Annotated in this window: 191 protein-coding genes and 13 pseudogenes (2 of these 204 cut by a window edge); 111 read left to right on the top strand and 93 right to left on the bottom strand. The window is 70.3% G+C overall.

The genetic code is table 11. The features are described 5' to 3' along the window. A protein-coding gene (locus tag E0500_RS24025; protein ID WP_131569447.1) for a phosphatase PAP2 family protein crosses the window boundary here: on the top strand, positions 1-355 show its 3' end. It extends 473 nt beyond the left edge of the window; the window shows 355 of its 828 coding nt (coding positions 474-828); the start codon falls outside the window, past its left edge; the stop codon is at positions 353-355. After that, entirely contained in the window at positions 352-1,332 is a 981-nt protein-coding gene (locus E0500_RS24020; protein WP_131569445.1) for a hypothetical protein, read from the top strand. The genes E0500_RS24025 and E0500_RS24020 overlap by 4 nt, the downstream gene beginning before the upstream one ends. An 88-nt stretch (positions 1,333-1,420) precedes the next feature. Here the strand turns inward: E0500_RS24020 and E0500_RS24015 are convergent, their stop codons facing one another. Continuing rightward, entirely contained in the window at positions 1,421-3,472 is a 2,052-nt protein-coding gene (locus E0500_RS24015; protein ID WP_131569443.1) for a phosphocholine-specific phospholipase C, read from the bottom strand. A gap of 550 nt (positions 3,473-4,022) precedes the next feature. Here E0500_RS24015 and E0500_RS24010 point away from each other — a divergent pair. Then, positions 4,023-6,449, top strand: a complete 2,427-nt coding sequence (locus E0500_RS24010) for a SpoIIE family protein phosphatase (RefSeq protein WP_131569441.1) — start codon at positions 4,023-4,025, stop codon at positions 6,447-6,449. A gap of 490 nt (positions 6,450-6,939) precedes the next feature. Here E0500_RS24010 and E0500_RS24005 read toward each other — a convergent pair whose 3' ends face one another. Then, on the bottom strand, positions 6,940-8,568 hold the full coding sequence (locus E0500_RS24005; RefSeq protein ID WP_181587110.1) for a transposase: 1,629 nt from the start codon (positions 8,566-8,568) through the stop codon (positions 6,940-6,942). Positions 8,569-8,734: 166 nt separating this feature from the next. After that, positions 8,735-9,736 carry a LacI family DNA-binding transcriptional regulator gene (locus E0500_RS24000; RefSeq protein ID WP_309505128.1) on the bottom strand — a complete coding sequence of 334 codons (1,002 nt, stop codon included), beginning with the start codon at positions 9,734-9,736 and terminating at the stop codon, positions 8,735-8,737. A gap of 235 nt (positions 9,737-9,971) precedes the next feature. Here E0500_RS24000 and E0500_RS23995 point away from each other — a divergent pair, with 235 nt between their 5' ends. The 5 genes from E0500_RS23995 to E0500_RS23975 all read left to right on the top strand — a co-directional run bounded on the left by E0500_RS23995 (position 9,972) and on the right by E0500_RS23975 (position 15,090). Further along, complete coding sequence (locus E0500_RS23995; protein WP_131572035.1) at positions 9,972-10,802, top strand: ABC transporter permease; 831 nt, start codon at positions 9,972-9,974, stop codon at positions 10,800-10,802. Continuing rightward, entirely contained in the window at positions 10,799-11,590 is a 792-nt protein-coding gene (locus tag E0500_RS23990) for an ABC transporter permease (protein ID WP_131572036.1), read from the top strand. The genes E0500_RS23995 and E0500_RS23990 overlap by 4 nt, the downstream gene beginning before the upstream one ends. Further along, positions 11,590-12,630, top strand: a complete 1,041-nt coding sequence (locus E0500_RS23985) for an ABC transporter ATP-binding protein (protein ID WP_131572037.1) — start codon at positions 11,590-11,592, stop codon at positions 12,628-12,630. The genes E0500_RS23990 and E0500_RS23985 overlap by 1 nt, the downstream gene beginning before the upstream one ends. Before the next feature lie 140 nt (positions 12,631-12,770). Continuing rightward, positions 12,771-13,844 carry an ABC transporter substrate-binding protein gene (locus tag E0500_RS23980; RefSeq protein WP_131572038.1) on the top strand — a complete coding sequence of 358 codons (1,074 nt, stop codon included), beginning with the start codon at positions 12,771-12,773 and terminating at the stop codon, positions 13,842-13,844. A 103-nt stretch (positions 13,845-13,947) separates the two neighbouring features. Next, positions 13,948-15,090, top strand: coding sequence for a hypothetical protein (locus tag E0500_RS23975; RefSeq protein ID WP_220140589.1), 1,143 nt, complete (start codon positions 13,948-13,950; stop codon positions 15,088-15,090). Positions 15,091-15,237: 147 nt separating this feature from the next. On the opposite strand, the gene E0500_RS23970 is transcribed toward E0500_RS23975, so the two are convergent. Beyond that, positions 15,238-16,458, bottom strand: coding sequence for an ROK family protein (locus E0500_RS23970; protein ID WP_131563638.1), 1,221 nt, complete (start codon positions 16,456-16,458; stop codon positions 15,238-15,240). Between the two features lie 134 nt (positions 16,459-16,592). Between E0500_RS23970 and E0500_RS23965 the strand changes: the two genes are divergently transcribed. Genes E0500_RS23965 through E0500_RS23945 form a run of 5 tightly spaced genes read left to right on the top strand, consistent with a single transcriptional unit; the run spans position 16,593 to position 21,038 of the window. Further along, positions 16,593-17,666: a substrate-binding domain-containing protein gene (locus tag E0500_RS23965; RefSeq protein WP_131563637.1), complete on the top strand. Its 1,074-nt coding sequence runs from the start codon at positions 16,593-16,595 to the stop codon at positions 17,664-17,666. Between the two features lie 34 nt (positions 17,667-17,700). Beyond that, positions 17,701-18,687: an ABC transporter permease gene (locus tag E0500_RS23960; protein ID WP_131563636.1), complete on the top strand. Its 987-nt coding sequence runs from the start codon at positions 17,701-17,703 to the stop codon at positions 18,685-18,687. Further along, positions 18,684-19,466, top strand: coding sequence for an ATP-binding cassette domain-containing protein (locus E0500_RS23955; RefSeq protein ID WP_131563635.1), 783 nt, complete (start codon positions 18,684-18,686; stop codon positions 19,464-19,466). Before E0500_RS23960 ends, E0500_RS23955 begins: the two co-directional genes overlap by 4 nt. A gap of 13 nt (positions 19,467-19,479) precedes the next feature. Next, on the top strand, positions 19,480-20,379 hold the full coding sequence (locus E0500_RS23950; RefSeq protein WP_131563634.1) for a sugar phosphate isomerase/epimerase: 900 nt from the start codon (positions 19,480-19,482) through the stop codon (positions 20,377-20,379). Then, positions 20,376-21,038: a nucleoside/nucleotide kinase family protein gene (locus tag E0500_RS23945; protein WP_131563633.1), complete on the top strand. Its 663-nt coding sequence runs from the start codon at positions 20,376-20,378 to the stop codon at positions 21,036-21,038. The genes E0500_RS23950 and E0500_RS23945 overlap by 4 nt, the downstream gene beginning before the upstream one ends. Before the next feature lie 30 nt (positions 21,039-21,068). Here E0500_RS23945 and E0500_RS23940 read toward each other — a convergent pair whose 3' ends face one another. The 5 genes from E0500_RS23940 to E0500_RS23920 form a co-directional block, all read right to left on the bottom strand. Further along, positions 21,069-22,967 (bottom strand): NAD(P)-binding protein, encoded by a 1,899-nt coding sequence (locus tag E0500_RS23940; RefSeq protein ID WP_131563641.1) that lies wholly within the window; start codon positions 22,965-22,967, stop codon positions 21,069-21,071. Positions 22,968-23,327: 360 nt separating this feature from the next. Further along, positions 23,328-24,383, bottom strand: a complete 1,056-nt coding sequence (locus E0500_RS23935) for a CdaR family transcriptional regulator (RefSeq protein ID WP_131563632.1) — start codon at positions 24,381-24,383, stop codon at positions 23,328-23,330. Between the two features lie 103 nt (positions 24,384-24,486). Next, on the bottom strand, positions 24,487-25,704 hold the full coding sequence (locus tag E0500_RS23930) for a cation:proton antiporter (RefSeq protein ID WP_165935002.1): 1,218 nt from the start codon (positions 25,702-25,704) through the stop codon (positions 24,487-24,489). Between the two features lie 683 nt (positions 25,705-26,387). Continuing rightward, a complete protein-coding gene (locus E0500_RS23925) occupies positions 26,388-26,678 on the bottom strand; it encodes a DUF3040 domain-containing protein (RefSeq protein ID WP_131563631.1) in 291 nt (96 codons plus the stop codon). A 95-nt stretch (positions 26,679-26,773) separates the two neighbouring features. Continuing rightward, positions 26,774-26,935, bottom strand: coding sequence for a hypothetical protein (locus E0500_RS23920; RefSeq protein WP_165935001.1), 162 nt, complete (start codon positions 26,933-26,935; stop codon positions 26,774-26,776). Between the two features lie 288 nt (positions 26,936-27,223). Between E0500_RS23920 and E0500_RS23915 the strand changes: the two genes are divergently transcribed. Together E0500_RS23915 and E0500_RS23910 are read left to right on the top strand one after the other, a co-directional pair. Next, complete coding sequence (locus tag E0500_RS23915) at positions 27,224-28,195, top strand: sensor histidine kinase (RefSeq protein WP_131563630.1); 972 nt, start codon at positions 27,224-27,226, stop codon at positions 28,193-28,195. A 2-nt stretch (positions 28,196-28,197) separates the two neighbouring features. After that, a complete protein-coding gene (locus E0500_RS23910; protein WP_131563629.1) occupies positions 28,198-28,857 on the top strand; it encodes a response regulator transcription factor in 660 nt (219 codons plus the stop codon). A gap of 17 nt (positions 28,858-28,874) precedes the next feature. Here E0500_RS23910 and E0500_RS23905 read toward each other — a convergent pair whose 3' ends face one another. Then, positions 28,875-29,486: an ATP-binding protein gene (locus E0500_RS23905; protein ID WP_165935000.1), complete on the bottom strand. Its 612-nt coding sequence runs from the start codon at positions 29,484-29,486 to the stop codon at positions 28,875-28,877. 138 nt (positions 29,487-29,624) lie between these two features. Between E0500_RS23905 and E0500_RS23900 the strand changes: the two genes are divergently transcribed. Next, the gene (locus tag E0500_RS23900) at positions 29,625-30,599 is read left to right on the top strand and encodes a helix-turn-helix domain-containing protein (protein ID WP_131563627.1); all 975 of its coding nucleotides are present in this window, start codon (positions 29,625-29,627) and stop codon (positions 30,597-30,599) included. A gap of 131 nt (positions 30,600-30,730) precedes the next feature. Here E0500_RS23900 and E0500_RS23895 read toward each other — a convergent pair whose 3' ends face one another. The 4 genes from E0500_RS23895 to E0500_RS23880 form a co-directional block, all read right to left on the bottom strand. Next, positions 30,731-32,377, bottom strand: a complete 1,647-nt coding sequence (locus tag E0500_RS23895) for an alpha/beta hydrolase (protein ID WP_131563626.1) — start codon at positions 32,375-32,377, stop codon at positions 30,731-30,733. A 315-nt stretch (positions 32,378-32,692) separates the two neighbouring features. Continuing rightward, positions 32,693-33,508, bottom strand: coding sequence for a hypothetical protein (locus E0500_RS23890; RefSeq protein ID WP_131563625.1), 816 nt, complete (start codon positions 33,506-33,508; stop codon positions 32,693-32,695). A gap of 24 nt (positions 33,509-33,532) precedes the next feature. Further along, positions 33,533-34,414 (bottom strand): helix-turn-helix domain-containing protein, encoded by an 882-nt coding sequence (locus E0500_RS23885; RefSeq protein ID WP_131563624.1) that lies wholly within the window; start codon positions 34,412-34,414, stop codon positions 33,533-33,535. After that, entirely contained in the window at positions 34,411-34,632 is a 222-nt protein-coding gene (locus E0500_RS23880) for a hypothetical protein (protein ID WP_131563623.1), read from the bottom strand. The genes E0500_RS23885 and E0500_RS23880 overlap by 4 nt, the downstream gene beginning before the upstream one ends. Positions 34,633-35,306: 674 nt before the next feature. Here E0500_RS23880 and E0500_RS23875 point away from each other — a divergent pair. Genes E0500_RS23875 through E0500_RS23870 form a run of 3 tightly spaced genes read left to right on the top strand, consistent with a single transcriptional unit; the run spans position 35,307 to position 37,527 of the window. Beyond that, positions 35,307-36,371 carry an aromatic ring-hydroxylating dioxygenase subunit alpha gene (locus tag E0500_RS23875; RefSeq protein ID WP_181587109.1) on the top strand — a complete coding sequence of 355 codons (1,065 nt, stop codon included), beginning with the start codon at positions 35,307-35,309 and terminating at the stop codon, positions 36,369-36,371. Then, positions 36,368-36,595: a hypothetical protein gene (locus E0500_RS45035; RefSeq protein ID WP_131563621.1), complete on the top strand. Its 228-nt coding sequence runs from the start codon at positions 36,368-36,370 to the stop codon at positions 36,593-36,595. The genes E0500_RS23875 and E0500_RS45035 overlap by 4 nt, the downstream gene beginning before the upstream one ends. Then, complete coding sequence (locus E0500_RS23870; RefSeq protein ID WP_131563620.1) at positions 36,592-37,527, top strand: PDR/VanB family oxidoreductase; 936 nt, start codon at positions 36,592-36,594, stop codon at positions 37,525-37,527. Before E0500_RS45035 ends, E0500_RS23870 begins: the two co-directional genes overlap by 4 nt. Here E0500_RS23870 and E0500_RS23865 read toward each other — a convergent pair. After that, positions 37,478-38,305 (bottom strand): IclR family transcriptional regulator C-terminal domain-containing protein, encoded by an 828-nt coding sequence (locus E0500_RS23865; RefSeq protein WP_131563619.1) that lies wholly within the window; start codon positions 38,303-38,305, stop codon positions 37,478-37,480. The genes E0500_RS23870 and E0500_RS23865 overlap by 50 nt on opposite strands. A 235-nt stretch (positions 38,306-38,540) precedes the next feature. Here E0500_RS23865 and E0500_RS23860 point away from each other — a divergent pair, with 235 nt between their 5' ends. The 4 genes from E0500_RS23860 to E0500_RS23845 all read left to right on the top strand — a co-directional run bounded on the left by E0500_RS23860 (position 38,541) and on the right by E0500_RS23845 (position 41,975). Then, positions 38,541-39,512 carry an ABC transporter substrate-binding protein gene (locus tag E0500_RS23860; RefSeq protein ID WP_131563618.1) on the top strand — a complete coding sequence of 324 codons (972 nt, stop codon included), beginning with the start codon at positions 38,541-38,543 and terminating at the stop codon, positions 39,510-39,512. An 89-nt stretch (positions 39,513-39,601) separates the two neighbouring features. Then, the gene (locus E0500_RS23855; RefSeq protein WP_131563640.1) at positions 39,602-40,381 is read left to right on the top strand and encodes an ABC transporter permease; all 780 of its coding nucleotides are present in this window, start codon (positions 39,602-39,604) and stop codon (positions 40,379-40,381) included. Then, positions 40,378-41,157 (top strand): ABC transporter permease, encoded by a 780-nt coding sequence (locus E0500_RS23850; protein ID WP_131563617.1) that lies wholly within the window; start codon positions 40,378-40,380, stop codon positions 41,155-41,157. The genes E0500_RS23855 and E0500_RS23850 overlap by 4 nt, the downstream gene beginning before the upstream one ends. A 20-nt stretch (positions 41,158-41,177) precedes the next feature. Beyond that, positions 41,178-41,975: an ABC transporter ATP-binding protein gene (locus E0500_RS23845; RefSeq protein ID WP_131563616.1), complete on the top strand. Its 798-nt coding sequence runs from the start codon at positions 41,178-41,180 to the stop codon at positions 41,973-41,975. A gap of 84 nt (positions 41,976-42,059) precedes the next feature. On the opposite strand, the gene E0500_RS23840 is transcribed toward E0500_RS23845, so the two are convergent. After that, positions 42,060-42,731 carry a hypothetical protein gene (locus tag E0500_RS23840; RefSeq protein ID WP_165934999.1) on the bottom strand — a complete coding sequence of 224 codons (672 nt, stop codon included), beginning with the start codon at positions 42,729-42,731 and terminating at the stop codon, positions 42,060-42,062. A gap of 263 nt (positions 42,732-42,994) precedes the next feature. Between E0500_RS23840 and E0500_RS23835 the strand changes: the two genes are divergently transcribed. From E0500_RS23835 to E0500_RS23815, 5 genes are all read left to right on the top strand, one after another. Then, a complete protein-coding gene (locus E0500_RS23835; RefSeq protein ID WP_131563614.1) occupies positions 42,995-43,660 on the top strand; it encodes a helix-turn-helix transcriptional regulator in 666 nt (221 codons plus the stop codon). A 32-nt stretch (positions 43,661-43,692) separates the two neighbouring features. Beyond that, on the top strand, positions 43,693-44,223 hold the full coding sequence (locus E0500_RS23830; protein WP_131563639.1) for a toxin-antitoxin system, toxin component: 531 nt from the start codon (positions 43,693-43,695) through the stop codon (positions 44,221-44,223). A gap of 10 nt (positions 44,224-44,233) precedes the next feature. After that, positions 44,234-45,448 carry an MAB_1171c family putative transporter gene (locus tag E0500_RS23825; RefSeq protein ID WP_131563613.1) on the top strand — a complete coding sequence of 405 codons (1,215 nt, stop codon included), beginning with the start codon at positions 44,234-44,236 and terminating at the stop codon, positions 45,446-45,448. After that, positions 45,432-46,868 carry an FAD-dependent monooxygenase gene (locus tag E0500_RS23820; RefSeq protein ID WP_131563612.1) on the top strand — a complete coding sequence of 479 codons (1,437 nt, stop codon included), beginning with the start codon at positions 45,432-45,434 and terminating at the stop codon, positions 46,866-46,868. Before E0500_RS23825 ends, E0500_RS23820 begins: the two co-directional genes overlap by 17 nt. Before the next feature lie 151 nt (positions 46,869-47,019). After that, the gene (locus tag E0500_RS23815; protein WP_131563611.1) at positions 47,020-47,247 is read left to right on the top strand and encodes a hypothetical protein; all 228 of its coding nucleotides are present in this window, start codon (positions 47,020-47,022) and stop codon (positions 47,245-47,247) included. 70 nt (positions 47,248-47,317) lie between these two features. Here the strand turns inward: E0500_RS23815 and E0500_RS23810 are convergent, their stop codons facing one another. From E0500_RS23810 to E0500_RS23800, 3 genes are read right to left on the bottom strand one after another with little or no spacing between them, the layout of a single operon-like run. Then, positions 47,318-48,298: a polyprenyl synthetase family protein gene (locus E0500_RS23810; protein ID WP_131563610.1), complete on the bottom strand. Its 981-nt coding sequence runs from the start codon at positions 48,296-48,298 to the stop codon at positions 47,318-47,320. After that, positions 48,295-49,026, bottom strand: a complete 732-nt coding sequence (locus E0500_RS23805) for a 4'-phosphopantetheinyl transferase superfamily protein (protein ID WP_131563609.1) — start codon at positions 49,024-49,026, stop codon at positions 48,295-48,297. The genes E0500_RS23810 and E0500_RS23805 overlap by 4 nt, the downstream gene beginning before the upstream one ends. Then, the gene (locus E0500_RS23800; RefSeq protein ID WP_131563608.1) at positions 48,974-49,882 is read right to left on the bottom strand and encodes a metallophosphoesterase; all 909 of its coding nucleotides are present in this window, start codon (positions 49,880-49,882) and stop codon (positions 48,974-48,976) included. Before E0500_RS23800 ends, E0500_RS23805 begins: the two co-directional genes overlap by 53 nt. Positions 49,883-50,157: 275 nt before the next feature. Here E0500_RS23800 and E0500_RS23795 point away from each other — a divergent pair, with 275 nt between their 5' ends. Further along, positions 50,158-51,288, top strand: coding sequence for an ATP-grasp domain-containing protein (locus E0500_RS23795; RefSeq protein WP_131563607.1), 1,131 nt, complete (start codon positions 50,158-50,160; stop codon positions 51,286-51,288). 152 nt (positions 51,289-51,440) lie between these two features. Here E0500_RS23795 and E0500_RS23790 read toward each other — a convergent pair whose 3' ends face one another. The 4 genes from E0500_RS23790 to E0500_RS23775 form a co-directional block, all read right to left on the bottom strand. Further along, positions 51,441-52,325, bottom strand: a complete 885-nt coding sequence (locus E0500_RS23790) for a sulfotransferase (protein WP_131571652.1) — start codon at positions 52,323-52,325, stop codon at positions 51,441-51,443. A 166-nt stretch (positions 52,326-52,491) separates the two neighbouring features. Then, entirely contained in the window at positions 52,492-55,542 is a 3,051-nt protein-coding gene (locus E0500_RS23785; RefSeq protein WP_131571655.1) for a glycoside hydrolase family 38 C-terminal domain-containing protein, read from the bottom strand. 51 nt (positions 55,543-55,593) lie between these two features. Further along, the gene (locus tag E0500_RS23780) at positions 55,594-56,934 is read right to left on the bottom strand and encodes a 6-phospho-beta-glucosidase (RefSeq protein ID WP_131571657.1); all 1,341 of its coding nucleotides are present in this window, start codon (positions 56,932-56,934) and stop codon (positions 55,594-55,596) included. Positions 56,935-56,983: 49 nt separating this feature from the next. Beyond that, positions 56,984-57,733: a DeoR/GlpR family DNA-binding transcription regulator gene (locus E0500_RS23775; protein ID WP_131571663.1), complete on the bottom strand. Its 750-nt coding sequence runs from the start codon at positions 57,731-57,733 to the stop codon at positions 56,984-56,986. Positions 57,734-57,895: 162 nt separating this feature from the next. Between E0500_RS23775 and E0500_RS23770 the strand changes: the two are divergent. From E0500_RS23770 to E0500_RS23740, 7 genes and pseudogenes are all read left to right on the top strand, one after another. Next, positions 57,896-58,903 (top strand): annotated as a pseudogene (locus tag E0500_RS23770) (carbohydrate kinase family protein); the annotation flags it as partial. 56 nt (positions 58,904-58,959) lie between these two features. After that, complete coding sequence (locus E0500_RS23765) at positions 58,960-60,246, top strand: ABC transporter substrate-binding protein (protein WP_131571935.1); 1,287 nt, start codon at positions 58,960-58,962, stop codon at positions 60,244-60,246. A gap of 1 nt (position 60,247) precedes the next feature. After that, positions 60,248-61,210 (top strand): carbohydrate ABC transporter permease, encoded by a 963-nt coding sequence (locus E0500_RS23760; RefSeq protein ID WP_131571934.1) that lies wholly within the window; start codon positions 60,248-60,250, stop codon positions 61,208-61,210. A 12-nt stretch (positions 61,211-61,222) separates the two neighbouring features. Then, a complete protein-coding gene (locus E0500_RS23755) occupies positions 61,223-62,059 on the top strand; it encodes a carbohydrate ABC transporter permease (RefSeq protein ID WP_131571933.1) in 837 nt (278 codons plus the stop codon). 8 nt (positions 62,060-62,067) lie between these two features. Further along, a complete protein-coding gene (locus E0500_RS23750) occupies positions 62,068-65,106 on the top strand; it encodes a glycoside hydrolase family 2 TIM barrel-domain containing protein (protein WP_131571936.1) in 3,039 nt (1,012 codons plus the stop codon). An 83-nt stretch (positions 65,107-65,189) separates the two neighbouring features. Then, positions 65,190-67,034: a LamG-like jellyroll fold domain-containing protein gene (locus E0500_RS23745; RefSeq protein WP_131570841.1), complete on the top strand. Its 1,845-nt coding sequence runs from the start codon at positions 65,190-65,192 to the stop codon at positions 67,032-67,034. Between the two features lie 44 nt (positions 67,035-67,078). Continuing rightward, a complete protein-coding gene (locus E0500_RS23740) occupies positions 67,079-68,755 on the top strand; it encodes a PHP domain-containing protein (protein ID WP_131570843.1) in 1,677 nt (558 codons plus the stop codon). A 44-nt stretch (positions 68,756-68,799) separates the two neighbouring features. On the opposite strand, the gene E0500_RS23735 is transcribed toward E0500_RS23740, so the two are convergent. Together E0500_RS23735 and E0500_RS23730 are read right to left on the bottom strand one after the other, a co-directional pair. Next, positions 68,800-70,305 (bottom strand): long-chain fatty acid--CoA ligase, encoded by a 1,506-nt coding sequence (locus E0500_RS23735; protein WP_131570845.1) that lies wholly within the window; start codon positions 70,303-70,305, stop codon positions 68,800-68,802. Between the two features lie 110 nt (positions 70,306-70,415). Then, the gene (locus tag E0500_RS23730) at positions 70,416-70,565 is read right to left on the bottom strand and encodes a hypothetical protein (protein WP_165935219.1); all 150 of its coding nucleotides are present in this window, start codon (positions 70,563-70,565) and stop codon (positions 70,416-70,418) included. Between the two features lie 128 nt (positions 70,566-70,693). Here E0500_RS23730 and E0500_RS23725 point away from each other — a divergent pair, with 128 nt between their 5' ends. Both E0500_RS23725 and E0500_RS23720 read left to right on the top strand, forming a co-directional pair. After that, positions 70,694-71,155 (top strand): MarR family transcriptional regulator, encoded by a 462-nt coding sequence (locus E0500_RS23725; protein WP_309505243.1) that lies wholly within the window; start codon positions 70,694-70,696, stop codon positions 71,153-71,155. A gap of 63 nt (positions 71,156-71,218) precedes the next feature. Next, positions 71,219-72,088: an IclR family transcriptional regulator gene (locus E0500_RS23720; protein ID WP_131570847.1), complete on the top strand. Its 870-nt coding sequence runs from the start codon at positions 71,219-71,221 to the stop codon at positions 72,086-72,088. 42 nt (positions 72,089-72,130) lie between these two features. On the opposite strand, the gene E0500_RS23715 is transcribed toward E0500_RS23720, so the two are convergent. Continuing rightward, positions 72,131-73,921 carry a sulfatase-like hydrolase/transferase gene (locus tag E0500_RS23715; protein ID WP_131570849.1) on the bottom strand — a complete coding sequence of 597 codons (1,791 nt, stop codon included), beginning with the start codon at positions 73,919-73,921 and terminating at the stop codon, positions 72,131-72,133. Between the two features lie 544 nt (positions 73,922-74,465). Here E0500_RS23715 and E0500_RS23710 point away from each other — a divergent pair. Together E0500_RS23710 and E0500_RS23705 are read left to right on the top strand one after the other, a co-directional pair. After that, a complete protein-coding gene (locus E0500_RS23710) occupies positions 74,466-75,098 on the top strand; it encodes a DUF4232 domain-containing protein (protein ID WP_131570851.1) in 633 nt (210 codons plus the stop codon). 423 nt (positions 75,099-75,521) lie between these two features. Continuing rightward, positions 75,522-76,910, top strand: a complete 1,389-nt coding sequence (locus E0500_RS23705) for a glycoside hydrolase family 16 protein (protein WP_131572320.1) — start codon at positions 75,522-75,524, stop codon at positions 76,908-76,910. A gap of 115 nt (positions 76,911-77,025) precedes the next feature. Here E0500_RS23705 and E0500_RS45030 read toward each other — a convergent pair. After that, positions 77,026-77,193, bottom strand: a pseudogene (locus tag E0500_RS45030) (PHP domain-containing protein); the annotation flags it as partial. 201 nt (positions 77,194-77,394) lie between these two features. On the opposite strand from E0500_RS45030, the gene E0500_RS23695 reads away from it, so the two are divergent. Further along, positions 77,395-78,336, top strand: coding sequence for a LysR family transcriptional regulator (locus E0500_RS23695; protein WP_131563292.1), 942 nt, complete (start codon positions 77,395-77,397; stop codon positions 78,334-78,336). A gap of 53 nt (positions 78,337-78,389) precedes the next feature. On the opposite strand, the gene E0500_RS23690 is transcribed toward E0500_RS23695, so the two are convergent. Next, a complete protein-coding gene (locus E0500_RS23690; protein ID WP_131563293.1) occupies positions 78,390-79,346 on the bottom strand; it encodes an AraC family transcriptional regulator in 957 nt (318 codons plus the stop codon). Positions 79,347-79,516: 170 nt separating this feature from the next. Here E0500_RS23690 and tkt point away from each other — a divergent pair, with 170 nt between their 5' ends. The 6 genes from tkt (at position 79,517) to E0500_RS23660 (ending at position 89,884) form a co-directional block, all read left to right on the top strand. Further along, on the top strand, positions 79,517-81,610 hold the full coding sequence (gene tkt / locus E0500_RS23685; protein WP_131563294.1) for a transketolase: 2,094 nt from the start codon (positions 79,517-79,519) through the stop codon (positions 81,608-81,610). A gap of 72 nt (positions 81,611-81,682) precedes the next feature. Then, positions 81,683-83,257 (top strand): glucose-6-phosphate dehydrogenase, encoded by a 1,575-nt coding sequence (gene zwf / locus E0500_RS23680; protein WP_165934983.1) that lies wholly within the window; start codon positions 81,683-81,685, stop codon positions 83,255-83,257. Then, the gene (gene opcA, locus E0500_RS23675; protein ID WP_131563295.1) at positions 83,254-84,189 is read left to right on the top strand and encodes a glucose-6-phosphate dehydrogenase assembly protein OpcA; all 936 of its coding nucleotides are present in this window, start codon (positions 83,254-83,256) and stop codon (positions 84,187-84,189) included. The genes zwf and opcA overlap by 4 nt, the downstream gene beginning before the upstream one ends. A 92-nt stretch (positions 84,190-84,281) precedes the next feature. Further along, positions 84,282-85,160, top strand: coding sequence for a phosphogluconate dehydrogenase (NAD(+)-dependent, decarboxylating) (gnd, locus tag E0500_RS23670; RefSeq protein ID WP_131563319.1), 879 nt, complete (start codon positions 84,282-84,284; stop codon positions 85,158-85,160). A gap of 350 nt (positions 85,161-85,510) precedes the next feature. Then, on the top strand, positions 85,511-88,396 hold the full coding sequence (locus E0500_RS23665; protein ID WP_131563296.1) for a peroxidase family protein: 2,886 nt from the start codon (positions 85,511-85,513) through the stop codon (positions 88,394-88,396). A gap of 114 nt (positions 88,397-88,510) precedes the next feature. After that, positions 88,511-89,884 (top strand): hypothetical protein, encoded by a 1,374-nt coding sequence (locus E0500_RS23660; RefSeq protein WP_131563297.1) that lies wholly within the window; start codon positions 88,511-88,513, stop codon positions 89,882-89,884. Between the two features lie 6 nt (positions 89,885-89,890). On the opposite strand, the gene E0500_RS23655 is transcribed toward E0500_RS23660, so the two are convergent. After that, positions 89,891-91,474 (bottom strand): acetolactate synthase large subunit, encoded by a 1,584-nt coding sequence (locus tag E0500_RS23655; protein WP_131563298.1) that lies wholly within the window; start codon positions 91,472-91,474, stop codon positions 89,891-89,893. Between the two features lie 220 nt (positions 91,475-91,694). Between E0500_RS23655 and E0500_RS23650 the strand changes: the two genes are divergently transcribed. After that, positions 91,695-93,161: a membrane-associated oxidoreductase gene (locus E0500_RS23650; protein WP_131563299.1), complete on the top strand. Its 1,467-nt coding sequence runs from the start codon at positions 91,695-91,697 to the stop codon at positions 93,159-93,161. Position 93,162: 1 nt separating this feature from the next. Here E0500_RS23650 and E0500_RS23645 read toward each other — a convergent pair whose 3' ends face one another. Next, entirely contained in the window at positions 93,163-95,028 is a 1,866-nt protein-coding gene (locus E0500_RS23645) for a bifunctional sugar phosphate isomerase/epimerase/4-hydroxyphenylpyruvate dioxygenase family protein (protein ID WP_131563300.1), read from the bottom strand. Positions 95,029-95,119: 91 nt separating this feature from the next. Next, entirely contained in the window at positions 95,120-95,995 is an 876-nt protein-coding gene (locus E0500_RS23640) for a shikimate dehydrogenase (protein ID WP_181587107.1), read from the bottom strand. A gap of 450 nt (positions 95,996-96,445) precedes the next feature. Here E0500_RS23640 and E0500_RS23635 point away from each other — a divergent pair, with 450 nt between their 5' ends. From E0500_RS23635 to E0500_RS23625, 3 genes are all read left to right on the top strand, one after another. Next, entirely contained in the window at positions 96,446-97,111 is a 666-nt protein-coding gene (locus E0500_RS23635) for a TetR/AcrR family transcriptional regulator (protein WP_131563302.1), read from the top strand. Positions 97,112-97,388: 277 nt separating this feature from the next. Next, positions 97,389-98,744 (top strand): MFS transporter, encoded by a 1,356-nt coding sequence (locus E0500_RS23630; RefSeq protein ID WP_131563303.1) that lies wholly within the window; start codon positions 97,389-97,391, stop codon positions 98,742-98,744. Between the two features lie 242 nt (positions 98,745-98,986). Continuing rightward, positions 98,987-99,940, top strand: coding sequence for a hypothetical protein (locus tag E0500_RS23625; RefSeq protein WP_220140584.1), 954 nt, complete (start codon positions 98,987-98,989; stop codon positions 99,938-99,940). A gap of 153 nt (positions 99,941-100,093) precedes the next feature. Here the strand turns inward: E0500_RS23625 and E0500_RS23620 are convergent, their stop codons facing one another. Next, entirely contained in the window at positions 100,094-100,567 is a 474-nt protein-coding gene (locus E0500_RS23620) for a PPOX class F420-dependent oxidoreductase (RefSeq protein ID WP_131563304.1), read from the bottom strand. Between the two features lie 74 nt (positions 100,568-100,641). Between E0500_RS23620 and E0500_RS23615 the strand changes: the two genes are divergently transcribed. The 4 genes from E0500_RS23615 to E0500_RS23600 all read left to right on the top strand — a co-directional run bounded on the left by E0500_RS23615 (position 100,642) and on the right by E0500_RS23600 (position 104,235). After that, on the top strand, positions 100,642-101,217 hold the full coding sequence (locus tag E0500_RS23615) for a TetR/AcrR family transcriptional regulator (RefSeq protein ID WP_131563305.1): 576 nt from the start codon (positions 100,642-100,644) through the stop codon (positions 101,215-101,217). Further along, complete coding sequence (locus tag E0500_RS23610; RefSeq protein ID WP_131563306.1) at positions 101,214-102,653, top strand: MFS transporter; 1,440 nt, start codon at positions 101,214-101,216, stop codon at positions 102,651-102,653. The genes E0500_RS23615 and E0500_RS23610 overlap by 4 nt, the downstream gene beginning before the upstream one ends. Before the next feature lie 85 nt (positions 102,654-102,738). Continuing rightward, entirely contained in the window at positions 102,739-103,965 is a 1,227-nt protein-coding gene (locus tag E0500_RS23605) for a serine hydrolase (protein WP_131563307.1), read from the top strand. An 18-nt stretch (positions 103,966-103,983) separates the two neighbouring features. After that, positions 103,984-104,235, top strand: a complete 252-nt coding sequence (locus tag E0500_RS23600) for a hypothetical protein (protein WP_181587106.1) — start codon at positions 103,984-103,986, stop codon at positions 104,233-104,235. Between the two features lie 279 nt (positions 104,236-104,514). On the opposite strand, the gene E0500_RS23595 is transcribed toward E0500_RS23600, so the two are convergent. The 4 genes from E0500_RS23595 to ribA all read right to left on the bottom strand — a co-directional run bounded on the left by E0500_RS23595 (position 104,515) and on the right by ribA (position 108,735). Further along, positions 104,515-105,729, bottom strand: a complete 1,215-nt coding sequence (locus E0500_RS23595) for a saccharopine dehydrogenase family protein (protein ID WP_131563308.1) — start codon at positions 105,727-105,729, stop codon at positions 104,515-104,517. Further along, complete coding sequence (locus E0500_RS23590) at positions 105,722-106,777, bottom strand: saccharopine dehydrogenase (protein ID WP_131563309.1); 1,056 nt, start codon at positions 106,775-106,777, stop codon at positions 105,722-105,724. Before E0500_RS23590 ends, E0500_RS23595 begins: the two co-directional genes overlap by 8 nt. Beyond that, a complete protein-coding gene (locus tag E0500_RS23585; protein ID WP_131563310.1) occupies positions 106,774-107,916 on the bottom strand; it encodes an FAD-binding oxidoreductase in 1,143 nt (380 codons plus the stop codon). Before E0500_RS23585 ends, E0500_RS23590 begins: the two co-directional genes overlap by 4 nt. Positions 107,917-108,066: 150 nt before the next feature. Continuing rightward, a complete protein-coding gene (ribA, locus tag E0500_RS23580) occupies positions 108,067-108,735 on the bottom strand; it encodes a GTP cyclohydrolase II (RefSeq protein WP_131563311.1) in 669 nt (222 codons plus the stop codon). Between the two features lie 78 nt (positions 108,736-108,813). On the opposite strand from ribA, the gene E0500_RS23575 reads away from it, so the two are divergent. Beyond that, entirely contained in the window at positions 108,814-109,665 is an 852-nt protein-coding gene (locus tag E0500_RS23575; protein ID WP_131563312.1) for a creatininase family protein, read from the top strand. A gap of 119 nt (positions 109,666-109,784) precedes the next feature. Here the strand turns inward: E0500_RS23575 and E0500_RS44090 are convergent. The 5 genes and pseudogenes from E0500_RS44090 to E0500_RS23555 form a co-directional block, all read right to left on the bottom strand. Then, positions 109,785-110,915 (bottom strand): annotated as a pseudogene (locus E0500_RS44090) (lysylphosphatidylglycerol synthase transmembrane domain-containing protein); the annotation flags it as partial. Next, positions 110,912-111,889, bottom strand: coding sequence for a class I SAM-dependent methyltransferase (locus tag E0500_RS23570; protein WP_258572910.1), 978 nt, complete (start codon positions 111,887-111,889; stop codon positions 110,912-110,914). The gene E0500_RS23570 and the pseudogene E0500_RS44090, both read right to left, overlap by 4 nt. A gap of 1 nt (position 111,890) precedes the next feature. After that, entirely contained in the window at positions 111,891-113,120 is a 1,230-nt protein-coding gene (locus E0500_RS23565; protein WP_131563314.1) for a glycosyltransferase family 4 protein, read from the bottom strand. Further along, complete coding sequence (locus E0500_RS23560; RefSeq protein WP_131563315.1) at positions 113,117-113,515, bottom strand: 6-carboxytetrahydropterin synthase; 399 nt, start codon at positions 113,513-113,515, stop codon at positions 113,117-113,119. Before E0500_RS23560 ends, E0500_RS23565 begins: the two co-directional genes overlap by 4 nt. Positions 113,516-113,641: 126 nt before the next feature. Continuing rightward, positions 113,642-114,646 (bottom strand): zinc-binding alcohol dehydrogenase, encoded by a 1,005-nt coding sequence (locus tag E0500_RS23555; protein WP_131563316.1) that lies wholly within the window; start codon positions 114,644-114,646, stop codon positions 113,642-113,644. Positions 114,647-114,753: 107 nt separating this feature from the next. Here E0500_RS23555 and E0500_RS23550 point away from each other — a divergent pair, with 107 nt between their 5' ends. Continuing rightward, positions 114,754-115,725: a CDP-alcohol phosphatidyltransferase family protein gene (locus tag E0500_RS23550; protein ID WP_399119733.1), complete on the top strand. Its 972-nt coding sequence runs from the start codon at positions 114,754-114,756 to the stop codon at positions 115,723-115,725. 1 nt (position 115,726) lies between these two features. Here E0500_RS23550 and E0500_RS23545 read toward each other — a convergent pair whose 3' ends face one another. Then, complete coding sequence (locus E0500_RS23545) at positions 115,727-116,494, bottom strand: sulfite exporter TauE/SafE family protein (protein WP_131563317.1); 768 nt, start codon at positions 116,492-116,494, stop codon at positions 115,727-115,729. Between the two features lie 625 nt (positions 116,495-117,119). On the opposite strand from E0500_RS23545, the gene E0500_RS23540 reads away from it, so the two are divergent. Beyond that, entirely contained in the window at positions 117,120-117,914 is a 795-nt protein-coding gene (locus E0500_RS23540) for a PASTA domain-containing protein (protein WP_258572909.1), read from the top strand. Beyond that, a complete protein-coding gene (locus E0500_RS44085; protein WP_258572908.1) occupies positions 117,911-118,159 on the top strand; it encodes a hypothetical protein in 249 nt (82 codons plus the stop codon). The genes E0500_RS23540 and E0500_RS44085 overlap by 4 nt, the downstream gene beginning before the upstream one ends. Positions 118,160-118,251: 92 nt before the next feature. On the opposite strand, the gene E0500_RS23535 is transcribed toward E0500_RS44085, so the two are convergent. After that, positions 118,252-118,659 carry a hypothetical protein gene (locus E0500_RS23535; protein WP_131568466.1) on the bottom strand — a complete coding sequence of 136 codons (408 nt, stop codon included), beginning with the start codon at positions 118,657-118,659 and terminating at the stop codon, positions 118,252-118,254. Between the two features lie 360 nt (positions 118,660-119,019). On the opposite strand from E0500_RS23535, the gene E0500_RS23530 reads away from it, so the two are divergent. Both E0500_RS23530 and ligD read left to right on the top strand, forming a co-directional pair. Beyond that, positions 119,020-119,640 (top strand): DNA polymerase ligase N-terminal domain-containing protein, encoded by a 621-nt coding sequence (locus E0500_RS23530; protein WP_131568468.1) that lies wholly within the window; start codon positions 119,020-119,022, stop codon positions 119,638-119,640. 6 nt (positions 119,641-119,646) lie between these two features. Then, positions 119,647-120,711, top strand: a complete 1,065-nt coding sequence (gene ligD, locus E0500_RS23525) for a non-homologous end-joining DNA ligase (protein ID WP_131568470.1) — start codon at positions 119,647-119,649, stop codon at positions 120,709-120,711. An 86-nt stretch (positions 120,712-120,797) separates the two neighbouring features. Here the strand turns inward: ligD and E0500_RS23520 are convergent, their stop codons facing one another. The 3 genes from E0500_RS23520 to E0500_RS23510 form a co-directional block, all read right to left on the bottom strand. Continuing rightward, a complete protein-coding gene (locus E0500_RS23520) occupies positions 120,798-124,271 on the bottom strand; it encodes a SpoIIE family protein phosphatase (protein ID WP_131568472.1) in 3,474 nt (1,157 codons plus the stop codon). A gap of 136 nt (positions 124,272-124,407) precedes the next feature. Next, positions 124,408-124,644: a hypothetical protein gene (locus E0500_RS23515; protein ID WP_131568474.1), complete on the bottom strand. Its 237-nt coding sequence runs from the start codon at positions 124,642-124,644 to the stop codon at positions 124,408-124,410. A gap of 144 nt (positions 124,645-124,788) precedes the next feature. Continuing rightward, positions 124,789-125,241, bottom strand: a complete 453-nt coding sequence (locus E0500_RS23510) for an Lrp/AsnC family transcriptional regulator (protein WP_131568476.1) — start codon at positions 125,239-125,241, stop codon at positions 124,789-124,791. Between the two features lie 112 nt (positions 125,242-125,353). Here E0500_RS23510 and E0500_RS23505 point away from each other — a divergent pair, with 112 nt between their 5' ends. Further along, positions 125,354-125,971, top strand: a complete 618-nt coding sequence (locus tag E0500_RS23505) for a LysE family translocator (RefSeq protein WP_131568478.1) — start codon at positions 125,354-125,356, stop codon at positions 125,969-125,971. 165 nt (positions 125,972-126,136) lie between these two features. Next, positions 126,137-126,904 (top strand): PP2C family serine/threonine-protein phosphatase, encoded by a 768-nt coding sequence (locus E0500_RS23500; protein ID WP_131568480.1) that lies wholly within the window; start codon positions 126,137-126,139, stop codon positions 126,902-126,904. Between the two features lie 62 nt (positions 126,905-126,966). Here the strand turns inward: E0500_RS23500 and E0500_RS23495 are convergent, their stop codons facing one another. The 5 genes from E0500_RS23495 to E0500_RS23475 form a co-directional block, all read right to left on the bottom strand. Continuing rightward, the gene (locus E0500_RS23495) at positions 126,967-127,614 is read right to left on the bottom strand and encodes a protein-L-isoaspartate(D-aspartate) O-methyltransferase (RefSeq protein ID WP_131568482.1); all 648 of its coding nucleotides are present in this window, start codon (positions 127,612-127,614) and stop codon (positions 126,967-126,969) included. 90 nt (positions 127,615-127,704) lie between these two features. Beyond that, positions 127,705-128,766 carry an NAD-dependent epimerase/dehydratase family protein gene (locus E0500_RS23490; RefSeq protein ID WP_220140583.1) on the bottom strand — a complete coding sequence of 354 codons (1,062 nt, stop codon included), beginning with the start codon at positions 128,764-128,766 and terminating at the stop codon, positions 127,705-127,707. A 184-nt stretch (positions 128,767-128,950) separates the two neighbouring features. Further along, positions 128,951-129,664 (bottom strand): CBS domain-containing protein, encoded by a 714-nt coding sequence (locus tag E0500_RS23485; protein WP_131568484.1) that lies wholly within the window; start codon positions 129,662-129,664, stop codon positions 128,951-128,953. A gap of 45 nt (positions 129,665-129,709) precedes the next feature. Beyond that, positions 129,710-130,003, bottom strand: coding sequence for a hypothetical protein (locus tag E0500_RS23480; protein WP_131568486.1), 294 nt, complete (start codon positions 130,001-130,003; stop codon positions 129,710-129,712). Between the two features lie 139 nt (positions 130,004-130,142). Then, positions 130,143-131,060, bottom strand: a complete 918-nt coding sequence (locus tag E0500_RS23475) for a hypothetical protein (RefSeq protein WP_131568488.1) — start codon at positions 131,058-131,060, stop codon at positions 130,143-130,145. Positions 131,061-131,212: 152 nt separating this feature from the next. On the opposite strand from E0500_RS23475, the gene E0500_RS23470 reads away from it, so the two are divergent. From E0500_RS23470 to E0500_RS23465, 3 genes are read left to right on the top strand one after another with little or no spacing between them, the layout of a single operon-like run. After that, positions 131,213-131,560: a hypothetical protein gene (locus E0500_RS23470; RefSeq protein ID WP_181587105.1), complete on the top strand. Its 348-nt coding sequence runs from the start codon at positions 131,213-131,215 to the stop codon at positions 131,558-131,560. Continuing rightward, positions 131,512-131,859 carry a thiolase C-terminal domain-containing protein gene (locus tag E0500_RS45490; RefSeq protein WP_399120245.1) on the top strand — a complete coding sequence of 116 codons (348 nt, stop codon included), beginning with the start codon at positions 131,512-131,514 and terminating at the stop codon, positions 131,857-131,859. The genes E0500_RS23470 and E0500_RS45490 overlap by 49 nt, the downstream gene beginning before the upstream one ends. Beyond that, the gene (locus E0500_RS23465) at positions 131,769-131,951 is read left to right on the top strand and encodes a hypothetical protein (protein ID WP_131568490.1); all 183 of its coding nucleotides are present in this window, start codon (positions 131,769-131,771) and stop codon (positions 131,949-131,951) included. The genes E0500_RS45490 and E0500_RS23465 overlap by 91 nt, the downstream gene beginning before the upstream one ends. Before the next feature lie 95 nt (positions 131,952-132,046). Here E0500_RS23465 and E0500_RS23460 read toward each other — a convergent pair whose 3' ends face one another. Then, on the bottom strand, positions 132,047-133,087 hold the full coding sequence (locus E0500_RS23460; protein ID WP_131568492.1) for a cupin domain-containing protein: 1,041 nt from the start codon (positions 133,085-133,087) through the stop codon (positions 132,047-132,049). 382 nt (positions 133,088-133,469) lie between these two features. Between E0500_RS23460 and E0500_RS23455 the strand changes: the two genes are divergently transcribed. Next, on the top strand, positions 133,470-134,087 hold the full coding sequence (locus tag E0500_RS23455) for a TOPRIM nucleotidyl transferase/hydrolase domain-containing protein (protein ID WP_131568494.1): 618 nt from the start codon (positions 133,470-133,472) through the stop codon (positions 134,085-134,087). A gap of 156 nt (positions 134,088-134,243) precedes the next feature. Here the strand turns inward: E0500_RS23455 and E0500_RS23450 are convergent, their stop codons facing one another. Further along, a complete protein-coding gene (locus tag E0500_RS23450; protein ID WP_309505127.1) occupies positions 134,244-135,056 on the bottom strand; it encodes an MBL fold metallo-hydrolase in 813 nt (270 codons plus the stop codon). A 76-nt stretch (positions 135,057-135,132) separates the two neighbouring features. Between E0500_RS23450 and E0500_RS23445 the strand changes: the two are divergent. The 3 genes and pseudogenes from E0500_RS23445 to E0500_RS45485 form a co-directional block, all read left to right on the top strand. Continuing rightward, positions 135,133-135,734, top strand: a pseudogene (locus E0500_RS23445) (CGNR zinc finger domain-containing protein). A 228-nt stretch (positions 135,735-135,962) separates the two neighbouring features. Then, positions 135,963-136,775, top strand: coding sequence for a M23 family metallopeptidase (locus tag E0500_RS23440; protein ID WP_131559184.1), 813 nt, complete (start codon positions 135,963-135,965; stop codon positions 136,773-136,775). Between the two features lie 349 nt (positions 136,776-137,124). After that, positions 137,125-137,568, top strand: a pseudogene (locus E0500_RS45485) (LamG-like jellyroll fold domain-containing protein); the annotation flags it as partial. Positions 137,569-137,681: 113 nt separating this feature from the next. Here the strand turns inward: E0500_RS45485 and E0500_RS23430 are convergent. Next, the gene (locus E0500_RS23430) at positions 137,682-138,518 is read right to left on the bottom strand and encodes an SDR family NAD(P)-dependent oxidoreductase (RefSeq protein ID WP_131559186.1); all 837 of its coding nucleotides are present in this window, start codon (positions 138,516-138,518) and stop codon (positions 137,682-137,684) included. Positions 138,519-138,676: 158 nt separating this feature from the next. Here E0500_RS23430 and E0500_RS23425 point away from each other — a divergent pair, with 158 nt between their 5' ends. Both E0500_RS23425 and E0500_RS23420 read left to right on the top strand, forming a co-directional pair. After that, complete coding sequence (locus tag E0500_RS23425; protein ID WP_131559188.1) at positions 138,677-139,315, top strand: TetR/AcrR family transcriptional regulator; 639 nt, start codon at positions 138,677-138,679, stop codon at positions 139,313-139,315. 309 nt (positions 139,316-139,624) lie between these two features. Then, a pseudogene (locus E0500_RS23420) lies at positions 139,625-140,807 on the top strand (IS110 family transposase). 171 nt (positions 140,808-140,978) lie between these two features. Here the strand turns inward: E0500_RS23420 and E0500_RS23415 are convergent. Then, positions 140,979-141,803, bottom strand: a complete 825-nt coding sequence (locus E0500_RS23415; protein ID WP_131559189.1) for a DUF899 family protein — start codon at positions 141,801-141,803, stop codon at positions 140,979-140,981. A 386-nt stretch (positions 141,804-142,189) separates the two neighbouring features. Here E0500_RS23415 and E0500_RS23410 point away from each other — a divergent pair, with 386 nt between their 5' ends. From E0500_RS23410 to E0500_RS23380, 7 genes are all read left to right on the top strand, one after another. Beyond that, on the top strand, positions 142,190-143,287 hold the full coding sequence (locus tag E0500_RS23410; protein WP_309505126.1) for a LacI family DNA-binding transcriptional regulator: 1,098 nt from the start codon (positions 142,190-142,192) through the stop codon (positions 143,285-143,287). Between the two features lie 70 nt (positions 143,288-143,357). Then, entirely contained in the window at positions 143,358-144,956 is a 1,599-nt protein-coding gene (locus E0500_RS23405) for an FAD-dependent oxidoreductase (protein ID WP_131559191.1), read from the top strand. Between the two features lie 392 nt (positions 144,957-145,348). After that, a complete protein-coding gene (locus E0500_RS23400) occupies positions 145,349-147,478 on the top strand; it encodes a hydantoinase/oxoprolinase family protein (RefSeq protein WP_131559193.1) in 2,130 nt (709 codons plus the stop codon). A 26-nt stretch (positions 147,479-147,504) separates the two neighbouring features. Beyond that, entirely contained in the window at positions 147,505-148,086 is a 582-nt protein-coding gene (locus E0500_RS23395) for a hypothetical protein (RefSeq protein ID WP_131559270.1), read from the top strand. A gap of 3 nt (positions 148,087-148,089) precedes the next feature. Next, positions 148,090-149,379 carry a TRAP transporter large permease subunit gene (locus E0500_RS23390; protein ID WP_131559195.1) on the top strand — a complete coding sequence of 430 codons (1,290 nt, stop codon included), beginning with the start codon at positions 148,090-148,092 and terminating at the stop codon, positions 149,377-149,379. Positions 149,380-149,460: 81 nt separating this feature from the next. Then, on the top strand, positions 149,461-150,462 hold the full coding sequence (locus tag E0500_RS23385; protein WP_131559197.1) for a hypothetical protein: 1,002 nt from the start codon (positions 149,461-149,463) through the stop codon (positions 150,460-150,462). A gap of 390 nt (positions 150,463-150,852) precedes the next feature. Then, a complete protein-coding gene (locus tag E0500_RS23380; RefSeq protein WP_165934855.1) occupies positions 150,853-153,342 on the top strand; it encodes a SpoIIE family protein phosphatase in 2,490 nt (829 codons plus the stop codon). Between the two features lie 278 nt (positions 153,343-153,620). On the opposite strand, the gene E0500_RS23375 is transcribed toward E0500_RS23380, so the two are convergent. Beyond that, on the bottom strand, positions 153,621-154,340 hold the full coding sequence (locus E0500_RS23375) for an alpha/beta fold hydrolase (protein WP_131559201.1): 720 nt from the start codon (positions 154,338-154,340) through the stop codon (positions 153,621-153,623). A 21-nt stretch (positions 154,341-154,361) separates the two neighbouring features. Next, positions 154,362-155,333 carry an alpha/beta hydrolase gene (locus E0500_RS23370; RefSeq protein ID WP_131559203.1) on the bottom strand — a complete coding sequence of 324 codons (972 nt, stop codon included), beginning with the start codon at positions 155,331-155,333 and terminating at the stop codon, positions 154,362-154,364. 309 nt (positions 155,334-155,642) lie between these two features. On the opposite strand from E0500_RS23370, the gene E0500_RS23365 reads away from it, so the two are divergent. Then, entirely contained in the window at positions 155,643-156,182 is a 540-nt protein-coding gene (locus tag E0500_RS23365; protein WP_131559205.1) for a Dps family protein, read from the top strand. Positions 156,183-156,540: 358 nt separating this feature from the next. On the opposite strand, the gene E0500_RS23360 is transcribed toward E0500_RS23365, so the two are convergent. Both E0500_RS23360 and E0500_RS23355 read right to left on the bottom strand, forming a co-directional pair. Further along, positions 156,541-157,155 carry an FMN reductase gene (locus E0500_RS23360; protein ID WP_131559207.1) on the bottom strand — a complete coding sequence of 205 codons (615 nt, stop codon included), beginning with the start codon at positions 157,153-157,155 and terminating at the stop codon, positions 156,541-156,543. Beyond that, positions 157,152-158,249, bottom strand: a complete 1,098-nt coding sequence (locus E0500_RS23355) for an LLM class flavin-dependent oxidoreductase (protein ID WP_131559209.1) — start codon at positions 158,247-158,249, stop codon at positions 157,152-157,154. Before E0500_RS23355 ends, E0500_RS23360 begins: the two co-directional genes overlap by 4 nt. Positions 158,250-158,490: 241 nt before the next feature. Between E0500_RS23355 and E0500_RS23350 the strand changes: the two genes are divergently transcribed. After that, on the top strand, positions 158,491-159,342 hold the full coding sequence (locus tag E0500_RS23350; RefSeq protein WP_131559211.1) for an NmrA/HSCARG family protein: 852 nt from the start codon (positions 158,491-158,493) through the stop codon (positions 159,340-159,342). A 493-nt stretch (positions 159,343-159,835) separates the two neighbouring features. Continuing rightward, positions 159,836-160,039: pseudogene (locus E0500_RS44075) on the top strand (arsenic resistance protein); the annotation flags it as partial. 29 nt (positions 160,040-160,068) lie between these two features. Here the strand turns inward: E0500_RS44075 and E0500_RS23345 are convergent. Then, positions 160,069-160,953 (bottom strand): cation diffusion facilitator family transporter, encoded by an 885-nt coding sequence (locus E0500_RS23345; RefSeq protein ID WP_309505124.1) that lies wholly within the window; start codon positions 160,951-160,953, stop codon positions 160,069-160,071. Between the two features lie 522 nt (positions 160,954-161,475). Between E0500_RS23345 and E0500_RS23340 the strand changes: the two genes are divergently transcribed. Beyond that, positions 161,476-161,934 (top strand): hypothetical protein, encoded by a 459-nt coding sequence (locus E0500_RS23340; RefSeq protein WP_258572906.1) that lies wholly within the window; start codon positions 161,476-161,478, stop codon positions 161,932-161,934. Between the two features lie 159 nt (positions 161,935-162,093). On the opposite strand, the gene E0500_RS23335 is transcribed toward E0500_RS23340, so the two are convergent. The 7 genes from E0500_RS23335 to E0500_RS23305 form a co-directional block, all read right to left on the bottom strand. After that, complete coding sequence (locus tag E0500_RS23335) at positions 162,094-164,067, bottom strand: copper resistance protein CopC (protein WP_258572904.1); 1,974 nt, start codon at positions 164,065-164,067, stop codon at positions 162,094-162,096. A 133-nt stretch (positions 164,068-164,200) separates the two neighbouring features. Continuing rightward, complete coding sequence (locus tag E0500_RS23330; protein ID WP_131559217.1) at positions 164,201-164,662, bottom strand: hypothetical protein; 462 nt, start codon at positions 164,660-164,662, stop codon at positions 164,201-164,203. A gap of 190 nt (positions 164,663-164,852) precedes the next feature. Then, positions 164,853-166,331, bottom strand: coding sequence for a SulP family inorganic anion transporter (locus tag E0500_RS23325; RefSeq protein WP_131559219.1), 1,479 nt, complete (start codon positions 166,329-166,331; stop codon positions 164,853-164,855). Positions 166,332-166,415: 84 nt separating this feature from the next. Continuing rightward, on the bottom strand, positions 166,416-167,024 hold the full coding sequence (locus E0500_RS23320; RefSeq protein ID WP_131559221.1) for a carbonic anhydrase: 609 nt from the start codon (positions 167,022-167,024) through the stop codon (positions 166,416-166,418). A gap of 176 nt (positions 167,025-167,200) precedes the next feature. Next, positions 167,201-167,590 carry a hypothetical protein gene (locus tag E0500_RS23315; protein ID WP_131559223.1) on the bottom strand — a complete coding sequence of 130 codons (390 nt, stop codon included), beginning with the start codon at positions 167,588-167,590 and terminating at the stop codon, positions 167,201-167,203. A 203-nt stretch (positions 167,591-167,793) separates the two neighbouring features. Beyond that, positions 167,794-168,018: a hypothetical protein gene (locus tag E0500_RS23310; RefSeq protein ID WP_131559225.1), complete on the bottom strand. Its 225-nt coding sequence runs from the start codon at positions 168,016-168,018 to the stop codon at positions 167,794-167,796. 81 nt (positions 168,019-168,099) lie between these two features. Beyond that, positions 168,100-168,525 (bottom strand): hypothetical protein, encoded by a 426-nt coding sequence (locus E0500_RS23305; RefSeq protein ID WP_131559227.1) that lies wholly within the window; start codon positions 168,523-168,525, stop codon positions 168,100-168,102. Positions 168,526-168,819: 294 nt separating this feature from the next. Between E0500_RS23305 and E0500_RS23300 the strand changes: the two genes are divergently transcribed. The 6 genes from E0500_RS23300 (at position 168,820) to E0500_RS23275 (ending at position 174,571) form a co-directional block, all read left to right on the top strand. Next, the gene (locus E0500_RS23300) at positions 168,820-169,221 is read left to right on the top strand and encodes a hypothetical protein (RefSeq protein WP_131559229.1); all 402 of its coding nucleotides are present in this window, start codon (positions 168,820-168,822) and stop codon (positions 169,219-169,221) included. 119 nt (positions 169,222-169,340) lie between these two features. Continuing rightward, a complete protein-coding gene (locus E0500_RS23295; protein WP_131559231.1) occupies positions 169,341-170,495 on the top strand; it encodes a PLP-dependent cysteine synthase family protein in 1,155 nt (384 codons plus the stop codon). Further along, positions 170,492-171,751, top strand: coding sequence for an MFS transporter (locus E0500_RS23290; RefSeq protein WP_131559233.1), 1,260 nt, complete (start codon positions 170,492-170,494; stop codon positions 171,749-171,751). The genes E0500_RS23295 and E0500_RS23290 overlap by 4 nt, the downstream gene beginning before the upstream one ends. 280 nt (positions 171,752-172,031) lie before the next feature. Next, positions 172,032-172,406, top strand: coding sequence for a BlaI/MecI/CopY family transcriptional regulator (locus E0500_RS23285; protein WP_131559235.1), 375 nt, complete (start codon positions 172,032-172,034; stop codon positions 172,404-172,406). Next, positions 172,403-173,314, top strand: coding sequence for a M56 family metallopeptidase (locus E0500_RS23280; protein WP_131559236.1), 912 nt, complete (start codon positions 172,403-172,405; stop codon positions 173,312-173,314). Before E0500_RS23285 ends, E0500_RS23280 begins: the two co-directional genes overlap by 4 nt. A 231-nt stretch (positions 173,315-173,545) precedes the next feature. After that, a complete protein-coding gene (locus E0500_RS23275) occupies positions 173,546-174,571 on the top strand; it encodes a C40 family peptidase (RefSeq protein WP_131559238.1) in 1,026 nt (341 codons plus the stop codon). Positions 174,572-174,875: 304 nt separating this feature from the next. Here E0500_RS23275 and E0500_RS23270 read toward each other — a convergent pair whose 3' ends face one another. The 5 genes and pseudogenes from E0500_RS23270 to E0500_RS23250 all read right to left on the bottom strand — a co-directional run. Next, positions 174,876-175,607, bottom strand: coding sequence for a class I SAM-dependent methyltransferase (locus E0500_RS23270; RefSeq protein ID WP_131559240.1), 732 nt, complete (start codon positions 175,605-175,607; stop codon positions 174,876-174,878). Next, positions 175,607-175,768 carry a hypothetical protein gene (locus E0500_RS23265; protein ID WP_165934856.1) on the bottom strand — a complete coding sequence of 54 codons (162 nt, stop codon included), beginning with the start codon at positions 175,766-175,768 and terminating at the stop codon, positions 175,607-175,609. The genes E0500_RS23270 and E0500_RS23265 overlap by 1 nt, the downstream gene beginning before the upstream one ends. After that, complete coding sequence (locus E0500_RS23260) at positions 175,735-175,896, bottom strand: thiamine pyrophosphate-binding protein (RefSeq protein WP_258573454.1); 162 nt, start codon at positions 175,894-175,896, stop codon at positions 175,735-175,737. Before E0500_RS23260 ends, E0500_RS23265 begins: the two co-directional genes overlap by 34 nt. Before the next feature lie 353 nt (positions 175,897-176,249). Next, positions 176,250-176,717 (bottom strand): nuclear transport factor 2 family protein, encoded by a 468-nt coding sequence (locus E0500_RS23255; RefSeq protein WP_131559242.1) that lies wholly within the window; start codon positions 176,715-176,717, stop codon positions 176,250-176,252. A gap of 395 nt (positions 176,718-177,112) precedes the next feature. After that, positions 177,113-177,388 (bottom strand): annotated as a pseudogene (locus E0500_RS23250) (hypothetical protein); the annotation flags it as partial. Between the two features lie 205 nt (positions 177,389-177,593). Here E0500_RS23250 and E0500_RS23245 point away from each other — a divergent pair. The 4 genes from E0500_RS23245 to E0500_RS23230 all read left to right on the top strand — a co-directional run bounded on the left by E0500_RS23245 (position 177,594) and on the right by E0500_RS23230 (position 181,334). Beyond that, positions 177,594-178,589, top strand: coding sequence for a LacI family DNA-binding transcriptional regulator (locus tag E0500_RS23245; RefSeq protein WP_165934857.1), 996 nt, complete (start codon positions 177,594-177,596; stop codon positions 178,587-178,589). A 325-nt stretch (positions 178,590-178,914) separates the two neighbouring features. Next, positions 178,915-179,097, top strand: coding sequence for a hypothetical protein (locus tag E0500_RS23240; RefSeq protein ID WP_131559246.1), 183 nt, complete (start codon positions 178,915-178,917; stop codon positions 179,095-179,097). A 285-nt stretch (positions 179,098-179,382) separates the two neighbouring features. Continuing rightward, on the top strand, positions 179,383-179,841 hold the full coding sequence (locus E0500_RS23235) for an RpiB/LacA/LacB family sugar-phosphate isomerase (protein ID WP_131559247.1): 459 nt from the start codon (positions 179,383-179,385) through the stop codon (positions 179,839-179,841). 164 nt (positions 179,842-180,005) lie between these two features. Continuing rightward, positions 180,006-181,334 carry an MFS transporter gene (locus tag E0500_RS23230; RefSeq protein ID WP_131559249.1) on the top strand — a complete coding sequence of 443 codons (1,329 nt, stop codon included), beginning with the start codon at positions 180,006-180,008 and terminating at the stop codon, positions 181,332-181,334. 231 nt (positions 181,335-181,565) lie between these two features. On the opposite strand, the gene E0500_RS23225 is transcribed toward E0500_RS23230, so the two are convergent. The 4 genes and pseudogenes from E0500_RS23225 to E0500_RS23210 form a co-directional block, all read right to left on the bottom strand. Continuing rightward, complete coding sequence (locus E0500_RS23225; RefSeq protein WP_131559251.1) at positions 181,566-182,156, bottom strand: isochorismatase family protein; 591 nt, start codon at positions 182,154-182,156, stop codon at positions 181,566-181,568. 217 nt (positions 182,157-182,373) lie between these two features. Further along, positions 182,374-182,574 (bottom strand): hypothetical protein, encoded by a 201-nt coding sequence (locus tag E0500_RS45025; protein ID WP_165934858.1) that lies wholly within the window; start codon positions 182,572-182,574, stop codon positions 182,374-182,376. 66 nt (positions 182,575-182,640) lie between these two features. Beyond that, positions 182,641-183,200, bottom strand: a pseudogene (locus E0500_RS23215) (alpha/beta fold hydrolase). 109 nt (positions 183,201-183,309) lie between these two features. Further along, positions 183,310-183,655, bottom strand: a pseudogene (locus E0500_RS23210) (class I SAM-dependent methyltransferase); the annotation flags it as partial. An 88-nt stretch (positions 183,656-183,743) separates the two neighbouring features. Between E0500_RS23210 and E0500_RS23205 the strand changes: the two are divergent. Together E0500_RS23205 and E0500_RS23200 are read left to right on the top strand one after the other, a co-directional pair. Beyond that, positions 183,744-184,352, top strand: coding sequence for a helix-turn-helix domain-containing protein (locus E0500_RS23205; protein WP_131559253.1), 609 nt, complete (start codon positions 183,744-183,746; stop codon positions 184,350-184,352). A 644-nt stretch (positions 184,353-184,996) separates the two neighbouring features. Further along, entirely contained in the window at positions 184,997-186,091 is a 1,095-nt protein-coding gene (locus E0500_RS23200) for a fatty acid desaturase (protein WP_131559255.1), read from the top strand. Positions 186,092-186,155: 64 nt separating this feature from the next. On the opposite strand, the gene E0500_RS23195 is transcribed toward E0500_RS23200, so the two are convergent. The 4 genes from E0500_RS23195 to E0500_RS23185 all read right to left on the bottom strand — a co-directional run bounded on the left by E0500_RS23195 (position 186,156) and on the right by E0500_RS23185 (position 192,971). After that, positions 186,156-188,228, bottom strand: coding sequence for an alpha-galactosidase (locus E0500_RS23195; RefSeq protein WP_131559257.1), 2,073 nt, complete (start codon positions 188,226-188,228; stop codon positions 186,156-186,158). Between the two features lie 164 nt (positions 188,229-188,392). Beyond that, positions 188,393-191,233 (bottom strand): hypothetical protein, encoded by a 2,841-nt coding sequence (locus E0500_RS23190; RefSeq protein WP_131559259.1) that lies wholly within the window; start codon positions 191,231-191,233, stop codon positions 188,393-188,395. 169 nt (positions 191,234-191,402) lie between these two features. Continuing rightward, positions 191,403-191,534 carry a hypothetical protein gene (locus tag E0500_RS44065; RefSeq protein WP_258572903.1) on the bottom strand — a complete coding sequence of 44 codons (132 nt, stop codon included), beginning with the start codon at positions 191,532-191,534 and terminating at the stop codon, positions 191,403-191,405. Positions 191,535-191,645: 111 nt separating this feature from the next. Next, the gene (locus E0500_RS23185; RefSeq protein ID WP_131559261.1) at positions 191,646-192,971 is read right to left on the bottom strand and encodes an ABC transporter substrate-binding protein; all 1,326 of its coding nucleotides are present in this window, start codon (positions 192,969-192,971) and stop codon (positions 191,646-191,648) included. Between the two features lie 1,429 nt (positions 192,972-194,400). Between E0500_RS23185 and E0500_RS23180 the strand changes: the two genes are divergently transcribed. The 3 genes and pseudogenes from E0500_RS23180 (at position 194,401) to E0500_RS23170 (ending at position 202,459) form a co-directional block, all read left to right on the top strand. Beyond that, positions 194,401-196,416 carry a right-handed parallel beta-helix repeat-containing protein gene (locus tag E0500_RS23180; RefSeq protein ID WP_309505241.1) on the top strand — a complete coding sequence of 672 codons (2,016 nt, stop codon included), beginning with the start codon at positions 194,401-194,403 and terminating at the stop codon, positions 196,414-196,416. Between the two features lie 173 nt (positions 196,417-196,589). Further along, positions 196,590-198,584, top strand: coding sequence for a glycoside hydrolase family 97 protein (locus E0500_RS23175; RefSeq protein ID WP_131559265.1), 1,995 nt, complete (start codon positions 196,590-196,592; stop codon positions 198,582-198,584). Positions 198,585-199,802: 1,218 nt separating this feature from the next. After that, a pseudogene (locus tag E0500_RS23170) lies at positions 199,803-202,459 on the top strand (SpoIIE family protein phosphatase). On the opposite strand, the gene E0500_RS23165 reads toward E0500_RS23170, so the two are convergent. Then, positions 202,391-202,873: a hypothetical protein gene (locus E0500_RS23165; RefSeq protein ID WP_131571979.1), complete on the bottom strand. Its 483-nt coding sequence runs from the start codon at positions 202,871-202,873 to the stop codon at positions 202,391-202,393. The pseudogene E0500_RS23170 and the gene E0500_RS23165 overlap by 69 nt on opposite strands. A gap of 143 nt (positions 202,874-203,016) precedes the next feature. Here E0500_RS23165 and E0500_RS23160 point away from each other — a divergent pair, with 143 nt between their 5' ends. The 8 genes from E0500_RS23160 to E0500_RS23125 all read left to right on the top strand — a co-directional run bounded on the left by E0500_RS23160 (position 203,017) and on the right by E0500_RS23125 (position 213,549). Then, on the top strand, positions 203,017-204,024 hold the full coding sequence (locus E0500_RS23160; protein ID WP_131571978.1) for a carbohydrate ABC transporter permease: 1,008 nt from the start codon (positions 203,017-203,019) through the stop codon (positions 204,022-204,024). Continuing rightward, positions 204,017-204,862, top strand: coding sequence for a carbohydrate ABC transporter permease (locus tag E0500_RS23155; protein ID WP_131571977.1), 846 nt, complete (start codon positions 204,017-204,019; stop codon positions 204,860-204,862). The genes E0500_RS23160 and E0500_RS23155 overlap by 8 nt, the downstream gene beginning before the upstream one ends. After that, complete coding sequence (locus tag E0500_RS23150) at positions 204,859-206,229, top strand: extracellular solute-binding protein (protein WP_131571976.1); 1,371 nt, start codon at positions 204,859-204,861, stop codon at positions 206,227-206,229. The genes E0500_RS23155 and E0500_RS23150 overlap by 4 nt, the downstream gene beginning before the upstream one ends. 31 nt (positions 206,230-206,260) lie before the next feature. Next, a complete protein-coding gene (locus tag E0500_RS23145; RefSeq protein ID WP_165935256.1) occupies positions 206,261-207,646 on the top strand; it encodes a sulfatase-like hydrolase/transferase in 1,386 nt (461 codons plus the stop codon). 397 nt (positions 207,647-208,043) lie between these two features. Next, positions 208,044-209,018: a formylglycine-generating enzyme family protein gene (locus tag E0500_RS23140; RefSeq protein ID WP_131567172.1), complete on the top strand. Its 975-nt coding sequence runs from the start codon at positions 208,044-208,046 to the stop codon at positions 209,016-209,018. Positions 209,019-209,104: 86 nt separating this feature from the next. Further along, positions 209,105-211,324 carry an arylsulfatase gene (locus tag E0500_RS23135; protein WP_131567175.1) on the top strand — a complete coding sequence of 740 codons (2,220 nt, stop codon included), beginning with the start codon at positions 209,105-209,107 and terminating at the stop codon, positions 211,322-211,324. Positions 211,325-211,341: 17 nt separating this feature from the next. Next, positions 211,342-212,298 carry a nucleoside hydrolase gene (locus E0500_RS23130; RefSeq protein WP_309505240.1) on the top strand — a complete coding sequence of 319 codons (957 nt, stop codon included), beginning with the start codon at positions 211,342-211,344 and terminating at the stop codon, positions 212,296-212,298. Between the two features lie 225 nt (positions 212,299-212,523). Beyond that, positions 212,524-213,549: a LacI family DNA-binding transcriptional regulator gene (locus E0500_RS23125; protein ID WP_131567182.1), complete on the top strand. Its 1,026-nt coding sequence runs from the start codon at positions 212,524-212,526 to the stop codon at positions 213,547-213,549. A gap of 769 nt (positions 213,550-214,318) precedes the next feature. Here the strand turns inward: E0500_RS23125 and hydA are convergent. Genes hydA through E0500_RS23080 form a run of 9 tightly spaced genes read right to left on the bottom strand, consistent with a single transcriptional unit; the run spans position 214,319 to position 222,340 of the window. After that, positions 214,319-215,731, bottom strand: coding sequence for a dihydropyrimidinase (gene hydA, locus E0500_RS23120; protein WP_131567190.1), 1,413 nt, complete (start codon positions 215,729-215,731; stop codon positions 214,319-214,321). Positions 215,732-215,772: 41 nt separating this feature from the next. Beyond that, a complete protein-coding gene (locus E0500_RS23115) occupies positions 215,773-216,156 on the bottom strand; it encodes a gamma-glutamylcyclotransferase (RefSeq protein WP_131567193.1) in 384 nt (127 codons plus the stop codon). Positions 216,157-216,186: 30 nt separating this feature from the next. After that, positions 216,187-217,344, bottom strand: coding sequence for an FAD-binding oxidoreductase (locus E0500_RS23110; protein WP_131567196.1), 1,158 nt, complete (start codon positions 217,342-217,344; stop codon positions 216,187-216,189). Then, on the bottom strand, positions 217,341-218,705 hold the full coding sequence (locus tag E0500_RS23105; protein WP_131567199.1) for an FAD-dependent oxidoreductase: 1,365 nt from the start codon (positions 218,703-218,705) through the stop codon (positions 217,341-217,343). The genes E0500_RS23110 and E0500_RS23105 overlap by 4 nt, the downstream gene beginning before the upstream one ends. Further along, positions 218,698-218,982, bottom strand: a complete 285-nt coding sequence (locus E0500_RS23100; protein WP_131567202.1) for a (2Fe-2S)-binding protein — start codon at positions 218,980-218,982, stop codon at positions 218,698-218,700. Before E0500_RS23100 ends, E0500_RS23105 begins: the two co-directional genes overlap by 8 nt. A gap of 17 nt (positions 218,983-218,999) precedes the next feature. Continuing rightward, positions 219,000-219,749, bottom strand: coding sequence for an amino acid ABC transporter ATP-binding protein (locus tag E0500_RS23095; RefSeq protein ID WP_309505239.1), 750 nt, complete (start codon positions 219,747-219,749; stop codon positions 219,000-219,002). 2 nt (positions 219,750-219,751) lie between these two features. Next, positions 219,752-220,471 (bottom strand): amino acid ABC transporter permease, encoded by a 720-nt coding sequence (locus tag E0500_RS23090; RefSeq protein WP_131567210.1) that lies wholly within the window; start codon positions 220,469-220,471, stop codon positions 219,752-219,754. A gap of 35 nt (positions 220,472-220,506) precedes the next feature. Beyond that, complete coding sequence (locus E0500_RS23085; RefSeq protein WP_131567213.1) at positions 220,507-221,382, bottom strand: ABC transporter substrate-binding protein; 876 nt, start codon at positions 221,380-221,382, stop codon at positions 220,507-220,509. A 7-nt stretch (positions 221,383-221,389) separates the two neighbouring features. Next, entirely contained in the window at positions 221,390-222,340 is a 951-nt protein-coding gene (locus E0500_RS23080; protein ID WP_131567216.1) for a dihydrodipicolinate synthase family protein, read from the bottom strand. Between the two features lie 231 nt (positions 222,341-222,571). On the opposite strand from E0500_RS23080, the gene E0500_RS23075 reads away from it, so the two are divergent. From E0500_RS23075 to E0500_RS45475, 3 genes and pseudogenes are all read left to right on the top strand, one after another. Continuing rightward, positions 222,572-223,597 (top strand): LacI family DNA-binding transcriptional regulator, encoded by a 1,026-nt coding sequence (locus E0500_RS23075; protein WP_131567219.1) that lies wholly within the window; start codon positions 222,572-222,574, stop codon positions 223,595-223,597. Positions 223,598-223,688: 91 nt separating this feature from the next. After that, a pseudogene (locus tag E0500_RS45480) lies at positions 223,689-223,866 on the top strand (bifunctional 5,10-methylene-tetrahydrofolate dehydrogenase/5,10-methylene-tetrahydrofolate cyclohydrolase); the annotation flags it as partial. An 84-nt stretch (positions 223,867-223,950) separates the two neighbouring features. Continuing rightward, positions 223,951-224,063: pseudogene (locus tag E0500_RS45475) on the top strand (3-ketoacyl-ACP reductase); the annotation flags it as partial. A 123-nt stretch (positions 224,064-224,186) separates the two neighbouring features. On the opposite strand, the gene E0500_RS23070 reads toward E0500_RS45475, so the two are convergent. The 3 genes from E0500_RS23070 to E0500_RS23060 form a co-directional block, all read right to left on the bottom strand. Next, entirely contained in the window at positions 224,187-225,710 is a 1,524-nt protein-coding gene (locus E0500_RS23070; RefSeq protein ID WP_131567222.1) for an alpha/beta hydrolase domain-containing protein, read from the bottom strand. A gap of 753 nt (positions 225,711-226,463) precedes the next feature. Further along, the gene (locus tag E0500_RS23065) at positions 226,464-227,204 is read right to left on the bottom strand and encodes an SDR family NAD(P)-dependent oxidoreductase (RefSeq protein WP_131567225.1); all 741 of its coding nucleotides are present in this window, start codon (positions 227,202-227,204) and stop codon (positions 226,464-226,466) included. Between the two features lie 78 nt (positions 227,205-227,282). After that, complete coding sequence (locus E0500_RS23060; protein ID WP_131567228.1) at positions 227,283-228,722, bottom strand: aldehyde dehydrogenase family protein; 1,440 nt, start codon at positions 228,720-228,722, stop codon at positions 227,283-227,285. Positions 228,723-229,109: 387 nt separating this feature from the next. On the opposite strand from E0500_RS23060, the gene E0500_RS23055 reads away from it, so the two are divergent. Both E0500_RS23055 and E0500_RS23050 read left to right on the top strand, forming a co-directional pair. Then, entirely contained in the window at positions 229,110-230,309 is a 1,200-nt protein-coding gene (locus E0500_RS23055) for an FAD-dependent oxidoreductase (RefSeq protein ID WP_181587104.1), read from the top strand. A 177-nt stretch (positions 230,310-230,486) separates the two neighbouring features. Further along, positions 230,487-230,686, top strand: the beginning of a protein-coding gene (locus tag E0500_RS23050; RefSeq protein WP_220140580.1) for a cytochrome P450. Its footprint extends 892 nt past the window's final position; only the first 200 of its 1,092 coding nucleotides appear in the window; it begins with the start codon at positions 230,487-230,489; the stop codon falls past the right edge of the window.

Raw genomic sequence — 230,686 nt, 5'->3', positions numbered from 1 at the left:
CGGCCAGGTGTACGGGCCCACGGTGTACTCGGCGACCCCGGCGACCGACTCGATGGCGAACCAGTTCGCGGCGATGCCGTCGCTGCACTTCGGCTGGGCGCTGATGGTCGCGATCGGCCTGATCGCCGCCACCCGGTCCCGATGGCGGTGGCTGTGGCTCCTGCACCCGCTGGTGACCCTGCTGGTGATCGTCGGCACGGCGAACCACTACTGGCTCGACGCCGCCGGAGCCGCTGTGCTGCTCGGCCTCGCCCTCGCCGCGGTCCACCTGCCGTACCGCACGACGACGACCGCCGGGCGCGCCCCGGAGCTCGTCAGGACCGACGAGCCCGTCCTGGTCGGAGCGGGCCGATGAGCGCCACCCTCGTCGCCGTCGGCCTCTCGCTGTTCTCGGCCGTCGCGTACGCCTCCGCGGCCGTCGCCCAGGAGCGGCTCGCGTCCCGGAGCGGTGACGCGGGCGTGGGCCGGCTTCTGGCGAGTGGCGCCTGGTGGGGGTCCGTCGTCCTGAACGGGTCCGGCGCGCTGCTGCACGTCGTGGCCCTGAAATACGGTCCGCTGACCGTGGTGCAGCCGCTCGGTGCGCTGACGCTGGTGGCTGCGGTGCCGCTGGGCGCGCGGCTGGCCGGGCGGCGGGTCAGCGCGGTGGAGTGGCGGGGCACGGCGTTCACGCTCGCCGGTCTCGCCGCGATCCTGGTCGCCGCGTCCGGCCCCGCGCCCCACGACGTACTGAGCGTGCCGGAGGCCCTCGCGGTCGCCGGAGGGACGGCCGCCGTGATCGGTGTGCTCGCCCGGCCGGGTGCGCGGCCGGGGCTGCGGCAGGCGACCGCGTCCGGCTTCGCCTCGGGCGTCGCGTCGGCGCTCACACAGACGGTGACGGTGGCCGCGACGGACCACTCGGACTCACTGCTCAGCGTTCAGGTGATCGGGCTCGCCCTGCTGGTCGCGGCCTTCGCCACGGGTGGGCTGCTGCTCTCCCAGACCGCCTTCCGGGGCGGCCTCGGCGCCCCGCTCGCCATGGTGACCCTGGCCAATCCGGTCGCCGCCTCGGTGATCGGCCTGTCGCTGCTGGGCGAACAGGTGCGATCCGGCCTCGTGGGCGTTCCTCTGGCCCTGGCGGGAGCGGCACTGGCGTCCTGGGGTGTGGTGCTGCTGTCACGGGCGACGCCCCCATCACGCCCCGTGGACCTCACTGTCCCGGACGGCGACCATCCGGTGGACCATCCGGTGGCAGCGGTCCTGGCGCTGGAGCCCGGACAAGCCCCGTACGAACCCTCGTTGGCGCCCCGTCGTCGGCCGGCCTCGCCCCCTCCTGGGCGCCTGACTCCCTTGTGATCCCCCTCGACGTGCCCCTCTCGACGAGCACCGGGCCGCCGCCGGGGCCGCTCACGGCGGCCCCGGCCTGCTGCTGTACCCGGATGTCCTAGTACGTGATCATCGCCGGATCGCTCACTCCGGCCCGCCCGTTCTCGACGTGCCCCGCGAACCGGCGCAGGAAGCCCGGGTCGGTGTCGGAGACGACGGTCAGGTCGTACCAGCGCTTGCCGCCACGCAGGTCCACCGTGTGCCGCACGGTGGCCCCCGCCCGTACCCGGAACGTCCGGGGGCGGCCGCCGTATCCGTCCGTGAGCGTCAGGTTCGCCGTGCGGGAGCCCTTGTTGGTGAACGTCAGCTCCACGTCGTCGCCGACATGCCGCGCGGTCACCTCGGGTCCGGCCGCCTTGCCCGGGCCCCTGAAGACGCGCAGGAAGCCGTTCGGGCCGTGCACGGTCAGGTCGTACGAGCCCTTCGAGGCGGCCGAGTTCCAGGTGTCCGAGATCCTCTTGCCCGCCTCGGTGGTGTAGTTCCACGGCCCGTCGGTGCGGTTGCCGGACGTGACGAGGAACGCGGCGCCCGCCTCGGGACCGGAGGCGAAGGTCAGCGTGAGAGTCCCGGCCGCCGGGTCGGCCGAGCCGTCCACCCTCGGCTCGTACTTCAGGGGGCGGGCGGGGCGCAGGCCGCGCTCCTGCTTCGGCATGCTGGGGTCGGCGGGAACCGTCGGCCGGTAGTCGGGGTGACGTTCGCGGTCCGCCGGCTCGTACTCGTCGGTGTCCGGCAGTTCGGCCGGTCGGCTGTCCTTGCGGGAGAAGTCGAAGGCCGAGGTGAGATCGCCGCAGACCGCGCGCCGCCACGGCGAGATGTTGGGCTCGTGCACCCCGAAGCGGCTTTCCATGAACCGGACGATCGAGGTGTGGTCCAAGGTCTCGGAGCAGACGAAACCGCCCTTGCTCCAGGGCGAGACGACCAGCATCGGCACGCGCGGGCCGAGGCCGTACGGACCGGCGACGTGGCTGGAGCTCCCCGCGAAGAGGTCCGGGCCCACGTCGACGGTGGACTTGCCGTGGGCGGCGGAGCGCGGCGGCAGCGGAGGCACGAGGTGATCGAAGAAGCCGTCGTTCTCGTCGTACGTGATGAACAGCGCCGTCTTCGACCAGACCTCGGGGTTGGCGGTGAGGGCGTCCAGGACCTGGGCGATGTACCAGGCGCCGTAGTTCGAGGGCCAGTTGGAGTGCTCGGAGAAGGCCTCGGGTGCGGCGATCCAGGAGATCTGCGGCAGCTTGCCCGCCTTGACGTCCGCCTTCAGCCGGTCGAAGTAGCCGTCGCCGTTCTTGACGTCGGTGCCGGTGCGGGCCTTGTCGTACCACGGATCGCCGGGCCTGGCGTTCCGGTACTTGTTGAAGTACAGCAGCGAGTTGTCGCCGTAGTTGCCGCGGTAGGCGTCCGGAATCCAGCCCCAGGAGCCCTTCGCGTCCAGGCCGTCGCCGATGTCCTGGTAGATCTTCCAGGAGATGCCCGCCTCTTCGAGGCGCTCCGGGTACGTCGTCCAGTCGTAGCCGACCTCGTCGTTGCCGAGGACGGGGCCGCCGCCCTTGCCGTCGTTGCCGGTGTAACCCGACCACATGTAGTAGCGGTTCGGGTCGGTGGAGCCGATGAACGAGCAGTGGTACGCGTCGCAGACGGTGAAGGTGTCGGCCAGCGCGTAGTGGAACGGGATGTCCTCTCGCGTCAGGTACGCCATGGTCGTGGTGCCCTTCGCGGGGATCCACTTGTCGTACTTGCCCCCGTTGTAGGCGGCGTGCCCGTCGGGCCAGCCGTGCGGCAGGCCCTCCAGGAACTGCATGCCGAGGTCGTCGGCCTCGGGGTGGAAGGGCAGCACGTCCTTGGTGCCGTCCGACTGGTGCCACACCGACTTGCCGTTGTCGAGGGTCACCGGATGCGGGTCGCCGAAGCCGCGGACACCTCTGAGGGCGCCGAAGTAGTGGTCGAAGGAGCGGTTTTCCTGCATCAGGACGACGATGTGCTCGACGTCCTCGATGGTGCCGGACCGGTGGTTCGCGGGCAGCGCCGCCGCCCGCTCGATGCTGGTGGACAGGGCGGTGAACGCCGTGGTGGCGCCCGCGAGTTGGAGGAATAGGCGCCGGTTGACCTCAGGCATGGGCGGGTGACCTCTTGTCCTGGAGTGGTGCGGTGGATGTGGCCTGCGGGCAGGGAGTGTGCTAGGGCCTGTTCTGAGTTCCCCGTCGTCCGCGCGGAGCGCGGGCGCAGCGGCGTTCGGTGCGTGCGATCGGCGTGCGGTGTCGCAGGTCATGTGGCGGAGCCACCTGTCCTGCGGCGCCGTGCGGCGAGCGTGCGTGCCGGGCGTCGGGGCGCAGGCGGGGAACTCAGAACAGGCCCTAAGCGCAGCGAACGTCGGGGAAGACCCCGTGGCGCGCGTGTGACGGATGGTTGTCCGGGGGGCGAACAGCGGAGGCGGTGAGCGCGCCCCACGACGCCTTGGGCTCCGGACGCCCACGTGGGAGCGAGGGGGGAATCAGGCCCCGTCGTGACCGTGGCTCCTCATCGCACGGCCCGAAGCATCCCCCGCGCCCTCGGTTGAGCGGGAAGCGGCGCGGCGGGACGCTGGAGAGGGGTACCCGGGATGTGCCCGGGGCCCCCGGCTGCTCCGGTCTGGCCCCGGCCGAGCGGCACTGCGGAAGAGAAAGCCCATGAACAGCAGGGACGTCACATCCGGAGGCAGCGTGGAGGGACGCACACCGGAGGACTTGGCGGTCGTCGTCGACGCCGGTGGGGCGGTCAGGATGTGGAGCGCCGGAGCTCGGCAGCTGCTCGGATACGAAGCCGCCGAGGTCGTGGGCCGGACCGCGGCCGACCTGCTGGCCGACGAACTGCCCGGGTCCGTGCGGCGCCACCTGGCCGGCGGGCACGTGTGGGCCGGTGAGGTGGCGCTGCGGCACCGGGACGGAGGCCGTGTCGTGATGCGCCTGCGGGGAACACCGCTGCTGGACGCGGGCCGCCAGAGGCTCTGGCTCGTCACCGGTGACGTACCGGCGAGCACCACCGGGCGGGCCGACCCGGAAAGGGCGGCCCTGTGGGATCTCACGCTGGCGCAGCTCCCCATGCCGGTGGCGGTCTACAACCGCGAGGCCCGGCTGGTGGCCGCCAACGAGATCATGACCCGGCTCATGCGCAGGTCCGAGGAGGAGATGCGGGGCCTGACCCTGTGGGAGATCGAGCCCAGCCCTCCATTCGACGAGTACGACCGCCTTCAGCGGCAGGTCCTGCGCACCGGCCGGATGGTGTTCCACGAGGGCCACGGCCCCGCCTGGGGTGACGCCCGGGAGCGGGCCTGGTCGGTGTTCGTCTCGCCGTTGAAGGACGAGACCGGCACCGTCCACGGACTGTCCGCGGCCCTGTTCGACACCACGGATCAGTACTGGGCCCGCCACCGCCTGGCGGTGCTCAACGAAGCCGGGCTCCGTATCGGCAGCACCCTGGACGTGACCCGGACGGCCGAGGAACTGGCCGAGGTGGCCGTGGCCGGGTTCGCGGACTTCGTCACCGTGGATCTGCTGGCGTCCGTCGTACGGGGCGACGAGCCGGAACCGATCCGGCTGGACGAGCCCGTCATCGTTCGCCGCACGGCGCAGCGGTCGGTGCTGGAGGGCTGCCCGGAGTCGGTGGTCGCCTCGGGCGAGACGATGGTCTACCCCGTGGACACGCTGCCGGTGCGGGCGCTGCTCACCGGCCGGGGCGCACGGCGCAAGCCGGAGGATCCGGAGGTGCGGGAGTGGATCATGTCCTCCCCGGCCCGCGCCGAGACCGTGGCCAAATACATGATCCACTCGGTGATGATGGTGCCGCTGCGTGCCCGTGGGGTGACCCTGGGCCTGGTGCACTTCCTGCGGCACCGGACGGTGGAGTCCTTCGATGACGACGACCTGCTGCTGGCGGAGGAGATGGTCGCCAGGGCGGCGGTCAGTGTCGACAACGCCCGCCGTTACACCCGTGAACGCCGGACGGCCCTGGCGCTCCAGCGCAGCCTCCTTCCCGAGCGGCCACCAGGGCTGGTGGCGATGGAGATCGCCTACCGCTATCTGCCGGCCGGTTCGGGTGCGGACGTCGGCGGGGACTGGTTCGACGCGATTCCGCTGTCCGGCGCCCGGGTCGCCCTCGTCGTGGGCGACGTGGTGGGCCACGGCATTCACGCGTCGGCCACGATGGGCCGCCTGCGGACGGCCGTACGGACCCTCGCGGACGTCGACCTCGCCCCCGACGAACTGCTCACTCAGCTGGACGACCTCGTCATCCGGCTCGACCGTGAGGAGGGCCCGGAGGTGCGCGGGCGGGACGAAGCGTCCGGGCAGGTCGGGGCCACCTGTCTGTACGCCGTGTACGACCCGGTGTCCCGGCGCTGCGCCATGGCACGCGCCGGGCATCCGCCGCCCGCCCTGGTCACCCCCGACGGCAGCGTACGGTTCCTGGACCTGCCGGCCGGGCCGCCGCTCGGGCTGGGCGGCCTGCCGTTCGAGGCCACCGAGGTCGAGCTGGAGGAGGGCAGCCTGCTCGCCCTCTACACCGACGGTCTGGTCGAGGCCGCCGACCGCGACATCGAGGTCGGGCTCACCCTGCTGCGCCAGGCGTTGAGCAGCCCGGCCGAACCACTGGAGGAAACCTGCGAGCAGGTGCTGCGCACCGTGCTGGCCGGCCGGGCCGCCGACGACATCGTGCTGATGCTCGCTCGCACATCCGCGCTCGACGCCGGGAGGGTACACACCTGGCAGCTGCCGCAGGACCCCGCGACCGTGGCCGGGGCCCGCAAGATGGCGGGCGAACAGGTGGCGTCCTGGGGGCTGACGGAGGCGGTGTTCACCACCGAACTGATCGTCAGCGAACTGGTCACCAACGCCGTCCGGTACGGTGACGCCCCCATCGAGCTGCGGCTGATCCGTGACGCGACGCTCATCTGTGAGGTGTCCGACGGCAGCGGTACCGCACCGCACCTGCGCCGGGCCCGCGTCTTCGACGAGGGCGGGCGTGGGCTCCTGCTCGTCGCCCAGGTCGCCGAGCGCTGGGGCAGCCGCCAGACACCCACCGGCAAGACCATCTGGGCGGAACAGCCCCTGCCCGACTAGGGCGTGTTTCGAAAGTCCCGTCGTCCGCCCGAAGGGCGGGCCCCGCGGCGGCGATGGGGTCCCCCCGCGAGCGAAGCCGAGCGTGGGGAGCGTGCAATCGCAAGGCGCCGGAGCGCCCTAATAGCGGAGCTATTCGGGCGCTCCGGCAACGCCGCGTGGGGGTGCCCCCACGCCCTTAAGGCAGTGGGGAAGTGCGTGCCAGACGCCGCGGGGCTGGGGCACCTCCCACGCCTTTAAGGCAGTGGGGGAGGGACTTTCGAAACACGCCCTAGACCTCAGCGCGCCCGTGACACGGGTCCGGGCAGGGTGGGGTGGGGTGCCTGACGGTCGTCGCGGAGGTGCAGCCGAACCGGTCGAACCGGTTGAAGGCCCGCCGCTCTCAACTCAGCCAGTTCACGGCGCCGTTGGCCGAAGCCCCGCCACACGGCCCACGGCGACCTCCGGCGCCGAACCGCCCGTCGCGAGGTAGCCGTCCAAAGCGTCACCGTTCCTAGGGACTGAGCGGGAGTGAGTCCTGTTGCCAGGACTCGTGCTCAGCCGGGCGCCCCGAACGGTGTTGGGCGTCCTGGTTTCCCGCGTTCGCTCCGCGTCTGGCGCGCACGGATCGTGTCCGTGGTCCGGGAATGCGGGGGCGGGATCCCTCACGCCCCGGGGTACCCGGTCGAGCCTGGACGGTCCGATGCCCCTGCTCATCACTCCGGTGAGCAGGGGGCGGTGCCGTCCGTCGCCGGATCGGGTGTCCCAGGGCGCGCCTGCCGATCGCCACGGCGGCAGCATCGTGGCGAGTGGTCTTGCGTGTTGTGGTGGTGAGGGGCCTCTGCCAGTGCTGGGCACCCCAGCGGCTGGTGTAGGCCGGGTCGACGGCGACGATGGTGATGCCCAGTTCGGCCGCCATGGACACCAAGCGGGCCCGGAGTCTGCTGACGGGCATGCCGGAGATGAGGTTGCGGAAGCGTGTGCGGCGGCCGTGCTTCTCCCGGGTCTTCTCCGCCTGGAAGTCCAGGTCTTCGACCGCGATCGCGAGGCCATGTCGTTTGGCCCAGTGCAGCAGGCGGATCAGCGCGTGCCGGACCTGGGCGTCGCGGTGCTGGGCGGTGCCGGACAGGTCGTAGCCGAACCGGAGGGGCTCACCGACGGGGTTGCCGTGTGAGTCCAGGCGCCAGGCGGCCAGGTGGTCGGCATTGGTATCGACACCGATCAGGCCGTTCGTGCGCGCCGCCTCCAGGGGCACGGTCTTCACTGGCGGGATCGTCCACGACGCGGTCAGATACCAGCGCCCGCGCAGCACGTCTTCGTGGATGCGGTAGGCGACGGCCCGGTTCGCGGTGACGCGGTCACGCCACTGCTCACCCTGGTGCGCGAACGCCACCCGCGTGGCGAGCACATACCGGCCGTGCGGCGCATTCGCCAGATACGCCAAAGGGGCCGGGAGCCTCAGGGACACCTCGCCGTCGGGAGTGACACGGATGGTCTCGTTGCCGAACCGCTTCCCGCTCTCCCCGTCGGCCTGCAGGAACCGCCGCCCGGCCTCCCACCGGGTACGCCACTGCTCCTCGGTGAGCTGCGCGGCGTCGAGGTGATGGCGGGTGTTCAGCAGCCGCTTCCCGCCCCGCACCACGTGCACAACACCGGCCTCACGATCGGCCCGCGTCGCCTCCAGCCGGTCGGCCAGCACGTGCAGACGCCGGGTCTTGGCGAACCACTCCTGCCGAGTGCGGTAACCGCCCGGAGTCTTCTTGCTGCCCTTCCCCCCGATGGGCAGAGACAGCCGGTGCGTGATCGTGCACACACCCGCTTCCAGGCTCTGGATGTGGGCGAGCTGGCCGCGCCGGGCGAGCGCCCACTGATCGTGGGTAGCCTTCGTGATCGACCCCGCCCACCGCGAGGAGGACTCCTCGGTCAGGGCCCGCTTGCGCTCGGCCCACCGCTCGGTGTCGCGCTCCAGCCCTGCCGCGCACCGCACCTTCAGATCCCGGGACGCGAGCGTACCCAGATGGTCACCGACCAGACGAAGAACCTCATCGTCCTCGGCCGTCAGGTGCTTGAGCCGGTCGCGGACCGAGACCCCCGACGGACCGGGCACAACGAACGGCGCCGCCAACTCCCGCAGCCCGCCCACCCCTTCACCCCGCCACCGCGCCAGCCGAAGAACCCCTCACCGCACCTAACGACCACCACCGGCAAAGGTCACACATTCGACAGAGAAACCTCTGTTCACTTCCCGGGCCCGCACATGCCGCACCCCGGACACTCACTCATGCGCACCAGAACACACCTGTGCACACTCAGTCGCCAGCAGTCCGCAACCCCTCCGGCAGCCGCACCGCGACTTCCAGGCGGGTCACGGCGTCCGGCCCGCTGGAACGTCCGCCCCCCTCTATCCGGTCCACCAACTGCCCCGCCGCCACCCTTCCGAGCTCCTCGCCGTCCACGTCGATCGCGGGCACCCCGTTCATGCCGAGCGCGTCGAGAACGGAACGTTCCGCACTGATCAGCATGTCGTCCGGGACCCGTACGCCCCGGCGCTGGAGGGCCGCCAGCAGTCCCAGCGCGACCGAGGTGGCGTACGGGACCACCGCGGTCGCCCCGGTCGCGAGCACAGGGCCCGCACTCTCCACTCCGGCGGTGAAGGTGGCCGGCACCGGCCCCAGTACGGTCAGTTCGGTCCGCCCGGCGGCTGCGTCACGGACCGCCTCCTGGCGGCGCAGGCTCTGCCAGGAGCCGTGCGGTCCGCCGAGGTAGGCGATGTGCCGGTGCCCTGCCCCGGCCAGATGGCCGATGACCTCGCCGAAGGCACGGGCGACGTCGGCGGAGACGGACGGCAGGCCGGAGACCTCACGGTCGATGAGGACCGTCGGGGCGAGGCGGGCGACGGCCCGCAGATCGTCGTCGGTGCCGCGCGGTGCCGTGATGAGGAATCCGTCGACCTGCCGGGCGAGCCGGGACAGCGCGTCGCGGTCGTCGGCTTCGTGGACGGCCACCGTGAGCTGGACGCCGGCCTGAGCGGCCCGGGCCTGGGCGCCGTTGACGATCGGGGTGAAGAAGCTGTTCTCCAGGTCGGGCACCACGAGCGCGATGAGACCGGTACGGCCATGGGCCAGGGCCCGCGCCACCCGGCTGGGCTCGAAGCCCAGGGCGACGGCGGCGTCATGGACCCGCGCCCTGGTTGCCGGGGCGACGATGTCCGGCCGGCTCAGTGCCCGCGACGCCGTCGACTTCGACACCCCCGCGCGCCGTGCCACGTCGTCGAGCGTGGGCACCTGGCTCGCGCCCCCAGTGGGATTCACCGCACCTCCCCTTCCCCCGGACTTCGCCGGGGATCGTCCCCGAGTGGGCCGGTGTCCCCTCCCCGGAAACTCCCGGCGAAGATCCCGGCCCCTTGAGGTAACAGGTTTTACATCAACGTCACGCGCGGGGCTGACACAACAGCCCTTCGTCACCTAAGGTGCCTGCAACCGGTTGCTGCAACCGGTTGCAGCGATGATACTCATCACTCGCAGTCAAAGGAATCGAACTCCACCCATGTTCCACAGGCCCCGAGCAGGCTCACTGCTGCTGTTCCCCGGGCTGCTCCTGATGGTGCTCGGCTTCGCCGTGCCGTCCGCCGCGATGCTGTTCGCGCCACCGGGAGTCAGTCCGTCCGACGTGTTCTCGCGCCTCACGAAGATGCTCACCGACGGATACGACCTCCAGATCATCGGTCGCACCCTGACTCTCGGACTGATCGTGACCGTCGTGTGCGTCGTGATCGCCTTCCCCATCGCGAGCCTGCTGGCCCGCTCGACCTCCCGTTGGGCCGGGCTCTGGCTGGCGCTGGCGGTGTTCCCGCTGTTGTTGAGCAACGTCGTGCGCAGCTTCGGCTGGCTGGTGATCCTCGGATCCAACGGGGTCATGGGCCGGATCATCACCGGCCTCGGGCTGGCGGAGCAGGCTCCCCAACTGCTGTACACACCGCTGGCCGTCGTACTCGGCCTGGTCCAGCTCTTCCTGCCGCTGGCCGTCGTCTCCTGCTACTCGGCGGTCGCCCAGGTGGACCGGGGGCTCGACGACGCCGCCCGGGGCCTGGGCGCGAGCCGGCTGCGCACGCTGTGGACCGTGGTGGTTCCGCTGTCGCTGCCGGGCATCGTCGTCGCCGCCACCCTGGTGTTCGCCGGGAGCATCACCGCGTACACCACCCCCTATCTCCTCGGCGGATCCTCCCAGCGGATGCTCGCCACTCAGTTGTTCGTCCACGCGAACGTGACCGTCGACTGGGCCGCGGCCTCCGCGACGGCGCTCGTGATGACCGTGCTCGTCTTCGCGCTCTCCGGAATCGGATCGGCCGTGGCGCGTGTGAAGGGACGGGTCGCATGAAGGCACGACCGATAGCCGCCGCACTGGCCGTCCTCGGCTACGTGATCATGCTCGTCCCGATCCTGTTCGTCGTGGCCAGTGCGTTCACCTCCAGCAGCACCCTGTCGTTCCCGCCCAAGGGCTTCTCGCTGCAGTGGTTCGGCAAGGCCGCCGCCTACCAGCCGTTCACCGACACACTCGTCTCCAGCCTGCTGCTGGCCGGCTGTGCCACCGCCCTGGCCCTGGCGCTGGGTGTTCCGGTCGCCCTCGGTCTGCACCGAGGGGCGATACCCGGGCGGTCCCTGCTGCAAGGTCTGTTCCTGTCCCCGCTGGTCGTGCCGGAGCTCGTCATCGGGCTCGCGCTGTACCAGCAGCTGATGATCGGGCTCGGGCAGACCTCGTTCGCCGCTCTTCTCGTCGGGCACGCCGTGCTGCTCATGCCGTACGCGGTACGTGTCACGGGAGCCGCTCTCACGCTGGCCGACCCCGCTCTGGAGGAGGCCGCACGCGGGCTGGGCGCAACACCCTGGCGCGCGTTCCGCACGGTCACCCTGCCGCTGCTGCGTCCCGGCGTGATGTCGGCGGCCCTGCTCGGCTTCATCACGTCGTTCAACAACGTGCCGCTCTCGCTGCTGCTCCAGAGCCGGGACTTCGGGACTCTGCCGGTGACGATGCTCGACTACGTCCAGCAGTCCTACGACCCCGTCATCGCGGCCATGTCCACGCTCATTCTGGCCGCCACCATCATCGTCGCCGTCGTCGCCGAACGCACCGTCGGCTTCACCAGGATCTTCGGGGGGATCAACTGATGACCGCCGCCGCCCAGTTCATCGACGTCACCCGGACCTTCGGCGACTTCACCGCCGTCGGGTCCCTGAACCTCGACATCCCCGAAGGAAGGATCACCACGCTGCTGGGGCCGAGCGGCTGCGGCAAGACGACCACGCTGCGCATGCTCGCCGGTTACACCGCGCCCAGCTCGGGCACGATCCGCATCGCCGGGAAGGACGCCACCCGGCTGCCTCCGGAGAAGCGCAACCTCGGCATGGTCTTCCAGTCGTACGCCCTGTTCCCCCACATGAGCGTGGCGGACAACGTCGGCTACGGGCTGAAGCTCCGCAAGATCCCGGCCGCCGAGCGCCGCAGCCGGGTGGCCGAGGCACTGGACCTCGTCGGCCTCGGCCACCTGGCCGCGCAGCGCCCCAGGAAGCTCTCGGGCGGGCAGCAGCAGCGGGTGGCGCTCGCCCGTGCCATCGCCATCCGTCCGTCGCTGCTGCTGCTCGACGAGCCGTTGTCCAACCTGGACGCCCGGCTGCGGGTGCAGATGCGCGCCGAGATCCGCCGGATCCAGGCCGAGACCGGCCTCACCGTGGTCCTGGTGACCCACGACCAGGACGAGGCGCTGGAGATGTCCGACGTGATGGTCCTGATGCGTGCCGGACACGTCATGCAGAGCGGCTCGCCGGCCGAGGTCTTCCCGCGCCCCGCCAACCGCTTCGTCGCCGAGTTCCTGGGCTACGAGAACTTCGTCCCGGCGGGACCGACAGGACCGGCGGGCCTGGCAGCCTCCGACGGCGTCACGACCCTGACCGTGCGACCGGAGCACCTGGAAGTCGTCCAGGGCGAGGCAGCGGACGGGGCCCGGCTGGCCCTGCCCGCGACAGTCACGGGCATCGCCTACCGCGGGGTCGACCGGCACCTCACCCTGGCGGCCCCCAGGGGCGAGGGCGAGGACGACGTCACCCTCATCGCGACGGTACGGGCGGACCACTCCCGGGCCGACTGGCGTCCCGGCGACCAGGTCACCGTGGCTGCCCGGCCGGAGCACGTGGTCGAACTGGCCGACTGAACCGCGGACTTCACCGCCATCGGGTCCGTACGACACCGACGGCACCGCCTCTCCCCTCTTTCCCTCCTCCCCCTTTTTCTCCTTCTTCCACTCCTCCCGCTCAGCCCTCCCCCTCGCCATACCCTCGGAAGGACCCCCTCGTGCGTACCACTCCTCGGCGCCATCGCTCCACAGCAGCACTCGTCGTCGCCACCGCGCTCGCCACGACCGTCGCCGGCTGCTCCGCCACCGGCGGCGGAAGCGACAGCAAGACCCTCGTCGTGAGCTCCTTCCCCTTCGGGTCGGAGGAGCTCACGAAGGCCGTCATCGAGCCCTTCGAGAAGAAGACGGGCTACAAGGTCGAACTCGACACGGGCAACAACGCCACCCGCCTGACCAGACTTGAGGCAGCGGGCGGGAGGTCGGACGTCGACGTCATGCTCATCTCCGACTACTACGCCGCGCTGGGCCAGTCGAAGGGGCTCTTCCAGAAGTTCGGCGCCAAGGACGTACCGAACATGTCCAAGCTGAGCAGCTTCGCCGTCGACGAGGCGTACGACGGACCGGCGTACACCTACCAGCTCAACGGCACCCTCTACCGCACCGACAAGCTCGACGCCAAGGCCGCGGCCGACTGGGCGGTGTACGGCGACAAGAAGTACGCCAAGAAGACCGCGCTGCCCGACATCTCGGTCACCTCGGGGCAGCTCACCGTGTCCGGTGTCGGAGAGACCTACGGCAGCGGGCCGTACGACATCGACGCCGCGTACGCGAAGCTCGGCTCCTGGGCTCCGCACACCCTGCAGTTCTACTCGTCCTCGACCGAGGTGACGAACCTGCTGACCCAGGGCGAGATCGTCGCCGCCCCGGCGATCAGTGCGTTCGCCACCTCCCTCATCCAGTCCGGTGAGCCGGTGAGCTGGGTGGCGCCGAGCAAGGGCAAGTACATGGCGACCAACCGGATGATGATCCCCAAGGACGCCAAGAACCTGAAGGCCGCGTACGCGTTCATCGACTACTACCTGTCCGCCGAGGCGCAGACCCAGGCCGCGAAGGTCATCGGCGACATGCCGGTGAACCCGGACGCCACGATCCCCTCGGTGCTCGGCAAGGTCGCCGGGAAGGCGGCGACCGACCCGGTCGGTGCCGGCTTCCGCACCCTCGACCCCGGCACGGTCGTGAAGAACCGCGACACGTGGGTCGAGCGGTTCGCCCGCGAGGTCAGCTCCAAGTGACCGTCGGGTGGGGCGGCCGGCGACCCAAAGCGTGCCCCGCCCCGCCCCACCATCGCTCCCCCTCCCGTTCCTCTGCTCCCCACTCCACCCGCACTTGGACACCATGACCACCACCATCGATTCCGACGACTATCTGCGCCGGATGCCGAAGACGGACCTGCACTGCCATCTGATCGGCACCGTGCGGGCCGAGACGTTCGCCGAACTCGCCCGGCGCCACCGCCTGGACCTTCCGGCGGCGCCCGAGACGATCTTCCGTGACGTCAACTCTCTGCCGCCGGACCCGAAGCTGTACGAGAACACCCGCATCCCGGTGCCGCGTGGGCGGGCCGCCGACGAGCCGGAGGTGTCCTACTCCCTGTTCCAGGTGTCGGGGTGGGTCGTCGAGGCGCTGCGCGACGCCGACGATCTGACGCGGATCACGTACGAGGCGTTCGAGGCGGCCCACCGCACCAGTTCCGTGCGCCACTTGGAGGTGTCGTTCGACGGCGTGCCGCCGCATCTGCGTTCTCTCGGCTATCTGGGCGCGGTCGCGGCGTACGCCGAGGGAATCCGGCTGGCCGAGCGCGACTTCGGCATGAGCGGCCGGCTCATCGCCGCCGTCGACCGCAGCACCACCGCCGAGCAGGCCCTGGCGCGGGTGCGCGAGGTGGTGGAGAACCCGCACGAGTACGTCGCCGGGATCGGTCTGGACAACCTGGAGACCGTGGGCCCGCCGGAGCGTTTCGCGGACGCCTTCCGGCTGGCGGGGCAGGCGGGGCTGCGCCGCACCGCGCACTCCTCCGAGCACGCGCCGGTGGCGGTCAACACCATCACCTGCCTCGACCTGCTCGGCTGCGACCGTATCGATCACGGCTACTACGTGCTGGAGGACGACGAGGTCGTGGCCCGGTGCCGTGCCGAACGCGTGCCGTTCGTCGTCGCCTTCACCACCTCACGCCGGTCCTGGCGGCCCTGGCGACGGGCGTCCGTCGCGGCGATGGTCGAGGCCGGGCTGAACGTGATCCTCGCCGACGACGACCCGGGCCTGTTCCCGACGACGCTGACCGACGAGTACCGGATCGCCGCCGACGACCTGGGCCTGAGCCGGACGACGCTGCGCGCCATGTCGCTCGCCGGCGTCGACGCCTGCTGGCTGCCCGAGGCCGACAAGGCCGCGCTGCGGCAGCGGTTCATCGCCGAGTTCGACGCGCTGGACGCGTCCGGGGCCGAGCCCGCGGACGCACCGGGTCACCACCCCGGGTAGTGGTACTCGGGGAGCCAACCGGGGCTGACCCAGTTGGCTCCCCGAGGGTCTCCTCCGCCGTCGTCAGCACGCCGTCGTCAGCACGCCGTCGTCATCGCGGCGTCGTCATCGCGGCGTCGTCATCGCGGCGTCGTCATCGCGGCGTCGTCAGCGCTCGCCGGACTCCGCGCCCCTGTCGATCAGTTCCTGCACGCGGTGCGGTGCGTAGATGCCGTCGACCAGCAGCTGGGTCAGGCCCATGACGCCGGCCCGCGGGTCCAGGGCGCTGCGGACGATCTGGAGGTTGCGGGTCGCGAGCGGTAGTGAGCGGCGGTAGACGACCTCGCGGATCCCGGCGAAGAGCTGCTCGTCGGTGTGGGCGAGCTGGCCGCCGATCGCGATGACGCGGGGGTTGAACATGTTGACCGCGTCGGCGATGGCGACACCGAGGATACGGGCGGCCCGCCGGGCGAGGCGTACGGCCGTGAGGTCGCCCGAGCGTATGAGGCGGACGGCGTCGTTGACGCTTCTGACGTCGTGTCCGGCCTCGCGGAGGTCCCGGACCAGGGCCCAGCCGCCCGCGTAGGCCTCGACGCAGCCGGTGTTGCCGCATCTGCAGACCGGGGGCTCCTTGATGTCGTCGACGGTGACCTGGATGTGACCGACGTCGCCGGCCGCGCCGTCGGCGCCGCGATGGATGCGGCCGCCGGCGATCATGCCGGTGCCGACGCCGGTGCCGATCTTGACCATGAGCAGATGGTCGACGTCCGGGTAGCGCAGACGCTGTTCGCCGTACGCCATCGCGTTGACATCCTTGTCGACGAGGACGGGGCAGTCGTAGCGGGGGCCCAGGCGGCCGGGGATGTTGTAGCGGTCCCAGCCGGTCATGATCGGCGGGCTGACGACGCGTCCGGTGGCGAAGTCGACCGGGCCCGGCACACCGACGCCCACACCGAGGACGTCCCTCTCCGTGTACCCGGTCTCCGCCAGGAGTTCGGCGAACAGCCCCTCGACGACGGCGAGTCCGGCCTCCGGTCCGGTGGTCACGTCGGAGGCGGCCTCGCGTTCGGCGCGTACCTCGCCCGCCAGGTCGCAGACCGCGGTGCGCAGGCCGGTCGCGCCGAGGTCGGCGACCAGCAGGACCCCCCTGCTGCGGTTGACGACGAACCGTCCGGCCGGGCGGCCGCGGGTGCGGGCGTCCTGGGGCGCCGGGACGAGCAGACCGGCGCCGAGCAGGCCGTCGAGGCGCTGGTTGACCGTGGTGCGCGACAGGCCGGTGTGCTGCACGACGTCGGTCTTCGTGAGGCCGTCGGTGACGTCGCGGAACAGGGCCAGGATCTCGCCCGGACTGGTCCCGGCCCGCGCGGCGGCTGCGTTCGTCGTATCCACCCCGACACCTTAGCTATGACGGCGACTGTACGGAAGTAGCAAAAGTTTTGACGGAAAAAGTCGAAAGAAGGCATTGCCAGCTCCCATAACGAGCCGTACCGTCTAGCCGCATCCAGTGGGAAAGGGACACCCCCATGCACATACTTCACAAAGCCGTGAGGAACCGGGCCGCCGAGGTCAGAGCCTCCGGCAGCCGCACCGCCGTCACCGGGATCGTGCTGGCCGTCACCGGGGCGCTGGCACTGAGCGCCTGCGGTTCCGGCGACTCGTCGGGCTCGGGGGCGGAAGGCAGCGCCAAGTACGCCGCCGTGATCAAGGGGTTGGACAACCCCTTCTTCCAGAGCATGGAGCAGGGCATCGACGCCCAGGCGAAGGCCGGGGACGTCTCGGTCAAGGTGCAGGCCGCCAACTCGATCACGGACACCACGGGCCAGGCCGACAAGCTCGCCGGTCTCTCCGGGCAGTCGTACGGCTGCTTCATCGTGAACCCCATCTCGGCCACGAACCTGGTGCAGGGGCTGGCCAAGGTCGCCATGGCGAAGAAGACGATCGTCAACATCGACAACCCGATCGACGCGAAGGCCGCCGAGGCGGCGAACGCGACGCCCGCGACGTACATCGGCACGGACAACGTGGACGCCGGAAAGACGGCCGGCGCGCAGATGGTGAAGCTGCTGCCGCAGGGCGGTGACGTCGCCGTGATCGGCGGCATCGCCGGTGACGTCACCAGCGGCGCCCGCGTCGACGGCTTCAAGCAGGGCATCGGCTCGGACCTGAAGGTCGTCCAGACCGTCGCCGCCGACTGGGACCGGCAGACCGCGCTGACCGCCGCCACCGACGTGATGCGCGCGCACCCGGGCCTCAAGGGCTTCTTCGTCGCCAACGACGACATGGGCCTCGGTGTCGCGCGGGCCATCGCGAACGCGGGCAGGACGGGCAAGGTCAAGGTCATCAGCGTCGACGGCATCAAGGACGCGCTGGAGGCCGTCAAGGAGGGCACACTCGACGCGACGGTGGCCCAGTACCCGTACACCATCGGGCAGATGGGCGTGGAGGCCTGCCAGGCGGCGGCCAAGGGCAAGACCCTGCCCAAGAACGTCAAGGCGCCCGTGGAGCTCGTCACCAAGGCCGACGCGGACAAGGCACTGGCCAGCACTCCGAAGCCCTTCGGCAGCTATGACGACCCGTTCACGACGCCCGACAAGTAACCCGGCAGCCGTGCCGCCGGAAGAACGGAAGACCATGACTGACGCAACACTCGCGGCTCCTCAGCGAGGGCCGGACCACCGGGCCTGGGCGGCGCGCCTGCGCGACGTCGGCTTCTGGGCCGACTGGGCCGCGCTGGTCGGACTCGTCGTGCTGGTGATCGTCTTTCAGAGCGCCAACTCGACCTTCCTGAGCGTCGGGAACATCCAGTCGATGCTCGTGGCGGCGGCGATCCTGATCATCCTGGCCGTCGGCCAGACGTTCGTGATCGCGACCGCCGGCATCGACCTGTCGATCGCGTCGGCGATGACGCTGGGGGCGGTCGCCTTCGGCCAGGCCTACCAGGCCGGCTGGGGACTCGGCCCGGCGTGCCTGCTGGCGGTGGCGGCCTCGGCCGCCGTGGGCGTGGCCAACGGGCTCATCGTGGCGCGCGGGAAGATCACCGACTTCATCGTCACGCTCGGCGCGCTGTCGGCGGCATCCGGACTCGCCCTGATCCTGTCCGACGGCAAGCCCGTGACCGTCGTCGACGCCTCGCTGCTGAAGCTGTCCACCGGCGGACTCGGAGTGCTGGGCTGGACGTTCCTGATCGCCGCGGGTGTCGCCGTCGTGGCGCATGTGGTGCTGTTCCACACCAGGTTCGGCACGCATGTGCTCGCCACTGGTGGCGCACCGGAGTCGGCGTCCGCGATGGGCATCAGCACCGCCCGCATCAAGATCGCGGTGTATGTGATCTCCGGTGTGCTGGCGGGGCTCGGCTCCATCCTCCTGGTAGCCCGGGTCGGCGCCGCGGAACCCGCAGCCAACACCTCGTTCCTGCTCAACTCCGTGGCGGCCGTGGTGCTCGGCGGGGTCAGCCTCTTCGGCGGGCGGGCCACGGTCATCGGCCCGGTGATCGGAGCGCTGCTGCTGACCGCACTGGTCAACGGGCTGACCCTGCTCGGCGTCTCGCAGTTCTACCAGCCGCTGTCCGTCGGCATCGTCGTGGTGCTTGCGGCCTTCCTCACGAGGTTCCAGCGATGACCCACCCCCTGCCCTCCGACGGGCCGGCCGCCGTGGCCGAACCCCTCATCGCCTGCGAGGACGTCTCGCTGTCCTTCGGCAGCGTACGGGCCCTCTCCGAGGTGTCCCTCACCCTGCGGCCCGGCGAGATCACCGCGCTCGTGGGCGACAACGGCGCCGGCAAGTCCACCCTCGTGCGCTGCATTTCCGGCGTCCACCGTCCCGACAGCGGGCGCATCCTCTTCGACGGCTCGCCCGTCGACTTCCACTCGCCCGAGGACGCCCGCGACGCCGGCATCGAGACCGTGCACCAGAACCTCGCGCTGGTCGAGGACCTCGCGGTCTGGCAGAACCTGTTTCTGAACAGGGAGTTGGTGCGCCGCTTCGGCCCCGTCGCGTTCCTGGACCGGCGGGCCATGCAGAAGCGGGCCAAGGAGATGGTGTCCGCCCTCGCGGTCAATGTGCCCGCGGTCGACTCCCGCGTACGCCGGCTGTCGGGCGGTCAGCGTCAGGCCGTCGCCATCTGCCGTGCGGCGGGCTTCAGTTCACGCCTGGTCATCATGGACGAGCCCACGGCCGCCCTCGGCGTCCAGGAGACCGCGAAGGTCGAGGAGCTGATCCTCAAGCTGCGCGACGACGGCCACACCGTGCTGCTCATCAGCCACAACTTCGCACAGGTCATGCGGCTCAGCGACCAGGTGTGGGTGATGCGCGCCGGCCGCTGCGTCGGTGGCCGGCGCACCGCCGAGACCACCGGCGACGAGATCGTCTCCCTCATCACGGGAGCCCGGATTGACTGAGGAGTCCCCTTCCATGACCGCCGCGAAGACCGTAGCGACCTCCGCCCCGAACCCGATCGGCGTGCACGCCCTCGTCTGGGTGGGCGACACCTCGCCCGCCTCGGTGAGCCATGCCGTCGAGCGCACCAGGGCCGCCGGATTCGACCTGCTGGAGCTGTCGCTGCACGACTCCGTCAATCTCGACGTGAGCGCGGCACGCAAGGAGATCGCCGACGCGGGCCTGAAGGTCGCGTGCTCGCGGGGTCTCGCCTTCGACGCCGACGTCTCCAGCGCCGACCCGGCCGTCGTCGAGCGCGGCGAGAAGCTGCTGCACGACTCGCTCACCGTCACGCACGGCCTGGGCGGTACGCACTTCACGGGCGCCCTCTACAGCGCGCTCGGCAAGTACGGCGCCCCGCTGAGCAGCGCGGGCCGCGCCAACGTCGTCTCCGTCCTGCGGCGGCTCGCGCAGGAGGCCCGCGGGCTCGGCATGACGCTCGGCCTGGAGGTCTGCAACCGGTACGAGACGAACGTCGTCAACACCGCCCGCGAGGCGCTCGCCCTCGCCGACGACATCGGCGAGGACAACGTCCTCATCCACCTGGACACGTACCACATGAACATCGAGGAGGACGACCTGGTCCGTCCTGTGCGCGAGGCGGGCGACCGGCTCGGCTACGTCCACATCGGCGAGAACCACCGCGGCTACCTCGGCTCCGGCCATCTGGACTTCACGGCCTTCTTCCACGCGCTCGCCGACATCGGCTACCGCGGCCCCATCACCTTCGAGTCCTTCTCCTCCGCCGTGGTGGCACCGGGGCTCTCCGCCGACCTCGCCATCTGGCGCAACCTCTGGTCCGACGGCGAGGACCTCGCGCGTCACGCGCGCGGCTTCATCGCCCAGCACCTGGCAGTGAGCGGCGTCCGCGCATGACCGTCGACGACCTCCTGCGGCGGGCCGCGTCCCTGGCCCGCCCCGGCCGCCGGGCGATCCTCGGTATCACCGGCAGCCCCGGCGCGGGCAAGACGACCCTGGCCGAGCACCTGGTGAGCGAGCTCAACGGGGACGGGCCGCCCTGGGTCGCTCACGTCCCGATGGACGGCTTCCACCTCGCCGACGTCGAGCTGGACCGGCTGGGCCGCCGCGACCGCAAGGGCGCTCCGGACACCTTCGACGCCGCCGGGTACGCGGCGCTGCTGCGGCGGCTGCGCGAGGAGACCGGCGAGGTGGTGTACGCGCCGGGGTTCGAGCGCGTACTGGAACAGCCGATCGCGGGTGCCCTCCCCGTGCCACCGTCGGCCCGCCTGATCGTGACCGAGGGCAACTACCTTCTGCTGGAGAACGGTTCCTGGGCGCGCGTGCGTCCGGAGCTGGACGAAGTGTGGTTCTGCGATGCGGACGAGGAGGTCAGGATCCGCCGACTCGTGGCACGGCACGAGGAGTTCGGCAAGCCGCACGACACGGCGGTCGCCTGGGTCCTGGGCACCGACCAGCGCAACGCGGATCTCGTCGCGGGCACCCGTGACCGGGCGGACCTGGTCATTCCCGGGGCGGACCTGCCGGGCCCGCGCGACCCGGCGGCACGGCGGTAGGGGCCACCGGCCGGTCACCGCACAGCGCCGTTACGTGTCGGTGGTTCGTACGCGGAGTTGGGGCTGTCGGCCGAGGAGTTCGGCCAGGCCCTGGCGGGAGGCGGCGAGGACCACACGGTCCTCGGCTCGCAGGACGTATCCGGGGTGGAGGTCCCATACGAGCCCGCCGGGACGGTGGGCGCCGTCGGGCGCGGGTGGGGCGGAGAGGTCGGGCAGCCGCTCGCCCGGCCCGGCCGTGTCCAGGGCCAGGACACGCCAGGCTCCGGGACGGAATGACTCGGCGATCGTACGTCCCTCCAACTGCGGGTGCCCGGCGACCTCCAGAGCGGCGAAGAGCAGCACGCGGCGTTCGACGGGTATGGCCCCGAGAATCCGGCGGCCCATCATGGCCCCCGCGAAGGCGGGGGCCGCGAGGCTGGAGACGCTGCGGCTGCGGGTGAGGGCTCGTGGGTGGGCTGTGCGCAGGGTGCGGTGGACGGCGGTGGCGAAGTCGTCGTCGTACAGCCGCAGAGCCACTCTGAGGTCCTGTTTGACGGAGCGTGCGTAGAGGGCTGCTTCCAGGTTCGTGGTGTCGATGCTGGTGAGGGCGAGCAGAGCATGCGCGCGATGCGTTTTGGCGGCCTCCAGCACGCCTTCCTGCGTGGCGTCCCCGATGACGGTGGGGACGCGCAGACGGCGGGCGAGCGGGATACCTCGCGCTTCGGGGTCCTCTTCCACGCACACCACGGGGATGTCGAGTTCCCTGAGCCGGACCAGCACCCGCGTGCCGATCTTGCCGAGACCGAGCAGGACGACGTGGCCGGACAGGCCACGCGGCGGCCGGCGCAGCGCGGACGCCGTGCGGAAGGCGCCGAGCGCCTCCAGGACAGCCGCGAGCAGCACCGGCATGAGCAGCAGCCCGGCCAGGCCGGCGAGGAGTTGGAGCACCTGGCGTGCCGTGGGCTCGTCGAGCGCCGGGTCGCCCATCGCGAAGAGATCGAGGAGCGTGAGGTAGGAGGCGTGCAGCGGGTGGTCGCCGGTGGTCAGCCAGGTCGCGACGGCCACGCCCAGGACGCAGGCCGCGAGCCCGGCCAGTGACCAGCGCAGTCGGCGGGAGAAGAGCGAGCTCAGCGGCAGTCCGCGTCTCGCCGGTCGTCGCGGGCCGGAACCTGGGGCGGTGTGCGTGACGGTTTCGAGGACGACGGTGCCGTGTCCGGTGGCGGCGGCGATCGTGTCGTCGTCGGGCAGCAGGATGGGTGCCTCCCGGCCGCTGGCGTCCGAACCCTCCGCTCCTGCTGGGTCGTTGGTGGTCGAGGACAGCAGGGCCAGGGTGCACAGGCCGGGATCCAGGGCGTGGTCGGGTGGGGTGCGTTCCACGGCGCGCAGGAGCAGTCCGTCGGCCTGGACGACCTTGCTGGTGCCGGCGACGGCGGTGGCCGCCAGTGCGGGCGCGGCGGTGTCGGCGTCGGAGAGGACGGTGGTGGAGGTGTCGAGGGCCTCGGGGTCCAGTCCGGGGACGGTGAGGGTGGCGGCCTGGTCGAGGAGTTCTTCCAGGTGCTGGCCGAGCCTGCGGTTGTAGAGCCGGATGACCAGGCGCAGCCGGGGGTTGAGGCGGCGGGCGGCCAGCGCGACGTGGATGTTGGTCTCGTCGTCGTCATGGACCAGGGCCAGTGCTGCTGCCTCGCGTACGCCCGCCTCGTCCAAGGCGGCTTCGTCGAGTGCGTCGGCCTCGATGAGGCGAGGCGTAGCGGTGTCACCGGAGGTGGCCGCGGACTCCGTACGACGCATGGCGGCCTGCACGCGGCCGAGCAGTGCCGCGGCGCGTGACCGTCCGGTGGTGGCGCCGGGCCGTCGTGAGGGCGGTACGACGAGCGTGACCCGCTCCCGGTAAACCGTGGCGAGTTCGGCGGCCAGCCGCTCGGCGAGCGTGTCGTCGCCGCACACGATCATGTGTCCCGGACGCGGTACGCCGCGTGCGGGCTGAGGCAACGTGATCACTCGGTACCGCACCCCCGGGTCAGGCGGGAGAGCGGCGGTGCGGGGAGGGGCACCACTCCACCAACCTCCCTGAAGAGCGCGCTGAGCGTCATTTCCGGACCCCCGATCGGCAAGGCTTCCTCCGCCTTCTTCCGCCTGCTTCGGCCGCCTGCTTCCGTCAAGATCGCCGACCGGACTTCCCGGCACGTCGCTGGGAACATAACAGGCTTCTGACATGGCGTCACAGGGGCGCAGACGAGCCGCGGCTACGCCGCCCTGCGTCCCGGCGCCCTCACCGATGAAGCCGGTTCACAGGGGTCTGTTGAAGCCGGTTCACAGGGGTCTGTTCGGCCAGTCGAGCAGCCGGGCTCCGAGCACCGCGGTCTGCAGGGTGTAGCGGTGGGCGGGGTCGGTGGGGTCGTTGCCGGTGAGCGTATGGATGCGTTCCAGCCGGTAGGTCAGCGCGCGCACGCTGAGTGACAGCTGACGGGCGGCCGCGGCGGCCACGCAGCCGGTGTCGAAGTACGCGGTGAGGGTGTCCAGCAGCGGCTGCGCCCCTCCGCGCGCCCGCGCCAGCGGCCCCAGAGTGTGGTCCACCAGGTCCATCAGCGCCTGCCGGTCCCGGGCCAGGACAGGGAAGACCAGTAGGTCGGCGGCGCGCAGCAGCGGGTCGTCGAGGCCCATGCGCTGGGCGACGTCCAGGGCGTTGAGCGCCTCCTCGTAGCTGTGACCGATGCCGACGGTGCCGGTCCGGGGGCGGCCGATGGCGACCTGGCTGGCGCCGGTGGCGGCGTAGACGAGCTTGGCGAAGTGGACGAGGACGTCCTGCTGGTCACCGGGGGCGATGCACACCATGCGCCCGTCCTTCGTGGTGAACAGGATCCGGCGGCTTTCGAACCGTGCGAACAAGTCGTCCGCCACCTGCCGGGGGACGGGGTCGGTCTCGTCGTAGGCCTCCGGTCCCTGGGCCACGGCGACCGCATGGGCGCGGGACAGGCGCAGCCCGAACCGCTCGCAGCGCGAGGCGAGTTGGCCGGGGTCGCCGCGTCTGAGGAGCAGGTCGTCGATGAACTCGCGCCGAGCCGCCTCCTCCTTGCGGACGACAAGTCGCTGGGCACGCTCGTATCCGTCGGCGAAGGCATCGACCGCCTGCTCGATCACGCTCAGGACATGGTCCGGATCGGCTGCCGCGGGGTGGCGCTCGCGGCCGGCGGCGATGTGGGCGCGCACCAGAGCACGCCAGCCGTGCCCGGCCTCGGCCGCCCTGGCGCCCAGAGCGCGACGGGACTCGATCTCGTCGCGGGTCAGGCGGCGGCCCGTGGTGGCGGCGTCCGTGAGGATCCGCTCGAAGCCCTTGAGGAACGTCTCGTCGGCGGTCTGGACGGTCATGTCGTTTCCCCCTCGGTTCGGATGTTGTCGGCCGTTCGGGCGCGCCCGTGGGGAGAGCCGGGGCCTGCGCGATGCCGCACCAGCATGCCCCGCTCCTGCGCGTTCAGCGGTTGGCGTGCGCGGTTGCCTCGACGGGCTCGGCCACCACGGCGGCCTCCAGCGGCTCCTGCCGGGTACGGGTGACGCGGCGGGCGAGGGGCTCGGTCCAGCGGGCGGTGAGCGGACCGAGGACAACCAGGATCAGGACGTAGGCAGTGGCCAGAGGGCCGATGCGCGGTTCGACGCCCACGGCCAGTCCGGCGATGACGATGGAGAACTCGCCGCGGGCGACCAGCGTTCCGCCCGCCCTCCAACGTCCCTTGACCGAGATCTCGGCGCGACGAGCGGCCCAGTACCCGGTGGCGATCTTGGTGAAGGCCGTCACGACGGCGAGGGCGAGCGCCGGCAGGAGAACCGGCGGGATGTCGGCGGGGTCGGTGGACAGGCCGAAGAAGACGAAGAAGACAGCGGCGAACAGATCCCGCAGCGGGGTGAGGAGGTTGCTGGCTCCCTCGGCGACTTCGCCGGACAGGGCGATGCCGACGAGGAAGGCACCGACGGCTGCGGAGACCTGGAGTTCCTGGGCGATGCCGGCGACGAGGAGCGTGAGGCCGAGCACGACCAGCAGGAGCATCTCCGCGTTCTCGGAGGAGACCGCACGGCTGATCAGCCGGCCGTGCCGCAGCGCCAGATACAGGACGGCTCCGACCGTGCCCAGAGCGATCAGCAGGGTGACGGTACCGCCCGCCAGGCTCACCCCGGCGAGCAGGGCGGTCAGGATCGGCAGGTACACCGCCATGGAGAGGTCTTCCAGGACCAGGATGCTGAGGATCACCGGTGTCTCGCGGTTGCCGAGCCGCCTGAGGTCGCCGAGGACCTTGGCGATGACCCCGGACGAGGAGATCCAGGTGACGCCCGCCAGCGCAACGGCGGCGACCGGGCCCCAGCCGAGCAGCAGCGCCATCGCGGCGCCGGGTACCGCGTTCAGGACGAAGTCGACCGCGCCGGAGGGGTACTGGGTCTTGAGGTTGGTGACGAGTTCCGAGGCGCTGTACTCCAGGCCCAGCAGGAGCAGCAGGAGGATGACGCCGATCTCGGCGCCGGTGGCCACGAACTCCTCGCTGGCCTGCAGGGGCAGGATGCCGCCGTGGCCGAAGGCGAGTCCGGCGAGAAGGTAGAGGGGTATGGGTGAGAAGCCCACCCGTCCGGCGAGGCGCCCCAGCAGTCCCAGGGCGAGGATGATGGCCCCGAGTTCGATGAGCATGGCGGTGGTGTCGTGCACGGGCGTCGGTCCTCCGGTTCGGTTCGGCGACGGCTTCTGTGCCTTCTCGGCAACGGGCGGCGAGCGGGTGCTGCGGGTGGGGTCGGCGCGATGTGGCCGGGCGTACGGGATGACGTCATCCGGTGTCCGGGCATGCCTGACCGGGTGTCGGTGCCGCCGGTGGTCGCAGGCCGCCTGCGCATGGGCAGGCCGTCATCTGCCGCTCGGCGGCGGTGTGGATTCAGTCAGGGAGCGCCTGGCGTGTGCGTCGGACCGGCAGGTCAGACGCCGGGAACAGTGCTGCCCGATTCGGGCACGCTGTCACGAGCCGTGTTGTGGATGCGCGCGGCCCTGACAGCAGGGACGGGCGGGCGGCAGGAGGACCCGGTGGCGGGCAGAGCAAAGGCGTGAACAGCACGACCCATGTCACGTCCCCCCGTCGCAGCGAGATCCAGCCCCGCCGGAATGCAATCCCCTAAGAATGAGCAATTGGCCGCTCAATAGAGCATCCTGGCTCGGTAAAGAAGTTTACCGTACGACTAATAACGCATAAGGAATGTGTAGCCACACACCATCAGTAAATGGCGTGCGGATCGCGGCGATTGGGCGAACGGGTGTCCGCCGGACGCTGTTCCGCCGGGGAGGGGCCCTGGGGCGTCGGCCGCACTCCAGGTGCGCGACGGGTCCTCATGTCATCGCTGCGGTCAGGACCGGGGCGGACGGTTGCGGTGCCTGCGCACGGCCCGCTCGGGGTCGAACAGTTCCCCGGCCACACCCGCGAGAACCAGGCCGGCGGCGATGAGCAGCCCGTGGGCCAGGGCGGTGCCGGTGCCCAGCACGGCCAGGGCGACGGCGAGGAGCAGCCAGGCCCGGGTGTGCCGGTACTCGCTGGGGCGACAGGGCTTGCCGGCTCCGAGGGCGTGGGCGAACCGGGGATCGTCGCGGTGCATGCGGGCCTCGATCTCGTGGAGCCGCTGGTCATCGATTTCGGCCATGACGCTTCCCTCCCGGCACCGGGCGGCAGTCGGACATTGCGGTCAGGGGTGCGGCCCATCCAGCCCCGTGAACAACACCAGCCACGCCGCCACACTCACGGCGCCCCCTCCCCCACACCACGCCGACCCGTTCCGGCCGTGCCGGCGCCCGCCATGCGGCGCACCCACCTCGCCGCGGTGCGACGCAACAGCAGCACCAGCAGGACCGGGCCGGAAACGGCCTCGGTGTGGCCAGGACGCCGGGGTGGCACGTACATGACTGCCGGGCTCCTCTCGTGATCCGAGAAGGGGGGATCGGTTACACCCTCGCCCGCGGCCGACCGCGGCCACCATCGGGTCTGGCACCCAAATACGGGCAGGCCAGACCTGTAGGCACGATGTGGAATGGGTGCCAGACCCGATGGACACCCGCCCCGGCCAACGCCCAGGCTGGAGCAGACGACTGCCTCGGACGCAGGCAGACTTCAGTGACCAGCAGGCCCACCGTCCACTTGCCCGGGGAGGCGGTACGGGGAGTGAGGACCACGTCGAGGAGGCGGTACCCGGTGCCCTTGTTCTGGAGAATCTTCCTGCTCAACGCCGTGGTGCTCATCACCGCCACCGCCCTGTTGCTGGGACCGGTGACCGTCTCCACCCCGGTACTGCTCACCGAGGCCGCGGTTCTCACGGTGGGCCTGAGTGTCATGCTCATCGCCAACGCGCTGCTGCTGCGGGTCACCCTCTCCCCGCTGCAACGTCTCACTCGCGCCATGACGACCATCGACCTGCTCCGCCCGGGGCAGCGTCCCGTGGTCGCCGGCCAGGGTGAGGTCGCCGAGCTGATCGCCACGTTCAACACGATGCTCGACCGCCTGGAGGAAGAACGCGCCACCAGCAGCGCCCGTGCCCTGTCCGCCCAGGAGGCCGAACGGCGCCGCATCGCGCAGGAGCTCCACGACGAGGTGGGCCAGACCCTCACCGCCGTGCTGCTCCAGCTCAAACGCGTCGCCGGACATGCCCCGTCCGATCTGCGCGAGGAACTGCACCAGGTGCAGGAGACCACCCGGGGCAGCCTGGACGAAATCCGCCGTATCGCCCGGCGCCTGCGCCCCGGAGTCCTGGACGAACTCGGTCTGGCAAGCGCCCTCAAAGCCCTTACCACCGAGTTCACCAGCCCTGGCCTGACCGTCCAGCACCACCTCGACGCGGACCTGCCGCGCCTCGGCCACGAAACGGAACTGGTCCTCTACCGCGTCGCCCAGGAAGGGCTCACCAACACCGCTCGCCACGCACACGCCCGCCGCGCCGAACTCGCCCTGAACCACACAGCGACCGGAGTGGAGTTGCGCATCCGCGACGACGGGCACGGCGTCGGGGACGCGCCCGAAGGCGCGGGTATCCGCGGCATGCGCGAACGCGCGCTGCTGATCGGCGCCGACCTCACTGTGGGCTCTGGCCCTGGAGGCGGCACGGAAGTCCGCTTGGCTGTCCCTGCCCCTGCCCCTGTATCCGCCCCCGTTCCCGACCGGACCCGCTGACCATGAACGAGCAGACGCCCACCCGGATCCTCCTTGCCGACGACCATGCCCTGGTCCGTCGCGGGGTTCGCCTCATCCTGGACAGCGAACCCGACCTCACCGTCGTCGCCGAGGCCGACAACGGCGCGGAGGCCCTCACCCAGGCCCGCACCCACCGCCCGGACCTGGCCATCCTCGACATCGCCATGCCCCGCCTGACCGGCCTGCAGGCCGCTCGCGAGCTCTCCCGCACCGAGCCGGACCTGCGCATCCTGATCCTGACGATGTACGACAACGAGCAGTACTTCTTCGAAGCGCTCGCCGCGGGAGCCTCCGGCTACGTCCTCAAATCCGTCGCTGACCGGGACCTCGTCGAAGCCTGCCGCGCCACCATGCGCGGCGAGCCCTTCCTCTACCCCGGAGCCGTCAACGCCCTCATCCGCAACTACCTGGACCTCGCCAGGGAAGGCCGCGCCCTGCCCGCCAGGGCCATCACCGACCGCGAGGAGGAGATCCTCAAGCTCGTCGCCGAGGGCCACACCTCTCAGGAGATCGCCGACCTTCTCGTCATCAGCCCCAAGACCGTCGAACGCCACCGCGCCAACCTGCTCCAGAAACTCGGCCTGAAGGACCGCCTGGAACTCACCCGCTACGCCATCCGTGTCGGACTGATCGAACCCTGACCACACGAGGTACTCGGTTACCGCGCGGTGCGGCGGGCCGAGGGGGGCAGGACCAGGGTCGCCCACACCGTTTTGCCACCGGGCACGAGCCGCACCCCCCAGTTCGACGCCAGCGCGGCGATCAGCGCCAGGCCCCGCCCGCTCTCCCCCTCGCATGCGGCCGCCCGTTTCACGATCGGCGCGGCCGAGCCGTCCTGGACCTCCACCCACACCTCACGGCCGCGGATGCCCATGCCGAGGGTCAGCCACGCGCCCGCGCCGTGCAGCACCGCGTTGGTGACCAGCTCGGAGACGATCACTTCCAGTGCGGCAGCGGCATCCCCCTCCACGTCCAGGCCGCACGCCCGGAGCATGTCCAGTGCCCGGTGCCGGGCCCCGGGCACGGTGGCGGGCTCTGCCGGCAGGAGCCAGCAGATCACTCCCTGGGGCGTGCCGGAGGCGGAGAGCTGGGCCGGCAGAGTCGGTCCGCGCGTCAGACGCTTCCCGCCAGAGGCGCTCGTACGGGAAGAAGGCGCGCCTTCCGGCCTGCAGGTGGTGTGGCTCTGGTGCATGGTGTCCCTGTCCTGAGTGGCGCGGAAGCGCTGGGTGCTGAGGTCCAGATCCTTGATCCCGAGGACCGTGGCTCCCATGACTCGCCTTGTGGCATTGACGTTACGGATCCGAACGGCTCTTTTCTTGACCGTCGGAGACACCCACTTGCTCCTGGGTGACATGTCGTAAAACATCTCGTTTGACCAGGCAGTCTCCGGCGCGCATACCATGTGCTCATGGAGTTCGCGGACCACGGCGGTCTGGCGCTCCCGACCAGTACTCCGGGAGCCCTCATCGATGAGGTGACTTCCTTGGGCGCCTGGAAGGACGTCATCCGGGAGAGGTTTGTCTCGCTCCAGATCGCCCCCTCGGACGCCTCCGCGCTCACCGGGACGGTGCACACGAGGCAGATCGCACACCTCACGGCCTCTGCCGTCGCCTCGACGCCGCAGACGTTCACGCGCACACCCCGACTGCTGTCCCACGACAACCGCAGCCTGCTCCAGGTGGGCCTGGTCGAACGTGGCACCGGACACCTTGAGCAGGACGGACGGACCTGCACCCTCGCAGACGGCGACTTCGCCCTCTACGAGACGGCGCGGCCCTTCACCTGGTCTTTGGCCGGAGACTGGCGGCTGCTGGTATTCACCTGGCCCCGCGAAACCGTGCCGCTGTCCGATGCGGAGGGCCAGCGGTTGACTGCGAACACCCTCTGCAGCCGCGAAGGGGTCGGTCTGATCCTTTCGCCGATGCTCGGCCAACTGGTCATGAACCGGACAGGGCTGTCAGTCGCCAACTCCGCGCGACTGGCCGACGAAATAGCAGAGCTCACCATCACCGCGGCTCTGGAAGCGGGACACGTCGACCAGGCCACCAGTCAGACCGACCTGTTCCAGAGGGTCCGGTCCTACATTGAAACGCATCTCGACGACCCGACCCTTGGCCCCCAGCGGATCGCTCAGGAGTTCTTCCTCTCGCCTCGGACGCTGCACCGGCTCTTCGCCCGTCACGACCTCACGGTGCACGCCTGGATCAAGGAACGACGTCTCGAAGCATCCCGACACGCACTCACCGCTCCCGGGTCACAGCATTCCCCGGTGACCGAGGTGGCCACCAGACACGGCTTCCGGGACGCGGCTGTCTTCAGTCGAGCGTTCTCCAGAGCGTACGGGGCAAGTCCCAGCCGCTACCGGATGTTGCACGTCGGGTAAGACCAGTCGCACGATGGGGCGGGACCCCGTCAGGAGGTCCCGCCCCATCTTCAATGGGTCACGCGGCAAAGAGCCATGCGGCATGGGTCATGTGGCAATGGGCCATGCGGCAATGGGCCATGCGATCGGGCTCAGAAACGGTCCGGGGCACGCTCCGGGAGCGGGGACCCGGGGAGCACGTCCCGCTTCTGGTTCTTCCGTGCCTCCGCGTTCGTGTCGGCCGTCGCCTCGCAGGTCACGTCCTTCGCCGGGAGCCTGCCGGTGAACAGGTAGTCGGTGACCGTGCCGTCCGTGCACGCGTTGCCGTTCGGGTAGACGCCATGGCCCTCGCCGCCGAGGACGGTGACCATTTTCGAGCCCTTCAGATCGGCGTGCAGGGCCTGACCGCTGGGCAGCGGAGTCTGCGAGTCCCACTCGTTCTGGACGACCAGGGAACCGACCCTGTTGTTCACGTTGGTTGCCGGCTCCACGGACTTGTCCCAGAACGCACAGGGCTTGATGCTGGACGCGAAGTCACCGTAGAGCGGGTAACGGCCCTTGTCCTCGATGGCGTCCCGCCGGTAGCTCTCAGGATCGCGGGACCACGCGGCCGAGTTGTCGCCGCACACCACGGCCCAGAAGCTCGCCGTCATGTTGTCGGACGGCACCTCGGCGGCCTCGGCGGCGGCGCCCGCAGTCCCGGTCCCCTCGGATCCGGCGAACGCCGCGAGCCTGTCCGCGGAGGCGGGCTCGCCGGCCGCGGCCTTCTTCAGCTCCACGACCCCCTCGGTGGCGTACTCCGGGCTGAAGACCGCCGCGCGCATGCCGCTGCGGATGTCGTCACCGGTGGTCGGCTGCCCCTCCACCTCGATGGGCTTCTCGTCCGCCTGCGCGACCAGGTCCCAGAAGGTCCGGTCGACCTCCTTCGGGGTGTCACCGAGGCCGTACTTCTCCGAACGCTCGGCGGCCCACTCGGTCCACCGGTCGAACGCGGGCTCGGCGCCCTCCGCCCACCACTGGATCATCCCTCGCCAGGCGCGCGCCGGATCGACCCCGCTGTCCAGCACGAACCGGTCGGCCCGGCCCGGGAAGAGCTGGGTGTAGACGGCGCCCAGGTAGGTGCCGTACGAGTAACCCACGTACGAGATCTTCTTCTCACCGAGGATCGCCCGGAGCAGATCCATGTCGCGCGCGGTGTTGCGCGTGGTGATGTGCGGGAGCGTGTCGCCCGCTTTCTCCTTGCACTTGTTCGCGACGTCGCGTGCCCAGGCGACATCCTTGTCGAACGTCTCCTCCTTGTACGGCCGCAGCCAGTTCTCCTCCTCCGGCTCCAGATCGCAGGACACCGGGCTGCTCCGTCCCACACCGCGCGGGTCGAAGCCGACGAGGTCGTACTTCTGCTGTGCGGACTCGGGGAGCCTCTCCTGCATCCCCAGCGGCATGTAGAGCCCCTGCCCCCCCGGGCCGCCGGGGTTGGAGAACAGAACACCGTGCCGCTTGTCGGGCGCGGTGCTCCTGATCCGGGATATGGCTAAGTCGATCCGCTTGCCACCGGGAACCCGGTAGTCCAGCGGGACCTTGATCGTGGCGCACTCGAACTCCGCCGGAGCATCGGCTTCGCACCGCTTCCACTGCGGCTTCTGCTTCAGATACTGGTTCAACGCGCCCGTGGCGGCGGACGAGGAGGCGGTGGACGGAGTGGCGGCCGGAGCGGCGGTGGCCGTCGAGGTGGCAAGCACGGGAGCCAGCGTTGCCGTGACACTCACGGCCAACAGGGGCGCGAGACGTCGTCTGCGCACGATATCGATCCTTCCGGTCGCGTGTTCGGACAGGAAAGATCTTTCAGGAACCGGCCACGCATGCGGATCCCTCGCCGGGCTGCACCTCCCCTCCACCCTGGGAATGACACAACAGTCGTGGCTGGTACCCGAGTTGTAGGGGACGGACCGCCCTCAGCGAGGTACGGCCCGCCTCAGCGCAGCGGCGACATCGGATCTCCGCGTACGTCTGGCGGACACAGTGGCTTCGCGGACACCGGCGGCACGGGCGACAGTTCTGATCCGTGGTCCGGGGCCTCGCCGGCGCTCGCTCCGGCCGGGGCCCGGGCACGGTGGTCAGCAGTGTGCTCCGCGGGCGGCCTCGTGGAGGTGGCGCGTGATGCCGGTGCGGCTGTGCGCTGCCCGGGTGGGCAGCGTGGGGGCGGGACGCGGGCGTGGGCGGCGGATGTTCCAGGGTGGGGTGTGGGAGAGGATGAAGGCGATCCGGTCGGCGAAGCGCGGTTCCGGCACGGGGATTTCCACACCGGGGTGGCGAGCGTAGCCGTTGGTGACGGCGCGGGCGACGTAGTTGGCGACGGCGTCGGCTCGGTGAGTGCGGGTGCGGGTGCCGGGTGTGTGGAGATGGCTGAGGACGCGCAGCACTGTGGCGAGGGTGGCGTCGAAGCGGATCTGGTGGGTGGTCGGGCATCCGCCGGTGAGGCTGAGGGGTTCGGAGTCGGTGGGGGTGTCGAAGCCGGCTTGGTTGTGCCAGAAGGCGGCGGCGTGTTCCTCGCCTCTGGAAAGGTGATGCAGGTAGAGGCAGTACGAGGCGGCGACGTCGCCGGCACCAGCGGCGTATTGCCACCAGAAGCGGGCGCCTTCGTCGGTGTCGGCGAGTTGGAGGGCGCATCCCAGGACCCAGGCGCTGCGTGGTTCGGGTAGTTGTTCGGTGACGAATTCCAGGGTGTCAGGGGTGGAGGAGGCCACGACGGCTTCGCACAGGATTTGCAGCCGGGCCGCGGCGGCAGTGTCGGCGGGGTCATCGTCGACGAGGGCTGTGCCGTCGGGTGTGAGGACGGGGTAGACGCAGTCTTCGTAGGGGACGGTGTCGGTGGGCACGCGGGGGCTGTTGCGTAGCAAGGCGCGGGCCAGGAGTTGATCGATGGCGGTCATAGCAGGGTGTCACTCCAGGGAGTTCTACGAACGGTGGAGCATGCTTTCGAGGGCAGCGCGAGCATGGTGGTCGATGGCGTGGGCGATGGCCGGGGTCAGGCCGAGAATGTCGGGGATGGTGTCGGGGTTCATGCCGCACAGGTAGCGCAGCACGGCAACGTCCATCTCGCGGTGCGGCAGGCGGGCGATGGCGTCGAAGAGGTTGATCAGGTCGCTGAGGCCGGTAAATCCGGTCTCCGGGTCAGCGTTCTGGGCGCCTGTGGCGGAGAAGGCGGCGGCGCGCAGGTCGGGGTGGCCGTCGCGATGACGGTCGACTCGGGCCATGACACGGGAGCGCAGAAGGCGCCAGGCGTAGCGGCGGATGTCGGGGCTGTTGGCGGCGTCGGTCCAGCACAGCCAGAGGATGTCGAAGGTTTCCGAGACGACCCAGCGGGCCCGGTGGTCGGTCAGGAGTAAAGCGCGGGCGTACTCGGCGTAGGGGGCGCGCATTGCCTCGGTGAAGCCTTGGTGCGCTATGGGCTGGGTTTCCGGCTCCAGGAGGACCTGCTGTATGCAGTGATGTATCCAGTTGGGTTCTTTGTGTGCCTCTCGGGCTGCTGCGGTCCACAGTCGGCGTGTGGGCTGCACGGGCAGTCCCAGGGCGCGGACCACGCTGAAGGTGATCTCCCAGGCGGGGTAGTAGCCGTTGCCGCGTAGCAGTTCACTGATGCGGGTCTTGGAGTAGCCGGAACGGTCGACGAGGTCGTTGAGGGTCAGGCCGCTGGCGAACAGGGTGCTGCGGACGGGCTCCAGCCAGGCGCGGTGGGTGACACCGGCGGTCTCGGAGATGGGGGCCGGTTTCCGGCCGCGCTTGGGCCCGGGTTCTGAGGGAGGGTGCTGCTCAGGCAGCGAGAACGACCCCGTCATCGGCACGTTTCCTCCCGTCCGCCGTCGCCGATCGGCGGGTCGCTCGCCGGGCGGGGCCCGTCGGGGGCGGTCAGGGCCTGCACGATCTGTTGCACGAGCAGGCCCAGAGAGGGCAACAGTGCGGCAGCCGCCGCGACTTGGCCCAGCACGGTCATGACCGTGCTCCACGTGAGGACCGCTACCAGAACGGCAACGGTCACCACCTTCTTACTCGACATTGCACGTCTTCTTCTCTGCCGGGTTGGGAAACGTCCCTGCCGACGGCGGTGCTGAAGCGCCGTCAGCGGGGTGCCCCAGCATGACCCGCCCTGCACCCGCGATGCCATGTGATCATGGAGGTACGGAACAATGCTTCCGTGACAGCTGGTCACTCCTCCCTCTGTAGCGCGCGGCCGCAAATGAGCCCGGGTTCAACACTTTTGGGCGCTAACAGTCCTTTCTCCTTGCGTCCCGCCGCCCATCCCCCACCATGGACAGAAGAGGCGCCACTCGACGCCGCACCTTCCTGCCGGAAGGCCGTGCGGCCCCCTGTGCTGAAGAACAACCAAGAGGGGGCCGCACACTTCGCAACCTAAAAGGAGTCAGAACTCCTGATTGGCACACCCGAGCCTCGAACTGTCCTCTTGCAGAGGTGGGTTGGCCTGCCTACCGACCGCCTCATCAAACTTCACCAGTATCCCGCAAAGCGGGAGTGCCAGGTTGGCGCAAACCATCGACGGAAACGCTCAGCGAGGTTGCCAGCTCAGCGCACTCCTGACTTCACTCCCACGAATGAGCACCCACCCTGAACAGGCAGTTTCCCCAGCCCCTTCCGTGAGGCGGAAGAGGTATTGCGGCGCCCCGACGCCCTTCCGGACGATGTCGCCACCACCCAACGACGGGAGCCGCAGCCATGCCGCACATGACGACATTCGCCAGAAACCAGTGGTACGTCGCCGCCTACTCCCATGAGGTCGGGCGCGAGTTGCTCGGTCGTACGATCCTGGGCGAGCCGCTCGTCCTCTATCGGACCGAGGAGCAGGGGACGCCCGTCGCGCTGCACGACCGGTGTGTGCACCGGCGTTACCCGCTGTCGCACAGCGGGCTGGACGGGGACCGGATCGTGTGCGGCTACCACGGCTTCACGTACGACACGACCGGAACCTGTGTGTACGTGCCGGGGCAGAAGCGTGTGCCGCGCACCGCCCGCGTCGCCTCGTACCCCGTCGTAGAGCGGGACTCCCTGATCTGGGTGTGGATCGGCGACCCGGACCTCGCCGACGCGGGGACCATCCCGCGGGCCGAGCACCTCGACTCCCCCGGCTGGGTCACCGTGCGCGGCATGGAGCCCATCGACGCCGACTACGGCCTCCTCGTCGACAACCTCCTCGACCTCTCCCACGAGACCTATCTGCACGGCGGGTACATCGGCACCCCGGAGGTCGCCGAGACGCCGATCAGGACGGAGGTCGACGAGGGCGCGGGGATCGTACGCGTCAGCCGGCACATGGACAACGCCGAGTGCCCGCCGTTCTACGCCAGGTCGACCGGCATCGAGGGCCGGATCACCCGCTGGCAGGACATCGAGTACCACGCGCCGTGTCTGTACCTGCTGCACAGCCGTATCGCCCCGGTCGGCGTGCTGCCCGAGGCGGACGGCAGCGACCCGCACGGCTTCCACACCGAGATCACGTACGCGATCACGCCGTCCGCCGACGGCAAGGTGTACGACTTCTGGATGGTCTCGCGTGACTGGGCGATCGACGACGACGAGGTCACCGAGTTCCTGCGAGGCAACAACCACACGGTCGTCATGCAGGACGTGACCGCGCTCAACCTGCTCCAGGAGACGCTCGGCACCGAGCGCACCGGCTACCAGGAGCTGAGCATCAACATCGACACCGGAGGTCTCGCCGCCCGCCGTATTCTGGCCCGGCTGGTCGAGGAGGGCGCGAAGCCCGTGGAGAAGGTCCAGTGACGACGCCCCCTCCTTCCGCAGCACGCGAGATCTACCGCATCGACTGGCTGCCGGGCACGGACCTCCTGCACGGCACCTGTCACTGCGGCCGCGAGCACACCTCGCAGGACCCCGTCGAGATGTGGGAGTGGATGCTCGCCCACCCACAAGGACACGAGCCACAAGGGCACGAGCCGCCAGGACATCAACCGCCAGGACATCAGCGGCAAGGAAACGGCTCATGAGCGGGTACGAAGCCGAACTCCTCCTCCAGCGCCGGGAGTTCGCGGCCGACGGGGTGCTCACCCTTTCCCTGAGCCACCCGCTGGGCGAGGAACTCCCCGTCTGGGAGCCGGGCGCGCACATCGATGTGTTGCTCGGACCGGGCCTGGAGCGCCAGTACTCGCTGTGCGGGGACCCGGCGGACCGGCGGACCTGGCGGATCGGCGTCCTGCGTGAACCCGAGGGGCGCGGTGGATCCGCGTATGTCCACGAGGAGTTGCGGACGGGCGACAAGGTGCGCGTACGGGGGCCGCGGAACAACTTCGCGCTCCGGCCCGCCCCTCGCTACCGCTTCATCGCGGGCGGCATCGGAATCACCCCGATCCTGCCGATGCTGGCGGCGGCGGAGGCGGACGGCGCCGAGTGGTCGCTGTTGTACGGGGGCCGTACGCGCGACTCCATGGCGTTCACCGGGGAGTTGGGCGCGTACGGCGACCGCGTGACCATCGCCCCGCAGGACGAGACCGGGCTGCTGGACCTCGGTTCCGTGCTCGACGACGTGCCCCACGGCACCCTCGTGTACTGCTGCGGTCCGGGTCCGCTGCTGGACGCGGTCGAGGAGCGCTGCCCGGGCGGGCTGCTGCAGGTGGAGCGGTTCCGGCCGAAGGAGCAGGAGACGGGCCCGGACGGGGAGTTCGAGGTCGTGCTGGAGCGCACCGGGAAGACCCTGACCGTGCCCGTGGGCGTGTCCGTCCTCGACACGGTGCGGGCCGCGGGCGTCGAGGTGCTCTACTCCTGCACCGAGGGCACGTGCGGGACCTGTGAGACGGACGTCCTGGAGGGCACCCCGGACCACCGTGACTCGGTGCTCAGCGACGCGGAGCGCGAGGCCGGGGACACCATGCTCATCTGTGTGTCCCGATGCCGGGGGCGGCGGCTGGTGCTCGACCTGTAGCGGCGGTCGCCTCCCTGAGGTCGGCCTCGATCCGGGCGACCGTGGCCAGCAGATGCGGCAGCAGGTCACGGCGCACGGACTCCACCGAGTTACGGCCGGCGGCCACGGGGATGTTCACGGCCGCCACCACCTCGCCGTCCCGGTCACGCACCGGGACGGCGACCGATCGGAGCCCCTCCTCCAGTTCCTGGTCGACGATGGCGTATCCCTGCCGCCGCACCCGCCGGAGCTCGGCCCTGAGCGGCTCCGGGGAGACGAGCGTGCGGGCGGTCAGGGGCCGTAGATCGACGCGGGCCAGCCGGGTCTCGATCTCCTCGTCCGGCAGTTGCGCGAGGATCACCCGGCCCACCGACGTGACGTGGGCCGGGAAGCGGGTGCCGACAGTGATCGTCGCGGTCATGATGCGCCGTGTGGGCACCCGCGCCACGTACACGATGTCGTCGCCGTCCAGGACGCACAGCGACGACGACTCCCGTACCTGCGCCACCAGGTGCTCCAGGTGCGGCTCGGCGAGCTCGGGCAGCGTGAAACCCGCCAGGTACGCGTAGCCGAGTTCGAGCACGCGCGGGGTGAGCCGGAACAGGCGGCCGTCGGTGTGGACGTACCCGAGGTCGACGAGGGTGAGCAGGAAGCGGCGGGCCGCCGCCCGGGTCAGGTCGCAGGAGCGGGCGACCTCGCTGAGCGTCAGCGAGGGGCGTTCGGCGCCGAAGGCGCGGATGACCGCGAGACCACGCTCGAAGGACCGGACGAAGTGCGGTTCGCGGGCTCCAGCGGACATCGTCGCCTCCACGAGGAAGCATAGGAAGCGGACGCCCGGCGGTGACGCCCCGGCCGACGCGCTCGGTACGCACGGGAGTGCGCTCTGCGCACGCTAGGAGCACGCTTCGGCAACTGTCAACGACCTTGCGCGGCAAGGGCATTGACCCGTTCCCGGCGACGCTCTACGTTCCCGCTGAGCACCCGTGTGCGGTCTGCGCACAGCCAGTCGAAGAGCTGTCCCACTAGGGGGATTCATGCGTCGTCTGCTCATCCGCCTCGCGGCCGGCACCGTGTTCGTCGCCGCGACGGCCTGCGGTTCGTCCGACTCCTCCGGCTCCGACGGTGGGGAGAAGGGGTCCGGCGGTACCACCACGGTCAAGGTCGGAGTCGTTCCCGTCCTGGACGTCGCGCCCCTCTACCTGGGCCAGAAGCAGGGCTTCTACTCCAAGCGCGGGATCAAACTGGAGACGAGCCTCGCCCAGGGCGGGGCGGCGGTCGTGCCCGGTGTCGTCTCCGGCCAGTTCCAGTTCGGCTTCAGCAACACGACGTCCCTGCTGGTCGCCCAGTCCAAGAACGTGCCCGTGAAGGCCGTGGCCAACGGCGCCTCCTCCACCGCCAAGGACGGTGCCGACTTCGCGGGCCTCACGGTGAAGAAGGGCAGTCCCTTCACGTCCCCGAAGCAGTTGGAGGGCAAGAAAGCCGCCGTCAACACGCTCAACAACATCTGTGACACCTCGATCAGGGAGTCGGTCCGCAAGGACGGCGGCGACCCGTCCAAGGTCGAGTTCGTCGAGATGCCCTTCGACCAGATGCCGGCAGCGCTCGACAAGGGACAGGTGGACGGAGCCTGCACCCCGGAACCCGCGCTCGCCACCGTCAAGGCAGCGGGCGGTAAGTCCATCGCGTCCATCTTCTACGACGTGGACCCGAACCTCACCGTGGCCATGTACTTCACCTCCCAGCAGTACGCCCAGAAGAACCCGGACGTGGTGAAGAGGTTCCAGGAGGCCACGGCCGAATCGCTCGACTACGCCGACAGCCACCCCGACGAGGTCCGCCAGATCCTCACCACGTACACGAAGATCCCGGACACCCTGCTGGACACGCTGACCCTGCCCCGCTGGCCCGCCGAGCCGGACCGTGGCTCCATCGAGCGGCTCACCGAACTGGGTGTGCAGGACGGCCTGTTCAAGGAGGTCCCGGACCTGGACACGCTGCTGCCGTGAAGGACGGGCAAAGGGACAGGCAAACGGACGGGCAACCGGACGGGCAACTCGACGACACCGCACCGGGGCCGGTATCCCCCCGGCGAGCTGTGCGCCCGGGGCGGGCCAACGCGGCCCTGGGCGCGGCCGGGATCGTGGGCTTCCTCGCGTTGTGCGAGGCGGTCTCGCGGTTCGGCATCGTCTCCGGGGACTACTTCCCGCCGCTCACCCGCGTGGCCGACGCGCTCGTCACCGAGCTCGGCGACCAGGCGTTCTGGACCGCGCTCGGGGACACGCTCACCGGCTGGGCGCTGGGGCTGGCGATCGCGGTGACGGCCGGGATCCTCGTCGGGGTGGTGATCTCGGTGGTGCCGTTCCTGCGCGAGGCGACCGCCTCCACCATCGAGTTCCTGCGTCCGATCCCGTCGGTCGCCCTGATCCCTCTCGCGGTCCTCCTCTACGGCTCGGAACTGCGCTCGGTCCTCCTGCTGGTGGTGTACGCATCGTTCTGGCAGGTGCTGATCCAGGTGCTGTACGGCGTCCAGGACGTCGACCCGGTCGCCGAGGAGACGGCCCGCGGTTACGGCCTCGGCACCTGGGCCCGGGTCCGCCACGTCCTGTGGCCCACGGCCCTGCCGTACGTCATGACGGGCGTCCGCCTTGCCGCCGCGGTCGCTCTGATTCTCGCGGTGACCGCCGAACTCGTCATCGGTGCACCAGGGTTGGGCCAGCGCATTGCCGTCGCCCAGACCTCGCAGGCCGTGCCGGAGATGTACGCGCTGGTGGTGGTCACCGGGGTGCTCGGGCTGCTGATCAACGTGGGCGCGCGGGCGGTGGAGCGCCGGGCGCTGGGCTGGCACCAGTCGGTGCGCGGGGAGGTGGTGGTGTGAAACTCCTGGCCCTGCGGCTGCTGTTCGTCGTCGCACTGCCCGCGCTGCTGGTGGCCGCCTGGTGGCTGGTGTCCGCCGACAGCACCGACGTGTACTGGCCGCCGCTGCGCACGATCCTCATCACGTTCCCCGACGTGTGGACGGGCGAGCGGCTGCGCGCTGACGTCCTGCCCAGTGTGCTGCGGCTGCTGGCCGGTTACGCGGCGGCGGCCGTGGTGGGCGTCGCGCTGGGCACGGTCATCGGCTCGTACCGTCGCGTACGGGCCGTGTGCGAGCCGGTTCTGGAGTTTCTGCGGGCGGTCCCGCCGCCCGTCCTCGTGCCGGTCATCATGCTGTTCGCGGGCATCGGCGACACCATGAAGATCGCTGTGATCGCGAGCGGCTGTGTGTGGCCGGTCCTGCTCAACACGGTCGAGGGCGTACGGGCGGTGGACCCGGTGATGTCGGAGACCGCCCGGTCCTACGGCATCACGGGCGTGGCCCGCCTGCGGAACGTGGTGCTGCGGTCGGCGAGCCCGCAGATCGTCGCGGGGCTGCGGCAGGCCCTGTCCATCGGCATCATCCTGATGGTGATCAGCGAGATGTTCGCGGCCAGCAACGGGCTCGGCTTCACCATCGTCCAGTTCCAGCGCGGGTTCGCGATCCCCGACATGTGGACCGGCATCCTGGTCCTCGGTCTGCTCGGCTTCGCCCTGTCGGTTGTCTTCCACCTGGTCGAGCGGCGGGTGCTCGCCTGGTACCACGGTCTGCGCGCGGCTTCCCGGCGGTCGTCGTGAAGCTTGAGAGGAAGCCTGAAATGGGGCGGTCCATGCTCGACGTACGCGGCCTGCAGAAGGTCTATGAGGGCTCCGGCCGCCGGGTGGAGGCGGTGCGGAATCTCACGTTCGCCGTCGACGCGGGCGAACTCGTCTGTCTCGTAGGCCCCTCGGGCTGCGGCAAGACAACACTGCTGAAGTGCGTCGCCGGACTCCTCACGCCCACCTCGGGTGAGGTCCTGTTGGAGGGGCGGCCGGTGAGTGGGCCACCGCCCGGCATGGCGGTGGTCTTCCAGGAGTACGGCCGCAGTCTGTTCCCCTGGATGCGGGTCGGCGAGAACGTCGAACTGCCGCTCAGGCAGAGGCCGTTGGCCAAGAGGAGGCGTCGTGAGCTGGTCGCCGACGCGCTGGAGTCCGTCGGTCTCGCCGATGCCGCCGGGGCGTACCCGTGGCAGCTGTCCGGCGGTATGCAGCAGCGTGTCGCCATCGCGCGGGCGCTTGCGTACGAGCCGCATGTGCTGCTGATGGACGAGCCGTTCGCGGCGGTGGACGCGCAGACGCGGGCGGATCTTGAGGACTTGGTGCGGGGGTTGTGGCGCGAGCGTGGGATCACGATTCTGTTCGTCACCCATGACATTGACGAGGCCGTGTATCTGAGTGAGCGGGTGCTGGTCCTGTCTGCTTCTCCTACCGTGGTGCAGGAGCAGTTGACGATCGACCTGCCTGAGGAGCGGGATCAGTTGCGCACGCGGGTCGCTCCTCGGTTCGCGGAGTTGCGGACGCGGGTGTACGAGCAGGTTCAGGCGGCCAAGCGGGGGGTCACAGCCCCGCGCCCCTGACTACGTTGTGTTTGCCAAAAAAGCGGGCCCCCCGACGCCGTCGGCGACCTGAACGCCGACGGTGTCGGGGTTCCCGGGACGGGCCTACGCCTTGGGCGTGGGCACCACGCTGAGATGGTTGGCCGTGCGCCGGTCGCGGCGGGGCCGGGACGGAGTGGCCGACGGGCGCCGCGCTGCGCGCAGTACGAGCGTCATCCGCGTGTATCCCATGTCCTGGAGGGTCTTGGGGGTTTCGCCGACGACGCGGCAGTCGGTGCGGCCCCAGCGGGGGTCGGGGTGGACCACCGGGCGGACGGCGCCGTCGTGCTCGACGGCCTGCGGTCCGACCGTACGGATCCAGTGCGGCAGGCCGTGCCGGTAGGCGGCGTCCATGATGGGGTCCTGGGCGATGTCCCGGCGGATGGACTGCAGGCCACGGTCCTGGCCGTTCCGCTCCACGGCGGCGGCGAAGTCGGCCAGCATCGGCAGGCACCAGCTGGACTCGTGCTCACCGAGGACGGTGGCCGCGTCGGGGTGGAAGAGCACGAAGCGAAGGAAGTTGTCGCCCGGCATGGCGGTCGGGTGCGGGCCGATTCCGCGGAAGAGCTTGTCGTAGGCGCTGTTGGACAGGACGACGTCCCAGCGGTGGTCGAAGACGACGGACGGGAAGGGGACTGCCTCCAGGAACGTGGCGTAGTCCTGCAAGTACGCCTGAGCCTCAAGGCTCTCGGGGACGGGGCGCGGTTCGGACCGCTGCCCTCCTGCCTGATGTGCCATCGGGAGGTCACCCCTCTTGCCTATGCGGCCTTCACGCGGCGTCTTGATCCTGAGGCCCGTGCAGACGTCATGTCAACTATCGTGGCATTTTACGGCCGTTGACGGCCGAATCTCGCCACAGTTGTGGCGAGAGCTGGATGTGAGTTCGAGTCAGGGGCTAATCTCCGTGCAGTTCACGGTGGTGGACTATGCCCGGGGCTCGCGTTCCGGGGAATTCGGCACCATCATGGGACTGGCTTGAGAGAGACGTAGGAGATCTGTCGGTGACGGATGGCTTCGAGGTTCCGGACGCTGCGGCGACGGTGCTGCTGCCGGCCGTCGTGGCCCGTGTCACCGCGCTCGCCGACCGGCTGGGCGTGCCCCACGGCGAGGTCTTCGACGCCCGGCGCCTGTCGTCGGCCTCCGGGGTGCCGGAGTCCGTGGTGAAGGCGCTGCTGGGCGGCCGGCCCGCCGGGGAGCCGGATCTGCAGGCCCGGTTCGTGCAGCGGCTGGCCCTGCTTCGGCGCACCCGACTCAAGCCCAACGGACGCAGGTACACGCAGCAGGAGATCGCCGACGGCGCGGGCATGTCGCGTCAGCAGGCAGGAGCCCTCATCAATGGCGACCGGCGCCCCACGATGGAGCACTGCGACGCCATCCAGCGCTTCTTCAGAGTGCACGCCGGTTTCCTCACCGCCGAGGACCCGGAGGCACTCGCGAGCGCCCTCATGCGCACCGAGCAGGAGCTGCTCCAGCAGCTCGCGGACCGCGAGCGGGAGGCCGCACCGACCACCCAGGCCGCCGACGACCCGCTGGAGCGACTGCTCCAGGACCACGGTGTCCGCGGTATCGCCTGGCGTGCGGCGCAACTGCCCACCGACCAGCATCGCGACAAGGTGGCGGAGTGGCTCGACATGCTCCTGGAGAGCGTCAAGCGGCCCGAGTCCTGACCCGGGGGAGAACAGTGGGCATCGGAAGGGAAATGCGCCGCCTGTGCGGCGAGTTGGTCGGCGAGCTGACGCTCCCGGCACCGGCGGAGCCCGCCGGCCTGTACTCCGCGCTGTGCGACGCCATGGGCAGACGTCGCGGCCGCCCCGTCCAGTACCGTACGGCCGCCTTTCCGCCGGGCACCGCGAGCGGGCTGTGGCTGGACATGGCCGAGCAGGACCTCGTCGTGATCGAGGAACGCACCGCGCCCGACCACCAGTTGGTGATCCTCGGGCATGAGCTGTGGCACATGCACGCCGGACACTGTGGCCACCACCTGGAGGGTGCCGCGGTCGCGGCGCGCCTACTGAGCGACGGGGCCGATCTGCGGGCGACGGTCCAGAAGGTGGCCGCGCGCACCCGGTTCGACGTGAAGGACGAGCAGGACGCCGAGAGCTTCGGACTGCTGCTGGCGAGCAAGTGCCGTACCTGGCTCGCGGGTTCGGCGCTGCGCGGGCCGGTGCAGCGCGACCGGCTCGCGGGGCGCATCGAGGCCTCCCTGGGCTATCGCGGGCCGCAGGGCTGAGCCGCCGGAGATGGACGGGTCCAGTTACTACATCCCCGCGGTGGCGATGGCGGTCGTCCTCGCCGTCAAGACGCCCGCGCTGCTGCGCGGCTGGCGGGATCCGCTGCTGCGATCCGTGTGCGCACTGCTCACGCTGGCGAGCCTGGTGTTCTGCTTCGCCGCCCCGCCGACGATCGCCGAGGTCAACCGCCTCACCGGCATCACCAACGTCTCGGCGCCTCTCGTCTACGTCCTGCTGTGTGCCTTGAGCGCCTCCTGCCTGGTGCTGATCATCAACTGGCGGGGCGGTCCCGCCGAGGTGACGCGCCGGCTGTCGCGCCGCTGGATCGCCGGGTACGGCGCGGTGAGCGTGGCGATCGTGGTGCTTTTCGCGCTCGGGGACGCGCCGGTGGAGCGGCTGCGGGACCTGGACACGTACTACGCCAACACGCCGTTCATCCGCGAGATGATCGTGCTCTACCTCGCCGCGTTCTCCGTCGCGGGCGTCGCCACGGTTGTCATGTGCTGGCGCTGGGCGCTCCAGGTGCGTGGCTGGCTCCGGGCCGGGCTGCTGATCATCGCGCTCGGCTTCCTGTCGAACGTCCCCTACTCGGCGGCGAAGTTCACGGCCGTGGTGGCCCGCTGGAACGGTGGGAACCTGGACGACCTGAGCACCTATGTGGCGCCCGTGCTGGCCTCCGCCGGCGCGCAGATCAGCGCGGTCGGTTTCGCTCTGCCGCTGGCCTGCCAGCGCATCGGGGACTCCTGGACGACCTGGTCGACGTACCGGAGGCTGGACCCGTTGTGGCGGGAGCTTAGGCCCGTGGCCGACCAGGGCGAGCGTGCGGTGCGGATCGCCTGGTGGTCGCCGGTCCAACTGCGGGTGACACAGCGGGAGTCGGACATCCATGACGGCATGCTCAATCTGCACCCGTACTTCGACTCCGAGGTGCGGGCGAGGGCCTACGACGCGGCCGTCGCGTCGGGTTCCGCGCCCGATCAGGCTCGGGCCGAGGCCGACGCGGCGATGGTGACGGCGGCGGTACGGGCCCGGGTGGCCGACCCGGAGGGCCGGATCATGAGCTCGGCGGAGACCGGCGCCGCCCCGACCCCGACCCCTTCGACAGACCGTCCGCGCGACCTGGTCCGGCTGTCCCTGGCCCTCAGTCAGTCACCCGTCGTCGCGGCTGCCCGGGAGCATGCCGCGCCCCTGCCAGAGAGCGACTTCCATGAGCGAACCCGCTGACGTCCCCGGATCCACGGCGCCGTCGGAACTCCGTCGGGCCATCGTCATCGGCGGGGGCCTGGCCGGCCTGCTGTCCGCCGCCGCGCTGCGTCCGTACGCCGATGTCACGGTCATCGAGCGCGACCTGCTGCCCGAGGGCCCCGCATCGCGCCGGGGCGTCCCGCAGGCCCGTCATGCGCACCTCCTGTGGTCCGGGGGCGTCCGCGCGATGGAGGAGCTGCTGCCCGGGGTGACCGACGCCTGGCTGGCCGCGGGCGCCCGCCGGATCCCGCTGCCGACCGGGCTCGTCTCACTCTCGGCGCAGGGCTGGGTGCGGCGCTGGCCCGAGATGGAGTTCATGATCGCGTGCAGCCGGGACCTGCTGGAGTCGGTGATCCGCGCCGAGGTCGTCAGGCAGTCACGGATCACCGTGGTGCAGGGCACCGAACTGCTGGGGCTGGAGGGCGGCGCGTCCCGGGTGACGGGGGTGCGGATCCGTTCGGCCGACGGCGAGGAGCGTGTCCTGGCCGCCGATCTGGTGGTGGACGCCTCGGGGCGCGGCTCGCGGGCCACGATGTGGCTGGACGCGCTGGGCGTGCCGCCGGCACCGCTGGGCGAGGTCGACTCCGGGCTCGTGTACGCCAGCCGGGTCTTCCGCGCGCCTGCGGGCACCGAGGAGTTCCCCGTCGTCAACGTCCAGCCGGACGCGGGGCGGCCGGTGCCCGGGCAGAGCGCGACCCTCGTGCCCATCGAGGGCGGGCGCTGGCTGGTGACGGTGTCGGGCACGCGCGGTGGCCAGCCGACCGCGTCCGCCGAGGAGTTCGAGGCCTTCGCGAGGAACCTGCGCCACCCCGTGGTGGGCGAGCTGCTGGCCGACGCGGAACCGCTGACGGAGGTGGTCGTCACCCGCAGCACCGTCAACCGTCGGCGCTTCTACGAGAAGGTCTCGGCCTGGCCCGAGGGGTTCGTCGCGATCGGTGACTCGGTGGCCACCTACAACCCGCTGTACGGTCACGGCATGTCAGTGGCCGCACAGAGCGCCCTCGTGCTGCGCGAGCGGGTGGCCGCGCACGGGCTCATGGCTCCGCGGCTCGCGCGGCGGGTGCAGCGGGCGGTGGCCGGTCCGGTGTCGATGGCGTGGCAGCTGGCCACGGAGACGGACATCCGCTACCCGGAGGCGGTGGGCGAGCAGCCCGGCCTCGTCCAGCGCATGTTCACCCGTTACGTGAACCGCCTTCTGCGCACCGCGACGGGCCGCCCCCTGGTCTTCAGGGCGTTCCTCGGCGTCATGACCCTCTCCAAGCCACCCGGCGCCCTGCTCGCGCCCGAAGTGCTCCTCGCCGTCGTGCGAGGCCCGCTGAAGGCCCCACTGGCGGGTCCGCCGCTCACGGAGAGGGAACGGGCGGCGGTGTCCGGGGCGCCGGAGGAGGCCGGGAGGTAGGCGTGCAGCAAAGGATTCGCCTCGGCTGAGCGGGCGAACCTCCGCGTACGGGAACGGGATTGTCAGTGGTGGACGGCAAGCTGGAGGTGCGCCACCACCCTGCCGGGGCGCACGCACCGATCAGACCGGCCGAACAGGGGAGAGCCGTCCGATGCCGACCGCCGTACTGACCGACCACGAACGCACCGCCGTGCAGGCCTATCTGCGGCTCTTGCAGACCGTACGAGCCGCGTTCGACGGCCCGCCGGACGGGTGCCGACCACCCGTGGTGCCGACCGCCGCGCTCGCCGAGGCCGAGCAGGCCTTGGCGGCGGCCGGACTCGCGGGCAACGAGGAGGAGTTCTTCCGGCTGCTGCGGAGCTGGTGCCCCCAGGTCTGACACCCGGTGGCGGCCCGTTCCCCGGCGAACCAGGAGGGGCCCGCTCCAGGACGCACGAGCGCGGGCCGGCTCAGGCGGTCGCCCGCAGGTACAGTCCGCCCGACTGGTCCACGAGCTGCCGCAGGGCCGCGGAGGGCTCCTCGTGGCCGCCCAGTTCACCGAGGATGCGGTACGCCTCGTCGCGGAACATGTCGAGGTCCTTCTGGTACCTGCGGAGCACGGCGGGCGCGAGGAGCAGGTCCGTGAGCTCCTGCCGTGCCCGTCCGGAACTACGCGCGGCGCCGGACAGCGCCAGCACGTGTCCCCGCGCCCCGGGCGGCGCGTCCTCCAGGGCGCAGGCCAGCAGATAGGTCATGGTGCCGTTCCGCAGGTCCTCGTTGCGGCCGGACAGGATGTCCTCCTGGTCGTTGAACAGCTGCCACAGGATGCCGAGGACGTCACCGAACTCACGCCACAGCCGTATGCGCCCGCTGTCCGCACCCGCCCATATGCCGGCCATGGCCGTGATCATCGCGAAGGGAGCCCCGGACTTGCCCCGGTACGCCGCGACGACCGCCTCCCGTGCGGCGCCCTCCGTGTCTCCCCGCAGATCCCTGAGCTGCCCCTCCACGGCGGGGAACCAACAGTTGACGATCTCCGCGGTGAGGGCGTTGCGCACGGCGTCCGGAACCGGCTGTGCCTGGACGATACGGATGGGCAGCGCCTGCCCGCCGACGACGGCCGCCAGCAGTGCCTCGTTCTCACCGAGACCCTCGGGCGCGCCGGTCGCCTGGCTGTCCGCCAGGTCGTCGAAGTAGCAGGCCGAGGTCCACCACAGCAGGTGGACGGCCGACAGGGGGACGGCCGGTCCGGGGGCGCCCGTCTCCGCGGCGTGCACGAGCAGCGGAAGCACCGACAGGGGGTACTTCATCTGCTGGTGCCGTAAGAGTCCGGCGATCGCGTCCCGGACCGATTCCGACTCCGGCCCCAGCGCGTCGAGGGCGGCGTCCAGAGCCGCGTCGATCTCGCCCGAGAACTGCCGGTGCAGTTCGACGTAGGACAGGGAGGTCATTCGGCGGCCTTCGCGCGTTCCGTCGGGCAGGGCACCGACACGGCGGTGGCCACCAGCCCGCGTCGTACGGTCCAGCGTCCGTCGAAGGACCCGATCCGCTGTCCGCCCACCACCGGCCCGGGCACGAGGAGCCGGGCCCGGAAGGTGCCCGACCCGGCGCCGGTGTGAGCGCCGGTGTCCGCGAACACGTCGATGTCGGCCTCCGAGAAGTCCAGCCACTTGGCGGTGAGCGGGAACCACGCCTTGTAGACGGACTCCTTGGCGCTGAACAGGAGCCGGTCCCAGTGGACGCCGGGCCGCTCGTCGTTCAGGCGGTGCAGCCGGGCCTCCTCGGTGGGGAGGGCGATGGCGCCCAGGACACCGTTCGGGAGCGGCAGATGGGGTTCGGCGTCGATGCCGAGGGACGCCACGTCGGCGGCACGGACCAGCGCGGCGGCGCAGTAGCCCTCACAGTGGGTCATGCTGCCGACCAGGCCCTCCGGCCAGGCCGGGGCGCCACGCTCGCCGGGCAGCACGGCCTGCGGGGGCACGCCGAGCTTCTCCATGGCGCGGCGGGCGCACCCGCGTACGGCGGTGAACTCCCTGCGGCGTTTGGGCACCGCCCTCGCTATGACCGCCTCTTCCTCGGGGAAGAGCGACGCGCTCTCGGGCCCCTCGGTCGCGCGGGCGGCGTCTTCACCGTACGCCTCCACGACCACGACCGACTCCGGGAGCAACTCCTCGATCACCGGCTCCGACCTCCATCGGCAGAATACGGCGCAGCCTTCCCGGCGGTTTCGGGCGCGGGCGCCACTCGCGTGGGTACCCCACCGACACCTCTTCGAAGCGGACCCCGTCCAGCCAGGTGGTCCGCGGAATGTGCAGATGGCCGTAGACCATCACCTCGACGCGGAACCTGCGGTGCCAGTCGGCGGTGAGCCGGGTGCCGCACCACATCGCGAACTCGGGGTAGCGCAGGATGTCCGTCGGGTGCCGGTCCAGGGGGTAGTGGTTGACCAGCACGGTGGGCAGGTCCGCCGGGAGCTCGGCCAGCCTGCGCTCGGTCTCGGCGACCCGGGCGCGGCACCAGGCCTCACGGCTCGGGTAGGGGTCCGGGTACAGCACCTGCTCGTCGGTGCACACGATGCCGGTGCCGTGCGCGTACTCCAGTCCCTCGTCCTTGGTCGCGCAGCCCGGCGGCAGGAACGAGTAGTCGTACAGCAGGAAGAGCGGGGCGACGACGGCGGGGCCGCCCGGGCCCTCCCACACGGGGTACGGGTCCTCGGGCGTGGTGACGCCGAGCTCGCGGCACAGGGCGACGAGATGGTCGTACCGCTCGACGCCGCGTGCCGTGAAGGTATCTTTCGGGTGGGTCCACAGCTCGTGGTTGCCCGGTGCCCAGACGACCTTGGCGAAACGACCGGCGAGGGTCTGTAGCGCCCAGCGGATGTCGTCCACCTTCTCGGCGACGTCTCCGGCCACCAGGAGCCAGTCGCCGTCGGTTTCGGGGCGCATCTGTTCGACCAGGGCGCGGTTCTCGGGATAGGCGATGTGCAGGTCACTGATGGCCAGCAGATTCCCCGAACCGCCAGCGGTCGACTCCACCCTCACTCCCTCCAGATCTTCGGATGGGAACACGAGAACACACGCACGCGCCGGCGGACAAGAGCGGCCCGCCGAACACGTGAACAGCATCTGGCCGGCCCCGTACCAAGGATTAACACGCGCGTGACAGAAACCAGGGTCCCAGTGGCCTTATGATCGCCCCAACACCTCCGCCCCGCTCCCTCACTCGCGTCGGGCGGTTCGGCGTACCTCCCTCTCCCCTGGCCGGGCACGGCCTGCTCAGCCCTGCCCGCGAACCGTGAAAGGCGGCCTGCATGGTCTCTCGCGTACGCGTCTGGCTCAACCGCACGTACGCGGAGAACGTGTTCTTCATGGATCAGCTGCGAAGTAATCCGCACTCGCATCCGGTCGAGATCCATGCCACCCACGGGGACCCCGACTCGCCCGTGCTCGCCGCCGCCGACACCGCCGACCTGGAGCCGGAGGGGCTCTCCCCCGCCGCGTACGTCGAGTTCGCCCTCGCCCAGTGCCAGCGGCGCGGGATCGACGTTTTCGTGCCGCGGCTGCACCAGGCGACGATCGCCGCGCACCGCGAGGAGTTCCGGGCCGTGGGTACGGCGCTCCTCGCGCCGCCCGCTCAGGCCGTGCACGTCTTCGAGGACAAGGTGACGGCGTACCAGGCGGTCGAGGCGCTCGGGGTGCCGGTGCCGCCGTACTACCGGGTGCGGGATGCGCACCAACTCGTCGCCGCTGTGGAGGAGTTGGAGGCCGGTGGGCACAAGGCGTGCTTCAAGCCCGCGGCCGGTGCGGGCGGGGTGGGTTTCCGTGTCGTCACGCGGACCCCGTTCTCGCTCTCGCACCTCAACGGGTTTCCGAGTCCGTACGTGCCTCTGGACCTGGTGCTGGAGGCGCTGCGTGATGCCGGGGAGGCGGTGGACTGGCTGGTGATGCCGCGACTGGAGCAGCCGGAGGTGTCGGTGGACTGCCTCGTCGCCCCGGACGGTCGCGTCCGTATGGCGGTGGGCCGTACGAAGAACGGCCGCCGCCGCGGCTTCACGCTGAACCCGGCCTGGATCGAGCCGGCGCGCCGTCTGGCGGAAGGCTTCGGCCTCCACTACCTCTCGAACATCCAGTTCCGCATGTACGGCGACGATCCGGTTCTCATGGACGTCAACACGCGACCTGCGGGTGGGCTCCACCAGCTCGCCCTCTGCGGCCTCAACGCCCCTTGGGCCGCCGTCCAGCTGGCCCTCGGCGAGGACCCCGGCGAGCTTCTTCCGGCCCGCCTCGGGGCGGACTACACGGTCGTCTCGGGGCCGCGTGCGGTGCGTCCCGTCTCCCTCCCGCACCAGCGTCCGGACGTACCGGCGGTGGCGCGCCCCTTCCCCCTCGCCCCGACGCCGGGCGTCCGCCCCCACTCGGCAGACAGCCCACTGACGGTCTGACCGGGCGTTTCCTCGCCTCCGCCGCCCCTACCCGTCCCATCCCAGGGGGCTCCGCCCCCTGGACCCCCGCTCCTCAAACGCCGGAGGCGCTGAATGCCAGTCCCTCCGGCGTTTGAGGGCGAGGCCGTTCAGGGCGGCGGGGGCGAGGAGCCTCAGGAGGGGTAGCCCCAGGCCTGTGCCAGTTCTGACAGGCGCGGGGAGAGGGTGGCGTTCGGGTCGGCCTGGCGGGCGGACTGGATGCGGCCCGACTTGATGGTGCTGGACCAGTCACCGAGCTGGGGGCGGAACGTTCCGTGGTCCTTGCTGCCGTAGTCGAGCATCGCGGGCTCCCAGGGGACGCCCAGATAGTCGCAGATGCCCCGCGTCACCGGCTCCGGCTCAGCCGTGAGCTCCTCGTACGTGATGACGTGACAGGCCAGGTTCTGCCGGGCCTCCTCCAGCTTCTCGCTGTAGGACAGGACCTCCGCCTCGATCGCCTCGTGGTCGGGGTCCGTACGACGGCTCGTGAGCGACGCGATCACCGCGCCCGGGTGGCGCAGCAGCACGATGTAGCGTGCCTCGGGCCAACATCGGTGCAGCCGCCGCCACATGAGCGTGTTCGGCGGCGTCTTGTCGACGATCAGCTCCTTGCCGCTGCGGGTGAGTTCCAGGTCCAGCAGCCTGTCCCACAGGACGTGCTCGACCTCGTCCTTGTCGAGTTCGAGCGCCTTCATGGCGTCAGCGGTGAAGTCCCGCGAGAGGTTGACGTGCACCGTGCGCAGATGCATCTCGTGCGGGGCGCGGATGCGGCTGTGGCTGTTGAGCAGAACGCGCAGCAGTGTGGAGCCGGACCGGACCGACGAGAGCACGAACACCGGCGACTCCACCAGGCGTGGGGCGCGCGGGGCCACGTACGGCTCCGGGCCGGCCTCGGCCTCGGTGCTCCTTTGCGCGGGTACCGCGTCCAGGGTCCGCTTCGGCGGGCTCACCGCCTCGGCAATCAGCCTGCCCCGGCGCTTGAGCCCTTTACCGATCGCGTTGATACGCGGGTCTCGCACGATGACACCTCTCCACCCATCTCACTCCGCTTTCGTTCGCCCGTATCACAGGGGCAGCGGGCGAACACCAGGTGACGGGCAGGGAACAGACAAGGGTCGCGGCGAGTCGTACACCCGCCGCGACCAGCATGTTTACTCCTTTCTTAATTCTTCCTGGGAGGCGGAGTCACGACTTCTCCACGGTCAGCCTCAGCGTCTTCACCTCGAAGGGCCGCAGGGCGACGGGCACCGTGTCGCCCTCGCTGGCCGCCGCCTCCAGCGGGCGCTCCAGGAGGTCCGTGATCTGGGCCCCGGCGAGCGGGAAGCCGGTGCGCAGCACGCCCTCGGCGCGGCCGCCGCGGGACTCGTACAGCCGGACCACGACGTCACCGGAGGAGTCGTCGGCCAGCTTGACCGCCTCCACCGTCACGCCGGCGCCGTCGACCGACACGACCGGCTCCGCGGTGCCCGCCGCAGAAGCGATCCGCAGCGGCAGGTTCAGCGCGTAGCCCTCCGCGACCGCGTCGTCCACGCTCGCGCCCGGCAGGAGCGAGTAGGTGAAGCGGTGCCTGCCCTGGTCGGCCTCCGGGTCCGGGACGCGCGGGGCGCGGACCAGGCTGAGGCGGACCGTGGTGGTCGTACCGCCGTCCTCGCGGACCGTGCGGGAGACGTCGTGGCCGTACGTGGAGTCGTTGATCACCGCCACGCCGTAGCCGGGCTCGGCGATGTGCACCCAGCGGTGCCCGGACACCTCGAAGCGGGCCGCTTCCCAGCTGGTGTTGGTGTGGGTGGGGCGCTGGATGTGGCCGAACTGGATCTCCGCGGAGGAGTGGGGCGCCCTGATGTCGACCGGGAAGCCCGCCTTGAGGAACTTCTCGGCCTCGTGCCAGTCGATGTCCGTCTCGAAGTCGATGCGGGGGCTGCCGGCCCGGAGGCTGATCGTCTGGGTGATCTTCGAGCCCTTGCCGAAGGAGCGCTCCACCCGGATCGCCCCCCGCAGCGGGTCCTCCTCTACGACTGTCACGGAGTCCGCGTCCAGCAGGTCCGTGTAGCGGTTCTTGTAGTGCTTGTCGACGTCCCAGGCGTCCCAGTAGTTCGGGAGGTCTGTGTGCAGCCGGAGGAGGTTGCCCTTGTCGGCGAGGACCTCGCGGCCGCCGGCCCGCAGGTCGCGTACGGAGGCCAGGGTGCCGTCCTCGGCGATCTCCACCCGGACGAGGCCGTTGTCGAGGACGCGTCCGGTGACCGTCACCGGGTCCGTGCCCTCTCCGGCGCCCAGCGGGGCGCTGCCGTTCGCCGGGACGACCGTGTGGACCAGGGAGCCGTCCGCGGTCCGGACGACCTCGCTGCGCTCCACCGGGCTGGTGTTGAACACGCGTGCGTCGCCCGCGCCGAGTGCCGCGATCGCCTCGGCGGTCAGTGCCTCGACCTCCTTCGCGACCCGTGCGTACTCCGCCTCGGCCTCCCGGTGCACCCAGGCGATCGAGGAGCCCGGCAGGATGTCGTGGAACTGGTGGAGGAGGACCGTCTTCCACAGCCGGTCGAGCTTGTCGTAGGGGTAGGAGTAGCCCGGCGCGTGCAGCGCGGCCGTGGTCGCCCACAGCTCGGCCTCGCGCAGCCGGTGCTCGGAACGCCGGTTGCCCTGCTTGGTGCGGGCCTGGGAGGTGTACGTGGCGCGGTGCAGTTCCAGGTAGAGCTCGCCGGCCCAGACGGGGGCGTCCGGGTACTCGTCGCGGGCCTTCGCGAAGAACTCGTCCGGGTGCTCGACGACGACCTTCGGCGAGCCCTCCAGATCGGCCAGCCGGCGCGCCCGCTCCATGATCTCGCGGGTGGGGCCGCCACCGCCGTCGCCCCAGCCGAAGGGGGCCAGGGAGCGGGTGCCGCCGCCCTTCTCCCGGTAGTTGCGGACGGCGCGGTCCATCTCCTCGCCGCTGAACCTGGCGTTGTAGGTGTCGACCGGCGGGAAGTGGGTGAAGATGCGGGTGCCGTCGATGCCCTCCCACCAGAAGGTGTGGTGCGGGAACTTGTTGGTCTGGTTCCAGGAGATCTTCTGGGTCAGGAACCACTCGTTGCCCGCGAGCTTGGCGAGCTGCGGATAGGCGGCGGTGTAGCCGAAGGAGTCCGGCAGCCACACGCCCTTGGTCTCGACGCCGAAGTGCTCGATGAAGAACCGCTTGCCGTGGATGAGCTGGCGGGCCAGGGCCTCGCCGCCGGGCAGGTTGCCGTCGGCCTCGACCCACATGCCGCCGACGGGCGCCCACTGCCCCTTCTCGACGGACTTCTTGATCCGCTCCCACACATGGGGGTAGTTGTCGCGCACCCACTCGTACTGCTGGGCCTGCGAGCAGGCGAAGATGAAGTCCTCGTACTCGTCCGCCAGAGAGGTCACGTTCGAGAACGTGCGGGACGTCTTGCGCTTGGTCTCGCGGATGGGCCACAGCCAGGCGGAGTCGATGTGGGCGTGCCCGACGCCGGAGACGGTGTGGGCGCTGGCGTGCGCGGGCTTGGCCAGGGCGGGGGCGAGGACCTCGCGGACGGCCGCGGCCGAGCCGGGGATGTCGTCGAGGTCCAGGGCGTCCATGGCCCGGTCCAGGGTGTGCATGATCTCGTGGCGGCGCGGGTCGTGCGCTTCGAGATGGACCATCAGTTCGCTCAGCACCTGGAGGTCCAGGTCGAGGTGCCAGACGTTCTCGTCGAGGACGGCGATGTCGGCGCGCTGGAAGGTGTAGAGCGGCTTGTCGCCGGCGGTGAGGACGTCGCCGAGCGGGGTCGGGGCCGCGAAGTCGTTGGCGAGGATGTCGGGGTTGGAGGCCGCTTCGACCAGGTAGTCGACAGTCTCCCCGCCGGTGGCCGGGTTGGCGATCGGCACGTACTGGTTGAGCGGGTTGACCGCCTTGAGGGGGGTCCCGTCCGTGAGGTGGACCAGGGCCTCGGCCTGGTTGCCGGGCCAGTCCCCGACGAAGCCGAGGTCGATGACGGCCTCGACGCGCCTGCCCGCCCACTCGGCGGGCACCTGGCCGCGCATCCGGAACCAGGTGGTGCCCCAGGGCGGACCCCAGGGGGTGTTCATCGCGAAGGGCTCGTACGGGGCGTCCGCGGCCTCGTCGAAGGGGACGGGCTCGCCGGGGGCATGCCAGGCCTCGACCTCGAAGGGCACGGAGGCGGCGTAGATCGCGGGCTTGATGCGCTGGGTGTGGACGCGCTCGACGCGTTCCTCGATCCGGCGGCGTTCGTCATGCATGGAAGCAGTTCTCCTGGGGGCTGTGCGGGCTCGTGCGGGGATCTAGGGGATCTACCTGAGGTACGCCATGCCCGGATGGACGGCCGTGTAGGCGTCGACCAGCCTGCGGGCCACGTTCACGGAGTCGACGAGCGGGTGCAGGGCGAAGGCCTTGACGGCGGTCGTGCGGGAGCCCGACTCGGCCGCGGACAGGACCTCGCGTTCGACGGCCTTGACCGCGCAGACCAGGCCGGTGGCGTGGTCGGGCAGCGGGTCGGTGGCGACAGGGTGCGCGCCGTTGGCGTCGACGAGGCAGGGCACCTCGATGACGGCCTCGGTGTCGAGGACGGAGAGGGTGCCCTTGTTGCGGACGTTGAGGATCAGGGTGGTGCGCTCGTCGCGGGCGATGGCCCGCATCAGGGCGAGGGCGACCTTCTCGTAGCCGCCGGAGAGGTCGTCGGCGTCGCGCTCGCCGGCGCCCGCCGTTTCACGGTTCTCCGCCATGTAGGTGGCCTCGCGCTCGGCGCGGGTACGGTCCCAGGCCTTGAGTGCCTCGGCGTCGGGGCGCCGCATCTCCTCGTAGAAGTGGGCCTGCTGGTCGCGCAGGAAGGCGCCGCGGGTCTTCTCGGCCTCCTGGTAGGCGCGGACGGCCTCGCGGTTGAAGTAGTAGTAGTGCAGGTACTCGTTCGGGACCGCGCCGAGGGACTGGAGCCATTCGGGGCCGAAGAGCTTGCCCTCCTCGAAGGAACCGAGCAGGTCGCGGTCGGCGAGCAGGCGCGGGAGCTCGTCGCGGCCGGCGACGCGCAGTCCGCGGACCCAGCCCAGGTGGTTGAGGCCCACGTAGTCGATCCACGCCTCGCGAGGGTCGGTGACGCCGAGCACGCGGGCGATACGGCGGCCGAGGCCGACCGGCGAGTCGCAGATGCCGATCACGCGGTCGCCGAGGTGGCGGGACATGGCCTCGGTGACCAGTCCGGCGGGGTTGGTGAAGTTGATGACCCAGGCGTCGGGGGCGAGCCGGGCCACCCGCTGGGCGATGTCGACGGCGACGGGCACCGTGCGCAGGCCGTAGGCGATACCGCCGGCACCGACGGTCTCCTGGCCGAGGACGCCTTCCGCGAGGGCAACGCGCTCGTCGTCGGCGCGCCCCTCCAGGCCGCCGACGCGGATCGCCGAGAAGACGAAGTCGGCGCCCCTGAGTGCTTCGTCGAGGTCGGTGGTGGCCGTCACCTCGGGCGCGTCGGGCCTGCCCGCCGCCTGCTCTGCCAGGACGCGGGTCACGGCGGACAGCCGCTCCGCGTCCAGGTCGTGCAGGACGACACGCGTCACCCGGCCCTCGGCGCGGTCTCCGAGGAGCGCCCCGTACACCAGCGGCACCCGGAACCCGCCACCGCCCAGAATCGTCAGCTTCACGCGACTACCACCTTTGCCGTCCTTTCGTGTACCCGGTCGTGTACCCGGCTCACGCCGGCACCACTTCCACACCCGCCTCCTCCAGCGCGGACCGCGTGACCGGGTCGACGGGTGCGTTCGTCACCACCATGTCCAGTTCCTCCGGTCCGCAGACCCGCGCCATCCCCGTGCCCGGGAACTTCGCGCGGTCGGCCAGCAGGACGACCCTGTCCCCCGCCCTGATCATGGCGCGCTTGACCGGCACCTCGACGACGGTGGTGTCCATCACCTGCCCGCCCGGCCGCACCCCGCTGGTGCCGAGGAACAGCCAGTCCGCGTGCAGCTGGCGCAGGTTGTCCTCGGTCAGGAAGCCGACGAGCGAGCGGTACTCACGGCGGAGCATGCCGCCCAGCAGCACCAGCTCGATGCCCTCGTCGTCGGCGAGCTCCTCGTAGACCACCAGGTTGCTGGTGATCACGGTGAGCCGACGGCCGTGCAGCTGCCGGGCCAGCCGGTAGGCGGTGGTGCCGATGTCGAGCAGCACGGTCTGGCCGTCCTGGACCAGCGATGCCGCCTTCGCCGCTATCGCGTCCTTCTCGGGCACACGCACCTCGGCGACCTCGGCGAAGGGCTGGTCGCCCTCCTCCGCCACCGCGCCGCCGTGCACACGGGTGAGCAGCCCCTCCTCCTCCAGCTTGACGAGGTCGCGCCGGACGGTGGCGGGGCTCACTCCGAGCTCTTCGGACAGGTCGGTGACCGCTGCCGGGCCGCCGGAGCGCAGGGCCCTCAGGATGAGTTGATGTCGTCGTTCTGCCAGCACACCGTGGACAGTACTCGTCATCTTCAATCATTTCTATGCTCACTTCTGCTTGACTCTTGCCAAATCCCCGGAGGACGCGCACGATCCTGTGCACCGAAAGCGACGGTTCCGACGTCCGCGCTCAGAAATGAGCGTGGGCGCCTGCGACAGGAGGATGCGCGCGTGGACGACGACCGGCCCGACGTACTGCTGACGGGGCTGCTGTTCTACGACCTCGTCCTCACGGGGCTGGGGAAGCCGCCGACGCCCGGAGAGGAGATCTGGACCCACGGTATGGGCTGCGGTCCCGGCGGCATCGCCAATCTGGCGGTCGCCGCCTCCCGCTTCGGCCTCACCACCTCGCTGGCCACCGTCTTCGGTGACGACTTCTACGGCGAGTACTGCCGCGACGTCCTCGACGGCCAGGAGGGCATCGATCTCTCCCTGTCCCGCACGGCGGACGGCTGGCACACCCCGGTCACCGTCTCGCTCGCGTACGGCCACGACCGGGCGCTGGTCACCCACGGCCAGGAACCCCCGTACACCCAGGACGCGTTGATGGGCGACCCGCCCGACGCGCGTGCCGCTCTTGTGCACATCGAGGCCGAGCCCCGCGAGTGGCTCGCCAAGGCGGCCGCGAACGGGACGCACATCTACGCGGACGTCGGCTGGGACCCCACCCAGCAGTGGTCCTCCGACCTGCTCGACCAGCTCTCCCTGTGCCACGCCTTCCTCCCGAACGAGACCGAGGCGATGGCCTACACCCGCACCGACAGCGCCGTCGCCGCCCTCGGCACCCTGGCGGAGCTGGTGCCGGTGGCCGTGGTCACGCGCGGCGGCGAGGGCGCGATCGCCGTGGACCAGACGACGGGTGAGTACGCCGACGTGCCGGCTCTGGACGTGGACGTGCTGGACGCGACGGGCGCCGGGGACGTCTTCGCCGCCGGCTTCGTCGCGGCCTCGCTGGGCGGCTGGCCCCTTCAGGAGCGGCTGCGCTTCGCCGTGCTCGCCGCCGGTCTGTCCGTACGCCACCACGGCGGGGCCCAGGCGGCACCCGGCTGGTACGGGGTCCACACGTGGTGGCGCGCGCTCGACGACGCCGGACTGCGGCGCGCCTACGGCTTCCTCGCCGAGCGGCTGCCGGCCGACCCGGGTCCGCCCCTCTCCCACGCCCCCGTCACTCCCCCGTCAGCACCCCTCACTGACTCCCCACGCGAAGTCAAGACATCCGAAAGGCGGTGGGAGCTTTGCGGCTCTCACGAAGAGGCCTGCTGCGCGCGGGCCTGGCCGGCACGGCCGCCACAGCCCTCGGCGGGCTGGCGTCCGGCTGTGCCGTTCCGACCGGGTCGACCGGCCGGAACATGGTCCTGTGGTACTGGAGCGGCGGGCTGAGCCCGAAGGTCCTCCAGAAGGCCAGGTCCCGCTACGACAGCGCGGTGAACCTGCAGGCCATCCAGATCGGCGGCTACTACCGCTCGAAACTGATGACCACGATGACCGGACGGGCCCACGTTCCGGACATCGCCGGGCTCAAGGGCGAGGACATGGCCTCGTACCTGCCCAACTCCAACCAGTTCGTGGACCTGCGGACGCTCGGCGCCGACAGGCTCAAGGACCGGTATCTGACCTGGAAGTGGGACGCGGGCATCGCCGAGGACGGCTCGATGGTGGGCTTCCCGATCGACTGCGGCCCCGTCGCCCACTACTACCAGCCGGCCGTCTTCGAGAGGGCCGGGCTGCCGTACGAACCGGACGACGTCTCCAGGGAGCTGGATACCTGGGAGAAGTTCCTCGCCGCCGGTGAGCAGCTCAAGAAGCGCGTCCCCGGCGCGTTCATCCTCACCGACGCCCTCAGCATCTACGGCATCTCGGTCAACCAGACGACCAAGCGGTTCGTCGACAAGGACCGGCACTTCATCGGTGACCAGGAGCATGTGCGCACCGCCTGGGACCGGGCCGTGGAGGCCACCCGTCGCGGACTGGTCTCGAAGATCGTCAACGGGACGCCGGACAACATCTCGGCCACCGAGCGGGGCCTGCTGCCCAGCCAGCTGAACGCCTCCTGGGCGGCCGGCGACATCAAGCTCAACACGCCGAAGACCAAGGGCAAGTGGCGGGTGGCGAGCTGTCCGGGCGGCCCGTCGAACATCGGCGGCTCGTTCCTGTCGATCACCAAGGCGTGCCGGGAGCCGGAGAAGGCGTTCGAGATGATCACCTGGATGCTCGACGCGGACAACCAGGCCCAGGGCTTCGTCGACTCCGTGCTCTTCCCCTCCACTCCGGCGTCGTACCGGATGGAGAAGCTGCGCGAACCGGACGAGTTCTTCGGCGGTCAGATCACCATGGACGTCTTCGGCCCGGCGGCGCAGAAGATCCCGGTCGCCTTCAACAGCCCGTACGACATCGCGCTCAAGACCCCGATCGACGACGAGATGCGGAACTTCTCCGTGCTCGGCAAGGACCCGGACCAGGCCTGGAAGGACGCCATGAGCAAGTGCCGGCGTATAGCGGACCACCTGGGGGTGACTTACTGACATGGCCACCGCACCCGTGATCGAGACGACCCCGGCGACCGTGACCGCCGCCCCCGCCGGACCTCCAGGCAAGGGGATCCTGAGTCACTGGCGGCTGTACGCCGCGATCTCCCCCTTCTATCTGCTCTTCCTCGCCTTCGGGCTGGTCCCGGTCGGGTTCTCGCTGTATCTGTCGTTCCACCGCTGGGACGGACTCGGCTCGATGGAGTTCGCGGGGCTGTCGCAGTACCGCTATCTCCTGTCCGACAGCCAGTTCTGGGGCTCCATAGGGAACACGATCGTCATCTGGGCGCTGGCCACCATCCCCATGATCTTCCTGGCGATGGTGACGGCCGTGCTGCTCAACTCGGCGGTGCGCTTCAAGAACGTGTACCGCTTCGCGTACTTCCTGCCGAACGTCACCTCGATCGTCGCCGTCGCCATCATCTTCGGCTCGGTCTTCTCCACCAACTTCGGCCTGGCGAACGCCCTGTTGCAGGCGGTCGGCCTGGACCAGGTGGCCTGGCTGAACTCGCCGTGGGGCATCAAGGTCTCCATCGCGACGCTGATGACCTGGCAGTGGACCGGCTACAACGCGATCATCTTCCTGGCCGGTCTCCAGACGATCCCGGGCGAGCTGTACGAGGCGGCGCGCATGGACGGAGCCGGTCCCGTGCAGACCTTCTTCCGGGTCACCCTGCCGCTGATGCGTCCCGTCCTGCTCTTCGTCCTGGTCATCTCGACCGTCACCGGCCTGCAGTCCTTCTCCGAGCCGCAGGTGCTGCTGCAGACGACGGACAACAACTCCTCGTTCGCGGGCGGCCCCGGCCACGCCGGCCAGACGATGGTCCTCTACTTCTTCCAGCAGACCTTCGACAACAACGACTTCGGCTACGGCGCCGCCGTGGCCTGGGGCATCTTCCTCGTCGTCGTCCTCTTCTCGATCATCAACTGGCGCCTGGTACAGCGCCGGGGCGAAGAATAGGAGCCCGCCACCATGGCATCCCCCAAGGGTTCACGGCAGCGGGGCATAGCGCTCCATCTCGTCCTGATCGCCGGTCTGCTGCTCTCGGTCTTCCCGTTCTACTGGGCCGTGATCATGTCGACGCACTCGTCGACCGACATCTTCTCCTACCCGCCGAAGCTGCTGCCCGGCTCGCACTTCGCGGAGAACGTCCGCAACCTCTTCGACAACATCGACTTCTTCGGCTCGATGGCCAACTCGCTGCTGGTGGCGGGCTCGGTGACCGTCCTGGTCCTGTTCTTCGACTCGCTGGCGGCCTTCGTCTTCGCCAAGTTCGAGTTCCCCGGGCGCCGGACGCTGTTCGCCCTGATGATGGCGATCTTCATGGTGCCGGCGCAGATGGCGGCCATCCCGCAGTTCGTCATCATGGCGAACATCGGCTGGATCGGTTCGATGACCGCGCTGATCGTCCCTGCGGCGGCCAACGCGTTCGGTATCTTCTGGATGCGCCAGTACATGAAGGGCGCGATCCACAACGAACTGCTCGACGCCTCACGGATCGACGGGGCGGGCTTCCTGCGCCAGTACTGGCACGTGGCGCTCCCGGTGGTCCGCCCGGGCCTCGCGTTCCTGGGCATCTTCACCTTCATGGGCCAGTGGAACGACTACGCCTGGCCCCTGATCGCCCTCACCAACCCGGACAACGTCACCCTCCAGGTCGCGCTGTCCCAGCTCAACGGCACCCACGGCACCACCGACTACGGAATGGTCATGACCGGCGCCCTGCTCGCTCTTGTCCCGCTGCTGATCGTGTTCGCCGTCGGCGCCCGGCAGATCATCGCCGACCTCGGCAAGGGAGCCATCCGTTGACATCCGGGATGTCCGGCGATCCGTTGATCGCGCTGCGCCCGTGGCAGTCACCCGAGGTGACCTCCTGGCGCCGGCTGCCCATGTGTGCGGTGGACCGGCGCGAGGGTGCCCTGTCCCTCGACGGCCGGTGGCGCTTCCAACTGCTCCCGTCACCCGAGGCGGAGCCCGGCCCCGCATGGTCCTGGTCGTCGGTCCCCGGCGCCTGGACGATGCAGGACACGACCGACCTGCCGCAGTACACCAACGTCCGCATGCCGTGGACGGAGTTCCCGCCGGACTCCCCCGCCGCGAACCCGACGGGCGTGTACGAGCGGGACGTGGACATCCCAGCCGAATGGGCCGGGCGCCGCATCGTGCTCCAGGTCGGCGCCGCCGAGAGCGTGCTGCTCGTGCACGTGGACGGGCGGCCGGTGGGCCTCTCCAAGGACTCGCATCTCGCGGCCGAGTTCGATCTCTCCGACGCCGTACGGCCCGGGGAGTCCGCCACCGTACGGCTCACCGTCGTGAAGTGGTCCGACGCCTCGCACATCGAGGACCAGGACCAGTGGTGGCACGCCGGGATCACTCGCTCGGTGCTGCTGTACGCGACGGACCCGCTGCGTCTCGCGGACGTGACGGTGCGGGCGCGGTGCGACGGCTCGCTCCGGGTGGACTGCCGGGTGCGGTCGGCGGCGGGCGCGCTGCCCGACGGGTGGTACGTCACCGGTCGCCTGGACGGCCAGGACCTCGCCCAGGACTCCGAGTTCGACCGGCTGAACGCCGAGGACGAGCGCGTCTCCGACTTCCTGGGTGAGGCCCGCCTGCGCGCCACGGTGCGGGACGTACGCGCCTGGACCGCCGAGACGCCCGAGCTGTACGGCCTGACCGTGCGCCTGCACCGGGCCGACGGCTCCGTCGCCGACACCTCGACCCACCGGGTGGGTTTCCGCGAGGTGGAGATCCGCGGCCGGGACCTGCTGCTCAACGGCGAGCGGGTCTACATCCGGGGCGTGAACCGGCACGACTTCCATCCGCTGACCGGGCGAACCGTGTCGTACGAGGACATGCGGGCCGACCTGCTGACGCTGAAGCGCTTCGGCTTCAACGCGATCCGCACCGCCCACTACCCGAACGACCCCGCGCTGTACGACCTCGCCGACGAGCTCGGCTTCTACGTCGTGGACGAGGCGAACATCGAGTCGCACGACCACGCCCACGAGATCGCCGACGACCCGCGCTACGCGTCCGCGTTCGTGGACCGCGTCTCGCGCATGGTCCTGCGGGACAAGAACCACCCGTCCGTGATCATCTGGTCGCTGGGCAACGAGTCCGACTACGGCGCGAACCACGACGCGGCCGCCGGGTGGGTGCGCCGCCACGACCCGACCCGGCCGGTCCAGTACGAGGGCGCCGCCAAGCTGGACTGGGCGGCCACGGACGACGCCTCCGACATCGCCTGCCCGATGTACGCACCGATCGAGGACTGTGTCGCCCACGCACTGTCGGGTGAGCAGACCCGGCCGCTCATCCAGTGCGAGTACTCCCACGCGATGGGCAACAGCAACGGCACGCTCGCCGACCACTGGGCGGCCATCGAGTCCACCCCGGGCCTTCAGGGCGGCTTCATCTGGGAGTTCTGGGACCACGGCATTCTCCAGCGGGTGAACGACGGAAGACCGGCCGGGCGCGCGGGCGCCGGGCTGTATGACAACGCTGTCGCCGCACCCGGCCTGCGCTGGGCGTACGGCGGCGACTTCGGCGAGGCGGTCCATGACGGCGCGTTCATCGCCGACGGCGTCGTCTTCCCGGACCGCACGCCCAAGCCCGTGATGTACGAGCACCGGGAGATCGCCGCGCCGGTGCGGCTGTCCGTGGAGGGCGAGGGCACCTGGCGGGTGCTGCGGGTGCACAACCGGCAGCACTTCCGCGACCTGTCGTGGCTGGCCGCCGAGTGGGAGTTCGCCGCCGCCGACGGCGGCAGCTGGACGGTGCCGGCCGCGCTGCCCGACGTCCCGCCCGGTGGCGCGGCCGTCATCGACCGGCCCGAAGTACTCGACGGGGCCGGCGAGATCTGGCTGACACTGCGCGTGACGACCGCCGCGGACGAACCGTGGGCCCCGCGCGGCACCGAGGTGTGCAACCCGCAGGTGCGCTGGTACGAGGCGGAAGCGGGCGAACCGGTGGTGGGCGAACCGGTGGTGGGCGACGGGGCGGCGGTCGTCGAGGGTGACGCCGACGACGGGTCCGCCCGGAACAGCCTCGGTCACCCCGGCTCCCGTGCGGGCGGCCCGAGTTCCGACGCCCGGCCCGAGACGGACGCCGACGGCCTGCTGCTGCATCCGCTGCTCACCGCGCCGCCCGTGCTGTGCCTGTGGCGCGCCCCCACCGACAACGACGTCCTCGGCGGCACGGCCGACCGCTGGCGCGCCTGGGGCCTGGACCGCGCGGAGCGCGAGACCGTCTCCGCGGAGCGGAAGGGTGCCCGGGTCCTGGTGCGGTCCCGCTGGGCCACGGCCGCGGGGCCGGTCGAGCACGAGCAGGCGTTCACCGCGCTGCGGGACGGCCGGGTGTTCGTCGAGGAGACGGCGGTGCTGCCCGAGGAGCTGTCGGACGTGGCGCGGGTGGGCACCGTGTTCGAGACCGTCGCCGGGCTCGACCGCTTCGCCTGGTACGGGCAGGGCCCGTGGGAGAGCTACCCGGACCGTGCCGCCGGAGCGCCCGTGGGGCACTACTCGGCCGCGGTGGACGAGCTGTTCACCCCGTATCTGCGCCCGCAGGAGAGCGGGGGCCGGCACGGGGTGCGCCACTTCTCGCTCAGCGGGGACGGCGGCCACGGGTTGGCCGTGCGGCTGGACGAGCCCCGCCAGGTCTCCGTGACCCGCTACCGCGCCGAGGACCTGACCGCGGCCGCGCACCACGACGAACTGGTGCCCCGGCCCGGCTGTGTGGTCCATATCGACGCGGCCCACCGGGGCGTCGGCACCGCATCGTGCGGGCCGGACACCTCACCCTCGTACCTCGTCCCGCCGGGCACCCACCGCTGGAGCTGGACCCTGCGCACTCTCTGATCCCCCTTTCCCTCCCAGGACTCCACCCCCGCTTCCCGTCCCCTTCCCTTCTCCTCCGGGACTTCCCCTCTCACGGAGTCAATGTGTGCACCTCGCACGAGTCCGGGCACGAGCCTGCCCAGGAGGCGCCCCAGGCGGGCGCCGGCAGACGCGGTTTCCTGCGGGCGACCGCGCTGATCGGAGCGGCCGCCGCGGTCGCGCTGCCCACCACGACCGTCGCCCGGGCCGCGGACGACAGCCCCGCCACCGGCCGACGGCCCGACCCGGACAGCCGCCGCTTCACGCTCGCCGTGATGCCCGACACCCAGTACCTCTTCGACGGTCCGAGCATCGACAAGGCGCCCGTCGAGGCGTCCCTGCGCTACCTGCTGGAACACGGGCAGGAGGAGAACATCGTCTTCCTCTCCCACCTGGGTGACCTCACGCAGAACGGCACCCCGGCCGAAATCACCGCGATCAGTGAGGCGTTCGGCGTCCTCGGCCGGCGGGGTGTGGGCTACAGCGTCCTGGCGGGCAACCACGACGTGAAGTCGTCCACGACCGACCAGCGCGGTGCGACGCCCTATCTGGACGCCTTCGGTCCACAGCGGTTCCAGGGCGGCAAGACGTTCGGCGGCGCCTCGCCCGACGGCTACAACACCTTCCACCTCTTCCAGGCCGCCGGCCGCGAGTGGATGGTGCTGGCCCTGGACTGGCGCCTGTCGGCAAAGGGCTTCGCCTGGGCGAGGGACGTCATGGCCCAGCACCCGAAGACGCCGGTCGTCCTCACCACGCACGAACTCGTCGACGGGGACGACTCGCTCTCCTCGTACGGTCAGCAGCTCTGGGACCAGCTGATCGAGGACCACGACCAGATCTTCCTCACCCTCAACGGGCACTACTGGCCCGCCGGTCGCACCACGCGCAAGAACGCGGCGGGCCACGACGTCCACCTCCACCTCACGAACTACCAGAACCGCTACTTCGGTGGCGCCGCGATGATCCGCCTCTACCGCTTCGACCTCGACCGGAACACCATCGACGTGGAGACGATCTCCCCGTGGATCCTGGGCCGGGCCGCGAAGGGCCTGGGCGAGCTGGAGCGGCGGGAGATCGAGCTGAGCGGAGACGCCGACCGGTTCTCCGTGGGGATCGACTTCGAGGAGCGCTTCTCGGGCTTCGCCCCCGTGGCCGCGAGACCGGCGCGGCCCGCGTCGCGGATGCTGATACCGGGCACGGTGGCGTACTGGCGCTTCGAGGCGCCCGCGAACGGCACCGTCCGCGATCTGTCCGGGCGCGGCAACGACCTCGGCCCGGTCACCGTGGGCGGCGGCAAGCTGGGCTGGTCCCCGGACCACCACCCCGACCAGCCCGGCCACGGCAGCCTGGAGTTCCAGGGCTACAAGTCCCCGCTGAAGGGCGCGTATCTGCGCACGGTCGACGGAGCTCCCCTCAACTCTGCCACCTTCGACAACGGCTACACCATCGAGGCCTTCTACCGCCTCCCCGCCGACTGGAACCCCTCGCACAACGCCTGGTCGGGCCTGGTCAGCCGCACCGGCACGGGCGGTGCCGCCGGCAGGACCGCCGACGACCCCGACGAGCCGCTCGCCACGCTGTCCCTCTCCAACGACCGCGAGCCGCAGTGGGCGATGCGCCCGCTCAACCAGCAGGGCATCGCCACCAACTGGGGCCAGGAGACGCCGCTGGAGACCTGGTGGCACCTCGCGGTCGTCAACGACGGCGCGCACACGACGCTGTATGTCGAGGGCTGCCCGGTGGTCCGCAATCCCAAGGCCCCCGCGATCGGCATCACCTCGGTCGGGCTGCCGTGGCTGCTGGGCGGCTACGAGTACGGCGGCCGGATCGACCAGATCCTGCACGGACGGCTCGGCGACGTCCGGATCGTCGAACGAGCCCTGCCCGTCACGTCGTTCATGAACCACTGAGAACCCACTGAGAACCCACTGAGGACACAGAGGACCCGCACGCCATGTCCGAGCAGCAGCTGCCCGTCTGGGCCGATCCGTCCGTCTCCCCCGCCGGCCTCGACGCGCAGGGCGTCTCCCGACGGGGGCTCCTGCGCCGCGCGGGCCTGTTCGGCGCCGCCTTCGCCCTCGGCTCCGCGGCGGTGCCCGCGGTGCCCGCGGCCGCCGCGGAGCGGCGCCTCGGCGGTGACGACCCCCGCCTGGCCTACCTCGTCGGCGACCACCACATCCACACCGTCTACAGCCACGACGCGAAGTACACGTTCTCCCAGCTGGCCGCCGCGGGCGCCAGGTACGGCCTCGACTGGATGGTGTTCACCGAGCACTCGAACGTCGGGCACGCCCAGTACGGGGCCTCGCTGGAGCACCAGGAGATCCTCAGGGCACGGGCGGAGAACCCGCGTCAGCTGATCTTCCAGGGCCTGGAGTGGTACATCCCGGCCGCCGAGCACTGCACGGTCTTCTCGTCGCCCGGCCCGCACGAGGTCGACCTGCTCACACGGTTCGAGCGCGAGTACGACGGCAAGCTGCTGGCCTACGACAAGGGCGGCCCCGCCGACGCCGACACCGCGCGCAACGAGGCGCACGCCGTGAAGGCCATCCAGTGGCTGGCCGAGCAGCGCCGCACGGGCTACGTCGACGACGTTCTGGTCCTCGCCAACCACCCCCTGCGGCTGGGCATCGACTCCCCGCACGAGATGCGCAACTGGCGGGACGCGGCCCCCGAGATCATGATCGGCATGGAGGGTGCGCCCGGCGCCCAGGGCGCGGCGATCCCCGGCTGGCGGGGCTCGACATCGATGCGCGGCGAGTACGAGAACAAGCCGTCCGCGCAGTCCTGGCCCGGCTACCCGGCGGGGGCGTACCTGACGTACGGCGGCTTCGACTGGGCGACGGCGACCGTGGGCGGCCTCTGGGACTCCCTGCTCGCCGAGGGCAGGCTGTTCTCCATCACCACCAACTCGGACGCCCACCGCATCGTGTTCGACACCTGGAAGAACGGTGACTGGCTCCCGGGACAGAACTTCGACAACACCGGCCGGCTGCCCGACCCGGTGAACACGGACAGCCCGCAGCCCGGCAGCGACTTCTGGCCCGGCCAGTTCAGCCGCACCCATGTGGGCGTCACCCGCTACGGCTATCGCGCGGTGATGGCGGGCCTGCGCGCGGGCCGGGTGTGGCTCGACCACGGCCATCTGCTCGACGGACTCGACGTCCGGCTGAAGCGGGACCGCGACGCGGGCCGGGGCGTCACGCTCGGCGGGCGGCTGCGCGTCCGCAAGGGCGAGAGGATCACACTGAACGTGACGGTGACGACCGCTTCACGCCCCAACTCCCAGGGAGTCCTCCCGGAGTTGGCCCATGTGGACGTGATCCGGGGCGCGGTGCGCGGTCCGGTGACCGACCGGGACACCTGGAAGGCTCCCGACACCAAGGTCGTCCGGACGGAGGACGTCTCCGGCCGGAAGGGGACGTACACCCTCCGCATCCCGCTGACCGCCGGGGACGAGTCCTTCTACGTCCGCCTGCGCGGCAGCGACGGCAACCGCAACGGGGCGGGCTACCTGGGCGCCACGACCGACCCCCACGGCCCGATCCCGCACGAGCCGGGCAACGGCGACCCGTGGGCGGACACGTGGTTCTACTCCAACCCGGTCTTCGTGGACGTGGTGGGCGCCTGAGGGCGCACCCCAACGGGAGCGCGGGTGCTTATGGCGTTCCTTGCTCAGGAATCCGTGCCGTAGCGCTCGCGCACCCGGGCCTTGAGGAGCTTTCCGGAGGCGGTGCGGGGCAGTTCGTCCGTCAGCACCACCGACTTCGGGATCTTGTACCTGGCGAGGTGCCCGGCCAGCGAGGCGAGCACCTCGTCGGGGTTCACCGTGGCGCCGTCGCGGGGGACCACGACCGCCCGCGGCACCTCGCCCCACCTCTCGTCGGGCACGCCGATGACGGCGCACTCGGCGATGTCGGGGTGGGCGAGGATGCGGTCCTCGATCTCGGCGGGGTAGATGTTCTCGCCCCCGGAGATGATCATGTCCTTGATGCGGTCGACGATCCGGACGTAGCCGTCCTCGTCGGTCCGGGCCGCGTCCCCGCTGCGGAACCAGCCGTCCGTGAAGGCGGCGGCCGTCTCCTCGGGGAGCCCCCAGTAGCCGGGCATGACGTGCGGGCCACGGACGACGACCTCACCGGTCTCGCCGATACGGACGGGCGTCATGTCGGGCCGTACGACCCGTACGTCGCTGAAGAAGTGCGGAACACCCGCCGAGCCCGCCTTGCTGACGGCGTGTTCGGCGTCCAGGAAGAGCACGCCGGGCGCGGCCTCGGTCATGCCGTAGCCCTGGAGGAAGGTGAGTCCGCGTTCCTGGTACCGGGCGATGAGCGGGGTGGGAACCGGTGCGCCGCCGCAGGTCAGGATGCGCAGGCTGAACAGGTCCGCGCGGGCCCAGCGCTCGTGCCGGGCCATCTGGTCGAACATCGTGGGCACCCCGAACATGAAGGTGATCCGGTGCTGTTCGATCAGGTCGAAGGTGCCCGCCGGGTCGAACGTCTCGACGAGGACGCAGGTGCCGCCCTTGAGCAGCACGGGCAGGGTGAGCATGTTCAGCCCGGCCGTGTGGAACAGGGGGGCGGAGACCAGGGCGCGTTCGTCGGCGACCAGGTCGTGGTCGATCAGGACGTTGAACGCGTTCCAGATCAGATTGCCGTGGGTGAGCATCGCGCCCTTGGGGCGGCCCGTCGTGCCCGAGGTGTACATGATGACGCAGGTGTCGTCGTGCGTGACGGGCTGGTCGATCGGCTCGGTCTCGGCCCCGGCGAGCAGCGCCTCGTACTCGGCGCCGACCTCGATGTACGTCCGCACACCGATGTCGCCGGGCAGGCCCGCGACGAGCCCCGCGTGTGAGGGCCGGTGGACGAGGGCCTTGGCTCCGGAGTCGGCGAGCTGGTGGGCGATCTCGGGTCCGGCGAGACGGGGGTTGAGCGGGACGAAGACCGCGCCGAGCGTACCGGCCGCGAACAGCGTCTCCAGGTACGAGGGGTGGTTGGGCCCCAGATAGGCGATCCGGTCACCTCGGCTGACCCCCGTGCCGCGCAGGGCGTGGGCGAGGCGCGTGGTGCGCTCGTACAGGTCCGCGTACGTGAGCGTGGCGTCGCCGTGGACCAGAGCGGTGCGGTGCGGTGTCTTGCGGGCCCGGCGCGCGGGCCACGATCCCAGTCCGTCATTGCGCATCTGTCTGCCCCTGTCCGTCCTTGCACATGGGGTGTCCCTTACGGTTGCGCCGGCCCGAGCACTCGCTCGCCGGGGTTTGGTGCCGGGGTGGGCGAGGTTGGCGGGGTTCATCACGCCTCCGGGGTCCAGTCGCCGTTCGCGTACGCCGTCCCGACCTCCCGCGGCTGCGACCAGAGTGCCACCTTGTCGCCCTCCGGGGTACCGAAGTCCTCGCCCCAACCTGCGGCTGCGACTACGGGAGCGAAGCCAAGGGCAATCATTGTTGTCGCCAATAGTTGTTGCCCTATCGAGGGTGCGGCATGCTGAAGGCGGACGTACGAACCGCCCCGCCGGGGCCCGGCCCAGGGAGCCAGTCATCGCCGGCCAGCAGCACGCCACCGACAAGGCCGTGGGCCCCGCACTCATCGACGCACAGGAGCCGTGGATGCGCACGCTGCACACGGACACGGGGTACCTGCTGTACCGGCTGGGCCTGCGGTCCGGGCAGTTGTTCAACGCGTTCCTGCAGGAGTCGGGGCTGCGGCTGCGCCACTACGCGCTGCTGCGGTTCCTGGCCACCTCGGAGGGCGCGTTGCAGCGCGAGCTGAGCTCTCGGCTGGGCTACGACCCGAGTGCGATCGTCGGGCTCGTGGACGATCTGGAGAAGCTCGGGTTCGCCGGGCGGCGCCCGTCGCCCGACGACCGCCGCAGCCGCATCGTGGTGCTCACGCCCAAGGGGCGGGCCTTCCTCCGCGACACCGACGAGGCCGGGCTGCGCGTCACGAACACCCTGCTCCAGGGCCTCGATCCGGCCGAGCGGGACACCCTGCACACTCTGCTGCGCAAGGTCGCCGAGACCCAGCTGAGCTGAGCCGACCGAGCCGAGAACCGGCCCGCGCAGGGAGCCGGCCCGAGCAGAGACAGAGCCGATGCCATGCCGATGACCGCCGACACCGTCCCGTCTCCGACACCGCCTCCGCCGCCACCGTCCTCGCCGTCCTCTCTCTCGTCCGCGCCGTCGTCCCCTTCGTCCGCGCCACCCTCCCCCTCGTCCGCGCGGTCCGCGCCCGGTCGGCTGCTCGCCGTGCTCGCCGCCTTCGACCACGAGCACCCCGCGCTCTGCCTCACCGACATAAGCCGCCGGTCCGGACTCACGCTCACCACGACGCACCGGCTGGTCGCCGCGCTCACCGAGTGGGGCGCGCTGGAGCGCGACGGCTCCGGGGTCTACCACGTGGGGCTACGGCTCTGGGAGATCGCCGCCCTCGCCCCGCGCGGGCTGGCGCTGCGGCAGATCGCGCTGCCGTACCTGGAGGACCTGTACGAGGCGACACACGAGAACGTGCAGCTGGCGGTGCGGGACGGCGGCGAGGTCGTCTACATCGAGTGGCTGTCCGGCCGCTCGGCGGTCGGCGTCCACATCCGTGTGGGCGCCCGCTGGCCGCTGCACGCCACGGGCGTCGGCCTCGCCCTGCTCGCGCACAGCGATCCGGCCTCCCAGGAGGAGTACTGCGCGGGGCCGTTGACCGCGTTCACGCAGTACACCATCGCCGACGGAGCGCGCCTGCGGCGCGTCCTGGCCGAGGTCCGGCGCACGGGCGCCGCCGTGAGCAGCCGCCAGGTCACGGACGACGCCCTCTCGGTGGCCGCCCCGGTCCGCGGCCGGGACAGCACGGTCGTCGCGGCCGTGTCCGTGGTGGTGCCCAAGGCCGGCGCGCAGGTCCCGGCGCTGGTCCCGGCGGTTCGGCTGGCGGCGCGGGGCATCTCCCGGGCGCTGGGGTGGCAGCCGGGGACAGGGAGCTGACCCGGCGCACGCGGCGGAGCCGCATACCGGCACAGCCTGCGTCTACTGCGCGACCGCCTGTGCCGCGTACGCCACCGGCATCCCCGCGTGCGTGGCCGTGCCCCGGCAGGTGAGCCAGCCGCGTTTGGCGCCCGCGGAGGGCGTGACCGTCCAGCGGGCGGTGAGCCGGCCGCCCGCAGGGACGCGGTCCTCGGTCGCCGGGCCCAGCGAGCGCACCTGCCAGCGGCCGGGCGCCTGGAGGACGAGCCCGGCGGCCGTCCAGGGCCGGGCGGAACCGTTGGCGAGGGTGGCGATCACGAGGAACTCCGTGCCCTGCCGGGTCACTTCGAGGGTGACGCCGAAGGGCTTGCGCTCGTAGGTGTCGGCCCACGACTCACGCATGAGGCGGACCAGGGCGTCGGCCTCACCGGGCCGTGCCGCCGCGAGGTCGTCCTGCTCTCCGGGGTCCTTGGCGAGGTCGTACAGCTCGACCTGCCAGCGGTCTTCCGGCGCCCGCCGGTCCTGACCGGGCGCGAACCGCACGGCCTTGAAGTCGCCGCGACGCACGGCCTCGGACAGGCGCCGTATCCGGCCGCCGTCGACGGCGTTGGCGCGCGGGGAGCCGCCGCTGTGGTTGCGGTAGAAGTACAGGTGATCGTGATAGGGGGCATGGGCGGTCTTCCGGGCGCCGAGCAGCAGCGGTGCGAGCGAGAGGCCGTCGATGTCCGTGGGGACGGGTGCGCCCGCGAGGTCCGCCAAGGTCGGCAGGACGTCGATCAGCGGGGTCGGCCGGTCGGTGGTCCCGGCCCGGACGCGGCCCTTCGACCAGGCGATGAGCGGCACCCGGATGCCTCCCTCGTACAGGTTGCGCTTGTAGCCGCGCAGCGGGCCGTTGCCGTCGAACAGGTCGGGGTCGGTGCCGCCCTCCTCGTGCGGGCCGTTGTCGCTGGTGACGAGGATGAGTGTGCGCTCGGCGAGACCGTGCTCGGTGAGCCGGTCGACGACGCTGCCGACGAGGGTGTCGAAGGACGTGACCTGGGCGGCGTGCGCTTTGTTGGGGCGGGTCCAGGGGGCCTCCGCGTACCGGCCGAGGTCCGGGTCGGTGCTGGGGGCGTGCGGGACGGTCGGCGCGAGGTAGAGCAGGAACGGCTCGTTCTTGTGCGTGTCGATGAAGTCGAGCGAGCGCTGCTGGATGAGGTCGGGCGCGTACACCTCGCGGGCGCCGTCCCGGTTCGCGGGGATCTCCTGCCGGGTGCCGTTGTCCCAGAGGTAGTCGGGGAAGTAGTCGTGGGCGTGGCCGTGTGTCAGATAGCCGTAGAACTCCTCGAAGCCCCGGGAGTTGGGGTGGCTCGGCTGGTCCGGTGTCTCGGGGCCGAAGCCCCACTTGCCGATGAGGCCGGTGCGGTAGCCGCAGGCACGCAGTGCCTCCGCGAAGGTGAAGTCCTGCTCGGTGAGGCCGGCCTGGCCACCGGCGCCCCACGGGTTCTCGCGCACGGTCGCGTGGCCGCTGTGCAGTCCGGTGAGCAGGGAGCAGCGTGAGGGCGCGCAGACGGGGGCGGCGGCGTACGCGTCGGTGAACCGCAGACCCTCGGCGGCGAGGGCGTCGAGACGGGGCGTGTGGATCAGCTTCTGCCCGTAACTGCCGAGTTCGCCCCAGCCGAGGTCGTCCGCGAGGACCACCAGGAAGTTGAGCCGCTGCCCCTTGGGCTGCGCGGCGGGCACAACCGAAGGGGAAGGCCGGCCGGCCGGCGGCGCGTCTCCGCGCCCGGCCTCCTTGCCGGCGGAACACCCGGCCGCCGCTCCGGCCACGCCGAGGGCGGCGGACCCGGCGAGAAAACGGCGGCGGCTGGGCATGCGGAACTCCTGTCGGTGGGCTGGTGCTGGTCGTAAACCGATGATCAAGGGGACTCTCCGTGCAGGACCATGCACAGGGCATGAACACCTTGTTGCAGGTCACCGGGTGCCGCCCGCAACCTCGGGGGGAGCTTCGGGCGGCACCCGACCCTAGAGAGGGGGAATCCCGGGTTCTGGTTCCCTGGACCAGGAGTGATCTTCGCACGAGATCGTCCGCGCGCTGTCAGGACCCCTGCGCGCGGGTGGCCGCCGTCCGGTCACCCGCCGACCCTTCCCTGCTGGATCGACAGTGGCGCGCCGTTGCTCGGGCCTCGTTTCCCGCGCCGGACGGCGGCCGGGGAAGGGCGCAGGAGGGGCGGGTGCGGACGGGATGTGCCCGGTGGTGGTGGGCGTTGTGCCTGGCTGTGCGTGTAACGGGGATGTATTAGGGGGTGGTTGGGCGGAACGGTTCGCCGGACCGAACGGGTCCTGGTGATCAGAAATACTCGCTCGTACCGACTCGTACCGAGCAGCCGGTACCCCAACCGATACTGAGGAAGAAACAATGCGCGTTCGCAAGCTCACCTTCGCCGCCCTGGCCGTTGCCGCGGGTCTCTCGCTCACGGCCTGCCAGAACGACGATGGCGGCACGGCGCAGAGCGACCCGTCGTCCGCGTCCACCGCGGCTTCCTCGGGCGGCGGTTCGGCCTCGGGCGGTTCGGATCAGGGCGGCGGGCAGGGCACGGTCGCCGGGACCGGCTCCAACGAGAACGGCGAGGTCGGCAAGTGCCGCACCGACGAGCTGGAGTTCAAGGCGATCGACCACACCGTCGATGGCGACCCCGATGGCACCGTCGCGGTGCAGCTGACGAACGGCGGCGGCCGGGACTGCGCGATCTCCGGGTACGCGGGCGTCGACCTGAAGACCAGCGCGGGGTCGCTGTCCGCCGAGCGCAGTGGCGAGGAGGTCACCCCGGGCATCCTCAAGGACGGGGAGTCGGTGGCCTTCGGCATCAACTACCCGATCAACGACTCGGGTGGCTCCGGCGTCCGCGTCACGGGACTGGTGGTGACCCCGCCGGACGAGACGAAGTCGGTCACCCTCGACTGGCCGGGCGCCGACACGCTGCCCGTCACGGACGGTTCCGGCTCCCCGGTGAAGGTCGGCCCGATGGGGAGCGCCGGTCAGGGCGGCTGACCAGCACGTCCCAGGGTGCTCAGGCCGCACCGCACCACTACCCGAGCACCCGCCAGTGCGGATGCAAAGCCCCGCAGCCCCCAACACGCTGGACCTGACAGGGAAATCATCCGTCCCCGCCCCGCACCGGGGGTATCACCGACAATGGCCGCCCCCAGCCCCAGCCCCAGCCCCAGCCCCAGCCCCAGCCCCAGCCCCAGCCCCAGCATGCCTCATACGGCACTTCCCGTACGGAGACGTCTCCTTCAGGGTGTGAACTCGCCCCTCTCCCAAGGAACTTTCGCCGCTTCACCTCTTGACGGCCCGAGTAACGGGGAGCACATTGGCCCCGCACCTCTCGTTGAGAGCGCTCTCAAGCACGGTCTTCCCCAGGGCGCTCGCCTCAGCACCTGCGCACCCCACTCCGTACGCAAAGAGGTACTCATGAGGAAAACCCCCACGCCCTCCGCACCCCCCAGACGGGGCCGCCTGCGTCGTACACTCCTCGCCCTCGCCAGCGCGCTGAGCCTGGCCGCGGCCGGGGCCTCGGCGGCACAGGCGTCCGCGCCCCCGCCGTCGGCCGGCTGGACCCAGGTCTTCGTGGACGACTTCGACGGCCCTGCGGGCACCGGCGTCAACACCTCCAACTGGCAGTACGCGACGGGCACCTCCTACCCGGGCGGCCCCGCCAACTGGGGCACCGGCGAGGTCGAGACGATGACGAACAGCACCAACAACGTCGCGCTCGACGGCAACGGCAACCTCCGCATCACCCCACGGCGCGACTCCGCCGGCAACTGGACCTCGGGCCGCATCGAGACCAACCGCACCGACTTCCAGCCCCCCTCGGGCGGGAAGCTGCGCGTGGAGGGCCGTATCCAGATGCCGAACGTCACCGGCGTCGCGGCCGAGGGCTACTGGCCCGCGTTCTGGATGCTGGGCGCGCCCTTCCGCGGCAACTACCAGAACTGGCCGAGCATCGGCGAGCTGGACATCATGGAGAACGTCCAGGGCCTGAACCGCGTGTGGTCCACGATGCACTGCGGCACCAACCCCGGCGGCCCGTGCAACGAGAGCACCGGCATCGGCAACTCCACGGCCTGTCCCAACACCACGTGCCAGTCGGGCTTCCACACCTACAGCATGGAGTGGGACCGCTCGGTGAGCCCGGAGGCGATCCGCTTCTACGTCGACGGCAACAACTACCACACGGTGACCGCCAACCAGGTCGACGCGACGACCTGGGCCAACGCCACCAACCACGGCTTCTTCATCATCCTGAACGTGGCGATGGGCGGCGGCTTCCCCGACGCGTTCGGCGGCGGCCTGGACGGCGACACCCAGCCCGGCAACCCCATGGTCGTGGACTACGTCCAGGTACTGTCGGCCGGCGGGGGCACCACCCCACCGCCGACCGGCAACCGTGACGCGTACAGCGCCATCCAGGCCGAGTCGTACGACAGCCAGACCGGCGTGAGCACCGAGTCCACCTCCGACTCGGGCGGCGGCCAGAACATCGGCGGCCTCGCGAACGGCGACTGGGCCCTCTACCGGGGCGTCAACTTCGGCTCCACGGCGGCCACCCAGTTCAACGCCCGCGTCGCCAGCGGCGCCCCCTCGGGCGTCAGCGGCCTCGTCGAGGTCCGCCTGGACAGCCGTACGAACCCGCCGCTCGGCAGCTTCGCCATCGGCAACACGGGCGGCTGGCAGTCCTGGCGCACGGTCCCGGCGAACATCAGCGGTGTCACCGGGACCCATGACGTGTACCTCACGTTCACAAGCGGTCAGCCCCAGGAGTTCGTGAACGTGAACTGGTTCAACTTCGGCCGCTGAGCGAGAAGTCGGCTGTAGGCGGGGGCGACCCCACGCGGACCCGGCCGGGGTGACTCCCGGCCGGGTCCGCACTACGTCACCCGGGTCAGCGTCACCGCCGCCTTGAGGTCGGCCAAGAAGAGTGGAAGAAGTCGTACGCCCCGTGCAGGTTGCCGTGATCGGACATCGCGATGTGCGTCATGCCCATCTCGTTGCACGCGTTGAACATGTCCTTCAGCCGCGCGGCACCGTCCAGCAGCGAGTACTGGGTGTGGACGTGCAGGTGCGTGAAAGGTTCGGGCACCGTCTGCTCCTGGGTCGGTTCTGGAATCAGATGTGCACGTGCCGTTCGCGCGCAGCGACACGTCGTCGGGATTCGTCGTGGAGATTTCGACGACGGATTCGTCGTCGGGATCGTCATCCAAGCCCGGCGCCCACAGCGGTTTCAAACAACGGGAGCAGACCGCCGTACAACCCGTCGTTGTCGAGTGCTAGCGTCCCCCGGGTGAATCTGGAGTCCGTGCGTGCCTTCGTCGCCGTGGCGGAAGAAGGACAGTTCCGGCATGCTGCCGCTCGTCTCGGAGTGACCCAGCAGGCGGTGTCCAAACGCATCGCGGCGCTTGAGTCGTACCTCGGTGTCGCCCTGTTCAGGCGTGTGCCCACGGGTGCCGTCCTCACCGGGCACGGGGAGTCCTTCCTCCCGCACGCGCGTGCCGTCCTGATGGCGGTGCGGCAGGCCGTCGCGTCGGTACGGACCGCCGGAGAGCCCCTCAGGGTCGACGTGCTGCGCAGTCATCTCGCGTCGGCCGAGATACTGCGGGACTTCCATCGCACGCACCCGGACATCCCGCTGGAGACGGTGACCCTCGCCAAGGCCGACGCGGCTGTCCGTGCGCTCCTGGACGGCGAGATCGACGTGGCCTTCGCGTACCTGCGGAGCCCCGTCGAGGAACGTGACCCGCTGCTGAAGAGCGCGTTCGTGCACTTCGAGGGGCTGGACGTCGTCGTCGGTGCGCGGCACCCGCTCGCTGGGGCCGAACAGCTCGGTCCCGGAGATCTGGGTCCCTTCACCGCCTGGATGCCCGGAATCGTCGGCGGCAGTGAGTGGGGCGAGTTCTACCGTGAGTTCGGCGAGGCGTTCTCCCTGGTCATCGACTCAAGTGGCCCGAACTTCGGCCCGGAGTCACTCCTGGAGACGATCGGCGCATCGAGCTCGCTGGTCACCTTCGTAGGACGGAAGACCCGCCTCACCTGGCCGGAGGACGAGACCCTGCGCCGGATCCCCCTCACGTCCCCCGCACCGACGTATCCCTGGTCCCTGGTCTGGCACTCGCACAACCGGCACCCCGGGCTGCGGAACCTGGTGTCGTACATGCGGGCGGGCTTCCGGCCGCCCGGCAGGGCCGCAAAGGTCTGGCTACCGGGAGGGACGGACATCCCGGCCTAGCAGGTGTTCTGATCCCCCAGCCCCTCCTGCACTCGGACCAAACGGGGTCCCCCTCACCGCAGCTCCGCCCGGAACCCCACCGGAGTCACCCCCGCGTGCAGATGGAAGAACTTGGAGAAGTTGGCCGCGTCGGGGAACCCGACCGCGGCGCCGACGCGGCCGATCGGCATGTCCGTGTGGGCCAGCAGACGCTTGGCCTCCAGGATGACCCGCTTGTCGATGAAGCCCTTGGGCGTCTCCCCCGTGGCGGCGCGGACGGCGCGCACCAGCGTGCGGCGGGAGTAGCCGAGCGCGTCGGCGTACGCGCTGACGCTGTGGTTGGCCGCGAAGCCCTTCTCGACGGCGTCCCGGAACCGGGTGAAGGTGGTGTCGGCCCGCCGGCGCTCGGCTTCCGCCGTACCGGCCGCGAGGTGGGCCAGGCGGAGCAGGAACGCGGTGAGGGAGTGCCGCAGCACGGCGGTGTGCAGGCTGAGCGGGAGGGTCTCGGTGTCGGTGTACTCGCGTTCCAGCTGGTCGAGGGAGTGCCGTAGAGCGGCGAGCCGGGCCGCGTCCGGGCGCAGCAGCGGGGGCAGGTCGTAGCGGTAGAGGCCGGTCGCCTCGACGGTGGCACGCGGGAGGAAGCCGGGCTGCATGGTCAGGACGGTCCCGCGGTACCCGGCCGTACGGGAGAAGCGGTGGACCTGGCCGGGACGGATCCACAGCACGTCGCCGTCGAAGGCCTCGTACTCGGCGAAGTCGATCATGTGGGTCACGGGGCCGCCGCCGAACAGCATGACCACATGGAAGTCGATGCGGTGCACACGCTCCAGGGGCACGTCCGGGTGCCAGGTGCGGTCCGGGTCCATGCGGCCGACCTGCATGCCGACGCCGGAGAGGCTGCGGTCGACGGGAAAGGGGAACGTCTTGATCCCATCACCGTCACGGGAGGTTCCCTCCGGGGCTCGGGAGGTTCCCTCTGAGGTTCGGGAGGTTCCTTCAGCGTCTCGGGGGGTCGGGGTTCTGTCTGCCATGTCCCTCTCGCGGCGGCTCGGCCCTGCGGTCCGCCCGACAGTCTGCCCTGCGGTCGTTGTCCCACTTTCACCGAAGGCTGACACAGGCAGACCTTCCCCGGCAAAAGTCAGACTTTTAGATTTGAAGGCGAACCGGCAATGGCTTCCCGTTTCGTGAGGACTTCTTGAAGATGAGCACCCAGACATCCGATCGCTTCGAGTGGACCGACCTCGACCGCCGTGCCGTCGACACCGCCCGTATCCTCGCGGCCGACGCGGTGCAGAAGGTCGGCAACGGCCATCCTGGTACGGCGATGAGTCTCGCCCCGGCCGCGTACACCCTCTTTCAGAAGGTGATGCGACACGACCCCGCCGACCCCGAGTGGACCGGCCGTGACCGCTTCGTCCTCTCCCCTGGTCACACCTCGCTGACCCTCTACACGCAGCTCTTCCTCGCGGGCTACGAACTGGAGTTGGACGACCTGAAGGCGTTCCGGACGCACAGGTCCAGGACACCCGGCCACCCCGAGTACGGGCACACGGCGGGCGTCGAGACCACGACCGGCCCGCTGGGCCAGGGCGTCGCGAACGCGGTGGGCATGGCGATGGCCGCCCGCTACGAGCGTGGCCTGTTCGACCCGGACGCGCCCGAGGGCGAGTCGCCCTTCGACCACACCATCTGGGCGATCGTGTCCGACGGCGACCTGGAGGAGGGCATCTCCGCCGAGGCCTCGTCGCTCGCCGGCCATCAGAAGCTCGGCAATCTGGTGTTCCTCTACGACGACAACCACATCTCCATCGAGGGCGACACCGCCACCGCGTTCTCCGAGGACGTACCGAAGCGGTACGAGGCGTACGGCTGGCACGTCCAGCGGATCGAGCCCGCCTTCAACGGCGACGTCGACGTCCCGGCGCTGTACGGCGCGCTCAGGGCGGCTCAGGCCGAGACCGCGCGCCCCTCGATCATCGCGATGCGCACGATCATCGCCTGGCCCGCCCCGAACGCGCAGAACACCGAGGCCGCACACGGCTCGGCGCTCGGCGAGGAGGAGGTCGCGGCCACCAAGCGGGTCCTCGGCTTCAACCCGGACGAGACGTTCCAGGTCGCCGACGTGGTGCTGACCCACACGCGGGAGGCCCTGGACCGGGGCGCCGAGACGCACGCCGCCTGGAGCAAACAGCTCGACGAGTGGCGCGGCACCAACCCGGAACGCGCCCAGCTCTTCGACCGGGTCGTCGCGGGCCGGCTGCCCGAGGGCTGGGAGCAGGCGCTGCCGGTCTTCGAGGAGGGCGCGTCCGTCGCCACGCGTGCCGCGTCCGGCAAGGTCCTCCAGGCGCTCGGCACGGTGATCCCCGAGCTGTGGGGCGGCTCCGCCGACCTCGCGGGCTCCAACAACACCACCATCGACAAGACGAGTTCGTTCCTCCCCGCGGGCAACCCGCTGCCGGAGGCGGACCCTTACGGCCGCACCATCCACTTCGGTATCCGTGAACACTCCATGGCCGCGGAGATGAACGGCATCGCGCTGCACGGCAACACCCGCATCTACGGCGGCACCTTCCTCGTCTTCTCCGACTACATGCGCAACGCCGTACGCCTGTCGGCGCTGATGCAGCTCCCTGTGACGTACGTGTGGACGCACGACTCCATCGGTCTCGGCGAGGACGGCCCCACCCACCAGCCCGTCGAACACCTCGCCTCCCTGCGTGCCATCCCGGGCCTGAACATCGTCCGCCCGGCCGACGCCAACGAGACCGCCATCGCGTGGGCCGAGATCCTCAAGCGGCACGCCACCCGTCCGGCCCCGCACGGTCTCGCGCTGACCCGTCAGGGCGTGCCCACGTATGCCCCCAACCTCCAGGCGGCGAAGGGTGGTTACGTCCTCCTGGAGTCCTCGACCGGGACGCCGGACGTGATCGTCATCGCCACCGGTTCCGAGGTGCAGCTCGCCGTCGCCGCCCGCGAGCGGCTGGAGGCGGAGGGAGTCGGTACGCGGGTGGTGTCGATGCCGTCCGTGGAGTGGTTCGAGGAGCAGCCGCGCGCCTATCGCGAGAGCGTGTTGCCGCCGGAGGTGAAGGCCCGTGTCGCGGTCGAGGCGGGTATCGGGCTGACCTGGTACCGGTACGTCGGTGACGCGGGACGGATCGTGTCGCTGGAGCACTTCGGTGCCTCCGCGGACGCCCGGACCCTGTTCGCCGAGTACGGCTTCACCTCCGAGAACGTCGTCAACGCGGCCCGGGCTGTGCTCAGTTCGGTCACTGCCCGGGCCGCAGCCCGCAGTTGATGGGAGCGCCTGAAGAAAGATGATCACTGTGACCACCAAAGCGAGTGCGGCGAGGAAGGGAGTTGACGGGGAATGAGTGAGCAGGTTCTCACCCGCAGTGAGGACTTCAGGGACGCTGTCGAGGTCCGTGGGGCCAATCCCCTGCGCGATCCCCGCGACCGCAGGCTCCCCCGTGTCGCGGGCCCCTCGGGCCTGGTCATCTTCGGGGTGACCGGTGACCTGTCCCGCAAGAAGCTGATGCCGGCCGTGTACGACCTGGCCAACCGTGGTCTGCTGCCGCCGGGCTTCTCGCTCGTCGGGTTCGCGCGCCGCGACTGGGAGGACCAGGACTTCGCGCAGGTGGTGCACGACGCGGTGCGCGAGCACGCTCGTACGCCGTTCCGTGAGGAGGTCTGGGCGCAGCTCGCCGAGGGCATGCGGTTCGTGCCGGGCGACTTCGACGACGACGCCGCGTTCGAGCAACTGCGCGGCGCCGTCGAGGAGTTGAACGCCTCCCGCGGCACCAGTGGCAACTTCGCGTTCTACCTCTCCGTGCCGCCGAAGTTCTTCCCGAAGGTCGTCCAGCAGCTGAAGAAGCACGGCTTGGCGGACGCGCCGAAGGGCTCCTGGCGGCGCGCGGTCATCGAGAAGCCGTTCGGTCACGACCTGGCCAGTGCCCGCGAGCTGAACGCGATCGTGCACGAGGTGTTCGACCCGGAGCAGGTGTTCCGTATCGACCACTACCTGGGCAAGGAGACCGTCCAGAACATACTGGCGCTGCGCTTCGCCAACCAGATGTACGAGCCGATCTGGAACCGGTCGTTCGTCGACCACGTCCAGATCACGATGGCGGAGGACATCGGCATCGGTGGCCGCGCCGGTTACTACGACGGCATCGGCTCGGCCCGGGACGTCATCCAGAACCACCTGCTCCAGCTGATGGCGCTGACCGCCATGGAGGAGCCCATCGCGTTCGACGCGGAGTCGCTGCTCACCGAGAAGCTCAAGGTCCTCAAGTCAGTGCGGCTGCCGGAGGACCTCGGAGCGCACACCGTGCGCGGCCAGTACGCGCCCGGCTGGCAGGGCGGCGAGCAGGTGCCCGGGTATCTCCAGGAGGAGGGCATCGCCCCGACGTCGCGGACCGACACGTACGCGGCGATCAAGCTGGAGGTCGACAACCGCCGCTGGGCGGGCGTCCCCTTCTATCTGCGGACGGGCAAGCGCCTGGGCCGGAGGGTCACCGAGATCGCGGTGGTCTTCCAGCGGGCGCCCCACTCCCCCTTCGACTCCACCGCCACCGAGGAGCTCGGCGAGAACGCGGTCGTCTTCCGGGTCCAGCCCGACGAGGGCATGACCGTTCGCTTCGGGTCGAAGGTGCCGGGTACCTCGATGGAGATCCGGGACGTGTCGATGGACTTCGCGTACGGCGAGTCGTTCACGGAGTCCAGCCCGGAGGCGTACGAACGCCTGATCCTGGATGTGCTGCTGGGCGACGCCAACCTGTTCCCCCGCCACCAGGAGGTGGAGGAGTCCTGGAGGATCCTCGACCCGATCGAGGAGCACTGGGAGCGGCACGGCGGGCCCGCGCAGTACCGCTCGGGCACCTGGGGGCCCGAGGAAGCCGACGAGATGCTCGCACGAGATGGACGGAGCTGGCGCAGGCCATGAAGATCGACCTCACCGACACCACGGCAAGCAAGATCAACAAGGCGCTCGTGCAGGGACGCCGGGCCATCGGCACTCCCGCCGTGGGCATGGTCCTGACGATGGTCATCGTGACCGACGAGGAGAACGCCTACGACTCGCTCAAGGCCGCCGAGGAGGCCTCGCACGAGCATCCCTCGCGCACCCTGGTCGTCATCAAGCGGCTGGCCCGCACCCCTCGCGAGCGCACCAGGTCCCACCTGGACGCCGAGGTCCGCGTGGGCGCGGACGCGGGCACCGGGGAGACGGTCGTGCTGCGGCTGTACGGCGACGTGGCCGACCACGCTGACTCCGTGGTCCTGCCACTGCTGCTGCCGGACGCTCCGGTCGTCGTCTGGTGGCCGGTGAACGCGCCCGAGGTGCCCTCGAAGGACCCGCTCGGCGCCCTGGCCCAGCGCCGGATCACCGATCTGTACGCCGTCGAGAACCCCATCGCCGTGCTGGAGCAGCGGGTCGTCTCGTACGCGCCGGGCGACACCGACCTGGCCTGGACCCGGCTCACCCCCTGGCGTTCGATGCTGGCCGCGGCCCTCGACCAGGCCCGCACGGAGATCACGTCCGCCGCCGTCGAGAGCGAGGCCGAGAACCCGAGCGCCGAGCTGCTGGCGCGCTGGCTTCAGGTGCGGCTGCGGGTGCCCGTCGAGCGGGTGGTCACCGCCGGGCCGGTGGTGACCGGGGTCCGGCTCGGCACCGAGAACGGCGAGGTCGTCATCGACCGGCCCGAGGGCCCGCTGGCCACGCTCACCCTGCCGGGCCAGCCCGCACGCACCCTCGCCCTGAAGGTGCGCCCCATGTCCGAGCTGATCGCCGAGGAGCTGCGTCGGCTCGACGCGGACGAGATGTACGCGGTCACCCTGCGGGGCGAGCACACGAAGGAGACCGCGACCCATGTGTGACGTCCCCGGTCTCGACCCGTCGACCGCCGCGCCGGCGGCCGCCCACCGCAATCTTCGGAACGTTCAAGGAGAAGTGAACTGACATGGCAGCGATGCAGCTGGGTCTCATCGGCCTCGGCAAGATGGGCGGCAATATGCGCGAGCGGATCCGCCGCGCGGGCCACACCGTCCTCGGCTACGACCGCAATCCCGACGTCTCCGATGTGAGCAGCCTGCACGAGCTCGTGGAGAGGCTGGACGGTCCGCGGGTGGTGTGGGTGATGGTGCCCGCGGGCGGTCCCACGCAGTCGGTCATCGACGAGCTGGCCGGCCTGCTGTCCCCCGGTGACACGGTCGTCGACGGCGGCAACTCGCGCTGGACGGACGACGAGAAGCACGCGGAGCAACTGGCCGCGCACGGGATCGGTTTCGTGGACGCGGGTGTGTCCGGCGGTGTCTGGGGCCTGGAGAACGGCTACGCACTGATGGTCGGCGGTGAGAAGGAGCACGTGGAGCGGCTCCAGCCGATCTTCGAGGCGCTCAAGCCGGAGGGGCCGTACGGGTATGTGCACGCCGGCAAGGTGGGCGCCGGCCACTTCTCGAAGATGGTCCACAACGGCATCGAGTACGCGATGATGCAGGCGTACGCGGAGGGATGGGAGCTGCTGGAGAAGGTGGACTCCGTGACCTCCGTGCGCGAGGTGTTCCGCTCCTGGCAGGAGGGGACGGTCATCCGCTCCTGGCTCCTCGACCTCGCGGTCAACGCGCTCGACGAGGACGAGCACCTGGAGAAGCTGCGCGGGCACGCGGAGGACTCGGGTGAGGGGCGCTGGACGGTGGAGGCCGCGATCGACAACGCGGTGCCCCTGCCGGCGATCACCGCGTCCCTGTTCGCCCGCTTCGCCTCCCGGCAGGGCGACTCTCCCCAGATGAAGCTGATCGCGGCCCTCCGTAACCAGTTCGGCGGCCACGCGGTGGAGTCGTCCCAGTAGTTGGCCATGTGGCCACATCGCCATCACATGCGGGATCACCACCCCGGGGTTAAGGTGAAGCGTGGGGTCCGTCACATGGTGTGTGCGGCCCCGGGTCATGACCGCCGGGAAGCGGAGCGCTTCCCGGCCAGGTCCACATCCATCGCCTGTGGTTGCTGGGACAGCAGAACACGGAATGGACCCCTACATACGTTCGATAACAGCCTTGACGTGCCCTATTGCCACTGTCTGCACGATTGTTCGGAGATGTGTACATGGCGCGAACTGTCGCTGTGGGAACCGGCCGCCGCCGGTAGCGTGTGCTGGCCCCCCGACCCGTTCGCATCCCTACGTACGTAAGGAAACGATCGATGGCCGAGACCGGGCAGCAGGACCAGCGGGTCCAGCGGTACGAACGGTACGAGGGCGGCAGTCCCGAGGCGGAGCGGCTCGTGTTCGAGCGGCTGGCACGGGAGTTGATGGACGTCCAGGTCAGGAACCGGCGCGCCGGGGGCGGCGGGATCGCCCGCGCCTTCCACGCCAAGGCGCCGGTGGGCGTGGAGAACGCCCGGCTGCGCTTCCACGACGATCTGCCCGCGGACCTGCGGGTGGGCTTCGCGCAGCCCGGCGCCGAGTACGCGGCCACCGTGCGGTTGTCCAACGCGAGTGGTATCCGGCAGGGCGACGGTTCGCCCGATCTACGGGGGGCCGCCGTGCGGGTGAGGGGGCCGGAGGGCGAGAGTCACGACCTGCTCGCGACCAGCCATCCCGTCTCGCACGCCCGGAACGCTCGCGAGTTCGTGGCCTTCGCGAAGGCCATGGCAGGTGCCAGGAGCCCGCTGCAGAAGGCGTTCGGGCTGTTCGTGAAGCTGCCGCTGGCCGTGGGGCTCGGGACGGCCAACCGGATGCGGAAGAACGTCCAGGCCGCCACCCGGCGGACCGTCGACTCGCTCGCCACCGAGACGTACTGGAGTCGGGGCGCCATCCTGTGGGGCGAGGCCGGGCCCGTGCGCTATCTGCTGCGTCCGGCGGTGGGCAGCCCGCCCTCGGCCACCACCGACCGCAAGGATCCACAGTTCCTGCAGGGGGAGTTCACCCGGCGGCTCGCGAAGACGGACGTCGTGTTCGACCTGTGCCTGCAGCGGTACGTGGACGAGCGGCACACACCGGTGGAGGACGCCTCCGTCGAGTGGAAGGACACCGTCGCGCCGGCGCTGCCGATCGCCCGGCTCACCCTCCCCCGCCAGGACCTGAGCAGTGCCGAGGCCCGTGCCGCCGCCCAGCGGATCGAGGAGCTCGCCTTCAACCCCTGGTACACGACCGACGAGTTCCGGCCACTGGGCAATATCAACCGGGCCCGGAAGGCCGCGTACCAGGCGAGCAGCGCACATCGGCTCGGGCTGCGCTTCGTCACGGAGGAACCGCTGCGGAACCGGCTGCTCGCCCGTCCCGTGGGCACCGCGTTCGCGCTGCTGAACCGGTATGTGCCCTGGCACCGGCTGCCGGTCCGGCTGAGCCTGCTGAACCTGGTGTTCCTGCGAAAGGTGCTGCGGCGGCTCAACCTCATCGACACCGAGGTGCGCGAGGCTCCGCCGAAGGCCCAGCCCGTGCCGGAGCCCATCCCGGAGCGGCTGCGCACGGAGCGGTCGTACGACGGGACGTACAACGATCTGTCCGACCCGAGGATGGGCGCGGTCGGTTCCGCCTTCGGGCGCAATCTGAAGCCGGACTACCAGCCGGACACGTTCGACGTGCCGAACCCGGTGACGGTCAGCCGTCAGCTCCTGTACCGGGAGAGCTTCGTGCCGGCGACCTCGCTCAATGTGATCGCCGCCGCCTGGATCCAGTTCCAGGTGCACGACTGGGTCAACCACCGCCGTTACAAGCTGGGCGACCACAGCGTGGAGGTGCCGCTGCCGCCCGGCTCCGAGCCCTGGTACAACACGCCGGGCGGGCCCGCCGAGAACGTCATGCGGATCGCCGAGAACGAGGGGCTTCAGCAGCCGGGCGACCGCCCGCCGATCCTGTTCGGCAACTACGCCTCACAGTGGTGGGACGGCTCCGAGGTGTACGGCGCGGACGAGCGGACCGCGCGGTTCCTGCGTGAGCCGGACGGCGGCGCCAGGCTCCGTCTGGAGGACGGCCACCTGCCGGGCGGGACGAACGGCATACCGCTCACCGGCTTCAACGAGAGCTGGTGGATGGGCCTCAGCGCGATGCACACGCTGTTCGCACGCGAGCACAACGCGGTGTGCGACGCGCTGCGCGCCGAGTACCCGTCGATGAGCGAGGAGCACATCTACCACACGGCGCGGCTGGTGGTCTCGGCACTGATCGCCAAGATCCACACCGTGGAGTGGACGCCGGCGATCCTCGCCACCGAGGCCATCGACATCGCGCTGAAGACCAACTGGCAGGGACCGCCGAAGAGCTGGCTCAACCAGCTGGGTCTGTGGCTGTTCGAGGCGCACTCGCTGACCGGTATCCCCAAGACGCTGCCGGACCACCACGCGGCGCCGTACTCGCTGACCGAGGACTTCACGACCGTCTACCGCATGCACCCGCTGATCCCGGACGACTTCGAACTGCGCGAGCACAGCTTCGGGCAGCGCCTGGAGACCGTGGGCTTCCTGGACATCCACGGCGGCGCGGCCGAGACGCAGATCCGCAAGACGGGGCTGGCGAACGCGCTGTACTCGTTCGGCATCGCCCACCCCGGCGCGATCACGCTGCACAACTTCCCGCGCTCGCTCCAGCGGTTCGAGCGCGACGGCGAGATCATCGACCTGTCGGTCGTCGACCTGGTACGGACCCGGCGGCGCGGTGTGCCCCGCTACAACGACTTCCGTGCGGGCCTGCACAAGCCGCGGCTGCGTTCCTTCGAGGAGCTGTCGCAGAACCCGGAGACCGTGGCACGGCTGAAGGACGTCTACCGCTCGGTGGACGAGATCGACACCGTGGTCGGCCTGTTCGCGGAGAACCCGCCGACGGGCTTCGGGTTCAGCGACACCGCGTTCCGCATCTTCATCCTGATGGCCAGCCGCCGGCTGCAGAGCGACCGGTTCCTGACGGTCGACTACCGGCCCGAGATCTACACCCCGCTGGGCATCGACTGGGTGGAGAAGGGCGGCATGAACTCGGTGATCCTGCGCCACTGCCCGGAACTGGCGGGCCTGCTGCCGCGCGGGGCGAGCGCGTTCGCGCCGTGGCGTACGGTCCGGCCGGCGAGCAACGGAGACCTGAGTGACAAGAACTGACGGGGTCTGAGAGAGAACTGACGGGCCTGAGAGACAAGAGGCAACGCAACAGTCGGTCAACGCAAGAATCAACGGGGGATTCACATGTCAGTGCTTGACGATCGACCAGAGAACATGAGCGCGGCCCAGGGCCACCCTGGGCTGGAGGACCTGTTCCGGCGCCCCTTGCTGGAGACGGTCTGGCGGCGCCGCACCCACCGGGTCAGCCGGGGCGCGTCGGTGACCGCAGGATCGATGAGCTACTCCTCCCCGCACACCGCGCAGCCCCTGTCGGAGCTGGAGGAGGCGGTGCTCATCGCGATCACCGGATGTACGGGGCTGACCATGCCGGACCGGCCGTTCGACGACCCGCGGGACGGCAAGCCCATCATGGCCAAACCCAACCTGACCATGGCGGGCCGCACCGCGGGCAGCCCGGACAACGCCCAGGGCACCCACTTCTTCATGATCAACGACTCGGGGACGTACTACCTGCGCAAGCTGCCGCCCGCGCCGCGGGAGCCGTTCGACGCCGAGGCGCTGATCGCGCGGGCCCGCGAGTCGAAGGTGAAGGTCCTCGACCACCGCCTCGATGTGGCCGAGGGACAGCGCGACTTCCCGGCGTACCTGGACTCGAACCGGTTCCTGTCCAACCTGCCCGGGACAACGCTGTTCTTCCCGGTCGTCGACCTGTCGCACCAGTACATCAACGCCTTGATGTACCTCCTCACCCAGCCGGACGGCGCCCGGCCGACCCTGGTCGACGACCGCAACTTCTACCGCCCGGCCGGGGTGAAGAAGTGGATCGAGAACGGCTTCCTCAACAAGGACCTGAAGCTGCCGCTGGGCGCGCTCGGCCCCCTGCGCACACAGATCGAGGCGGACCTACTGCTGCAGAACCTGATGCTGACCGCGGAGGGCATGGGTCTCGGCGCCTGGATCCACGCCTCGATCAATCCCCAGATCGCGCTGGGCGACCCGAAGTTCTCCCGCCGCTACGGCAGGATGCTCGGCTTCACGTTCGTCACCCCGCGCTGGCGCCTCGCCGACCTGTGGCGCTGGCACATCCCGCTGCCCAGGTACCGCGACGTCCGCTCCCACCCGGTCGGTCTGCGCTCCCCCGAGGGCGAACCGCTGATCGCGGCCGCGTGCCCGCCGGCGTACCGGTCGATGTCGGACGCCGTGGACGCGGTCATCCGCGAGAAGTTCGGGCCGGGCGGCACGTACACCGACAAGGACGTCTTCGCCCGGATCTACAAGGAGGACTACGGGCAGCGGTACCTCGCCGAGGCCGGCGAATACGAGGAGCGGGTGATCGAGTGTGCGCGGGACATCTGTGAGTACGTCCTGCGCACGCACGGCCGCTTCCCGGCCCACACGGACGCGATCCACGTGCCGGGCGTCTGGCTCCAGGCACATCACGTCGAGACCGAGTACTACGAGCGGTACTTCGCGAACGGACTGACCGACGCCCACCGCAGGCACCGGGGGGTGTGGGACCGGTCGTAGCGGCGGCTAGCCGGCCGGCGGCACGTCGCAGTCGACGAGGTAGGGGCCGGGCTCGGCGAGGGCCCGGCCCAGGATGGCGGTGAACTCCTCAGCGGTGGTGGCCTGTTCGGCGGGGACGCCCATGGCTCGGGCGAGACCGACGAAGTCCAGGTCGGGCCGGGACAGTTCGAGGAGGTCCGCGGCCCATTCACCGTCGGGGTCGACGCCGGCGGACATCAGCTCCCGGCTGAGGGCCGAGTAGGCGCGGTTGTCGAAGACGACGACGGTGACGTCGAGTTCCTCGCGGGCCATCGTCCACAGCGCCTGGGGGCTGTACATCGCGCTGCCGTCCGCCTCCAGGGCGAGCACGGGCCGGTCGGGGGCGGCCAGTGCGGCGCCCACGGCCGCGGGCAGACCCTGGCCGACGGCGCCGCCGGTCAGGGGCAGCCAGTCGTGCGGCGGTGCGCCCGCGGTGGCGTCCGGCAGCCACAGGCCCGAGGTGTTCGACTCGTCGACGACGATCGCTCCCTCGGGCAGCAGCGCGCCGATCGCCGCTGCGGCCGACTCGGCGGTGAGCTCACCGGTGGGCCGCTCGGGACGGACGGACTTCTGCGGAACGGGACTCGGCGGATCGAAGGCACCCGCCAGTTCTTCCAGCGCCGCCGTCACATCCTCCGTCCCCTCGGCCAGCGACCGCACCTCGCAGCCGTCCGGCACCGGGCGGCCGCGCGGCTCCGGATGTGCGAAGAACGCCGCTGGAGTCGTGGTGCCCGCCATCAACAGGTGCCGTACGCCCGCGAGTTGGGCGTAGGTGTCGGTGGTCCCGTGTGCGAGCCGCTCGACCGGGGGCAGTCCGGCGCCGCGCTCAAGCCGGGCGGGGAAGGGCTCGCAGAGCAGCCGGGCGCCCGTCGCAGCGGCGATACGGGCGGCGGCGTGCAGTCCGGGGCCGTGGGTGGCGGCGCCGCCGAGGAGGAGGACGGCGGGTGCCCCGGACCGCAGCACCTCGGCGGCCGCCACCACGGCCGCCGAGGACACGGCACCCGGTCGAGGCCGGGTTCCCGGCCGGGCGCCCGGCACCTCGCCCTGGACCGTCCCGGAACTCTTGTCCGCCTCCGACGACGACACGTCCGCGGGCACGACAAGGGTCGCCACCGCGCCGGGCGGTCCGTACGCCGCCGCGACCGCCTCCGCGACGTCCACCGCAAGATCGGTGGCCTGATACGTGCGCCGGGTCCAGCCGGAGACCGTGCGGGCCAGGGAGATGAGGTCGGACTCCAGGGGCGCGCCGAGGCGTTGGGGCCGCAGGGCGTGGTCGCCGACGATGTTCACGACCGGGATGCCGGCACGGCGGGCGTTGTCCAGGTTGGCCAGTCCGTTCGCCAGGCCCGGGCCCAGGTGCAGAAGCGTGCAGGCCGGTTTCCCCGCGATGCGTGCGTAGCCGTCGGCGGCGCCCGTGGCGACCCCCTCGAACAGGCACAGGACGGGCCGCATCCGGGGCACGTCGTCCAGGGCGGCCACGATGTGCGTCGCGGAGGTGCCGGGGTGGGCGAAACACATGTCGACGCCCGCGTCCACGAGGCCTTCGATGAGGATCTGCGCTCCGTTCGGCATGACGGTCTACGCCTCCGCGTCGGGTGCGTTCGGCTGAGGGTCCAGGCCCTGTCGTCAAACTCCCGCCTGCCCCCCGGGCAGACGACGGGAATGTGACGACAGGACCTGGGGCGGGCTGCGCGGGTTGCCAGTCTCATGGCGTTGCGGGCGGGGTGTCTGCCGGGAATTCGGACAGCCACGGCGAGTTGACAGCCCAGAGGGGTCACGTCAGAGTCCCGGCGTGAGCGAGATCAACGATCTGACGCCGGCCGAGGAGCGGGTGTGGCGTGCGTTTCCCCGGGGCGAGGCCGTGGACTTCCGTACGGCCGAGGACGAGGACGCCTCGCCCGGCGGCGAGTGGGGGCCCGAGCGGACCGTACGGGCGAGCGTGCTGCGGGCGCTGCTGCTGAAGGCACCGCGGCAGGAGGGGGAGGTCGCCGCGCTCAAGGTCGCCGGTGCCCGGATCACCGGCGACCTGGACCTGCGGTACGCGACGGTCGACAGCGTCGTACGCCTGAGCCAGTGCCGCTTCGACGGCGCTCCCGACCTGTCCGGCGCCCATCTGAGTTACCTCAACCTGTCCGGCTCCGTGCTTCCCGGCCTGGCTTCGGCGCGTGTCAGGGTGGACGGCAGTCTGCGGCTGACGCGCTGCCGGTTGCGCGGCCCGGTCCGCCTCGGCGGGGCACACATCTCGGGGACGCTGTTCCTGGAGGGGGCGGAGCTCACCGCACCGGACGGGCCGCAGCCCGTACTGCAGCTCAAGCAGGCGACCATCGAGGACGAGATATGTGCGCCCGGGCTGCGCACGCACGGCGAGATACGGCTCGACGGCGCCGCCGTCGCCGGGTCGGTCGACCTCAACGGGGCACGGCTGCACCACCCGGGCCACGCCGTCCTCGACGCACAGACCCTTGTCGTGGAGGGCAATGTCCTCATGCGGCGCGTGGAGGCGGCCGGCTGGATCGGCCTCGGCGGCGCCCGTGTCGCCGGCCGCCTCGACCTGTCGCACATCCGCCTGTCGAACCCCGGTGACGCGGCGCTGCGGGCGAGCGGCTCCACATTCGGGGAACTCTGGCTGCGTGGAAGCGCGTCGCTGGACGGCAGACTCAATCTGCGCCGCACCCAGATCGACGTCCTGTTCCTGGAGCCGGAGGCGGTGCCGGACGTGGTCCTCCTCAACAGCCTCGGCTACACCACGCTCATCCCCCACGAGCCCGCCGAGCGCCGCCTGCCGATGCTGGAGCGGGACCGCGAGGGGTACGTCCCGCACGCCTACGAGCAGTTGACCGCCGCCTACCGCCGCATCGGCGACGACCACGCGGCCCGCCTCGTGCAACTCGCCAAGCAGCGCCGCCACCGCTCCACGCTTGCCTGGTACGGCCGCCTGTGGGGCCACGTCCAGGACGCCACCGTCGGCTACGGTTTCCGCCCGCTGCGTGCCTGCGTCTGGCTGCTGTCGCTGCTCGCCGTCGGCTCGGCCGCGTACGGGCTGCACCACCCGCCCCCGCTCAAGCCGTCCGAGGCACCGCAGTTCGACCCGGTGTTCTACACGCTCGACCTGCTGTTGCCGGTGATCTCCTTCGGCCAGGAGGGCGCGTTCGCCCCGCAGGGCTGGTATCAGACGCTGTCCTACGTCCTGATCATCACGGGCTGGATTCTGGCCACGACGGTCCTCGCCGGTGTGACCAGGTCCGTCAGCCGCAGTTGAGTCACCGCACGGCGTGCTGCGCGGCCAGCCGGACCGGTGCGTTCCGGGCACCGTAGCCGCGGTAGCCGCCGTCGCGCTGGACGAGTTCGAAGAAGACGCGGCCGACGGTGTGGGTGTAGCAGTGCCGGAACTCGCCGTGCGCGTCCCGGTCGTAGAGGATGCCCAGCTCGCGGTACGTCTCCAGCTCCCCGTCGGCGAACTCGTACTGGGCGGCCAGGTCGTCGTGGTAGTTCGCGGGCACCGTCAGCAGTCGACCGCCGGCGGCGCGGAACGCGCGGGCCGTCGCGACCACGTCGTCGGTGGCGAGCGCGATGTGCTGGGCGCGGGCGCCGTCGTCGGTGGGAGCGGGGCCGACGCCGAGGGCGATGCGGACGCTGCCGTCGGCGTTGCTGACCGCGCGGCTGCGGTGCAGTCCGTAGGGGTCGGCCACGTCGACGCTCTCCTGGGCGTGCAGCCCGAGCACGCTGCGGTGAAAGAGGACCGCCTCGTCGAACTCGTGCCAGGGCTGGGTGAGGGCCAGGTGGTCGATACGGGTGACTCCGTGGGGGGTCGTGTCGTGGTGCGGGACGTCCACGAAGTCGGCTCGCCAGTCGGGGAGTTCGGGCTGGTGCGCGATGCCGGTGGTGTCCGCGGCGTTCGTTCCGTTCGTGCTGTTCGTGGCGTTCGTGGCGTTCGTGGCGACTGTGGCGACGAAGAAGAGTTCCGTGCCGTCGGGGGCCGCCACCGCGTCGAGGGGCGCGTCCTCGGGTGCGCGGCGGCGCGGCAGCACGGGGGCGAGGAGGGACTCGGCGCGGCGGGCCGCTCCGGCGGGGTCCGGGGACTCCAGGCCGACGGCGGCGAGAGAGGTGCCGTGGCGCCGGGCGGCCGGGCCCGTGTTGACGAGGACGCGGGCCTCGCCCTGCTGCCACAGGTCCACGGGCTTGCTGCGGTGGCGGGCCGTCCGGGCGAAGCCGAGGGCGTCGAGGAGCGTGGAGGCGGGTTCGGCGTCGGCGGTGACGAGTTCGACGAAGGCCGCGCCCGTGGGCACGACGGGTGCGGGGAGCGGGGCCAGGCCGGCCGCCTCCTGGAGGACGAGGAGGGAGCGGTGCGCGTCGACGGCGGTGGGACCCGCCTCGGCCTGCCGGAACACGTCGTTGAAGATCTCCAGGGACAGCGGGCCCTGGTATCCGGCCGCGATGACGTGCCGGAGCAGGCCGGTGACGTCGAGGCCGCCCTGACCGGGAAAGCAGCGGTAGTGGCGGCTCCACTGCAGGACGTCCATCGCCATGAGCGGGGCGTCGGCGAGCTGCAGGAAGAAGATCTTCTCGCCGGGGATGTCCGCGATGCCTTCGAGGTCCTTCGGGTCGGAGCCGCGGGCGAGGATGTGGAAGCTGTCCAGGCAGGTGCCGAGCGCCGGATGGCCGGCCGCCTCGACGATGCGCCAGGCGTGGTCGTACGTGTTCACGTGCCGCCCCCACGCCAGTGCCTCGTACGCGACGCGGATGCCGAAGTCCTGGGCGAGGTCGGCCAGTTGGCTCAGCTGGCCGGCGGCGAGCGTATCGTCGTCCCGGGCGAGCGGGGAGACGCTGGAGCAGACGAGGACGGTGTCGGCGCCGAGGCGGCCCATCAGCTCGAACTTGTGGCGGGCGCGCCGTAGGTTGCGGGCGAACTCCTCCGGCGGTACGGCCTCGATGTCGCGCATGGGCTGGTAGAGGTCGATGCTCAGGCCCAGGTCAGCGCAGCGGGCGCGGATCTCCTCGGGGGTGAGGGGGCTGGCGAGCAGGTCGTTCTCGAAGATCTCGACGCCGCCGAAACCCGCCCGGGAGGCGGCCGTGAGCTTCTCGGTGAGGGATCCGCTGAGCGAGACGGTGGCGATGGAGGTACGCATGGACGGTGCTCCTTCAAGACCTGGGTTCCGGCAGCGCGCCCGGGGGCGCGGGGCTGTGACACTGTGCGGCTCCGCCGCGAGGTGGTTCCCCTCAGTTACGGACACTCGCAACGTCCGCCAACTCCGCGATGTCCGCCAGCATCCGGACGGCGTCCGGCTCCCGGCCGGTGAAGAGACGGAACGCGTCCGCGGCCTGGAACACAGCCATCCCGCCCCCGTCCAGAACGGCGCAGCCAACCGCTCGGGCGGTGCGCAACAGCTCCGTCTCCAGCGGCCGGTAGACCACCTCGGCGATCCACAGCCCCGGCCGCAGCAGCCGCGCCGGAAACGGCAGCCCGGGGTGGGCGGCCATCCCGGTGGGTGTCGCGTGTACGACGCCGTCGGCGCCGGCCAGCAGCCGGGGCAGGGAGTCGAGGGTCGCGGCGGCCGCGCGGCCGGGGCCGAAGTGCCGGTTCAGGGAGGCGGCGAGGTCGGCGGACCGGTCGGGCATCGCGTCCACCACGGTGATGCGCCCGGCGCCGAGGGTGAGCATGGCGTGGGCGACGGCCGCGCCCGCGCCTCCGGCGCCCAGCTGCACCACGTGCTCCAGCGGGACGTCGGGCAGGCCGCGGGCGAAGGAGGCCGCGAATCCGGTGACGTCCGTGTTGTGGCCGATGGAGCGGCCGTCCTGGAAGACGACGGTGTTGACCGCGCCGAGCGCCTCGGCCCCCGGGGAGAGCGCGTCCAGGTGCTCGATGACGAGCTGCTTGCACGGGTGCGTGATGTTCAGCCCGTCGAAGCCCAGGTCGCGGGCGGCCCGCACGAGGTCGCCCACCGCCTCGGGTCCGGCACGGAGGGTGTCGATGTCGATCAGGCGGTACACGTAGCGCAGGCCCTGCCGGTCGGCCTCGCGCTCGTGCAGCGCGGGGCTGAGCGAGGGCCCGATGCCCGACCCGATGAGACCGACGAGATACGAGTCCTGGGGCACGGCTGGGCCTCCTGCGAGCGGAGCTAATGTACGAACTGGTTCGTTAGTCATACCAGTCCGCCGACCTCCTGGGAAGAGGCACGTCACCGCACGGAGCGACCGGTGGACCGGTTTTCGACCGGTGGACCGGCTGGTTCGACCGGTGGGCCGATGAGTCCCACGGAGACCTGAGGCGGGGGCCGGAGAGATCTGCCGAGACCTGAGTGGGGGCCGGAAAGACCGCAGAGACCGGAGCGGGACCGGAGGACCCGGACAGGCTTGAGCTACCCGCACCCCCTGCGCGATGACCACCTGCTTCTACAATCGCGGGCACCGGAAGCCCTTCATCGCGGACACTGGACCTCGACCGGGGGGCCGACCCCGGGTCGCCGCGGGCCACCCCGGACGCCCTGGGCCGACCGGGAACCGGCCCGCCCCGCCCGAAGGAACCCGAGGAATCCGAGGAACCCGATGACCACTGTCGACGAGCCGGCCCGTTCCGGCGGGCGGCTGCGCGACGCGGCCCGCACGAGGGCCGAGATCCTCGACGTGGCGACCACGGAGTTCGCCCGCGCCGGGTACGCCGGGGCGCGCGTCGACGAGATCGCGGCCCGCACCCGCACCACGAAGCGGATGATCTACTACTACTTCGGCGGCAAGGAACAGCTGTTCACGGCCGTTCTGGAGCGCGCGTACTCGGTGATCCGGCAGGCCGAGCAGGAGCTGAACGTCGAGCACCTGGACCCGGTCGCGGCCATCCGCCGGCTGGCCGAGCTGACCTTCGACCACCACGAGGCGCACCCCGACTTCATCCGCCTGGTGAGCATCGAGAACATCCACGAGGCCGAACACATCGCCGCCTCCGAGGAGTTGGGGCGCATCGGCTCCCCCGCGCTGGAGGTCATCCGCCGCATCCTGGAGTCGGGCCGGGAGTCGGGCCTGTTCACCGCGGACGTGGACGCCGTGGACCTGCACGCGATGATCAGCTCGTTCTGCTTCTTCCGCGTCGCCAACCGGCACACGTTCGGCGCCCTCTTCGGCCGTGACCTGACCGCCGCCGACCAGCGCGAGCACTACCGGACCATGCTGGGCGACATGGTCATCGCCTATCTGACGGCGGACCGCGCAGCGGACTGAGCCACTCCACGACAGACTGAACGGCTCCACGACGGACCGAGCCGCTCCACGACGGGCCGGGCCCTCTGTGCGACCCGGCCCGCGAAGTTCCTTCGGCGCGACCCCTTGACACCCCGGAAACCTGAGCGCAACATCACTGGCCAACCGCTACTAACTATCCAGTGGGTTAATTAGCCGGGGCAGCACCCGGCGCGGCCGACCCTTCACCCCCAGGGATCCGGCACTTCTCCCCTCCGCTCGCTCCGCCTACTGTGGAGCCCCCTCGAAGGAGCACGCCGTGTCGTCTGTCCCCGCCGCACCCCACGACGCGCCGCCCGGCCAGCCCAAGAAAGCCGCGACGGCCGCGTGGATCGGCAGCGCCCTGGAGTACTACGACTTCTTCATCTACGGCAGCGCCGCCGCCCTGATCTTCCCCGAGGTCTTCTTCGACGAGTCCGACCCGGCCACGGCGACCCTGCTGTCGCTGGCCACGTTCGGCGTCGCGTACGCGGCACGGCCGATCGGCGCGCTCTTCCTCGGGCACTTCGGTGACCGGCTCGGCCGCAAGAAGATCATGGTCTTCACGCTGATCCTGATGGGGCTGTCGACGTTCCTCATCGGCTGTCTGCCGACGCGGGACCAGATCGGCACGCTCGCGCCCGTCCTCCTCGTGATCTGCCGTGTCCTCCAGGGCATCTCGGCGGCGGGTGAGCAGGCCAGCGCCAACTCGATGACCCTGGAACACGCGCCACCGAACCGCCGGGGCTTCTTCACCAGCTTCACCCTCAGCGGCACACAGGGCGGGCAGCTGCTCGCCACCCTGGTCTTCATCCCGGTCGCCGCTCTCCCCGAGGACCAGCTGCTGTCCTGGGGCTGGCGGATCCCGTTCTGGCTGAGCATCGCGGTCGCCGTCGTCGGCTACGTCATCCGGCGCACCCTGGAGGAGACCCCGGCCTTCACCCAGCAGGTCGAGTCGGAGGGCGTCGCCAAGCTGCCGCTCGTCGAACTGCTGCGCTCGCACTGGGCGGACGTGCTGCGGGTCATCGCGGGCGCGCTGGTCGCCTCGGTCTCCACGATCTTCACGGTGTGGGCGCTGGCGTACGGCACGAGCGACGCGGTGGGGCTGTCCCGCTCGTCGATGCTGTGGGTGGGCGCGCTCGCCAACCTCGTCGCGCTCGGCGCGATCCCGGCGTGGGCCGTCCTGTCGGACCGCATCGGCCGCCGCCCGGTGTTCCTGGTCGGCGCGGCCGGCAGCGCGATCCTGATGTTCGTCTACCTGTGGGCGATCTCCACCGGCTCGTACCCGCTGGTCCTGCTGCTCGGCATCCTCACCTTCGGCGTGGTGTACTCGGCCGCGAACGGCATCTGGCCCTCCTTCTACGGCGAGATGTTCTCCACCCGCGTCCGCCTCTCCGGCATGGCCATCGGCACGCAGATCGGTTTCGCGGTCGCCGGGTTCGCCGTGACGTTCGCCGCGCAGATCGCCGGCCCGAACGGTGACGACTGGTTCGCCGTGGCCCTCTTCACCGCCGCCCTGTGTGTCCCGCCGATCCTCGCCGCCGTCACCGCCCGCGAGACCCACAAGGTCCCGACGGAACTCCTCGGCGAGCGCACGCCGCGCGAGAACGCGGGCCGGGAGAAGGTCGCGGCCTGAGGGCCCGTCACGCGTGGAAGTCCTCGGACACCGAAAAGTGTCCGAGGACTTCCGCGTCCCCGCCCGAGGCGGCTGCTCCGGATGCAACCGCCAGGGGCCGAGGGGGACTTGGGTACGGCCCAAAACGCCCAGGTGAACAATCGCACCCCTGGGTTGAACATTCATTGACCAGGGCTTTGCACAGGGCACGCCGGTCCCGACCATGGGGAGTCGCCCCCCGTCCCCCCTACCGGAGGACCATCGTGCCCCGTTGGAGATCCGCCCTGGCAACGCTGTCGGCCGCGTTCCTGGGCGCCGCCACACTGCTCCTCGCCCCGCCCGCCCACGCCGCCCCCAGTGACACCGACCTCGCCTACCGCTGGGCGCCCCTGCACTACCAGGACACCTCGTCGGCGTACTACACCGCCGACTACCTGACGTCGGTGAACTACGACGGCGACTGGAACACCCTCAACAACTGGGAGAACCTCGACGCCAACGCCGCACGGCTGACCGGCACCGCGTACTACTCGGTGGCCGAGACCCAGACGCACTGGTACATCACCTACGGGTTCTTCCACCCCCGGGACTGGAAGGACTACCCGCTGAACCTCTTCTCACACGAGAACGACATGGAGGGCCAGCTGGAAGTCATCCGCAAGGACGGCAGTCAGTACGGCACCCTCCAGGCCGTGGTGACGCTCGCGCACGACAACTTCTACTCGTACACCCCGCCCGGCAGCCCCTTCACCGACGGCCGCGAGAACATCGACGGCACCCTGGTCATGCAGAACTACGACGGTGCTGCCCACCCGACGAGCTTCCAGGAAGCGCGCGGTCACGGTGCCTACGCCTGGAACGGTGCCGAGTTCCCCGGCGGCGACGGCATCGTCTACAAGCCGAGCCGCGGTGCGGGCTCCGTCCCGACCGGTGGCAACGACCGCGACGCGCGATACGGACTCACCGACCTCACCGCCGCCGACAGCCTGTGGGGCCGCCGCAACAACACGGAGACGTACGCCAAGTGGGGCGCGTTCCGCGGCGACGACGGCAAGGACAACGCGGCGCACGCTCCCTGGGCCTGGGACGACACGAACGACGGCAGCGACCTCCAGGCGGGCGCGATAGCGACCGATCCCGCGTACCTGGTCTCCCGGTACTTCGGCAACACGGGCGATCTGAGCCTGACCTATCTGCGCAACCCTTACCGCGCCTGAGAGTTCTGAGAACGCCCGTCCCGGGCGGCCGGTCCGACGGCCGCCCGGGACACGGGCGGACGGGACACGGGCGGACGGGACACGGGCGGACGGCACCTCCTGCTCTGACGCCGTCCGGACACCCCGCCGTCCGAACACCTGACGCCTGGGCGCCTAACGCCTGGGCACCCCGTACGCCCGCTCCACCCGCAGCCGCAGCACGAGCCGACGGTCCTGGACCATGGCCGCTCGGTAGTCGTCCCAGTCGGGGTGCTCACCGCGGACGTCGCGGTAGAGCCGGATCAGCTCCTCGACCGTTTCGTCGTACGGGTCCTCGGCGACCGGGGTCAGGTCGGCCGTGCCCTCGACGACCGTGTACGCCCATCTGTCGTCGCTGGTCACGTGGTACGACACCCGTGGGTCCCGGCGCATGTTGCGGGTCTTGGCGCGGGAGTCCGTGATCGAGACGCGCACCGTCCGCTCGTCGGGGTAGTACGCGTGGTTGACATTCGAGAGCTGGGGGCGGCCGTCGGTCTTGAGGGTCACCAGCACTCCGCCGTCGCACTCGGAGAGCAGCCCGAGCAGTGCGTTCTGCGCGTCCCGCGCGGCGTCGGGCACGCCGTCGGCTTCCTTCGCGTCCTGGTTCATGTCCTGATCAACGGTCGGTGGCCGGCGAGGATTCCGCGTAGACAGTGTCTACTTCCTCCTGGTAGACAGTGTCTATGACCGAACAGGACGGCGGGCTGCGGACCCGTCTGATCGACGTCGGCGTCGCCCTGGTGACCGCGGAGGGCGTGCAGGCGCTGTCCCTCAGGGAGATCGCCCGTCGTGCGGGCGTCTCGCACGGGGCGCCCCGCCGCTACTTCCCCACCCACCTGGAGCTGCTCTCCGCCATCGCGCGCCGCGGTTTCGAGGAGCTGGCCGCGAGGGGCGTGGCAGCGATCGGCGACGGCACGGCGAGCCCCCGTGAGCAGCTCGCGACGCTGGGGAGCGTGTACCTGGAGTTCGCGCTCACCCGCCGGGGCATGCACGAGCTGATGTTCCGTCACGACCTGCTGGAGAGCGACGCGCTGGGCCTCAGGGAGACGAGTCTGCCGCTCTTCGCGCTGCTGACGGACCTGGTCGGCCGCGCCCGCCCCGACGCCGACGCCCGCCTCCTCGCGGGCTCGCTCCTCGCGAACCTGTACGGCATCGCCCAGCTGTGGACCTGGGGCAGCCTCCAGCTCACCACGGGCACCGACGACTTCGCACCCCTCCTGCGCACCGCCCTGGACGCGCACCTGGGGCCGGAGGAATGAGGGCACCGGGAGCAACGGGCCTGACGACGGCGACGGTGGAGGCCGTGGCACCGCCCCGCCGTCTCACCCTCGCGAGCAGCGTCCTCGGTGCGGTGATCGTCGCGCTCGACGGAACGGTGCTCACCATCGCGCAGCCCACCCTCCAGCGAGAGCTGCACGCCTCCTTCGCCCAGGTCCAGTGGACGAGCACCGGCTACCTCATCGCGGTGGCGAGCCTGCTGGTCTTCGCGGGGCGCCTAGGGGACCGGTACGGCCACCACCGGATGTTCGCCGTCGGGATGCTGGGCTTCGGGGCGGCGTCGGCGGGCATCGGATGCGCGTCCGGGGTCGGCTGGGTGATCGCTCTGCGGGTGGCCCAGGGCGTCTTCGGCGCGCTGCTGCAGCCCGCCACTCTCGGCATGCTGCGCGCCGTGTACCCGCCCGACCGGCTGGGCATGCCGCTCGCGCTGCGCACCAGTGCCATCGGGGTGGCGGCCGCGGCCGGTCCTCTGGTCGGCGGGGTGCTGGTCACCCATCTGGGCTGGCGCTCGGTGTTCTTCCTCAACGTCCTGCCGGCGCTCGTGCTGGGTCTCCTGGCGCTGACCGTGCGGGCCCCGGCGCGGCGGCGGACCGGTGCCGCCGGCCTCGATCTGCCCGGTGCCTGTCTGCTCGCGGTGGCCCTCGGCTGGCTGGTGCACACGCTGGTCGGCGCACCGGACGGGGACTCCACGACGGGGACCGTGCTCGGGCTGCTCGCCGCGGCGGGCGCGTCCCTCGCGTTCGTACGCCGGGAGCGGCGCACCGCCGATCCGCTGCTGCCGCCCGGCGTGCTGGGCTCGGCGGCCGTCGGCGCGGCGCTCGGTGTCCTCGTGGCCGCGTCGGCGGCGATGCTCGGAACGATGTTCGTCAGCAGCTACGCCCTCCAGAACGTCCTCGGCATGGACCCCCTGCGGACGAGCCTGACCGCGCTGCCGGGAGCGGTCGCGATGGTGCCGGCCGCACCGCTCTCGGCCGTGCTGCTGCGCCGGTGGGGTGCCCGCCCGACGGCCCTCGCGGGCATGGGGCTCCTCACCCTCGGTGTGCTGGCGCTGTCCCGGATCGACGAGGGCACGTCGACGGTGGGCATCGGCGGCGGCTTCCTGCTGGTGGGGTCCGGTTTCGGGGCGGTGATGGTGACGGCGACCGCGGTCGTCGTACGGGACGTCCCGGTGGAGTCGGCCGGGGTGGCGGGCGGGCTCCAGCAGACCGCGCTGAACATCGGCCCGACGCTCGGGGTCGCGCTGGCCACGGCGGTGATCGGCGTGTCGGGCGGAGTGGCGCCCGTCCCCGCACTCACGGCGCTGGCGTGCGGAGCGGCGCTCGGCGGCGTGCTCTGCTTCAGGCTGCCCGGACCGGGAACTCCGAACACGGTTGACTCACCGTCCGTAAGGGAGCATGAGGAGGAAGGACGTTCGTGAGCCATAGCCCGGAGCGGACCGTCGAGCCGGAGCGGAGAGCGTGGCCCGGGTCGCGTGAGTGCCCGGGCCGCACCGGAGGTGAATCATGGGACGACTGCGACAAGAGGTGGAGCCGGGCTCGGTCGGCCTCGACCCGAAGTCCCTGGCCCGGCTGGACGAGCACTTCGCCCACCTGGTGGACGACGGCCGACTGCCCGGCTATCTGGTCTCCGTCGCCCGGCACGGCCGCGTCGCCCACCTCACGACGTACGGCCATCGGGACCGCGCGGCCGGGCTCCCCGTCGAGACCGACACCATCTGGCGCATCTACTCGATGACCAAGCCGGTCACATCGGTGGCCGCGCTGATACTCGTGGAGGAGGGCCGCCTCGCCCTCGACGACCCGGTGTCCCGGTACATACCGGCCTTCGCCGAGCCCCGGGTGTACGAGTCGGGCTCCGGGAGCGAGACCGTTACCCGCCTGGCGCAGCAGCCGGTCCTGGTCCGCCATCTCATGACCCACACGTCGGGCCTGACATTCGGCTTCTACCACTCCCACCCCGTCGACGCGCTCTACCGCGACGCGGGGCTGGAGAACTCCGTCCCCTCGGGCGCCGACCTGGCCCGTACGTGCGACGTGTACGCGAGCCTGCCGCTGCAGTTCGAGCCGGGCACGCAGTGGAACTACTCGGTCGCCTCGAACGTCCTCGGCCGCGTCATCGAGGTGGTCTCGGGCCTGCCGCTCGACGAGTTCTTCGCCGAGCGGCTCTTCGGCCCCCTGGGCATGACGGACGCGGGTTTCTGCGTCACACCCGAACAGGCGCCGCGGCTGGCGGAGTTGTACGGCGAGACCGACGACGGCGGCATCACCCCGATACCCGGCCTCCCGCTGCACGGCCGCCCGCGCTTCCTGTCCGGCAGCGGGGGCATGGCCGCCACGGCCCACGACCACCACCGCTTCATGGAGTTCCTGCGCCGCCGCGGCGAACTCGACGGCACCCGCCTGCTCTCCCCGGAATCCATCGGCACGATGACCACCAACCACCTCCCCGACAACGCCGACCTGCGGTCCTTCGGCAGCGCACCCCACCGGCTGCCCAGTAACGCGGGCGTAGGTTTCGGCCTGGGCGTGTCGGTCGTCGTCGACCCCGAGGCCACCGAAACCCCGTCCTCCCGGGGCACGTTCGGCTGGAGCGGTGTGGCCACCACGACGTTCTGGGTCGACCCGGCGCGGGACCTGACGGTCCAGTTCATGACCCAGGTGCGGCCGACCTCCTCCAACGCGGTCTTCCCCGAGCTGCGGCGGCTGGTGCACGAGGCGGTGGCGGGCTGAGCCCCGCGCGACCGTCCGGTGGCGAGTGGGACGCGACGCCATCGGGCAATTCGCTGGGCCCGCACGTACCGGCGGCGGCGCGGGCGCGGCACACTCCGATGGGCGTGTACCAGCGGCTCGCGGGAGGCACCCGGCCTCTACGCCGTCACCGACCGCGAGGCCCATGTGCCGCACCCCAAGAGCGCGGAGGTCATGGTGCGCCCGGCCCTCGACGCCGAGCTGCCGTCGGCCGAGTGGGTGCGCCGCACGGCCGAGCGGCTCCCCACCTGAACGTCGTGGCGGCGCCGCTGGCCGACGACCGCTGTCTGGTCCGGCTGCGCGGCGGCACCCTGCCGGAGGCGCACGCCCGCCGCCCGTGGGGCACCCCCGCCCCCGCCTCGACGCCCTCTCCTCGGCTCGGCCCTCAACCTCTGGTGGCTCGCGAAGCCGTCGCGGGACCCGGCCGCGGACGCCGTGGCCTCCGGGGTGCGGGTCCGTACCGGTGAGATGGTGCTGGAGGTGGCGTTCACGGCCGGGGAGGACTGCGGGGAGGACTGATCTCTGTGACGCTCAGCGGCCCTCTCGGAACGTGAACTCGACCCCGTCCCCCGCCAGTTCCGCCAGCCACTCCTCCGACCGCTCCGCCGTCCGAGCCGCCCGGCTGAGCCCCGGCGGGAGGGTGCCGTCGAGGATGTGCCGTACGCCGAGGGCGAGGGGGCGGGAGACGCAGCGGGCCATGGCGCTCTCCTCGGTGGTGCCGACGGCGTCGAGCAGGTAGCGACCCGACCAGCTCTCGCCCGGCCCGCCCGTCACGTCGAGCGACACCGCGAGGACGACACGGTCGCGGTCGGCCTCGGTGGTGGGGTACGTCGCCGCCAGCTGTCGTGCCAGCGCGGCGATGCGCTCGTCGTCGCCGCGTTCGAGCTCCGCGAAGACCGGCGCCCAGGCGGTCAGCCAGCCGTCGAGGCGGAGGGTGCCGCGGACGAAGGTGCGGGGCTTCCAGGCGGCGGGCAGGGCGTACTGGTCGACGAAGGGGACGCTGTCGCGGTTGGGATAGGCCTCGAAGGTCTCGCCGTCGATCACATGGGGGCGGGTCGCCTCCCAGGGGCGGGCCGCCGTCGTCTTCGCGCCGTCCTCGATGTAGCGGGCCGGTGCGCGCAGGGCGCCCAGGACCCCCGCGGGGGCCCAGCTGAAACGGTACTTGAAGTCGTTCGGTACCGCCGGGATGCCGCCGCAGTACGAGGTGAGGGTGTACGAGGCGGCCGTGCCCGCGCCGACCGCCCGCTCGGCGCGGGCGATCAGGCTCTGGGCGAAGAGGTGGTCGATGCCGGGGTCCAGGCCGGTCTCGGTGAGCACGGTCAGACCCGTGGCCTCGGCTTCCGGCACCTGGTCGAGGACCGCGTCCGAGACATAGCTGGAACAGGCGAAGTGGGCCCGCCGGTCGATGGCGGTGGCCAGCAGCGGCGGGTGCTCCGGGGCCGGGAGCATCGAGACGACCACGTCTCCGGGTGCGAGTTCGGCCGCGAGCGCCGGGAGCGTGTACGCGCGGGGTTCGGCGCGGCCCGTCAGGCCCCGGGCCGCCAGGGCGTCAGCGGCGCGTTCCTCGGTGCGGTGCCAGAGCCGTACGCGGTCGGCGACATCGCACAGGGCGGCGAGTCCGCTGCCCGTGGACAGGCCCGCACCGATCCAGTGGACCGTGCCGCTCGTGGGGACGGCCTCCTTCGAGGCCCCCTTCGAGGCCCTCTCCGCGCCCTCCTTCGCCGTCCCGGTCACGCCCTCAGCCATCGTCGAACTCCCCTCCTCCGATACCGGATTCACGCAACGCCTCATGGAAACGGGCCAGGCAGCGCCCCCACGGTCCCGTGACGCCGAAGTCCAGCAGCTGCGGCAGCAGCGAGCCCGAGAAGTCGGTGCCGGCCTCGCGCGGCAGCAGGGACGGCAGGTTGTCGATGGCGATGAGGTCGAGCGGGGGCCGCTCGCGCAGGCGCCGTACGGGGTGTTCCCAGTCCGTGGTCGTGTCGTAGATCGGCAGCACGTTCATGGGTGAGCCGACGTCGACGGTGACGTCCGAGAGGGTTCGCAGCCTGCGGTCGGGGTCGTCGAGGTCCTTGTCCGTCAGGAAGGGCGGCACCGGCCGGGTCGTCAGCACGGTGTTGACCATCAGCTCGTGGTCCAGGAGGGCCCGCCGGTCCAGGGCGCGGGTCTCGGCCAGGTCCCAGCAGGTGGGGGCGATCCCGGCCTCGCCGAGCGCGACGCGCGCCCCGCGGCCGCTGCGGCCCAGGGCGCCGACCACCAGCGCGCTCACCTCTCCCCCGGACGCGCGGAGCTGCTCCTCGAGCTCCTGCTTGGCCGTGGGCCGCAGGGGGGTGTCGAGCACGCCCCGGTGGTGGAGTACGGCGAGGGCCGCGCCGATGTACCCGGCCCAGTACCCGAACGCGGCGAGCCGGCGGCCCTCGTCGTCGACCAGGTACTCCAGGTCCAGCAGCGCCCCGCCCCCGGCGACGAACCGGTGCAGCAGCGCCTCCGCGCCGGGCTGCCCCTTGTAGGCGTGCCCGAAGAAGATGTGGCGGTGCGTCAACTCTGCTGGCTCGTCCGGGAGTTCCTTGAGTCCGACGATCACCGTGTCCCGGGGTGCGGTGACCCAGGAGCCCGCCGCCGTGACACGGCACCCGGCCGCCTCGTACTCCTCCGTCGGGAAGATCCGCTGCGGCGACTCCTCCACTGTCAGCGTGATGCCGTTCTCGACGAGCCGGGCGGCGTCCGAGGGGACGATCGGGGTGCGGCGTTCGGTGGAGCGGGACTCGTGGCGGAGCCACAGGTGGAGCTGGGTCATACCAGGTTGACCTCCGGGCGCGCGGCGTCGGCGGCGAACCGGTCGACGCTCAGGGGGCTGATGTCGACGAAGGGTACGCGGCCCAGGTACAGGTCGCGGACCACCTCGCCGACGGCCGGGCCCTGGAGGAAGCCATGGCCGGAGAAACCGGTGGCGTACAGGAAGCGGGAGCACGAACCCGCCTCGCCGATCAGCGCGTTGTGGTCCGGGCTGACCTCGTACAGGCCGGCCCAGCCGCCCGTCCGGCGCAGGTCGAGCAGGGCCGGGGCGCGTCGTTCCATGGCCTCGTACAGGCGGGGGATCCAGCGGTCGTGCGTGTCGGTGGCGAAGCCGGGGGTCTCGTCGGGGTCGGACATGCCGACGAGGAGGCCGGGGCCCTCGGTGTGGAAATAGAAGCTGCTGGCGAAGTCGATCGTCATGGGGAGGTCCGGCGGGAGGTCCGGGACCGGTTCGGTGACGGCGATCTGACGGCGCAGCGGCTCCACCGGGAGGTCCACGCCCGCCATGGCGCCGACGGCCCGGGACCAGGGGCCGGCCGCGCAGACGACGGTGTCGGTGGCGATCCGGCCCCGGCCGGTGGTCACCGCCGTGATGGTGTTCCCGCGGGTCTCGATGCCGGTGACCTCGCAGTGCCGCAGCACTCTCGCGCCGTGGCGGCGGGCGCCGGCCGCGTAGCCGTGGACCACGGCCTCGGGCGTGCAGTGCCCGTCGTCGGGCGAGAACGCGGCGGCCAGCAGACCGTCGGTGGTGATCGGCGGGCAGAGCCGCTGCGCCTCAGCGGGGTCGAGCAGGCGACTGGGCACACCGAGCGAGTTCTGCAGCCGGACACCCGCCTCGAAGGCGGCGACCTCCGCCTCGGTCGACAGCAGGAAGAGGTAGCCGACGCGGTGCAGTCCGATGTCGTGGCCCGGTTCCTCTCCGAAACGGGCGAACGCCTCCAGGCTGCGGGCGCCGAGTTGGATGTTGAGCTCGTCGGAGAACTGGGCTCGGACGCCGCCCGCGGCTCGTGCCGTCGAGCCGGAGGCCAGTTCGTCGCGCTCGACGAGCACGACGTCGGGCACGCCGGCTCGGGCGAGGTGGTAGGCAATGCTCGTGCCGATGACTCCACCGCCGATGACGACGACGCGTGCGCTGTCCATCACGGGTTGGGTCTTCCACCGCTGGGGAGGGTTCATGCGGCGCAAGCGGGCCGAGGCCGCGCCCCTTTGGGGGCGCGGGGCAGCGACATCATGCGGCTCCGCCGCGCGGGCGCGAGCAACCACACACAAACCCGCAGACAGCGACCAGCCTCAGGAAGTACGGACCGCCGCTGCCTCAAGGTGAGGCAGATAGTGGTCCAACCGCTCCCGCTTCGTGCGCAGGTAGGCGATGTTGTCCTCACACGGAGTGATCAGCAGCGGCACCTGCTCGGCGACCTTGATGCCGTGCCGCAGCAGCGCCTCGCGCTTGCGCGGGTTGTTCGACATCAGCCGCACCGAGCGGACCCCGAGGTCGTGCAGCATCTCCGCCGCGACCCGGTAGTCGCGGGCGTCCACGGGCAGCCCGAGCGCGATGTTCGCCTCCACCGTGTCCAGGCCCTCCGACTGGAGCTTCATCGCCTGCAGCTTGGCGAGCAGGCCGATGCCCCGGCCCTCGTGCCCGCGCAGATAGACGAGGATGCCCCGGCCCTCGGCCACGATGGACCGCAGCGCGCTGTCGAGTTGGTCGCCGCACTCGCAGTGCTGGGACCCGAACGCGTCACCGGTCAGGCATTCCGAGTGCAGGCGGGTGAGAATTCCCTCACCATCGGCGGCGTCGATGTCGCCGTACACGAGCGCGACTTGTTCCTCACCGCGGTCCTGGTCGAGGTAGCCGACGGCCTCGAAGTCGCCGTACACGGTGGGCAGGGGTGCATTCACCACGCGTACGGCACCGGAGGCCTGGGCATTAGCGCCGAGCACGTCAGCAGTTTCTGTCATGATCTGGTTCCTATCTGGTAAGCCCTGGCGTCATGCGAAAATGCCGGAGCATCAACGGAGACGAAAGGCCGGGAAAACATGAGCAGTTCGGGAACGCAGCAGACTCCGAAGGGGCCGCTGCCGACGGTATCGGCTCTGGTGCCGGCGGACACCACCGAGGACGTACGGGCTCGGGGAGCGGGCGTGGCCCGGCAGATCGCCGTGCTCCCGGTCGGCAGCCTCGAACAGCACGGTCCGTACCTGCCGCTCGCCACGGACACACTGGTCGCCTGCGCGGTGGCCCGGGAGATCGCCGCGGCGTACCCGGTGCACCTGCTGCCGCCCGTGACCATCTCCTGCTCGCACGAACACGCGGCCTGGCCGGGCACGGTGAGCATCTCCGCCGTGACCCTGCACGCCGTGGTACGGGACATCGCGGCCTCCCTGCGCCGGTCGGGTGTCGAGGCGCTGGTCGTGGTCAACGGGCACGGCGGGAATTACGTCCTGGGAAATGTGGTGCAGGAATCCACCGCAGAGGGACATCGCATGGCGCTCTTCCCGGCACTGGAGGACTGGGACACCGCTCGGGAGCGGGCGGGTGTCGAGACCTCGTTGCTCAGTGATATGCATGCGGGAGAAATAGAGACCTCCATACTTCTGCATTGCCATCCCGAATTGGTCCGGCCCGGTTACGAGTCCGCCGATCTGCTTGCCGACGACCGCCGTCATCTCCTCTCCCTCGGTATGTCGGCCTACACCGAGTCCGGTGTCATCGGCCGTCCTTCGATGGGGTCCGCCGAGAAGGGGAAAGAGCTTCTGGCGGGGCTGGTCGAGGCCTTCGGGGCGTACTTCTCCGTGGTCACCTCTGGCGGTGTCACCTCTGACGGGGATTCCGCCGGATCAGCCGGCTCGGCCGGCGCTCCGGGCAGGGATTCCGTCGCGTCCTCCTGACGCGCTCGCTTCGCCCGCAGACCCATGTACCAGCGCGCGACGAGCACGAGGACGCCGGGCAGGGCGGCCGCGAAACTGAGCACGCCGTACACCACGGCCACGGTCAGCCCCTGGGAGGCGCCCAGGCCCGCCGCCGCGAACGACCAGGCGGTGACGCCCTCCCGGGGGCCCCAGCCGCCGACGTTCAGCGGCAGGGCCATGGCGAGGAGCGCCAGCACCGCGAGCGGCACCAGTTCGGCCACGGACGCGGCGGATCCCGCGACCCGGGCGGCGAGCAGGAACATCACGACGTACCCGGCCAGCGTCGCGACCGACGAGATCACGACGGCGGGCCAGTTGCGGCGGCCGAGCAGGGCTCCGCGTGCCTCGACGAGCAGGGTGCGCGGCGCACGCCCCCGGCGCGCGGCACCGGTGGTGCGGCCCATGCGGACCGCGGCCCAGATCGCGAGCCCGCCGAGCGCGGCAAGGCCCAGCAGGGCGGCGAAACGGCGCGTCTCCTGAAGTACCGGGGAGGGCTGGGTCAGCAGGACCGTTACACCAACTACGACCAGCGCGATCTGCCCCGCGGCGCGCTCCAGTACGACCGCGCGGACGCCGCGCCCCATGTCGCCGGAGCTCTGCCCGTGCCGCACGGCGCGGTGGACGTCACCGAGGACGCCGCCGGGCAGGGCCGCGTTGAGGAACAGCGCGCGGTAGTAGTCCGCGACGGCCGGGCCCAGCGGCAGCCGGACGCCCAGCCCGCGCGCCACCACGCACCAGCGCCAGGCGCTGAGCACCGTGGTGACCGCGCCGATGGCGAGCGCGGCCAGCAAGGTCGGGGTGTCGACGCGCCGCAGCCCGTCGAGGAAGACGCCGGTGCCGAGCCGCCAGACCAGCACGCCGAGGATGGCGGTGCCGGCGAGGGTGCCGAAGTGGGTGCGCAGGGCGCGGAACAGCTTGGCCGCGGCACGAGGCTTGGCGGTGGGTTCCTGCTGTGGCGTCGGGGCGGCCTGGGTGGTGTGCGGCTCCGTGCACGGCGAGGTCTCGTGCGGACCGGTGTCGGTCGCCGGCGTCCGCGAGTTCCTGTCCGGCACCGTGTTCGCCGTCGTGTTTGCCGCCGTGTGCGGGTTCGTGGTGGACGAGCAGGTGCGCACGGTCACGTCGGGCAGGGGCGCGTCCGGGTTCCGGCACGTCCTCACACCGCGAGGGGAAACGCGCTCGGCGCCGGTCCGCCGATGTGCCTCGACCGCCTCCTCCACCGGTGCGCTCATGACGCCCCGCCTGTCGGCCGGGGCAGGGCCAGTACGTCGCTGTGGTGGACCACCACCCGCAGGTCACCTGCCGCGCACTGCTCCAGCCTCCGCTCCAGGTACGCCTCGGCGCGCTCCGCGAGCTCGGGACGCTGTTCGCATGCGGCGCCGACCCAGCCGCGCAGCCACTCCTGCGTCAACTCGGTGTGTTCGGGGCCGAGTTGCCAGGGGCTCGGGTGCACCCGCACGGTGGCTCCCCGCTCGGAGAAGGCCTCGCAGGCCACGGTGACCGCGTCGGGGCCGAGCAGGTCGCCCCGGCGCTGGTGGGCGTTGAAAGCCTCCGCCATCTCTGCGTCCAGGGGGTCCGAGGGGGTGAGCTCGACCCGGCCGGCGACGGACAGCGTCAGCAGGGCCGGGCAGCCGGCGCCCACACAGGCCTCGGCGAGCGCGGCGATCTCGTCCCGGGTGAGGACGTCGAGCAGCGCGGAGGCCGTGACGAGCGAGGCACCCTCCAGTTCGGCCGCCGTCAGGCGCCCGAGGTTGCCGCGCCGTGTGGTGACCGTGACGGGGCTGCCGTCGCCCGCCGCGCGGGGCGCCCGCGCCGTGGCCAGACGCAGCAGGTCCGCGTCGTGGTCGTGCAGCACCCACTGCTGGGCGCCGTCGAGGAGGGGTGCGAGCCAGCGGCCCATCGAGCCGGTGCCGCAGCCGAGGTCGTGGACGACCAGCCCCTTGGCTCGGCCCGGCAGGTTGGCGAGCCGGATGCGCAGCGGGTCGAGGAGGTCGGCGGCGCGGGCGGTGGCGTCAGCCGGCTCGCGCAACTGAAGCCACTGGGGCGCGTAACCGTGCTCCTCGGGCGGCGCGCTCGGGGCAGCGGCCGTGCCCTCGCCGCGCCCGGCCAGGCTCAGGCGGGTGCCCGTGGGCGCCGGCTCGGCTCCGGTGGCCGCAGTGGACGCCGGCTCGGCTCCCGTGGTCGCCGCGGGTGTCGTCGTACTCATCTCACGCCGCCTTCCGTGGTTCGTGGCGCAGCCGTCCCAGCACTCCGGCCAGGCTGCGCGCCGTCCTGGCCCAGCCGCCCAGCGCGGCCCGGCGGCCACGGGCGGCGGCCTTGAGGCGGCGCCGTACGTCGGCCTCGCCGAACCAGCCGCGCAGTTCGGCCGCGATGGCCGCGGGGTTCTCCGGCGGTACGAGGATGCCGGGCACCCCTCCGTCGGGGGCGCGGCCCACGGCCTCGGGCACTCCGCCGACATCGGTGGCCAGCACGGGGATGCCGCGGGCGAGGGCCTCGGTGACGGCCATGCCGTACGTCTCCGCGTAGGAGGTGAGGACCATGAGGTCGGCGGAGGCGTAGCTGGCGTCGAGTTCGGCGCCGGCCCGCGGGCCCGCCAGGTGCAACCGGCCCTCCAGGCCGAACTTCTTGACGAGGGTCCGGATGTGGTCGACGTAATCGGGGTCCTGTTCGAGCCCGCCCACCAGGACACAGCTCCACGGCAGGTCGGTGACGGTCGCGAGGGCCTCCACCAGCCGGTGCTGTCCCTTGCGCGGGGTCACGGCCGCGACGCACAGCAGCCGGGAGACGCCGTCGGTGCCGGAGGCGAGGGGCGCGATGTCGGCGCCGGGCGCGGCGACGTGGACGCGCTCGGGGGCGAGCCCGTGGTGGGACACGAGCCGTCGTACGGCCCAGTCGCTGGTGGCGATCACGGCGGGCACGGCCCGCAGCGTGGCCCGCTCCAGGGCGTCGAGTTCCGCCGCGTCCTCGGGCTTCAGACCGGTCTCGTCGGCCAGCGGAAGGTGCACGAGCACGGCCAGGCACAGCCGTTCGGCCTCGGGGGCCACGATCTCGGGGACGCCGCAGGCGACGAGTCCGTCGAGGAGGACGACGGTGCCGTCGGGCAGGTCCGCCAGCGTGCGGGCGAGTTCGGCGCGGGCGTCCGCACCGGGCCGGGGCCAGTTGCCGTCGATCATGTGCTTGTGGACCTGCCAGCCGAAGCCGGGCAGGTCGAGGCAGATCCGGCGGTCATAGGCGTTGCCGCCGCTCGGCCGGGACGGGTCGTCGACACCGCCCGGCATGACGAAGTGCACGGAGCGCAGGGACATGGGGAGGATCGCGGCGCTCTTGAGGGCCGCGTTCTGGACGGGCACGTAGCCGAGCCTCGTCTGACCGTCCCGGGAGGCCCGGGATGCCCTGGCTGCGTCGACGGTCGCCTGGTCGATGGTCATGTCGGTCACAGGGCACGCTCGTAACTCGCCCAGGCGATGTGCGACTCGTGGAGTGTGACGGTGATGCCGGCGATGCCCTTGGCGCCCTCGCCCAGCGCCCCCTTGTGGATGCGCTCGGCGAGGCGGTCGGCGATGACCTTGGCGAGGAACTCCGTCGAGGTGTTGGTGTTCGCGAAGTCGGGCTCGTTGTCGAGGTTTCGGTAGTTCAACTCGCTCACCACGGCCCCGAGTTCCTGGGTGGCCAGCCCGATGTCGACGACGATGTTGTCGTCGTCCAGCTCGGCGCGGCGGAAGGTGGCGTCCACGAGGAATGTGGCCCCGTGCAGGCGCTGCGCGGGTCCGAAGACCTCTCCGCGGAAGCTGTGGGCGATCATGATGTGATCGCGGACAGTGATGCTGAACAACGGACGACCCTCCAGTGCGGTGCGTCTGCCCCCGGCCGGGGCATGCCGTGTAGTACGGCTGGTCCCTACCCGTTGTTCAGACCTCTTTTGCTGTTTCTTTGGAGGTCAGGCTTCCGTTCGGCCTGTTCAGGGAACAGACGGGCGTGTGACCTGTTCGGTGTCGTAGAGCACGCGGTGGCACAGTCCGGGCAGTTCACCGGAAGTGAGCCCGGGCATCACGTCGGGCAGTTCCTCGAAGCCGCACTCCCCCGTGACGAGCGCGTCGAAGGCGGGGTCGGCGAGGAGTTCGAGGGCGAGCGCGAGCCGGTCGGCGTACGTACGGCCGGCGCGCCGCGCCGCGGAGACGGCGCCCACCTGGCTGCTGCGCACGACGAGCCGCCGTGAGTGGAAGGCCTCACCGAGCGGCAGCGAGACGCGCCGGTCGCCGTACCAGCTGAGCTCGATCACCGTGCCCTCGTCGCGCAGGAGTTCCAGCGACCGGGTGAGCCCCTGCTCCGTGGCGCTGGCGTGCACGACGAGGTCGCACTCCCCGGACGCGTCGGCGGGCAGCGCGAAGTCGACACCGAGCGCGCGGGCGACGTCGGCGCGGGCGGGATCGGCGTCGACGAGTTGGACGCGCACACCCGGGTACTTGGCCAGCAGGGCGGCGACGGAACACCCGACCATGCCACCGCCGACCACGGCGATCCGGTCGCCGATCAGTGGCGCCGCGTCCCACAGGGCGTTGACCGCGGTCTCGACGGTCCCGGCGAGGACGGCCCGCGTGGCGGGCACGTTCTCCGGTACGACGGTCACGGCGCCCGTCGGCACGACGTACCAAGTCTGGTGCGGATACAGACAGAAGACGGTCCGGCCCACCAGCTCCTCCGGCCCCTCCTCCACCCGTCCGACGCTGAGGTAGCCGTACTTCACGGGCCCGGGGAACTCGCCCTCCTGGAAGGGCGCGCGCATCGCGGTGTACTGGCTCTCGGGCACGCCACCTCGGAAGACGAGCGTCTCGGTGCCCCGGCTCACCCCGGAACACAGAGTCCTTACGAGAACCTCTCCCTCACCGGTCTCCGGCAGCGTGGTCTCCCGGATCTCCCCCTGCCCGGGCGAGCGGAGCCAGAAGGAACGGACTGTGCGTTTCATGTGGGTCTCTCTGAACAGTCGGGCGCTTCTCCACGTACGCAGCGGTGGGAGTCGCGCACACGGTACGCGGCGATGATCGACTCTGTCACACGTTCGGAAGGTATGCGGTGGCCCTGAACAACACGTACGACGCACGGCCGTTGTTCCAGGAGACGGCGGTGGGCGCGGGTGCGCAACTCCTGCTCCTTGCGTTCCTGGGCACGGCGATCGGGATGGGCCCGGCGGGCTGGCTGACGGGTCTGGCGTTCGCGCTCGCCACCTGGGCGGTCCTCAACCGCGCCCTGCGCCGCACCCGGCCCCGCTCCTTCGGCCCCGCCAACCGTGTCACGCTCGGCCGGGCGACACTCGTCGGCGGCATCACCGCTCTGGTCGCGGACTCCTTCCAGAGCTCGCCGCCGGTCTCACTCTTCGTCGGTCTCACAGCGGTGGCGCTGATTCTGGACGGCGTGGACGGCAAGGTCGCCCGCCGCACGGGCACGTCGACCGCGCTGGGTGCGCGCTTCGACATGGAGGTCGACGCGTTCCTGATCCTGGTCCTGAGCGTGTACGTGTCGATGGCGCTCGGCCCGTGGGTGCTGCTGATCGGTCTGATGCGGTACGGGTTCGTGGCGGCGGCGCGGGTGATGCCGTGGCTGAACGGTTCTCTGCCGCACAGCATGGCGCGCAAGACGGTGGCGGCGGTCCAGGGGGTCGTACTGCTGGCGGCCACGTCCGGGTGGCTGCCGTACGGGGTGACGTTCGCTCTGGTGGCCGCGGCCCTCGGTTCGCTGCTGTGGTCCTTCGGGCGGGACGTCGCCTGGCTGTTCCGGACGCGGGAGGAGCGCACCGGCTCGCGCGCCGTGCTGGCACGGACGGTCCGTACGAGCCAGTCCGCGGCACCCGCCGCCGCAACCGCCACCGCCACCGACGACGGCATGGCGAAGACCGAACTCGCCCTTGACGACCGCATCGAGGTCCGCATCGCCGTCCACGAGACGACGGACATGGAGAGCCGCGCCGCCACCACTGCGCACACCGACGCCGTGGGACCCGCCGTCGTCCCCTTCCCGCTACGGGAGGCCGAACTCGCCGTCCGGTGACTCAGGCCTGGGCCCGGTACCACAGGGTGCCGGCCAGTCCCAGCCCGGCGAGGGCGATGGCGATCCGCAACGGGGTCTCGGGCAGCCGCCGTACGACCATGGGGCCCACCCAACTGCCCAGCAGCGCGCCGAGCCCGAGGACCACGGCGGCGGTCCAGTCCACCGGCGCGACGACGGCGTACGCGACGGCCGCGGTGAGGTTCGCCGCCCCGGTCGCGATGTTCTTCACCGCGTTGGTCACGGGGAGCGGTTCGGCGGCGGACAGCGACAGCACCGCCAGCATCAGCACCCCGGCGGCCGCGCCGAAGTAGCCGCCGTACAGCCCCACGAGCAACACCGCGCAGGTCAGCGGGAGGTTGGGCCGAGCCGATCCGGGCTCCGGCGCCCGTGACGCCACCAGTCTCCGCAGGGGATCGCGCACCAGGATCAGCACCGAGCCGAGGGCGATGAGCCACGGCACGACCGCCTCGAACGCCGAGGACGGGGTACCGAGCAGCAGCGCGGCACCGACGGCGCCGCCGAGCGCGGCGATGGTCCCGAGCCGCAGGAGCCGTTCCCCCTGCCCGCGCAACTCGGCCCGCGAACCGGCCGCGCCGCCCACGGTGTTGGAGAACAGCGCCACCGTGTTGGTCACGTTGGCGGCGACGGGCGGAAGCCCGACCGCGAGCAACGCGGGGTAGCTGAACAAGGAGGCCAGCCCCGCGACCGACCCCGCGAGCCCGGCCGCGACACCGGCCAGCACCAGCATCGCCGCGGAGTCCCACGCCATCACGTTCTTGCCCTCCGGTCGGTCGACGGTTCCGGCTCATCTTCAAGGCCGGACGTCTCCCATGCAAAACGATGTTCACATATATGAAAGATGAGGGGCGTCGCGACAGCAGCTCACGGCGCACGTCCGATCCGCCGCCCGGTTCCCCGGAGGCCATTTGGACACCCTCCGCGTCCAGGGCGGACCATGTCGTCCCACCCACACCCGAGCCGGCCCGCGCGACGGGCGGCCATTGGACGCGTACTTCTTCCGCCTGTACTGCATCTCAGCCGAGGCCACCGACTACATCCTGGACACCTTCCAGCCGGAGTCGGGCGACCTGAAGAGAACAAGATCGCCAAGTACGGCGGGTACCGCACCAAGGCCCTGTCCTGACCGAATACGACCGTATGGCCACCGCCGGCCTGAGCCTGGGGAAGCCCCTCGTGGGCGGCGAGACCTACCTCTCCCCTCACCCCGCCCCCGGGCCACGACCCCCGACGCTCCGCCTGACAATCCACTACCGGCCCGTACGGGGCCGGAGCAGGGCCACCGTGCCTGTGCCCGCACCCGCGGAGTTAAGCACCACGTGAACCCGTACAACACTCCAATCCCGTCTCGCCCTTGGTGGAAGACCACCCCGGCCGTGCTCGGCGCCCTCGCTCTGGTCGCCCTGCTCGGCGCGTTCAGCTTCGCCCTCGGTTTCCTCGCGATGATCGCCGCCATGGTGGCCGCATGGATGCTGCCACCATGGCGCTGGTTCACCAGGCTCGGTGCCACGTTCGGAGCCTTCGTGCTCCTGACCGTCGGCGCGGGCCTGGGCGGACAACTCGACAACAGCGGGACGGGCAAGGCCGACGCCAAAGCGCAGGACGAGGGCGGTGCGGGCGCCAAGGACATCGCCTCGTCCCCGACCCCGTCTCAGCCACCCAAGGCCGCTGACTACACCGGCAATCCGCTGTACGAGGCAGAGAAGCTGGCACGCTCCGCCGGATACACCACCGGCCACCACGACGCGGCCGAGGAGGACCGCACGATCATCACGCGGTCCGGGTGGACCGTGTGTTTCCAGAAGGCCGACACGACCGCGAAGACCATTGACTTCGCGGCAGTCAAGACCGCCGAGCCCTGCCCCGAGCAGGACGGCGACCCGCTCCCGTGGCCGAAGATGCCGGATGTCGTCGGCGCCACCTACAACACGGCCGCCGAGGATCTGAAGCGAGCCGGAATCGACGTCGACCGCGTCACGCTCGATGACGTCTACCTCGACATCGGCACTCCGACCGCCGAGGAGGCCGCGCAGGACGGGGACGAGTGGCGGTGTGCTTCCAGTCCCCGGTCCAGGGAGCCAAGGTCACCTCCACCACCACAGTCCGCCTCGACCTGGGCAAGTGGACCGACGCCGACCGGGTCCAGCGCTGCCCGTCAGAGAAGGACATGACCTACAAGATCCCGGCCGACGACCCCGATTACGACAGGGACAACAGCACCACGGGCGGCGGCGGTTCGACAGGCGACGGCCCCTCGTCCCCCTCCGACGATTCCACCGGCGGCCGCAGCAGCGCCGGCACCGTACACCCCGGTTCGTTCTGCTCCCCGGCCGGAGCAGCCGGCGTCACCGAAGCGGGAACCCCCATGATCTGCGGCCCCGGCTCCGACGGCCGCAACCGTTGGCGTAGCAGCTGACCCCGCCCCCGCCACGGGGAGCCATGAGCCGGGTGGGGTGGTGCGGGGCGGACCATGCTCTCGGGCCGAACCGCACCACCCCGGGGGTGTCATCAACAGGACGCGCCGGCGGGCAGGTTGCCGCGTGCGTCGCCCTTGAAGTAGATGGCGCTGCTGTACCCGACGCTGCCGTCGGTCCAGCGGACCTGGAGCCAGATGTTGTTGACGTAGCCCTCGGCTCTGACGGTCTCCCCGTACACCCAGCAGTTCACCACGTACGTGGTGTTCGCGGCGAGCGTTGTGCGGGCGCCGCAGGATGTGTAGGCACACGTGCGGTTCGTGACCGCGGCCCAGGTGGTCGCAGCGTACGTGCCCGGCGCCTTGATGGTCACGTCGCCGGCTTCGGCACGGACCGGGGCCGGCACAGGAGCGGCCGACGCCGGGGCAGCCGTCGCCACCGCCCCGGCGAGCACGACGGCACCCACTGCCGCCGCAGAGGCCAGCCTGGCTTTGAGCTTCATGAGGTTCCCCCTCTGGTGATGTCCTGACGTCCGAGCCGGACGCCGTCACTGGCATGGACATGTATCGCATTTTTTGGATTGATCGCCAGATAGCAGGATGGAGACGACAGAAGGTTGCCCGCGGAATCGGCCAGACCGTTACTGGGGCGACCGGTGGGAGACGCGGCGAATCAGGTGACGTTTTGGAGCCAAGTGCCTTCTCACGGCGATCCCTCGCTCGCCCGGCCCACGCTCACTGCCACGGGCAACGGCCTCCGCACAGAGTGCCTGTATGCCGGGCGGGTCACGGGGTACCCGTATGGGCACGCTCAGTCCGGTGACCGGGATGGCTGAGGCCGGTCACCGAGAAGGGAGCCGGAGGTGAGCGGGAATGGCCGGCTACAGGACTACCGGAGCAAGCGCGATTTCAGCAGGACGAAGGAGCCCGGCGGCGGCCGGGGCGCGCGCTCTCCCGATACCCCCCGTTTCGTCGTGCAGATCCACGACGCACGCCGGATGCACTTCGACTTCCGGCTCCAGGTCGACGACGTACTGAAGTCCTGGTCGATACCGAAGGGCCCGTCGACCGACCCGCAGGACAAACGGCTGGCCGTCCCGACCGAGGACCACCCGCTGGAGTACGAGGAGTTCGAGGGCGTGATCCCCGGGGGCGAGTACGGCGGCGGCACCGTCATCGTCTGGGACCACGGCACGTACGAGCCCCTGAGCCACGACCGCCGGGGCCGGACCGTCCCCTTCGGAGAGGCGTTGGAGCAGGGACACGCGACGTTCCGGCTGAACGGTTCGAAGCTGCGCGGCGAGTTCGCGTTGACGCGGTTCCGTGACCGTACGGACGACGGCGAGGAGGCCTGGCTCCTGGTGAAGGCACGCGAGGGGCGCGGCGGCGCGGGCGGCCGGGGGACACCGGACCCCCGCCGTGCCCGCTCCGTCCGCACCGGCCGCACACTCGCCCAGGTGGCGGCCGACAGCGGCCAGGAGTGAGCGCCGATGACGACGGGCCTGCTCGCCACGCTCCCGGAGGCCGGGCGGCGTCCGTTGCGCCCGGCCCGTCCCGGAGTCGAGCTGGCCTCCCAGCCGATGCTCGCCACACTGAGCGACCGACGCGAGTTCTCCGGCGACTGGATCTTCGAACGGAAACTGGACGGGATCCGCGCGCTGGCCGTGCGCGAAGGAGACCGCGTCGGCCTGTACTCCCGCTCGGGCAACCGCATCAACGCCACCTACCCGGAGATCGTCGACGCGCTCGCCGCCCAGGACTGCGAGGACTTCACGATCGACGGGGAGATCGTCGCGTTCTGGCACGGCCGCACGGACTTCTCCCGCCTCCAGCAGCGGATGGGCCTCACCCGGCGCCGTGACGTCGAGGCCAGCCCGGTCGCCGTGACGTACTACGTCTTCGACCTGCTCCGCCTGGACGGCGCCGACACCGGACAGCTGCCGCTGCGTCTCCGCAAGTCCCTGCTGCGCCGTGCCCTCACCTATCGCACCCCGTTGCGTATGACGACGCACCGCAACGAGGGCGGTGCCGAACTGCTGGCCACGGTGTGTGCCCGTGGCTGGGAGGGCCTGATCGCCAAACGCGCGGGCAGCCGCTACCAGCCGCGCCGCTCCCCGGACTGGCTGAAGCTGAAGTGCTCCCGGAGCCAGGAGTTCGTCATCGGAGGCTTCACGGCGCCGGCCGGCAGCCGCGTCGGGTTCGGCGCCCTCCTGCTGGGCCATTACGAGGACGGTCCGGGCGGGCGGCTGCGCTACGCGGGCAAGGTCGGCACGGGCTTCGACCACCGCACCCTCATGGAGCTGCACCGCCGCTTGGAGGGCATGCGCAGGCCGACGTCACCTTTCGTCGACCGGGTCCGCGAGCCGCGTCCCCGGTGGGTCGAGCCGGAGCTGGTCGCGCAGGTCGCGTTCACCGAGTGGACCCGGGACGGGATGCTGCGCCATCCACGGTTCCTGGGATTGCGGGACGACAAGGCGGCGACCGAGGTGGTCCGGGAGCGGCCGTCCGGCGGCGGGGGCGCGAGTCCTTCGCTTCGGACGCCCGGCTCGTCGTGACCTTCGGCGGCAGTGCGGTAACGCCCTGGCCCACGCCGACGCGGGCCGTGTGATCGGACACATCGGGGGGCTCATCGGGGGGAGGCTCATTGGGCAGGGTCACGGGCCGGGACCGCCGCCAGCAGAGCCGTGTCGTCGTCGACCCGGTCGGGGGTGGCCAGCAGGCCGAGGGCCTGGCCGATGATCACGTCCGGGGTGAGTCCGGGGCGCGAGGACACCGGGGCGGGCGCCGTGTCGCGGCAGACACGGCGCAGGGTGTCCAACCGGTCGTCGAGGTCGGTGGTGTGGTGCTCGACCAAGCCGTCCGTGAACAGCAGGAGCCCGGTGCCGGGGAGGAGACGGGTCACGTGGTCGGTGGCGTTGCCGCAGGCCACGCCGAGCGGCATGCCGGGATCGAGGTCCAGGTAGCCGGTGCGGTGTCCGGCCACGAGGAGCGGAGGCAGGTGGCCGGCGGACGCGTAGCGCAGTCGGTGGGAACCGGGCTCGTACACGGCGTACAGGCAGGTGGCGAAGCGGTCGCTGTCGAGGGCGCGGCAGTGGGCGTCGAGGCGGGCCAGCACCTCGCTGGGGGTGGCGCCCTCCAGCGCGTAGGTGTGCAGTGCCGACCGCAGGCTGCCCATCACGATGGCGGCGTCGACGTCGTGGCCCATGACGTCCCCGATGGCCAGCCCGACCGCGCCGCCCGGCAGTTGGAGGGCGTCGTACCAGTCGCCGCCCACCTCGGCTCCCAGGGCGCTGGCCCGGTAGTAGGAGGCGGTGGCCACGCCGGGCACCTCGGGCAACGCCTGCGGCAGCAGGGCGCGTTGCAGAGCGACGGCGAGACGGCGCTCGTTCTGGTAGCGCGTGGCGTTGTCGTAGGCGACGGCGATCCGGCTGGTCACCGAGTGCAGGTAGGTGCGTTCGTCCTCGGAGCAGGGGCGGTGCCGCCGGACCACGGCCAGGGCGCCCAGCGTCCGGCCGCGTGAGGTCAGCGGCAGGGCGAGGATCCGGCCGTCCGCGGCCTCCTGCGGTGCGCGGGCGCCACGCATGATCCGGGCCACCATCTCGGCAGGCCGGTCGTCCGCCGGGGCGGTGCCCGACGAGGTGTACACGACGGTGTCCGTCGACCCGTCGGCGTCCGGTCCCAGAGCCTCGATACGCACCTCGTCGGCGACCTGGGGAACGAGCAGTTCACCGGCCGTCTCCAGGACCTGCCGGGGTTCGAGGCTGGCCGACAGCCGCAGCCCGGCCTCGGCGAGCGCGGCCAGCGCGGTGGCGTGCTCACGGGTGTCGGTCAGGATCCGGTCCCGCAGCCGCGACAGCTCCAGGTTGGCCCGTACGCGGGCGAGCAGTTGGCGGGACGAGAACGGTTTGGCCAGATAGTCGTCGGCGCCCGCCTCGATGCCCTGGACGACGGCCTCCTCGCCGGCCCGGGCGGTGAGCATCACGATCGGCAGGTGGGAGGTGTGGGGGCCCGCCCGCAGCGCGCGGACCAGTTCGAAGCCGTCCATGCCGGGCATCATCGCGTCGGTCAGCACGAGGTCGTACGCGCTCTCGGCCACGGCCGCCAGGGCCGCCCGGCCGTCGGGCACGAGCCGGACGTCGTAATCGGTGTGCAGGAGGTCGTACAGGTAGTCCCGCATGTCGCGGTTGTCGTCCGCGATGAGCAGCCGGGGGCGGGGCTCCCGTCCGGCGGTCGCGCCGGTGCCCGGCTCCTGTTCGGTGCGCGGCGACGGTCCTCCGTCGGTGGCCCAGCCGTACGCCTCCTGCACATAGGCGGCGGCCTGCCGGGAGGGGCCGGGCGCCGCTCCCGTGCGGGCCCGGTCCGCCGCCGACGGCCGGGGCAGGTGCGCTGTGCCGAAGGGGATCTCCACCGTGAACGTGGTGCCCCGGCCCGGGCGGCTGTTGACGCCGATGGTGCCACTGTGCTGCTGCACCAGATCCTTGACGAGTGCCAGGCCGATACCGCTGCCCTCGTGGGAGCGGGCCTGCGTCCCGTGCACCTGGTGGAAGCGCTCGAAGAGCCGTGGCAGTTCCTCCTCCGAGACGCCGATGCCCGTGTCCGACACCGTCAGCCGTACCCGGTCTCCGGCGGCCGCCGTGGCGACGCGGACTCCGCCGGACGGAGTGAACTTCAGCGCGTTGCTGAGCAGGTTGAAGATGATCTTCTCGTACATCTCCCGGTCCACGTGGACCGGTTGCGGCAGTGGCGGGCAGTCGACGTCCAGTCCCAGGCCCGCGGCCTCGAAAACAGAACGGAACATACCGGCCATCTCGGCGGTGACGGCCGACAGGTCGACCGGTTCGAAGTCGCCCTCCAGCGCCCCGGCCTCGGCGCGCGTGACATCGAGCAGCGTGTTGACCAGCTTCAGCAGCCGCAGTGCGTTGCGTTCGGCCATCTCCAGGCGTCTGCGCGTCTCCGGCCGGTCCTCGTGCGCCAGTGTGTCCTGGACGGGACCGAGGAAGAGGGTGAGCGGTGTGCGCAGTTCGTGGCTGACGCTTGAGAAGAACGCCGTCTTGACCTGGTCCAGCTCCATCAGGGCCTCGGCGCGTTGGCGCTGCTCCTCGTGCGCGAGTGTGGCCGCCAGCGCGGCGGTGACGGTCCGCCCGAGGATGTCGAGGAAGTCGCGGTAGCCGCCGGCCAGCGGGAGCAGGGGGTTGATTCCGGCGACGAGCACGCCGTTCAGCCGGCCCGCGTTGTTCAGCGGGAGGGCGAGCGCCTCGGCGGGGACCACGTCGGAGGGCGTGCCGGGGCCGGTGTCACGGGCCGGGGCCGGCCCGCACAGGAACGGCTCGGCCGGCACGACGACCGCTGCGCCCCGGGCGAGTTCCGCGGTGACGTCCGCCGGCAGTGCGGCCCCGGCGGGCGGGGGGCGGCAGGTGGACGCGGCGAGAGCGGGTTCGTCCTTCTCGGAGGGCAGGTAGAGGTGCGCGAACGGCAGGTCGTCGGGGTGAGCGGCCAGCACCTCCACGATCTCGCGCACGACCTCCGCCGGACCGGACAGGTCGCCGGTGTGCACCCCGACCTCGGCCAGCAGCCGCAGCCGCCGCTCGCTGAGCACCCGGCCGGTGGTCTCCGAAACGGAGCACAGCACCCCGCCGACGGAGCCGTCGTCCAGGAACACCGGCTGGAAGGAGATGTCGAAGTAGGTCTGCTCCAGGAAACCCCGGCGGATGAGACAGAACGACCGGTCGCGGACGACCATGGCCCGCTGCCGGTCGACGACGGAATGGAACATGGGGCCGGTGTAGTCGTCCCAGTTCTCGGGGAACAACTGCCCGGCCGGTGCCCCGAGTGCCTTCGGGTGTTTGGAGCCGATGATCCCGGCGTAGCCGTCGTTGTAGAGCAGGACGTACCGGGGCCCCCAGAACAGTGCCATCGGCTGCTCGGAGGTCAGTACGACACGGAGGGTCTCCACGAGCCGGTGCGGCCACGTCCGTGTGGGTCCGAGAGCGGTCTGGGCCCAGTCCGTTCCGGCCAGCACTGCCCCGGACGACCCGCCCTGGGCGAATGCCCGGGTCGCCTCGTCGTGTTCCCGGTACCCGTCGTGGCGTTCGTACCCGTCGTCGGGTCCGTGCATCTCGGACCCCGTTTCCGCTGGTGGCGTCATTGGATGGCCGCGCGTGGGTGAGTGGGTTGTCTTCCCTGCGGTTTCCTCCGTCCGTCGCTCGTGGGTTCGGTCTTGGGTCCGTCGGCCGCCCTGTGCGGCCCTGGTCTCAGAGGGCGGGCACCTCCACGCGCCGGCCGTCCCGGTCCCGCAACGCGACCCGGCCGTTCCAGCGGGGCAGCATCTCCGTCGCGCCGTAGCCGAGCAGCTGCTCCGCACCCGCGTTCCAGCAGGTCACGGTGTCCTTCGCCTCAAGCGACCCCCTCGCCGTGGCCGCTTCGTCGATGTCGCCGCCCATCGACAACCGCTCATCGACATGGGGCCGTGCCTCGACCATGTGCCTCATCCCGTCAAGGAGACGTGGCTGACGTGGTCAATTATGACGTAACTGCCACATATCCGTTATCGAGTAACAGAAGGGAAAGAGGAGGCGAAAGACGGCAGGCCAAGCGGCGGGCGGCAGATTGAGCCACCCCGAGACGCGCAGTCGCTACTCGGGCAGGGGGCGGTCGTCGACGACGTGCTTCATGACGAGGGTGGAGGTCAGCCGCTGGACGCCCGGCAGGGTGGCCAGTTGCTGGTCGTACAGCTGCTGGTAGGCGGCCAGGTCGGTGGTGGCGACACGCAGGAGGTAGTCGGGGTCGCCGAACAGTCGCTGGGCCTGGATGACGTGCGGGACGGCGGCCACGGACTCCTCGAACGCGGCGACGGTGGCGCGGTCCTCCCAGCGCAGGGTGGCGAAGACCAGGGCTTCGAAATGGAGGCCGACGGCTGCGGGGTCGACGACTGCGCGGTAGCCACGGATCGCCCCGTCCCGTTCGAGGTCGCGCAGGCGTCGATGGCAGGGCGAGACGCTCAGTTGCACGCGAGCGGCGAGTTCGGTGACCGTCAGGCGGCCGTCCAGCTGCAGCTCGGTAAGAATCTTCCGGTCGATGGCATCCATGAGAAAGATTCTCCCCCACAAGGCCGCACGGTGGAGAAAAGAAAGAAACACTTTTGGGCTGATCCTGCCTAGTCTTCCCTCTCGGAGCAGGGAACGTGAGAGGGAACGATCCATGGACACGACGACGGTGGCGGCCTTCCTGGCAGTGGATCTCCTGTTGGTGTTCACGCCGGGCGCCGACTGGGCCTACGCGATCTCGGCGGGGCTGCGGGACCGGTCGGTCGTCCCGGCGGTCGTCGGGCTCATAGCCGGATACGCGGGCTACACGCTGCTCGCCGTGGCCGGCCTGGTGGTGATCGTGGCGAGTTCGACGACCCTGCTCACGTTGCTGACCGTTGCCGGGGCCGCCTACCTGATGTGGCTCGGCCTGCACGTGCTGTCGCGGCCGGCGGTCCCGGGCGAATCAGCGGAGCCCATGGCTTCCGCGCCGGGGCAGATCATGCTCAGAGGAGCCGGGATCAGTGGTCTGAACCCCAAGGCGCTGCTGCTGTACTTCTCGCTGTTCCCGCAGTTCATCGACCCCTCCGCGGGCTGGCCCACGGCCGCGCAGACCCTGCTGCTCGGCACGCTGCACATGACGGCCTGCGCCGTCGTCTACCTCGCCGTCGGCGTGCTCGCCCGCACCGTGCTGAAGACCCGGCCCTCGGCGGCCAGGGCGGTCACCCGCGCCTCCGGTGCCATGATGATCGTCATCGGCGGTTTCCTGCTGGTGGAACGCCTGGCCGGCTGAGGCCTCGCCTCCTCGCTCACTGTGGCCAAGATGCACTGCCGAGGGTGGCCACTTGAGAATGGCCTTGTTGAGCATGGCGGGCCGTCACGAGTCACACGCCCATCCATCCATCCACCCATCGACCCATCGACCCATCGACCCGGTAGGGGAAGGCGGTGGCGCCCGATGACGTACGTCGCTGTGAGTGCGCTCAGCCATCCCGGACTGATCCGCGACCGGAACGAGGACAGCCTCGTCGTCGGGCCGTGGACCCTATGCGCCACCGCGACCGAGAACCCGCAGACGCTGGTGTTCCCCCTCGGTACGCCGCTCGTCGTCGCCGTAGCCGACGGGCTCGGCGGTCAGCCCGGCGGCGAGGTGGCCAGTGCCCTGGTCGTCCGTCGGCTCGCGTCGACCGGGCCTGTCCTGACCAATGAGGAGGACGTCCGCGAAGCACTGCACGCCTGCAACCGCGAGGTCTACGCGGCCGCCGACGACGGCGACGGCGACGTCGACGTCGACGTCGACGGGCTGGCCACCATGGGCACGACCGTCGCGGGCGCCGTCATACTGCCCCGGTCGCTGCTGGCGTTCAACGTGGGCGACAGCCGGGTCTTCGCCGCACCCCGGGACGGCCTGCTCCAGGTCAGCGTGGACGACAACCCTCCGCTCGAACCAGGTCAGCGCACCACCTCCATCGTGACCCAGTGCCTCGGCGGCACCTCGAAGTACCGCGCTGTCACCCCGCACGTGACGGCCGCTCCCCTGGCTCCCGGCGACCGATACCTGATCTGCACCGACGGCCTGACCGACCCGCTGCCGAACGACGTCATCGACGAACTGCTGCGGGAGTACGACGACGGCCGGGCCGCCTTCGAACTGTGGAAGGCCGCCATCGCGGCCGGCGGACCCGACAACATCACGCTCGCCCTGGTACGCATCGCGGACCAATGACCGCTCCGCAGGCCTCAGGGCCCGCCTCCTCACGCCTCAGGCCTCAGGCCTCAGGCCTCACCTCAGGCCTCAGGGAAGCCGTACTGTCCATGCAGGCGAACGAAACGTGCGGGCGTGAGTACCCGCGTGCGCTCCAGCCCCGTCGCGGTGCGCAGGAAGGACACGACCTTCTCTCGGCCGCCCGGCCCGATGGGCTGTACGAGACGGCCGCCGCGTCGCAGTTGCCCGGCCAGCGGCGCGGGAACCTCCGGGAACGCGGCGGACACGATGACGGCATCGTACGGAGCACGGTCCGGTACGCCGCCGCTGCCGTCCCCGATGCGCAACTCAACGTTCCGAATGCCTTGCCGGGCAAGGTTGCGCCCTGCCTGCCGGGCGATCTCCGGCCACATCTCGATGGTCACGACATCGGCGGCCAACCGGGCGAGCAGCGCGGTCTGGAAGCCGAGGCCGGTACCGATCTCAAGGACGTGCTCGTCCCCGCTCAAGTCCAGCCCCTCGATCATCGTGGCTGAGAGCGAGGGCTGCGTGGTCACCTGTGCGTGCCCGATCGGAATGGGCACGTCCTGGTAGGCGTGCGCTTCATGGCCGGCGGGGACGAATGCCGCTCGGGGCGTCGCTCGTACGGCCTGGAGCAAGCGCTCGTCGCTGACGCCGACCGCTCGAACGGCTCGCAGGAGATCCTCGGGCTGATGGACGGCTTCGGTCATGTCCGCTGCTTTCCGTGCGATGCCCGGAGCGACGGCGCGCCGCCCGCGCCCTGGCCACCGACCCACCGCTGCCCGTCAAGCGGGGCAGCGTCATGATCGAGCGCCGGCCTCCGTCTTGGCCTCACCGGCGCGCCCTGCGGGAGAGGCCAGGGGTGGGGTGGGCATGCCCGCGTCTTCACGGAGGCCGGACAGCCACTCCTGCATCGCCTCCTGGACGGTGTACCGAGGCGTCCAGTCCAGTTCCCGCTGCGCCCTCGACGTGTCCATGATCGGGAAGTGCAGGACGGCGTCGAAAAGGGACGGGGGCGTACGCAGCAGACGCGTCCGCCAGGCGGCGGAAACCGCTGCCCGGACGGGCCAGCCCGGCATCGGGAAGGTCCGGGCACCGAACATCTCGGCCAGCATGGCCGCGTCCACCACGGGTTCAGCGGCCAGGTTGAACGCTCCGCGCACCGTACGCACGGTGGCCTCCCGGAAGGCCTCGGCCGCGTCGTCGGTGTGCAGAGCCTGGTACCGCATGCCGGGGATGGCCGGGATCGCAGGCATGCGCTCCGGACGGGTGAGGCGCTTGGGCACCAGCGGGCCGCGGAACAAGCGGTGCTGCTCGCATGCGGCTTCCCGCTTCACCATGAAGCCGGGCCGCATCCGCACCACCCGTATCTCGGGGTGCCGGGGCTCGAAGGCGTCCAGGACGCGCTCGACGTAGGCCTTCTCCCGGCAGAGCGTCGCATCCGGCCAACCGTCGGTGGGCCACGATTCGTCCACGGCCCGGTCCTTGGGCCCGGGTGAGTAGGCCCCGACGAAGGACGCGTGGATCAGCGCGGGAACACCCGCTGCAGCCGCGGCGTCGAAGACCCGGGAGCTGCCCTGCACGTTCGTGCGCCAGGTCGTCGTCGGGTGGTGCGTGGGCTGGAACAGCCACGCCAGATGGACGACGGCGGCGGCGCCGGCGAAGTGACCGGCCAGGTCGGTGCTGTCGTCTGCGATGTCGACACTCGCCCACTCGGTCTTCGCCGGCGACCACTGCGGAAGGCGGCGGGCCAGCCCCAGGATCGAGTCGATCCGCTGATCGGCGCCCAGCGTCTGGACAACGCTGGTGCCGACATTTCCGGTGGCCCCGACAACCACCACCCGCATGCCAGGAGTTGCCATGGATCTCGCCTGCCCTTCCGGCGCTGGAGGGCGGTTCGAGTACCCGCCGACACGGCCGTGAAACGACAGCGGCAACGACAGCGCCTGCGCCGGGCGCGACCACGCGGCGACGTGGGCCGGACGCCTGCGCGCACGCCCGGTCCCCTGCGGGGATCCCATGCAGGACCCCTACACGGAACGGGGTCTACACGGAACGGCGTCGCGGATCGGTGGCCTCGATGCCCGGCTGTCGTTGGTCCTCTGCGGCCCTGTCGTCGATGGCGTAGTCGATCAGCGGCCTGATCGTGACCACGCCCTCCACTCCCCTGGCGAGCCGTTCGGCGATCTGGGCGGTGCTGTGGTTCTCGACCTCGCCGCGCAGCGTGACGACACCGTCGTGGACCTGGACCTGTACCTCGTCTCCGCCCAGCCGCAACATCCCTTTCAGCACGTCGGCACGTATCTCCTCGCGGATCTCCTCGTCGGGGCGCAGGTAGACGTGGAGCAGGTCCGAGCGGCTGACGATGCCGGTGATGTGGTCGGCCTCGTCCACGACCAGCAGCCGCTTGACCCGGTGGCGGTCCATCTCGCGGGCCGCCTGCGCGACCGTCCAGTCGGCGTGAGCGGTGACGACGGGGGTGGTCATCAGCCCGGCGGCGTTCTCCGCGCGTGCCTTGGCCTTCTCTCGGGGCCATCCGGGCGGAGCCGCCTGCCCACCGGCGGGCTGTTCGGCCTGCTTACGGAGCAAGTCGGCTTCGGACACGACCCCCATCGGCGCACCATGCGCGTCGGCCACAGGCACGGCGCTGATGCCGTGGCTGGACAGGACCGAGGTGATCTCCTTGAACGGGGTGTCCGGGCGGACGGTGACGACATCGCGCGTCATCACCTCGCTGACCGTGCTGTGCTGGGTAGTCATCGTCGCGGCTCCTTCCTGCCTGCGCATAGCGCAGCGGACGACGGTTCACCCCCACCTTCCACTGTGCTCCTTTGTGCTCCTTCTGCGTCCGGTCGCTTCCGTGATCCGAAGACTCACCAGGTCACCTATGGCCGGCCTGCCGGAAGCCAACAGGGATTCGACAGCCCTCGCCGCCCCGGCCACCGCTTCGTGGTCCCAGACGTCCGCCTGCAGCAGAGGAATCAAGAAGGGATGGACGAACGCATCACTGTCGACTCCGTAGAGCGGATACTCAGCCTTTCCCTTTTCGAGCCCGGCCCTCTGCCACCTCGGCCTACCCAGAACCGCCACCGCGATCACGCCGGGAGTCTGTCCGGGCCATACGCACACACTGGAGGTGGCAGGCCAGGACACGCAGGTCAGCATGGAAGGCCACTACGACCGACGCGAGCACCACGGCCTCCCACGGCCTCCACGAACGGCACCAGTCTCCGCTCCGCTACTTCACGCCCGCCGGCAGCGTGATGGTGCCCTCGAATGTCCCCTCGTTCGACTCGGTCACGTCGTAGCTGTAACGAATGCTCTGCCTGCCGTAGGGGATGCTGAAGGCGAACCGGAAGATGTGCGCCTTGATCCGGTACGTCGACGCATCGAGGACGACCGACTCCATGACGCGTTCCACGGCGATCCGGCTCTCGGGTGCAGTGACTCCCGCCGCACGCAGCTTCTCCAGGGTCGGATTCAGCTCGCGCCGCGCCTTCTTGAGGACGCCCAGCTCCCGTACGGCAGGCAACTTGGCCGAGGACACGCGGACCTGGAGCTCGACCTGCCCGGCCGTCTTGATGAGGGAGATGCCACCGCCGGCTCCCCCGTCCCTGGCGTACCCCTCGAACGCGTCGAGCGCTGCGATCGGGTCCTCCACCTTGTTCGCGATCTCCGGATCGGTGAGGGAGCCATGCTTCCAGGCGGCGCCGGACCCGCCCTGCTTGACGTACCCCGTGTCACCGACGACGAAGATCTCTTCGGGCTTGCCCGTCCCCTTGGCGTAGATGGTCCCGGTGGAGTGGAGCGCCCTCGGCTCCCCCATCGCCCGCCGTACCGTGGCCTTGTAGACCGCGGCGTTCTCCTCTCCCTGCAAGACGAGCTTTTCGCTCCCCCTCACGTTGAACGTCCAGCCCTTCTCCCCTGCCATCGCCTCCTTGGCCGCCACGAGGAACTCCTCGGCCGTCCTGGGCTTCACGGGTGCCGTCTGCTCGCTCTCCTCAGCTCCCCGCGTTCCCTCGCCGGCCTTGGACTCTGCCGGCCTCGCCGGACCCCCGACGTCCACCGCCCCGCCGCCGGAGCACCCGGCCAACGCAACGGAAAGAAGCAACTGGAAGGGGACCGTCAGCGCGGCCACAGAGACACGGGATTTCATGCACACACTCCTTGGACATCACAAAGCGGCCCGGTTATACAGCAGCGCCGGCTACACAGGCCATTGGGTGGACAAATAGCCGCAAACATCAGGTACCGCGCGCGCAGTACCAACAGCGGCAGACTCTGGAGGAGGTACTGGCCGGACGCCTGGTGGTCGACCCGCTCACGCTGCCCATGTGTTCGCCCACCACGGACGGCGCCGCCGCAGTAGCGCTGCACTCGGAGTCGTACGCGCGCCGACACGGCAGGGGCAGGTGTGAGATCCGCGCGACCTGCCTGACCACCGGACAGGGCGAGGGGTCGGCGCCCGTGACCGTCGGCGCACTGGCCGCGTACGAGGACGCCTGCATCGGCCCCGAGGATCTGCACCTGCTGGAACTGCACGATGCCGCAGCCCCGGCGGAGATCCTCCAGTACGCCGAGGCCGACCGGCCCGAGGAAGGGGCAGACTGCCTGCCCGCTCCGGAGCCACGGCCCTGGGCGGGCGGCTGCCGGTGAACGTCAGCGGCGGGCTGATGAGCCGAAGCCATCCCATCGGCGCCACGGGATGCGCGCAACTCGTGGAGCTCTACGGCCAGTTGCTGGGCAGGGCAGGCGGACGGCAGGTCGACGGGACACGGGCGCCATGGCGGTCAACGCAGGCGGATGGCTCGCGGGCGCCTACGCGGCCGCCGTGGCCACCGTTCTGGTCGGGGTGGGGTAGCGGATGGACATCTCCCCCGGCAGCGCCGGCGCGGTGGAACGCGGGACCGTGTTCCATGAACGCGCGGCGGACGGCGTGGTCCTGGTCACCTTGAACAGGCGGGACAACGGCACTGACGCGGCCCCCGAGTTGGCGCGTGACCTGCTCGCGGCCCTCACCGAACCCAGCATTCACGGCGCTGCGTAGAAGGAGTCTTAACGATGGTCATCCGCGTCGGCCGTCGTGTTCGCATCGAGTCCTACGCCCGGGCCAGGACAAGGCGAGCCGGACGGTCATTGGTGTCATTCGGTGGCGCCGACGGGGTTGTGTCTGGCGACGATGAGGGGGTCCTGCGCTGTGAAGGGGAACTGAGGCAGTTCCCGCTCCGAGATGCCGAAGGTACCGGCCAGCACCTCACGGGAGAACGCCGTCGCGGTCGCCCGGTAGCCGACATCGCCAGGTGTGGGCTGGTCGAAGAAGATGAGGAAGTGGAAGCCGCCCTCGTCCAGGACCTCGATATGGTGCGGGTAGGCGCGCGGCACGAAGTACACATCGCCCGGGCCGAGTTCGTACTCGCCGAGGGTGACGTCGGGTGCCAGTACCCGCATGCGTGCTCGCCCCTTGGCCACGTAGCCCATTTCGGCGGTGACCGGATGCCAGTGAGGTTCCCGCATCCCGTCTTCCTTGATCTGCAGGGAATACATCGAGATGTCGTCGAGAGCTGCCCAGAACTGCTTGCGCGCCAGGTTCGCTGAACCGTACGCGTACGACAGAGGCGCGCGCTGACCTTGGACGTCGAAGAGACGGGCGTTCGGCAGTTTCTGGGTGGGATCGACCGTGATGCTGCCCCGACGGGCGAAGATCTGCTCCGCGGGAGCCCGCTCGAAAGCGACGAATGCCGTACTCGGCAGGTCGTAGGTGTTGCCGAGCACCGGGTTGGTCATGGCCGACAGGCTGTCGCGCAGGGAGAAGTGCTGGGGCCGCTCGTTCCGCAGAGCGATGATGATTTCGGCATCCGCGGAGCCCAGGTTCTCGATGTGGTAAACCGCACCGGATTCCACGTGATACATCTGTCCTTCGCCGACCACGAAGGAGGCGAACTCTCCCCCACTGGCCAGCAAGGAGACCAGCACCTCGCCGCTGACGACGTAAGCCAACTGGTTCGCATTGACGTTCCACTGCGGTTCACGAATCGCCCCGGGCGCGAGGACCACACGCTTGATGGACAGTCGACTGAGGATGGGCAGGTTCTGCCCATCGACGACGCGGATACTGCCAAGGTCGCTCTGAAATGCCGCTTCGGCCTCGGTAAGGGACACCCAATATGGCGAGCCTGTCGACATTGCTCTCCTCGCTCGTCTGCCGGAAGGAACACTCCCCGAGGCCCGAACCGAACTTCGCACAGGCCAGGGACAGCAGAAAGCCATGGATGGCATCCGGGTGACACGAAACGGATCCGTGCTTGCATCGAGCGCGGTCGGGCTGCCGTTGTACGGGGATCGTGAGAACGGCGGCGTGGGGGGGGCGGCGGAGTAGCAGGGCGTGGGTGCGCACTCCGGAGCACGTGCGGCCGGTCCACGACGTCGACTACGACCAAGTCATCACCGAACTGCTTCGGAACTCGTCTCGTTCGGGCGGCGGCTTCGATCCCGACTACTCATCGCCGATCGATGCACCGGCGGAAATTCCCTCGCACCGTAGCCGAACCTGGCTGAGACTCGCCTCATGGATGACATGGGGGAGTTCCGGGACGCGGTCACCGCGTGGGCGGCGGGTGGTCTCGGCGACCCCGCGCACGAACTGGCCGCGCGGCTGTCCGTCCGGGCGGCTGTCCTGCTCGAAGGACCGAGCGACGTTGCGGCGGTCAACGCGCTGACAGAGAGCCGCGGCCGGAACCTGGCGGCCGAAGGGGTCTGCGTCCTGTCGATCGGTGGGGCGATGAGCGTCGGGCGTTATGCCCAGCTCCTCGGTTCACCCGGCCTGGGCCTCCGCCTCACCGGACTGTGCGACGAGGCGGAGCGTCCCTACTACGCCCGCGGCTTCGAACGGGCCAGTGCGGCACAGCAGGGCTTCTTCGTCTGCGCGGCGGATCTGGAAGACGAGCTCATCCGTGCGTTGGGCGTGACACGGGTTGAGGAGCTCGTCCGGGCGGAAGGCGACCTGCGCGCCCTGCAGACCTTCCTGCGCCAGCCCGCACAGCAGGGCCGCGCCCCACAGCAGCAGTTCAGGCGCTTCTTCGGAACGAAGAAGGGGCGCAAGATCCACTATGGGCGTGTTCTCGTCGAGGCTCTTGACCCCGACCGCGTTCCAGCCCCACTCGACGGCCTGCTCTCCAGCCTCTGACCACTGGGCGACATCGATCCCGGCAGAAACGACGCCCATCCCGGCCCCGGCTCTTCTCGCACTCGCGATCTCGGCCTGCATCGGTATTACCGAGTTCGTGATGATGGGCCTGCTCCCCAACGTCGCCGACGACGGGTTCGGGCGGCTGGAGTTCTTCTACGGGACGAGGCTTTGCCGACCCCAGTCCAGGCGGTCGGCCAGACCGGCAGCGGTGAAGGCGGCCTCCAACTCGTCGCGGCCTTCGGTGAAATGGGCCCAGCTGTCGTAGTGGACGGGGACCACGCGGCGGGCGCCGAGGATCTGGCCGGCCTCGGCGGCCTGGGCGCTGTTCAGGACGAGCGGCTGGTTGTCGAAGAGGACGGCGATGCGGGGAGCGCCGGCGAAGAGGAGGGCGGTGTCGATGGGGGCGAGGCGGTCGGCGATCTCCCGGACCGCATCGAGCGAGGCATTGTCACCGCTGACGTAGACGGTGGGCAGGCCCTCGCCGGTCAGCACGAACCCGACCACCTCGCCGGTTACCGGCTCGACCTCCTCGCGAGCGCCGGGGCCGTGAACGGCGGGCACACCGGTCACGGTGATCGCGCCGCCGTCGGGGCGGTCCAGTTCGACGGACTCCCAGTCGGCCAGGCCCTTGACCTTCTCCCCCAGCATGTCGCCCAGACGGTCGCCGCCGCCGGGCGTGGTCAGGGTGAGGGGAACGCCGGCGAGCAGGGCCCGGCCGGAGGTGTCGAGGTTGTCGGCGTGCTCGTCGTGCGAGAGCAGGACCACGTCGATGCGGCCGAGGTCGGCGGGGGTGCAGGTGGAGGGGGCGGTCTTGGTGAGGCCCGGGCGGCCGGGCCGGCCGTAGTCGCCGGGGCCGTCGAAGGTCGGATCGGTCAGGAACCGCAGGCCGCCGTACTCGAAGAGAGCGGTGGGGCCGCCGACGGCACGGACCGGGAACGGGTTGGACGTCGCGGGAAGAGAAGACACAGAAACCTCACGGATAGACATCGTCGAACCGTGATAGGACGGTAGCCGCTCCTCACGGATGCACGCAAGCCGTACCATGAGAAGCGTGAAGGAGCCCGTGATCGAACAGCCCAGCCCGCCTCCCGCACAGGGCGAGGAAGACCACCTCTCTCTCGCCCTGACCAACAGCGCGATCGCGCTGCCCGGCGGTCACACGGTCGATCTCCTGGGTACTCCCGCGCAGACGAACCACTGGCTGACGGAACGCGGTCTCGCCCCCGTCGACGCCGGCATGCGGGAGATGTGCGCGACACAACTGCGCTCGCTGCGCGAGCAGATCAGGTCGTTGTTCGCCTCCCGCACCGAAGGCCTGCCCGCCCTCCCCGCCGCGGTCAGGGCCGTCAACGACGCGATGACCCGCGTCCCCACCGCCCCGCTGCTGCAGTGGGACGACAAGACCGGCCCCTACCGAGCCACCCCCACCCCACCACCGCAATCGTGGACCATGCCCTGGCCACCCTCGCCGCCGATGCCGCCGACCTGCTCACCGGCCCCGACGCGGACCGCCTCACCGCCTGCGGCTCGCCCCCTTGCAACCGCTACCTACTCCGCTACGGCCGCCGCCACTGGTGCTCCACCCGCTGCGGCGACCGCGCCCGAGCCGCCCGCGCCTACGCCCGCCGCACCACCTCCCCATGACGCGGCGGGCGCAGTCGCGGGCGCCTCCGGGGCGCGCAGCGACCGCAGGGCCCCGGCGGTCGTGCACCGGTCCTCACGCGGTGAACTTTTAGCTTGTCGTGTGCAAGTCACTACAGCTTGAGCCCAAGACCTTGCCGAGATCATTACGCCTGCCTACTTTGTGTCGCGGTCCGCCGTCCGACCGGACGGCGGCTTCCTGCTGCTTTCCCCGCAAAGGAGCAACGCGCGATGCGATTCAGACGCCTGTGGGCCGTGGCTGCCACCGTGCTGTGCGCGCTGGCCGGCCTGTTCCTCGGCCCGGGCCAGCCGGCCGCCGCGGCCACCTCCGGACCGACCCTGGCCGCGGCACCCAACTTCAAGGCCCCCTACGCTTGCGGCCAAAAGTGGACCTACAGCCATCACTCGGCCGAGGTCCGCCGGGCGCTGGACTTCGTCCGCGCCGACGGGGGCACCACCAGCGGCACCCCGGTCCTGGCCTCGGCGGCGGGCACCGCCTATCGCTACTACGAGGCGAACGGCGCAGGCAACTACATCTCCATCGAGCACGGCGGCGGCTGGCGGACCTACTACTTCCATCTGTCCGCCTTCAGCGTCCCCAACGGCGCCTCCGTTGCACAGGGCCAGCAGATCGGAACCACCGGGAGCACCGGCAACTCCAGCGGGGCGCACATCCACTACGAGCAGCTGTACAACGGTGTCGGGCAGAACATCCTCATCAACGGCAGCACGCTCGCCTACCCCGGCAGCTACAACCAGTACTTCCTCACCAGCGACAACGCCTGCGGCGGCAGCGGTACGCCGTTCATGACGTGGGGCAGCGGCGTCCGGGTGCGCAGCGACGCCCGCCTGAGCGCGCCGGTGGTGACCACGCTCAACGGCCCCACCAGCGTGCGGGTTCTTTGCCAGAAGCAGGGCGACACGGTGAACGCCGAGGGCTACTCCAACAACTGGTGGAGCAAGCTGCGGGACCAGAACGGCTTCATCAGCAACATCTACATCGACCACCCGGCGTCCCAGCTCCCCGGCGTCCCCCTCTGCTGACCGAACTCCCGGCCGGCCGGCCCGAACACTCGTGTTCGGGCCGGTCCCACACCCTGGTGGTGCAAGCCGACAGGAGCCGCCCTGAGCGACGGGACTCATCTACATGGAACCTCCCGCATCTTGCCATGCTAGGGACAACTCACACGCTCCAGGATCGAAGGACTCCTGCCTGGCGATACCGGGAGGGCATGGAGCAGACGAGCTGCAATCGCCTGCGGGTTGAGGCGTTCGGACCGCTCCGCGCGTATGCCGGGGAGCGGGAGCTCACTCTCGGCCCACCTACACCGACCCCGGACGCAGCTTCACCGTCTCCGCGTGGGTCTACCTCGACACCCAGAAGCCCGACGTCTTCGCCACCGCGGTCAGCCAGGACGCCGGCGCCAGAAGCGGCTTCTTCCCCCAGTACTCGGGCGCCGACCGCCACTGGGCGTTCTCCGTTCCGGGCGCCCGCAGCCAGTCCACCAGCGCGCCCGAACTACGCGGCTGGACCCACCTGGTCGGCGTCTACGTCGCGAAGAGCCGCCAACTCCGGCTCTACGTGGACGGAAAGTACCAGAGCAGCAAGATCGCACCGCAGCCCGTCACGGCAAGCGGACCCCTCGTCATCAGCCGGGCCACCTTCGAGGGACAGCCGGCGGATCTTTCCCCCCGGCGCCATCAAGAACGTCCAGATCTTCGACAGTGCCCTGACTTCCGCTCAGGTCGAAGCCCTGAAGGGGTGATCTCCTTCCGGCCCGACACGTGCTCCTCCACCTGTCCGGTGTGGCCGTCTGTCTCTCGGGGCGGGCTATGAGCTGGTCGGTTGCGCGGGCCGTACCGCGGCACTGGGTTCGTGGATGCCGCTACGGCGAGTCGGCCACCGGTGGTGGCGCTCAGCAGCCATCGAGCTTCTGCGGGCCCGCATCCTCACACCGCGTTGATCAGGGTGTGCGTGAGGTGGTACAGGCGCAGTGCGTCGGCCTGGTCGAACGCCGGGCCCTTCAAGGGCAGTTGGCGCGTGACGCGATAGGCGGTGAGGCGTTCGCCTGGTGGTTCGTCCAGGAGACAGGCCATCGGCCCGACGGCCTTCGTCACGGAAGCGGCGAGCAGGGTGAAGGACGCCTTGGTGAGGGCGCGGAGCGGTTGTGGAAGGTGGTCGGGCATGCCGGTGGACACCACGCCCGGGTTGTAGCCGACATAGCGGATCGGGGTGTCGGCATGAAGGGCGGCAAAGGCCACGCCGAGCAGGTCGTTGGCACGGAAGGACTGCAGCGTGGCCTTGAAGCCGCTGTAGCGGCACGCTAGTTGCAGATCGTCCCAGTGGATCTGGCCCAGGGGGACACCGGGAGTTGCCACGTTCATGATGACCGGCTGTGGCGCGGACTCCAGCGCCTTGCGCAGGCCGTGACTGAGGACGTAGCGGCTCAGGTAGGCGAGGGCGAAGTTGTACTCGAAGCCCTCGCGGGTAAGGGTGCGGGAGCCGAAGAGCCGGTACCGCTGGGCGCACAGGACGAGTTTGTCCACCGAGGAACAGGTGCTCTTGATCGTGGCAACCAGGTCCCGGGCCGCCGCGACCGACGTCAGGTCGGCCTGCAGGAAGACCGCGCGGTCACCGGCCGAGAAGGTCGCCGCCTGGGCCAGAAGGGCCTCACCCTTGGCGGGCGTGCTGCCCACGGCGAGCACGCGCGCTCCTTTGCGCAGGTAGTGCAGTGCGAGCCCTTTTCCGAGCCCGTCGGTTCCTCCGGTGATGACCACAGTCTGCATCTCTGGCTCTCCTTTCCTCCGAGCTGCGCGGCGAAGGGCGGTGCGCCACCCCGGAACAGTATCCGGATATCCGATATCCGCTTCTGTGGGGACCGTAGCACGAACCGGATATGCTTCATCCAGTTGAGAATCGGTCAGGTCACCGGAAGGGCAGTCCCATGGGCAGACAGGGGGACGGCGAGGAACCTGCTGCGGCAGGGGCACGTCCGCTGAGGCGGGACGCCGAACACAATCGCCGGCGCATCCTCCAAGCCGGGCGCGAGGTCTTCGCCATACGCGGACTGCGGGCCACGCTCAATGACGTCGCACACCACGCCGGGCTCGGAGTCGGCACGGTCTACCGGAAGTTCCCCGACAAGCAGGCGCTCGCGGAGGCCGTCTTCACCGAAGAGCTCGACGAGATCGCAGCAATGGCACACAAAGCCCTGGCCGAGGACGACGGCTTCGCGGCTCTTGCCGGCTTCCTTGAGAGAGCCCTGGGGCAGGCCGCGCACAACCGTGGGCTGCGCGAGTTGATGCGCCACGGCACCATCGAGGGCACCGGCCTCGCCCGAGCGCGGCGGGAGATCACGTCGCACTGCGAGGCTCTCGTGGCACGGGCCCGCGCTCAAGGTGCGCTGCGCGACGGGGTCACCGAGACCGACGTCGCACCGATCGCCGCGATGATCGACGCCGTCATGGCCCTGCCAGGCGAACATCCCTCCGATCTGTGGCGACGCTATCTGGCGATCATTCTCGACGGGCTCCGCGCCCAGCCACGCCAGACACCGTTGCCCAGTCCTGGCAGCGTCGGCTGAACTCGGCGTTCACTAAATTGCTGACAGAACCTTGAAAGCGGCCACCCGGTTATGTTTTCCGCGGTCCTGCAAGAGGGCCGCTGGCCTCCGGGCCCGGCATGACTTTTGCCCCCTGTCGAAGTCGATGACCCGGGGGGTGGTGTCACCGGGCCCGGGAGGTGCCGTCGGAGACGCTGATGAGAGGTCCGGCCGCCACCAGGTCCGGCGCAATGCCGGACAGCTCGCGGATGGCAGGTCTGCATAACGTGGATGCGCGAGTACGACACCACTGCCAAGGCTGGCACATTCGACTTCCCTGGGAACGGCGCGATGTTCGACACCGAAGACGTGGGCGTGTTCCTCGGCCTGGACGTCGGCAAGAGCAACCATCACGGCCACGGGCTGACCCCGGCTGGGAAGAAGGTCTTCGACAAGCAGCTGCCGAACAGCGAGCCGAAGCTGCGGGCCGTCTTCGACAAGCTGACCGCGAAGTTCGGCACCGTCCTGGTGATCGTGGACCAGCCCGCCTCGATCGGCGCTCTCCCCCTGACCGTGGCCCGGGACGCGGGCTGCCAGGTCGCCTATCTGCCCGGCCTGGCCATGCGGCGGATCGCCGACCTCTACCCGGGCGAGGCCAAGACCGACGCGAAGGACGCCGCGGTCATCGCCGACGCCGCCCGGACCATGCCTCACACCCTGCGCTCGCTGGAACTGACAGACGAGATCACCGCGGAGCTGACCGTGCTCGTCGGATTCGACCAGGACCTCGCCGCCGAGGCCACCCGCACATCCAACCGGATACGCGGCCTGCTCACCCAGTTCCACCCGTCGCTGGAGCGCGTCCTGGGCCCTCGCCTCGACCACCAGGCCGTTACCTGGCTCCTGGAGCGTCACGGCTCCCCGGCCGCCCTGCGCAAAGCCGGCCGCCGCAGACTCGTCGAACTGGTCCGGCCCAAGGCGCCGCGCATGGCCCAGCGGATGATCGACGACATCTTCGACGCACTGGACGAACAGACCGTCGTCGTGCCCGGCACCGGCACCCTCGACATCGTCGTGCCCTCCCTGGCCGCCTCGCTCGCCGCCGTCCACACCCAGCGCCGGGCCCTGGAAGCCCAGATCAACGCCCTGCTGGAGGCCCACCCTCTTTCCCCGGTCCTGATGTCGATGCCCGGCGTCGGCGTCAGGACCCCGCCGCCGTCCTGCTGGTCACCGTCGGCGACGGCACCGGCTTCCCCACCGCCGCCCACCTCGCCTCCTACGCCGGACTCGCCCCGACCACCAAGTCGTCAGGCACCTCGATCCACGGCGAACACGCACCCCGGGGCGGAAACCGGCAGCTCAAACGCGCCATGTTCCTCTCCGCCTTCGCCTGCATGAACGCCGATCCGGCCTCGCGCACCTACTACGACCGCCAGCGAGGCCGCGGGAAAACCCACACGTCCTGTTCGCCATGCTCCGAGACGGCACCTTCTACGAACCCCGCATCCCCGAGGGGGTCGAACTCGCCGCATGACCCCCACAAGCCAAACCATCCCAAACCGAACCTGGGCGCCTTGACAAAAGACATAGAGGCACCCCCCTGCTCAGCGGTACTCCCCACCCACAGAGCACCTGACCTGCGATCGTCCGGACGTTCCGCCCGGCACTTGGCACCTTTTGCCGACGCCGTCGACAACAAGGCGCGTCAGTGGTGGTGGCCGTGCCGGCCGAGGGTCTCCACGGGGGTCGCGCCGGGGCGGGTCCACTGCGGCACGGGGCGGCTGGTCGGGCCCCAGGTGGCGTTCCTGCCCGCGTCCGAGCGCCAGGACCAGCACGGGCTGCCGCCTTCGGGCCGACCCTCGGGGTTGTCCTCCCACGCCTCGCCGCGGCCGTAGGGTGTCATGTCGAGCAGGCCGAGGGACCCATTGACCCGCTCGTTGCCACGGCCCGTCGTGGAGTAGGTGAGGAACACGCGGTCGCCGTCGCGCAGGGAGCAGGTGAGGTAACCCATGCTGCCGCCGGCCGGCGCGTCCACGTCGCGCACCGAGTACCAGGGCTGGGTGTAGCCCATGAACTCGACGTAGGAGGCCACCTCGTCCCAACGGCCCGTGGTCAGGATGGCGAACGAGACGCCGCGGGCGTTGAGGTAGACGGCGTCCTTCAGGTGCCAGGCCGTGGTGGTGCAGCCCTCGCACTGCCCCTGGTGCGGCGCGCCGTCCGCCGTCGTGCCACGTCGTCGGCGCCGTCGTCGCCGTCTCGTGCCACATGTGCTTATAGACCACACGAGCTCGTCGCGGCCCTGGAACAGGTCCAGGAACGGGACCGGGCCGTCGGGTCCGACGACCTCGACCGTCCCGTCGAGCTCCACCATCGGCAGTCGGCGGCGGGCCGCGGCTAGGGCGTCGCCCTCGCGGGTGTGGGCCTTCTCGCGGACCAGTAGCTCGTCACAGGCGGTCTGCCAGGTGGCCAGGTCGACGACGGGCGGGCGGCCGGGCAGCGCGGTGGTCGGATCGTTCGGCGTGGTCGTCATGGCGTCCTCCGTGGTGTCTCGTGCCGGGCAGCGTCCTACGACGATCAACAGAACAGACTCGCGACCCGGCCGAAACTCATCGCAGCGGAGCGCCCTCGGCCGAGCCCGCTGACCCCGTCGGCCTCACGGGTTCACAGACGCGCTCGTCGGCGTCGCCGTCTCAGCCACCTCTTGATCCCGCCCGTTGATCCCCGCCCCAGGCGGATCACCCGCGTCCCTGGACAGGTCGAGCGCCGTCGTCGCTCTGTTCCGCGGCGCTTCTGTCCCAAGTCTTGACCCGCTGGGCGGGGAGGTGCAGTCTCTCGGTAATGCGCATTAGGTAATACGCATTAACGACGCCGGCGCCGTCGACAGCGCCGGGCCCGGCCCGGAGGAGAGAAGCCACTGTGGAACCCAGGAAGCGGCCCGGACGTACGCCCGCTCCGGCCGGACGTACGTCACGGCCCCGGCAGGCCGAGGTGGCCCGGCTCGCGGGGGTGTCACAGGCGACCGTGTCCCTGGTGCTCTCCCCGAAGCCCGACGGCAAGGGACCCGTCATCTCCGAGGAGACCCGCCGGCGGGTCCTGGAGGCGGCCCGCAGCCTCGGCTACGTGCCCGACCCGGCCGCCCGACGGCTGGCCGCCGCCCGCAACAACCTCCTCGGCGTCTTCAGCTTCACCGCCACGTTCCCCACCGATGTGCAGCACTCGTACTACCCCTTCCTGGTCGGCGTGGAGCGCGAGGCGGCGGCGCTCGGCTACGACCTGGTGCTGTTCACCGGGTCGAGCACCGGTGGCGCGGGGGCCGCGGGGCCCGACGCCCTGAGCCGGGTCCGGCTCGCCGACGGCTGTCTCTTCATCGGCCGGCACACGCCCCGGGCGGAGCTCAAGCGGCTGGTCGAGGACGGCTTCCCGGTCGTGCACCTGGGCCGCCGCGAGGAGTTGGAGGGCGTGGCATGGGTGGGCGCGGACTATGTCGAGGCAACACGTGACGTCGTGGGCCGTCTCGCCGAGTTGGGGCATCGACGGATCGTTCTTGTCCGTGAGGACGACGACGCGCCTGCCTCGACGGACCGTCAGCGCGGCTTCCTGGAAGGGCTGGAAGAGGCAGGACTGCCCTCCGGGCCGACTACCGTCTTCCGGGCCGCTGATCCGCAGCGGGAGCTCACGCCCGAACGGCTGCGTACCTGGGCCGACGAAGGGGTGACGGCCTTCGTCGCGGAGGAGACCGACACCGGGGCGGCCTGGCGAGGCCTGCTCTCCGCCGTGCGTGCGGCGGGCCTCGACTGTCCTGAGGACGTGTCTCTCGCCCTGCTCGGCAGCCCGCCCGCCGATCTGGCGAGCGAGCCCGTACCGACCGGATTCGACATCCCCCGGCCGCAGTTGGGCGCCGCGGCCGTGCGTCTGCTGGCCGCGCTCGTCGCGGGCGAGGAGGCGCGCGAGCCGCTCGTCAGCTGTGTCTTCCGCCCGGGCCCGACGACCGGGCCGCCGCGTGCCCGCCCCTGAGCACGGTCCACAGGGACCTCACCCCCGATGAACCTGATCCAGCCGACCCCGATCAGCAGCAAGGAGAAGCGTGATACCCGAAGCAGACATCCTCGTCGTGGGCGGCGGCCTCGGTGGCGTGGCCGCCGCACTCGCCGCCTGCCGGGCAGGACGCAGCGTCGTGCTCACCGAGGAGACGGACTGGATCGGCGGCCAGCTCACCAGCCAGGCCGTGCCGCCCGACGAGCACCCGTGGGTGGAGCAGTTCGGCACGACCGGCTCGTACCGGCGGCTGCGTGAGGAGATCCGGCGGTACTACCGGCTCTGGTACCCGCTGCGGGCCGAGGCCATGGCGCTCACCGAGCTCAATCCCGGAGCGGGCCGTGTCAGCAAGCTCTGCCACGAGCCGAGGGTCGCCCTCACCGTCCTGGAGGGCATGCTCGCGCCCCACCGAGCGGCGGGCCGGCTGACGGTACTCACCGAGCACCGGCCGGTCTCCGCCGAGTCCGACAACGATGTCGTACGGTCGGTGACCCTGAAGGACATGCGAGACGGAACGCGTCGCACCCTCACCGCGCGCTACGTCCTGGACGCCACCGAGACGGGCGAACTCCTCCACCTCGCGGGCGTCGAGCACGCGAACGGCGCCGAGGCACGCGCCGAGTTCGACGAGCCGCACGCCCCGGACGAGGCTCAACCCCACAACCAGCAGGGCATCACGGTCTGCTTCGCACTCTCCCACCACGAGGGCGAGGACCATACGATCGACCGCCCGCAGGACTACGACTTCTGGCGCACCTACCAGCCCTCGTTCTGGCCCGGCCCGCTGCTCGGCTTCGAGGCGCCCGACCCCCGCACGCTGGAGCCGGTGCCGCGGACCTTCGTACCGAATCCCGATCTCGACCCGATCGGCGTCTCCGCCGACCAGAGCACCGACGCCGGCGACAAGGAACTGTGGGGCTTTCGCCGTGTTCTCGCACGCAAGTTGCACAAACCGGGCGCCTTCGACTCCGACATCACACTCGTCAACTGGCCGCTCAACGACTACTGGCTCAAGCCGTACATCGGCCAGAAGGCCGAAGCGCTGCACGAGGCACGGCAGTTGTCTCTGTCACTGCTGTACTGGCTGCAGACCGAGGCACCGCGCCCGGACGGCGGCACCGGCTTCCCGGGCCTGCGGATCCGCCCGGACGTGACGGGCACGACGGACGGCCTGGCCAAGGCGGCGTACGTCCGCGAGTCCCGCCGCATCAAGGCCGTCACCACGGTCACCGAGCACGACGTGGCGATCGACCTGGTCGGCCCGTACGGCGGCACGCGGCACCGGGACTCCGTCGGCGTGGGCGCGTACCGCATCGATCTGCACCCCTCGACCGGCGGCGACAACTACATCGACATCGGCTCGGTGCCCTTCGAGATCCCCCTCGGGGCGCTGGTGCCGCGGCGGGTCCGCAACCTGCTGCCCGCGGGCAAGAACCTCGGCACGACCCACATCACCAACGGCTGTTACCGGCTCCACCCGGTGGAGTGGAACGTCGGCGAGGTCGCCGGCGCACTGGCTGCCCACTGCCTGGCCGAGGACGTCGAGCCGCACCAGGTCCAGGCCGAGGACAAACGGTTCGAGGAGTTCGCGCGGCTGCTCGACCGCGACGGAGTGCAACGCCACTGGCCGGACGTACGCGGCTACTGAACGACCCACGTGTACGGGAGTTGCGGGCGGGGCGGCTTCACACCTGTCCCGCCCGGCGACTCCCGAGCGAACCGATCCAGCCCAAGGAGGTGCCCGGACTTGGCCTCCTCCCCGCTGTGAACGACGGGGATTCCTTCCCTCGCGGGTCGGGCTTTCTGCTTCACGGCCCGTTGCCGCCTGGGGTTACCAGCGAAGGGACGGTGTGCCGCCCACGGTCTTACACGCGCTCCACAGACCTGACTTACCGCCGGCCCGGCGGTAGACCCCGCAGCTTGGTTGTCACCACCGGGCGCGACCGAGAGTGGCCCAATACGGACTCTGCGTGTCCAGTGGTGTTCGGATGCGCTTCCTCCCCGGCCTGAATACCGGGGTTTCGACGCAAGGAGTTTTGGATGAACACACCCCGCATCCGCGTCGGCATCGATGTGGGCGGAACCTTCACCGACGCCGTGGCCGTGGACGCCACGACCCTCGAACTCCTGGGGCAGGTCAAGGTCCCCACCAGCCACCATCACGAGGACGGCGTCGCACACGGCATCGTCGAGGCGCTCGACCGGCTCCTGGAGCAGACCGGCTGCGCCCCGGCCGACGTCGCCTTCCTGGCGCACGGCACGACCCAGGCCACCAACGCCCTCCTGGAGGGCGACGTGGCGACCGTCGGACTGATCGGCATCGGGACCGGCCCCTCAGCGGTGTTCACCCGCCGCCTCGCCACGTTCGGCAAGCTCGAACTCGCCCCCGGCAAAAGGCTCCCGCTGACCTACGCGCATGTCTCCGACCCTCAGGACACGTCAGCCGTCCGCCGCGCCGTCGAGCAGCTGAAGGACGAAGGCGCGTCGGTCCTCGTCGCCAGCCAGCCGTTCAGCGTCGACCGCCCCGAGGGCGAGCAGGCTGTTCTGGACGCGGCACGGCCATACGGACTGCCGATGACCGCCGCGCACGAGATCACCTCGCTGTACGGGCTGCACAAGCGGACCCGCACCGCCGTGGTCAACGCGGCGATCCTGCCCCGCATGCTGGCCACCGCCGACCTCGTCGACGCCTCCATCACCAAGGCGGGCGTGACCGCGCCGCTGATGGTGATGCGCTGCGACGGCGGCGTGATGGCGCTCGACGAGATGCGCCACCGGCCGCTCCTGACGGTCCTGTCGGGACCGGCTGCCGGAGTCGCGGGCGCGCTGATGCAGGAGCGGGTGAGCGAGGGCGCGTTCCTGGAGACCGGCGGCACTTCGACCGACATCAGCGTCGTACGCCGCGGCAAGGTCGCTGTCCGGCACGCCACCATCCTCGGCAGGACCTCGTATCTGAGCGCGCTCGACGTGCGCACGGTCGGCGTCGGCGGCGGCTCCATGGTACGGATCGGCGAAGGCCGGGTGACGGGCGTGGGACCGCGCAGCGCCCACATCGCGGGACTGCCGTACGCCTGCTTCGCCCCACCCGAGCAGTTGCGCGACGCCAAGGTGGACACCATCCGGCCCATGGACGGCGATCCCGCCGACTACGCCGTGATCGACGCGGCGGGCGGGCGGTTCGCCATCACCATGACATGCGCCGCCAATGCCCTCGGCCGCGTCCCCCAGGGCGACTTCGCCCGCTGTGTCCCGGAGGCCGCCCGTGCTGCGATCGCGCCGCTGGCCGCCGTGCTCGGCACCGACGTCACGACCGCGGCCACGCGGATCCTCGACGCGGGCATCGCCCAAGTGAAGGCGGTGGTGGACGCCATGATCAGCGACTACCGCCTCGACAAGGACACGGCCGTCCTCGTCGGCGGAGGCGGCGGCGCCGCATCCGTCACCCCGCACCTCGCTCACACCAGCGGCATGGAGGGCCGTATCGCCCGCCACAACGAGGTCATCAGCCCCATCGGCGTCGCCCTCGCGCTCGTACGGGAACAGGTCGAGCGGATCGTGCCCGGCGCCACGCAGGAGCAGATCCTCGCCGTCCGCGCCGAGGCGGAGCGGGCGGTCGTCGCCCAGGGCGCGGCCGCAGAAGGCGTCGAGGTCGAAGTCACCGTCGACCCGCAGACCAACACCGTGCGTGCGGTCGCGACCGGCGCCACCGAACTGCGCACCCAGGACCGGTCCCACCGCGCCGACGACACCGAGCGACTCCGTGCCGCAGCGGCCAGTCTCAGGACCGACCCCGCGGCGGTCCACGTCCTGGCGGGCACCGCTGCCCACACCGTCTACGGCACGCGGACGCGCCGCCGCCTGCGGCCGGCCCGCCGACCCGTCCGGATCGTCGACATGGACGGCGTCGTACGCCACCACGCCGCCGACGCCCGCGTGGAGACCACCACCGTGGCCGGCGCCCCGGAGGTGCTCGCCCGGCTGGTGGGCGAGTCCACCTCGTACGGCGACGGCGGGGTACGCGCTCCCGCCCTGCGGCTGCTGCTCGGCTCCCGCATCGCCGACCTGTCCGGCGTCCTCGATCCGGGACCCCTGCTCGCGCTGGCCCACAGCGAGTTGCGGGCCCGCGCGGCCGACGAACCGGTGGTCGCGGTCCTGGAGGTGCGGTCGTGACGGCCACGGAACACGAACTCGCCGATCTGGACAGCGAGTTGGGGGAATCAGATCCGGCGTCCGTCGACGACATCGAATGGGCCGTCCGGCTGCTGGCCGCCACACCCACCCACGAGGGCCGTGATCCGTGGTTGCTGCGCCAATGGGCCCGGAGGGCCGACGAGTTCGGATCCCGGCTCGCCCCCGTCCCGTCCACGGCACGCGTGGTCGAGCGGGACGGCGGCCTGGAGCGGATGCTGCTCGCCCGCTACACGTCACGGCCCCCGACGGTCGAGCTCTACACCGACACGCTCGACCTCGCCGAGGAGTTGGTCGACGCCCGCGGCTGGCATGCCTGGTACCCGCCGGGCTCGGTGCGCGCGGCCGCGCTCGCCCACGAGGCCGTGCACGCCCACCTCCACCACGGCCCGGCCAAGGCCGCGCTCAAACAGGCACTCGACCACACCGTGCTGCGCCTCGGACGCCACCGCGTGTCCGGCCATGTCGCGGGTGCCGAAGAGGTCGCCGCCCACGCCTACGCCAGAACCGTCTGCGGGCTCGGCCGCAGCCCCCTGCTCCTCACCGCCGCGCTGCGCGCGGCGCTCACCCGGCCCGGAAGAGAGAACTGACCCATGGGCGTCGTCATCCTCCTCGTCATGGCCGCCGGCGTCGGCCTGATGCTCACCCGCAGACTCCCCACCGCCTTCGCGCTGGTGCTGCTCGCCGTCGTCATCGCCTTCCTCGCCGGAGCACCGCTCACCGGCGAGAACAGCGTGCTGGACACCGTTCTCCAGGAAGGCGCGCCGGCCCTGGCCGCCACCATGATCGCGATCGTTCTGGGCTCCTGGCTGGGCAAGCTCCTCGACGAGACCGGTATCGCGGGCACACTCGTCCGCAAAATCGTCGAGTTCGGCGGTGACCGCCCGACCGTGGTGGCCCTCGGCGTCCTCGCCGTGTCCGCACTCGTCGGAACGGTGACCGGCTCGGCACCCGCCGCCATGCTCGCCGGCATCATCGGCATCCCCGCCATGATCGCCGTCGGCGTGCCCAAGGTGACCGCCGCGGGCACGGTGCTGATGGGCATCGCCGTGGGCATCCCCTTCGAACTGCCGGTGTGGCAGTTCTTCTCCACCACGCTGAACCTGCCGATCCCGACCGTGCGCGGCTTCATGGTGAAGCTCTTCCCGTTCGCCCTGGTCGCCGCCCTCGCCTACGTCCTCGTCGAGACACGGCGGCGTGGCACCGAACACGCCTGGTCGCTCAAGTCCGTCGACGCCCCCGACGCGAAGCCTCGTTCACGCCGCGCGGACCTGGGCGACGCCCCCTGGTACGCGCTGCTCGCCCCCGCCGTCCCGCTCGTCCTCGCCCTGGGCTTCGAACTGGCCATCATCCCCTCGCTGTTGGCGGGCGTCCTGTACGCGCTGGCCACCACGACCCGGCCCGGCGACATGAACAAGCGGCTGCTGCGCACCCTGTACGGCGGCTTCGAGGTGGCCGCCCCGCCGATCGCCCTGTTCGTCGCCATCGGCATCCTGCTCGCGGCCGTGAAGCTGCCCGGTGCCGTGGACGCACTGGAACCGCTCGTCAAGGCCGTCAGCCCGCAGAACGCCATTGTGTTCGTCCTCGTCTTCACACTCCTCGTCCCGCTGTGCCTCTACCGCGGCCCCCTCAACGTGTTCGGGCTCGGCGCGGGCATCGCCGGCGTCCTCATCGCCACCGGCATCTACCCCGCGGCCGTCGTCCTCGGCATGGCCACCTCGTACAACCAGGTCTTCGGCGTCGCCGACCCCACCAGCACACAGACCGTGTGGAGCGCCCAGTACGCGGGCGTCACTCCCCAACACGTCATGGTGCGCACCCTGCCGTACGTCTGGGCGGTCGCCCTCGGCGGCCTGTGCGTCACCGCCGCCACCTACCTCTGAGCCCACCTCTGAGCAGACCTCTGAGCCGACAGCCCTGTCCGGACCTGCGTGAGCCGCAAACCTTCTGTCATTGGAGCCCCCATGCACGAGCACCACCTCGACCGGCGTCTCTTCCTACGCGCCGGCGCCGCAACCGGAGCCGCTCTCACCGTCGGGACGGCCGTGGGTGCGCAGCCCGCGGCCGCGGCGCCCGGCGGATTCCCCGACTACACCTACGTCCGCACCCTTCTGACGGCGTCCCGGCTGAAGTACAACCCCACAGGCGAGATCATCTTCCCCTGCGTCCGGGGCGTCTACGACAAGCTGAGCTCCCCCCTCGGCCGCTACTACCTGTACTACGCGCCGCACGACGCGCCCGGTGGAATCTGCCTGGCATACGGCAACTCACTGGCGGGTCCGTTCACGGAGTACCCCTCGAACCCGATCGTCTCCAACAAGTGGTCACCGCACTACTCCGTCACCCATGTCTCGTCGCCCCACGTGCTGTGGAACCAGGACGCCAGGGAGTTCTGGCTGTATTTCCACGGAGAGAACACCACGACTCGCCTCGCCCGCTCGGCCGACGGGATCCACTTCACATACGACAAGGTCGTGCTGTCGACATCCATGCTCCCGGCAGGCACCAAGGAGACGTCGTACGCCCGGGTCTTCCGCCACGACCTGCCCTCACGCGGCGCCCGCTACGTGATGGTCTTCATGCTCAACAACACCACCAACCACCGTGACATCCACTGGGGTTGGTCCGCCGACGGCCGCACGTGGACCTATGACCAGCAGCCGCTGATCCGGCACGGCGACGTCGGCGCCGTCAACGTCGGCGGTCCGCATCTCCTCCACCGCAACAACAGCACCTACGTCGTCTACAACAAGGACAAGGGAAGCGGCGGCGACATCATGATCACCGAAGTCGGCAACGACTTCAGTGAGCGCAACCACCTCGGCGTCTTCTACGACTCGCGCAGCGCGGCTCCGGAGAACGGCCGCGCCGCGGCGCCTTCCTTCGGCACCGACGGTGGCGTCCCGTACATGATCTACGAGGCGGGAGAGAGGCTCGCGGGGGCCATCGCGGTGGCCCGGGGCTGACCCGGCAGGTCGACTCCCCGGTGATGACCGGAACTCGTCACCGGGGGGAGAGACCCGAGGACCTACGCCTCATCGGGTCCTGGCCGCCCTGGCCGCGCCCCTGGTGGCCGAGCGGCGTGCCGCTCAGCAAGGCTCCGGCTCTGGCTCTGGCTCTGGTCCGCGACGACCACTGAGCGCACCCCCACAGCGTGCCGGTGGATGGCCCCTGCGGTACATCCGAACGGCGTACAGCTAGGTCAGGACGGACGGCGTCCTGATCGCCAAGCCGTAACCACCTGGGCTTCCGCGTCGCCCGGCGATACCGCCGAAGATGACCAGAGGCCACGTACCATTGCAGTGAGTCCGTGTTCGTATGGCTGCTGCCGGACGGCGGCGGAGCGCGGGGCACGTATGACGGCTGGAGGCCGGCGCGGCAGGGCAGGGCGGCGGAGTCTTGTCGCCCTGACGGCTCTGGCGGGTGTCCTGCTCACCGTGGTGGTCGGGGTGGCCTTTGGTGTGCTGTTCTGGTCGGTCGGCAACATGCGGCAGGCCAATCTGGCGGAACGGCATTCCGTGGCGGCGGAGAATCAGGCAAGGCTGGTCGACAACCTCATCCTCGATGTCGAGACGTACCAGCGCGGCTTCGTCATCACCCGGCAGGCTCAGTTCCTCCGGCCGTGGAAGGTCGCCCAAGGCCACTTCCCTCCCCAGGCACAGGAACTCGTGCGCATCAGCACCTCCCCCGCCCAGCGCACGCTGGCCCAGCAGATCGCCCGGGGCGGCGTGTCCTACATCCGTGATTACTCGATTCCCGTGGTCACCATGGCACAGCGAGGTGATCCGCGGGCGAGCAGTGTGGCGGTGACCCTGGACGGCAAGCGCCGCATCGACGCGCTGCGGGGCCTGTTCGACCGCTACACCACCGCCGAGGGCGCCACCGTCGAGGCCCGCGAAGCCACCACCGACTCGGACGCCCAGCGCGCAGGCATCGCGGCCGCGGTCGGCATCGGGGCGTCGGTGCTGCTCATCGCCGCGTACTCCGGGTATGTGACGCGAGTGATCGTCTGGCCGGTCCGCAGGGCGGCCCACCTGGCCAGCAGACTTGCCGAGGGCGACCTGACCGCTCGTATGCCGCGCACCGGCGCGCGGGAGATCGGGCAGCTGGAAACGGCCTTCAACACCATGGCCGGCTCCCTCGAAAGCAGTCTTGAGCAGGCACGGGAGGCTCACCGGAGGCTCAGGCTCCTCTACGACGCCGGCATGGCCGTGGGCACCAGCCTCAACATGGCGCAGACGGCCCGGGAACTGGTGGGAGTGTCCGTGCCGAGGTTCGCCGACTTCGCCACCGTCGACCTCGCCGTGTCCGTCCTGCGGGGTGAGGAACCGACTCCTGCCGGCAGCACGCCTCTGCAACGCGTGGCCAGGGAGGGCGTCCGCGACGACGACCCACTGGATCCCGTCGGCGCACTGATCCCGTCGACATTGCCGCTCCCGCCGGCCCGCCGCTCCGGGGCGACCGCACTGTTCGTGGCCGAACTGCGTGCCTCCACCGCATGGCAGGCCGCTCACCCGGAGGATGCGGGGGAACTTCTCGACTACGGCATGAACTCGCTGATCATCGTTCCGCTGACCGAGCAGGGCATGGTCATGGGAACGGTCGCCTTCTGGCGTTTCCGTGAGAGCAAGCCGTTCGAGAAGGAAGACGTCGCCGATGCCGAGGAGCTGGCTCTCAAGACCGCCGTCGCCATCGACAACGCCCGTCGCTACACCCGTGAGCGCGAGACCGCGCTGACCCTGCAACGCAGTCTGCTGCCGCAGCACCTGCCCGAACAGCCCGCCGTGGAGATCGCCTACCGCTATCTGCCCACGACCACGCAGGCCGGGGTGGGAGGAGACTGGCTCGATGTGATCCCGCTGTCCGGAACGCGGGTCGCTCTGGTGGTCGGAGACATCGTGGGGCACGGGGTTCATGCCTCCGCCGCCATGGGACGACTGCGCACGGCGGTGCGCACCCTGGCCGACGTCGACCTGCCTCCCGACGAGCTCCTCACCCAGCTGGACGACCTGGTCATGCACCTCCCGGGGGCCGACGAAGCGGCGACCGGGGAACTGGGCGCGACCTGCCTCTACGCGGTCTACGATCCGGTCTCCCGGCGCTGCTCCCTCGCCAGCGCCGGCCATCCACAGCCGTTCGTCCTCGCTCCGGACGGCAAAGTGACGGCTGTGACCGGACATGCCGGCCCTCCGCTCGGTGTGGGCGGCCTGCCCTTCGAGACCACCGAACTGGAACTGGCGCCGGGCAGCACCCTGGCCCTGTACAGCGACGGCCTGGTGCACTCCCGGGAGCTCGACCTCGACCACGGACTGGACCGGCTTCGCCACATGCTCGCGTCGACCGCACAGTCGGCGGACTCGCTGGACGCCGCCTGCGGTGCCGTCATGGACGCCCTGCTCACGACCCCTCCGTCCGACGATGTCACCCTGCTGCTCGCCCGGACGCGTGCGCTGTCGTCCGAGCAGGTCGTCTCCTGGGACATCCCCGCCGACCCGGAGTGCGTCGCACACGCCCGGACCCTGACCACCGAGCAGCTGGGGGTATGGCGGCTGGAGGAATCCTCCTTCGTCACGGAGCTGGTCGTCAGCGAGCTGGTGACCAACGCCATCCGCTATGGCAGGCCCCCGATCCAGCTACGCCTCATCCGCGACACCTCCCTGATCTGTGAGGTCTCCGACGGCAGCGACACGGCACCCCACATGCGGCGGGCCCGTGGCTTCGACGAGGGAGGGCGCGGCCTGCTCCTGGTCGCCCAGCTCACCCAGCGATGGGGCACCCGGCACAGCACGGCCGGCAAGACCATCTGGTGCGAGCAGGCGCTGCCCACTTCGGGGCAATGGCAGTGACAGCCACCGAACTGTCACCCCTGCGAGATCTGAGGGGGATGCCGGAGTCCGCCCTGGCCGAGTGGCCGGCAGGCGCAGCAGGCGGCGCATCCCCTGCTTGTAGTCGGCCATGGTGTTGCGGCTGACGCCGTCGAACTCCTCGGCGGCAAGCGCGAGGATCGCGCTTGCCGGTCTGCTCGCGGTGCTGCCCGCGGCTCGTGGTGCTCAGGATGGCACGGTGGCCTGGCCGCGCGGACGCGGTGCGGGAAGTGGTCCGCGCGGCCTTCCGTGCCGCCGGGTCAGCTCGTCGCGCGTACCGCTTCGCGGATCAGGTCGGCAACCTCCTTGGGGCGGGAGACGGCGACGGCGTGGGACGCGCCCTCGACCTCGACGACGGTCGCCCCGGCCCGCTTGGCGGCGAAGCGCTGCACCTCCGGGTTGATGGCCTGGTCGGCGTCGGCCACCAGGGCCCAGGACGGCTTGGACTTCCAGGCGGCGGCGGTGGCCGTCTCCTCGAAGGCCGCCACGGCGAGCGGCCGCTGCGCCGCCGCGAGGACCTTCGTGACCTCCGCGGGTACGTCGGCGGCGAAGACCGACGGGAAGGCACCCTCGGCGATGGTGACCTCGACCGCCCGGTCACCGTCCGCGACGGGGTACGTCCACTGCTTGAGGTTGCTCCCCAGTGGCGAAGCGGGGAAGCGTCCCTGCAACTCGCCCAGGCTCTCTCCCTCTTCGGGGACGTAGGCGGCCACGTAGACGAGCCCGACGACGTTCTCAGTGGTACCCGCCACGGTGATGAGCGCACCGCCGTAGGAGTGGCCGACCAGTACGACGGGACCGTCGATCTGGGAGGCCACGGAGGCGATGTACGCGGCGTCGGACGCCAGGCCACGGAGCGGGTTCGGCGGCGCGATCACGGGAATGCCGTGGCTCTGCAGCTCGGCGACGACCCCGGACCAGCTGGCCGCGTCGGCGAACGCGCCGTGGACGAGAACGACCGTGGGCGTGGAGGTGGTCATGTCTGCGGTGTCTCCTCGGGTTCAGGCGGTGTGCAGGGCCGCGTGCAGGGTCTGGACGGCCATGGTGATGGCGGCTTCGGCGGCGTGGGTCTCGCGCAGGGCGTTGAGCATCACGAAGTCGTGGATGATGCCCTGGAAGCGCACGGCGGTGACCGGTACACCCGCCTCGCGGAGCTTGTTGGCGTACGCCTCGCCCTCGTCCCGCAGCACGTCCGCCTCACCCGTGATGACCAGGGCCGGGGGCAGGTCCCTGAGCTGCTCGGTAGTGGCGCGCAGCGGCGACGCGGTGATCTGGGCGCGCTCGGCCTCGTCGGTCGTGTACTGGTCCCAGAACCACTGCATGCCGTCCCGGCGCAGGAAGTAGCCGGTGGCGAACTGGTGGTAGGAGCCGGTGTCGAAGTTCGCGTCGGTGACCGGGTAGAACAGCACCTGCTGGACCAGGGGAACGTCGCCGCGCTCCTTGGCCATCAGGGTCAGCGCGGCGGTCATGTTGCCACCGACGGAGTCCCCGGCCACGGCCAGCCGCGAGCCGTCGAGCCCCTTGGCCGAACCCTGCTCCACGACCCACCGCGCGACCGTGTAGTTCTGCTCGATGGCGACCGGGTAGCGGGCCTCGGGCGACAGGTCGTACTCGGGGAACACGACCGCGGCGTTCGCGCCGACGGCGAGTTCCCGCACCAGACGGTCGTGGGTGTGCGCGTTGCCGAACACCCAGCCCGCGCCGTGAATGTAGACGATCACCGGCAGGGGAGCCTCGGCTCCGAGGGGCTTGACGATACGCGCCCGGACGCTCCCCGTCGGACCGCCCGGAACCGTGATCCACTCCTCGTCGACCGCCGGCTTCTCGATCTCCCCGGACTGCACCTCGTCGACGGCCTTGCGCCCTTCGGCCGGGGGCAGGTCGAAGAGATACGGCGGGTTGGCGGTCGCCTCCGCGAACGCGGCTGCCGCGGGCTCCAGCACCGGCTGCACAGGCCCAGTGGCATCAGACATGCGAATCTCCTGGATTTCATGGGGGGACGCCGGTCCTTCCGGCGAACGACATGGACCGTTGCGCTGAGCACACCGGTACCGCTGCTCTTCACGGTAAGCGCGCCGCACGAGCGTCGATTGCCCGTGAGCGCACCACGGGCGTCCTCGCAGTGCACTGAGAGCGGTGCGCTCACAGGCGCCACCGCATGCGTTCCTGGGCAACGCGTCCGCAGGTTCCGCTCCTAGCCTCGCTCACATACGCACAGCACAGCACCCACCGGAGGCGCGCGATGACCACCAGTTCCAAGCCCGAGCACCACAGTCAGCCGGTTGCTGCATCAAAAGGGCGCGCTGATCCAGGAGTTCGGGACGGTCAAGCAGTTCCCCCTCGGCCTGTCCTACGACGCGCGCATGTACTCCTGCCAGCGGTTGAACAAGGTCCTCGCGGACACTCAGATCCTCTACGGCCTCTACAAGAAGCACCACTGGATCATGCGTGGCGCGACCTTCTACCAGCTGCACCTGCTCCTGGACAAGCACGCGGAGCAGCAACTGGAACTCGTCGACACGATCGCCGAGCGGGTCCAGACACTGGGCGGCGTCGCAGTGGGCGACCCCCGGCACATCGCCGAGATCACGTCGATTCCGCGGCCGCCGGACGGGGTCGAGGAAGTCCCAGCCATGCTCTCGCGGCTGCTGGAAGCCCACGAGACCATTCTGTCGCAGGCTCACGACGCGGCCGCCCGGACCGCCGAGCTGGGCGATGACGGTACCAACGACCTGCTGGTCTCACAGGTGATCCGCACCGGGGAGCTCCAGGCATGGTTCGTGGCAGAGCACCTGGTCGACACTCCCCTGGTGCGCGCCTGACGCGAGGGAGCAGCCGGTGCCGTGAACGGTCAGGGCACCGAAGCGACAGCCGGACGCGTCCGCCGGGCGGACGCGGGCGGGTTCACAGCTGCGGCAAGGAGTCTGCATGTGATCCCGTCAGCCGTCTGCGGCACGGTCCGCGCCCTCGAATCCAAGCCGGACGCTGCCTGTTGGTCCTGATCGCCTCGGCAGTGCTCGCGGGGAGGTCCCGCCGGGCTCTCCGTGCCGCGGGCGTCGGCCGCGGCACGGGTCACCTGTCCGGCCCGGCGGGACTCCGTGCGGCGTCCCACAGCGTCTGCGGTGCTCTTGCGCAGGCACGTGTGGCCCCTCGGGGCCGGCCTCAGTCGAAGCGCAGGCCTCAGTCGAAGCGCAGGTCGGAGAGCTGCCGTTCCAGCACGGTGACGTCGTCCTCGGGCACCTCGTCGGCCGGGCGGGCGGCCATGAGGACGGCGAGTTCGGCCCCCGCCCGCTCCATGCGGGCGGGCAAGCCCCCGGTGTAGGCGTCGCCGCCGGATCCCCAGTCCTCGGACGCCGCGTACACCGCGGTGGGAACGACGGTGGCGCGCAGGTAGGCGAAGAGCGGGCGCAGGGCATGCTCCAGGACCAGGGAGTGGCGGGCCGTGCCTCCCGTCGCCGCGATCAGGACCGGTTTGCCGGAGAGGGCTTCGGGATCGATCAGGTCGAAGAAGGACTTGAACAGCCCGCTGTACGAGGCGGTGAACACCGGTGTCACGGTGATCAGACCGCTCGCAGCCGTCACCGTGTCGATCGCCGCGGCCAGTTGCGGCGGCGGGAATCCGGTCACGAGATTGTTGGCGATGGCGACGGCCAGTTCCCGCAACTCGATGACGTGGATCTCCACCTCGTGCCCGTGCGCGACGAGTGCGCCATGGACCGACGAGGCGAGACGGTCCGCGAGCAGACGTGTGGAGGACGGAGTGCTCAGCCCTGCGGACACGGCGACCAGCTTCATGCGGTGGTCACTCCCTTCGAGGACTCCGCGGCCGCGACCAGCGCCGCGTGTGTCGGCGCGTCCGGCACGTCGGCCGGGCGACCGTTCGCGAACTCCTTGCGCAGTACGGGTACGACCTCTTCGCCGAGCATGTCGATCTGCTCCAGAACGGTCTTCAGGGGCAGGCCCGCGTGGTCCATCAGGAACAGCTGCCTCTGGTAGTCGCCGACGCTCTCGCGGAACGACAGCGTCCGCTCGATGACCTGCTGGGGAGAACCCACCGTCAAAGGGGTCTGCTCGGTGAAGTCCTCCAGTGACGGCCCGTGCCCGTAGACGGGCGCGTTGTCGAAGTAGGGGCGGAACTCGCGAACGGCGTCCTGCGAGTTCTTCCGCATGAAGACCTGCCCGCCGAGACCGACGACGGCCTCCTCCGGCCGGCCGTGACCGTAGTGGGCGTACCGCCGCCGGTACAGCTGGACCATCCGCCTCGTGTGCTCGGCCGGCCAGAAGATGTTGTTGTGGAAGAAGCCGTCGCCGTAGAAGGCCGCCTGGTCGGCGATCTCCGGGGACCGGATGGAGCCGTGCCAGACGAACGGCGGTACGCCGTGCAAGGGACGAGGCGTTGACGTGAACCCCTGCAGGGATGTCCGGAACTTCCCCTCCCAGTTGACGACGTCCTCGCGCCACAGACGGCGCAGCAGCGCGTAGTTCTCCTTGGCCAGGTCGAGTCCCTGCCGGATGTCCTGCCCGAACCACGGGTAGACCGGTCCGGTGTTGCCACGGCCCAGCATCAGGTCGACCCGGCCGTCGGCCAGGTGCTGGAGCATCGCATAGTCCTCGGCTATCTTCACCGGGTCGTTGGTGGTGATCAACGTCGTGGCGGTGGACAGGATCAGCCTCTTGGTACGGGCTGCGATGTAGCCGAGCATCGTGGTCGGGGACGACGGTACGAACGGTGGGTTGTGGTGCTCCCCGGTCGCGAAGACGTCCAGCCCGACCTCCTCCGCCTTGAGCGCGATGGTGACCATCGCATTGATGCGTTCGTGCTCCGACGGAGTACGTCCGGTGGTCGGATCGGTCGTCACATCACCGACCGTGAAGATGCCGAACTGCATGGGTCCCTCTTCTTCCTGCATTCGTATGAGAGGTAGGGAACGGTAGGCGCCGGACGAGCGGTCGCCATGACTGTGCGTGCACCGGAACGAGCCCTCCAGCGCCCTCCTCGTGTTGATGCGGAACTCGGCACTCTCAGACACGGAGCTGTGCGCCACGAGGCAATTCGCCGGGCCGTCACGTGCCTACGGTCGGGAACAGCGGAACCGGCCTCGGTCGGCCCACGACGAAGGGAACTCTTCGATGGTCGATGAGACGATCTTGGTGCTTGCGGCAACCGGAGGACAGGGCAGAGCTGTGACCGAGGCGCTGCTGGGTCGCCGGGCACGGGTACGCGCGCTGGTGCGCGACCCCGAGCGGCCGGCGGCGCGGGAACTCTCCGGCCAGGGTGCCGAACTGGTGGCGGGCTCCTTGACCGATCGCAGGTCGCTCGCCGCTGCGATGACCGGGGTGGCGGGCGTCTTCGCGCTCACCACTCCCTTCGAGGCCGGCGTGGAGGCGGAGGTGGTCCAGGGACGAGCGATCCTGGCTGCCGCGCGGGAGGCGGGCGTGCCGCATCTCGTGTTCAGCTCGGTCGCCGGAGCCGACCAGAAGAGCGGGGTACCGCATTTCGACAGCAAGGCACGCATCGAGGCCGAGCTGACTTCCGGCGATGTGCCTTACACGATTCTGGGGCCGACGTATTTCTTCGACAACGCGCTCGGCGGAGCGGAGCGCATCCTCGGCGGCGTTCTCGATCTGCCGCTGCCGCCCGACCGGCCGTTGCAGCAGCTTGCCCGCCGCGACCTGGGTGCGTTCGCGGCGGAGGTCCTGTTGAACCCCGCTCCCTACCTCGGGCAGCGTGTCGAGCTGGCCGGTGACGCGCCCACTCCCCAGCAGATGGCGGCCGCGCTCAGCGCGACGCTGGGACGCGAAGTCCGCCATGAGCGAGTGCCGCTGTCAGCGATCGGCAACCCTGACATGCACGCGATGTGGACGTTTCTGAACGGCCCCGGCTATCGCGTCGACGTGCCCTCACTGCACGCCGCTCACCCGGAGGTCCGCTGGAGCAGCTTCGCCGACTGGGTGCGCGTCACCTTCGCAGGGGCCCGTTGAGGCAGCCATGCCGGTACCGCCTCGGCACATGCCGAAGCGGTACCGGCATGGCTGTGTTCGCGTCCTGTGCGCCAGCCGCTGCGGCTGGCTCTGCGCGACACCCTCGCCTCACTCGCCTGTGCCCTCATGCCGCCGACGTCCTGAGCATGCTGTCGACGTTCCGAGAAGACCGGCACATGATCCGGCTCGTAGGGCCCTACGTCTCGCCGCGCACTTCCCGTCCCGGTCCCGCACCTCTGATCTCACGCATCCACGCGATGCGCCGGCCAAGGCCCGGCCGGCACCGTGTCCGGAAAGCACACCCGCCGGAAGTACGGAGATCATGTCGCCGGATTCACCGCTGCTCGAAGCCGCCCCCTCGGCCACTCTTTGCACCACGGATTCGGTGCCGACGAACCGAAGGCGCACGTACTGGTGCGAGGCCCTGTCCCGGACGTTCGGCGCCGTGGACATGACCGTCTCCGACGAACCGCGCGCCGCCCGGCCGGGCACGGCGTTCGTCGGCAAGGCCGTGGCCCACAGTTTCCACTTGGACGCCCCGGCCGGCCACGCGATCGTCTTCACCGGAGTCACCCGCAACTCCCTCGTCGTCCTGCCGCTCGCCCTCGCCCTGCCCGACGACCTGGCCGTCGCCGCCTCCGTCGTCGTGGTCACCCGGACCCTGGTCGAGGTGATCGGCATCGGGTTGTGGAGTCGCCGGTCGGTGACTGCCCCTGCCCCACTCCTCTACCAGCCGACGCGGTCGCAGCCGGTGTGGTCGGCGGGCTCGACCTGCAGGGTGGCGTGGGCGACGCCGTGGCGGTCGCGCAGCAGGTCGCGGGCCTGGTCGAGAACGGTGTGGCCGTCGGCGCGGTCGGCGGTGACCAGGTGGGCGGTGGCAACGTTCATGCCCGAGGTCAGCGTCCACAGATGCAGGTCGTGCACGTCCTTGACGCCGTCGACGGTGGCAAGGTCGTCGGCGACGGTGGCCGGGCTCATGCCGGCCGGTGCGTGCTGGCCCAGGACCGCAAAGACCTCACGGCCCAGCGCGACGGCGCGGACGGCGACGAACGCGCCGATGGCGAGGGCTACCAGGGTGTCCCAGAGCGGCTGGCCGGTGGCGGCCACCAGCCAGCCCGCCAGGATCACACCGACCGAGCCGGCCGTGTCGGCCACCACTTCCAGGTAGGCACCCTTGACGTTCAGGCTTTCGGAGGCACCGGAGCGCAGCAGAAGCAGAGCGGCCACGTTGACGGCCAGGCCGAGCGCCCCCACGACGAGCATGGGGCCGGAGGAAACCTCCGCGGTGCTGCCTATACGGCCGATGGCCTCGACGACCACGTAGACCGACACGCCGAGCATGAGCAGCACCGACAGCAGGGAGGCGAACACCTCCGCACGGTAGGAGCCGTAGGTACGCCGGCCGGTGGTGTCGGGCCGGGTGGCGATCCGGGTGGCCACCAGCGCCGCGCCGAGGGCCACCACGTCGGCGGCCATGTGCCCGGCATCCGAGAGCAGCGCGAGCGAGCCCGACAGCAGCCCGTAGACCAGCTCGACCACGAAGAAGGAGCCGACCAGAGCGAACGACACCGCCAGTCGCCACCGGTACCTGCCCGCCGCGTTGCTGCCCACTGAATGACTGTGCCCGTGACTGTGTCCGCCGCCCATGACCGCGCGTCCTCCCCTGCTTCCGGTGTCCGTCCCTGGAAGGGAAGCACAGGGGGGATCAAAGGGGCAAAGGCTGCATCGGTGACCGTTGTCATGTCCGTTAACAGGGCTCTGACCTGGGCAAATGCCAAGGCGGTGCGAGAGGGGTGGGGTGGGCGACCACCCGGACACGAACCCGATGCGGACGGGTGGGTGCGCCGCCGAAGGCATGCGGGAAGCACCGTGCCCCATCCCTGATCCGACCGCGCGACGGACGTGAGCCCCGACCGACGGTCCGACCCATGCGACCACTCGGCCTGCCCGGCGCCGGCTCACCGGCAGGCGGCGTGCTGCGCGGGTGCGGGCGGGCGCGCCGGCGGTGCGGTGTGTGCTGCTGCCCTGGCCGGGCGTGTGCTGGCCCAAGTCCATACCCCGCGGTGGGGTGATGGCCGCGGTGGCCGTGCCGGGTGCGGCCGTCCTGACGCGTCGGCGGCTCACGACACACGGGTGCTCGGCGTGCTGGTGGCGGCCCAGTTGGCCCACCACGCCGTGTACTCGCTGCCCGGAGCCTGTGCCGCAGGCTCGGGCGCCGACGGCTGCGGCGGGCTGTCGTGGCTTGCCGAACTTGCCGAGCATGAAGCGGTCTTCGAGGTGCCGACCGAGGTCGTGACGGCCGGGCACCTGGTCACCGTGCTGCTCGCCGCCCGACTTCTGGGCGGCACGGAGCGGCTGCTGTGGCAGAGCCGGCCGCTGCTGTCAGCCGTACGGCGAGTACTGCTGTTCGTCGGGTCGCTGATCAGCCCCGCCAAGCGCACCGGGCCGCAGCCGACCGTCCGGGAGCGGACCTCGCCGCCGCGGTCGGCGCTGCTGGTACGGCTGCACGAAGGCAGGACGCCGCCGCGCCACGAGCGCGGCCTCATCGCCCTTTTCCGGCCGATGCCGATCGGCGGTCCCTGCCTGCCCTGACGAGTGCGAGGCGAGGGCCGCCCGGCGGGCTCCGATCAGATCTCTCACTCCGCTCACTACCTTGCCGCTGCCGTTCGGTGTGCCTACGTCGAAGGGGACCGTGACCACCACCGCCGGGCTCTGCAGCCGCCGGTCGCGGCACGGCACACGCGTAGCCGGTCAGTATTTCGGCAGCGGCCTGATGTTCACGTTCTTGGAGACGGTGACCTGGTCGATGTCGGAGGTGCGCACGGTGACCTGCACGGTCCAGGTACCGGGGACGGGAAGCCGCAGGCGGTCGGCGGCCCAGTAGCCCCCTTGGTTGGCGAGTTTCGCGTCCAGTGGGCCGATCCGCTGGGCGCGCTGGGTGAGGGTGAGGCGGATTTCGGGGACCGTGGCGACGCCTCCGTCGGGTCCGTACACCAGGACCTCCACGGTGTTGTCGCCGACGCGCCCCGGTGAGAAGGTGATCTGCGCTTTGCCCTGGCCGTTCGGGATACCGACATCGAACGGGACCGTCACCACCCGCGCGGTTGGCTCCTGGGCCGCGGCGGTTACGGCCGCGCTCTGGACAGCGGCGCGGCTGGGCTGGGTGCCCGTGAGCAGCGTGGTGATCGCCAGGACCACCACACCGAGGACGGCCTCGGCGGCGACCGATCGGCGCAGGCCGCGCCGGTGGCGGTCGGACTCGGACGAGGCGTCCGAGGCGGCGGGGCTGTCGGCCGGGGCGCGAGGAGCCGGCGGCCCGGCGCTGTCCGTGTCCTCGAACGCGTCGCCGCCGGAGGAGGCACCCGCACCAACGGTCTGCGCCACGCGGGCGCGCTGACCAACAGTCGCCGGGAGGGTTTCCGAAGATGGCGGCCGGTGGCCGAGTTGTGCGGCCCACTGGCGGGAGAACGCCGCCGCGGTCACCACGAGGATCACGGCGGCGACCTTGATGGTGAGGAGCCTGCCGTACTCGGTGGTGGCCAGTGCCTCCATGGAGCCGATCTGACGCCAGGACTGGTAGAGGCCGGTGGCGACCAGGACGACGACCGCGGTGAACGCCAGCCGGGAGAAGCGCGCGACCGCCGCTGCCGGGATCACCGTGCCGACGGGTGCCCGGAACAGGGCGACGGCCAACGCGAGCAGGCCACCCAGCCACACCGCCATGGCGAGCAAGTGCAGCACGGCGACGAGGATCGCCAGCGGGACCTGGATACCCGTGGCGGCGTGCTCGGCCAACGCCCAGGTGAGGGCCAGGGCCACGGCGAACAGCACGCCCACCCCGTACGCCCTTGTCCCGAACTGCCATTCCACCGCAGGCGGATCATCTGCGTCGGCACAGGAGCCGGACGACGTGTGTGTCGGTGCAGCGGCGTCAGCGGCGTCAGCGGCCGAGCCTTGGCGTGTCCCGTCGGGCCTGCCGCCCAGCCGCGTCGCAAATCGCCATCCGAGGATTCCCACCACGGCGAGCAGCAACAGCCGTGCCCCCAGGGCCAGCCCGCTCCTGCCGGTGATGGTCTGGCCCAGGAGCGACAGGTCGGACACGGCGGTGAGCCCCCGGCCGGTCTCGTACGGACCGCGGAGCAGCAGCAGGACAACCGTGGAGGCGAACAGCGCCGTCCACCCGGCGAGCAGCAGCCTGCGCAGGGGACGCAGACCCGAGCCGGCGGGCCAGCACACGAGCATGAACAGGGCGACGCCGATAAGCAGGGCAAGACCGCCGTACGCGATGTAGCGGAAGGCGTCGTAAAGGCGGGAGGCAGCGGTGTCGTCCGGGGTCGCCGCCGACGGCGCGGCGACGGCGGAGGTGGCGGATGGTTCACCGATGGAGAACGTGAACGCGCCGGTGATCGAGTGGCTGTCCGCGGAGACAACCCGCCAGGACACCGTGTAGGTGCCCTCGGGCAGCGCGCCGCTCAGCATCACGCGGGCGGTGTCCGCCTTCCCGCCCGCGTGTGTGACCGTACCCCGGTCGACCCGCTCGTTCTTCGGGGAGAGTACGCGCAGCGAGCCGTTGGAGAGGCTGACGCTTTCGCTGAAGGCGAGCGTGATCTGCCTCGGGGCCGCCTTGAGGATCGAGACGTCGGCCGGTTCGGACCTGGTCAGGGTGGCGTGGGCGGAGGCGGGTCCGGCGCCGCTGAGGAGGAAGGCGAGCACCGTGCTGACCAAGACTATGACGGTCAGCGGTTTCCTGGTCCGGCACGATGCCGTGTGCATGAAGCAGCCTCCAGGGCAGGGGGTCATACGTCGCGGTCGAGGGCCGCGGGTGGGGGTGTGCGAGTGCGGTGGGGACGCGCCGCCGCTACGACGCGCTCGGGGCCGGGCCCCCGCTCAGGCCGCTCAGTGTCCGAATGCTCCCGCCGAGCTTGGCACGGAACTGCTCCAGCATCTTCGGCTTCGCGGCGACGACCCAGCGCGAGCCGACGAGGTACTTGCCCCCGTATATGGAGGCAGACTCCAGCCAGGTCTCTTTGTACTTCTCCTCTGGGAAGGTCGTGATGCTGTAGTCGGCCTTCGGTGTGTGGCAGACGCCCTGGCGCAGTTCGTCCGCGTCGACGCGGATCTTGGGCTTGCAGCCCGTCAGGCCGGCGATCACCTCGACCTTCGCCGGTGCCACGACACCGGCCGCGGGGGCCGCGGATATCTGCGGCGGCTTGCTGTTCGCTGAAGGGTCGTTGCCGCCTCCGCTGCAGGCCGTGGCCAGCGGGAGGACGGCCAGGCTTGCGGCCAGTGCGGCGCCGCGTACCAGACGGGCGGTGGGCACGGGACGGCCAGTGCGTCCTCGCTCTGACTGCTCGGGATGCTGTGCCACGTGCCTCTCCGTCTCCAGGTTGTTCCCGTCCGCATCAGGGACCAGGCGTACGACAAGGGGTACGGGTGAGCGCTCGGGGCCGTTCACTCCGTATGTAACCAAAGGCCCGTGGGGCGGTAGGGGCCGCCCCACGGGCCGGTTCTCATGCCGAGACGCGGGTGCGCTCGGGCTGGACGGTGTGGGCGTTGTGCTGGTCCGCCCAGTTCTGCAGGGCGCTCATGCAGGCGTGGTCGAGGTGCCTCAGCCCGGCGAGGTCGAGCTCGACGGGCCGGTCGGCGGGCAGTTGTTCCAGGGCGTCGAGGATGCGCGGCAGCCGCAGGAAGGTGGCGTGTCCGCGGATCCGGACCCGCACCGGACCGCTGCCCGTGTCGGCGTTGTCCACGTCGATGTGGACGTGCGAGGCCTCCCAGGCCGTTTTGACCACGGCGAGCAGCAGCCCGATCAGGACGCCTTCGAACATGTTGGTGACCAGGATCGCCCCCGCGGTGATCACCAGCACCACGGCCTCGCCCCGGTGTTCGCGCCACAGCGGACCCAGTTCCTTGACCGGCAGCAGTTTGAAGCCGGCGTGGATGAGGACGCCGGCGAGCGCGGCGGTCGGGATCATGCCCAGGGCGCCGGGCAGCAGGGCTGCGAACATCAGCAGCCACACGCCGTGCAGGACGCGGGAGACCTTGGTGCGGGCACCCGCCTGCACGTTGGCGGCGCTGCGGACGATCACCGCGGTCATCGGCAGCGCGCCGAGCAGCCCGCACACGGTGTTGCCTGCGCCCTGGGCCATCAGCTCCTTGTCGTAGTCGGTCTTCGGACCGTTGTGCAGCCGGTCCACCGCCGCCGCGCTGAACAACGACTCGGCGGAGGCGATCAGTGTGAACGCGATGATGGTGGTCAGCAGTCCGACCTCGGCCAGCTTGCCGAAGTCACCGAGGGCGGGCGGCTGGATCGCCTCGGCCAGGCCGCTGACCTCGACGCGGCCGACGGGCAGGTCGAAGACGGCGGTGGCGAGGGTCGCCGCGCCGACCGCGACGAGCGGACCGGGCAGCAGTTGTGCCTTGCCGGGCAGCTTCTTCCACAGAGTCATGATGGCGACCGTTCCCGCGCCGATGGCGACGGCGATGAGCGCTGCGTCCGAGAGGAGGACGTCGACGGCGAGATCGAGCAGTCCGGCGATGTTCGCGGTGCCGGTGCCCGGTGCCTTGCGGTCGGCGAGCGCGTACACCTGTCCGGTGATCAGGACGAGGCCGATGCCGGCGAGCATGCCGTGGACGACGGACAGTGAGATGGCGCGAAAGTAGCGGCCCAGCCTCAGGGCGCCGAGGGCGAGTTGGAGCAGCCCGGTGGCGAGGACGATGACGCCGAGGGCGCCGAGCCCGTACTCCTGGACGGCGGTGAGGACGAGTACGGTCAGGCCGGCGGCGGGCCCGCTGACCTGGAGGCTGCTGCCGGGCAGCAGCCCGGTGACCAAGCCGCCGACGATGCCGGTGATCAGGCCGAGTTCAGCTGGGACACAGGAGGCGACGGCGACGCCCACGCACAGCGGCAGGGCGACGAGGAAGACGACCAGGGACGAGGTGAAGTCGGTGCGCAGGGCGGACCGGAGGGAGGAAAGGGGTGAAGTCATGGCGTTCTTTCTGTGGGGTGAAGGAACGTCGCGGCAGGGCGACCGGAGCGGACGGACGGGTGTGCGGGGCCGTATCCGGTCGGGTCACAGGGGCTTGAAGGTGCGGCGGCCGGGCGTGGCCGCGAGGACTTCGCCGGTCTCGACGGTGTAGTACCAGGCATGCAGCCGCAGCCGTCCGGACGACAGGCGCCGGGCGATGAACGGGTAGCTGCGCAGGTGGTCGAGCTGGGTGAGTACGTGCTCCTGGGTTACGGGGGTGGGGTCCTCGCCCAGGCCCTGGGTCTGCCACGGCTCGTCGGTCCGGGAGTGGTGTCCGGCGCGGGACAGCCAGTGTCGTACGAGCGGCATCGTCCGGACGTTCTGCTCGCGCATCAGTCCCTGGACGGCGCCGCAGTGCGAGTGGCCGCACACGACGATGTCCGGCACCTGGAGGGCCTGGACGGCGAATTCGAGGGATCCGGCGACACCGCACGCGGCCTGCGAACGGTACGGGGGCACGATGTTGCCCGCGGTGCGCAGCTCGAAGAGGTCTCCGGGACGGGCGCCGGTGAACAGGGCGGGGATGACACGGGAGTCGGAGCAGGAGATGAACAGGGCCTGGGGCTGCTGCCCCTGGACCAGCTGGGCGAACTCCTCCTGCTGGTCGGAGATCTTCTCGGGGAACGTACGGGCGTGCTCGATGAGGGTCTGCATGAAGGTGGCCTCGTGACTCTTCTGGGGCTCTCAGGACAAAAGGGCGCGAAGAGTGCGTGCTGCGCGCGTCCGGGTACGCGTCAACGAGCCGTGGCGGGCGGTCGGTTGAATGCTCGTCCGGCGACGGTGGTGGTGCGTACCGCTGGTGGGGGGGAGCGCGCGGAGCACGCTGCCGATCAGCAGCGGAACGTCTGCAGGGTGCTGGGTGTGGGGGTGAGCCCGGAGCCGGGGTTCCAGACGTCTCTCGCGGTGCGGGGATGCGCCGCACCGGACACGATGACGAGGGATGCCGTCGTCCCGTCCGCCGTCGCGTCGCCGACGAGCGACAGCGGCTCGACCAGGTGACCTGGCCGCGGCGGCAGGACGAGGGTGTCGGCCGTGGCCTCGTGGTGCTGCGAGCCCGTGCCGACATGAGACGCGGCGGACGCGGAACCCTGCGGTTTGCGGGGGTCCGCTTCGATTGCGGGTGCCATGGCGGACACCGCGCTCGGCGCGGCTGAGGAGTGGTGGGGCAGTCCGAAGTGCAGCAGGACAGCAGCAGCCAGCAGCACGACTGCTGCCGCCATACGCCGCATCACCACTGGCCCCCCGATATCTTGCTCGTGCCGACGCACAAACGTTACCTGTCTGCACCCCTGGTACATGCTGAACTCCCGGGTAGAAAAGGTGACATGGGCAACACCGGCACTCTGGTTGCAGGAGCAATCACACGGTTCGGTGGAGCATGCCGGATGTAGGGAATCGGTGAGGATCGAGCGACGGTGCGGCGCTATCCGCGGACGGTGGAGAGTCGGTGCAGTACCGCGGCGGCTCGGGCGCGCAGGCGCCGCCGGGCGGGCACGGCCCGGGCCGCTGCGGACGCGGACTTCGCCGGTGTGACGATCTGACTGCGGGCTGACGCTTCCTCGGCCGGAGGATGGGTCGGCCGGGTGTGCCGGCGGGCAAGTTCGGCGCGGACGAGCGCGCCGACGGCGGCGTAGACATCTCTGGACATGGTCATGTTCCTGCGCTGCTGTCGGGGAAAGGAGCGGACCGGCCGCCCGCGCGAAGGGCAGGGCGGGGCGGCCGGTTCCGCTCAGCAGCGCAGGACGAGCGAGCCAGAGGGCGCGTCGGGATCGGACGCGCCCCTCGCCGCCGGTGACACGTTGCCCGGTGACGCGGCCGACGGGACGTCGGACGTCGCGCCGAACGCGGCCGGGGGACGGGCGAATTCCGCGAGTGGGCGTGGCCCGTAGGCGGACGCCTCGCAGGGCTGGGCGGCGTCACCGTCCGGGTGACCTTCGGTGCCCCCTGCGGATGCGAGCACGTTCGACGCCTCGCAGTCGAGCGTGCTCGCGGCGACGGCGCGCGGTCGGCAGCCGTCCAGGTCGAGTGCGGACAGATGCGACGGGCCGGGGCTGAACGTGGCGTGCAGGAGGGCAAGGAGCGCGATCAGCACGACAGCGCCCAGGCCGCGGGCTGCCACTGGCCTGGGCGCTGTGGTGCTGAGGGTGTGCCGCATCCGAATCTCCTGGTGTGCTCTCTCGTTCAGAGAACCTCCGGATGCCAGGCTGCGCGGTCCGGATACGGCCGATCGGAGCCCTGATTCACCCGATGCGGTGATCAGCGGCAACGGAAGCTGACCATGCGGGCATCACCCCGAGGCCCGTACTGATCCCGGCGCCGCGCGGATTCCCGCCCCGGCGCCGGAGCGCGGACCACCCGTGGCAGCCACCCTTGACGGGAACTTTATGTGCTTACTCGATTACGGTTTGTGTTCATGTTGGCTGGCTCGGTCTCTCGGAGCAGCCGCTCCGTGGCACGGACCGGAGCGGTTGTCCTGGCGTTGCTGGCCGCGTTGATGCACGTCCTGGCCTGTGCGCACGGCCCGACGTCCACCGCTGCGGGGCGGGCCGACTCCGTGCTGCTCAAGTCCTCCGCCACCTGCGGGCAGGCAACCGAGCAGGCGCAGCAGACGACAGCCCGGCAAACGCCTCCCGCGCATCACAGCGGTGTGCGCTGCTGGGGCCTGGACGAGCCGACGGTTCAGCCTCCGCGGGATGTCACCCTGGCCGATCCCACGGTCCAGGACGCCGCGTCCGCCGGACACCTCGACGACCAGCCGAACGCATCGTCGGCCCTTCAGCACTCGCCTCCCACACCCGGCGTGCCATCCGCCGGACAGACTCGGGCCCGTATCGGCGTGTGGCGGACCTGATCGACCCCACTGCCGCGCCCTGGCACACGCCCTGGTGCGGCAGCCGGTCATCTCCGCCTCTTCCCCCTCACATACGGCCGGTCGCTGCCGTGCGGCGCCGGTCGCAGGAGAAGCACGCCATGAACCACTCCACCCGCACCACCGTCCCCACCTCGCCCGCCCAACTGCTGGCCGACACCAAACGCCCCCTTCACACCCCCGCCGGACTCGTCGGCGACACCCCCGTCCTGTGGATCGGCGAACCCTTCGCCGCCACCGGACGCGGCTTCTGGGCCAAGCTCGAAGGCCACAACCCCGGCGGCATCAAGGACCGCACCGCCCTGCACATGGTCCGCGCCGCACGTGAACGCGGGCAGCTGCTGCCGGGCGCGCGGATCGTCGAGTCCACCTCCGGCACCCTCGGTCTCGGCCTGGCCCTCGCCGGAGCCACCTACGGCCACCCGGTCACCGTCGTCACCGACCCCGGCATGGAACCCCTCATGACCGGCCTGCTCACCGCGTACGGCGCCGAGGTCGACCTCGTCGACACCCCGCACCCCACCGGTGGCTGGCAGCAGGCGCGCCGCCGGCGCGTCGAAGACCTCCTCGCCCGCCACCCGGACGCCTGGTGCCCCGACCAGTACCACAACCCCGACAACGTGGCCGCCTACGCCCCGCTCGCCCACGAACTCGTCGCCCAGCTCGGCCGGATCGACACCCTCGTCGTCTCCGTCGGCACCGGAGGCCACTCCGCCGGCATCGCCTCCGTCCTGCGCGGCTTCTTCCCCCACCTGCGGGTCGTCGGCGTGGACACCACCGGATCGACCATCTTCGGCCAGCCGGCCGCACCCCGCCTGATGCGCGGCCTGGGCAGCAGCATCTACCCCCGCAACGTCGCCTACGACCTGATCGACGAAGCGCACTGGGTCGCCGCCCCCGAAGCGGTGTGGGCCGCCAGGCGCCTGGCCCGCGACCACTACACCACAGGCGGCTGGAGCGTCGGCGCGGTCGCACTGGTGGCCCGCTGGCTGGCCCGCGTTCTGCCCGCCGAGAACCGGATCGTCGCCGTCTTCCCCGACGGCCCGCAACGCTACGTCGGCACCGTCTTCGACGACGCCTACTGCCGCGAACACCGCCTGCTCGGCCACCTGCCCGCCGACGACCCTGCCGAGATCGCTCACCCCGCCGACCGGGTCGTCACCCGCTGGACCCGCTGCACCCACATCACCGATCCCCTCGCCAACACCGGCGAGCAGGACGCCCCCGAGCGGATCCTCACGGGAGCCGTCCGGTGAAGACCTTGTGGCGGCAGACCCGCTCCTTCCCACCCGCCGTACGGCTGCTGATGGCCAACCAGTTCGCCATCAACCTCGCCTTCTACATGCTCATGCCCTACCTCGCCGCCCACCTCTCCGGCGGGCTCGGACTCGCCGCCTGGGCGGTCGGGCTTGTCCTGGGCGTGCGGAACTTTTCGCAGCAGGGCATGTTCCTCATCGGCGGCACCATCGCCGACCGCTACGGCTACAAGGCGCCGATCATGGCGGGCTGCCTGCTGCGCACCGTCGGCTTCGGCCTGCTCGGCTGGGTCGACAACCTCCCCGCCCTGATCGCCGTCTCTGCGGCCACCGGCTTCGCCGGCGCCCTGTTCAACCCAGCTGTCCGCGCCTATCTCGCCGCCGAGGCCGGCGAGCGGCGCGTGGACGCCTTCGCCACCTTCAACGTCTACTACCAGGCCGGCATGCTCGTCGGCCCGCTCTGCGGACTCGCCTTGCTGGCTGCCGACTTCCGCCTCGTCTGCACGGCCGCCGCCGCCATCTTCGCCGCACTCACCCTCATGCAGTGGCGCGCCCTGCCCGCACGTCACGGAGAAACCGCAGACAGCACGGCCGCACCGGACGGGGTCCTGACCCAGTGGCGCACGGTCGTGTCCAACCGGCCCTTCCTGCTCTTCGCCACCGCCATGATCGGCTCGTACGTCCTGACCTTCCAGGTGTATCTCGCCCTGCCGCTGGCCGCCACGCACACCCTTGGCTCAAAAGGCACTTGGGCAACGAGTGGGCTGTTCATGGTCTCGGCAACCGTCGCCGTGCTCGGGCAACTCCGGCTGACCGGCTGGGCGAAGCAACGCTGGAGTCCGGCGCAGGCGCTGGTCCGCGGACTGACCGCGATGGGCCTGGCCTTCCTGCCCCTAGCCCTTACCCCGCCCGGCACCGACGTTGCCGTCCTCACCGCCCTCGCGGCGGCGGTGATACTGCTCGCGGCCGGCAGCGCCCTGGTCTACCCCTTCGAGATGGACACCGTGGTCACACTCTCCGGCAACCACCTCGTCGCCACCCACTACGGCCTGTACAACACCGTCTCCGGCCTCGGCATCACCCTCGGCAACCTCGCCACCGGCGCACTCTGGGACGTCGCCGAACGCCACGACGCCCTGTGGCTGACCTGGTGCGCACTGACCGCCACCGGGCTCGCGTGCGCGGCATCCGTCGCCGCGCTCGCCCGCACCGGACGCCTGGCCGCACGAGAGGAACCACAACTCGCCCCCGCCTGACGCGACCGCGGGAGAGGCCGACCGGAGCGGTCGGCCTCCAGGCGTCAGTCGCCTTCGCGGTCTTGCGGCGCCGGACCGTCCTTGACCGCAACGTCACTGGCCCCCAGCAGCGGTACCCCGTGTCCCCACGGCGCTCGGCGATGCCGATTGCGCAAGGCGGGTCGGCGAGAGGGGGTACGAACGCACAGGGCGGGCCGACGTTTCGTCCTCGCGCCGAAGGCCCGCAAGCAGCCGCCTACTATGGCCTTGCGTACTGAATGGCGAAGAGGGAGTCGGGGCGATGCGACGGCTGGGGGATCTCGAAGCGGAGATCATGGATCGCCTCTGGACGTGGAACCGTCCGGCGACGGTGCGCGATGTCGTCGACGACATCAACAAGACCCGCCCCATCGCCTACACCACGGTGATGACCGTCACCAACATCCTGTACACCAAGGGCTGGCTGCTGCGCGGCAAGCAGGGCCGCGCCTGGCTGTACACGCCGGTGCGCAGCCGTGAGGCATACGCTGCCGCTCTCATGGAGGACGGGTTGGGCGAGAGCAAGGACCGCTCTGCCGCGCTCGTCCACTTCGTGGAGAACATGTCGGACGACGAGGTGGCCGCCCTGCGCAAGGCCCTGCGGAACGTGGGACGACAAGCCCAGGCCAATCCGTGAACGCGGCCCCGGCCCTGATCGGCTACACGGCAGCGGTGGGCTTCGTCGCCCCGCGCCTCATGCTGCGCGGGAGCTGGCCGCACCGGGCCCCGGCACTGGCGGCCGCGGTGTGGCACACGCTGGCCGTCTCGTTCGTGATCGGGGCCACGCTCACCGCGTACAACCTGGCCTTGCCGGCCGAGCACCTGCACGCCGACCTGGTGGGCCTGCTCCACGCCTGCGGCGTGGACGTGGGAACGGCCGAGCCCGACCCGAGCCTGGCGGAGCGGCTTGCCGTCGGCGTCCCCGCCACGATCGGGATGGCCCTTGGAGCCAGCTTCGCCTTCCATGTCGGACGGGCCCGCCGGGTGCGGACAAAGCACCGGAAAGCGGTGGACTTGGTGGGCCGCCACTCGGCCCGACTCAGCGCCACCGTACTGCCGTACGACACCCCCGCCGCCTACTGTCTGCCCGGCCGCGAACCCCGGATCGTGATCAGCGACGCGGCCGTACGCGAACTGACTCCTGAGCAACTCGCCGCCGTGCTGAAGCACGAGCAGGCCCACATCGCGGGCCGCCACCACTTGTTCCTGGCCGCCACGGAGGCATTCCACTCGGTGTTCCGGTGGCTGCCGCTGGCCCGCCATGCCCGGGAGCAGACGGCACTCCTGCTGGAAATGGTGGCGGACGACCGCGCGTTGCGCAGCCACTCCCACGAGGCGCTGGCCACAGCGATGTACGAGATGGCCGCGGCCCGCACCCCGAAGGGCGCGTTGGCGGCGGCCGGCCAGACCGTCATGATCCGTCTGCAGCGGGTCCTCGGCCCGCGCGAGGCCGCGCACCCCGCCCTGTGGGGTTCCGTGGCCGCGGTGATCGTGGCGGTGCCGCTGCTGCCTTTGCTGGCCGCCTGTCCGCCCGGTCTCGGCTGACGCCCGAGCTGACGCGTTCCTGGTGAGGCCGCTGTGACACCGACTCACTTGCGATGCGAACTACGAAGCTACTAAGTTCTAATACGCTTGGTGATGCCGGGGATGCTGGGGTGCGGGACCGGGTCGCGCCCCAGTTCTGGGTCCGTGGGGCAGTGCCGATGCCGACTCGTGTCGGCCCGACGACAAGAGCCTGTCGCTCGATTCACAGACGCACAGAGGAGTCTCTCCACGATGGGAACGCACCGCCGGCCGAAGCCGCCCAGCCGCGCCCGGATCGCCACCCTCGGCATGGCCGCCGGCGCCGTCAGCCTCCTGCCGACGCAGAGCCAGGCGGCCCCCAAGCCCACGGTGGACGAGGTACGCAAGCAGGTGGAGAAGCTCTACGAGGAAGCCACGGGCCCCACCGAGGAGTACAACGGCATCCGCGAACAGCAGAAGAAGCTTCAGCGCGAGGCCGACGCAGCGCAGGACCGCCTGGCCCGCAAGCAGCAGGAGATCAACGAACTGCGCGAGAGGATAGGCCCGTTGGCGGCCGCCCAGTACCGCAGCGGCGGCATCGACCCGAGCGTGCAGCTCTTCCTGTCCGGCGACCCCGACGACTACCTCGCCCAGGCCGAGATGCTCGACCGTACGAGCAACCGGCAGGCCGACGCCCTGAGAGCGATGCAGGCCAAACAGCGCGAACTCACCCAGGAGCGCCAGGCCGCCCAGAAGCGCCTGAAGGCCGTGGAGGAGACCCGCGCCAAGGCCGCCAGGATGAAGAACGAGGTCCAGGACAAGCTCACCGAGGCACGCAAACTGCTGAACAGCCTGACGGCCGCACAGCGCGTCAAGCTGGAGACCGACCAGGAGCGCGACGACGCCGCGGCAGGCGTCAGCGACTCCGCCGCCACCTACAACGGTCCGGCCAGCGGCCGCGCCAAGGCCGCCCTCGACTTCGCGTACGCGCAGCTCGGCAAGCCCTACGAGTGGGGCTCGACCGGCCCCGACTCGTTCGACTGCTCGGGGCTCACCGGCGCCTCCTGGCGCGCGGCGGGCGTCTCGCTGCCGCGCACGGTCAAGCAGCAGTACGACGCCGGCCGCAAGGTGGCCAAGTCGGACCTGCAGCCGGGCGACATCCTCTACTGGTACAACGACAACCAGCACAACGGCATGTACGTCGGCAACGGCAAGGCCATCCACGCGCCGCGTACCGGCAAGAACGTCGAGATCGTCCCGGTGGACTCCATGCCGTTCTTCGCGGCCAGCAGGCCTTGAGTGCCGACATCCGCGCCACGCAAAAGACTTCGCTGACCGCACGCCCGGTCGCCCGCACACTGCTGGGCTGCCTGGGAACCGCGATCCCCTCCGCGCTCCTCGCCGCCAGCGGAGGCGGAAATTCCGATCTGGCACAGCAGGCACACCGGAGTCACCGACGGCGCCGTCCCCCGTGCACGGCTGAGCTGTCAACAGCGGACACAAGCATGCGCTCACCCCATCCACGCGGGACCGCAGGTTCAGTTCCCGCCGATGGTCGTACGAGGCATACGTGGAAGCGTGCTTGTCCGGACTTGCCACGCGTTCAGTTCCGAGTTGCACGGAATGCGATCATCAAGGGATTATCAATCGCGTCCTGCCAGAACCCTGTTGCGAACGCGTCGATCCCGTCCTGACTGATCTCGATCGGAATCCATTCGATGGACAGTCCGGCAGCGGCGGCAGCACGCTCGTAGCATTTCTTGTCGAGCATGAAGGTTTCGAACGTGATGTCTCCGCCGGACGGGTGGAGTGTGCATGACCACTTCCGACCGCCCTCGACCGCTTCCAGGAACTTCAGCGACACTCCGTACTTTCGCGAGTCGAGCCCGTCGCGATACGAACTGTCCATTGTGACGCCGATGATGAATCCGTCGTCGGTCAGGTTCTCGGTGATGCGTTCAAACATGGTTCGCAGGTCATACTCGTTCGATGCGTAGTTGAACAGCCAGATCGCGATCGATATGTCGAAATTTCCCAATAACGGGAGCCGCAGAGCGTCATGCACCTGATACTCGATCCCGTACTGGTCCTGCTCCGCCATGCCGCGGGCCACGGAAATCATTTCGGTGGAGACGTCCACGCCGACTACCTGTCTGGCGCCGAGCCGCATGCACTCGCGTGCGTAGAATCCAGTGCCGCAGGGAATATCCAGCACATTTCGCGCACGCACATCCACGAGGAGGCGGCCCAGTGTGTGCCGCTCGCCGTACCGCACGATGGGAAGGAGCTTGACCGGTTCGTAGGACGCTCCGATCTGGTCGTACAGCGCACTCATCACGACTCCTCGATCACTTGACGGAAACTCCTTTTGCCCGCAGGGCTTAGCGGGGGCGAGGACAGCACGTCGAGCAACGCCGCCTCGCGTATGTCGATGCTGCGATGGAGGTCGGCCGTCTCGATCGTCAGGGGTTGGGCGATGCGGATGATTCCGCCCATGCCGCCAGGCCTCCTGCCAGACCCGGTCCCGAATGCGGCGGTGTGGCGGCCGACCGGCCGGCCATCCGGGCACAGCCGTCAGCAGCCTCAGCCGCCACTCCTTCGAACAAACACAGCACACCACGCATAGCCGGATGACGGTCCAGTGCCGTCACGAACTGCCATCCGACGTGCCGGGGTTGGCAAAGCACACGATCGCGTCGCTGTTGAGTAGGGCTCACCAAAACACCTCGGCGCCGTTCATAAAAGCTGACCGCCTCCCGCCGTCTGTTCGGATCGTGATCCCCGATATATCGAGGCAGGCCCCCCGCAGCATCGGATACGGCTTCCGTCACCCCGCAGGCGGCCTCAATCCGTCACGGTGTCTGCGGGACGGTCCTGCCCGAGTCTCCTTGTGACCTTCCTGGCAAGCAACAACGGCCCTACGGCACCAACGGTTCAATCGAAGGCCGGGTTTTTGAGCCCGAGCCGGCGCACGGGGTCAGGGAGTCTCGTGCGCCGGCAGCATGCCGTCGAGGTCCCCCGCGGGCAGAACCTTGGTCGAGTTGTGTTCGCGGACGATCCGCCAGCCGTCCGGCGTTCGGCGCCAGACCAGCGAGGTCGTGGTGCGCACATCCGTGGTGACGTCGGGCATGGTGATCCGCGCTACGAACGTCAGGGTGGACGCGGCCAGATCGTGGCCCGCGATGACGTGCGGGCCGTCATGGACGGCATGATGCGCGGAGACCATCCTGTGAAAGTTGGGCTCCCAGATCGAGCCGTACCCGGCGGCTGTCGTCGCCACCCGCTGCTCGGGGTCGAAGTCGTCGTAGAGGCGGACGTCCGGAGAGCTGAAGTCGTAGAACCCGTCGAAGGTGCGCCGGAAGTCGAACGGCGCGTCCCCCTCATCGCGCTCCCAGCCGAACACCCACCGGCTGTGCAGGTCCGTGATCAACTGTTCGTCGTTCATGACTCGACGCTAAGGCCGCGGGCGGGGTTCAGGGAGGGTCCGTCGCACCCACCCTCCGTGGGACAACCGCGGCAGCCGACAACACCTGCGCCCTGCGCGCCGAAAGGCAGGTACATCGAGCGGGATTCTCAGCAGCTTGTGCCGACGTGAGCGGGTATGTGCCAGCGGCGACTCGAACTGCTCCGACACGGGCTCAGGACTGCTGGGTCGTCAGGCCGCCGTTTACAGGGGCTTTCGTCCCTGAGAACAGTGAGAAGGTGCCGTAGTGGCCCGTGAAACCGTGACCAGTTATCGACGCCTGGTACTGCGACGGCACTTGGGCTGAGCTTCTTCGCTGAGGGGACTGCCGGGCTCGCCATTGCCGGCTACGACAAGGCTCACCTCCGACAGCGGCGTCAGCGGCCGGTCCACGAGTGGGCGACGTCCACCACCACGCGGTCGATGAGCGTCAGCACCCGAAAGGACAGCCGGGCGCGCACACCCAGCCCGATCTGCGTGTCCCCTTCGAAGCTTCCGCCGAAGCGGGCGTCCCGAAAGGTCCGGTAGCCGGTGAGGTCCACCCCGGGCAGGGGGCGACCCGGCCGCGGCGGACAGGTGGGGGCGGCGGTGTCCGGGTGGTAGGAGGGCGCCATGACCCGCACCTCGATGACGGCTCCGCCAGCCACGGGGATGACAAGAGCATCGAACTCCCCTCCACAGCGCGAAGTTCGCGAGAGAGCGACCTCTCCGTATGAGCTGCAGAACGGGATCGTGTGACGACAGGCTCGTGCGGCGCTTCCGGTTCAGGCTACGGATGGGTCTTGCTCCTTGCGCGTTCTGTGTGCGATCTTTGAGGCATTCCCGCCATGGAAACGTTTCCACGAGGAGGTGGAGCCGGTGGCCACGATCAAGGACGTCGCGGCACGGGCCGGGGTCTCGCTGGGTACCGCGTCCCGGGTACTCAGCGGCAGCAGCCAGACCTCGCCCGACTCCCGGTCCCGCGTCCTCGCCGCCGCGGCCGAGCTGGGCTACATCGCCAACGGACCCGCCCGTTCTCTGCGACGCTCCCGTACCGACGTGCTGGGGCTGCTCGTCTCAGACATCCGCAACCCGTTCTTCTCCGAACTCGCCCACGCCGCGGAGCAAGAAGCGCGTCACCACGGCTACACCGTGCTGCTGGCCAACGCGAACGAGGACGCTGAACAAGCTGACGCATACCTGCGGACCTTCGCCTCGCAACGCATCGACGGCCTGCTGTTCTCCCCGCAGGGCACGGTCTCGCCGCAGCTTGCGGCCACGCTGGCCTCCGGGCTGCCGCTCGTCTTCCTCAACCGTACGATCGAGGGTGTTGACGCCCCGCTGTACGGCACCGACAACGCGGAGGGCGTCGGGCATGTCCTGGCCTGGCTGCGGCAGCGCGGACACCGCGACGTGGCGTTCATCGGCGGCCCCGACACGATCTCCACCGGCGCTGAACGCCGCGCCGCCTACCTTGCCGGGCGTGAGAAGCACGGGATCAGCACCGACGACAGACTGCTCGACGCCGGTGACTTCCTGGCCAGCGGCGCGGCCGAGGCGATGTGCCGCGTCATCGACCGGGGCGTCCCCTTCACTGCCGTCTTCGGCGCGAACGGCCTGACCACCCTCGGGGCCGTCCGCGCGCTGCGCGAGCGGCTCGGTGCGGAGCAGGCCGCCCGCATCGAGGTCGTCTCCTTCGACGACCTCGACTGGTTCGAGTTCGCTTCACCGCCCATCAGCGCGGTCCGCAACGACGCGTCGTCGATCGGCCGCCTCGGCGTGCGCGGACTGGTCGACCTCCTCGCCGGCCGCGGCGCACCTGGGCAACGCATCGCCACTTCCTTCGTCGACCGGTCACGAAGGGGCGTCCAATGAGCACTCGCACAACCGTTGTGGGCAGCATCGACATGGACGAAGCCATCCGCCACGACCAACTGCCCGGCCCCGACGAGACCATCGGCGCACACTCCTCGATGTCGGCTCCGGGCGGTAAAGGTGCCCATCAGGCCGTCGCCGCAGTCCGCGCCGGTGCCTCAGTGCGTATGGCGGGTGCCATGGAGGCCGCGCCAGGCGCTGTCCTGCATGATTTCCTCGCTCGCGACGGCATCGGCATCGGCATTGCCGCCAGCGCGCGGCTGGAGGAGAACACATCCTCGGGGCGGGCTGTCGTCCCCATCGATGACGTGGCAGGAGCTGCATCGTGGTGGTGCCCAGCACCAACCACGCGATTCCCGGTGCTGATGTCGAACGCACCTGCTCGGAGCTGCGTCCAGGCGGCATCGTCGCCGACCGCGACCTGCTCGTCGTCAACGAGCACGACCACACGGCCGCCGCCGCGTTACCGGGCATCCCCGACCAGGATCTCCAGGCCCCGCCTTCCTGAACTCCCGGAACTCGGCACCGACGTCGTCCGCACGCTCGGCTCCGCCGGCACGGCCTACCACCTTTGTGGCGGCAAGTGTGGGCACGCACCCGCGAGCAAAGTCAGTGCCGTCGACACCACGACCGCAGGCGACACCCCACTGGTTACCCCGCAGCTCCGCACACTGCCCTTCGAACAGCGACTGCGCGTCGCCGCCGCCTCGCATGCCGTCACCCGGCCGGGCGCCCCACCATCCATCCCTCACCGGGCCGCACTTGAGCCCGCCCTCTTCGAAAAGACCAGCCGATGAAAATCGCCCTCGGAGCAGACCATGCCGGGTACCCGCTCAAAGACGCCGTGCGCCGGGCCATCGAGGATCTCGGCCACGAGATCATCGACTGCGGCACCCACAACTCCGACCCTGTCGACTTTCCCGACATCACCCGGGCCACCTGCGACCCGGTGCTCTCCGGTGCCGCAGATCGGGCCGTGCTCGTCTGCGGCACCGGTCAAGGCGCCATCATGGCCGCGAACAAACTGCCCGGCATCCGCTGCGGTCTGGCTCACGAGCCCTACTCCGCCCACCAAGCGGTCGAGCACGACGATGCCAACGCCATCGCCATGGGCGCCTGGCTCGTCCCGCACGCGCTCGTGCCGGACATCGTCCGCGAGTTCCTCGCCGCCACCTTCGACGACGACGAGGACACCCGCCGCAGAGTCACCAAGCTCAACGCGCTCGATTCCCTGACCCCGCCGCCGGCCTGACCCCGCCGGCGGGCGAGGTCCCGCCCGCGCCCCTTTCGTACGACGCCGTCGTGCGTCGCCTCGGCATACCTGGAACCACCGGAAAGAAGCCCCGGCCCTGCCGTGCCGACCAGGGGCTCCCGCATCACACACGTGATCCGGAGACCACTGCAAGGAGAATCCTCATGCCCACCAGCACCGTTGTCGGACGGCGAAGCGTGCTCGGCACGAAGGACCGCGTCAAGACAGCAGTCGCCGCAGCCGTCGGCACCAGCGTCGAGAACTACGACTTCATCGCTTACGGAACCGCGTCCGCGCTCTACTTCGGAGCCGTCTTCTTCCCCGAAAACGACCGGTTCGTCGGCACACTCCTGTCGTTCGCCACTCTCGCGGTCGGCTTCGTCATGCGCCCGCTCGGCGGCGCGATCGGCGGCTACTTCGCCGACAAGCTCGGCCGCAAGCCCGTCCTGGTCGCCGCCATGGTCGTCATGGGGGCCGCCACATTCCTCATCGGCGTGCTGCCGACCTACGAGCAGGCCGGTGTACTCGCGCCGATCCTGCTCGTAGCCATCCGCATGATCCAGGGCCTGGCGTTCGGCGCCGAATGGGGCGGGGCGATCACCATGGCCTACGAACATGCCCCGTGGCACCGCCGCGGTATGTTCGCCGCCATCCCTCAGTCGGGCAACCCCCTGGGCATCGCACTCGCCAGCGGCGTATTCGCCTGGAGCGCCACTCTCGACGGCGACTGGCAGTGGCGAACACCCTTCCTGCTCAGCGCCGTCCTCGTCATCGTCGCGCTGATTGTGCGCTCCCGGCTCTCCGAATCCCCTGAGTTCCAGGAAGCCCAGGCCAGTGGAAAGACCGAGAAGAACCCCCTCCTTGCGACCCTCCGCGACGACTGGCGGAGCATCCTGCGTGTGATCGCCCTGCGCGTCGTCGAATCCTTCGCCTACTACTCCACCGCGACCTACCTGCTCAACTACATCACCGAACGCAACCCCGATCTGCGCCCTGTCGCTCTCGGCGCCATCACGGCCGCCAGCATCCTGGCCATCGCGGTCACCTTCCTCGCCGGCGCGCTCACCGACCGCATCGGACGCCGCCCCCTCTACATCACGGGCTGCACGGCAGCGATCCTCTTCGCCTTCCCGATGTACCTGCTCACCAACACCGCCCATCCAGCACTGATCGTGGCCGTATTCATCATCGGAATCGGGCTCATCCACGCCTCGCTCACCGGGACACAGGGGGCCCTGCTCACCGAGCAGTTCCGCACCGCCACCCGCACCTCGGGAGCCTCGCTCGGCTATCAAGTCGCCGCAGCCATCGGCGGCTTCGCGCCTCTGCTCGCCGCAGCCCTGGTGGGCACTTTTGGCTGGCCCGGCGCCGCCCTGCTCTACCTCGGCGCCGCCGTGATCGGCCTCGTCGGAATTCTCGCCACCAAAGAAACCTATGGCCGCGACGAGCGAGGGCGAGTACTCGCCCTCGTCGCCGAGGAACGCCGCCCCTGACATCACATCGGGCAGCAAGGTGCGCTCTGCGCCCGATGACCGCCGCTCCGAGAGAATGCGGGTCTGTCAAACGACCGACTCCGTCCCGGCCACCCTCGCTCAACCTTCAGCCGGGCGCACCGTCCGCGTCAGCCTCGCAGCAGCGGACCGCGCCCCTGCTCTCCAGCTCACACCACGCCGTCAGGCAGCGGCGGGAAAGACAGGGAGCCGGTCCCACTGCGTAAGGCTGTTTCAGGCGAGGACGATGGGCTCGCCGCTCAGCGCCACACCTGCCTGGCGCAGCTCGCTGATCGCGGTGTTGGTGGTGTGGGCGGCGACGCCGGCGGTGTAGTCGAGCAGGACCTGTACCGTGAAGCCCGCTCGTACGCCGTCGAGCGCGGTGGCCTTCACGCAGTGGTCGGTGGCGATGCCGACGACGTCGAGCTCGCCGACGTCGCGGGCGCGCAGCCAGGCGGCCAGTGGTGTGCCGTCCTGGGTCGAGCCCTCGAATCCGCTCTTCGAGGCGGAGTGTGCCCCCTTGTAGAACACCTCGTGGACGGCTCCGGAGTTGACGGCGGGCGCGAAGTCCGGATGGAACTCGCTTCCCTCGGTGCCGACGACGCAATGCTCGGGGAAGGAGTTCTGGAAGTCTGGGTGCTCGGAGAAGTGGTCCCCCGGGTCGATGTGGTGGTCACGGGTAGCGACGATGTACGTGTAACTCCCGTCAGCGCGCCGAACCAGGTCGGCGATGGCGACGGCCCTGCCCGCGCCGCCCTTCACCGGAATGCTGCCGCCCTCGCAGAAGTCCTTCTGCACATCAACGACGATCAGTGCACGGCGCACGGCGAATCCTTTCCCTTGGGTGAACCCATTTGCCCGTATGGTCGCCCCCTTGGTCGGTGGGCAGGCGCAGCCCCGCCGGTCACTCACCCGATGGGGACGTACGTGGTAAGCGCGTCCGAAATGCCGCGCGGACCGCCCTCCTGCTCGCCGCCTCTCCCACCCGGCCCTTTCGCCTGCGCGATCCGGGGCCGCCGTGCGGTACCGCTCCTACGATCCGTCACCGGGCCGGTACGTCGGGAAAGCTTGGGAGGGCGTGGGGATGCGGGAGCTGGAGCGGATCACGGCTCGGCTGAGCGAACTGGACGAGCTCGCTGCGGAGTTGGCCAAGCAGTTGCAGGAGGTCCAGGCCGAGAGGGAGGAGCTCGTGATCGCCGAGCGGGTCCTGAACCGGCCGGGCGAGCAGGAACCGGGCCGTCAAGGAGGCCACCGCGACCGTCGCCCCGATGCCCGCCCAGGTGGCAGGGCGGGCGGTTCTGCTGATCCCTCACCGCGGCGAGACTCCTGCCACGGTGTCGCGGACGTCTTTGTCGAGGGCGCGGTAGAGCTCGAAGCCGCCCGACAGGACCTTGGGCCGACTGTAAGTTCGTGCGTACTCGTCGATCTCGGCGCCGGTGAACGGGGACCGGTCGGAGGTGCCACCGAACGCCGTGCCGCCGAACGAGACCTGGGGATAGAACAGTGCCAGGTACTCGCGGACATCATCATCCACGACCGCCTCGGGGACTCGTCGCTGGGAGTGAAAGGCGATGTGCCAACTCAGTGAGCGGTAGGTACGTGCATCGATCGCGGGCCCGGGCAGCGGCAGGTCGAGGTAGCCGAGGCGTGCGGTGTCGTCGCGGAATTGGCTGGCGTACTGGAATGCCACTGCGGCACCGAAATCGTGCCCGACGACACGGGCATCACGCACCCCGAGCCGATCGGCGATCAGCTTGTGCACATAACGTGCCAGCGTGGCTTTGTCGTAGCCGGTCGGTGAGCCGATGCTGTCGCCCAGTCCGGGAAGGTCGAGGCGTAGACGGTGTGGCGCTTGGCGAGTTCCGGCATGATCGGCCACCAGCCGTACCAGGTCTGTGGCCAACCGTGTATCAGCACGACCGGTGTGCCGCTGCCGCCCTTCACGTAGTGCATACGGACGCCGTCGACGTCGGCGAACCCCGCCCGGACGCAGTGTGTGCGCGGCCGAGTTCAGTACGGTCGCCCGGTCCAGGTCGAAGGGGGTGTGCAGGTAGTAGTGGGTGCAGATCAGGTCGGATCCGCTGGACCGGATAGACGTGTGCAAGTCGTGCCGCACGGTTGTGACGCGGTCGCCCAGGCCGTGTGAGCGGGCGAGGGCGGCGAGCCGCTCGACCGCCACGGCCGAGATATCGGCGGCTGTGACCTGCCACCCCCGGGCGGGCGAGCCACAGCGCGTCGCCGCCGTCACCGCATCCGAGGTCCGACGCGTCACCGGGCGGCAGGCCCGTCACCGTTTCGGTGGCGACCGCATCGGTGGTGCTCATCAAGACTCCTTGTGTCGGTGGGCGCTCAGTCTTGGCAGGCGCACCACGACCTGGCACGAGATCTTGCGGTAATGGCAAGATGGGTCTCATGGATCACCCGACGGACGACGACGTGCTCGACGCGGTGGGGCCACGGCTTCGTGCGCTCCGTCGTGACCGCGGCATCACCCTCGCCGACCTCGCGTCGACGACCGGCGTGTCGGAGAGCACCCTGTCCCGGCTGGAGAGCGGGCAGCGCCGGCCGAGCCTGGAACTGCTGCTGCCACTGGCCCGCATCTACGACGTTCCGCTGGACGACCTCGTCGGCGCCCCGCGCACCGGCGACCCCCGGATCCACCTCAAGCCGATCAGCCGGTTCGGCATGACCTTCGTGCCCCTGTCCCGGCGACCGGGCGGTGTGCACGCGTTCAAGATGATCATCCCCGCCCGGCCGGAACCTCTCGAACCGACCCCGCAGACCCACGAAGGCTTCGAATGGCTCTACGTGCTGGGCGGACGCCTGCGACTCGTGATCGGGGAGCGTGACCTGACGCTGCCGCCCGGTGAGGCAGCCGAGTTCGACACGTCCTCGCCCCACTGGCTGGGCAGCGCCGACGGCGGCGTGGTGGAGCTTCTCATCCTGTTCGGCCTGCAAGGGATGCGCGCGCACGTACGCACCGACCCCCATCGCTCGTCCCAAGCCGGGAGCCGACAGTGAACTCAGCGAGATGCTCACCGCGTTCCTGACTGGCCATGGCCAGCATGCTCTCCGGCACGGTGGGTACGGGCTCACGGGCTGGCACGACTGGCCCGCCATGGACGCGATCGCAACCACGCCTGGCCCGGCCAAGTCCTCCACATCGAGATCAACCCGGTCATTGCCCGGCGCGGCACCGAGCACGGCTCCGGCCTGATCACCGCTGGGTGGCGGGGGGCGCACGCTTGCGCCGCTGCACTGGTTCTGCCGCCACTGGAGTCACCGCCGTCCCGGCTACCGGTGCCGCCACGGTCCGGGCCAGGACTTCGGGGCCTGGACAAGCGGCACAGCAGACTCATCTCGCCTGGGGTACCGAAACGACCTGACCAGGCCGTGGTGGGGGGAACGCTGACCGCCCGCACCAGTCGCCCTGGATCTGCTCACCGGACCGCCGGCGAGCCGTACAGCCCGAACGCCCCGGCCCGGCCCGGCCAGGTCCGGCCCGGTCCGTCACTCCTCGCCGCGGACGTATGCGCTTCGGAAAAGGAGCAGGTCAACGGCATAGGGGTGGTGACAACCCCTGGGGTGGTCTGGGGGCAGCACCCCTGCGTATACGGTGCCTGGCAGGCTGCCCCGGCCAGACGACCATCCGCAGACTCGGCGGCATGACGTTTTCCACCAACGCATCCGCCCCGGCCCAGACACCCGCCACCCGTCCCCGTACGTCCGGCTCCGGCACCAGCACCGGCACCGGCACCGGCAGCGACTTCGCCAGGCTCTCCCAACGCATCTCCGCTGCAGGCCTGCTGGAACGACGCCCGGGTTACTACACGTTCCGTCTCGGTCTGGTGACCGCCCTGCTGGTGGCGGGCTGGGTGGCCTTCTTCGCTCTCGGCGACACCTGGTGGCAACTGGCGGTCGCCGCCTGCCTGGCCCTGATTTTCGGCCAGATCGCCCTGGCAGCACACGACCTGGCGCACCGTCAGGTCTTCCGGCGCCGTCGGCCGAGTGAGATCGGAGGCCGACTGTTCGGCAACCTCGGTATCGGCATGAGCTACGGCTGGTGGATGAACAAGCACACCCGCCACCACGCCAACCCCAACCACGAGGAACTGGACCCCGACGTCGCCCCGGACATCCTCGTGTGGTCCACCGCACAGGCCCGCTCCAGCCGCGGCCTGTCCCGCTTCCTCGGCGGTCACCAGGCGTTCCTGTTCTTCCCGCTGCTGACACTGGAGGGCTTCAACCTGCACGTCGCGAGCGTGCGGGCGCTGCGCTCGCCCTCCATGAAGAACCGACTGCTGGAGGGTGTCCTGCTCTTCCTGCACATCGCAGGCTTCCTGTCCGCCCTGTTCCTGGTGCTCTCCCCCGGCAAGGCGGTGGCGTTCCTCGCCGTGAACCAGTGCCTGTTCGGCGTCTACCTCGGCTGCACCTTCGCCCCGAACCACAAGGGCATGCCGACGCTCACCGGCGACGACCGCCCCGACTTCCTGCGGCGCCAAGTACTGACCTCCCGCAACGTGCGCGGCGGCAGGCTCACCGACATGATGCTTGGTGGGCTCAACTACCAGATCGAGCACCACCTGTTCCCGAGCATGCCCACTCCCCATCTGCGACGGGCCCAGATCATCGTCCGCGACTACTGCGCCGAGATCGGAGTGCCGTACCACGAGACCGGGCTGATCCAGTCCTATCGCGAGGCCCTGACCCACCTGCACCAGGTGGGGGAACCGATCAGGCACCAGCGCAGCGCGTCGTGACAGCGGCCCGGCGTGCCCCCGCACCGTGGGCGCGGCGGGCCCAGACCTACGCCTGCCACCAGGCTCAGCAGGATGGCGACCCGTCCTCCGTCAGCCGTACGAGCAGGTATGCCGGGGTGGATGGGAAGTCCACGGCGAGCTCCGAGCGGTGGGGATGCCAGGTCGCGGTGGCCGAGGGTGACGATGTGTGCAGGATGGTGGTGCGCACCGCCCGGCCCGCCAGGTGTTGCACCGGCAGTGTGCAGGAGGCGGCGCCGTCCCGGCGCCATACCGACATGTAGGTCACGCCGTCCGCCCTCAGCCCCAGCGCCAACCACGGGTCTGTCCAGTCCGACAGACCTAGGGGCCAGAAGGGAACGGCCCGCGGGAGATCGTGCCGCAGCCCCCTGTACGTGTCCAACGCCCGGCGTACCAGCGCCAGTTGGTCCGGCGTCATACGGTCCAGAAACCCGGAGAGATGGATCCGCCCCAGCAAGGCGTTACCCAGGGTGAATGCGCTCTCCTCGTCGGTGAAATCCGGCTGCGGATAAGCCCACACCGCTCCCTGCTCCGGGGGCACGACTGCGGGTGCGGCGGCCGCGATGGGCGCGTAGCGCAGGGGGTCCTGTTGGTCGCTGGTGGACTGCAGCTGTGTGACGGTGTGCGAGGCGCCTTCCATCCGCATGCCGCCGGACGCGCAGTTCTCGATCACGAGGCCCGGGTAGCGCTCGTGCAGGGACGACAGCCAGTCCAGCCAGGCCCGGCCGTGCCCGAGCAGGGGGCCGCCTGGGGAGACGGTGATGTTGTAGTCGAGTTTGAGGTAGCCGACGCCCCACTCGCCGACGATCCGGTCGACGACCGCGTCCAGATGAGCGCGGGCGGCCGGGTGGCGCAGATCCAGATGGTGGCGGCCGTTCTCGGCGACCCGTATGCCGTCCTGGTGCACGAAGGCTTCGTCGGGAAGCGATCGCGCGATGGGGCTGCGCACGCCCACCACCTCCGGTTCCAGCCACAGCCCGGGCACCATGGCCCGGCTGCGGATGTGGGCCAGGACCGCCGCGAGACCGCCGTCGGGGAAGCGCGACGTGGCGGGCAACCACTCGCCGACGCTGTCCCACCAGCCCTGCGCGTCGTCGTCGTACCAGCCCGCGTCGATGCAGAAGTACTCGGCGCCGACCGAGGCCGCCGCGTCGATGAGCGGCAGCAGCTTGTCGGTCGTGGGGTCACCCATCAGCGTGTTCATGAAGTCGTTGAAGACGACGGGCAGCGCGGTGTGGTCGGGGTGCGGACGGCGTGCGGCACGGCGGTACGCGGTGAGAGCGGACATCGCGTCGTCGAAGCCGGAGCCGAGTGCGAGGGCCGCGGGCTCCGACCTGAACTCCTCGCCGGATGCGAGGCGTTCACGCCACTGGTGCTCCACGTCGGTGGGCCCGCCGAGCGCGAGGTACGTACCGCCTTCGCACTCGCCGGCGTCCCAGCGCCAGGCAACCGTGGAGTCGATCTGCCACAGCCAGGTCCGGCCGTCGGTGCGGTCCGACAGCGCTCCCATGGCCAGATGCCCGTCGGTGGGCCAGCTGCCGCGGCTGCTCACCGCCAGACGGGCGGCGCTGTTGTGTGCGTGCATCTCCCGGCTGATGTCCGGCACATGGCGGCGCAGCGGCTCGGTGAACCAGCGGCATTCGGCCAGCCAGTCGTTGCGCGCGCGGTGCACGTCGAGTGCGTCGGGCGACGGAAGCCCGCCCAGCAGGAGGCTGGAGACGGACCGCAGGACCAGGGTCTTGGGGCCGTCGTTGCGCAACCGGACCTCGGAGCGCACGACGGGCACGCCGTCCGGGGAGGAGAGCACGAGCTCGGCGGTCAGGCCGCTCGCCGGGTCGTGGAGCTCGACCGTGAGCCGGTGCCAGTCGCCGTCGCGCTCGGTGCGGTGGCCGCGGTGGCGCAGTCGGCCGCCGAGGGCGGAGGGGAGGAAGCGCGGCCTGTTCCCGCCATAGCCCCGGCCGAGCACGGCGATATCGACGAGAGGAAGGGCGGCGTCCGGACCCCCGGACTGCTCGGGGTCGCCGGGCCGGGCCAGGCGGGTGATCCGGAGCGCCCCGTCGGCTCCGGCGGCGAAGCCGACGGTGAGTGCCGAGTGGCCCCAGGTGAGCGTGGTCTGCATGGCGTCCTTCCAGAGTGGGTGCAGGTGCGTCCGATCGGCGCCGACCGCTCGGGGGAGACCGCCCGGACCGGTGGCCGGGCCGTGGCGGGTCGGACAGGAGTCCGGGCGCGGGCTGTGGGATGCGTCGTACGGCTTGTCCGGCGAATGGCAGTGAGCGGTGTTCCTCAAGGCCGGTGTGAGGTCACGACCTTGATCCGCACGTCGTATCCGGCCGGGACGCGTCCGGTGACAGTTCGGTCCGCGGGGGTGGCCGTCGTCTCGGCGAAGACGAAACCGTCCCTCGTCTCGTAGGCGACCCGCGCCCTGTGCACGGGCCCGTCGCAGGGCAGCGTGATCCGGATCCAGCCGTCCGCCGAGTAGCGCGTCCCGTCACGGTCCCGGACCAGCCCGGCGGCCACGGCGGCGTCGCCGTCGGCGGTGATGCGGTGGTAGCCGTGGCGCAGATCCCGGCCGTTGCCCAGGTAGAGATACCGCAATCTCCCCGCGTTGGTGCAGACCACGCCGAAGGCGCCCGTGAAGTCGAGGTCGCGGTGCGGGGAGTGCGCCTCGGTACCGGCGGAGCTGAGGACGTACTCGGTGCGGCCGCGCAGTTCCCCGGGGCCGTCGCTGCGGACCCGCAAGCCCGTGAACGTGCCGCCCTCGGCGAGCCGGGTGATCTCCCGGACTGTTCCGGCGCCGTCCGTGGCCGGTTCGAAGACGGACACGAAGGGTGCGGTCGCGGCGTTGTTGCCCTGCTGGCGGACGATCAGCGTCGGCGTGGTCTGCGGCTTCTGGTTGACGGCGTTCGGAGTGACGTTGGTGTTGACCGTGGTACCGGGGCCGTCGACTCGGTACACCGTGCGTCCCTCCTGGCCCAGCATCCACATCCGCATGTCGATACGGGGGTTGCTGTCCGAGGCGTTGACGGTCCAGGTGGCGCGCAGATCGCCGTCGTGACCGGCGCTGACCGGGTTCGTGAAGTACTTGTAGCCGGCGTTGGCTGCGGTGCCCAGGTCACTCGCCGCGGTCAGGTCCAGTGCGGTGCCGTGAGCGTCCGCGAGTGTCAGGCCCTGACCGAGGTTGTGGTGGATGTAGTCGTTGTCGGCCTGGTCGGAACGGAAGACGTCGACGTAGTAGCCGGTGGTGTCCGAGGTTCGGATGATGGCGACCTGGCGCCGTTTCTCGTCCGCCGAGACGTCGGTGAACTGTGCGTACTGGGATATCTGCGTCGTGTTGACGAAGGCGTCCGCCGGAGGTGCCGGCTCCATCGCGTTCACGGTGATCGGACCGTAGGCGTAGCCGGGGACGATGGTGTTCGCGCCGGCCGGCCCCTTGCTGTAGACGTAGTCCGCGCTCGTGTACGACTCGTACGACTTGCAGTTCGGCGACAGCGCCCAGCCCTGGCCGTACAGCTGGATGGCGAGCCCGTTGGGGTTGAGGTGGTCGGTGCTGTTGTAGCCGCCGTACACGGTCGCCATGAGACCGGCCGCCACGTCGTTCCGGTTCTTCATCGTGATGTGGCGGTGGTGCGGGGAGTAGGCGGTGCGTACGTCAGTCGTCGAGTCGTCGGTGGTCGGCAGATCGACGCCGAAGATGATGTCCAGGGGGGAGGACAGGGTGTTCCGGTTGTACTGGCCGGCCGACATCGCATTGGAGAGCACCTCCGCGACCTGCGCCGCGTTCGTGGTGTCCCCGGTGGCGGTGTAGTAGGTCAGCAGCCGCTCGAATGCCGTGTACCCGGGCGACCCGCCGCGGCCGTCCCCGAAGACGACCATGTTGCCCCGCGCGTCGAGCCAGGGCCCCATCGCGAGGGACGCGCGACGGAGGACGTCGTTGCCCGCGATGGTGTCCGTGCCCTGTCGCCTGACCGGCGCCGCCAAGTCCAGCAGTGTGCCGACCGTCCCGAACGAGTACGCGGGAGACTCGTGCCACAGGCCGGTGACCTTGTCGTACTCCGTCAGGATGTCCGGCAGCGCCGTGTGGTACTGGGTCGTGGTGGTCGTGTAGAAGGCGAGGTAGTAGTCGCGCCCCTTGCCATCGGCGTACTGGTCGTCCGGGTCCAGGGCCATCATCGCCGGGACGATGCCGGCGAAGCCGTTGACGTTCCAGTTGCCGGTCGCGATGCCACGTACCAGACCGATGTCGATGAAACGCTTGAAGACCTCCGTCGACAGTTCCTTCAGGCCTTTGCCGATCTCCACGGCGTGCGGGTGGGGATGGGCGTCGAGGTAGTCGTACAGGAAGTCGTAGACGACTGCGGCCAACCCGCCCATGGGGTCGTGGATGACCTCGTAGTCGTAGTAGCCGCAAATACCGCCCGGCTCGTAACCACCCGGCCCGCCCAGGGACTTGGTCGGGTCCAGCATGGGCTTCATGTAGTACACGCCCATCAGCCACTGCCAGTAGATGTCGGAGGCGAAGGCGGCGTACTTCTCCTCGCCCGTCACCCAGTGCAGGAAGGCCGCGCGCTGTGCGAGACCGAGGATCTCCTCGTTGTTGAGGCGGATCATGTGGCCGGTCTCGGCGTACGGGACGGTCACGCCGTCCTGGTTGACCATCGAGCCGTCCTCGCTGTACTCGAGGCGCTGCTCCAGCGGTGGGTTCTTGTTGGAGTTCCAGCCGCGGGTCGCGTCGAATCGCACCGTCGGCACGGGCGCGTTGCCCTCGCCGTAGTCGAAGTTCTGCTTCTTGACGTAGACCTGGGTGTAGCGCTGCCCCTCCTTCCAGTACATCGACATCCGGGACAGGATCCACTCCGGGTCGCTCTGGTGCCGGTCGGCGAGCGGGCCGATGACCGCCTTGAGCCGCTCGACGGACGCCTTGGCCCAGTCACTGTTCGTGATCTTGTCGATCAGCGCCTCCTTCTCGGAGGCGTCCGTGTAGATCCACGGGTGGGTGAGATCGGTGGGGGCCGTCGCATCCGCGGTCGCCGCGTGGGCGGCACCGGTCAGCGGCGGCAGAGCGAGGGCGAGTCCGCCTCCTGCGGCGAGGAGCAGCAGTCTGCGGCGTGCGATGTTCTGCGGCACGCGATGTCCCTTCTTGTTCTCGGCCATTGCGGCTCGTGGCCGGGCACCGGCGCGAAGTTGCGGTACCGGCGGGAGGGTTCAGGTGATGGAGGCGGGAGGGTTCAGGTGATGGAGGCGGGAGGGTTCAGGTGATGGAGAGGGCGTCCGGGTCACTGGATGGGCGAACCACTCACCCGGCCTGCGGGCGCAGTTCGGCGAGAGCGGTGCCGTCGAGCGGCCGGCCTTGGCAGCGGCGCGGCCCTTCTGATGGATCTCCGTGGAAGAAGGAGCGGCGTCCGGTGCGTGCGGCGTGGAGGGTCATGTGGCGGAGCCACCTGTCCCTTCGCGCCGTGCGCCGTGCGGCGAGCGGCGAGCGGCGAGCGGCGAGCGGCGAGCGGCGAGCCGGACGCCGCGGAGATCCATCAGAAGGGCGCTAGCCCTTGACGCTGGTGCCGCGCGACTTCAGGTCCTTGACCGTCCACTCCTGCATGTGCGCCAGCAGGTCCGTCACCTTCTCCTCCTTGCTGACCACCTTGGCCCACTGGTTCTGCAGCTCCGTGAACATCGCAGCCGAGTTGGGACCCCAGATCCAGTCGGTGGTGACGGTGCCAAGGCTGTCGGTCACGACCCTCTTGGCCGGCTCGAAGTTGTCCCCGAGCAGCTTCTGGGAGATCGTCCCGTCGACGTAGGAGTCGCTGTCGGCCAGCGCAGGCATGACGCCATTGCCGGTGGTCGGGCTCGCCATGATCTTGACCGCGTCGGTGTTCGTCGACATCCACAGCGCCGCCTGAGCGGCCTGCTCCTGGTACTTGCACTGCTTGGTCACCAGGGTCAGACCGCCGGTCAGATTGGTGCCCGCGGGTGTCTTCGCAGCCTCGCCCTCGAACGTCGGCCACGGCGAGAGCGCCCACTTACCGAAGGACTCGGTGAAGTTCTGCACCATGCCGGCCGTCTGCCAGGTGGAGATCTGCCGGGTCACCGTGCCGGCGTTGTCGTAGTTGCGCTGGACGCCCGCGTAGTCGGCGAAGGACAGCTTGGAGTTGAGGTCGTTGTCGATGATCTCCTGAATCACCTTCGCGGCCTTCAAGGTCCCCCGGTCCTGAAAGTCCACTTTCCAGGAGTCGCCGTCGATGGAGTACCAGTGCGCGCCGGCCTGCATGGCCAGCAACTGCAGGGTGCTGGGGTCCTCGCCGGCATAGTTGGTGATCTTGATGCCGTCCTTCTTCAGCACCTTGCCCGCAGCGATGAAGTCGTCCCAGGTCTCGGGCGCCTTCAGGCCGTACTTCTGGAAGATGTCGGTGCGGTAGATCGTGAACTGGGGTGCCGAGCTGGTCGGGACGCCGTACACCTTGTCCTGCACCTGCGCGGTGGCCCACGATCCGGCGTTGAACTTGTCCTTGCTGGACTCGACGTACTTCGTGATGTCGGCGAGGGCGTCCTGGGACACCCAGTTGGTCACATACTCGGCGGTGTTCTGCAACAGGCAGGGAGCGTTCCTTGCCTTGACGGCGTTGGCCAGTTGCTTCTGCATGGTCAGCTGGTCGGTGACCTTGGTGTACTTCAGCTTGACGTCCTTGTGGCTCGCGTTGAACGCCTTGACGACGGCTTCCTGGCCGTTCGCCCAGCCCCAGAAGTCGAGGGTGACCGGGCCGGCGGACTTGCTGTCGTCGGAGCCGGGACCGCCGCAGGCGGAGAGCAGACCTGCCAGTGCGAGGCCCACGACTGCGACGAACCTTCTCCAGGGGCTTGTGGGGTTCATCGTGCGGTCATCCTTAGAAACTTAGACGATCACGGAAGAGGGAGAGCGACTCGGTGGGGCGCGACAGCGAGCGCGGCAGCCGTCGACTCGTGTCTCGAAGCTCATGCGGAAGCTGTAGAAAACGGTTGCTGTGCAACGTAGGTGTCGGACTCTGCTGCATGCAAGAGGCCTACGGCACTTTGTTGGCCGGCCATTCGCCACGTTGCGTGCCGTTGCCGCCCTGCCTGTTCGCCATGCCGATGCGGGGATGCAGGTCAAAGGCACAACGGCCCGATCCTCAGTGCCGCGCGAGCGGTGCGCGATCGGAAGGCGTTCTCGAAAGCGCTTACGTAACAGAAGCCGTGAGGCGTGGCGACCGCCGGGAAGGTGGCTGTATGAATGCCGTAAGAGGACATGGGTGCCCAGCACCAGGCGCTCGCCGTCCGCGCTTCTGCGCCGGCCCGGTCCGCCTTCGCCCCGGTCGGCGACGGTCCGCAGCAGGACAGGGCCCATCTCCTCGTACGGCACGTGCGTGGTGGTCAGTTGTGCGGCGGCCGGCGGACAGCAGGTGGCCGGCCATCGCGCAGGCTCCGCTCTCGTTGGCGTAGTCGAGCGTCCTTTCCGGCGAGCGGAAGTTCGGACGTCCTGCCGGGACTGCGGCGTCCGCACGTGTGCTTCGACCGTTCGGCGATGGTGCTGTCGCTGTGGGAAGCAAGGTGCCGTCGACGATCAGGATCATGCCCTTGCGGACGGCATCCCCGCCCTCCCGTCGCAACGCAGTCACGAGCTTGCCGGAGCGACCCGGTGCTCCGGTCGGCAAGGGGCTGTCGAGAACGACCGTTCAAGCCCGTACCGACGGTCTCCCCGCTCGCCACCCGGCCATCCGACTCGCGGGACATGCCCTGCATCGACGTTCTCTGAATCACGGTAAGCGGTAACCGAGACCGGGGCATCATCATGAACTCCGAGGAAAACGGCACCAGCCATTTCCACAGCCACGACAATATCGCCAGGGAAATCCCGCCATTATCGCCACATCGTCGAATTCCCGCGACGACGAAGTCTGGTACAACTCCACGTTCCGATAAAGACACTGACCGAGGCATTCGCTCTTCTTCCGCAACCGTTCGCCGGCGCCTCCACCTCCCTGTCGTGCCACCGCGCGACACGCCAGGGCGGTGCAAACCCGGGTCCGGGGCAGGGCCGGACGGAGGTGTAGGAGGCGGGCCACTCCTCGCATGCCCATGACTTCGGTCGGCTCCACACGCCGAGTTCCAGCGAAAGTTTCGCAATTCTCCCCGCGGGTTCGACTCGCGCTTGCGTCACCTATGCTCCGGTCGGCAAACGCCTACTCGAAGGTCTTCACCGCAAGATGAGGAGAAACGACATGCCTCTATGGAGACAACGCCGACGACGGTACGCTCATTCGATCGGAGTGGGATTGGCCGTTGTGGGACTGATGGCCGTCGCGCTGAGTCCGGCGGCGGCGAACGACGTCGAGTCGGGCAGCGGGACCGCCGTGAGCGGCCGGACGGTCGAGACGACGCTTTTCCCCGTCATCGACACGGACACGGTGGGCACGACCAACCAGGACCGCAGCTGGGCCGACACCCTTGCGGTGAACAACGCGGGCGGGCTCGACGCACCCGATTCGATGGCCGCCTTCGTCCAGTTCAAGGTCGGCGACGGCGCGGTGGCTCCGGGAGCGGTCGTGGAGGCGCGGCTGGTCCTCACCACAACGCCGCGGTCCGCGGGGGACAAGGACATCAGGCTGGCCACCGGCATGTTCACGAACGACTACTGGAACGCCCTGAACCCGCGCAGGGCCGATCCCTCCTTCATTCTCACAGGGGCGACCAAGCCAGCGGTCACGCCCATCGAGGGGGCCGAAGCCCCTCTCGTGACGCGGCGCGGAACCACGACCTATCAGGCGGACGTTACGACGGCGGTGTCCTCAGAGCGCGAGGGAGACGGCTTCCTCTCCCTGCGGGTGTGGAACGAGACGGCAGGCGGTCGGGCCGCGGAGTTCTATTCCGACTCCGGCACGTACGGAGACCTGCGTCCTCGGCTGGTCGTGACCTCCCGAACGGACCTGAGTACGGCTCGCGACCAGGCTGACGCGGCGTCAGATCTGGCTACCGTGTCCCGTGCCATCGCCAGGCGCGCGGACCACGCGGTCGAGGACCTCCCGATGCCCGACCGCGGCCGCCGCGGTTCGTCGATCTCGTGGTGGTCGTGGGACGAGCAGCACCTGCGGGACGACGGCACCGTCACCCGCCCTGCCGACTCCCTACCTGACGCTACGGTCTTCGTCGACGTCACGATTACCAAAGGCGAGGTGAGACTCAAGGACCGGTTCCGCGTGGTGATCCCCCACGAGACCCGCTCCGAGGACGCCCCCGAAGTGGACGCGACCGTGAGGCCCGTGAAGATCGAGGGCGAAGTACTCGATCTGATCGCCTCGAAATGGGACAACGACTTCACTCACGTCACCTACCCACGCCAGGTCCTCGACCACGAGGTGGCCGTGAGCCCCGGCGAGTCGATCCAGGCCGCCGTCAACCAGGTCGGCGCGGCCGGCGGCGGCGTGGTCAGACTCGGCGAGGGGGTGCATGAACTGGACGCGCCTCTCGACCTCCGTGATCGTGTGACACTGGTCGGCGCCGGGCAGGGCAGAACCGTCGTGCGCTACTCGGGGCCGGACTACGCCATCGGCACGACGGACAAGCAGCTCACCGACGTGGTCATCAAGGGCATGACGCTGGAGGGAATCCGGGGTGACCTCGACGCCCCCACCGGTATCTACTTCGCGGGCGCCGACCCCGTCAGCGCCCGGCACCAGCGGATCGTCCTGCAGGACCTGACCGTGCAGAACTTCGGCGGTCACGGCATTCACATGAAGCGAACCAGCGACATCATCACGGACCGCCTGACGTCCATGTACAACGGCGAGCGGCACAGCCTTTTCCACAACGTCTACTGGCTCTTCGACAACAACATCCTCCAGTCGGACGCCGACATGTCCAAGCCGATCAGGGGCAAGGGCGCCAAGTACACCTCGACCGCCGACGTGATCGTGCAGCGGGCCGAGATCCGGCACACCACTCGCAACGCCGTCCAGGCCGACGGAAGCGACGACGAGCGCATCTTCTTCCACCGGTTCGACATCAGCGGTGCCGGGGCGACGGCGCTGTGGATGATCTGCGAGATCTTCCACAACCCCGGCCAGTACACGGAGGACCCGACGTACTCTCCGCGCCAAGTGATCATCAACCGGTCGAACATCGTGAACAACAAGCGAGGCGGTGTCTGGAAGATCGTCACGGACGTCCAGGTACTGAACAGCCGCTTCGACAACATCGACAGCGATCTCATGCTGTTGAAAACCCACCCCGTCTACCGCAACACCACATTCACCCATGTGCCCGAGCACTACACCGACCGCTATGACGTGCCGGACCTCTGACCGGTGTTGCCAGGCCGAACATCGCGTAAGCGTCCGGGGCCGGCCATAACCCACGTTGGCTCCGGCGTAGGCATGCCAAGTCGGTAAGCGGTTACTACCGAAATTCCACTCGCGCCAAGAGATACCGCCAAGAGATATATCGACGCGATCACCCAAGGAGAGGTCCCTTCACGATGAGCACCGAAGGACACCAGGAAGAACCCATCGCGAACCGAGTCGGCCGCCCGGGGGCACTGTCCCGCCGGGGGATACTCAAGAGCGCGGCCGTCACCGTCGGGACGGCGGCGGTGGGGCTCGGCACCACGCGGCCTGCCCACGCGGCGGACGCCCCGGTCAGTGCCACCGCCACCGCACGCATGGGAGGCACCTCCATCACGATGTCGGTCGTGGACGGAGCCCTCACGTGGTCCGCCACCCGCAACGGCAAGACGGTGATCGACACCTCGGCCCTCGGCATCCGCCTGAGCGACGGCACCGTCCTCGGCAGCGATGTGAGGGTGACCCGGCACCAGCGGCGCACCGTCCATGACACCTGGTCCCCGGTGTACGGGCGCAACGCCACCGTCGCCGACCACTACCAGGAGCAGCGCTGGACTCTCCAGGACACGGCCTCGGGCGTACGCTTCGGCGTCCGGATCCGCGCTTACAAGAGCGGCGTCGCTCTACGCTACGTCCTCCTCGACGCCGGCACCGGCACCGGCACCGGCACGGCCACCATCTCCGACGAACTCACGACGTTCGTCTTCCCGGACAACACCACCGTCTACAGCGCCCGCGACGAGGACGCCTACAACCCGGTCGCCCCCGACGCGATCCCGCCCACCGGAAAGCCGACCACGGACAACGGCCCCCTCACCGATCTGCCGCTGACAGCCACCCTCGCGGGCGGGTTCATCGCCTGCGTCTGCGAGTCCTCCCGGGTGAACTTCCCGCGTCTGATGCTCAGTTCGGTCTCCGGGCAGCCGGGCACCCTCGCCGCCTTCCTCATGGAGCACACCGCTCGCGGCACCGGAGAGGTCGCGGAAACCACCACGGTCACGACCCCGTTCGCCACGCCCTGGCGTGCGGTGGTGATCGGGGCCACGCACGCCGAACTGGTCGACAACGCCGAACTGGTGCTCAACCTGGCCCCTGCCAACGCCCTCGCCGACACCTCGTGGATCAAGCCGGGCAAGGTCTTCCGCTGCGAACTCACCACCGCCGCCGGCCTCGCGGGCGTCGACTTCGCCGTGGCCCGCGGCCTGCAGTACATCGAGTACGACACCGGCTGGTACGGGTCGGAGTGGACCACCCCCGAGGCCACGACCCCGATCGCCGCCATCGACCTGCCGTCCGTCATCTCGTACGCCGCCGGGAAGGGCATCGGCGTCTTCCTCTACGTCAACCAGCTCGCGCTGACCGACACGGACTCACTCTTCGGCCTCTACAAGAGCTGGGGTGTCGCGGGTATCAAGCTCGGCTTCATCAACGACGGCACCCAGGCGATGACCAACGAGATCACCGGCTGGGCCGAAACAGCCGCCAAGTACCAGCTGCTGATCGACATGCACGACAACGTGCGCCCGTTCGGCTATGAGCGCACGTACCCGAACTACCTCAGCATGGAAGGCGTACGGGGCAACGAGCAGTTCCCGACCGCCGCCCATAACGTGACACTGCCCTTCGCCCGCAACATAGGCGGCCCGATGGACTACACCATCTGCTACGGGCAGTCGCGCAACAAGACGACCAACGCGCACCAGATGGCGATGGCCGCGGTGTACTACCAGCCCCTCAATTTCCTTTTCTGGTACGACAAGCCCTCCAAGTACGCCAACACCGCGGGCTGGCCCGGGCTGCCCTGGTTCAACGCGATCCCCACGACCTGGGACGAGAGCAGGACCCTGGCCGGTTCGATCGGCGAGTACGTGGCCGTCGCCCGCCGCAACGGCTCCACCTGGTACCTGGGGGCGATGACCAACGAGGCGGCCCGGACGCTGTCGATCCCGCTCTCGTTCCTGGACGACGGGACGGCCTACACGGCGACCGTCTACGCCGACGGCACGCCGGGCAGCAGCCCGTACCAGACCCCGGTCGTGGTCCGCACCCGGACCGTCACCTCGGACACCACGCTGGACGTGGCCATGGCCGGCGCGGGCGGTCAGGCGATCATCCTGACGCCGAGCTGACCTCGGGCAGGAGGCGCACCCACCGACCGAGGCCCCGGGACGCATGAGTCCCGGGGCCGCACGAACGCGACCGAGAGCGTCAACGCTCGCACCTGCCAAGGCCTGCGGGGCCAGCGGGCACTTCCCCAACGCGGCGCCGCCAAGCGGTGAGGGCGGCCGAATCCGGGTGGGTCCGGCCGCCCTCAGGGGATTCATGCTGTGATCATCACGTTCAGCGTCGGACTGCCACCGGGCGCAGCAGGATGGCGATTCGTCCGTCAGCCGTACGAGCAGGTGCCCGCGTGGACGGAACATCCACGGCGAGCTCAGAGCGGCCGGGATGCTGGGACGCGGTGGCCGAGAGGGACGACGCGTGCCGGATAGTGGTGCACACCGCCCGGCCCACCAGGTGCTGCACCCGGAGTGCGCAGTCTGCGCCGCCGTCCCGGCGCCCAACCGACACATTGGTCGGACCCGGCCAGAGAGGTGCCGCCTGCGGGAGATCGTGGTGACGGCGGTCGCCTCGATCGCGAGCGGCACCGTGCTCCGCAATGGCGATCAGGTACTCCGGATGCCGTCGCTCCACACCCCTCCTCCCGCCCCACGTCTGAGCAATACCTGGTCGCCCGGCAGCATCCGTATCGAACTCCCGCGGCCAAAACCCCCAGGCGCTGTTGGTGCTCGTTCCCGCCCGACGGGGAGACACGGTGACACGGCGTCGCGCCGTCCTCCGGAGGCCAGTCACCTCAACGCTCTGGAGGCCGTGTCCAGCCACGCGAGAGGTGGTCTTCGACCTCGCGCGACCCGGTGGTTCATCTGGGCCCGGCTGCAGCACACCGCACCTGGGGCAGATCATGGACTTGCGGCAGTACGCTGGTCGCTGCGCGCGGAGGAAGGGCGCGGTGCCGGTGCACCAGGGTCTGGCCGGAGCCGGTCTCCCAATCCGCCAAGTACTCCTGCGCCCGGTGAACTCTCGTCCGGAACACCGCAGAGCCGGCATCCTGCCGTGCCGCAGCACCATTCTCACCGGCCCGCCTCCCGCCCCGTTTCAACTCCCGGCATCGATCTTGTGGCTGCCCATGTGATCGACTCCAGGGTCTACAAGCGCAAGATAGGCACATGTCTGGATTTCGAATCCGATCCAGCCCTACCTCGGATGCTCGGTCCTCGGACGGTTCCGCTCGCAGCCGACGTGAGGGCCCGCCTTCGGTTCTGAGTGTCCGCAGTGTCGTCGGCCAGATGTTCGTGCTGCAGGTGGCGGTCGTGGTACTGCTTGCCATCGGTGCCATCGTCATGCTCGTGCTGGCTGCCCAGCGCGAGAGCGCCCGCGAAGCCGGCAATCGTTCACTCGCTGTCGCTCAGGGCCTTGCCAGCTCTCCGGGGCTCGTGGAAGCCCTGGCGTCCCCTGATCCCACCGCAGTGCTGCAGCCGAGGGTCAAGGAGGCCGCGAAGGGCTCCGGTGTGGACTTCCTATCCGTCTTGAACCGGGACGGAATCCGCTACGCCCATTCCAGCTTGCCTGAGCTCATCGGCACGCAGGCCCCCACGAACATGGCTCCCCTGTTGGCCGGGCGGACGGTGGAAGGAAAGGCCGTGGGCCGTCTCGGCCCGCAGATCCGTGTCTTCGTCCCCGTCAAGAAACCCGATGGCTCGGTGGTCGGCGCGGTCGGTTCCGGGGTGACGCTCAAACATGTCAGCGACAGGGTCACAGAGCAGCTGCCGGCCGTACTGGGCGCCGCCGCCGGCGCGGTGGCCGTCACCACGGGCGGAGCGGCGCTGCTCAGCCGACGGCTGCTGCGCCAGACCCACGGCCTGGGCCCCGCAGAGATCACCCGGATGTACGAGCACCACGATGCGGTCCTGCACTCGGTGCGGGAGGGGGTGCTGATCGTCGGTGGCGACGGGCGTCTGCTGCTGGCCAACGACGAAGCGCGCCGACTGCTGGACCTGCCGCCGGACGCGGAGGGGCATCATGTAACCGGCCTCGGCCTGGAGGGGCGCACGGCCGGGCTGCTGACCACCGGCCGGACGACCACCGACGAGGTCCATCTGGCCGGGGACCGGCTGCTGGCGGTCAACGCTCGGCCGACGGACCGTGCGGGCGGACCTGCGGGCAGCGTCGTGACACTGCGGGACACCACCGACCTGCGGGCGCTCGCGGGCCGGGCCGAGGGGGCGCGGGAGCGATTGCGGCTGCTGTACGAGGCGGGGATGCGGATCGGCACCACGCTGGATGTGGTGCGCACTGCCGAGGAGTTGGCGGAGGTGGGGACCCTGCGGTTCGCCGACATGGTCACTGTCGAGCTGGCAGAGCCGGTGGTGCGGGGCGGGGAGCCGACCGAGGGGGGCACCGAGATGCGCCGCACGGCCGCCCGAGGCGTCCGGCAGGACTCGCCGCTCCACTCGGCGGGCGAAGTGATCAGATTCGCGCCCACTTCGCCGATGGCGTCGAGCATGGCCAGCAGCCGGGCGGTCCTTGAGGCCGATCTGAGTGCGGCGGACGGCTGGCGGGCCCAGGATCCCGAGCGAGCCCGGCGGGTCCTGGACTACGGCGTCCACTCGCTGATCAGTGTGCCGCTGCGGGCGCGGGGCGTGGTGCTGGGGCTGGCCGACTTCTGGCGCGGCGAGGGCTCCGAGGCATTCGGGGAGGAGGACCTGTCCTTCGCCGAAGAGCTGGCGGCGCGTGCCGCGGTGTGCATCGACAACGCCCGCCGCTACACCCGCGAGCACGCCACCGCCGTCACCCTCCAGCGCAGCCTGCTGCCCCGCTCCCTGCCCGAGCAGTCAGCCGTCGAGGTGGCGTACCGCTACCTGCCGGCGAAGGCCGGGGTGGGCGGGGACTGGTTCGACGTCATCCCCCTGCCGGGGGCCCGGGTGGCCCTGGTCGTCGGCGATGTCGTCGGCCACGGCCTGCACGCCGCGGCCACGATGGGCCGCCTGCGCACCGCCGTCCACAACTTCTCCGCCCTGGACCTGGCCCCCGACGAGTTGCTGGCCTACCTCGACGAGTTGGTCGCGCAGATCGACGCCGACCAGGCCACCACCGAGAAGGAAGCGCCGACCATTACCGGCGCTACCTGCCTGTACGCCATCTACGACCCGGTTACCGGGATGTGCACCATCGCCCGCGCCGGCCACCTCGGCCCCGCCCTGGTCCACCCCGACGGCACCGTCACCTTCCCCGACACCCCCTCTCCCCACCCCTCGGCCTGGGTGGCAGCCTCCCATTCGAGACCGCGGCACTGCAGTTGCCCGAGGGCTCCCTGCTGGCCCTGTTCACCGACGGGCTGATCGAAGACCGCCACCGCGACCTCGATGCCGGTCTGGACCTCCTGCGAGGCGCCCTGGCCCACCCCGGCCGCACCCCGGAGGCCGCCTGCCAGGCAGTCTTCGACGCCCTGCTGCCCGAGCGCCCCCGCGACGACGTCGCCCTGCTCATCGCCCGCACCCGGATCCTGGCCCCCGACCGGGTCGCCGACTGGGACGTGCCCTCCGACCCTGCGGCCGTCGCCCGCGTCCGCTGCGACGCCGGTCGCCGACTGCGGGCCTGGGGCCTGGACCAGGTGGCCTTCACCACCGAGCTGATCATCAGTGAGCTGGTCACCAACGCCATCCGCTACGGCACCCAGCCCATCCGGCTCCGTCTGCTTCACGACCGCAACCGCCTGATCTGCGAGGTCGCCGACGGCTCCAGCACCTCCCCTCACCTGCGCCGTGCCAAGGCCAGCGACGAGGGCGGCCGCGGGCTGTTCCTCGTTGCCCAGTTCGCCCAGCGCTGGGGCACCCGCTACACCTGCCGCGGCAAGGTCATCTGGACCGAACAGGCCCTACACGACGGAGCCGCCGAACCTCGCTCCGACCTGGTCGACGTCTTCCTTGACCAATGGGACGAATAAAGATCCGGTGAGCAGACCGACCGCACACGCCGCAGCGGTCAGAAAATTCACCGGCGGGCTGGAGCACTGCGGTGTGTCATGAGCTCGATCCGTTGTCCAGGTGCCCTGGGCGCCATTTGGCGTCCTCCCGGGCACGGCCGCGCGACCGACGGTCTTCCGGTCGGGACTCGGCTGACCGGTGTGCCCGCCGAATCCGTAGATCGCCATCACGTCCGCCTCCTGTGGGCACACCCGGTCTGGATCGACACCCGCGACGGTGTGCACGGCGGGGTCCGAGCGGAACATGTTCGTACGGTTGACGCAGTCGGCGGTCAGACGGTCCAGGTTCGGTTTCCGGGCCAGCGGGTCGGTGGTGCCGAGTCGCTGGCACTGGAACTGGTCGGTGATCAGCGGTACGACGTGGCCAGGTGACACCGGGGACCCCTTCACCGCTCGCACTGGTATCGATTTCAACCTTCCGGGCACGGGATGTCAAGCAAATCCCCGGAAGGCATTGACCTAGTGACGACCACAGACCTACGGTCCCTGACATCGATTTCAAACCAGGGAGGCGCAGGGTGTCGATCTTGTCCCCGCCCCAGGCTTCGCCGCATGCCGCAGCCGTCGAGGCTGCGCCGGAAACCCGTCGGCAAAGGCGCCGCGGAAACCTGACCGGCCTGCTGTTCGCCGTCCCCGCACTGATCCTGCTGGGCGTTTTTCACGTCTGGGCCAGCGTCTTCAACGTCGCGATGTCGCTGACCGACTGGTCACTGGGCGGAGCGTCGTTCGTTGGTCTGCGCAACTATCTGGAGCTGGTCGGCAGCGCCGAGTTCCAGAACTCGCTCGTGGTGACGCTGTTCTTCGTCGTCGGCACGGTACCGGTGACGATCCTGCTCGCGCTGCCGATCGCCTACGCGCTGCAGTACCGGTTGGCGAAGTTCCACCTCTACCGGGTGCTTGTGTTCACGCCGTACGTCGTGCCGACAGTGGCGTCCGCGATGGTGTGGGGCGTGATCTTCGGATCCAACCAGGGCAGTCTGGCCAACTGGATCCTGTCGTGGTTCGGCGCCGATCCGCGGCAGTGGCTGGTCGACGGAACCGGTGTGCTCAACCTGCTCCTCGAACCGCTCGGGGTCCGGCTGCCTGGGCTGTGGGCCGGGCCCAGTGTGGCGCTCTGTGTGGCGATGCTCGCCCAGATCTGGCACATGCTGGGCTTCGCCGTCATCGTCCTGCTGTCCGGACTGGCCGGAATCGGCGAGGAGGTCCGTGAGGCGGCCAGGATGGACGGCGCCGGAGAGTTCCGCATACTGCGCAGTGTCGTGGTCCCGCTGTTGTCGCCCACGATCCTGTTTCTCGCCGTGATCTCGCTGATCTTCGCCGTCCGTGAGTTCAACATCATCTACGTCCTGACCGGTGGCGGGCCGCAGGGCAGCTCCGAAACCTTGTCGATGCTGATGGTCCGGCAGTTCTACGAAGACAACGAGCTCGGGCGGGGTGCGACCACCGGCACGTTCCTCGCGTTGAGTGTCGCGGCGCTGACGCTGGTCCAGTTCTGGATCTCCCGGAAGCGAGTCCATTATGAGTGAATCGCGAACGACGAACCGGCTCCTCCGCCGGGCCGGTAACCTGCCGGCGCATCTCGGGCTGGCCGCGGTCTGCCTGGTCCTGCTTGTGCCGCTCTACTGGATGGTGACGACGGCGCTGAAGCCCCTGCAGGAGGCATTGGCGACACCACCGACACTGTGGCCGCACCATCCGGCCTTCTCGAACTTCGTCGAGGCACTGCGGCAGGCTCCGTTCGCTCGCTACCTGGCGAACACGGTGCTGACGGCAGTCCTGACCGGGGTCGGAAACGTGGTGATCGGCTCGCTGGCCGGCTACGCGCTGGCGCGTGGACGCTTCCGCGGTCGCGGTGCTCTGCTCGCCTTCGTGCTGGCCAGCGTGATGGTGCCGGCGGAGGCGACCTTCATTCCGAACTACGTGACGATCCGCGATCTCGGCTGGTACGACAGCTACCTCGCTCTGGTCATGCCCTGGCTGGTAGGTGCGTTCAGCGTCTTCCTGTATCGGCAGAGCTTCCATTCGCTGCCGGAGAGTCTGCTTGAGGCGGCCCGCCTGGACGGCTGTTCCGAGTTCAGGATGTTTCGCTCGGTCGCCTTCCCGCTGGTGCGGACGACCTCCCTGACGGTTTTCGTGCTCAGTTTCGTCTGGACCTGGAACGCGCTGCTGTGGCCCCTCCTCATCACCTCTCGCCCTGAGCTGCGTGTGCTGCAGCTTGGCCTCACCGCCTTCCAGACGGAAGGCGGCGTCTACGTCAACCTGCTGATGGCGGCGACAGTGCTGTCGGTCGCGCCGGTCCTCGTGCTGTTCGCCACGTCCCAGCGCCTGGTCATCAGCGGCATCGCAGAAGGAGCCCTGAAATGAACGTACTCGCCCGCCTCAGATCCCGCCGCCGACTGACGGGGGCCGGGGTCGCCGCCATTGTGACCCTTGTCGCCAGCGCCTGCGGGGTCAGCGGTCCCACCGCGCCGAAAGCTGAGCAGGGAGACATCCCCGCCAAGGTAAGCAAGCCGACGACAATCAGCTTCTGGCATGTCTACACCGGTACCGACGGGACGGCGATCGACGCACTGGTGAAGAAGTTCGAGGCGGCCAACCCGAACATCAAGGTGGAGCCCCAGTTCGTCGGCGGCTTCGCCGATGTCCACAAGAAGGTGGTATCGGCGTTGCAGGCCGGATCGGCGCCGGACGTCGCGATCGCTTATCCGCCCAACGTCTTGGAGTACGCCAAGTCCAAGCGGGTGCTGGACCTTACCCCGTACGTCAAGAAGGCGGCAGTCGGTCTCTCCAAGTCGGACATCAGCGACATCCTCCCGAGCGAGCTGCAGCGGAACCGTTACAGCATGAACGGCGGCGCCTACCTGAGCTTCCCCTTCGCAGTGAACGTCGCGGCGCTTTACTACAACGGCGATCTCCTCCGTAAGGCAGGCTTCGACGCCCCACCCCGGACGTGGGCCGAGTTCGAGCGCCAGTGCAAGGCGGTAAAGGCGCTGGGCAAGACGTGCTACGCCGCGAATGCGAACGCCTCCACTCTGAACGCGATCGCCTACTCCTACGGCACCTCGCCGGTGACGCCGGAAGGCAAGGCGTCTTTCGACGCGCCGGAGTGGGGTGACACGCTCGGTCTGCTCGGTCGGCTGGTGAACTCCGGCTCGGCTCAGCTCGCCAGTACCGGCGACGCCCAGACCGCCGACCAGAACGAGTTCGTGTCCGGGAAGGCGGCGTTCATCATCCGGCCGAGCCGGGTGGCTCCTTTCCTGAGCCAGGCAGTGGGCGACAAGTTCAAGTGGAGCGCCGCCGCGCTGCCGCAGGTCAAGCAGACCGACACCCCGACCACGGCGTTGTACGGCCCCGGCCTGGTGGCCTTCAGCTCCGATGCCGATCGTCAACTGGCGTCGTGGCAGTTCGTCCGTTTCCTCGCCTCGGCCCAGACGCAGGCGTCGTGGGCGATGAGCACGGGCAACCTGCCGATCCGGCGCAGCGTGCAGACCGACAGGTCCTACGCGGCGTACCTGAAGGAGCACCCCGCCACCGCTGCCGCGGTCGGACTGACGGGCGGCGCGCACTGGGAGGGCGCAGTGGGTGATCAGGGCATCGTGACCTACCTGCCGCAGAAGTTCCGCAATTCGATGGAGGACATCGAGGCCGGCGTGCTCAGCGGGGCGATCAAACCGGTGCAGGCGCAGGACCAGCTGCAGGCGCAGGCAACCCAGGCCCTGTCCGCAAAGTGATCCAGAACGCGAACCAGGGAGGCGGGAAGGCGTGAACCAGCCGAACATCGTGGTGTTCCTGAGCGACGACCATGCCGAGTGGGCGCTCGGATGCTCGGGCAACTCCGAGATCCGAACCCCCGCTCTCGACCACCTCGCTCGCACCGGCGTCCGGATGCGTAACGCCTTCACCGTCAGTCCCGTGTGTTCGCCGGCCCGTGCCTCGTTCTGGACCGGTCTGCTCCCGTCCCAGCACGGCCTGCACGATTTCCTGGCCGAGCGCGATCCCGAGGTGAACGCTGTGCCATGGCTCGGCAGGGAGACGTTGCTCGCCGACCTGTTGCAAGACGCCGGATACCAGACCGCGATGGTGGGCAAATGGCACCTCGGCCGCTCGGAACAGCAGCGGCCCGGCATCGATCACTGGCGGCCGCGAGACTACCTGTCACAGGTGTCTCCGGCCGCCGGTCGGCACGCGGTCACCGATGACGCCGTCGCCTTCCTCCGTGATCGCGACATCGACCGTCCGTTTTTCCTGTACGTCGGCCACTATGCGACGCACAGCCCGTGGCGGGACCACCCCGAGCGGATCGTCGGTCAGTACCGGACGGCGTCGTTCGCGGATATTCCGGATGATCCCGTCTATCCCTATGGCCGGATGGCCGGTGAAGCGCTGTTCCCGACCCGGACCGACCCGCGCGAGGCGCTGGCCCAGTACTACGCCGCCGCGACGGAGATCGACGAAGGCGTCGGCCGGGTCCTGGACGAGCTTGAGGCGCAGGACCTGGCCGACGACACCCTCGTGGTCTACCTGTCGGATCACGGCCTGATGACCGGCCACCACGGGTTGTGGGGCAAGGGCAACGCGACTGTGCCGTACAACATGCTGGAGGAATCCATCAGGGTTCCGATGATCCTGAACCATCCAGGAGTTCTGCTCGGCGGCCAGACACGCGACGAATTCGTGACGCAATGCGACTTGTTCGAGCTGCTGCTGGAGCATGCCGACGTGCCCGTCCCGGAGGCGGTCCGCCGTCGGCACCAGTACCCCGGCAGGTCGTTCCGCTCGTTGTGCCGGGGCGGCGCGGAGCCCAACTGGCCGGACGCCGTGTACGGCGAGTACGGCGACACCCGGATGATCCGCACCCGGGCGAACAAGCTGGTGAACCAGCCGACGGCCGGGCGGACGATGCTGTTCGACCTGAACGGCGACCCTCGGGAGACGGCCGACGTTGCCGGGCAGAAGCAGTGGGAGACGACCGTGTCGGTTCTGACCACGCGGCTGAACAGCTATTTCGCCCAGTACGACGAGCCGGACACGAGCGGCCTCCGAGTCGCCGAACTGCCCCGGCACAACCGCCGGGAGGCCTGGCGCGACCACGGGCGACACGACATCGTCGCCCACCCGCCCTGGCTCACCGACCAGGCCGACCGCTAGGGCCCTTCTGATGGATCTCCGTGGAGGAAGGAGCGGCGTCCGGTGCGTGCGATCGGCGTGCGGCGTGGAGGGTCATGTGGCGGAGCCACCTGTCCCTTCGCGCCGTGCGGCATGGGGGTCCCCCCGCTCGAGCGAAGCCGAGAGTGGGGGAGTGCGTGCCGGGCGTCGCGACGCCGCGGAGATCCATCAGAAGGGCCCTAGGGGGAAGCAACGCAGACGATCTATTGACACGTCAGCTTTGAAATCGATTTTGACCACCAGCCATGCCCCTGGCCGGGCGGACGTTCCGGTAAGCGCGCAGGCCACCTGAAACGTCATGCCCCCCGTCACGGGCGAACCGTCCCCGCACGGCGGCCCCGACAACCCCAGATGAGCACAGACGCAAGGAGCGAAGGACATGGGTGCGTGCTGCGGCCCCACGGGCGGGCAGGAGCAGGCGTCAGGGCGGAGGGATCTGCCCTTCGAGCCGCCTCGCCGGGACACCCGCGAAGTCGTGCGCGGTATGGTCCGCGTCCCGGGCGGGCGTTTCCTGATGGGCGGAGCCGACCCGGACGCGTTCCCCGAGGACGGCGAGGGTCCGGTCCGGCCCGTCACGCTCCCGCCATACCTGATGGACGCCCACGCGGTGACCGGCCGACAGTTCGCGGCCTTCGTCAAGGACACCGGCTACATCACGGACGCCGAGCAGCAGGGCTGGTCGTTCGTGTTCTACGCACTGGTTCATCCCCCGGCCGCCACAGCTGTGCGCCGCGGCGCAGTGGCCGAGGCACCCTGGTGGCTCGCCGTCGACGGCGCATCCTGGCGGGCACCCGACGGGCCGGGATCGTCATACGCGGAGCGTCCGAACCATCCCGTCGTGCACGTCTCCTGGCACGACGCCGCCGCCTACGCGGCCTGGGCCGGCAAGCGGCTGCCCACCGAGGCCGAGTGGGAAATGGCCGCCAGAGGCGGCCTCGAACAGGCCCGATATCCCTGGGGGCAGGACCTCACCCCCCGAAACCGGCACCGCTGCAACATCTGGCAGGGACGCTTCCCCCAGGTGAACACCGGCGAGGACGGCTACCTCGGCACGGCCCCGGTGAACGCCTACGCGCCGAACGGCCACGGGCTGTACAACGTCGCCGGGAACGTCTGGGAGTGGTGTGCCGACTGGTGGAGCGTCACCTGGCACGCCGCCGAAACCCGGGAGACTCGCGAAGACCCCCAGGGGCCGCCCAACGGCGCGTCCAAAGTGATCCGCGGCGGGTCCTATCTCTGCCACTCCTCGTACTGCAACCGCTACCGAGCGGCCGCGCGCACCCACAACACGCCGGACAGCAGCACAGGCCACATGGGCTTCCGCTGTGCAGCGAGCCCGCCCCCACAGATATGAGATGAACCGGCCTGGCCAAAGGCTTGATCTCGATTCCCCTCGACCCTAGGCTGAAATCGATTTCAGAATGTGAGGAGTGTGACCGCATGGAAGCGCACGTGTTCCGTGGCAGCATCGGAGACACAGTCGCCCAGTCGGCCCCGTGGTGGCCCGATCCGGACGAAGGGCTCCCCCGCGGGCCCAACGTCCTGATGGTGGTGCTCGACGACACCGGCTGGGCGGACTTCGGGTGCTTCGGGTCGGAGATCGCCACCCCGACGATCGACGCGCTCGCCGATCGCGGGCTGCGCTACACCGACTTCCACGTGACGCCGTTGTGCTCACCGACCCGTGCCTGCCTGCTCACCGGCCGTAATCACCACTCCGTCGGCATGCGGTTCCTCGCGGACACCGACACCGGCTTCCCCAATTCCCGCGGCAGGGTCGACCCGGACGTGCCGATGCTGCCCGAAGTGCTGCGTCGCCAGGGCTGCTACGGCACCTACCTCGTCGGCAAGTGGCACCTGGCGCCGCGGCACGAGGTCACCCCGGTCGGCCCGCACCACAACTGGCCGCTGGGGCGCGGCTTCGACCGCTTCTACGGCTTCCTCGACGGCTGCACCGACCAGTACACACCCGAGCTGTTCGAGGACAACCACCAGGTCGAGCCGCCGTCCGACGACGGCTACCACCTCAGCTCCGATCTCGCCGACCGAGCCATCCGCTACCTCTCCGACCACGTCGCCTACCGGCCCGGACGCCCCTTCTTCCTGCAGCTCGCGCTCGGCGCCACGCACGCCCCGTTCCAGGCGCCACGCGAGTACATCGACAAGTACCTGCCGGTGTTCGCCAAGGGCTGGGACCGCACGCGTGCCGACCGGCTACGCCGCCAGATCGAACTCGGTGTGGCGCCCGAGGACACCGAACTCGCCCCGCGCAACCCCGGCGTGGCCCCGTGGGAGGACCTCTCCGACGACGAGCAGCTGCTCTACACGCACCTCCAGGCGGCCTACGCCGGATTCCTCGAACACGCCGACGCCCAACTGGGCCGGGTCATCACCGAGCTGGAGCGGCTCGGCGTCCTCGACGACACGCTCGTTCTCGTCCTCTCCGACAACGGTGCCAGCAAGGAGGGCGGCCAGAACGGCGCGGTCGACACCAACGGCCCCTACAGCGGCGCGCCGCAGAGCGTGGCCCAGCAGCTTCCCCTCCTGGACCGGATCGGTGGCCGGGACGGCCCGGCCCACTACCCCGAGGGATGGGCGATGGCCGGCAACACCCCGTTCCGCCGGTACAAGCAGTACGTCGACCTCGGAGGCGTGCGCTCGCCGCTGGTCGTTTCCTGGCCCAGGGGGATCGCCGCACACGGCGAGGTCCGCCGGCAGTTCGTGCACGCCATCGACGTGATGCCCACCGTTCTCGACCTCATCGGTGCCCCGTCCGCCGCCGATACCCACGGCCGCAGCATCAGCGCGACCTTCGGCGATCCCGCGGCGTCCACGCGGGACACCCAGTACTGGGAGATGCTCGGGCACCGCGCGCTCTGGCACCGCGGCTGGAAGGCGGTCACCGAGCATGTCAAGGGGACCCCGTACGCGGAGGACACCTGGCGGCTGTACGACACGGCCTCGGACTTCTCCGAGACCCACGACGTCGCCGCCCGGCATCCGCAACGACTGGCCGCCCTGCAGGAGCTGTGGTGGAGCGAAGCACGCGCCAACAACGTGCTGCCGCTGGACGACCGCACTCTCGTCGAACTTCTGAGGCTGCGGTCCCCGAACGGACTCATGGGCCGCGACCGCCTGGTGCTGCGCCCGGGCCAGGGGCATGTCCCGTTCTGCAGCATGGTTACCGGAACGGACCGCTCCATGAAGGTCACCGCCACACTCCGCGGTCACCAATCCGACGACGAGGGCGTGCTGCTGGCCAGTGGCAACGTACAGGGCGGCTACGTCCTGTACGTCCGCGAGGGGCGGCTCACCTTCGAGCACGCAGCGCTCGGACAACGCGTCATCTGCACCGCCGATACCGAACTGCCCGCCGGTGACTGCGAGGCCGGCTTCGCCCTGCACCGTCGTGACGACCGGTCGGCGCGGCTCGTCCTGCTCCATGGAGCCGAACCGGTCGGCAAGGCCGAGATACCGCTCACCTTGCCGCACCTGGCGTTCTGGGGAATGGACGTCGGGCGCGACCCTGTCAGCCAGGTCTCAGCCGGCTACACAGGCGATTTCCCGTTCCCGCCGCACGTGATCGACCACGTATCGATCACGTTCACCAGTGAATCGCCGCTGAGCGAAGTCGCCGAAGCCATGGAAAGCAAGGAGTAGTCCCGGCCGTGAAGAACATCATCCTCGACGTCGACACCGGTGTGGACGACGCACTCGCCATCCTGTTCGCCGTACGCCATCCCGGGCTGCGGCTCCGTGCGGTCAGCTGCGTGGCGGGCAACACGCACGTGGACGCCGTCGTCCGCAACACCCTTACCGTCCTGGAAGCGGCCGGTGCCGACGACGTGCCGGTCGCGCGCGGTACCGAACGGCCGTTGCTCGCCGAACCACATGACGCCACTCACGTCCACGGCCAGGACGGGCTCGCCGACCTCGACCTTCCCACGCCGATCCGGCAGCCGGTCGACATCCATGCGGTGGAACTGATGCGGCGCGAGATACTCGCCAGCCCGGACCCGGTGACGCTGGTGCCGCTGGCACCGATGACGAACATCGCGCTGCTGCTGCGCGCCTACCCCGAAGTGGCCGGCAACCTCGAACGGATCGTCTTCATGGGCGGCTCGGCTGCCGTCGGCAACGCCACAGCAGTCGCGGAGTTCAACGTCTGGCACGACCCGGAGGCCGCCGCGATCGTGCTCGGCTCCGGTGTGCCGATGACGATGTACGGACTCGATGTCTTCTACGAGGTGGCGCTGGGCAGCGAGGACATCGACAAGCTGATCCTCCACACGGACAGCGGGGCGAACCTGGCTGGGCGGCTCCTGCGCCATCGGGCGATGGCTTCCGGCGGTGACACACGCATCCCGATACCGGGGGGAGGGTCGATCGGCGACGCCGGAGCGGTGTGCGCGGTCGCCGACCCGGCCGGACTCACCACGCGCACGCTGCCCGTTGAGGTGTGCCTGGTCGGTGAGCAGACCCGCGGACAGACCGTCGTCGACCACCGCACCAGCACACACGACACTCCCCCGCCCGGCCGCGGCACCGCACCGCGCATCGATGTCGCATTGGGGGTCGACCGCGAACGCTACCAACGGCTGTTCCTCGATACCGTCAGCGGCTTCACGGTCTGACGCCGGACACTGTCTGCCCGGCCCACCCCGTAAGAGAAGAACAGCCCTGGGCCCAGGCGGGCGTCGGCACGGCCGACGGCCCGCCCGGACGGTGGACACAAGTGCCGACGGTGCCATGCCGTTGCGGGGCGTCCGGCCAGACCTGTACGCGCTGTTCGCGGGCGGCTTTGGGTCAATCACCCACGGTAAGCTGCCCACAGAAGACTCCGATCCGGAACGGTGGCCATGGTCAACATCAGCGACGTCGCGCGCGCCGCCGGAGTGTCACCATCCACTGTTTCCCGTGTACTCAACCAGCCCGATATCGTCACCCCGGACAAGCGGGACCGGGTCCTCGCCGCGATAGCACGTCTCAACTACCAGCCCAGCACGTTTGCTCGAGGGCTGCGCCGTGGCACGTTCGAGACTCTGGCCCTGCTGGTCGGCGACATCGCCCAGCCGTTCCACGGCCGCCTGGCGAAGGCCGTGGAACTGGCGGCCGAGGAAAAGGGCTACAGCGTCCTGCTCTGCGACCTCGACCACAGGCAGGACCGGCTGGTCGGCTTCCTGCGTTCCCTGCCGAAGCGCGGCATCGACGGCATCCTCATCGCGACCGCCGACAACCTGGACGTCCCGGCCGTCCACGAGGCGCTGACGGCCTTCCTCGCGCAAGACATCGCCGCCGTCACCACCTCCCAGCACCTCCAGTCCGTCCCGGTCCCTGCCGTGGTCGTGGACCGCACGGCCGCGGCCCATGACGCCACCCGGCATCTGCTGGACCTGGGGCGCTGGCCAGTGGCCTTCCTCGGCGGCGGGGCCTCCGCGTACTCGCAACGCCTCGCCGACGGCTACCGGGCGGGCTGCCGTGACGCCGGCCACCGTACCCAACCCCGGCTCATGCTCGACGGCGGCTTCCAGACCGAGCCCGCGATGCGAGCCGTCGCAGCCCTCCTCGCCGAAGGGACCATTCCCGAGGGGATCGTCGCGGCCAACGTGCCGATGGCCCTCGGTGCCCTTCGCGCACTGGCAGAACGAGATCTCGACGTCCCGGACGACGTGGCGATCATCGTCTGTGAAGACGTCCCCGTGGCTGCCTACATGCGACCGTCCCTGACCTGCGTGAGCACTGACCTCGACGCCTACGGCCGCCGCGCGGTGGACACTCTCCTCGCCGCCGTCGCGGGCCACGACGTCCCCCGGGTCACCGTGCTGCCCCACACCCTCATCCTCCGGGACTCCGCACCTGCCGCAGTCCCTCCGCCCGGAAGCTGACAACCCCGAAGCCAGGAAGGCAACACTCCCCCGCAGGCGCACCGCTCTGCGGGGCCTGCGGGCCGCGTGCCAACGGTCCCGCATCACCGAAAAGCCGGAGCTGTGCCGGAGATCCCTCCATCTGCCCGGCAGCCAGGCAGCTTGCACGCTGCTACCGGGTCGGGCCGGCAGGGGCCTCCCACCGAAGAGGGCGGATCCACGAGGAAGTTGGAATTTCCCACTATCGCCGTGGTCCGGCAGCATTCGCTGACCCGCCACGCCACGCGGATCGCTCAGCTGCGGGAGCTGTCGGCGTCAAGCGTACGCGGGACGGCCCGCAACGTGTCGTGGCGCCGGAAAGGCAGGCGGTAGCGCCGGTCAGGAGGGCCAGCGCCTCCTCGGCGCATCCTGCCGCGACCACGGCCTGCCCGAGCCGGGCGGTCGCCAGGGCGGTGCCGGCGTGGTCCCGGGCCTGGGTGTAGCAGTGGCGGGCCTGCTGCCAAGCACCGATCGGGTCACGGCCGCGGTCCTCGTCCAGCTCGGCGCAGGTCTGCCAGATCGGTCCGCAGCCGGTCGCTGCCGACCTTGTCCGCCCTGGCTCTCTGGCCAACCCGGTCTCCCGGCCCACCAGACAGGAAGACCGCCCAGGGAAAGCACCACACCCAAGCCTTCCTCTGCCTCGCCAGGCGACAGGGCGACGTGCTCTGCGCGATGCTCCGCGACGGCACCTTTCGCGCCGCCGAGGCCGCCGCCCGCCGTTGTGCGTCAAGGCCGTTGGCCTCCGTGGAGGTCAGCAGACCAGAGACCGGCTCAGCGGGCCCGAGCGCAGGTGACGACCGAGAGGTTCCGGCGCCGTGAGCCGGCCCGCCGCCACGACGGGCCGTCCGCCCACCACAACGGTCTCCGGCCAGCCGGTGATCTGCATACCCTCGTAGGGTGTGTAGTCCGTCGCCATGTGCAGGTTCGCGCTGCGGACGGTCCGCGTGGCCGCGGGGTCCCAGACGGCCAGGTCCGCGTCCGAGCCGGGGGCGATGACCCCCTTGCGGGGGTAGAGGCCGTTGAGCCTGGCCGGGTTGGCGCACATCACCTCGACGAAGCGCCCGGCCGGCAGACCGCCCTTGACCACCAGTTCGCTGAAGACCACCGGCATGCGCGTCTCCACCCCCGGCAGGCCGTTGGGCATCGCCCGCACGTCGTGGCTCACCGACTCCTTCTGGGCGGTGTCGTAGCAGCAGTGGTCGCTGCCGATCGTCGCCACCTGACCCATCAGCACCCGTGACCGCAGTCCCGCCACCGTGCCGGCGTCGCGGAGCGGGGGGCAGCACACGAAGCGCTCCGGATGCGGACCCGCGTACGCCGTGTCGTCCAGGGTCAGATGATGGGCCACCGTCTCCGTGAAGGCGCGCACCCCCCGGTCCCGGGCCCGCGCCACCAGGTCCACCGCCTCGGGCGTCGACTGGTGGACGAAGTAGACGGGAGCCGCGACCGACTCGGCGATCGCCAGGATCTCCGCCACCGACGCGTTCTCGGCCAGCTCCGGCCTCGTATCGGCGTGGTGGCATGCGCCGATCGCGCCCGCCGCCTCGCCGCGCTCCTGCGTGTCGGCGATGATGTGGTCGGCCTCGCAGTGGATGACGACCATGCCGCCCAGATCCCGCAGTGTCGTCATCACATTGAGGATCGTCTTCTCGTCGGCCATGGTCTCGCCGCGATACGTCGTGAACATCTTCACCGTGACGATGCCGTCGGCGGTCAGCGACCGCAGCTGTTCCGGCACCGTGTCGTCCCACTCGACCACACACGCGTGCAGCGCGCTGTCACACAGGCCCTGCTCCGCCTTGGCGCGCTGGGCCGCGGCGACGTCGGCCGGGTTCTCGCCGGGGCGCGGGATGGCGAAGTCCACGATCGTCGTCGTACCGCCGAAGACAGCGGCGGTGGTCGCCTGCAGGTAGCCGTCCAGGGAGGTGAAGTCCCCGGAGGTGAAGCCGACATGGCAGTGCGGGTCCACACCGCCGGGGAGTACGAGGCGCCCGGAGGCGTCGATCTCGGTGGTGTCGGAGGGCTGCGCCGAGCGGTACGCGCCCGGTTCCACCACTCCGAGCACCTTTCCGCCGCCGATCAGGACGTCGGCGGCGCCCTGCCAGTCGGCGTTGACCACGGTGCCACCTCGGACGACGAGGTCGATCGGCTGCGGATAGGACATGGGAGACCTCCAACGAGCAGGTGAAAGGCGGGAATCGACGGTCAGCGGGTGGACAGGTAGGCGTGCCAGCCGCCGTGCTTGGTGATGTCCGTGACGCCGGGGGCCGTCAGCGCCTGGGCGCGCATCCGCATCGAGAACGAACCCGAGCCGTCCTCCAGGGTGATGACGCCCAGTTCGAGCTCCGCCGGCTCCTCGGGGAGCAGCTTCTCGCGCAACACCTCGTAACCGACCTCGTACACCTCGCCCCGGATCGCCGCGCCGCCCTCCGTGACCGGGTGGAGACCGGGGAACTCGTCACGTACGGAGTAGAAGCGGTAGGCGGGTGCCGTGCGGGCGGGACCGAGCAGGCGGGCGTCGCGCAGCGCGTGGTTGAGGGATCCTCCCGACATCGCCTGGCCGTTGACAAACATCTTCAGGGTGGTCATGGTGCGGTGCCTCTCTCGTCGAGGACGGGTTCAGAGAACAGGGGCGGTGGCGTCGTACATCAGGCGGCCGGGGCCGAGATCGTCCACCGGGTCGGCGGGGGCCTCGCCGACGATCAGCCGGGCCAGTGTGTCCCCCCACACGGGCGCCAGGGTGAACGCGTAGGTGCCGCCCGCGACGAAGAACCCGGGGTGGCCCGGGACCTCTCCGATCACCGGCATCTCGTCCGGGGTCGCGGCGAGCGGTCCGGCCCACATGCGCAGCAGCCGCAGATCGCCCAGGAACGGCAGGATCCGCCCCGCCTGGGCGAGGTTGCCGGACATGCTCGGCAGGCTGACGGTGCTGCGGCCGTCCATGTCCAGGCGGGCGGCGGGCCAGCCACCGCCGATCAGCAGGTTGCCGGCGCTGACCTGCTTGACCGACATGCCTTCGCCGATGTGCTGGACCAGGTGGTGCATCACCGGCGGTACGCGTACGGTCACGTGCATCTGGATCGCCACCGGTGACATACGGACGTGGATTCCGGCCAGCGCGGCGATTTCGGTGATCCACGGCCCCGCCACGTCGACGACGACCGGCGCCGTCCAACTGCGGTGGCCGGAACGCACCGTGTAGCTGTCGCCGGTCCGCTGGATGCCGGTCACCGGAGTGAAAGGGTGCAGCTGGGCGCCGTGGCGACGGGCGGCGGCCAGATAGGCGGGGGTGATCAGGAGCGGGTTGGCATAGCCGTCGAGCGGGCACCAACTGGCGGCGCGCACGCGCCGCGACAGCAATGGCAGCCGCTCACGGGCCTCGTCGCCGGTGAGCACCTCGGTGGGGATGTCCGCCGCTCGTTCCCACTCGTGTTTCTCGCGCAGTTCCTCTTCCTGTGCGGCGGTTTCGGCGACCATGAAGCCGCCGCCGCGCCGCAACTCCACGTCGGCGCCGAGCCGTTCCTCGATCTGCGCCCAGTGGTCGGACGCCCGGCGCTGAAGCGGCAGCAGACGGGCGCTGTCGACCGGGACCTCCTGGCCGGGGCGACGGGTGTGGATGGCCTGGATGTGGAGGTTGCCGGCCGTGGTGCCGGAGCCTTCGCGGTTGGGTGCGCCGCGCTCCAGCACCACGACACGATGACCGCGTTCGGCGAGGTGGAAGGCGGTGCTCGCGCCGAGGATGCCGGCGCCGATGACGATGACGTCGGGCCGGTTCACCGGTCCTCCTCTCCTTCGACCGTGGCGGCCATGGGCAGCGGTCGCAGGGGCATGCGGGCGGCGAAGCACTCCGGCTCGCCCCGCGCGGCGAGGGCGGCGACGATGTGCCCGCACTCGCGTCCCTGGCAGGGGCCCATTCCGGCCCGGGTGGCGGCCTTGGTGCCGTGCAGGTCGTTCCAGCCGGTCGCGACGGCCTGCCGGATCTCGCCCGCGCTGATCGCCTCGCAGCGGCACACCTCGGTGGCGTCGGGAAGGGCGGCCACGGCGTCGGCGGGCAGCGGGTAGAGGCGGTCGGCCAGCGCCGCGAAACGGTTCAGGGAGCGGGCCCGGCGGTGCAGTGCCGCCACCCGGCGAGGGTCGCCGGGCCCGGAGGTCAGGCGGCGCAGGATCGCGTGCGCGGCCAACTCGCCCCGTACGCCCGCCGCGTGTACGCCCGCGATGCCGGCGCAGTCCCCGGCGGCGTACAGCCCGTCCACCGAGGTCGCGCCGTCCGCGTCGACGACCGGAAGCCGTTCCGTGCCGGTCGGGTCGGGCTCGGTACGGCAGCCCAGCAGCCGGGGCAGTTCCGTACTGGGCCGGAAGCCGAAGCCCACGCACAGCGCGTCGGTCTCCAGCCGCCGTACCCTGCCGTCCGCCTGAGCGATCTCCACGGCCTCGACCTGTGTGTCGCCGTACGCGGCCAGGACGCGGGCTCCCTGCTCGACGCGCACTCCGTGACGCGCGAGGGTCAGGAGATAGCGTGCCGCCTCCGCCAGCCGTGCGGGCTGCCGCAGTGCGCCGACGGCCGTGTCCGCCCCGGGCCGGTACGGGCGGTTCAGCTCGACCAGCGCCTCGATCCGGGCGCCCACCTCCAGCAGCGCGCAGGCCACCGGGAGCAGGAAGGGACCCGTCCCGGCCAGCACGACGCGCCGGCCCACGGGCACCCGGTCCATGGTGGCCAGGTGCAGCGCGAACCCGGGGGTGACCACGCCCGGCAGCGTCCATCCGGGAAAGGGCAGGGAACGTTCGTACGCGCCCGTGGCGGCGAGCGTGGCCCGGGCCCGGACCCGGCCGAGGGTGCCGGTGTGGACATCCGAGGTGAAAAGGGTGCGCCCGTCGTCCTCAGCGCCCCAGACCAGTGTGCCGGTGCGGCAGGCGACGCCCGCCGCTCGCACCTCGCGGATGAGTTCGGTGCCGCGCGGGCGGAAGTCACCGAAGGCGGCGGCCAGTTGCGGGGCCCGGCGCTTGTAGTACTGGCCGCCCAGTTCGTCGGACTCGTCGAGGAGTACGACGTTCAGCCCGCCCCTCGCCAGCACCAGCGCCGCGTGCAGTCCGGCGGGGCCGCCCCCGACGACCGCGACGTCCGTCTCCAGGTCAGTCATGCGTCGCCGTCCGGATGTCCATGCCGTCGGTGACGTGCGCGGTGCAACTGCGGGAGCCCGGGCGGCCGTCGATGGTCACCTCGCACTCCAGACAGACGCCCATTCCGCAGAACGGGCCGCGTAGCCGGCCGTTGACCGGGTTGCGGCGCAGCGCCCAGACACCGGCCGCGACCAGGGCGGCGGTCACGGACCGGCCGGCCCAGGCCTGGGTGCGGGTGCCGTCGATGGTCACGGTGACGGTCTCGGGGGTACGGGGTGTGTGTTTGGCGGTGCTCATGGCAGTGCTCACAGAGGTCAGAGGATGCGGTCCAGGAACTGGCGGGTGCGTTGGTGCTCCGGGGCGGCGAAGAAGAGGTCCGGGGACTTGTCCTCCACCACCACGCCGTCGCTGATGAACACCACCCGGTCGGCCGCGGCCCGGGCGAAGCCCATCTCATGGCTGACGACGATCATGGTCATGCCCTCCTCGCGGAGCCGGACCATGACATCGAGCACTTCCCCGACCATCTCCGGATCCAGCGCCGATGTCGGTTCGTCGAAGAGCAGCAGTTGCGGGCGCATGGCCAGGGCGCGGGCGATGGCCACCCGCTGCTGCTGGCCGCCGGAGAGCTGGGCGGGGTAGTTGCCGGTCTTGTCGGCCAGGCCCACCATGGCCAGCAGCTCGCCTGCCGCGGCGCGCGCCTCAGCCCGGGGTACGCGGTTCACGTGCACCGGGCCGGCCGCCACGTTGTCGAGCGCGGTCATGTTCGGGAACAGGTTGAACTGCTGGAAGACCATCCCGGTGCGCCTGCGTTGGAGGGCGATCCGGCTTTCGCGCAGCGCGCCCTTCTCGCCGTAGCCGATCCGCTCGCCGCAGATGGTGACGGTGCCCGAGTCCGGGGTCTCCAGATGGTTGAGGGTGCGCAGGAACGTGCTCTTGCCGCCGCCCGACGGGCCCAGGACGAGCACGACCTCGCCCTGCCGGACCGTCAGGTCGATGCCCTTGAGGACGTCGACGTCGCCGTACGACTTGCGGACCTGGTGCGCTTCCACGACGGTCTCGATGGTCATCGGGTCTCCAATTCGAGTGCCGCGTTCCTGGTACGGCGGCCGCTGCTCGGCCGGGCCTGGTGCCCGCGGCCGACGCGCGCCTCCAGCCACCGCTGGACGAGGCCCCACAGGGTGGTCATCGCGAGGTAGTACAGGGCCGCGGCCGTAAGGCCCTCCAGGACCCGGAAGTTGGTCTGCACGGCGAACTGCGTGCGGCGCAGCAGCTCTTCGACGGAGATGACCGAGACCAGCGTCGTCGTCTTGAGCAGGCCGTTGAAGCTGTTGCCGAGCGGCGGGACCATCACCCGCAGGGCCTGCGGCATCACCACCACCCGGAACACCTTCCAGGGCGGCATGCCCAGGGCACGCGCGGCCTCCGACTGACCGCGCGGGACCGACAGCACCCCGGCCCGGACGATCTCCGACAGATACGCCGCCTCGTTGAGGACAAGGCCGACCAGGGCCGAGGTGATGACGCCGAGGCGCAGGCCCAGCTGGGGCAGGCCCGTGTAGATGATGACGAGCTGGACCAGCAGCGGGGTGCCCCGCATCAGCCAGACGTAGCCGCCGGTGACCAGCCGCAGCGGCGCGAATCCGGACGCTCTGCCGAGCGCCACGAGCACGGCGAGCGGAAGGGCGAGCGCCATGCTGACCGCCGTCAGCCAGACCGTCGTCCAGGCGCCCTGGAGGAGCAGGGGATTGTGGAGGAAGGAGAAGAAGGCTTCCCAGGACCACATGGGTCTCGCCCTTTCCGTGGTGGATGACGGGGCCGCTACTTGGCGCTGATCGCGCCGGTGGACACCTTGAGCGGGCCGGAGTAGGCCGTGACGCCGTACTTCTTGAACAACTTGGCCAGGTAGCCGTTCTCACGCAGGGTGTTCAGCGCGTCCGCCACCGCGTCGGCGGGCTTCTGCTTGCCGAATCCGAGCGCGAGCGGCGCCGGGTTCACGCCCTTCACCGCCGTCTCGAAGGCGCCGTCCTTCTGGTAGTAGCTCGTGACCGATTCGACGATTGCCACGCCTTCCACCTGGCCGGCCGACAGTGCCTGGTAGGCGTCGGCCGTGGTGGTGAAGGTGCGGACGGTGACCTGCTTCTTGCCTTCGGCTTTGAGCTTCTTGTTGAGCGCGGTGAGGGTGTCGAACTCGTAACCCGGCGCCTCCACGGCGATGGTCCGGCCCGACAGATCGTCCTCGGAGGTGATCTTCTTCGGGTTGCCCTTGACGACCGAGACGGCGACGCCCTGGATCTCGTAGGGGACGAGCTGAACCGTCTTCGCCCGCTCGGGTGTGTAGAACATGCCGGTGTCGATCATGTCCCAGCGGCCCGACTGGACGCCGGGGATCTGCGCGTCGAAGGGGATGTTGACGAACTTCGGGGTGAGGCAGAGGAGCCCCGCGATCTCGTTGCCGAGGTCCACCCGCATGCCGACGACCTTGCTGGAGGAGTCCAGGTACTGCATGGGCGGCAGAGTCGCGTTCGTCGATATCGTCAGCGTGCCCGCCGTGACCAGGTCGCTCTTGCCCAGCTTGGGCGTGCAGCCGCTCGACGCGGCGGAGGACGAGGAAGACGACGAGGACTGGCTGCCACAGGCCGTGGCCGTCAGCAGCAGGGCGGCGGATGCGGAGGCCGCGATGAGGAGTCTGCGCACGGTCGGTTCACCTTTTTCCGGTACTGGTGGAACAGGGCTGCAGCCCGGCCTCGTCGAGCGCCGCCGACAGACGGGTCAGCGCGGACGGGTCCTCCAGGGGGAGCAGCGGCGGGCGTACGTGCCCCCCGGGCTGCCCCAGCAGCCGCATCGCGGCTTTGAGCTGCGAGGTGGGTGAGGCGAACCTTGAGCTGTAGTCGTCGTTGACGAGCAGGTTCACAAGCCGTTCGTAGCGAGCGGACCATGTCCGGGCCAGATCGAGGTCACCGGCCCAGTAGGCCTCGTAGAAGGGAACGGCGAACAGCGCACCGAGGCCGCCGCCGTCGATGTTTCCCGCACCGCCGAACTCGGCCATGACGGCCATCCCCCGACGGTGGATGAAGCGGCCGAAGACCTGGACCCGGCCGGCCAGGGCCGCGCAGGTGTCGGCGACCTTCAGCTCGTCGCCGGAGCTGTCCTTGACGGCGACGACGGTGTCCAGTTCGGTCAGCTTGAGCAGGGTGTCGACGGTGATGTCGACTGCTGTGCCGCGCGGCCAGTTGTAGACCATGAGCGGCAGGTCGACCGCCTCGCCGAGGGTGGTGTAGAAGGCGACGATCTCGTCCTGGCTCGGGTGGACGTACGGCGGCGGGGTGGTGAGGATGCCGTCCGCTCCGATGGAGCGGGCGTGTTCGCCGTACCGGATGCACTCCTGCGCGGTGTACGCGCCGCAGCCGATCACCACGGGTATCCGCCCGGAGAGTTCGGCGACCGCGATCTCGGCGACCTGGCGCCGCTCCTCGGCGGTCTGGGAGAACCACTCACCGGTCGTGCCGTTCACCAGGACGCCGTGGACGCCTTGCTCCGCGTACAGCCGGAGCAACGCACGCCAGGCGTCCTCGTCGAGCGAGCCGTCGGCGGCGAACGGAGTGGGGGCGGCGGGCCAGTAGCCGCGCCAGGGCATGGCGCCCGAAGTGTTCATGGTGAGCTCCGATCGAGCGTCCGCGACATGGTCAGGGACACCTTGTGGGATCGATTGCACAGCACGCTGGCAGGCGGCGGAAGAGAGAGTCAAGGGGGCGGTGGCCGAAAATAGCCTCCGAAACGTAGTGTTTACGCCACCGACTCGACATCGTCTGCGATGATGGAGATGGCACCCCGGTCGACGAGCGGGGGCTCAATGGGATCGATTCCACGATCGGGGGTGGACCGGGTGGCAGTCACCTTGGACGAGGTGGCCGAGGCCGCAGGGGTCTCCAAGAGCACGGCCTCACGGGTGCTGAGCGGCTCCAGCCGGGTCAGTGCCCAGACGCGGCGGGCGGTGCAGTCGGCGGCGGAGCGCCTCGGCTACCGCCCGAACAGGGTCGCCAGCGGACTGCGTACGCGACGCAGCAATCTCATAGGACTGGTGATCACCAACCTGGTGAACGCCTCGTTCCACGTCATCACCGAGGTGCTCCAGCAGCGGCTGGACGAGTGCGGCTACCAGGTACTGCTGTGCGTCACCGACTCGGACCCCGCACGTGAACGCCGCTACCTGGACACGCTCCTCGACCACCGCGTCGACGGGCTGGTCATCGTGGGCACCGGCGAGAACACCGACATGGTCCGGCAGGTGAGTGCGGCCGGCATCCCGGTGGTCAACCTGATGCGCGCACCCGTCGGTGTCTCCGGCGACTGCGTGATGGCCGGCGATCGGGAGGGCGCCGAGCTGGCGGTCCAGCACCTGCTCGGCATGGGGCACCGGCGCATCGCCTTCATCGGCGGCCCGCCGGAGGTCGACTCCGGACGCGACCGTTACTCCGGTTTCGTCGCCGCCCTCGCCGCCGCCGGGATCGAGCCCGATCCCGCCCTGGTCGCGCGTGGCCCCTACACCGTGCCGTTCGGTACGGAGTCGGTCAGGCGGCTGATGGCCGCGGCCCATCCGCCCACGGCTCTGTACAGCGCCAACCACGAGGCGACGTTCGGGACTCTCGGGGCCCTGGTCCAGCTCGGCGTCCGGGTGCCGGAACAGCTCTCTCTCGTGTGCCATGAGGAGGCACCCTGGTTCCCTTACTGGCACCCTCCGATCACCGTGGTCGACAACAGCGCCCGCGACCTCGGCGAACTCGCCGTGGAGCAGCTGCTGCGCCGGATCGACAACCGCCCCGACGACGGCTCCGCCCCCGATGACGATGGCCGACTGATCCGCGTCGGTTCCCGGCTGGTGGTACGCGGCTCGACCGCGGCTCCGAGGTAGCGGACGGGCGCCGTTCGGCCCGGCGGGAGCCGATACTCTCTGCCCAAAAACAGGGCGCTGTGGGGCAACGCTGTGTCCGAGGGGATTCGACCTGCTCCAGCATCCTCGCGGCACGCACATCCACGAGCGAGCGGCGTTCGAGGCCATCGCCCCGAAGAAGGATGTCGATGGTCACGACGCATTCCTTCGCCGCGATGAGCTTCGGGCCGCCAGGCTCTGTGTCCTGCACTCCGGGCGGGATCATGCGACTGCTTGAAGCAGCAGGAGTCATTCGGGAAGCGGACGTCGTGGTAGCGGCTGTGGAACGTGCGGGTGCCGAAAGCCTCATCCACGGCCTGTGCCGTGCAGATTGGGGCCGCTCGGCGACCGCGGACGAGCAGGCCCCGCGGCCATCGTCTTGCTGGCCTCCGCCGCCGCGGGCAACGTCAACGGCGTCATCCTCCCGGTGGACAACGGCTGGTCCGCGGGCAGCGGACGACTTGGCCGTAGGACCGTTGCCCCGCCCGTACAGTGCACGGGCGGGGCACTCGGACGACTCGGGTAAGAGTGGATCCTGCTGCGGGGATCGGTCGAGGGCAGGAAGCGGGAGTCAGGACTTTGTCGGAGCCCGCGCCCACTCCTCGGCCGCCCGGTCCAGAAGCGGCTGCCGGTCGAGGTCCAGCAGCAGTCCGTCCCCGACCAGTCGGGTGACCAGGCCGTCATAAGCGGCCAGGTAGTCGTCGAGCGAGCTGTAGCGCTGGAGCAGTTCCTGCGCCGAATAGGGCTGCCAACCACCGTAGTTGCCGCAGACCGCGGTGATGCTCGCGGTGGACACCGGTGTCACCGCGGGTGGGAACGGAGAGCCCAGCGGCAGGTCGGCCGCCGGGAAGCGCACGCCTCCGAGCGGGATGCCGTCGGCATCGGTCCCAGGCACCGTCACTTCCTGATCGGGCAGGCCGTTGAGCAGCGCCGGGTCGGCGGGACGTTCTCCAGCTGTGAACAGCCGCTCGGACGGCATCGGCTTTGTCGGTCCGCCGATACCGAGATGCCGCTCCAACGCCACGAGCAGCGCCCGCGCGTAGGGCTGGCTGTGGAGAGGGTTGAGCGGGATCGGTTCGCCGTTGTTGCAGCCGAACTGCTGGAACGCCGTGTCCGCCGATGCCGCGGTCAGGACCGGGTTGTGGGCGGCCGGCCAGTCGTACCGATGGTAGTCGCCGACCTCTTTGGCCCCCCGGGAGACACTGGCCCGGAGTCGGTAGTAATCGGTGTACGCCGCCACGTCCACGAAGACGGGGTCGCTCTTCGGCCGGCGCAGCACCTGTTCCGGAGTGAGCGGAACGCCGTCCGGCCTCATGTACGGCGACTGTGGAGCGCCGTCCGCCGCGGCGACGCCGTTCACCGCGAGTTGGTTGCCGACGCCGTCCTGGGCGTAGGCACCCTGGAAGACACGTCCGCGGGCATCGTTGAAGCCTTCGGTGACGAAGCTGGTGACGAACCAACTGGCCTGGCTGAGTCCCACGAGCAACCGATGCTGGTACGAGCCGAGCGGCGAGTCGGCGCCGCCGAGTCGTCCTTCGCGCAGGAGCCGACCGAAGTCGCGGACGATGACCTGTCCGACGCCCTGGGCCGCCTCCGGAACCCCCGGCGATACACCGGTCTGCCACTGGACGCGTGCGTAGGAACGCCCCTCGTTGAACAGGAAACCGTCCCCCATGCCCCGGGGGTACGACACGTCCTGGGGTGCTCCGGAGGGCGGCGGGTCCTGGAAGGAGTTGTAGCGGTGGAGCATCAGGGGGATTCCCCGGTTCTCGGCCTCGACCACGACCTCACTGCGCTTGTCCTGCCCGACCGGGCGGATCAGCTCGAAGCCCGAGGTGTAGGTGTGGGTCCCGTCGGGTCCGGCGACCGAGGCGAGCCCGGCCACTGATTCCTCTGCCGAGACGGTCCCGGAGACGGTGCCGGCCAGCCGCTCGTACTCCCGGCCCCCGAAAGTGCCCAATGACTCGTTACGCGTCACGTCGACGTCGGTGATACGCGAACGGCTTTCTCCGGTCGCCTCGGTCAGGGCGGGTGCCGGTGCCGGGAAGGCCAGCAACGCGCCTAACACCAGGATGAACAACCGTCGTCTTTTCACGGGATCTCCTTGGGGTGGGGGAATCAGAGATGAACCGCGTCGGCGCGTCGGCAGGCGAGGCCGCTCCCGGTGACCGCGTGGGCGATGGCGGTTCGGTGTAGGGGGTCTGTGTGGTGGGGCGGGAGGACTCGGAAGGTGACGCCGCGTCCCGGTCGGGAGTGCACTTCCACGCGTGCTGCGCGAGCTGCGAGCGGCGAGTACCGATGGCCGGGCCGAGGCCGGCTCCGCCGGTGGCGTGGGTGCGTGAGGTGTCCGTGCGGAAGGGCGTCAGGCGTTTCGAGCACCCATGAGTGATCCCCCGTACCACGGTCGTGCCGCGGCGGAAGAGCTTGTTGGCCGTCTCGGGCTGCGTCAGGTCACGAACGGCCCGTCCGGGCAGGTCGGCCAAGGCCATGAACTCCCCGGCCAACAGGCCGATGGTGTCGGCCCGCTCCGAGGCCCTTGTCCGAGATGGCGTCTCCCATCCGTCCCCGCCCTGCAGCGAAACGGCCGCCGAGAGACAGCACAGCCACTCCACCCGCTGCGGGACCTCGTCGGCATTCCGCGCCATGGCGAAGCAGCCTTGCGAGTGGCCGCCCAGGACATCGCGGTCCTCGGTCATCTCACGCAGCGCGCGCCCACCACAAGGCGCCCGGCGCCCGCAGTTCGTGAGTCAGCCGCGCCCAGGTCGAGAACCCTGAACCGCCGTGCGGTCCAGAACGAATCCCACGCCGCCGTCTTTCCCGTCTCCCACGCTGTCGTCGTGGTGTGCGGTCAGCGGAGCAGGGAGCCCCAGCCTCCGTCGATCGGAACGGCCAGCCCGGTGAGGTAGGAGGAACGCTCCGAGGCCAGGAACAGGGCCAGTTCGGCGACCTCACGCGGGGTGCCGCCGCGCTGCATCGCCGGCTTCTGGAGCTTCTCCGGTGCCGCCTGGACGGCGTTCTGGCCCATATCGGTGAGGATGATGCCGGGGCACAGGGAGTTCGCCCGGATTCCGTCGGCCGCGTACTCGGTCGCCGCCACCCGGGTCAGGGCGATCACACCCGCCTTGGCCGCCGAGTAGACACCGGCGTGGGCGCCGGAGCTGGCCAGGGCCGCCAGGGACGCCCAGTTGACGATCGCGCCGCCGCCGGTGGGACGCATCGCGCGGATCGCGTGCTTGGTGCCCAGGAACACGCCGCGCAGGTCGACGGCCATGATCCGGTCGTACATCTCCAGGGTGGAGTCGGCGAGCGGAGCGCCGTCGGCGATGCCCGCCACGTTCAGTACGGCGTCCACACGGCCGAACTCGCGTACCGCGGTCTCGAACATCGCGACGACCTGGTCCTCCTGCGAGACGTCGCAGTGGACGGGTACGACCGCCTCGCCGAGCTCCGCCGCGGTGTCCTTCTCCTTGCCGCTGATGTCGGCGGCCACGACCTTGGCTCCGTGCTCGACGAACAGCTCCGCGCAGGCCTTCGCCATGCCGGCGCCGGCGCCGGTGATCACTGCCACCTTGCCATCCATGTCACCCATGCGAACTCCTCCTTCTGGTTGCGGCAGACCTGTCGACGGTTGGTCGGCAGGCTTGGTTCTTGTGCGTCCGCGGCCGGCTCAGGCCTTGATGACTGCGGCCTTCTCCCGGGTGAACTCCATGACGGCGTCGTGGCCGTAGCCGCTGTCCTTGACTCCGCTGAACGGCAGCTCGTAGCGGGTCTGGCGGTAGACGTTGACCCACACGTTGCCGGTGTCGAGGTCGCGGACGAAGCGGTGCGCGCGGGCCAGGTCACGGGTCCACACCCCCGAGGCCAGGCCGTAACGGCTGTCGTTGGCGATGGCGAGGGCCTCGTCGTCGGTGTCGAAGGGGATGACGACCGCGACCGGGCCGAAGATCTCCTCCTGGCAGATGCTCAGCGAGTTGTCCGTGGTGGTGAAGAGGGTCGGCTCGACCCAGTAGCCGCCCGGCAGTCCGGGCACAAGTTCGGCGCCGTGACGGCCGCCGAAGACGGGCTCCGCTTCCTTCTCCCCCGACGTGAGGTAGCCCACGACGCGCTCGTACTGCTCCCGGGAGATGAGCGGCCCCATGCTGGTGGCTTCGTCGGCCGGGTCACCGAGAACGATTCCCTCGGCAATCGTCCGGATGCGCTGCAGCATCTCGTCGAGGACCGGGCGCTGGACGAGGATCCGGGAGCCCGCCACACAGACCTGGCCGGCGTTGCCCGTGAAGATGGACTCGACTGTGACGCCTTGTGCGGCGGCGTCGAGGTCGGCGTCGGCGAAGACGATGTTGGGGGACTTCCCGCCGAGTTCGAAGATGCTCGGGGTGAGGGTGTCGGCCGCCGCCCGCTGGATGGCCCTGCCGGTCTCCGTCGATCCCGTCATGGTGATCTTCCGGACGTCTTGGTGCCTGACCAGGGGCTCTCCCACGTCCGCACCCAGCCCCGAGACGATGTTCAGCACCCCGGGCGGGAGCACGTCGGCCACGAGTTCGGCGAAGCGCAGCGACGACACGCTCGCCTGCTCGGGCGGCTTCACGACCACCGTGTTACCGGCCGCCAGCGCCATGGCCGCTTTGTTCGACAGCATCGCCAGCGGCGCGTTCCACGGAACGATCGCCGCGACGACACCGTAGGGTTCGCGCCGGGTGAGGCCGAAGCTCGTCGGGTCCAGCACCACGCTGTCGCCGGTGACGGCCTCCAGGGTCCGGCCCGCGGCCTGGTTCCACAGGAACGCCATGCCGATGCCGGCGCGCTGGACGTTCTCAGCCAGCAGGCGGCCGTTGTCGCGCGTCTCAAGCCTGGCCAGTTCTTCGCCGTGCTCGACGAAGACCTTCGCCACCTGCTGCAGGTAGTGGCCGCGCACCGCGGCCGGCAGCGCCGACCAGGTCGGGAAGGCCTCCCGTGCCGCCGCGACCGCGGCGTCGGCGTCGGCCCGGCCGCTCGCCGGGATCCGTGCCCAGACTTCTCCGTTCGCAGGGTTCTCGGCGTCGAGCCACCTCCCCGACTCCGCGGGTCGCAGCTCACCACCGATCAGGTTTCGATACTCCTCTGTCACGCTTCGCCTCTTTTCAAGAGTGAATGACTTGCTGGCTTGCAGGGAGAGTCAGACCCGGCCGGGCCGCGCGGGACGGTTGCACGGAACGCAATCAGCGCGACGCAACCTCATTAAACCGAGTGGACACTATCGATTAGTCAGGCGGCGAGTCAAGCAATCGTAAAGCTGCACTTCGTCCTGTTTTTTCGCCCCTCCCCCTTCCGGATGAGATCAGCAGATGAGGCACCCACCGAGGGTTCACCCTCAGGTATGTTGACTTCACCAACTACTGAAGCGAGAGTTTCATCTCAATTACGAGAGCTGTCTTGGGCACCCCGGCGGCTTGTTGGAGGAGAAGCACATGAAGATGACAGCCGATACCCGTCTTCCGTCTCCCTGGGCGGAGTCGTGAACCGGATCGTGGTGGTCGGCGCATCGGCGGGCGGACTGGCCACCGCGGAGGCTCTGCGCAGGGCACGCTACGAGGGTGCGATCACTCTCGTGGGCGACGAGATCCACGGCCCATACGACCGCCCACCGCTGTCGAAACAGGTCCTCAAGGGTGACTGGCAGCCGACCCGGCTGACGCTCCGGTCCTCGGCGGAGATCCACGCCCTCGACCTGGATCTCCGCCTGGGTGCCGCGGCCACCGGGCTGGACCGACCCGGCAGGGAAGTCGAACTGTCCGACGGCAGTCGTGTGCCGTACGACGCGCTGATCGTCGCCACCGGTGTCCGTCCGCGCCGTCTGCCGGGCTGCGACGGCGTGGGGGGTGTACATGTGCTCCGCACCCTGGAGGACGCCCTCACACTGAAGGAACGGCTTCGGCCGGGTCGGCGGCTGGTGATCGTCGGAGGCGGGTTCGTCGGAGCGGAGGTGGCGGCCACAGCCCGCGTGCTCGGCGTCGAGGTGACGCTGCTGGAGGCGGGTGCGGTCCCCATGGGACAGGCCGTCGGCGACGAATCCGGACAGTTCCTCACCCGGATCCACCAGGACCACGGCGTCGACGTGCACACGAACGCCTCGGTCGCCGGGATCCAGAGCCTCGACGGCCGGGCCACCGGCGTGCGGCTCTCCGGCGGGGACGTCCTGCCCGCGGACGACATCCTGGTGGCCATCGGCTCGCTCCCCAACACCGAATGGCTGGAGGACAGCGGCCTCCCCCTGCGGGACGGTCTGCTGTGTGACGAGTACTGCGCCGCCGTCGACGACGTCTTCGGAGTCGGTGACGTGGCCCGGTGGCACAACCCCCTCTTCGGCACGCCGATGCGCGTCGAGCACCGCACAAACGCGGCCGAGCAGGCGATGGCCGTCGCCCGCAACCTCCTCACTCCGGACCAGCGTCGGCCGTTCGCGCCGGTGCCCTACTTCTGGTCCGACCAGTACGACGTCAAGATCCATGCCTACGGCTACCTGCGCGACCACGACGAAGCGCTTGTGCTGCAGACCGATGCGACGAAGCGTCTGCTGGTCGTCTATCGCCGGGGCGAGCGGCTCACGGGCGTACTGGCCTCGGGCCTGCCACCCAAGGCCGTGCGCGCCTGGCGCTCCCTCGTCGCGGCCGACACCAACTGGGCGGACGCCCTCACCGACGCGCCCGCCGCATAACTCCTCTACCAGCAGTTCCCCGTTCCCCCCAACCCCACTGGAGGCCCCCATGAGCACCGTCACCGACCCCACCGGCAACCTCGATCTGCCCGCCTACCCCGGCGTACGCCCGTCCCGCTGCCCCCTCGACCTGCCCCCGAGTACGCGCAGTGGCGCCTGAGCAATGGCCTGCAGAAGGTGCGGCTGTGGAACGGCAGGACCGCGTGGGTGATCAGCCGCTACCAGGACGTCAAGACGGTCCTGTCGGACGAGCGAATCAGCGCGGACACCATCCGCTACCCCCAGATGCACCCCGGCGCAGAACAGATGCAGGTGCCGGCGTTCCCCCGCATGGACGACCCCGAGCACGCGCGCATCCGCCTCATGCTGACCAAGGA

This window comes from Streptomyces sp. KM273126, from assembly GCF_004337435.2.
Lineage (GTDB): Bacteria > Actinomycetota > Actinomycetes > Streptomycetales > Streptomycetaceae > Streptomyces > Streptomyces acidicola.
Note: the sequence above shows the minus strand (reverse complement) of the source record. Positions and strands in the feature narration are given on the sequence as shown.

What these genes read in the sequence shown, in the direction of transcription:
- E0500_RS24020 (WP_131569445.1), top strand. Translation starts at nt 352, where the DNA reads ATGAGCGCCACCCTCGTCGCCGTCGGCCTCTCGCTGTTCTCGGCCGTC.
- E0500_RS24015 (WP_131569443.1), bottom strand. Translation starts at nt 3,472, where the DNA reads ATGCCTGAGGTCAACCGGCGCCTATTCCTCCAACTCGCGGGCGCCACC.
- E0500_RS24010 (WP_131569441.1), top strand. Translation starts at nt 4,023, where the DNA reads ATGAACAGCAGGGACGTCACATCCGGAGGCAGCGTGGAGGGACGCACA.
- E0500_RS23995 (WP_131572035.1), top strand. Translation starts at nt 9,972, where the DNA reads ATGTTCCACAGGCCCCGAGCAGGCTCACTGCTGCTGTTCCCCGGGCTG.
- E0500_RS23990 (WP_131572036.1), top strand. Translation starts at nt 10,799, where the DNA reads ATGAAGGCACGACCGATAGCCGCCGCACTGGCCGTCCTCGGCTACGTG.
- E0500_RS23985 (WP_131572037.1), top strand. Translation starts at nt 11,590, where the DNA reads ATGACCGCCGCCGCCCAGTTCATCGACGTCACCCGGACCTTCGGCGAC.
- E0500_RS23975 (WP_220140589.1), top strand. Translation starts at nt 13,948, where the DNA reads ATGACCACCACCATCGATTCCGACGACTATCTGCGCCGGATGCCGAAG.
- E0500_RS23965 (WP_131563637.1), top strand. Translation starts at nt 16,593, where the DNA reads ATGCACATACTTCACAAAGCCGTGAGGAACCGGGCCGCCGAGGTCAGA.
- E0500_RS23960 (WP_131563636.1), top strand. Translation starts at nt 17,701, where the DNA reads ATGACTGACGCAACACTCGCGGCTCCTCAGCGAGGGCCGGACCACCGG.
- E0500_RS23955 (WP_131563635.1), top strand. Translation starts at nt 18,684, where the DNA reads ATGACCCACCCCCTGCCCTCCGACGGGCCGGCCGCCGTGGCCGAACCC.
- E0500_RS23950 (WP_131563634.1), top strand. Translation starts at nt 19,480, where the DNA reads ATGACCGCCGCGAAGACCGTAGCGACCTCCGCCCCGAACCCGATCGGC.
- E0500_RS23945 (WP_131563633.1), top strand. Translation starts at nt 20,376, where the DNA reads ATGACCGTCGACGACCTCCTGCGGCGGGCCGCGTCCCTGGCCCGCCCC.
- E0500_RS23940 (WP_131563641.1), bottom strand. Translation starts at nt 22,967, where the DNA reads ATGATCGTGTGCGGCGACGACACGCTCGCCGAGCGGCTGGCCGCCGAA.
- E0500_RS23935 (WP_131563632.1), bottom strand. Translation starts at nt 24,383, where the DNA reads ATGACCGTCCAGACCGCCGACGAGACGTTCCTCAAGGGCTTCGAGCGG.
- E0500_RS23925 (WP_131563631.1), bottom strand. Translation starts at nt 26,678, where the DNA reads ATGGCCGAAATCGATGACCAGCGGCTCCACGAGATCGAGGCCCGCATG.
- E0500_RS23920 (WP_165935001.1), bottom strand. Translation starts at nt 26,935, where the DNA reads ATGTACGTGCCACCCCGGCGTCCTGGCCACACCGAGGCCGTTTCCGGC.
- E0500_RS23910 (WP_131563629.1), top strand. Translation starts at nt 28,198, where the DNA reads ATGAACGAGCAGACGCCCACCCGGATCCTCCTTGCCGACGACCATGCC.
- E0500_RS23905 (WP_165935000.1), bottom strand. Translation starts at nt 29,486, where the DNA reads ATGGGAGCCACGGTCCTCGGGATCAAGGATCTGGACCTCAGCACCCAG.
- E0500_RS23900 (WP_131563627.1), top strand. Translation starts at nt 29,625, where the DNA reads ATGGAGTTCGCGGACCACGGCGGTCTGGCGCTCCCGACCAGTACTCCG.
- E0500_RS23890 (WP_131563625.1), bottom strand. Translation starts at nt 33,508, where the DNA reads ATGACCGCCATCGATCAACTCCTGGCCCGCGCCTTGCTACGCAACAGC.
- E0500_RS23885 (WP_131563624.1), bottom strand. Translation starts at nt 34,414, where the DNA reads ATGACGGGGTCGTTCTCGCTGCCTGAGCAGCACCCTCCCTCAGAACCC.
- E0500_RS23880 (WP_131563623.1), bottom strand. Translation starts at nt 34,632, where the DNA reads ATGTCGAGTAAGAAGGTGGTGACCGTTGCCGTTCTGGTAGCGGTCCTC.
- E0500_RS23875 (WP_181587109.1), top strand. Translation starts at nt 35,307, where the DNA reads ATGCCGCACATGACGACATTCGCCAGAAACCAGTGGTACGTCGCCGCC.
- E0500_RS23870 (WP_131563620.1), top strand. Translation starts at nt 36,592, where the DNA reads ATGAGCGGGTACGAAGCCGAACTCCTCCTCCAGCGCCGGGAGTTCGCG.
- E0500_RS23865 (WP_131563619.1), bottom strand. Translation starts at nt 38,305, where the DNA reads ATGTCCGCTGGAGCCCGCGAACCGCACTTCGTCCGGTCCTTCGAGCGT.
- E0500_RS23860 (WP_131563618.1), top strand. Translation starts at nt 38,541, where the DNA reads ATGCGTCGTCTGCTCATCCGCCTCGCGGCCGGCACCGTGTTCGTCGCC.
- E0500_RS23845 (WP_131563616.1), top strand. Translation starts at nt 41,178, where the DNA reads ATGGGGCGGTCCATGCTCGACGTACGCGGCCTGCAGAAGGTCTATGAG.
- E0500_RS23840 (WP_165934999.1), bottom strand. Translation starts at nt 42,731, where the DNA reads ATGGCACATCAGGCAGGAGGGCAGCGGTCCGAACCGCGCCCCGTCCCC.
- E0500_RS23830 (WP_131563639.1), top strand. Translation starts at nt 43,693, where the DNA reads ATGCGCCGCCTGTGCGGCGAGTTGGTCGGCGAGCTGACGCTCCCGGCA.
- E0500_RS23825 (WP_131563613.1), top strand. Translation starts at nt 44,234, where the DNA reads ATGGACGGGTCCAGTTACTACATCCCCGCGGTGGCGATGGCGGTCGTC.
- E0500_RS23820 (WP_131563612.1), top strand. Translation starts at nt 45,432, where the DNA reads ATGAGCGAACCCGCTGACGTCCCCGGATCCACGGCGCCGTCGGAACTC.
- E0500_RS23815 (WP_131563611.1), top strand. Translation starts at nt 47,020, where the DNA reads ATGCCGACCGCCGTACTGACCGACCACGAACGCACCGCCGTGCAGGCC.
- E0500_RS23810 (WP_131563610.1), bottom strand. Translation starts at nt 48,298, where the DNA reads ATGACCTCCCTGTCCTACGTCGAACTGCACCGGCAGTTCTCGGGCGAG.
- E0500_RS23795 (WP_131563607.1), top strand. Translation starts at nt 50,158, where the DNA reads ATGGTCTCTCGCGTACGCGTCTGGCTCAACCGCACGTACGCGGAGAAC.
- E0500_RS23785 (WP_131571655.1), bottom strand. Translation starts at nt 55,542, where the DNA reads ATGCATGACGAACGCCGCCGGATCGAGGAACGCGTCGAGCGCGTCCAC.
- E0500_RS23760 (WP_131571934.1), top strand. Translation starts at nt 60,248, where the DNA reads ATGGCCACCGCACCCGTGATCGAGACGACCCCGGCGACCGTGACCGCC.
- E0500_RS23755 (WP_131571933.1), top strand. Translation starts at nt 61,223, where the DNA reads ATGGCATCCCCCAAGGGTTCACGGCAGCGGGGCATAGCGCTCCATCTC.
- E0500_RS23750 (WP_131571936.1), top strand. Translation starts at nt 62,068, where the DNA reads ATGTCCGGCGATCCGTTGATCGCGCTGCGCCCGTGGCAGTCACCCGAG.
- E0500_RS23740 (WP_131570843.1), top strand. Translation starts at nt 67,079, where the DNA reads ATGTCCGAGCAGCAGCTGCCCGTCTGGGCCGATCCGTCCGTCTCCCCC.
- E0500_RS23735 (WP_131570845.1), bottom strand. Translation starts at nt 70,305, where the DNA reads ATGCGCAATGACGGACTGGGATCGTGGCCCGCGCGCCGGGCCCGCAAG.
- E0500_RS23730 (WP_165935219.1), bottom strand. Translation starts at nt 70,565, where the DNA reads ATGATTGCCCTTGGCTTCGCTCCCGTAGTCGCAGCCGCAGGTTGGGGC.
- E0500_RS23720 (WP_131570847.1), top strand. Translation starts at nt 71,219, where the DNA reads ATGCCGATGACCGCCGACACCGTCCCGTCTCCGACACCGCCTCCGCCG.
- E0500_RS23715 (WP_131570849.1), bottom strand. Translation starts at nt 73,921, where the DNA reads ATGCCCAGCCGCCGCCGTTTTCTCGCCGGGTCCGCCGCCCTCGGCGTG.
- E0500_RS23710 (WP_131570851.1), top strand. Translation starts at nt 74,466, where the DNA reads ATGCGCGTTCGCAAGCTCACCTTCGCCGCCCTGGCCGTTGCCGCGGGT.
- E0500_RS23705 (WP_131572320.1), top strand. Translation starts at nt 75,522, where the DNA reads ATGAGGAAAACCCCCACGCCCTCCGCACCCCCCAGACGGGGCCGCCTG.
- E0500_RS23690 (WP_131563293.1), bottom strand. Translation starts at nt 79,346, where the DNA reads ATGGCAGACAGAACCCCGACCCCCCGAGACGCTGAAGGAACCTCCCGA.
- tkt (WP_131563294.1), top strand. Translation starts at nt 79,517, where the DNA reads ATGAGCACCCAGACATCCGATCGCTTCGAGTGGACCGACCTCGACCGC.
- zwf (WP_165934983.1), top strand. Translation starts at nt 81,683, where the DNA reads ATGAGTGAGCAGGTTCTCACCCGCAGTGAGGACTTCAGGGACGCTGTC.
- opcA (WP_131563295.1), top strand. Translation starts at nt 83,254, where the DNA reads ATGAAGATCGACCTCACCGACACCACGGCAAGCAAGATCAACAAGGCG.
- gnd (WP_131563319.1), top strand. Translation starts at nt 84,282, where the DNA reads ATGCAGCTGGGTCTCATCGGCCTCGGCAAGATGGGCGGCAATATGCGC.
- E0500_RS23665 (WP_131563296.1), top strand. Translation starts at nt 85,511, where the DNA reads ATGGCCGAGACCGGGCAGCAGGACCAGCGGGTCCAGCGGTACGAACGG.
- E0500_RS23660 (WP_131563297.1), top strand. Translation starts at nt 88,511, where the DNA reads ATGAGCGCGGCCCAGGGCCACCCTGGGCTGGAGGACCTGTTCCGGCGC.
- E0500_RS23655 (WP_131563298.1), bottom strand. Translation starts at nt 91,474, where the DNA reads ATGCCGAACGGAGCGCAGATCCTCATCGAAGGCCTCGTGGACGCGGGC.
- E0500_RS23645 (WP_131563300.1), bottom strand. Translation starts at nt 95,028, where the DNA reads ATGCGTACCTCCATCGCCACCGTCTCGCTCAGCGGATCCCTCACCGAG.
- E0500_RS23635 (WP_131563302.1), top strand. Translation starts at nt 96,446, where the DNA reads ATGACCACTGTCGACGAGCCGGCCCGTTCCGGCGGGCGGCTGCGCGAC.
- E0500_RS23620 (WP_131563304.1), bottom strand. Translation starts at nt 100,567, where the DNA reads ATGAACCAGGACGCGAAGGAAGCCGACGGCGTGCCCGACGCCGCGCGG.
- E0500_RS23615 (WP_131563305.1), top strand. Translation starts at nt 100,642, where the DNA reads ATGACCGAACAGGACGGCGGGCTGCGGACCCGTCTGATCGACGTCGGC.
- E0500_RS23610 (WP_131563306.1), top strand. Translation starts at nt 101,214, where the DNA reads ATGAGGGCACCGGGAGCAACGGGCCTGACGACGGCGACGGTGGAGGCC.
- E0500_RS23605 (WP_131563307.1), top strand. Translation starts at nt 102,739, where the DNA reads ATGGGACGACTGCGACAAGAGGTGGAGCCGGGCTCGGTCGGCCTCGAC.
- E0500_RS23595 (WP_131563308.1), bottom strand. Translation starts at nt 105,729, where the DNA reads ATGGCTGAGGGCGTGACCGGGACGGCGAAGGAGGGCGCGGAGAGGGCC.
- E0500_RS23590 (WP_131563309.1), bottom strand. Translation starts at nt 106,777, where the DNA reads ATGACCCAGCTCCACCTGTGGCTCCGCCACGAGTCCCGCTCCACCGAA.
- E0500_RS23585 (WP_131563310.1), bottom strand. Translation starts at nt 107,916, where the DNA reads ATGGACAGCGCACGCGTCGTCGTCATCGGCGGTGGAGTCATCGGCACG.
- ribA (WP_131563311.1), bottom strand. Translation starts at nt 108,735, where the DNA reads ATGACAGAAACTGCTGACGTGCTCGGCGCTAATGCCCAGGCCTCCGGT.
- E0500_RS23575 (WP_131563312.1), top strand. Translation starts at nt 108,814, where the DNA reads ATGAGCAGTTCGGGAACGCAGCAGACTCCGAAGGGGCCGCTGCCGACG.
- E0500_RS23570 (WP_258572910.1), bottom strand. Translation starts at nt 111,889, where the DNA reads ATGAGTACGACGACACCCGCGGCGACCACGGGAGCCGAGCCGGCGTCC.
- E0500_RS23555 (WP_131563316.1), bottom strand. Translation starts at nt 114,646, where the DNA reads ATGAAACGCACAGTCCGTTCCTTCTGGCTCCGCTCGCCCGGGCAGGGG.
- E0500_RS23545 (WP_131563317.1), bottom strand. Translation starts at nt 116,494, where the DNA reads ATGGCGTGGGACTCCGCGGCGATGCTGGTGCTGGCCGGTGTCGCGGCC.
- E0500_RS44085 (WP_258572908.1), top strand. Translation starts at nt 117,911, where the DNA reads ATGACCTACAAGATCCCGGCCGACGACCCCGATTACGACAGGGACAAC.
- E0500_RS23535 (WP_131568466.1), bottom strand. Translation starts at nt 118,659, where the DNA reads ATGAAGCTCAAAGCCAGGCTGGCCTCTGCGGCGGCAGTGGGTGCCGTC.
- ligD (WP_131568470.1), top strand. Translation starts at nt 119,647, where the DNA reads ATGACGACGGGCCTGCTCGCCACGCTCCCGGAGGCCGGGCGGCGTCCG.
- E0500_RS23520 (WP_131568472.1), bottom strand. Translation starts at nt 124,271, where the DNA reads ATGCACGGACCCGACGACGGGTACGAACGCCACGACGGGTACCGGGAA.
- E0500_RS23515 (WP_131568474.1), bottom strand. Translation starts at nt 124,644, where the DNA reads ATGAGGCACATGGTCGAGGCACGGCCCCATGTCGATGAGCGGTTGTCG.
- E0500_RS23510 (WP_131568476.1), bottom strand. Translation starts at nt 125,241, where the DNA reads ATGGATGCCATCGACCGGAAGATTCTTACCGAGCTGCAGCTGGACGGC.
- E0500_RS23505 (WP_131568478.1), top strand. Translation starts at nt 125,354, where the DNA reads ATGGACACGACGACGGTGGCGGCCTTCCTGGCAGTGGATCTCCTGTTG.
- E0500_RS23500 (WP_131568480.1), top strand. Translation starts at nt 126,137, where the DNA reads ATGACGTACGTCGCTGTGAGTGCGCTCAGCCATCCCGGACTGATCCGC.
- E0500_RS23495 (WP_131568482.1), bottom strand. Translation starts at nt 127,614, where the DNA reads ATGACCGAAGCCGTCCATCAGCCCGAGGATCTCCTGCGAGCCGTTCGA.
- E0500_RS23490 (WP_220140583.1), bottom strand. Translation starts at nt 128,766, where the DNA reads ATGGCAACTCCTGGCATGCGGGTGGTGGTTGTCGGGGCCACCGGAAAT.
- E0500_RS23485 (WP_131568484.1), bottom strand. Translation starts at nt 129,664, where the DNA reads ATGACTACCCAGCACAGCACGGTCAGCGAGGTGATGACGCGCGATGTC.
- E0500_RS23475 (WP_131568488.1), bottom strand. Translation starts at nt 131,060, where the DNA reads ATGAAATCCCGTGTCTCTGTGGCCGCGCTGACGGTCCCCTTCCAGTTG.
- E0500_RS23465 (WP_131568490.1), top strand. Translation starts at nt 131,769, where the DNA reads ATGGACATCTCCCCCGGCAGCGCCGGCGCGGTGGAACGCGGGACCGTG.
- E0500_RS23460 (WP_131568492.1), bottom strand. Translation starts at nt 133,087, where the DNA reads ATGTCGACAGGCTCGCCATATTGGGTGTCCCTTACCGAGGCCGAAGCG.
- E0500_RS23455 (WP_131568494.1), top strand. Translation starts at nt 133,470, where the DNA reads ATGGATGACATGGGGGAGTTCCGGGACGCGGTCACCGCGTGGGCGGCG.
- E0500_RS23440 (WP_131559184.1), top strand. Translation starts at nt 135,963, where the DNA reads ATGCGATTCAGACGCCTGTGGGCCGTGGCTGCCACCGTGCTGTGCGCG.
- E0500_RS23430 (WP_131559186.1), bottom strand. Translation starts at nt 138,518, where the DNA reads ATGCAGACTGTGGTCATCACCGGAGGAACCGACGGGCTCGGAAAAGGG.
- E0500_RS23425 (WP_131559188.1), top strand. Translation starts at nt 138,677, where the DNA reads ATGGGCAGACAGGGGGACGGCGAGGAACCTGCTGCGGCAGGGGCACGT.
- E0500_RS23415 (WP_131559189.1), bottom strand. Translation starts at nt 141,803, where the DNA reads ATGACGACCACGCCGAACGATCCGACCACCGCGCTGCCCGGCCGCCCG.
- E0500_RS23400 (WP_131559193.1), top strand. Translation starts at nt 145,349, where the DNA reads ATGAACACACCCCGCATCCGCGTCGGCATCGATGTGGGCGGAACCTTC.
- E0500_RS23390 (WP_131559195.1), top strand. Translation starts at nt 148,090, where the DNA reads ATGGGCGTCGTCATCCTCCTCGTCATGGCCGCCGGCGTCGGCCTGATG.
- E0500_RS23385 (WP_131559197.1), top strand. Translation starts at nt 149,461, where the DNA reads ATGCACGAGCACCACCTCGACCGGCGTCTCTTCCTACGCGCCGGCGCC.
- E0500_RS23380 (WP_165934855.1), top strand. Translation starts at nt 150,853, where the DNA reads ATGACGGCTGGAGGCCGGCGCGGCAGGGCAGGGCGGCGGAGTCTTGTC.
- E0500_RS23375 (WP_131559201.1), bottom strand. Translation starts at nt 154,340, where the DNA reads ATGACCACCTCCACGCCCACGGTCGTTCTCGTCCACGGCGCGTTCGCC.
- E0500_RS23370 (WP_131559203.1), bottom strand. Translation starts at nt 155,333, where the DNA reads ATGTCTGATGCCACTGGGCCTGTGCAGCCGGTGCTGGAGCCCGCGGCA.
- E0500_RS23360 (WP_131559207.1), bottom strand. Translation starts at nt 157,155, where the DNA reads ATGAAGCTGGTCGCCGTGTCCGCAGGGCTGAGCACTCCGTCCTCCACA.
- E0500_RS23355 (WP_131559209.1), bottom strand. Translation starts at nt 158,249, where the DNA reads ATGCAGTTCGGCATCTTCACGGTCGGTGATGTGACGACCGATCCGACC.
- E0500_RS23350 (WP_131559211.1), top strand. Translation starts at nt 158,491, where the DNA reads ATGGTCGATGAGACGATCTTGGTGCTTGCGGCAACCGGAGGACAGGGC.
- E0500_RS23325 (WP_131559219.1), bottom strand. Translation starts at nt 166,331, where the DNA reads ATGACTTCACCCCTTTCCTCCCTCCGGTCCGCCCTGCGCACCGACTTC.
- E0500_RS23320 (WP_131559221.1), bottom strand. Translation starts at nt 167,024, where the DNA reads ATGCAGACCCTCATCGAGCACGCCCGTACGTTCCCCGAGAAGATCTCC.
- E0500_RS23315 (WP_131559223.1), bottom strand. Translation starts at nt 167,590, where the DNA reads ATGGCGGCAGCAGTCGTGCTGCTGGCTGCTGCTGTCCTGCTGCACTTC.
- E0500_RS23310 (WP_131559225.1), bottom strand. Translation starts at nt 168,018, where the DNA reads ATGTCCAGAGATGTCTACGCCGCCGTCGGCGCGCTCGTCCGCGCCGAA.
- E0500_RS23305 (WP_131559227.1), bottom strand. Translation starts at nt 168,525, where the DNA reads ATGCGGCACACCCTCAGCACCACAGCGCCCAGGCCAGTGGCAGCCCGC.
- E0500_RS23295 (WP_131559231.1), top strand. Translation starts at nt 169,341, where the DNA reads ATGAACCACTCCACCCGCACCACCGTCCCCACCTCGCCCGCCCAACTG.
- E0500_RS23285 (WP_131559235.1), top strand. Translation starts at nt 172,032, where the DNA reads ATGCGACGGCTGGGGGATCTCGAAGCGGAGATCATGGATCGCCTCTGG.
- E0500_RS23275 (WP_131559238.1), top strand. Translation starts at nt 173,546, where the DNA reads ATGGGAACGCACCGCCGGCCGAAGCCGCCCAGCCGCGCCCGGATCGCC.
- E0500_RS23270 (WP_131559240.1), bottom strand. Translation starts at nt 175,607, where the DNA reads ATGAGTGCGCTGTACGACCAGATCGGAGCGTCCTACGAACCGGTCAAG.
- E0500_RS23265 (WP_165934856.1), bottom strand. Translation starts at nt 175,768, where the DNA reads ATGGGCGGAATCATCCGCATCGCCCAACCCCTGACGATCGAGACGGCC.
- E0500_RS23260 (WP_258573454.1), bottom strand. Translation starts at nt 175,896, where the DNA reads ATGCGTGGTGTGCTGTGTTTGTTCGAAGGAGTGGCGGCTGAGGCTGCT.
- E0500_RS23255 (WP_131559242.1), bottom strand. Translation starts at nt 176,717, where the DNA reads ATGAACGACGAACAGTTGATCACGGACCTGCACAGCCGGTGGGTGTTC.
- E0500_RS23235 (WP_131559247.1), top strand. Translation starts at nt 179,383, where the DNA reads ATGAAAATCGCCCTCGGAGCAGACCATGCCGGGTACCCGCTCAAAGAC.
- E0500_RS23230 (WP_131559249.1), top strand. Translation starts at nt 180,006, where the DNA reads ATGCCCACCAGCACCGTTGTCGGACGGCGAAGCGTGCTCGGCACGAAG.
- E0500_RS23205 (WP_131559253.1), top strand. Translation starts at nt 183,744, where the DNA reads ATGGATCACCCGACGGACGACGACGTGCTCGACGCGGTGGGGCCACGG.
- E0500_RS23200 (WP_131559255.1), top strand. Translation starts at nt 184,997, where the DNA reads ATGACGTTTTCCACCAACGCATCCGCCCCGGCCCAGACACCCGCCACC.
- E0500_RS23195 (WP_131559257.1), bottom strand. Translation starts at nt 188,228, where the DNA reads ATGCAGACCACGCTCACCTGGGGCCACTCGGCACTCACCGTCGGCTTC.
- E0500_RS44065 (WP_258572903.1), bottom strand. Translation starts at nt 191,534, where the DNA reads ATGACCCTCCACGCCGCACGCACCGGACGCCGCTCCTTCTTCCACGGA.
- E0500_RS23185 (WP_131559261.1), bottom strand. Translation starts at nt 192,971, where the DNA reads ATGAACCCCACAAGCCCCTGGAGAAGGTTCGTCGCAGTCGTGGGCCTC.
- E0500_RS23175 (WP_131559265.1), top strand. Translation starts at nt 196,590, where the DNA reads ATGAGCACCGAAGGACACCAGGAAGAACCCATCGCGAACCGAGTCGGC.
- E0500_RS23155 (WP_131571977.1), top strand. Translation starts at nt 204,017, where the DNA reads ATGAGTGAATCGCGAACGACGAACCGGCTCCTCCGCCGGGCCGGTAAC.
- E0500_RS23150 (WP_131571976.1), top strand. Translation starts at nt 204,859, where the DNA reads ATGAACGTACTCGCCCGCCTCAGATCCCGCCGCCGACTGACGGGGGCC.
- E0500_RS23140 (WP_131567172.1), top strand. Translation starts at nt 208,044, where the DNA reads ATGGGTGCGTGCTGCGGCCCCACGGGCGGGCAGGAGCAGGCGTCAGGG.
- E0500_RS23135 (WP_131567175.1), top strand. Translation starts at nt 209,105, where the DNA reads ATGGAAGCGCACGTGTTCCGTGGCAGCATCGGAGACACAGTCGCCCAG.
- E0500_RS23125 (WP_131567182.1), top strand. Translation starts at nt 212,524, where the DNA reads ATGGTCAACATCAGCGACGTCGCGCGCGCCGCCGGAGTGTCACCATCC.
- hydA (WP_131567190.1), bottom strand. Translation starts at nt 215,731, where the DNA reads ATGTCCTATCCGCAGCCGATCGACCTCGTCGTCCGAGGTGGCACCGTG.
- E0500_RS23115 (WP_131567193.1), bottom strand. Translation starts at nt 216,156, where the DNA reads ATGACCACCCTGAAGATGTTTGTCAACGGCCAGGCGATGTCGGGAGGA.
- E0500_RS23105 (WP_131567199.1), bottom strand. Translation starts at nt 218,705, where the DNA reads ATGACTGACCTGGAGACGGACGTCGCGGTCGTCGGGGGCGGCCCCGCC.
- E0500_RS23100 (WP_131567202.1), bottom strand. Translation starts at nt 218,982, where the DNA reads ATGAGCACCGCCAAACACACACCCCGTACCCCCGAGACCGTCACCGTG.
- E0500_RS23090 (WP_131567210.1), bottom strand. Translation starts at nt 220,471, where the DNA reads ATGTGGTCCTGGGAAGCCTTCTTCTCCTTCCTCCACAATCCCCTGCTC.
- E0500_RS23080 (WP_131567216.1), bottom strand. Translation starts at nt 222,340, where the DNA reads ATGAACACTTCGGGCGCCATGCCCTGGCGCGGCTACTGGCCCGCCGCC.
- E0500_RS23065 (WP_131567225.1), bottom strand. Translation starts at nt 227,204, where the DNA reads ATGGGTGACATGGATGGCAAGGTGGCAGTGATCACCGGCGCCGGCGCC.